General features: G+C 70.8%; 208 protein-coding genes and 4 tRNA genes (1 of these 212 only partly in view). 92 read left to right on the forward strand and 120 right to left on the reverse strand.

Features of this window, described 5'->3' with window-relative positions:
- Positions 1–117: 117 nt before the first annotated feature.
- Genes OOZ19_RS10915 through OOZ19_RS10930 form a run of 4 tightly spaced genes read right to left on the reverse strand, consistent with a single transcriptional unit; the run spans position 118 to position 2,559 of the window.
- Complete coding sequence (locus OOZ19_RS10915) at positions 118–870, reverse strand: YebC/PmpR family DNA-binding transcriptional regulator (RefSeq protein WP_184478103.1); 753 nt, start codon at positions 868–870, stop codon at positions 118–120.
- A gap of 44 nt (positions 871–914) precedes the next feature.
- On the reverse strand, positions 915–1,574 hold the full coding sequence (gene pdxT / locus OOZ19_RS10920; protein WP_266089959.1) for a pyridoxal 5'-phosphate synthase glutaminase subunit PdxT: 660 nt from the start codon (positions 1,572–1,574) through the stop codon (positions 915–917).
- The gene (locus OOZ19_RS10925; protein WP_266089960.1) at positions 1,571–1,879 is read right to left on the reverse strand and encodes an AzlD domain-containing protein; all 309 of its coding nucleotides are present in this window, start codon (positions 1,877–1,879) and stop codon (positions 1,571–1,573) included. The genes pdxT and OOZ19_RS10925 overlap by 4 nt, the downstream gene beginning before the upstream one ends.
- Positions 1,876–2,559, reverse strand: a complete 684-nt coding sequence (locus OOZ19_RS10930) for an AzlC family ABC transporter permease (protein ID WP_266089961.1) — start codon at positions 2,557–2,559, stop codon at positions 1,876–1,878. The genes OOZ19_RS10925 and OOZ19_RS10930 overlap by 4 nt, the downstream gene beginning before the upstream one ends.
- A 94-nt stretch (positions 2,560–2,653) precedes the next feature.
- Here OOZ19_RS10930 and OOZ19_RS10935 point away from each other — a divergent pair, with 94 nt between their 5' ends.
- The gene (locus OOZ19_RS10935; RefSeq protein WP_266089962.1) at positions 2,654–3,202 is read left to right on the forward strand and encodes a helix-turn-helix domain-containing protein; all 549 of its coding nucleotides are present in this window, start codon (positions 2,654–2,656) and stop codon (positions 3,200–3,202) included.
- 33 nt (positions 3,203–3,235) lie between these two features.
- On the opposite strand, the gene pdxS is transcribed toward OOZ19_RS10935, so the two are convergent.
- Positions 3,236–4,141: a pyridoxal 5'-phosphate synthase lyase subunit PdxS gene (gene pdxS / locus OOZ19_RS10940; RefSeq protein WP_266089963.1), complete on the reverse strand. Its 906-nt coding sequence runs from the start codon at positions 4,139–4,141 to the stop codon at positions 3,236–3,238.
- Between the two features lie 213 nt (positions 4,142–4,354).
- Between pdxS and OOZ19_RS10945 the strand changes: the two genes are divergently transcribed.
- The 3 genes from OOZ19_RS10945 to OOZ19_RS10955 all read left to right on the forward strand — a co-directional run bounded on the left by OOZ19_RS10945 (position 4,355) and on the right by OOZ19_RS10955 (position 7,316).
- Positions 4,355–6,424, forward strand: a complete 2,070-nt coding sequence (locus tag OOZ19_RS10945) for an elongation factor G-like protein EF-G2 (RefSeq protein ID WP_266089964.1) — start codon at positions 4,355–4,357, stop codon at positions 6,422–6,424.
- A gap of 88 nt (positions 6,425–6,512) precedes the next feature.
- Positions 6,513–6,671, forward strand: coding sequence for a hypothetical protein (locus OOZ19_RS10950; RefSeq protein ID WP_266089965.1), 159 nt, complete (start codon positions 6,513–6,515; stop codon positions 6,669–6,671).
- A 234-nt stretch (positions 6,672–6,905) separates the two neighbouring features.
- On the forward strand, positions 6,906–7,316 hold the full coding sequence (locus OOZ19_RS10955) for an Imm1 family immunity protein (RefSeq protein WP_266089966.1): 411 nt from the start codon (positions 6,906–6,908) through the stop codon (positions 7,314–7,316).
- Positions 7,317–7,332: 16 nt separating this feature from the next.
- On the opposite strand, the gene OOZ19_RS10960 is transcribed toward OOZ19_RS10955, so the two are convergent.
- From OOZ19_RS10960 to OOZ19_RS10970, 3 genes are all read right to left on the reverse strand, one after another.
- On the reverse strand, positions 7,333–7,731 hold the full coding sequence (locus tag OOZ19_RS10960) for a hypothetical protein (RefSeq protein ID WP_266089967.1): 399 nt from the start codon (positions 7,729–7,731) through the stop codon (positions 7,333–7,335).
- 78 nt (positions 7,732–7,809) lie between these two features.
- A complete protein-coding gene (locus OOZ19_RS30015) occupies positions 7,810–8,088 on the reverse strand; it encodes a DUF397 domain-containing protein (RefSeq protein ID WP_323055116.1) in 279 nt (92 codons plus the stop codon).
- The gene (locus OOZ19_RS10970) at positions 8,013–8,888 is read right to left on the reverse strand and encodes a helix-turn-helix domain-containing protein (protein WP_266089968.1); all 876 of its coding nucleotides are present in this window, start codon (positions 8,886–8,888) and stop codon (positions 8,013–8,015) included. The genes OOZ19_RS30015 and OOZ19_RS10970 overlap by 76 nt, the downstream gene beginning before the upstream one ends.
- A gap of 177 nt (positions 8,889–9,065) precedes the next feature.
- Between OOZ19_RS10970 and OOZ19_RS10975 the strand changes: the two genes are divergently transcribed.
- Positions 9,066–9,377 carry a hypothetical protein gene (locus tag OOZ19_RS10975; protein ID WP_266089969.1) on the forward strand — a complete coding sequence of 104 codons (312 nt, stop codon included), beginning with the start codon at positions 9,066–9,068 and terminating at the stop codon, positions 9,375–9,377.
- Here OOZ19_RS10975 and pgsA read toward each other — a convergent pair.
- Complete coding sequence (gene pgsA, locus OOZ19_RS10980; RefSeq protein ID WP_266089970.1) at positions 9,353–9,973, reverse strand: phosphatidylinositol phosphate synthase; 621 nt, start codon at positions 9,971–9,973, stop codon at positions 9,353–9,355. The genes OOZ19_RS10975 and pgsA overlap by 25 nt on opposite strands.
- A 198-nt stretch (positions 9,974–10,171) precedes the next feature.
- Here pgsA and OOZ19_RS10985 point away from each other — a divergent pair, with 198 nt between their 5' ends.
- Positions 10,172–10,714, forward strand: a complete 543-nt coding sequence (locus OOZ19_RS10985; protein WP_266089971.1) for a YceI family protein — start codon at positions 10,172–10,174, stop codon at positions 10,712–10,714.
- A 75-nt stretch (positions 10,715–10,789) separates the two neighbouring features.
- Here OOZ19_RS10985 and OOZ19_RS10990 read toward each other — a convergent pair whose 3' ends face one another.
- The 3 genes from OOZ19_RS10990 to OOZ19_RS11000 form a co-directional block, all read right to left on the reverse strand.
- Positions 10,790–11,263, reverse strand: a complete 474-nt coding sequence (locus OOZ19_RS10990) for an HIT family protein (protein ID WP_184484972.1) — start codon at positions 11,261–11,263, stop codon at positions 10,790–10,792.
- Between the two features lie 101 nt (positions 11,264–11,364).
- Positions 11,365–13,407: a threonine--tRNA ligase gene (gene thrS, locus OOZ19_RS10995; RefSeq protein WP_266090203.1), complete on the reverse strand. Its 2,043-nt coding sequence runs from the start codon at positions 13,405–13,407 to the stop codon at positions 11,365–11,367.
- Between the two features lie 203 nt (positions 13,408–13,610).
- Positions 13,611–15,728 (reverse strand): putative bifunctional diguanylate cyclase/phosphodiesterase, encoded by a 2,118-nt coding sequence (locus OOZ19_RS11000; RefSeq protein ID WP_266089972.1) that lies wholly within the window; start codon positions 15,726–15,728, stop codon positions 13,611–13,613.
- 599 nt (positions 15,729–16,327) lie between these two features.
- On the opposite strand from OOZ19_RS11000, the gene OOZ19_RS11005 reads away from it, so the two are divergent.
- Entirely contained in the window at positions 16,328–17,680 is a 1,353-nt protein-coding gene (locus OOZ19_RS11005; protein ID WP_266089973.1) for an FAD-dependent oxidoreductase, read from the forward strand.
- 64 nt (positions 17,681–17,744) lie between these two features.
- On the opposite strand, the gene OOZ19_RS11010 is transcribed toward OOZ19_RS11005, so the two are convergent.
- Entirely contained in the window at positions 17,745–18,575 is an 831-nt protein-coding gene (locus OOZ19_RS11010) for a putative RNA methyltransferase (RefSeq protein WP_266089974.1), read from the reverse strand.
- Positions 18,576–18,696: 121 nt separating this feature from the next.
- Between OOZ19_RS11010 and OOZ19_RS11015 the strand changes: the two genes are divergently transcribed.
- Positions 18,697–20,112, forward strand: a complete 1,416-nt coding sequence (locus OOZ19_RS11015) for a lipase maturation factor family protein (RefSeq protein WP_266089975.1) — start codon at positions 18,697–18,699, stop codon at positions 20,110–20,112.
- Positions 20,113–20,115: 3 nt separating this feature from the next.
- Here OOZ19_RS11015 and OOZ19_RS11020 read toward each other — a convergent pair whose 3' ends face one another.
- The 8 genes from OOZ19_RS11020 to OOZ19_RS11055 form a co-directional block, all read right to left on the reverse strand.
- A complete protein-coding gene (locus tag OOZ19_RS11020; protein WP_266089976.1) occupies positions 20,116–21,957 on the reverse strand; it encodes a caspase, EACC1-associated type in 1,842 nt (613 codons plus the stop codon).
- 180 nt (positions 21,958–22,137) lie between these two features.
- Positions 22,138–23,370: an SAM-dependent methyltransferase gene (locus tag OOZ19_RS11025; protein ID WP_266089977.1), complete on the reverse strand. Its 1,233-nt coding sequence runs from the start codon at positions 23,368–23,370 to the stop codon at positions 22,138–22,140.
- A 25-nt stretch (positions 23,371–23,395) separates the two neighbouring features.
- A complete protein-coding gene (locus OOZ19_RS11030; RefSeq protein ID WP_266089978.1) occupies positions 23,396–24,781 on the reverse strand; it encodes an FAD-binding oxidoreductase in 1,386 nt (461 codons plus the stop codon).
- A 371-nt stretch (positions 24,782–25,152) separates the two neighbouring features.
- Entirely contained in the window at positions 25,153–25,437 is a 285-nt protein-coding gene (locus tag OOZ19_RS11035; protein ID WP_266089979.1) for a hypothetical protein, read from the reverse strand.
- Complete coding sequence (locus tag OOZ19_RS11040) at positions 25,407–25,886, reverse strand: peroxidase family protein (protein WP_266089980.1); 480 nt, start codon at positions 25,884–25,886, stop codon at positions 25,407–25,409. The genes OOZ19_RS11035 and OOZ19_RS11040 overlap by 31 nt, the downstream gene beginning before the upstream one ends.
- Complete coding sequence (locus tag OOZ19_RS11045) at positions 25,876–26,418, reverse strand: peroxidase family protein (protein WP_266089981.1); 543 nt, start codon at positions 26,416–26,418, stop codon at positions 25,876–25,878. The genes OOZ19_RS11040 and OOZ19_RS11045 overlap by 11 nt, the downstream gene beginning before the upstream one ends.
- 506 nt (positions 26,419–26,924) lie before the next feature.
- A complete protein-coding gene (locus OOZ19_RS11050) occupies positions 26,925–27,923 on the reverse strand; it encodes an adenylate/guanylate cyclase domain-containing protein (RefSeq protein ID WP_266089982.1) in 999 nt (332 codons plus the stop codon).
- On the reverse strand, positions 27,904–28,356 hold the full coding sequence (locus OOZ19_RS11055; RefSeq protein WP_266089983.1) for a universal stress protein: 453 nt from the start codon (positions 28,354–28,356) through the stop codon (positions 27,904–27,906). Before OOZ19_RS11055 ends, OOZ19_RS11050 begins: the two co-directional genes overlap by 20 nt.
- A gap of 252 nt (positions 28,357–28,608) precedes the next feature.
- Between OOZ19_RS11055 and OOZ19_RS11060 the strand changes: the two genes are divergently transcribed.
- Positions 28,609–30,060 (forward strand): amino acid permease, encoded by a 1,452-nt coding sequence (locus tag OOZ19_RS11060; RefSeq protein WP_266089984.1) that lies wholly within the window; start codon positions 28,609–28,611, stop codon positions 30,058–30,060.
- Between the two features lie 163 nt (positions 30,061–30,223).
- Positions 30,224–31,150, forward strand: a complete 927-nt coding sequence (gene coaA, locus OOZ19_RS11065; protein ID WP_266089985.1) for a type I pantothenate kinase — start codon at positions 30,224–30,226, stop codon at positions 31,148–31,150.
- A 201-nt stretch (positions 31,151–31,351) separates the two neighbouring features.
- Here the strand turns inward: coaA and OOZ19_RS11070 are convergent, their stop codons facing one another.
- Positions 31,352–31,942: a TetR/AcrR family transcriptional regulator gene (locus tag OOZ19_RS11070; RefSeq protein WP_266089986.1), complete on the reverse strand. Its 591-nt coding sequence runs from the start codon at positions 31,940–31,942 to the stop codon at positions 31,352–31,354.
- Between the two features lie 124 nt (positions 31,943–32,066).
- Here OOZ19_RS11070 and OOZ19_RS11075 point away from each other — a divergent pair, with 124 nt between their 5' ends.
- A complete protein-coding gene (locus OOZ19_RS11075) occupies positions 32,067–32,846 on the forward strand; it encodes an SDR family NAD(P)-dependent oxidoreductase (RefSeq protein ID WP_266089987.1) in 780 nt (259 codons plus the stop codon).
- Here OOZ19_RS11075 and OOZ19_RS11080 read toward each other — a convergent pair.
- A complete protein-coding gene (locus OOZ19_RS11080; protein ID WP_266089988.1) occupies positions 32,836–34,431 on the reverse strand; it encodes a helix-turn-helix domain-containing protein in 1,596 nt (531 codons plus the stop codon). The genes OOZ19_RS11075 and OOZ19_RS11080 overlap by 11 nt on opposite strands.
- Positions 34,432–34,589: 158 nt before the next feature.
- Here OOZ19_RS11080 and pruA point away from each other — a divergent pair, with 158 nt between their 5' ends.
- From pruA to OOZ19_RS11100, 4 genes are all read left to right on the forward strand, one after another.
- Positions 34,590–36,218: an L-glutamate gamma-semialdehyde dehydrogenase gene (gene pruA / locus OOZ19_RS11085; protein WP_266089989.1), complete on the forward strand. Its 1,629-nt coding sequence runs from the start codon at positions 34,590–34,592 to the stop codon at positions 36,216–36,218.
- A gap of 30 nt (positions 36,219–36,248) precedes the next feature.
- Positions 36,249–37,178: a proline dehydrogenase family protein gene (locus OOZ19_RS11090; protein WP_266089990.1), complete on the forward strand. Its 930-nt coding sequence runs from the start codon at positions 36,249–36,251 to the stop codon at positions 37,176–37,178.
- Positions 37,179–38,011: 833 nt separating this feature from the next.
- Complete coding sequence (locus OOZ19_RS11095; protein ID WP_266089991.1) at positions 38,012–39,085, forward strand: tryptophan dimethylallyltransferase family protein; 1,074 nt, start codon at positions 38,012–38,014, stop codon at positions 39,083–39,085.
- Between the two features lie 69 nt (positions 39,086–39,154).
- Positions 39,155–40,531 (forward strand): tryptophanase, encoded by a 1,377-nt coding sequence (locus OOZ19_RS11100; protein ID WP_266089992.1) that lies wholly within the window; start codon positions 39,155–39,157, stop codon positions 40,529–40,531.
- Between the two features lie 312 nt (positions 40,532–40,843).
- Here OOZ19_RS11100 and OOZ19_RS11105 read toward each other — a convergent pair whose 3' ends face one another.
- The 5 genes from OOZ19_RS11105 to OOZ19_RS11125 all read right to left on the reverse strand — a co-directional run bounded on the left by OOZ19_RS11105 (position 40,844) and on the right by OOZ19_RS11125 (position 46,734).
- On the reverse strand, positions 40,844–41,407 hold the full coding sequence (locus tag OOZ19_RS11105) for a GTP-binding protein (RefSeq protein WP_266089993.1): 564 nt from the start codon (positions 41,405–41,407) through the stop codon (positions 40,844–40,846).
- A 16-nt stretch (positions 41,408–41,423) separates the two neighbouring features.
- The gene (locus OOZ19_RS11110) at positions 41,424–41,792 is read right to left on the reverse strand and encodes a DUF742 domain-containing protein (protein ID WP_266089994.1); all 369 of its coding nucleotides are present in this window, start codon (positions 41,790–41,792) and stop codon (positions 41,424–41,426) included.
- Positions 41,789–42,217, reverse strand: coding sequence for a roadblock/LC7 domain-containing protein (locus OOZ19_RS11115; RefSeq protein ID WP_266089995.1), 429 nt, complete (start codon positions 42,215–42,217; stop codon positions 41,789–41,791). Before OOZ19_RS11115 ends, OOZ19_RS11110 begins: the two co-directional genes overlap by 4 nt.
- A gap of 7 nt (positions 42,218–42,224) precedes the next feature.
- A complete protein-coding gene (locus OOZ19_RS11120; RefSeq protein WP_266089996.1) occupies positions 42,225–44,564 on the reverse strand; it encodes a nitrate- and nitrite sensing domain-containing protein in 2,340 nt (779 codons plus the stop codon).
- Positions 44,565–45,126: 562 nt separating this feature from the next.
- Positions 45,127–46,734 (reverse strand): FAD-dependent monooxygenase, encoded by a 1,608-nt coding sequence (locus tag OOZ19_RS11125; RefSeq protein ID WP_266089997.1) that lies wholly within the window; start codon positions 46,732–46,734, stop codon positions 45,127–45,129.
- 95 nt (positions 46,735–46,829) lie between these two features.
- On the opposite strand from OOZ19_RS11125, the gene OOZ19_RS11130 reads away from it, so the two are divergent.
- Positions 46,830–47,393 carry a TetR/AcrR family transcriptional regulator gene (locus OOZ19_RS11130; protein WP_266089998.1) on the forward strand — a complete coding sequence of 188 codons (564 nt, stop codon included), beginning with the start codon at positions 46,830–46,832 and terminating at the stop codon, positions 47,391–47,393.
- Between the two features lie 15 nt (positions 47,394–47,408).
- Here the strand turns inward: OOZ19_RS11130 and OOZ19_RS11135 are convergent, their stop codons facing one another.
- From OOZ19_RS11135 to OOZ19_RS11145, 3 genes are all read right to left on the reverse strand, one after another.
- The gene (locus OOZ19_RS11135) at positions 47,409–48,422 is read right to left on the reverse strand and encodes a DUF418 domain-containing protein (RefSeq protein WP_266089999.1); all 1,014 of its coding nucleotides are present in this window, start codon (positions 48,420–48,422) and stop codon (positions 47,409–47,411) included.
- Between the two features lie 127 nt (positions 48,423–48,549).
- Complete coding sequence (locus OOZ19_RS11140) at positions 48,550–48,753, reverse strand: type II toxin-antitoxin system antitoxin (RefSeq protein ID WP_266090000.1); 204 nt, start codon at positions 48,751–48,753, stop codon at positions 48,550–48,552.
- Positions 48,754–49,057: 304 nt separating this feature from the next.
- Entirely contained in the window at positions 49,058–49,975 is a 918-nt protein-coding gene (locus OOZ19_RS11145; RefSeq protein ID WP_323055117.1) for an SPFH domain-containing protein, read from the reverse strand.
- Positions 49,976–50,148: 173 nt separating this feature from the next.
- Between OOZ19_RS11145 and OOZ19_RS11150 the strand changes: the two genes are divergently transcribed.
- Positions 50,149–50,814: a TetR/AcrR family transcriptional regulator gene (locus OOZ19_RS11150; protein WP_266090001.1), complete on the forward strand. Its 666-nt coding sequence runs from the start codon at positions 50,149–50,151 to the stop codon at positions 50,812–50,814.
- Positions 50,815–51,011: 197 nt separating this feature from the next.
- Here the strand turns inward: OOZ19_RS11150 and OOZ19_RS11155 are convergent, their stop codons facing one another.
- Positions 51,012–51,632, reverse strand: coding sequence for a TetR/AcrR family transcriptional regulator (locus OOZ19_RS11155; protein ID WP_266090002.1), 621 nt, complete (start codon positions 51,630–51,632; stop codon positions 51,012–51,014).
- Positions 51,633–51,725: 93 nt separating this feature from the next.
- Between OOZ19_RS11155 and OOZ19_RS11160 the strand changes: the two genes are divergently transcribed.
- Complete coding sequence (locus OOZ19_RS11160) at positions 51,726–52,571, forward strand: SDR family oxidoreductase (protein WP_266090003.1); 846 nt, start codon at positions 51,726–51,728, stop codon at positions 52,569–52,571.
- Positions 52,568–53,668 carry an MBL fold metallo-hydrolase gene (locus OOZ19_RS11165; protein WP_266090004.1) on the forward strand — a complete coding sequence of 367 codons (1,101 nt, stop codon included), beginning with the start codon at positions 52,568–52,570 and terminating at the stop codon, positions 53,666–53,668. Before OOZ19_RS11160 ends, OOZ19_RS11165 begins: the two co-directional genes overlap by 4 nt.
- A 160-nt stretch (positions 53,669–53,828) precedes the next feature.
- Here the strand turns inward: OOZ19_RS11165 and mftD are convergent, their stop codons facing one another.
- The 3 genes from mftD to OOZ19_RS11180 all read right to left on the reverse strand — a co-directional run bounded on the left by mftD (position 53,829) and on the right by OOZ19_RS11180 (position 58,110).
- Positions 53,829–55,001, reverse strand: a complete 1,173-nt coding sequence (gene mftD / locus OOZ19_RS11170) for a pre-mycofactocin synthase MftD (RefSeq protein WP_266090005.1) — start codon at positions 54,999–55,001, stop codon at positions 53,829–53,831.
- Between the two features lie 326 nt (positions 55,002–55,327).
- Positions 55,328–55,804, reverse strand: a complete 477-nt coding sequence (locus tag OOZ19_RS11175) for a (2Fe-2S)-binding protein (RefSeq protein WP_266090006.1) — start codon at positions 55,802–55,804, stop codon at positions 55,328–55,330.
- Between the two features lie 17 nt (positions 55,805–55,821).
- Positions 55,822–58,110 (reverse strand): molybdopterin cofactor-binding domain-containing protein, encoded by a 2,289-nt coding sequence (locus OOZ19_RS11180; protein ID WP_266090007.1) that lies wholly within the window; start codon positions 58,108–58,110, stop codon positions 55,822–55,824.
- A gap of 789 nt (positions 58,111–58,899) precedes the next feature.
- Between OOZ19_RS11180 and OOZ19_RS11185 the strand changes: the two genes are divergently transcribed.
- The gene (locus OOZ19_RS11185; RefSeq protein WP_507028805.1) at positions 58,900–60,489 is read left to right on the forward strand and encodes a sigma-54-dependent Fis family transcriptional regulator; all 1,590 of its coding nucleotides are present in this window, start codon (positions 58,900–58,902) and stop codon (positions 60,487–60,489) included.
- Between the two features lie 793 nt (positions 60,490–61,282).
- Here OOZ19_RS11185 and OOZ19_RS11190 read toward each other — a convergent pair.
- Positions 61,283–62,197: an AraC family transcriptional regulator gene (locus OOZ19_RS11190; RefSeq protein ID WP_266090009.1), complete on the reverse strand. Its 915-nt coding sequence runs from the start codon at positions 62,195–62,197 to the stop codon at positions 61,283–61,285.
- A 73-nt stretch (positions 62,198–62,270) separates the two neighbouring features.
- Between OOZ19_RS11190 and OOZ19_RS11195 the strand changes: the two genes are divergently transcribed.
- The gene (locus OOZ19_RS11195; RefSeq protein ID WP_266090010.1) at positions 62,271–63,335 is read left to right on the forward strand and encodes an aldo/keto reductase; all 1,065 of its coding nucleotides are present in this window, start codon (positions 62,271–62,273) and stop codon (positions 63,333–63,335) included.
- Positions 63,336–63,996: 661 nt separating this feature from the next.
- Here OOZ19_RS11195 and OOZ19_RS11200 read toward each other — a convergent pair.
- The 4 genes from OOZ19_RS11200 to OOZ19_RS11215 all read right to left on the reverse strand — a co-directional run bounded on the left by OOZ19_RS11200 (position 63,997) and on the right by OOZ19_RS11215 (position 64,879).
- Positions 63,997–64,071, reverse strand: a tRNA-Val gene (locus OOZ19_RS11200).
- 1 nt (position 64,072) lies between these two features.
- Positions 64,073–64,144 (reverse strand) — tRNA-Cys (locus tag OOZ19_RS11205).
- A gap of 84 nt (positions 64,145–64,228) precedes the next feature.
- Positions 64,229–64,301: transfer RNA gene (locus OOZ19_RS11210), tRNA-Gly, on the reverse strand.
- 152 nt (positions 64,302–64,453) lie between these two features.
- Positions 64,454–64,879 (reverse strand): SsgA family sporulation/cell division regulator, encoded by a 426-nt coding sequence (locus tag OOZ19_RS11215; RefSeq protein ID WP_184478055.1) that lies wholly within the window; start codon positions 64,877–64,879, stop codon positions 64,454–64,456.
- A gap of 739 nt (positions 64,880–65,618) precedes the next feature.
- Here OOZ19_RS11215 and OOZ19_RS11220 point away from each other — a divergent pair.
- The 3 genes from OOZ19_RS11220 (at position 65,619) to OOZ19_RS11230 (ending at position 66,969) form a co-directional block, all read left to right on the forward strand.
- On the forward strand, positions 65,619–66,068 hold the full coding sequence (locus tag OOZ19_RS11220) for a TIGR02611 family protein (protein ID WP_266090011.1): 450 nt from the start codon (positions 65,619–65,621) through the stop codon (positions 66,066–66,068).
- Positions 66,069–66,113: 45 nt separating this feature from the next.
- Positions 66,114–66,185 (forward strand) — tRNA-Val (locus OOZ19_RS11225).
- Positions 66,186–66,534: 349 nt separating this feature from the next.
- On the forward strand, positions 66,535–66,969 hold the full coding sequence (locus OOZ19_RS11230; RefSeq protein ID WP_266090012.1) for an SRPBCC family protein: 435 nt from the start codon (positions 66,535–66,537) through the stop codon (positions 66,967–66,969).
- A gap of 163 nt (positions 66,970–67,132) precedes the next feature.
- Here OOZ19_RS11230 and pepE read toward each other — a convergent pair whose 3' ends face one another.
- Complete coding sequence (pepE, locus tag OOZ19_RS11235) at positions 67,133–67,861, reverse strand: dipeptidase PepE (protein ID WP_323055118.1); 729 nt, start codon at positions 67,859–67,861, stop codon at positions 67,133–67,135.
- 86 nt (positions 67,862–67,947) lie between these two features.
- Between pepE and lhgD the strand changes: the two genes are divergently transcribed.
- Entirely contained in the window at positions 67,948–69,147 is a 1,200-nt protein-coding gene (gene lhgD, locus OOZ19_RS11240) for an L-2-hydroxyglutarate dehydrogenase (RefSeq protein ID WP_323055119.1), read from the forward strand.
- Between the two features lie 37 nt (positions 69,148–69,184).
- Here lhgD and OOZ19_RS11245 read toward each other — a convergent pair whose 3' ends face one another.
- The gene (locus OOZ19_RS11245) at positions 69,185–69,613 is read right to left on the reverse strand and encodes a phage holin family protein (RefSeq protein WP_266090014.1); all 429 of its coding nucleotides are present in this window, start codon (positions 69,611–69,613) and stop codon (positions 69,185–69,187) included.
- Positions 69,614–69,713: 100 nt separating this feature from the next.
- Positions 69,714–70,694 (reverse strand): Ppx/GppA phosphatase family protein, encoded by a 981-nt coding sequence (locus tag OOZ19_RS11250; RefSeq protein WP_266090015.1) that lies wholly within the window; start codon positions 70,692–70,694, stop codon positions 69,714–69,716.
- A gap of 308 nt (positions 70,695–71,002) precedes the next feature.
- On the opposite strand from OOZ19_RS11250, the gene OOZ19_RS11255 reads away from it, so the two are divergent.
- Positions 71,003–72,049: an LLM class F420-dependent oxidoreductase gene (locus OOZ19_RS11255; RefSeq protein WP_266090016.1), complete on the forward strand. Its 1,047-nt coding sequence runs from the start codon at positions 71,003–71,005 to the stop codon at positions 72,047–72,049.
- Positions 72,050–72,095: 46 nt separating this feature from the next.
- On the opposite strand, the gene OOZ19_RS11260 is transcribed toward OOZ19_RS11255, so the two are convergent.
- Complete coding sequence (locus tag OOZ19_RS11260; RefSeq protein ID WP_266090017.1) at positions 72,096–73,058, reverse strand: D-2-hydroxyacid dehydrogenase family protein; 963 nt, start codon at positions 73,056–73,058, stop codon at positions 72,096–72,098.
- Between the two features lie 142 nt (positions 73,059–73,200).
- Here OOZ19_RS11260 and OOZ19_RS11265 point away from each other — a divergent pair, with 142 nt between their 5' ends.
- From OOZ19_RS11265 to OOZ19_RS11275, 3 genes are all read left to right on the forward strand, one after another.
- A complete protein-coding gene (locus tag OOZ19_RS11265; protein WP_266090018.1) occupies positions 73,201–73,974 on the forward strand; it encodes a cupin domain-containing protein in 774 nt (257 codons plus the stop codon).
- A gap of 765 nt (positions 73,975–74,739) precedes the next feature.
- A complete protein-coding gene (locus OOZ19_RS11270) occupies positions 74,740–75,048 on the forward strand; it encodes a hypothetical protein (RefSeq protein ID WP_266090019.1) in 309 nt (102 codons plus the stop codon).
- A 100-nt stretch (positions 75,049–75,148) separates the two neighbouring features.
- Positions 75,149–77,404 (forward strand): glycoside hydrolase family 2 protein, encoded by a 2,256-nt coding sequence (locus tag OOZ19_RS11275; RefSeq protein ID WP_266090020.1) that lies wholly within the window; start codon positions 75,149–75,151, stop codon positions 77,402–77,404.
- Here the strand turns inward: OOZ19_RS11275 and OOZ19_RS11280 are convergent.
- The 7 genes from OOZ19_RS11280 to OOZ19_RS11310 form a co-directional block, all read right to left on the reverse strand.
- Complete coding sequence (locus OOZ19_RS11280; protein WP_266090021.1) at positions 77,385–78,473, reverse strand: acetate/propionate family kinase; 1,089 nt, start codon at positions 78,471–78,473, stop codon at positions 77,385–77,387. The genes OOZ19_RS11275 and OOZ19_RS11280 overlap by 20 nt on opposite strands.
- Before the next feature lie 3 nt (positions 78,474–78,476).
- Positions 78,477–80,861: a phosphoketolase family protein gene (locus OOZ19_RS11285; protein WP_266090022.1), complete on the reverse strand. Its 2,385-nt coding sequence runs from the start codon at positions 80,859–80,861 to the stop codon at positions 78,477–78,479.
- Positions 80,862–81,287: 426 nt separating this feature from the next.
- Positions 81,288–82,337, reverse strand: a complete 1,050-nt coding sequence (locus OOZ19_RS11290) for a Gfo/Idh/MocA family oxidoreductase (RefSeq protein ID WP_266090023.1) — start codon at positions 82,335–82,337, stop codon at positions 81,288–81,290.
- A gap of 23 nt (positions 82,338–82,360) precedes the next feature.
- Complete coding sequence (locus OOZ19_RS11295) at positions 82,361–83,053, reverse strand: response regulator (RefSeq protein WP_266090024.1); 693 nt, start codon at positions 83,051–83,053, stop codon at positions 82,361–82,363.
- A 57-nt stretch (positions 83,054–83,110) separates the two neighbouring features.
- Positions 83,111–84,340, reverse strand: a complete 1,230-nt coding sequence (locus OOZ19_RS11300; protein ID WP_266090025.1) for a sensor histidine kinase — start codon at positions 84,338–84,340, stop codon at positions 83,111–83,113.
- Positions 84,341–84,373: 33 nt separating this feature from the next.
- Complete coding sequence (locus OOZ19_RS11305; RefSeq protein ID WP_266090026.1) at positions 84,374–85,003, reverse strand: MBL fold metallo-hydrolase; 630 nt, start codon at positions 85,001–85,003, stop codon at positions 84,374–84,376.
- Positions 85,003–86,085 carry an S-(hydroxymethyl)mycothiol dehydrogenase gene (locus tag OOZ19_RS11310; protein WP_266090027.1) on the reverse strand — a complete coding sequence of 361 codons (1,083 nt, stop codon included), beginning with the start codon at positions 86,083–86,085 and terminating at the stop codon, positions 85,003–85,005. Before OOZ19_RS11310 ends, OOZ19_RS11305 begins: the two co-directional genes overlap by 1 nt.
- A 259-nt stretch (positions 86,086–86,344) precedes the next feature.
- Between OOZ19_RS11310 and OOZ19_RS11315 the strand changes: the two genes are divergently transcribed.
- The gene (locus tag OOZ19_RS11315; protein WP_266090028.1) at positions 86,345–87,157 is read left to right on the forward strand and encodes an SAM-dependent methyltransferase; all 813 of its coding nucleotides are present in this window, start codon (positions 86,345–86,347) and stop codon (positions 87,155–87,157) included.
- On the opposite strand, the gene OOZ19_RS11320 is transcribed toward OOZ19_RS11315, so the two are convergent.
- Positions 87,154–88,350: an MFS transporter gene (locus tag OOZ19_RS11320; protein WP_266090029.1), complete on the reverse strand. Its 1,197-nt coding sequence runs from the start codon at positions 88,348–88,350 to the stop codon at positions 87,154–87,156. The genes OOZ19_RS11315 and OOZ19_RS11320 overlap by 4 nt on opposite strands.
- Before the next feature lie 199 nt (positions 88,351–88,549).
- Here OOZ19_RS11320 and OOZ19_RS11325 point away from each other — a divergent pair, with 199 nt between their 5' ends.
- On the forward strand, positions 88,550–90,001 hold the full coding sequence (locus OOZ19_RS11325) for an amidase (RefSeq protein WP_266090030.1): 1,452 nt from the start codon (positions 88,550–88,552) through the stop codon (positions 89,999–90,001).
- 206 nt (positions 90,002–90,207) lie between these two features.
- Positions 90,208–90,966 (forward strand): SDR family NAD(P)-dependent oxidoreductase, encoded by a 759-nt coding sequence (locus OOZ19_RS11330; RefSeq protein ID WP_266090031.1) that lies wholly within the window; start codon positions 90,208–90,210, stop codon positions 90,964–90,966.
- 67 nt (positions 90,967–91,033) lie between these two features.
- Here OOZ19_RS11330 and OOZ19_RS11335 read toward each other — a convergent pair whose 3' ends face one another.
- Complete coding sequence (locus OOZ19_RS11335; protein ID WP_266090032.1) at positions 91,034–91,462, reverse strand: Rid family hydrolase; 429 nt, start codon at positions 91,460–91,462, stop codon at positions 91,034–91,036.
- A 165-nt stretch (positions 91,463–91,627) separates the two neighbouring features.
- Between OOZ19_RS11335 and OOZ19_RS11340 the strand changes: the two genes are divergently transcribed.
- Positions 91,628–92,578: a GlxA family transcriptional regulator gene (locus OOZ19_RS11340; RefSeq protein WP_266090033.1), complete on the forward strand. Its 951-nt coding sequence runs from the start codon at positions 91,628–91,630 to the stop codon at positions 92,576–92,578.
- A gap of 12 nt (positions 92,579–92,590) precedes the next feature.
- Here the strand turns inward: OOZ19_RS11340 and OOZ19_RS11345 are convergent, their stop codons facing one another.
- Both OOZ19_RS11345 and OOZ19_RS11350 read right to left on the reverse strand, forming a co-directional pair.
- A complete protein-coding gene (locus OOZ19_RS11345) occupies positions 92,591–93,772 on the reverse strand; it encodes an acyl-CoA dehydrogenase family protein (protein ID WP_266090034.1) in 1,182 nt (393 codons plus the stop codon).
- Positions 93,769–94,962, reverse strand: coding sequence for a CaiB/BaiF CoA transferase family protein (locus OOZ19_RS11350; RefSeq protein WP_266090035.1), 1,194 nt, complete (start codon positions 94,960–94,962; stop codon positions 93,769–93,771). The genes OOZ19_RS11345 and OOZ19_RS11350 overlap by 4 nt, the downstream gene beginning before the upstream one ends.
- Positions 94,963–95,161: 199 nt before the next feature.
- Here OOZ19_RS11350 and OOZ19_RS11355 point away from each other — a divergent pair, with 199 nt between their 5' ends.
- Complete coding sequence (locus OOZ19_RS11355) at positions 95,162–95,884, forward strand: GntR family transcriptional regulator (RefSeq protein ID WP_266090036.1); 723 nt, start codon at positions 95,162–95,164, stop codon at positions 95,882–95,884.
- Positions 95,885–96,171: 287 nt separating this feature from the next.
- On the opposite strand, the gene OOZ19_RS11360 is transcribed toward OOZ19_RS11355, so the two are convergent.
- Positions 96,172–97,032, reverse strand: coding sequence for a 3-hydroxybutyryl-CoA dehydrogenase (locus OOZ19_RS11360; RefSeq protein WP_323055120.1), 861 nt, complete (start codon positions 97,030–97,032; stop codon positions 96,172–96,174).
- 378 nt (positions 97,033–97,410) lie between these two features.
- Here OOZ19_RS11360 and OOZ19_RS11365 point away from each other — a divergent pair, with 378 nt between their 5' ends.
- Genes OOZ19_RS11365 through OOZ19_RS11380 form a run of 4 tightly spaced genes read left to right on the forward strand, consistent with a single transcriptional unit; the run spans position 97,411 to position 100,841 of the window.
- Positions 97,411–97,926: a hypothetical protein gene (locus OOZ19_RS11365; RefSeq protein WP_266090038.1), complete on the forward strand. Its 516-nt coding sequence runs from the start codon at positions 97,411–97,413 to the stop codon at positions 97,924–97,926.
- Positions 97,923–98,477 (forward strand): hypothetical protein, encoded by a 555-nt coding sequence (locus tag OOZ19_RS11370; RefSeq protein WP_266090039.1) that lies wholly within the window; start codon positions 97,923–97,925, stop codon positions 98,475–98,477. Before OOZ19_RS11365 ends, OOZ19_RS11370 begins: the two co-directional genes overlap by 4 nt.
- Before the next feature lie 4 nt (positions 98,478–98,481).
- Positions 98,482–99,717, forward strand: coding sequence for an MAB_1171c family putative transporter (locus OOZ19_RS11375; protein ID WP_266090040.1), 1,236 nt, complete (start codon positions 98,482–98,484; stop codon positions 99,715–99,717).
- Positions 99,714–100,841: a cytochrome P450 gene (locus OOZ19_RS11380; RefSeq protein WP_266090041.1), complete on the forward strand. Its 1,128-nt coding sequence runs from the start codon at positions 99,714–99,716 to the stop codon at positions 100,839–100,841. Before OOZ19_RS11375 ends, OOZ19_RS11380 begins: the two co-directional genes overlap by 4 nt.
- 265 nt (positions 100,842–101,106) lie before the next feature.
- Here OOZ19_RS11380 and OOZ19_RS11385 read toward each other — a convergent pair whose 3' ends face one another.
- From OOZ19_RS11385 to OOZ19_RS11415, 7 genes are all read right to left on the reverse strand, one after another.
- On the reverse strand, positions 101,107–101,889 hold the full coding sequence (locus tag OOZ19_RS11385) for an Fpg/Nei family DNA glycosylase (protein ID WP_266090042.1): 783 nt from the start codon (positions 101,887–101,889) through the stop codon (positions 101,107–101,109).
- 42 nt (positions 101,890–101,931) lie between these two features.
- On the reverse strand, positions 101,932–102,243 hold the full coding sequence (locus OOZ19_RS11390) for a winged helix-turn-helix domain-containing protein (protein ID WP_266090043.1): 312 nt from the start codon (positions 102,241–102,243) through the stop codon (positions 101,932–101,934).
- Positions 102,240–102,704, reverse strand: coding sequence for a hypothetical protein (locus tag OOZ19_RS11395; RefSeq protein WP_266090044.1), 465 nt, complete (start codon positions 102,702–102,704; stop codon positions 102,240–102,242). The genes OOZ19_RS11390 and OOZ19_RS11395 overlap by 4 nt, the downstream gene beginning before the upstream one ends.
- Positions 102,705–102,789: 85 nt before the next feature.
- Positions 102,790–103,437, reverse strand: coding sequence for a dienelactone hydrolase family protein (locus OOZ19_RS11400; RefSeq protein WP_266090045.1), 648 nt, complete (start codon positions 103,435–103,437; stop codon positions 102,790–102,792).
- The gene (locus OOZ19_RS11405; protein ID WP_266090046.1) at positions 103,424–103,948 is read right to left on the reverse strand and encodes a hypothetical protein; all 525 of its coding nucleotides are present in this window, start codon (positions 103,946–103,948) and stop codon (positions 103,424–103,426) included. Before OOZ19_RS11405 ends, OOZ19_RS11400 begins: the two co-directional genes overlap by 14 nt.
- A gap of 105 nt (positions 103,949–104,053) precedes the next feature.
- On the reverse strand, positions 104,054–104,236 hold the full coding sequence (locus OOZ19_RS11410) for a DUF397 domain-containing protein (protein ID WP_266090047.1): 183 nt from the start codon (positions 104,234–104,236) through the stop codon (positions 104,054–104,056).
- Between the two features lie 4 nt (positions 104,237–104,240).
- Positions 104,241–105,104: a helix-turn-helix domain-containing protein gene (locus tag OOZ19_RS11415; RefSeq protein WP_266090048.1), complete on the reverse strand. Its 864-nt coding sequence runs from the start codon at positions 105,102–105,104 to the stop codon at positions 104,241–104,243.
- Positions 105,105–105,273: 169 nt separating this feature from the next.
- On the opposite strand from OOZ19_RS11415, the gene OOZ19_RS11420 reads away from it, so the two are divergent.
- Positions 105,274–105,540: an HC3 family zinc finger protein gene (locus OOZ19_RS11420; protein WP_266090049.1), complete on the forward strand. Its 267-nt coding sequence runs from the start codon at positions 105,274–105,276 to the stop codon at positions 105,538–105,540.
- On the opposite strand, the gene OOZ19_RS11425 is transcribed toward OOZ19_RS11420, so the two are convergent.
- The 8 genes from OOZ19_RS11425 to OOZ19_RS11460 form a co-directional block, all read right to left on the reverse strand.
- Complete coding sequence (locus OOZ19_RS11425; RefSeq protein WP_266090050.1) at positions 105,501–106,343, reverse strand: carbohydrate ABC transporter permease; 843 nt, start codon at positions 106,341–106,343, stop codon at positions 105,501–105,503. The two genes, OOZ19_RS11420 and OOZ19_RS11425, sit on opposite strands and share 40 nt — an antisense overlap.
- Entirely contained in the window at positions 106,333–107,250 is a 918-nt protein-coding gene (locus OOZ19_RS11430) for a carbohydrate ABC transporter permease (RefSeq protein WP_266090051.1), read from the reverse strand. Before OOZ19_RS11430 ends, OOZ19_RS11425 begins: the two co-directional genes overlap by 11 nt.
- A complete protein-coding gene (locus tag OOZ19_RS11435) occupies positions 107,247–108,599 on the reverse strand; it encodes an extracellular solute-binding protein (protein WP_266090052.1) in 1,353 nt (450 codons plus the stop codon). The genes OOZ19_RS11430 and OOZ19_RS11435 overlap by 4 nt, the downstream gene beginning before the upstream one ends.
- A gap of 30 nt (positions 108,600–108,629) precedes the next feature.
- Complete coding sequence (locus OOZ19_RS11440; protein WP_266090053.1) at positions 108,630–109,646, reverse strand: LacI family DNA-binding transcriptional regulator; 1,017 nt, start codon at positions 109,644–109,646, stop codon at positions 108,630–108,632.
- A gap of 68 nt (positions 109,647–109,714) precedes the next feature.
- Positions 109,715–110,647, reverse strand: coding sequence for a serine hydrolase (locus tag OOZ19_RS11445; RefSeq protein ID WP_266090054.1), 933 nt, complete (start codon positions 110,645–110,647; stop codon positions 109,715–109,717).
- Between the two features lie 93 nt (positions 110,648–110,740).
- Positions 110,741–111,070, reverse strand: coding sequence for a DUF2795 domain-containing protein (locus tag OOZ19_RS11450; RefSeq protein ID WP_266090055.1), 330 nt, complete (start codon positions 111,068–111,070; stop codon positions 110,741–110,743).
- A 16-nt stretch (positions 111,071–111,086) separates the two neighbouring features.
- Positions 111,087–112,208, reverse strand: a complete 1,122-nt coding sequence (locus OOZ19_RS11455) for a baeRF2 domain-containing protein (protein WP_266090056.1) — start codon at positions 112,206–112,208, stop codon at positions 111,087–111,089.
- Positions 112,209–112,237: 29 nt separating this feature from the next.
- The gene (locus OOZ19_RS11460) at positions 112,238–112,810 is read right to left on the reverse strand and encodes a type 1 glutamine amidotransferase domain-containing protein (protein WP_266090057.1); all 573 of its coding nucleotides are present in this window, start codon (positions 112,808–112,810) and stop codon (positions 112,238–112,240) included.
- Between the two features lie 219 nt (positions 112,811–113,029).
- On the opposite strand from OOZ19_RS11460, the gene OOZ19_RS11465 reads away from it, so the two are divergent.
- Positions 113,030–113,488, forward strand: a complete 459-nt coding sequence (locus OOZ19_RS11465) for a peroxiredoxin (protein ID WP_266090058.1) — start codon at positions 113,030–113,032, stop codon at positions 113,486–113,488.
- 139 nt (positions 113,489–113,627) lie between these two features.
- Here OOZ19_RS11465 and OOZ19_RS11470 read toward each other — a convergent pair whose 3' ends face one another.
- The 3 genes from OOZ19_RS11470 to OOZ19_RS11480 are packed head-to-tail and all read right to left on the reverse strand — an operon-like array spanning position 113,628 to position 117,243.
- Positions 113,628–114,629: a substrate-binding domain-containing protein gene (locus OOZ19_RS11470; RefSeq protein ID WP_266090059.1), complete on the reverse strand. Its 1,002-nt coding sequence runs from the start codon at positions 114,627–114,629 to the stop codon at positions 113,628–113,630.
- Between the two features lie 26 nt (positions 114,630–114,655).
- Positions 114,656–115,711, reverse strand: a complete 1,056-nt coding sequence (locus OOZ19_RS11475) for an ABC transporter permease (protein ID WP_266090060.1) — start codon at positions 115,709–115,711, stop codon at positions 114,656–114,658.
- The gene (locus OOZ19_RS11480) at positions 115,708–117,243 is read right to left on the reverse strand and encodes a sugar ABC transporter ATP-binding protein (RefSeq protein WP_266090061.1); all 1,536 of its coding nucleotides are present in this window, start codon (positions 117,241–117,243) and stop codon (positions 115,708–115,710) included. Before OOZ19_RS11480 ends, OOZ19_RS11475 begins: the two co-directional genes overlap by 4 nt.
- A gap of 209 nt (positions 117,244–117,452) precedes the next feature.
- On the opposite strand from OOZ19_RS11480, the gene OOZ19_RS11485 reads away from it, so the two are divergent.
- Positions 117,453–119,066, forward strand: coding sequence for a serine/threonine-protein kinase (locus OOZ19_RS11485; protein WP_266090062.1), 1,614 nt, complete (start codon positions 117,453–117,455; stop codon positions 119,064–119,066).
- Positions 119,067–119,395: 329 nt separating this feature from the next.
- Here OOZ19_RS11485 and OOZ19_RS11490 read toward each other — a convergent pair whose 3' ends face one another.
- Positions 119,396–120,436, reverse strand: coding sequence for a lactonase family protein (locus tag OOZ19_RS11490; RefSeq protein ID WP_266090063.1), 1,041 nt, complete (start codon positions 120,434–120,436; stop codon positions 119,396–119,398).
- Positions 120,437–120,743: 307 nt separating this feature from the next.
- Between OOZ19_RS11490 and rocD the strand changes: the two genes are divergently transcribed.
- The gene (gene rocD, locus OOZ19_RS11495) at positions 120,744–121,988 is read left to right on the forward strand and encodes an ornithine--oxo-acid transaminase (RefSeq protein ID WP_266090064.1); all 1,245 of its coding nucleotides are present in this window, start codon (positions 120,744–120,746) and stop codon (positions 121,986–121,988) included.
- Between the two features lie 7 nt (positions 121,989–121,995).
- Here the strand turns inward: rocD and zapE are convergent, their stop codons facing one another.
- Positions 121,996–123,024, reverse strand: a complete 1,029-nt coding sequence (zapE, locus tag OOZ19_RS11500; RefSeq protein ID WP_266090065.1) for a cell division protein ZapE — start codon at positions 123,022–123,024, stop codon at positions 121,996–121,998.
- Between the two features lie 157 nt (positions 123,025–123,181).
- Between zapE and OOZ19_RS11505 the strand changes: the two genes are divergently transcribed.
- From OOZ19_RS11505 to OOZ19_RS11560, 12 genes are all read left to right on the forward strand, one after another.
- Positions 123,182–123,955 (forward strand): pyrimidine reductase family protein, encoded by a 774-nt coding sequence (locus OOZ19_RS11505; protein ID WP_416309418.1) that lies wholly within the window; start codon positions 123,182–123,184, stop codon positions 123,953–123,955.
- The gene (locus tag OOZ19_RS11510) at positions 123,952–124,521 is read left to right on the forward strand and encodes an RNA polymerase sigma factor (protein ID WP_266090066.1); all 570 of its coding nucleotides are present in this window, start codon (positions 123,952–123,954) and stop codon (positions 124,519–124,521) included. Before OOZ19_RS11505 ends, OOZ19_RS11510 begins: the two co-directional genes overlap by 4 nt.
- Positions 124,514–125,083: a hypothetical protein gene (locus tag OOZ19_RS11515; protein WP_266090067.1), complete on the forward strand. Its 570-nt coding sequence runs from the start codon at positions 124,514–124,516 to the stop codon at positions 125,081–125,083. Before OOZ19_RS11510 ends, OOZ19_RS11515 begins: the two co-directional genes overlap by 8 nt.
- 151 nt (positions 125,084–125,234) lie before the next feature.
- Positions 125,235–125,780: an Asp23/Gls24 family envelope stress response protein gene (locus OOZ19_RS11520; protein ID WP_266090068.1), complete on the forward strand. Its 546-nt coding sequence runs from the start codon at positions 125,235–125,237 to the stop codon at positions 125,778–125,780.
- A gap of 75 nt (positions 125,781–125,855) precedes the next feature.
- The gene (locus OOZ19_RS11525; RefSeq protein WP_266090069.1) at positions 125,856–126,224 is read left to right on the forward strand and encodes a hypothetical protein; all 369 of its coding nucleotides are present in this window, start codon (positions 125,856–125,858) and stop codon (positions 126,222–126,224) included.
- Entirely contained in the window at positions 126,221–126,523 is a 303-nt protein-coding gene (locus tag OOZ19_RS11530; RefSeq protein WP_266090070.1) for a hypothetical protein, read from the forward strand. Before OOZ19_RS11525 ends, OOZ19_RS11530 begins: the two co-directional genes overlap by 4 nt.
- 67 nt (positions 126,524–126,590) lie before the next feature.
- Positions 126,591–126,770: a hypothetical protein gene (locus OOZ19_RS11535; RefSeq protein WP_266090071.1), complete on the forward strand. Its 180-nt coding sequence runs from the start codon at positions 126,591–126,593 to the stop codon at positions 126,768–126,770.
- Entirely contained in the window at positions 126,767–127,180 is a 414-nt protein-coding gene (locus OOZ19_RS11540) for an Asp23/Gls24 family envelope stress response protein (RefSeq protein WP_266090072.1), read from the forward strand. Before OOZ19_RS11535 ends, OOZ19_RS11540 begins: the two co-directional genes overlap by 4 nt.
- 4 nt (positions 127,181–127,184) lie before the next feature.
- Positions 127,185–127,718 (forward strand): DUF6286 domain-containing protein, encoded by a 534-nt coding sequence (locus tag OOZ19_RS11545; RefSeq protein WP_266090073.1) that lies wholly within the window; start codon positions 127,185–127,187, stop codon positions 127,716–127,718.
- Positions 127,718–128,368, forward strand: a complete 651-nt coding sequence (gene amaP, locus OOZ19_RS11550; RefSeq protein ID WP_266090074.1) for an alkaline shock response membrane anchor protein AmaP — start codon at positions 127,718–127,720, stop codon at positions 128,366–128,368. The genes OOZ19_RS11545 and amaP overlap by 1 nt, the downstream gene beginning before the upstream one ends.
- 86 nt (positions 128,369–128,454) lie before the next feature.
- Positions 128,455–129,555, forward strand: coding sequence for an ATP-dependent DNA ligase (locus tag OOZ19_RS11555; RefSeq protein ID WP_266090075.1), 1,101 nt, complete (start codon positions 128,455–128,457; stop codon positions 129,553–129,555).
- Between the two features lie 69 nt (positions 129,556–129,624).
- Positions 129,625–130,512, forward strand: a complete 888-nt coding sequence (locus OOZ19_RS11560; protein ID WP_266090076.1) for a 2-dehydropantoate 2-reductase — start codon at positions 129,625–129,627, stop codon at positions 130,510–130,512.
- 7 nt (positions 130,513–130,519) lie between these two features.
- On the opposite strand, the gene OOZ19_RS11565 is transcribed toward OOZ19_RS11560, so the two are convergent.
- Positions 130,520–131,422: an EamA family transporter gene (locus tag OOZ19_RS11565; RefSeq protein ID WP_266090077.1), complete on the reverse strand. Its 903-nt coding sequence runs from the start codon at positions 131,420–131,422 to the stop codon at positions 130,520–130,522.
- Between the two features lie 229 nt (positions 131,423–131,651).
- Here OOZ19_RS11565 and OOZ19_RS11570 point away from each other — a divergent pair, with 229 nt between their 5' ends.
- Positions 131,652–133,208: an alpha/beta fold hydrolase gene (locus OOZ19_RS11570; protein WP_266090078.1), complete on the forward strand. Its 1,557-nt coding sequence runs from the start codon at positions 131,652–131,654 to the stop codon at positions 133,206–133,208.
- Between the two features lie 429 nt (positions 133,209–133,637).
- Here the strand turns inward: OOZ19_RS11570 and OOZ19_RS11575 are convergent, their stop codons facing one another.
- The 3 genes from OOZ19_RS11575 to OOZ19_RS11585 form a co-directional block, all read right to left on the reverse strand.
- Positions 133,638–134,624: a ketoacyl-ACP synthase III family protein gene (locus OOZ19_RS11575; protein WP_266090079.1), complete on the reverse strand. Its 987-nt coding sequence runs from the start codon at positions 134,622–134,624 to the stop codon at positions 133,638–133,640.
- Positions 134,625–134,697: 73 nt separating this feature from the next.
- Positions 134,698–139,773 carry a type I polyketide synthase gene (locus tag OOZ19_RS11580; protein ID WP_266090080.1) on the reverse strand — a complete coding sequence of 1,692 codons (5,076 nt, stop codon included), beginning with the start codon at positions 139,771–139,773 and terminating at the stop codon, positions 134,698–134,700.
- A gap of 100 nt (positions 139,774–139,873) precedes the next feature.
- On the reverse strand, positions 139,874–140,947 hold the full coding sequence (locus OOZ19_RS11585; protein WP_266090081.1) for a nucleotide disphospho-sugar-binding domain-containing protein: 1,074 nt from the start codon (positions 140,945–140,947) through the stop codon (positions 139,874–139,876).
- Positions 140,948–141,234: 287 nt separating this feature from the next.
- On the opposite strand from OOZ19_RS11585, the gene OOZ19_RS11590 reads away from it, so the two are divergent.
- Entirely contained in the window at positions 141,235–142,383 is a 1,149-nt protein-coding gene (locus OOZ19_RS11590; RefSeq protein WP_266090082.1) for a class I SAM-dependent methyltransferase, read from the forward strand.
- Between the two features lie 458 nt (positions 142,384–142,841).
- Here the strand turns inward: OOZ19_RS11590 and OOZ19_RS11595 are convergent, their stop codons facing one another.
- The gene (locus OOZ19_RS11595; protein WP_266090083.1) at positions 142,842–144,506 is read right to left on the reverse strand and encodes a carbamoyltransferase family protein; all 1,665 of its coding nucleotides are present in this window, start codon (positions 144,504–144,506) and stop codon (positions 142,842–142,844) included.
- Between the two features lie 1,148 nt (positions 144,507–145,654).
- On the opposite strand from OOZ19_RS11595, the gene OOZ19_RS11600 reads away from it, so the two are divergent.
- The 6 genes from OOZ19_RS11600 to OOZ19_RS11625 all read left to right on the forward strand — a co-directional run bounded on the left by OOZ19_RS11600 (position 145,655) and on the right by OOZ19_RS11625 (position 149,895).
- Positions 145,655–145,849, forward strand: a complete 195-nt coding sequence (locus OOZ19_RS11600) for a hypothetical protein (RefSeq protein ID WP_266090084.1) — start codon at positions 145,655–145,657, stop codon at positions 145,847–145,849.
- 3 nt (positions 145,850–145,852) lie between these two features.
- Positions 145,853–146,302 (forward strand): TetR/AcrR family transcriptional regulator, encoded by a 450-nt coding sequence (locus OOZ19_RS11605; RefSeq protein WP_266090085.1) that lies wholly within the window; start codon positions 145,853–145,855, stop codon positions 146,300–146,302.
- Positions 146,303–146,757: 455 nt separating this feature from the next.
- Entirely contained in the window at positions 146,758–147,120 is a 363-nt protein-coding gene (locus tag OOZ19_RS11610; RefSeq protein ID WP_266090086.1) for a BlaI/MecI/CopY family transcriptional regulator, read from the forward strand.
- Positions 147,117–148,055 carry a M56 family metallopeptidase gene (locus tag OOZ19_RS11615; RefSeq protein WP_266090087.1) on the forward strand — a complete coding sequence of 313 codons (939 nt, stop codon included), beginning with the start codon at positions 147,117–147,119 and terminating at the stop codon, positions 148,053–148,055. Before OOZ19_RS11610 ends, OOZ19_RS11615 begins: the two co-directional genes overlap by 4 nt.
- A gap of 248 nt (positions 148,056–148,303) precedes the next feature.
- Positions 148,304–149,011: a DsbA family protein gene (locus OOZ19_RS11620; RefSeq protein ID WP_266090088.1), complete on the forward strand. Its 708-nt coding sequence runs from the start codon at positions 148,304–148,306 to the stop codon at positions 149,009–149,011.
- Complete coding sequence (locus OOZ19_RS11625) at positions 149,008–149,895, forward strand: cytochrome c biogenesis CcdA family protein (protein WP_266090089.1); 888 nt, start codon at positions 149,008–149,010, stop codon at positions 149,893–149,895. Before OOZ19_RS11620 ends, OOZ19_RS11625 begins: the two co-directional genes overlap by 4 nt.
- A 621-nt stretch (positions 149,896–150,516) precedes the next feature.
- On the opposite strand, the gene ligD is transcribed toward OOZ19_RS11625, so the two are convergent.
- Entirely contained in the window at positions 150,517–151,545 is a 1,029-nt protein-coding gene (ligD, locus tag OOZ19_RS11630) for a non-homologous end-joining DNA ligase (RefSeq protein ID WP_266090090.1), read from the reverse strand.
- 92 nt (positions 151,546–151,637) lie between these two features.
- Between ligD and OOZ19_RS11635 the strand changes: the two genes are divergently transcribed.
- A complete protein-coding gene (locus OOZ19_RS11635) occupies positions 151,638–151,982 on the forward strand; it encodes a hypothetical protein (protein ID WP_266090091.1) in 345 nt (114 codons plus the stop codon).
- Positions 151,983–152,030: 48 nt separating this feature from the next.
- A complete protein-coding gene (gene msrB, locus OOZ19_RS11640) occupies positions 152,031–152,453 on the forward strand; it encodes a peptide-methionine (R)-S-oxide reductase MsrB (protein ID WP_266090092.1) in 423 nt (140 codons plus the stop codon).
- Positions 152,454–152,457: 4 nt separating this feature from the next.
- Here msrB and OOZ19_RS11645 read toward each other — a convergent pair whose 3' ends face one another.
- Positions 152,458–153,507, reverse strand: coding sequence for an LLM class flavin-dependent oxidoreductase (locus OOZ19_RS11645; protein ID WP_266090093.1), 1,050 nt, complete (start codon positions 153,505–153,507; stop codon positions 152,458–152,460).
- Positions 153,508–153,663: 156 nt separating this feature from the next.
- On the opposite strand from OOZ19_RS11645, the gene OOZ19_RS11650 reads away from it, so the two are divergent.
- Together OOZ19_RS11650 and OOZ19_RS11655 are read left to right on the forward strand one after the other, a co-directional pair.
- Entirely contained in the window at positions 153,664–154,410 is a 747-nt protein-coding gene (locus OOZ19_RS11650; protein WP_266090094.1) for an FCD domain-containing protein, read from the forward strand.
- On the forward strand, positions 154,407–155,111 hold the full coding sequence (locus tag OOZ19_RS11655; protein ID WP_266090095.1) for a PDC sensor domain-containing protein: 705 nt from the start codon (positions 154,407–154,409) through the stop codon (positions 155,109–155,111). The genes OOZ19_RS11650 and OOZ19_RS11655 overlap by 4 nt, the downstream gene beginning before the upstream one ends.
- Positions 155,112–155,117: 6 nt before the next feature.
- On the opposite strand, the gene hemQ is transcribed toward OOZ19_RS11655, so the two are convergent.
- The 3 genes from hemQ to hemE are packed head-to-tail and all read right to left on the reverse strand — an operon-like array spanning position 155,118 to position 158,340.
- Positions 155,118–155,813: a hydrogen peroxide-dependent heme synthase gene (gene hemQ, locus OOZ19_RS11660; protein ID WP_266090096.1), complete on the reverse strand. Its 696-nt coding sequence runs from the start codon at positions 155,811–155,813 to the stop codon at positions 155,118–155,120.
- Positions 155,814–155,839: 26 nt separating this feature from the next.
- A complete protein-coding gene (gene hemG, locus OOZ19_RS11665) occupies positions 155,840–157,258 on the reverse strand; it encodes a protoporphyrinogen oxidase (protein WP_266090097.1) in 1,419 nt (472 codons plus the stop codon).
- Positions 157,255–158,340, reverse strand: a complete 1,086-nt coding sequence (hemE, locus tag OOZ19_RS11670) for a uroporphyrinogen decarboxylase (protein WP_266090098.1) — start codon at positions 158,338–158,340, stop codon at positions 157,255–157,257. The genes hemG and hemE overlap by 4 nt, the downstream gene beginning before the upstream one ends.
- Before the next feature lie 218 nt (positions 158,341–158,558).
- Here hemE and OOZ19_RS11675 point away from each other — a divergent pair, with 218 nt between their 5' ends.
- From OOZ19_RS11675 to OOZ19_RS11685, 3 genes are all read left to right on the forward strand, one after another.
- Positions 158,559–159,134 carry a DUF3000 domain-containing protein gene (locus OOZ19_RS11675; protein WP_416309419.1) on the forward strand — a complete coding sequence of 192 codons (576 nt, stop codon included), beginning with the start codon at positions 158,559–158,561 and terminating at the stop codon, positions 159,132–159,134.
- A gap of 337 nt (positions 159,135–159,471) precedes the next feature.
- Positions 159,472–160,188 (forward strand): response regulator, encoded by a 717-nt coding sequence (locus tag OOZ19_RS11680; RefSeq protein WP_037304891.1) that lies wholly within the window; start codon positions 159,472–159,474, stop codon positions 160,186–160,188.
- A gap of 119 nt (positions 160,189–160,307) precedes the next feature.
- Positions 160,308–161,567 (forward strand): HRDC domain-containing protein, encoded by a 1,260-nt coding sequence (locus tag OOZ19_RS11685; protein ID WP_416309420.1) that lies wholly within the window; start codon positions 160,308–160,310, stop codon positions 161,565–161,567.
- A 15-nt stretch (positions 161,568–161,582) separates the two neighbouring features.
- Here OOZ19_RS11685 and OOZ19_RS11690 read toward each other — a convergent pair whose 3' ends face one another.
- Positions 161,583–162,425 carry a helix-turn-helix domain-containing GNAT family N-acetyltransferase gene (locus OOZ19_RS11690; protein ID WP_266090099.1) on the reverse strand — a complete coding sequence of 281 codons (843 nt, stop codon included), beginning with the start codon at positions 162,423–162,425 and terminating at the stop codon, positions 161,583–161,585.
- A gap of 346 nt (positions 162,426–162,771) precedes the next feature.
- On the opposite strand from OOZ19_RS11690, the gene OOZ19_RS11695 reads away from it, so the two are divergent.
- From OOZ19_RS11695 to OOZ19_RS11705, 3 genes are all read left to right on the forward strand, one after another.
- Complete coding sequence (locus OOZ19_RS11695) at positions 162,772–164,019, forward strand: thiolase family protein (RefSeq protein WP_266090100.1); 1,248 nt, start codon at positions 162,772–162,774, stop codon at positions 164,017–164,019.
- Positions 164,016–166,121 carry a 3-hydroxyacyl-CoA dehydrogenase NAD-binding domain-containing protein gene (locus OOZ19_RS11700; protein ID WP_266090101.1) on the forward strand — a complete coding sequence of 702 codons (2,106 nt, stop codon included), beginning with the start codon at positions 164,016–164,018 and terminating at the stop codon, positions 166,119–166,121. Before OOZ19_RS11695 ends, OOZ19_RS11700 begins: the two co-directional genes overlap by 4 nt.
- Positions 166,122–166,338: 217 nt before the next feature.
- The gene (locus OOZ19_RS11705) at positions 166,339–166,926 is read left to right on the forward strand and encodes a Uma2 family endonuclease (RefSeq protein WP_266090209.1); all 588 of its coding nucleotides are present in this window, start codon (positions 166,339–166,341) and stop codon (positions 166,924–166,926) included.
- A gap of 21 nt (positions 166,927–166,947) precedes the next feature.
- Here OOZ19_RS11705 and OOZ19_RS11710 read toward each other — a convergent pair whose 3' ends face one another.
- From OOZ19_RS11710 to OOZ19_RS11730, 5 genes are all read right to left on the reverse strand, one after another.
- Positions 166,948–168,105 carry a sensor histidine kinase gene (locus OOZ19_RS11710; RefSeq protein ID WP_266090102.1) on the reverse strand — a complete coding sequence of 386 codons (1,158 nt, stop codon included), beginning with the start codon at positions 168,103–168,105 and terminating at the stop codon, positions 166,948–166,950.
- A complete protein-coding gene (locus OOZ19_RS11715; RefSeq protein WP_266090103.1) occupies positions 168,102–168,788 on the reverse strand; it encodes a response regulator transcription factor in 687 nt (228 codons plus the stop codon). Before OOZ19_RS11715 ends, OOZ19_RS11710 begins: the two co-directional genes overlap by 4 nt.
- 78 nt (positions 168,789–168,866) lie before the next feature.
- Positions 168,867–170,798, reverse strand: coding sequence for a 1-deoxy-D-xylulose-5-phosphate synthase (gene dxs, locus OOZ19_RS11720; protein WP_266090104.1), 1,932 nt, complete (start codon positions 170,796–170,798; stop codon positions 168,867–168,869).
- Between the two features lie 379 nt (positions 170,799–171,177).
- A complete protein-coding gene (locus OOZ19_RS11725) occupies positions 171,178–172,422 on the reverse strand; it encodes a class I SAM-dependent RNA methyltransferase (RefSeq protein WP_266090105.1) in 1,245 nt (414 codons plus the stop codon).
- Positions 172,419–174,431 (reverse strand): APC family permease, encoded by a 2,013-nt coding sequence (locus OOZ19_RS11730; protein WP_266090106.1) that lies wholly within the window; start codon positions 174,429–174,431, stop codon positions 172,419–172,421. The genes OOZ19_RS11725 and OOZ19_RS11730 overlap by 4 nt, the downstream gene beginning before the upstream one ends.
- Before the next feature lie 233 nt (positions 174,432–174,664).
- Between OOZ19_RS11730 and OOZ19_RS11735 the strand changes: the two genes are divergently transcribed.
- Both OOZ19_RS11735 and OOZ19_RS11740 read left to right on the forward strand, forming a co-directional pair.
- Positions 174,665–175,330 carry a potassium channel family protein gene (locus OOZ19_RS11735; protein ID WP_266090107.1) on the forward strand — a complete coding sequence of 222 codons (666 nt, stop codon included), beginning with the start codon at positions 174,665–174,667 and terminating at the stop codon, positions 175,328–175,330.
- On the forward strand, positions 175,330–175,989 hold the full coding sequence (locus OOZ19_RS11740) for a potassium channel family protein (RefSeq protein ID WP_266090108.1): 660 nt from the start codon (positions 175,330–175,332) through the stop codon (positions 175,987–175,989). The genes OOZ19_RS11735 and OOZ19_RS11740 overlap by 1 nt, the downstream gene beginning before the upstream one ends.
- 37 nt (positions 175,990–176,026) lie before the next feature.
- On the opposite strand, the gene OOZ19_RS11745 is transcribed toward OOZ19_RS11740, so the two are convergent.
- The 4 genes from OOZ19_RS11745 to dut all read right to left on the reverse strand — a co-directional run bounded on the left by OOZ19_RS11745 (position 176,027) and on the right by dut (position 178,644).
- A complete protein-coding gene (locus OOZ19_RS11745; RefSeq protein WP_266090109.1) occupies positions 176,027–176,860 on the reverse strand; it encodes a DUF3159 domain-containing protein in 834 nt (277 codons plus the stop codon).
- Positions 176,857–177,234: an OB-fold nucleic acid binding domain-containing protein gene (locus tag OOZ19_RS11750; RefSeq protein ID WP_266090110.1), complete on the reverse strand. Its 378-nt coding sequence runs from the start codon at positions 177,232–177,234 to the stop codon at positions 176,857–176,859. Before OOZ19_RS11750 ends, OOZ19_RS11745 begins: the two co-directional genes overlap by 4 nt.
- Before the next feature lie 263 nt (positions 177,235–177,497).
- Positions 177,498–178,145: a DUF3710 domain-containing protein gene (locus tag OOZ19_RS11755; protein WP_266090111.1), complete on the reverse strand. Its 648-nt coding sequence runs from the start codon at positions 178,143–178,145 to the stop codon at positions 177,498–177,500.
- 4 nt (positions 178,146–178,149) lie between these two features.
- A complete protein-coding gene (gene dut / locus OOZ19_RS11760) occupies positions 178,150–178,644 on the reverse strand; it encodes a dUTP diphosphatase (protein ID WP_266090112.1) in 495 nt (164 codons plus the stop codon).
- 24 nt (positions 178,645–178,668) lie between these two features.
- Between dut and OOZ19_RS11765 the strand changes: the two genes are divergently transcribed.
- The gene (locus OOZ19_RS11765; protein WP_266090113.1) at positions 178,669–179,172 is read left to right on the forward strand and encodes a DUF3093 domain-containing protein; all 504 of its coding nucleotides are present in this window, start codon (positions 178,669–178,671) and stop codon (positions 179,170–179,172) included.
- Between the two features lie 411 nt (positions 179,173–179,583).
- Here the strand turns inward: OOZ19_RS11765 and OOZ19_RS11770 are convergent, their stop codons facing one another.
- Complete coding sequence (locus tag OOZ19_RS11770) at positions 179,584–179,886, reverse strand: DUF4193 domain-containing protein (protein ID WP_266090114.1); 303 nt, start codon at positions 179,884–179,886, stop codon at positions 179,584–179,586.
- A gap of 383 nt (positions 179,887–180,269) precedes the next feature.
- Between OOZ19_RS11770 and cei the strand changes: the two genes are divergently transcribed.
- The gene (gene cei, locus OOZ19_RS11775; RefSeq protein WP_266090115.1) at positions 180,270–180,974 is read left to right on the forward strand and encodes an envelope integrity protein Cei; all 705 of its coding nucleotides are present in this window, start codon (positions 180,270–180,272) and stop codon (positions 180,972–180,974) included.
- A 96-nt stretch (positions 180,975–181,070) separates the two neighbouring features.
- Here cei and OOZ19_RS11780 read toward each other — a convergent pair whose 3' ends face one another.
- Positions 181,071–181,877, reverse strand: a complete 807-nt coding sequence (locus OOZ19_RS11780; protein ID WP_323055122.1) for an inositol monophosphatase family protein — start codon at positions 181,875–181,877, stop codon at positions 181,071–181,073.
- A gap of 87 nt (positions 181,878–181,964) precedes the next feature.
- Between OOZ19_RS11780 and ppgK the strand changes: the two genes are divergently transcribed.
- On the forward strand, positions 181,965–182,726 hold the full coding sequence (gene ppgK, locus OOZ19_RS11785; RefSeq protein WP_266090116.1) for a polyphosphate--glucose phosphotransferase: 762 nt from the start codon (positions 181,965–181,967) through the stop codon (positions 182,724–182,726).
- Between the two features lie 305 nt (positions 182,727–183,031).
- On the forward strand, positions 183,032–184,441 hold the full coding sequence (locus OOZ19_RS11790) for an RNA polymerase sigma factor (protein WP_266090117.1): 1,410 nt from the start codon (positions 183,032–183,034) through the stop codon (positions 184,439–184,441).
- Between the two features lie 68 nt (positions 184,442–184,509).
- On the opposite strand, the gene OOZ19_RS11795 is transcribed toward OOZ19_RS11790, so the two are convergent.
- The gene (locus OOZ19_RS11795) at positions 184,510–185,133 is read right to left on the reverse strand and encodes a hypothetical protein (protein ID WP_266090118.1); all 624 of its coding nucleotides are present in this window, start codon (positions 185,131–185,133) and stop codon (positions 184,510–184,512) included.
- A gap of 1,030 nt (positions 185,134–186,163) precedes the next feature.
- Between OOZ19_RS11795 and OOZ19_RS11800 the strand changes: the two genes are divergently transcribed.
- On the forward strand, positions 186,164–186,349 hold the full coding sequence (locus tag OOZ19_RS11800; RefSeq protein ID WP_184477964.1) for a DUF7455 domain-containing protein: 186 nt from the start codon (positions 186,164–186,166) through the stop codon (positions 186,347–186,349).
- 67 nt (positions 186,350–186,416) lie between these two features.
- On the opposite strand, the gene OOZ19_RS11805 is transcribed toward OOZ19_RS11800, so the two are convergent.
- Both OOZ19_RS11805 and OOZ19_RS11810 read right to left on the reverse strand, forming a co-directional pair.
- A complete protein-coding gene (locus OOZ19_RS11805; RefSeq protein ID WP_266090119.1) occupies positions 186,417–187,625 on the reverse strand; it encodes a cysteine desulfurase-like protein in 1,209 nt (402 codons plus the stop codon).
- A 65-nt stretch (positions 187,626–187,690) separates the two neighbouring features.
- Positions 187,691–189,469 (reverse strand): DEAD/DEAH box helicase, encoded by a 1,779-nt coding sequence (locus OOZ19_RS11810; RefSeq protein ID WP_416309421.1) that lies wholly within the window; start codon positions 189,467–189,469, stop codon positions 187,691–187,693.
- A 455-nt stretch (positions 189,470–189,924) separates the two neighbouring features.
- Between OOZ19_RS11810 and OOZ19_RS11815 the strand changes: the two genes are divergently transcribed.
- A complete protein-coding gene (locus OOZ19_RS11815) occupies positions 189,925–190,998 on the forward strand; it encodes a YihY/virulence factor BrkB family protein (RefSeq protein WP_266090120.1) in 1,074 nt (357 codons plus the stop codon).
- Positions 190,999–191,056: 58 nt separating this feature from the next.
- Here OOZ19_RS11815 and OOZ19_RS11820 read toward each other — a convergent pair whose 3' ends face one another.
- Positions 191,057–191,311 (reverse strand): DUF3039 domain-containing protein, encoded by a 255-nt coding sequence (locus OOZ19_RS11820; protein WP_224955395.1) that lies wholly within the window; start codon positions 191,309–191,311, stop codon positions 191,057–191,059.
- Positions 191,312–191,395: 84 nt separating this feature from the next.
- Positions 191,396–191,716 (reverse strand): DUF3099 domain-containing protein, encoded by a 321-nt coding sequence (locus OOZ19_RS11825; protein ID WP_266090121.1) that lies wholly within the window; start codon positions 191,714–191,716, stop codon positions 191,396–191,398.
- A gap of 185 nt (positions 191,717–191,901) precedes the next feature.
- Here OOZ19_RS11825 and OOZ19_RS11830 point away from each other — a divergent pair, with 185 nt between their 5' ends.
- Positions 191,902–192,573 (forward strand): lysophospholipid acyltransferase family protein, encoded by a 672-nt coding sequence (locus OOZ19_RS11830; RefSeq protein WP_266090122.1) that lies wholly within the window; start codon positions 191,902–191,904, stop codon positions 192,571–192,573.
- A 34-nt stretch (positions 192,574–192,607) separates the two neighbouring features.
- Here OOZ19_RS11830 and OOZ19_RS11835 read toward each other — a convergent pair whose 3' ends face one another.
- Positions 192,608–193,183 carry an HhH-GPD-type base excision DNA repair protein gene (locus OOZ19_RS11835; RefSeq protein WP_266090123.1) on the reverse strand — a complete coding sequence of 192 codons (576 nt, stop codon included), beginning with the start codon at positions 193,181–193,183 and terminating at the stop codon, positions 192,608–192,610.
- A 98-nt stretch (positions 193,184–193,281) separates the two neighbouring features.
- Here OOZ19_RS11835 and OOZ19_RS11840 point away from each other — a divergent pair, with 98 nt between their 5' ends.
- The 3 genes from OOZ19_RS11840 to OOZ19_RS11850 all read left to right on the forward strand — a co-directional run bounded on the left by OOZ19_RS11840 (position 193,282) and on the right by OOZ19_RS11850 (position 196,595).
- Positions 193,282–194,796, forward strand: coding sequence for a DUF7782 domain-containing protein (locus tag OOZ19_RS11840; RefSeq protein ID WP_266090124.1), 1,515 nt, complete (start codon positions 193,282–193,284; stop codon positions 194,794–194,796).
- The gene (gene dtd, locus OOZ19_RS11845) at positions 194,796–195,221 is read left to right on the forward strand and encodes a D-aminoacyl-tRNA deacylase (RefSeq protein ID WP_266090125.1); all 426 of its coding nucleotides are present in this window, start codon (positions 194,796–194,798) and stop codon (positions 195,219–195,221) included. The genes OOZ19_RS11840 and dtd overlap by 1 nt, the downstream gene beginning before the upstream one ends.
- A gap of 402 nt (positions 195,222–195,623) precedes the next feature.
- Entirely contained in the window at positions 195,624–196,595 is a 972-nt protein-coding gene (locus tag OOZ19_RS11850) for a sigma-70 family RNA polymerase sigma factor (RefSeq protein WP_184477955.1), read from the forward strand.
- Positions 196,596–196,716: 121 nt separating this feature from the next.
- Here OOZ19_RS11850 and OOZ19_RS11855 read toward each other — a convergent pair whose 3' ends face one another.
- The gene (locus OOZ19_RS11855) at positions 196,717–197,439 is read right to left on the reverse strand and encodes a tyrosine-protein phosphatase (RefSeq protein ID WP_266090126.1); all 723 of its coding nucleotides are present in this window, start codon (positions 197,437–197,439) and stop codon (positions 196,717–196,719) included.
- A gap of 131 nt (positions 197,440–197,570) precedes the next feature.
- Between OOZ19_RS11855 and OOZ19_RS11860 the strand changes: the two genes are divergently transcribed.
- Entirely contained in the window at positions 197,571–199,223 is a 1,653-nt protein-coding gene (locus tag OOZ19_RS11860) for a fumarate hydratase (RefSeq protein WP_266090127.1), read from the forward strand.
- Positions 199,224–199,376: 153 nt separating this feature from the next.
- On the opposite strand, the gene OOZ19_RS11865 is transcribed toward OOZ19_RS11860, so the two are convergent.
- The 5 genes from OOZ19_RS11865 to OOZ19_RS11885 form a co-directional block, all read right to left on the reverse strand.
- Positions 199,377–199,805 carry a hypothetical protein gene (locus tag OOZ19_RS11865; RefSeq protein WP_266090128.1) on the reverse strand — a complete coding sequence of 143 codons (429 nt, stop codon included), beginning with the start codon at positions 199,803–199,805 and terminating at the stop codon, positions 199,377–199,379.
- A 186-nt stretch (positions 199,806–199,991) separates the two neighbouring features.
- Positions 199,992–200,891 (reverse strand): alpha/beta hydrolase family protein, encoded by a 900-nt coding sequence (locus OOZ19_RS11870; protein WP_266090129.1) that lies wholly within the window; start codon positions 200,889–200,891, stop codon positions 199,992–199,994.
- Between the two features lie 90 nt (positions 200,892–200,981).
- A complete protein-coding gene (locus tag OOZ19_RS11875; RefSeq protein WP_266090130.1) occupies positions 200,982–203,810 on the reverse strand; it encodes a bifunctional acetate--CoA ligase family protein/GNAT family N-acetyltransferase in 2,829 nt (942 codons plus the stop codon).
- A gap of 84 nt (positions 203,811–203,894) precedes the next feature.
- Positions 203,895–205,070, reverse strand: coding sequence for an acetoin utilization protein AcuC (locus OOZ19_RS11880; RefSeq protein ID WP_266090131.1), 1,176 nt, complete (start codon positions 205,068–205,070; stop codon positions 203,895–203,897).
- Between the two features lie 119 nt (positions 205,071–205,189).
- Positions 205,190–206,041: a sulfurtransferase gene (locus OOZ19_RS11885; RefSeq protein WP_266090132.1), complete on the reverse strand. Its 852-nt coding sequence runs from the start codon at positions 206,039–206,041 to the stop codon at positions 205,190–205,192.
- A 135-nt stretch (positions 206,042–206,176) separates the two neighbouring features.
- On the opposite strand from OOZ19_RS11885, the gene OOZ19_RS11890 reads away from it, so the two are divergent.
- From OOZ19_RS11890 to galE, 3 genes are all read left to right on the forward strand, one after another.
- On the forward strand, positions 206,177–206,875 hold the full coding sequence (locus tag OOZ19_RS11890) for an iron-dependent transcriptional repressor DtxR (protein ID WP_266090133.1): 699 nt from the start codon (positions 206,177–206,179) through the stop codon (positions 206,873–206,875).
- Complete coding sequence (gene galK / locus OOZ19_RS11895; RefSeq protein WP_266090134.1) at positions 206,872–208,050, forward strand: galactokinase; 1,179 nt, start codon at positions 206,872–206,874, stop codon at positions 208,048–208,050. Before OOZ19_RS11890 ends, galK begins: the two co-directional genes overlap by 4 nt.
- Before the next feature lie 87 nt (positions 208,051–208,137).
- Positions 208,138–209,100, forward strand: coding sequence for a UDP-glucose 4-epimerase GalE (galE, locus tag OOZ19_RS11900; protein ID WP_266090135.1), 963 nt, complete (start codon positions 208,138–208,140; stop codon positions 209,098–209,100).
- 71 nt (positions 209,101–209,171) lie between these two features.
- Here the strand turns inward: galE and OOZ19_RS11905 are convergent, their stop codons facing one another.
- Both OOZ19_RS11905 and OOZ19_RS11910 read right to left on the reverse strand, forming a co-directional pair.
- Positions 209,172–210,263 (reverse strand): DUF4192 domain-containing protein, encoded by a 1,092-nt coding sequence (locus tag OOZ19_RS11905; RefSeq protein ID WP_266090136.1) that lies wholly within the window; start codon positions 210,261–210,263, stop codon positions 209,172–209,174.
- A 104-nt stretch (positions 210,264–210,367) separates the two neighbouring features.
- Positions 210,368–213,700 (reverse strand): phosphodiester glycosidase family protein, encoded by a 3,333-nt coding sequence (locus OOZ19_RS11910; protein ID WP_266090137.1) that lies wholly within the window; start codon positions 213,698–213,700, stop codon positions 210,368–210,370.
- Positions 213,701–213,877: 177 nt separating this feature from the next.
- On the opposite strand from OOZ19_RS11910, the gene OOZ19_RS11915 reads away from it, so the two are divergent.
- Entirely contained in the window at positions 213,878–214,192 is a 315-nt protein-coding gene (locus OOZ19_RS11915) for a hypothetical protein (RefSeq protein WP_266090138.1), read from the forward strand.
- 130 nt (positions 214,193–214,322) lie between these two features.
- Positions 214,323–215,603 carry an aspartate aminotransferase type Ic gene (locus tag OOZ19_RS11920; RefSeq protein WP_266090139.1) on the forward strand — a complete coding sequence of 427 codons (1,281 nt, stop codon included), beginning with the start codon at positions 214,323–214,325 and terminating at the stop codon, positions 215,601–215,603.
- 203 nt (positions 215,604–215,806) lie between these two features.
- On the opposite strand, the gene OOZ19_RS11925 is transcribed toward OOZ19_RS11920, so the two are convergent.
- The 3 genes from OOZ19_RS11925 to OOZ19_RS11935 all read right to left on the reverse strand — a co-directional run bounded on the left by OOZ19_RS11925 (position 215,807) and on the right by OOZ19_RS11935 (position 219,828).
- Positions 215,807–218,635, reverse strand: a complete 2,829-nt coding sequence (locus OOZ19_RS11925) for a vitamin B12-dependent ribonucleotide reductase (RefSeq protein WP_266090140.1) — start codon at positions 218,633–218,635, stop codon at positions 215,807–215,809.
- 121 nt (positions 218,636–218,756) lie between these two features.
- Positions 218,757–219,242, reverse strand: a complete 486-nt coding sequence (gene nrdR / locus OOZ19_RS11930; RefSeq protein WP_266090212.1) for a transcriptional regulator NrdR — start codon at positions 219,240–219,242, stop codon at positions 218,757–218,759.
- Positions 219,243–219,516: 274 nt separating this feature from the next.
- Entirely contained in the window at positions 219,517–219,828 is a 312-nt protein-coding gene (locus OOZ19_RS11935; protein ID WP_266090141.1) for a LysM peptidoglycan-binding domain-containing protein, read from the reverse strand.
- A gap of 465 nt (positions 219,829–220,293) precedes the next feature.
- Between OOZ19_RS11935 and lexA the strand changes: the two genes are divergently transcribed.
- Positions 220,294–220,989, forward strand: a complete 696-nt coding sequence (lexA, locus tag OOZ19_RS11940; protein WP_266090213.1) for a transcriptional repressor LexA — start codon at positions 220,294–220,296, stop codon at positions 220,987–220,989.
- Positions 220,990–221,216: 227 nt separating this feature from the next.
- On the opposite strand, the gene OOZ19_RS11945 is transcribed toward lexA, so the two are convergent.
- The 5 genes from OOZ19_RS11945 to OOZ19_RS11965 all read right to left on the reverse strand — a co-directional run bounded on the left by OOZ19_RS11945 (position 221,217) and on the right by OOZ19_RS11965 (position 226,530).
- Positions 221,217–222,218 (reverse strand): SdiA-regulated/phytase-like domain-containing protein, encoded by a 1,002-nt coding sequence (locus OOZ19_RS11945; RefSeq protein ID WP_266090142.1) that lies wholly within the window; start codon positions 222,216–222,218, stop codon positions 221,217–221,219.
- Between the two features lie 112 nt (positions 222,219–222,330).
- On the reverse strand, positions 222,331–223,701 hold the full coding sequence (hflX, locus tag OOZ19_RS11950; protein ID WP_266090214.1) for a GTPase HflX: 1,371 nt from the start codon (positions 223,699–223,701) through the stop codon (positions 222,331–222,333).
- A 237-nt stretch (positions 223,702–223,938) separates the two neighbouring features.
- The gene (gene dapF, locus OOZ19_RS11955) at positions 223,939–224,790 is read right to left on the reverse strand and encodes a diaminopimelate epimerase (protein WP_266090143.1); all 852 of its coding nucleotides are present in this window, start codon (positions 224,788–224,790) and stop codon (positions 223,939–223,941) included.
- Positions 224,791–224,799: 9 nt separating this feature from the next.
- A complete protein-coding gene (gene miaA, locus OOZ19_RS11960) occupies positions 224,800–225,711 on the reverse strand; it encodes a tRNA (adenosine(37)-N6)-dimethylallyltransferase MiaA (protein WP_266090144.1) in 912 nt (303 codons plus the stop codon).
- Between the two features lie 102 nt (positions 225,712–225,813).
- Complete coding sequence (locus OOZ19_RS11965) at positions 225,814–226,530, reverse strand: class III extradiol ring-cleavage dioxygenase family protein (protein ID WP_266090145.1); 717 nt, start codon at positions 226,528–226,530, stop codon at positions 225,814–225,816.
- A gap of 281 nt (positions 226,531–226,811) precedes the next feature.
- On the opposite strand from OOZ19_RS11965, the gene OOZ19_RS11970 reads away from it, so the two are divergent.
- Positions 226,812–227,673: the 5' portion of a DUF349 domain-containing protein gene (locus OOZ19_RS11970; protein WP_266090146.1), read on the forward strand. It continues 467 nt past the right edge of the window; 862 of the gene's 1,329 nt are visible here — the first part of the coding sequence; the start codon lies at positions 226,812–226,814; the stop codon falls past the right edge of the window.

Below are 227,673 nucleotides of genomic sequence, written 5' to 3' on the forward strand. Positions count from 1 at the left end.
GCGAGGACGGCTTTTTCCCTCGTGGCGGAGCCACTCGGGAAAAAGATCCCGCAGCGAGAGACCGGCTGAGGTTCCGCCACCCGACCACCCCAGCAGAACGACCGCCGGAGCAAAGACTCAAGCGTCGAGTTCCGCCATGACCTCGTCCGAGGCGTCGAAGTTCGCGTAGACGTTCTGCACGTCGTCGCAGTCCTCCAGCGCGTCGATCAGCTTGAAGACCTTGCGCGCGCCCTCGACGTCGAGCGGGACGTTGACCGAGGCCAGGAAGCTGAGCTCCGAGGAGTCGTACTCGATCTCGGCCGCCTGCACCGCTTTGCGCACCTCGACCAGGTCGGTCGGCTCGCACAGCACCTCGAAGCTCTCGCCGAGGTCGTTGACCTCTTCGGCACCGGCTTCCAGCACCGCGCCGAGCACGTCGTCCTCGGTCAGGCCGTTCTTCGGCACGATCAGCACGCCGCGCCGGGAGAACATGTAGGACACCGAACCGGCGTCGGCCATCGATCCGCCGTTGCGGGTCATCGCGGTGCGGACTTCGCCTGCCGCGCGGTTCTTGTTGTCGGTCAGGCACTCGACCAGCACGGCGACGCCGTTCGGTCCGTAACCCTCGTACATCAGGGTCTGCCAGTCGGCGCCGCCCGCCTCTTCACCGCCGCCGCGCTTGCGGGCCCGCTCGATGTTGTCGACCGGCACCGAGTTCTTGCGCGCCTTCTGCATGGCGTCGTAGAGCGTCGGGTTGCCGTCCGGGTCTCCCCCGCCGGTGCGCGCCGCGACCTCCACGTTCTTGATCAGCTTCGCGAAGAGCTTGCCGCGCTTGGCGTCGACGGCGGCCTTCTTGTGCTTGGTGGTCGCCCACTTGGAGTGGCCGCTCATCTTTCCTCCGTCTTTCCACGCCGCGCCAGACGAGACCGAGGCCTTCAGCCTGCGCGAACGGTGTGCACGAAATGCCGGTGCACGCGCTCGTCGCCGCGGACCAGCTCCGGGTGGAAGCTGGTGGCGAGCACGCGCCCCTGCTGAACCGCGACGATCCTACCGGCGGCGGGCTCGTCGCCTGATCCGCGCGGGGTGACCTCGGCGAGGACCTGGACTCCCGGGCCGATCCGCTCCACCCAGGGGGCGCGGATGAACACCGCGTGCACGGGCCCTGCCACGCCGGTGAAGTCGAGGTCGGCCTCGAACGAGTCGACCTGCCTGCCGAAGGCGTTGCGCCGCACGGTCATGTCCAACGCGCCGAGCGGGGTCACGCCCGCTTCCGCACCGCCGGGCACGTCGTCGGCGAGCAGCACCATGCCCGCGCACGAGCCGTAGGCGGGCAGGCCGGCCGCGAGGCGTTCCCGCAGCGGCTCGAACAGCTCGAAGGAGTGCAGCAACCGGCTCATGGTCGTCGACTCCCCGCCCGGCAGCACCACGCCGTGCAGGCCCGCGAGCTCCTCGGGCCTGCGCACCGGTTTGGCGACCGCGCCGCTGCGGTCGAGCGCGGCGAGGTGCTCGGCGACGCCCCCTTGCAACGCGAGGACGCCGATCACGGGTGCTGCGGTGGACACCCCTCGATTGTCGTGCACTGCTGCTCCGTTCATCCCACTCCGGCCAGCCGAAGCGCCGCCGTGACGGCGGCGGCGACCAGCACCACCAGTACGAACGGCGCCCCGCGGAACGCGAGCACGCCTGCGATCACGACGCCGCCGACCCTGGCGACGCCGGCGAATCCGCCCGCTTCCACCGCGGCGCCGGTGGCGACGAACGCGGCCAGCAGCACGGTCGCGGCGATGCCCAGCAGCCGCTCCCAGCGCTGCGAGATCGTGATCCGCCTGCGCAGCAGCGGGCCGGCCAGCCGCAGTGCGTAGGTCCCGGCCGCCAGCACCAGCACGACGGCCGGGTTCACGACGCGACCTCCTGCTCCGGCGAGCGCCGCACGGGCAGCGCGAGGGCCACGCCGAGCAGCGCGACCATCACCGGCATCCCGTCGGGCAGCACGGGCGTGGTCACGAGCGCGAGCACCGCCCCGGCCAGCACCGCGCGCAGCGTCGGCGCGTCCCGCAGCGCGGGCACGAGCAGCGCGAGGATCGCGGCGGGCAGCGCCGCGTCCAGGCCGAGCGCGTTCGGGTCGCCGACCACCTTCCCCAGCAGGCCCCCGAGCAGCACCGACGGCACCCAGGTGACGTACAGCGCGGCTCCGGTGATCCAGTAGGCGCGGCGCCGCCGGTCGGGAGCGGTCTCGGCGAGGGCGAACGCGACGGCTTCGTCGACCATCAGGTGGCTGCCCAGCAGCCGTCGCCATCCGGAGCCGAGCAGGTCGCCCACGGCCAGCCCGTACGGGAAGTGCCGGGAGTTGAGCAGCAGGCCGCCCACCACCGCGGTCGCCGGTGCCGCGCCGCCGGTGAGCAGGCCGACGAGCATGAACTCGGACCCGCCCGCGAACACCACGGCGGCGGTGAACGTGATCAGCCAGACCGGCACTCCCTTGGTCACCGCGATGGCGCCCAGCGAGATGGCGACCACGGCGAGCGCCGGGATCAGCGCCGCCAGGTCCCTGATCAGCTTGTCCTTCCACAACGAACGCATCGTTCGCCATAACGACCTCATGGTCCGATATACTGAACACCAGCCCGAGCGTTCGTCAAATCGAACGCTGCGACCGATATGACGAACGGCAGTCATGACCTCACCGCTGGAGATCATCTCCGCCGCGCTGCGCCGCGAGCGCACCCGCGTCGGACTGACGCTGTCCGAACTGGCCAAACGCGCCGGCGTGGCGAAATCCACGCTCTCCCAACTCGAATCGGGCTCCGGCAACCCCAGCGTGGAGACGCTGTGGGCGCTCGGAGTGGCACTGGGCGTGCCGTTCAGCAGGCTCGTCGAGGAGCGCGCTCCGCAGATCCGCGTCGTGCGCGCCGGCGAGACGATGCTGATCCGCTCCGAGCACTCCCCCTTCGCCGCCGCGATGATCTCGGCGTGCCCCAGCGGAGCCCGCCGCGACCTGCACCTGATCGAGGCGCAGCCCGGCAACGCCCGCCGCGCCGAAGGGCACCTGCCGGGCACCGTGGAGCACCTGCTGATCACCGCGGGCCGACTCCGAGCCGGCCCGGAGGAGGCGCAGGTCGAGCTAGCGCCCGGCGACTACGCCTCCTTCGCGGGCGACGTCCCGCACACCTACGAGGCCCTCGAACCCGGTACGACGGCGGTCCTGCTCATGGAGCACGTGTGACCGCTCGCCGAGCGAACCCGTGATCGGACCACCTCACCAGCCGCGCTGGGCGTAGCGCTGGTCCGCCGGGAGCGATTCGACGTTGAGGCCGACCATGGCCTCGCCCAGACCGCGGGAGACCTTCGCGATGACGTCCGGGTCGTCGTAGAAGGTGGTGGCCTTCACGATCGCCTCGGCGCGCTTGGCGGGGTCGCCGGACTTGAAGATGCCGGAGCCGACGAACACGCCCTCGGCGCCGAGCTGGCGCATCATCGCCGCGTCCGCCGGGGTGGCCAGGCCTCCCGCGGTGAACAGCACGACCGGCAGCTTCCCCGCCGCCGCGACCTCCTGGACCAGCGAGACCGGGGCGCGGAGCTCCTTGGCCGCCGCGTACAGCTCCTCGCCGTCGAGCCCGCTGAGCCGCCGGATCTCGGCGCGGATGGCGCGCATGTGCCGGGTCGCCTCGACGACGTTGCCGGTGCCCGCCTCCCCCTTGGAGCGGATCATCGCGGCGCCTTCGGCGATGCGGCGCAGCGCCTCGCCGAGGTTGGTGGCGCCGCAGACGAACGGCGCGGTGAACGCCCACTTGTCGATGTGCAGCGCCTCGTCGGCGGGGGTGAGCACCTCGGATTCGTCGATGTAGTCGACGCCGAGCGATTGCAGCACCTGGGCTTCGACGAAGTGCCCGATGCGCGCCTTGGCCATCACGGGGATGGAGACCGCGTCGACGATGCCGTCGATCATGTCCGGGTCGGACATGCGGGCGACGCCGCCCTGGACGCGGATGTCGGCGGGCACCCGTTCGAGGGCCATCACGGCGACCGCCCCGGCGGCTTCGGCGATCTTCGCCTGCTCCGGGGTCACGACGTCCATGATCACCCCGCCTTTGAGCATCTCGGCCATGCCCCGTTTCACTCCGTCGGTGCCGGTGGCCTGCGCGGTGGCTGCGGTGTCGGTCAACGTCTGCCTTCCCTCGGGTCCGGTGCGGCGGCGGTAGCGCCGCGCGCACCGTCGACGGTAGGCGCGAACTGGACCACTTCCACGGTCCACTCATCCGGTTTCCCAGTAGTCCACTTCGCGTTCCGCCGAACATCGTCGGTGGTGAACGGCATTGCACACGCCGTCACTCGGGTGTGTGATCGGTGACACACGACACCGTCCGAGGGGGCAGCGATGGGCAGCAAGCAGAGCGTTCCGGGAGTGCAGGCCGCGCCCGCTCCCACCGATCCGGCGACGATCCGCAACGTCGTCCTGGTCGGCCCGTCGGCCGCGGGCAAGACCACGTTGGTGGAGGCGCTGCTGACCGCGACCGGCACCATCCCGCGCAACGGTTCGGTCGTGGAGGGCACCACGGTGTGCGACCACGACAGCGCCGCCATCGAGCAGCAGCGTTCGGTCGCGCTCTCGGTGGCCCCGATGCGGCACGACGACCACAAGATCAACCTCATCGACACGCCCGGCTACGCCGATTTCGTCGGTGAGCTGCGCGCCGGTCTGCGCGCGGCCGACGCGGCGCTGTTCGTGGTGGCCGCCGCCGAAGGCGTGGACGCGGCCACCCGCGCCCTCTGGCACGAGTGCGCCCAGGTCGAGATGCCGCGCGCCGTGGTGCTGTCCCGGCTGGACCAGCACCGGGCTGATCCGGACGCCGCGCTGGAGTCCTGCCGGGAAGCGTTCGGGGCCGGTGTGCTGCCGCTGCACCTGCCGCTGCGCGGGGCGGACGGCACCGCCACCGGCCTGGTCGGAGTGCTCACGGGCACCACTTCGGGCACGGGCTCACCCCGCCAGTGCGAGCGGGAGCGCGCCGAGCTCATCGAGGCGATCATCGCCGAGAGCGAGGACGAGTCCTTGATGGACCGCTACGTCGAAGGCGAGCACATCGAGGAGGCGGTGCTGATCCGCGACCTGGAGACCGCGGTCTCCCGCGGCGGCCTGCACCCGGTGCTGCCGGTGTGCGCCGCCACCGAACTGGGCTTGCCGGAACTCCTCGACGGCTTGATCCGCGGTTTCCCGTCGCCGCTGGAACATCCGGTTCCGGAGTTCACCGACCCGCGCGGCCGGGATCCGCGCAGGCTGGGCCCGGACCCGGCGGGCCCGCTGGCCGCCGAGGTCGTGCACACCTCCGTCGACTCCTACGTGGGCCGGGTTTCGCTGGCCAGGGTCTTCTCCGGCACGTTGCTACCGGAGCGGGCGGTGCACGTGTCCGGGCACGGCATGGCCGAGCGCGGGCATCCGGACCACGACGAGGACGAGCGGGTCGCGCACCTGTACTCCCCGTTGGGCTCGGGCCTGCGGGAGGTGTCGCGGTGCGTGGCGGGCGATCTGTGCGCGCTGACGAAGCTCGGCTCGGCCGAAACGGGCGACACGTTGTCCGATCCGGCGGCTCCGCTGCTGCTGTCACCGTGGCCGATGCCGGAGCCGCTGCTGCCGATCGCCGTCATCGCGCACAACCGCAGCGACGAGGAGGGGTTGGCGCGCAACCTGAACCGGCTCATCGCCGCCGATCCGAGCCTGCGCATGGAGAAGGATTCCGAAACGCACCAGCTGGTGCTGTGGTGCATGGGCGAGGCGCACGCCGACGTCGTGCTGCAACGCCTGCGCGAGGGCGGCGCGGAGGTCGACACCGAGCCGGTGCGGGTGGCGCTGCGCCAGACGTTCGGGCAGGCCGCGAAGGGCCACGGCAAGCACGTGAAGCAGTCCGGCGGCCACGGCCAGTACGCGGTGTGCGACATCGAGGTGGAGCCCGCGCCGCGCGGCACCGGCGTCGAGTTCGCGGACCGCGTGGTGGGCGGCGCCATCCCGAAGCAGTTCATCACGAGCGTCGAGAAGGGAGTCCGGGCGCAGGTGGAACGCGGCCTGGAGGACGGCATCCCGCTGGTGGACCTGAAGGTCACGCTGGTCGACGGGAAGGCGCACAGCGTGGACTCGTCGGACGCCGCGTTCCAGACCGCCGGGGCGCTCGCGCTGCGCGCCGCCGCCGAGCAGGCCGGGCTGGTGACGTTGGAGCCGATGGACGCGGTGGCGGTGTTCATCCCGGACGAGCACCTGGGCGTGGTCCTGGGCGATCTGTCCAGCCGACGCGGCAAGGTCGTCGGCACCGAACCGGACGAGGCGGGCTGGACCGTGGTCCGCGCGCACGTCCCCTCCAGCGAACTGGTCCGCTACTCGATCAACATCCGCTCGCTCAGCTCCGGCAGCGCCACCTTCACCCGCCACTTCGAACGCTACGACCCGATGTCCACCTGACCGGGTGATGCGAACCGAATCGGACGCGGCCGGGCCGGTATCTCGATCACCCTGACCGGACCCGTCGTTCCAGTCCGCCGAGGTGCCGATGTCCGCGCTCGAAGAGGTGCTGCACGGCATCGACCGCTGCCTGCACCGGATCGGCGACGCCAAGTCCGCGCTGGCCCGCGCGTTGGTGGCGCTGGAGGAGGCAGGAGCTCCGGGTGGACTCGGCGTGCTGCTCGGCTCCCGGGACCCCGAGGCCTAGCACGCGCTCGCCTCCGCCACCCGCGCGGCCGAGGACGTCGTGCTGCTCCACCAGGTGCTCGTCCGGCTCGAAACCCGCATCCTCGCGGGCCGGGCGGCGATGGCGGGCGGGACGCCCGCTCCGACAGGAGGACCACGAGCATCGGAGGCGGCCTCAGCACCTCGCCGGTCACCGGTACGTGCACGGGACGACTCAGGCAGGACGACCTTTCACACACACTTACCGAGGACGGGCATGAGCCTCTCGATGAACGAGTCGATGATCCACCAGCGGGAACTGCTCGATCTTGAGCTGGACGACGCGACTGAGCTGATCGCGCAGATCCGGGATGCCGATCGCAGGCGCGAGAACCCCGACGCCGGTCTTGCTTGGTTCGTCCAGTTCGGCCCGGACGCGCACGAAGGCCTGGTCGTCGGCATTCGCGGAACCGCCGGTGCGGTGCAGTGGTACAGCGCAACCGAACTGCTGCAGCCCGCGCACGGGACCAATTCCGCACCGGTGGACTACTTCACTGGTCCGACCGGCGATCACTACCCGATCTCGCCGGGCGGGGAGATTCCGATCGAGAACGCGTTCGAAGTCCTGCGCGAATTCGCCGCGACTCACCGGCTACCGGGCTGCGTCGAATGGCGGGCGGACCTCTGAGCTCGGGCCACGCGGCTCAGTCTTCGGCGGTGTCCTGCTCGGGTTCGGTCTCGGGTTCGGCAGCGACGGGCAGGGGCGGGGCTGCCGGCTGGACGTTGAGCTGGGTCTGCGGGTTGCGGGTGTAGGCGCGGGCCTGGTCCGGGGTGAGGTGGTCGGCGATCAGGCCCCACGGGACCTTGCCCCCGGAGGACGGGTAGCGCATCCACACCGCGTACTCGTCGGCTTCGGTGACCGGGAAGGTGACCGGCGGGACCGCGTCGGCGGCGGCCTCGGATTCGGTGCTGTCGACGTCCCACAGCGCGGTCTTGCGGAAGATCTCCACGGTTTCGGCGGGGACCGCCGAAGCGAGCGGGAACCAGTCGAACTGCCCGCCGGCCCACGCCCGGATGCGAACGTCGTAGCCCGTCGAACCCACTGGATCACCCTCCTCGCGACCGCACACCTACCGCGACCAGCCTATCCAGCGCGATCCGCGCCTTTCCGCCCGCTCCGGTCAGAGCGAGCGAACGAACGCCGACCAGACGGCACTGTCGAAGAGCAGCGCCGGGCCTGCGGGGTTCTTGGAGTCACGAACGCCGACAACGCCCAGCCCTGGGGCGACCTCGACGCACTGTCCACCGTTGGGACCGCTATGGCTGCTCTTGCGCCAAGTCACGCCGACCAGGGCTGTAGCGCTGCGAACGTGGTGCCCACACCTCATGCGGCATCTCCTGCCAGTTCGACCAGCAATGCCTTCGAATCGTCCGGTGCTAGCGCCTTCTCGCGCAAGCATTCGAAATCGTTCTGGAAGCTTTCGATCTCGTCGGGGTCCTCCAGGAACAACCCGCCCCGCTGGTTCTCGACGTAGACGACTCCGACATCGTCGACGCGAGGAAAACCCAACCAGCTGAACGAACCGAGTTGGCCTCGGTGTGGTCCTGCGCTCAACGGCATCACCTGCAACACCGCCTGCCGATGTTCGGCGCTCGCGACCAAGTGGCGGAGTTGGTCACGCATCACGTCGCCGTCCCCCACCGCACGGTGAAGAACGGATTCATCGACGATCGCGTGCAGCGATAGCGCGCCCGACCCCCGACCGAGCGCCCCTTGTCGTTGCAGCCGCGCATCAACTTGATCCGTCAGCCCGACGGCACCTGCGCGATCGCCCGATCGAAGCAAGCCTTCAGCGTAAGCACGGGTTTGCAGGATGCCCGGGATGAAGCCGAGGTCCCACTCGCGGATCTCGCTTGCTCCCCATTCGAGTCCGATGTAGAGCGAGAACCACTCCGGGATGGCCTGGTTCCCGTCCCACCAGCCCTTCTCCTTTGCCACGTCGGCGAGTTGCAGGTACCAGCCGACCCGCTCCGCGGGCACGCCGAGGAACGGGAGGACGACTTCCAAGTCGGGGCCGCTGATGGCGTTGCGCATCGTTTCCATGTGACCGACCTTCGCCGGATTGCACCGCAGGCGGCGGGCCACGTCGGCCTGCTTGAGCCCGGCCGCTTCGCGGAGTCGGCGGAGCTCCTGCGCGAGCCAGCGCCGGCCGACGGTCGGGCTGATCGTCGGCGGCTCGGTGGAGTCGAAGTCGGCCATGGCGGCCCCTCTCAGCTCGGCCGGGTGGCCACTCGGACAAGTGACTTCCGACGGACAGACCCGAAGGTGGGATTGATCGCAGGCGCTACCAAGTAGATCCTACAAATACCTTCCGTATTCAGTTAATCGCTCACAGTACTGATCCGCCCCGGCAACCCGATCACCAGGAGGTACCCCATGCGCTGCGGCATTGCGCTCTACGAGATTCGCCAGCCCGACTCGGTCGGCGCGTACGAGGAGCTGGTCTGCCTCGCCGAACTCCCCGGAGACGAGGAGCTCCAGGTCTGGGAGGAGTGCCTGACGGCGTGGGGATTGGCCAAGCTGCGGGCGCACGAATGCCGGTTCGGGATGTACTTCGCCGCACTGGTGCCGCTCGACGAGCGGGGCGAGCCCGACGGGAAGGCGGCGGACGACCTGCTGGAGCAGGACATGTTGCCGGTGGAGCGGCACTTCACGTGGTCCGGTTACGTGGAGTTGGTGCCTGCCTGATCCGAGGACACCGAGGCGGCGTGCAGGCGTTGGACGACGGTGAACGCGGACAGCGCCGCCAGCACCCACACCGCGACGTCCAGCACGTACGGCACGCCGAGGCCGTGCAGGCCGGTGCCGACGAGGATCAGCACGAAGCGCTCGGCGCGCTCGGCCAGGCCGCCGTCCGCGTGGAGCCCGTTGGCTTCGGCGCGCGCCTTCACGTACGAGGTGACCTGCGCGCCCACGAGGCAGATCAGCAGCCCGAGGCCGAGCGGCCGGTCGTCGGCGACGACCAGCGCCCACCACAGCAGGGAGCCGAACAGGGCGCCGTCGGCGATGCGGTCGCAGCTCGCGTCGAGCACGCCGCCGAACTCCGAGGCGTTGCCGCCGGCCCGCGCCATCGCGCCGTCGAGGACGTCGAACAGCAGGAACACGGTGACCACGACGGTGCCGACGAACAACTCGCCACGGGGGAAGAACCACAGCGCGGAGGCGACGCTGGCGACCGTGCCGATGATCGTCACCATGTTCGGGGTGAGGCCGACGCGGACCAGCGCGGCGCCGAGCGGGTGCGTCCAGCGGGAGATCGAAGCCCGCGCGAAGATGTTGAGCATCGCCTGTTCTGCCAGCCGCCTTGCGCACCGAGTTCGTCGTGCCTGTTCCGTCGCAGAGTATCCGGAACCGCCGGGGTGGCCGGACGGCAGGCGACCCGCGGCAACGACGGTGAATCAGATCACACCCTGGAATGGTTGAAGGTTCAACACCGTTACCCGAAGCGGAAACCCCTCCGCATCTGCTTCAGGAGAACGTCTATGAGCACCGCTACCACGATCCCCGGTTACGTCGTCGGCACCTGGGACATCGACAGCGTGCACTCCGACATCGAGTTCACCCTGCGCCACCTCGGCGTCGGGCGTTCCCGTGGCCGCTTCGACGGCTTCAGCGGTGAGATCGTCACCGCCGAGAACCCGCTGGACTCCTCGGTGACCGCGAACATCGACCCCGCGACGATCAACACCGGCAACGGCGACCGCGACGCGCACGTGCGCAACAGCGACTTCCTCGACGTCGAGAACTTCCCGAAGGCGGGCTTCCGCTCCACCGGCATCCGCCCGGACGGCAGCGACTACATCATCGATGGCGAGTTCACCCTGCACGGCGTGACCAAGCCGGTGTCCCTGGCGGCCGAGATCGGCGGCTTCGGCGACAACGGCCAGGGCGGCACGCTGGTCGGCATCTCCGCGTCCACCACGCTCAACCGCACCGACTTCGGCGTCGGTCCCGAGGGCGGCGCCATGCTGGGCGAGAAGGTGAAGATCACCCTGGAGATCGAGGCGAACCTCCGGGCCGAGTGAGGCTCACCCGAACACGAGTAAGGCCGAGGACGCGGGGTGCGTCCTCGGCCTTGCCCGTGCGGGCCACCCGCGGGCTCAGTCCCGCCAGGCCTCCGCTAGCAGGCGGCGGGTGTCGCCGAGCAGCTGTGGCAGGACCTTCGTGTGGCCGATGACCGGCATGAAGTTCGCGTCGCCGCCCCAGCGCGGCACCACGTGCTGATGCAGGTGCGCGGCGATGCCCGCGCCCGCCACCGGGCCCTGGTTGAGGCCGATGTTGAACCCGTGCGGCGCCGAGACCTCGCGGATCACCCGCATCGCGCGCTTCGTGAACACCGCGACCGCCGTGGTCTCCGCCTCGGTGAGCTCGGTGTAGTCGGCGACATGCCGGTACGGCAGCACCATCAGGTGGCCGGGGTTGTACGGGTACAGGTTGAGGATCGCGAAGACCAGCTCGTCGCGGGCCACGATCAACGTGTCCTCGTCCGGCAGTCCCGACTCCAGCAGGCGGCAGAACGGGCAGCCCTCGCTGGCCTCGCCCTCCGGCTTGTTCTCGCCCTGGATGTAGGCCATCCGGTGCGGGGTCCACAACCGTTGCAGCGCGTCCGGCACGCCGATGCCGCGCTGCTCCGAGAACTGGACCCCGCTGTCGTCGAAGGGGTTGTCGCCGGCCGTCACGCCGTCTCCGCCTCGCCCGCCAGTTCCGCCTGGAAGATCTCCGCGGTCGGCGAGGCGTTCTCCCGGCGCTCGACCCAGCGGCCCAGTGCGGCCACCGCGTCCGCCACCGGCACCCCGTTGATCTGGGTGCCGTCGCGGAAGCGGAAGGACACCGCGCCTGCCTCCACGTCCTTGCCTCCCGCCAGCAGCAGGAACGGCACCTTCTGCGTGGTGTGGGTGCGGATCTTCTTCTGCATCCGGTCGTCGCCGTGGTCCACCTCGGCACGGATCCCCTTGGCGCGCAACGCCTTCACCACGCCCTGCAGGTGCTCGGCGTGCTCGTCGGCGATCGGGATGCCCACCGCCTGCACCGGCGAGAGCCAAGCCGGGAACGCGCCCGCGTAGTGCTCGGTGAGCACGCCGAAGAACCGCTCGATGGACCCGAACAGCGCGCGGTGGATCTTGATGGGGCGCTGCTTGGAGCCGTCCGGTCCGGTGTACTCCAGGTCGAACCGATCCGGCAGGTGGTAGTCGACCTGGATGGTCGACATCTGCCAGCTGCGGCCCAGCGCGTCCTTGGCCTGCACCGAGATCTTCGGGCCGTAGAACGCCGCGCCGCCCGGGTCCGGGACCAGTTCCAAGCCGGAGGACTCGGCGGCTTCCCGCAGCGCCTCGGTGGCCACCCGCCAGCTCTCGTCGTCGCCGACGTACTTCTCCTCGTTGCGGGTGGACAGCTCCAGGTAGAAGTCCTCCAGCCCGTAGTCGCGCAGCAGGTCCAGCACGAACGACAGCAGCGACTTCAGCTCGTCCTGCAGCTGCTCCGGCATGCAGTAGATGTGCGCGTCGTCCTGCGTCATGCCGCGCACGCGGGTCAGGCCGTGCACCACACCGGACTTCTCGTAGCGGTACACCGAGCCGAACTCGAACATCCGCAGCGGCAGCTCCCGGTAGGACCGGCCCCGCGAGCGGAAGATCAGGTTGTGGAACGGGCAGTTCATCGGCTTCAGGTAGTAGTCCTGGCCGGCCTTGCGCACCGCCCCGTTCTCGTCGAGCTCCTCGTCGAGGTGCATCGCCGGGAACATGCCGTCCTTGTACCAGTCCAGGTGCCCGGAGGTCTCGAACAGCGTGCTCTTGGTGATGTGCGGGGTGTTCACGAACTCGTAGTCGGCGGCCTCGTGGCGGCGCCGCGAGTAGTCCTCCAGCTCGCGCCGGATGATGCCGCCCTTGGGGTGGAACACCGGCAGCCCGGAACCGACCTCCTCGGGGAACGAGAACAGGTCGAGCTCGGAGCCGAGCCTGCGGTGGTCGCGGCGCTCGGCCTCCGCCAGCCACTCCAGGTGCTCGGCCATCGCCTCCTTGGACTCCCACGCGGTGCCGTAGACGCGCTGGAGCTGCTGGTTGCTCTGGTCCCCGCGCCAGTAGGCGGCGGCGACGCGGGTGAGCTTGAAGGCGGGGATGAACTTGGTGTGCGGCACGTGCGGACCGCGGCACAGGTCGCCCCACACGACCTCGCCGTGGCGGTCGATGTTGTCGTAGACGGTGAGCTCGCCCGCGCCGACCTCCATGACCTCGCTGGTGTCGACGTCCTCGCTGCCGGACTTGAGGTCGACCAGCTCCAGCTTGTACGGCTCGGCGGCCAGCTCCTCGCGAGCGGCCTCGATGGAGTCCAAGCGCCGGCGGGCGAACTTCTGCCCGGACTTGATGAGCTGCTTCATGCGCTTCTCCAGCGCCTGCAGGTCCTCCGGGGTGAACGGGCGGTCCACGTCGAAGTCGTAGTAGAAGCCGTCCTTGACGGGCGGGCCGATGCCGAGCTTCGCGTCGGGGAACTGCTGCTGCACGGCCTGCGCCAGCACGTGCGCCGCGGAGTGCCGGATGACGCTGCGACCGGCCTCGGTGTCGGCGGCGACCGGCTCGACCTCCACATCGGATTCGGGCGCCCACGCCAGGTCGCGCAGCTCGCCCTCCTCGTCGCGGACCACGACGATCGCCTGCGCGCCCTGCGCGGGCAGGCCCGCCTCGGCGACGGCGGCGGCAGCGGTTGTGCCCGCCGGAACCTTCACCCTGGTGACCTGCTGGGCTTCGGACGGCTGAACGGACACGATTTCTCCTCGCGAAGGACGATCGCCGAGGGGCGACCGGCGAATGTAGGCGGCTTGCACTTGCCCCCTCGATGCTATCGGCCGACCGCCACCCCATTTCCGCCCCTTCCCGGCACGGACGGGTCCACGCGCCACCCGCCCGGCCGAGCGTCCGAGGGGGCGCCTCAGCCGAGGTCGCCGTCGGCGATCATCGCTTCGATCTCCATCGCGGAGGCGAGACCGCCCACGCACGGGCCGATCACGCCCTCCACGCCGAGGTGCCGCAGCCGCTTGGCCTGCTCGATGGTGCGCACCCCGTTGCCCACGACCAACAGCCCCAGCAGCTCCGCGGAACCGACCAGGCTGGACACGAGGTGCTCGTCGAGCGGGTCCGGTCCCTCCGGGTCGGCGAAGCTGTCCAGGTAGTCGCCGGTCAGCCGCACCGCGCGCAGCGGCAGGCCGCGCAACCGGGCCACCTCCCGGTGGGCGTGGCCGAAGTCGTGCACCGCCAGCGTCAATCCCATCTCGGCGAAGATCTCCAGCGCGTCGATCGGATCGCCGCGCTGGTCGAACAGCGCGTTCTCCGGCACTCCGACGATCAGCTTGCCGGCGGGGAGCCCGGTGGAGCTCAGGATGCGGCGCATGTCGGCGACCAGTTCCGGGTCGCGCAGCTGCCGCGCGGAGAGCCCGACCGCGGCCACCGGGGCGCGATCGCCGAACCGCTCCTGCCAGTGCACCGCGTGCGCGCAGACCTGCTCCAGCATCCAGGTCCCGAGCCGGGTGATCAGGCCCGTCTCCTCCGCCAGCCCGAGGAAGTCCTCCGCGTCCAGCTCACCGAACTCCGGGTGGTCCCAGCGCAGGTGGGCCTGCACTCCGACGAGGGCGGCGTTGTCCAGCCACAGCACCGGCTCGTACTCCACGTACAGCTCGTGGTCGCGCAGCGCGCTCGGCATCGCCGAGGACAGCCGGAACCGCTCCTTCGCCTCCGCGTTGTGCGTCGGGTCGTACAGCGCCCACTGCGCCCGGCCCTCGCTCTTCGCCCGGTACAGCGTGATGTCGGCGTCCTGCAGCAACTCGTCGGGCCCGGTGTCGGCCACCGCGGTCTCCACGACGCCGACGCTGGCCGACGCCGTGAGCTGATGGCCTCGGACCGACACGGGGCGGGTGACCTCGGTGAGCATGTGCTCGACGATCTCGACGAGCCTGGCCGCGCCCTGCGAGTCGGGGACGAGCACCACGAACTCGTCGCCGCCCATCCGCGCCGCCAGCCCGGATTCCATCGTGGCCAGCGCGTTGAGCCGCTGCGCCATCGCCCGCAGCAGCTCGTCGCCGACGGGGTGGCCGAGGCTGTCGTTGATGGCCTTGAACCCGTCGAGGTCGAAGTAGCACAACCCGACGCGGCGGCCCGGGTACGCGGGTTCCAGCGCCTCGTCCATGGTGGTCTTGAGCAGCGTCCGGTTCGCCAGGCCCGTCAGCGGATCGTGGGTGGCCTGCCTGCGGAACTGCTCCTGGAGCATGTGCCGGTCGGTGATGTCCTCGTAGAGCAGCACCTGGTAGTCGGGCCGCTCCTGCGAGTCGCGCACCAGGGACGCCGACACCTGCGTCCAGATGTGCGCGCCGTCCTCACCGCTGAGCCGCGTCTCGGACTGGAACCGGTCGACCTCGCCGACCGACAGCGCCTCGACGTTCTCCACCAGGTCGTCGACCCAGTCCACGTCGGCGAGGTCGAAGACGCTGCGCCCCACGAGGTCCTGACACACCGGCTCGAAGATGCCCTCCATCGGGGCGTTGACCTCTTCGATGGTGCCGTCGAGCGTGACGATGGCGATGCCCAGCGCGGACGAGGTGAACACCGCGCGGAACGACGCCTCGCTCGCGCGCAGCGCTTCCTCGGCGGCGTCCCTGGCCTGCAGCACGGCGCGCTTGATGACCTCTTGCTCGTCGAGGGTCTGCTCGCGCAGCTGCCCGGCGTAGCCGGCGGCGACCGAGCCGAGCACCACGACCGAAGCCTCGTGCTCGGTCTCGGCGGCCCGCAGCTCGGGCAGTTCCGCCCCGAGCATCCACAACGTCCGGTCGAGGGCGGCGGGACTGGTGAAGTGGATGCGCACCAGGCGCTCGCCGAGTTCGGCGGCGGCGTCGGCGAGCCGGTCGGCATCGTCGAACGCGTCGAGGATCGCATCGAGGTGGCCGCGCAGGAAGGACTCGATGTCGGCGCGGGCCATCGGGACGTAGCTGGTGCGGATGATCTCGCGGGTCCAGCGGCGGACGAAGTCCGCGCGCTCGGGTCGGTCGCCGTCGGTCATGACCCGGCACCGCCGGAACCGACCGTCCACGTCATCGCGCGGTTCGCGAGGATTCCGGAAGCACCGTCCCGCATTCGGCATATTCCCGCCGGGCCCGTCGAATGCCGCGCGCCGCGAACCGGGACTCCCGGGACGCGGCGCGATACCCCCTCGACCTCCGGCTCCACCCGCGCCGCACGACGCCCGGCGGCGGCGGGTTCTTCGAGGTCCACACCATCAGGCAGCCGTTCCGGCCGCTGGTGCATCGTTGCCTCCTGAGTGCCGGCGTCCACGGTGGCCTGACCGACTAAAGTCGGTACTCTACAAGATCTTTTTCGGGTAGGGCATCAACGCTGCCCGTGATCGTACTGTGACGGTCCGCGTCCGGTCATCAATCGAAAAACCGATCCCCTACCCGCCCGAGCGAACCGCGCTATGAGGCTTCTCACCGTCCGCATTTCGGGATTTGCGGTAAGGGCAACCTAAGCTAGGGGGATCGGATCGCACCGCGCGCGCCGGGGACCCGCTCAGGACTCCCCGGGAACCCGCCGCGGCGCGCCCCACCGGGCCCGGGGGCCGATTCCCCGGTGCCACCCGTGAAGTCGAGCAGGAGGACACGCATGACCCGCCCACTGCGAGTGGCGATCGTCGGGGCCGGCCCCGCCGGCGTGTACGCCGCGGACATCCTGACGAAATCCGAGACCCCAGTGGACATCGACCTGCTCGACCGGATGCCCGCTCCGTACGGGCTCATCCGCTACGGGGTCGCACCCGACCACCCCCGGATCAAAGGCATCGTCAACGCGTTGCGGCGGATCATGGAGAAGCCGGAGATCCGGTTCCTCGGTGGCGTCAACTACGGCGAGGACATCAAGCTCGACCAGCTGCAGCACCACTACGACGCGGTGATCTTCTCCACCGGCGCCGACAAGGACCGGGCGCTGGACATCCCCGGCATCGACCTCGCGCAGAGCCACGGCGCCGCGGACTTCGTGTACTGGTACGACGGCTACCCCGAGGCGGCCCGCGACTGGACGCTGGACGCCAAGGAAGTCGCCGTGATCGGCGCGGGCAACGTGGCACTGGACGTGGCGCGGGTGCTCGCGAAGCAGGCCGACGACCTGCTGAGCACCGAGATCCCGGACAACGTCTACCAGGGCCTGAAGAACTCGCAGGTCACCGACGTGCACCTGTTCGCCCGCCGCGGTCCCGCGCAGGCCAAGTTCACGCCGCTGGAGCTGCGCGAGCTCGACCACCAGCCGGGCGTGGAGCTCATCGTGCACCCGGAGGGCTTCGAGCTCGACGAGGCCAGCGAAGAGGCCATCCGCGGCAGCAACCAGGTCAAGACCATCGTCAAGACCTTCCAGGATTGGGCGCTGCGGGACCCGAAGAACGACACCCCGCGCCGGCTGCACTTCCACTTCCTGCGCGGCCCCGTCGAGGTCCTCGGCACCGACCGCGTCGAGGGACTGCGCACCGAGGTCATGGAACTCACCGGCGACGGCAACGTGCGCGGCACCGGCGAGTTCGAGACCACCCCCGCGCAGGCCGTGTACCGCGCGGTCGGCTACCTGAGCTCCCCCGTGCCGGACATCCCGTTCGACCACGGCACGGGCACCGTCCCGAACGAGGGCGGCCGGGTGCTCGACCTCGACGGCGACCACATCAGCGGCGTCTACACGACGGGCTGGATCAAGCGCGGCCCCGTCGGCCTCATCGGCCACACCAAGGGCGACGCGCTGGAGACCATCAACAACCTGCTGTCCGACCTGGACTCGATGCCCTCCGCCGAGGAGCCCGACCGCGACAGCGTGCTGCGGCTGCTGGAGGACAACGGCGTCCGCTACACCACCTGGGACGGCTGGAACCTGCTCGACGCGCACGAGCAGGCCCTCGGCGAGGCCCAGGGACGCGAACGCATCAAGGTCGTCGAACGCGACGAGATGATCGAGATCTCCCGCAAGGACGGCTGAGCCCCGCGCTCCCGAACGGCCCGCCGGTGCCCCGGCGGGCCGTTCTTCGCGTTTCAGGGGCGCGTCAACGGCGGCGGTGGACCGAAACGGTGACCGACGCCGTGATCGGGAAGGCGTCGGGCAGCGCCGCGATGCGTTCCGGGAGGGCGTCGGCCGAGTGCCAGGCGTTCGGGCCCATGCCGACGATCGTGGCGATCTCCGCGCGGTCCAAGCGCAGCGGGAACTCGCGGACCGATGACGCCACCGGCTCGAAGTGGCCCGCGAGCTGGTCGGCGAGGCGCTGGGGTTTGCGCTCGTCGACGCTGAGCAGGTCCAGCGCGGACACCAGTTCGGCCAGGTGCCCGGCGTTCGGGGTGATCACCACCAGGTGCCCGCCCGGTCGCAGCGCGCGATGCGTCTCGGCGGGGTTTCGCGGGGCGAACACGTTCAGCACCGAGCCGATCGCCGCGTCGCGCACCGGCAGCGCCTGCCAGGCGTCGGCGAGCACCGCCGACGCGCGCGGGTGCGCCTTGGCCGCGCGGCGGGAGGCGTACTTGGAGACGTCCAGCGCGAGGCCCACCTCGCCCGGCAACCGCTCCAGCACGTGCGCCAGGTACTGCCCGGTGCCCGCGCCGAGGTCCAGCAGCGGCCCGCCGGGGTGCACGTCGGCGGTGTGCTCGGCGAGCGCGTCGGCGATCGGGGCGTAGTGCCCGGCGGTCAGGAAGTCCGCGCGGGCGGCGACCATCGCGGCGGTGTCGCCCGGACCGGGTGCGCCGCGCCCGCCCAGCAGGCTCGCGTAGCCCTGCTTCGCCAGGTCGAACGCGTGGTTCGCGGGGCAGCGCAAGGTGCGATCGGCCGGTTCCAGCCCACCACCGCAGTGCGGGCACGCCAGCAGCCGCGCGACTTCGTCCAACACTCGTTCCCGCCTCCCGCGCCGAAGTCTAGGCGGCACCGCCGGTGCGCTGAGCAGCGCCGTGGCGGGCGCGTGCCGCCGCCGCCCGGTGGGCACACTGCGAGTGCGGGGAAGGAGGCGAGCGATGGGCTCCTGGTTCTGGGCGCCGGAGTACCGGCAGGCACGGGCGGTCTGCGCGCACCTGGTCGCCGCCATCTACCTGCTCGGCTTCGTCAACGCCGTGCGCCAGTTCCGCCCGCTGGCCGGGGAGCACGGGCTCACCCCGGCGCCCCGGTTCCTGCGGGCGGTGGGTTTCCGCCGCAGCCCCAGCCTGTTCCACCTGCGCTACTCGGACCGCTCGCTCGGCGCGGTGGCGTGGACGGGCGTGCTGCTGAGCTCCGCCGCGCTGCTCGGCGTGGTGAGCGCGCTACCGCTGTGGGCGTGGACGCTGGTGTGGCTGGTGATGTGGGTGCTGTACCTGTCGATCGTCAACATCGGCCAGATCTGGTACGGCTTCGGCTGGGAGTCGCTGCTGCTGGAGGCCGGGTTCCTGGTGGTGTTCCTGGGCCCCGCGCACACCACTCCCCCGGCGCCGGTGCTGTGGCTGCTCTGCTGGCTGCTGTTCCGCGTGGAGTTCGGCGCCGGGCTGATCAAGCTGCGCGGCGACTCCTGCTGGCGAGATCTGACGGCGCTGCACCACCACCACGAGACGCAGCCGATGCCCGGCCCGCTCAGCCGCTTCTTCCACCGGTTGCCGGGTCCGCTGCACAAGGCCGAAGTGCTGGCGAACCACGGGACGCAGCTGGTGGTGCCGTTCGCGCTGTTCGCGCCGCAGCCGGTGGCGAACGTGGCGGCCGTGCTCATCGCGATCACCCAGTGCTGGCTGCTGCTCAGCGGCAACTTCGCGTGGCTGAACCTGATCACGATCGCGCTGGCCTTCTCAGCGATGGACGACCGGCTGCTGCGGTTCACCGTCCCCGAGACGCGGGATTCGCCGCTGTGGCACCAGGCCCTGGTGCTGGCGGTGACGGCGGGGATGGTGCTGATCGCCCACCACCCGGTGCGCAACATGCTCGGCAAGCACCAGGTGATGAACCGCAGCTTCAACGCGCTGCACCTCGGCGGCACCTACGGCGCGTTCGGCACCGTCACCCGCACCCGCTACGAAGTCGTCATCGAGGGAACTTCCGACCGCAGCGGGGAATCCGGCTGGCGAGAGTACGAATTCCCCGGCAAACCAGGAGATCCGAAGCGCAGACCGCCGCAGGTCGCGCCGTACCACCACCGGCTGGGCTGGCTGCTGTGGTTCGTCGCCATCGCCCCGAACTACGGCCGCTCATGGCTGCCCGCACTCCTGCGCGCACTGCTGCGCGGTGATCACCGGATCGGACGACTGCTGCGCCACGACCCCTTCCCCGACGAACCGCCCGCCCGAGTCCGCGTCCGGCTCTACCGCTACCGCTTCGCGGATCGGGACCAGCACCGGTCCGGGGCTTGGTGGATCCGCGAACCGGCCGGGGAACTGATCCCCGCGACGTCGGTGGCCGACCTGCCCGGCTGAGGGTCAGTCCTGAACGTCGACGCCGTTGATGACGACGGCGTCCGGGACGCCGGTGGTCAATTCGGCGATCTCGCGGCGCTTGCTCTCGAAGGTCTTCATCCCGTTCAGGGAGAGCGTGCCCAACACCGTGCTGGCAGAGGTCGGCTGACCGTTGGCGAAACGCAACGTCACGCTCGGGTACGAGGACTCCGGCATCGTCAGGTAGCCGCGGAGGTGGCGCGGCAGGGAGAAGGTCTCATCGGTCCAGCCGTCGCCCGATGCGTCGCCTCGCGGGCGGCACGACAAGACCACGGCGTGCAGGTTGTTCCCGCAGCTGCTGCCGTTGTAGAAGCCTTGTTCTGCCAGGTGGACGAACTCGTTGACCGCGCACGGCGCCAGCGACCGGTCCAGGAGCACCTGGATGGCGCCCGTGTTGGTGCTGATGGTGGCCCGCACGAGGCCTTTCGCGGGAACCTGACCGCTGTCCGGGGCCGTCACCGTCCCGGTCGGCGTATCCCGATTCCCCCGGTACTCGCACGTGACCTTGTCGGGCAGCGGCTCCGGTCGCTTCGGAAGGGGCGCGAACGCCTCAAGAGCCGGCGCTTCCCCGGTCGTCGGCTCCGGTGGAGCGACATCGCCGCCGCCGGGCAAGTGCGAGATCACGAAGTAGGCGGCGAACGCAATCACACCGAGGCCGACCACCCGCCGCGCTCTGCGCCCCCGCTTTCGCGGTGGATTTCCGGCAACTCGGGCAGGTCCTCCCGGGTGGGAGCCGGAAGCGGCCGGGTGCGCGGGCCCTCCGATGGGCGGCCGGGCCTCGTGCCTCCGGGAAGTCCGTTCCGGTGCGGGGTCTTCGACGGCGATGTCGCTGCGCACGACGGTCTTCACGGTCGGCGACGCGCCGCTACCGACGCGTTCCAGCGCTGCTCGCGCAGCGGTCGCGACGAAGCCGACGTCGTCCGCGGCGAGCCCCCGCAGCGCCGTGCGGGCGGCTCCCGACGAGCCGGTGCCGTCCGCTCTCAGCAGCTCGGACAGCTCGCCCACGACCGCCAGCCGCACCGCCGGGAGCGTGCTGCGCAGGGCTTGGGCGAACTCCGGCGGGAGGTCGGTCGCCGCCGCGCTCGCGGCCACGATCAAGCGCCCCTGGAACTGGCTGTCCAGGCCCGGAGTCTGGGGTTTGCCCGCGGCTTCGACGTGTTCGTAGATGAAGTCGTAGAGCTCGTCCACGTCGATCAGGCCGTCGCCGTTGCGGTCCGCGCCACCGGTGCGCAGACCTTCGACCAGAGCTCCGGTGAACACCGACGGCCTGGCGGTCCCCAGGACCGTCGGGTCGGTCACGCCCGACTCGAACGAGTACTCCAGCGCCGACGAGGACGTCATGACCGCGCTGCCGCGCCCGCCCAGCTGCGAGAGGACGCCGACGCTCTCCCCCGCGCGATGAGTGGATCCGGGCGGGAACGCGCCCGCGAAGCAGCAGTCCAGGACGACCACCACCCGTCGGGACCTGGTGTTGTCCATCTGGTTGCGGACGAACTGGGCGCTGACCGCGGTCGCGTTGAGCCGGTCGTGGCGCGAGTTGGTCATCGCCAAGTGCAGCTGACCGAAGTCGTCCCTGATCCCGTGCCCGGAGACGTACAGCAGCACCAGGTCGTCCAGCCAGGCCGCCGCGAACAAGTCCTCGATCGCCAGGTTCGCCTCGTGCGCGGGCGGATCGTGCAGCGCCTCGACCTCGTAGCCGCCGACGGCCGGGTCGGCGAGCACCTCGGCAAGCGCCTCGGCGTCGGCACGCGGCGCCCGCAACTGCCGGAAGGTGGCGTCGGAATAGCCGTCGGTGGCGATGAGCAGCGCCCGGCCCTTCCCGGTCATGTCACCACCCCGCATTCAGTTCGCGTCAACGAGAGCCGCGATAGAGAGTAGCGAACTCGTCACGATGAGTGTCGATCTCGGGGTTCCGCACGGGCCGCGGCAAGAGCCGCTCCCGGCCGGGGCCGAAGTGCCGCGAGGTCGTCGGGCGCGCAGCACGACGACCTCGCGGCACGTGCGGTCTCACCAGGACGGGCGCAGCGGCATCCCCGAGCGGCCCTCGTCCAGGCGCACCCCGAGCATCTGGTGCAGCTGGATGTTGTTGAGCTCGAAGCCCAGCCGCGACCCCGCCATGTAGAGCCGCCAGATCCGCGCCCGCGCCGGGCCGACCTCGTCCACCGCCTCGTCCCAGTGCGCCTCCAGGTTCGCGCACCAGTCCCGGAGGGTCAGGGCGTAGTGCTCGCGCAGGTCCTCGGTGTGGCGGACCTCGAAACCGTTGTCGTGCATCGCCGACATCAGCGTCCCCGGCCCCTCCAGCTCGCCGTCGGGGAACACGTAGCGGCCGATGAACTTGCCGGGTTTGGAACCGCGAGTGCCGTCGGGCCGGGTGATGGAGTGGTTCAGCAACCGGCCGCCGGGGCGCAGCTTCTCGCGCAGCGACGAGAAGTACGCGGGCAGCTGTCCGAGTCCGATGTGCTCGGTCATGCCGATGGAGCTGATCGCGTCGAAGTCCGACTCCGGCACGTCCCGGTAGTCCAGGTGCCGCACCTCGGCCAGGTCGGCGAGGCCGCGGTCCACGATGGCCTTCTGCGCCCACTGCGCCTGCTGCAGCGACAGGGTCACGCCCAGCGCGCGCACTCCGTAGTGCTCCGCGGCGTGCATCACCATGCCGCCCCAGCCGCAGCCGACGTCGAGCAGCCGCATGCCTTCGCCGAGACCGAGCTTGCGCGCCACCAGGTCGTGCTTGGTGTACTGCGCCTCCTCCAGGCTGGAGCCCGCCTCCGGGTACACGGCGCAGGTGTAGGCCATCGACGGGCCCAGCACCCACTCGTAGAACCGGTTCGACACGTCGTAGTGGTACGAGACGGACTTGCTGTCGCGCAGCTTCGAATGCCGCAAGCCGCCGCGCGGCCGGTACTCCTCCGGCGGCGGGCCCACCGGCCACCACAGCCGTTGCGCGGCGAGCCGGGCGAGCAGGTCGATCTTCGTGCGGGTCGGCACCTCGCCGATCGCGATGTCCGGGAAGCGGGACAGCGCCTCGTGCATGTCGCCGTGCACTTCCAGCGCCCCGGTGACGTAGGCCCGGACCAGGCCGAGCTCGTCCGGGGAGGCCGCCAGGTGCGACAGCGCCAGCGGAGACCGCAGCTCCAGCACGATGTCCGCTCCGGCCCGTCCCGCGCGGCTGCCGTCGTAGGCGCGGAACTCGACGTCGAGCCCGTCCCCCAGGATGCGCGGGAACACCTCTGCCCAACCCATGTTCGGTTCTCCTCCCTACCGACCCCTACCGCTTGCCGACGCACTTCTCGTACAGACCGGGAAGCCGGTCGCCGGGGTCGTATCGCTGCTTCAGCTTGTCGTAGGCGGGGCGGTTGTAGAGCCGCCAGAACTCCTCCGGCTCGTAGAACGAGTCGGAGTACAGCGACTTGTGCCCGTCCAGTTCGCCGACGACGTCTTCGATGGCGCGGTTGTACTCGCCCGGCGCGTCCCCGGGCCTGGTGTCGACCGCGGACCAGAAGCCCACGTTGACGTAGAGCGTGTCCGGGTCCATCGGGTAGAGCGACCAGCCCTGCGGGTCGCGCAGCCGCACCGGGCACAGCCAGATCGGTTCGATGCCGATCTCGCGGTGGAAGAACTCCAGGAACTCCGGCAGCCGCCGCACCGGGATCTCGACGTCCTGGATCACCGGTTCGCTGCCCGCCGCTCCCCTGCGGCGGGCGAGGCGGTCCGAGAGCCCGACCTTGCGGTCCCAGGCCACGATGCGGCGGTAGACGTCGGAACGCCGGTACTTGCGCGGCCACACCGCGCGGACCGCGGGGTTCTGGACGCCGAACGCGCGGGAGCACCAGAACCAGTCGGTGTCCCAGCGCCACAGGTAGTCGTGGGTGCGCAGGTGATCGGTCTGGCGCTCGCGCAGCGAGCGGTAGTAGATCCGCTGTCCGGTGTAGTCGCTGGTCTCGGGCGCCTCGGCGACGTAGGTGCCGACGGTGAGGTACTGCTCGTCCGCGGCGAACACCGTGCCGTCGATGAAGTCCACGCGGTGGCCTTCGAAGGCGCGGTCCCGGCAGATCTCCTCGATGGCCGCGGCGCACTCCTCGGCGGTGGAGAACCGGACGTGGCGCAGCCGCACGTAGGGCTCGGTGCGTTCGACCTCGACTTCGAGGCGCAGCGCGTAGCCGAGGGTGCCGTAGGAGTTCGGGAAGCCGCGGAACAGGTCGGCGTGCTCGTTGTCCGGCCGGGCCAGCACGACCTCGCCGGAGCCGGTGAGGATCTCCATCTCGCGCACCGATTCGTGCGGCAGACCGCTGCGGAACGAGCCGGCCTCGATGCCGAGCCCGGCGACGGCGCCGCCGAGGGTGATCGTCTTGAGCTGCGGGATGACCAGCGGCATGTGCCCGGTGGGCAGGTGCGCGTCGACGACGGTCTCGTAGGTGGCCATGCCCTGCACCTGCGCGGTGCGGGTGCCCGGGTCCACTGAGAGCACCCGGTTGAGCCTGCCGACGTCGAGACCGGTGGTGGCGGAGTCGCGGAACCGGAACAGGTTGGAGGTGGGCTTGGCCAGCCGCACCTGCTGTCCGGGCGGGATTTTCGCGTATTCGTCGACCAGGGCGGCGACCTCGTCGGAGTGGTCGGCTGGCACTGCTCCCGAGATTCCCGGATCGACTCCCATGCGTCCGACCATATGGCGCCGACGGGGTCGCGGCATCCCACTTCCGGGAGCTCGCGGCGCTGCAACCGCCCGAACGGCCGGTCAAACCACCCAAAACACGAGCGGCTCACCCACGCCCCGCACAACGGCAACAAGTTGCGTCACGCAACTGATTTCGCAGGTCATCCGCCCCGGCGATCACCGGCCGGAACGGCCTCGCCAAGGCCTTGCGCGAGCCGCGGACCAGCCCGGTTGCTCCGTTCGAGCGATATTGATCACAACGGCCGCCGGGGCCGCCCGATCGGCCCAGCCCGTAAGCACCCGGCCACGCAGCGTCGATGCCGGCGGAGCCGTGGGCGGGCCCCGAACGCCCGCCCACGAACCGCCGGTCGTCACCGCTTCGGGACGACACCCGAGCAGGTCAGGAAGTCGGTGATGCCGAACTCCTGGCCGACGCCACCGACGGTCGGCTCCCACCTCGGGAACACCGACAGGTAGGACGCCGGGTCGGACTGCAGCATCCCGATCAGCGTCTCGGCGACGATCCGCCCGCCGACCGGGCCCAGCCGCCTGCCCGCGTGCAGGACCTCGGCCTCCTTGAGCACGCAGAGGTAGATCGGCCCCTCGCTGTCCAACTCCTCGTCGGTCAGCGGGATCTCGCCGATCTTGCGCGCCACGTCCTGCCCCGACGGCAGCTGCTGGGTCTCGCTGCGCAGCAGGTTGCGCACCACCAGCGAGCCGAGCTGCGAGGCAGCGCACCCTCCACCGCGCCCGGCACCGCCCGCCCCGGCAGGTCCAGCGACCTGCGGTTGAGCTTCGCCTCCAGGCGCTTCGCCCGCGCCGCCTTGATCTCCGGGTCCAGCTGGAAGAAGTACCGCCAGTCCACGGCGTGCTCCGGCCGCACCGGACCGCCCCGCAGGTCCGTGCGCGGCTCCTCCGCGGCCTCCGGGTCGAGCGGGAACAGGTCCGCGACGAAGTGCTCGTTGACCCGGTACCGCGAGCGGATCGTGGAGTGGCCGAACCGGTAGGCCGCGACCGCGAACTCCACGGGGATGAACGGCCGTTGCACGTCGTAGAAGCGCAGGCCGTTCTCGTCGATGTCCTCGATCAGCTGCTCACCGACCACCAGCGGCAGGAACTCGTGGTGCAGGATCCACTGGTAGTGCCAGCGGGTGATCTGCTGGCAGATCGCCGTAGTAGTCGCCCAGGTCGAGCAGGTCCTCCAGCCGCGCGCCCGCCACGTCGTCCGGCGGCGGCGCCGGCTGGGCCGGGAAGCCGGTGCCGAACACGTCGGTGATCTGGCCGGAGCGCAGATCATCCACGACGCGGTCGTGGAACTTGATGAACGCCAAGTGCATTTGCGCCAGGAGCAGGCTCTCGTCGCTGCGCGGATCACCGATCAGCGCGATGTCCTCCTTGGTCCGGGCGAAATCATGGCCACCGGGATCCGAGGCGAGTTTCGTACCGCTGGATTCGGGATCGTAGAGATATTCGTTGACCACCGGACCACCGCCGTAGCGGGTGTCCAGGTCAAGCCGCGGCGGCCGGAAACCGCGCAGCGCGTTCGGGTCGACCTCCTGCCCGAGCATGCTCGTCGGGTCGAAGGTGACGTTGTGGTCCACGAACTGGCCGAAATAGGCGAACTCCGAGTCGAGCACGGTGCTCTGCTGCTCGTCGAGGGTCTCCCCGCCGTCGACCTTCCCACCGGGCCAGGCCGAATTCCTCGGCCATCGGCAATCCGGTGGGTTCTCGCGGCGGAACCGTCGGGAACAGCGGGCCGAAACGCCCGCCCGCCGATTCGTTCCCGGGTGCCACGTACTGACCGCGTCCCCGCTGACCGTGTGATGCCGTGAGCCGAACCCCCGTTGCGTGAATGCGCCCCCGGCTCCGGGCACGGCTCGCCCAGGACATTCGCGCACGATTCGACGGAACCGATCACGAGAAACCGGCCGGAATCGGTCGGTGCGATCAGCAGAAGCGCCGTCGAGCGGGGTGGACGATTCCTCCCCAGATGTCCGCCGGTGCCGGTGACCCCGTTTCCCCCACGGGTTCGGCGAGATCGTCGACCTCGCCGAACCCGAAGCTAGAGGTGCCGCGAGAACGTCGGCAACCGAACCCGCTCGGGACCGCTCGAACAGAGCAGCCACTCCGGCACTGACTCCGCTCAGCGAGCGCGACGCAAGGCGTAGGCGCGCAATCCGCGGAAGCTCTGCACCTTCGTAGGTCCGATCGAGGTCAAGGAATAAGCGGGGTGTGAGCGCAGCGAGGTGGCGAGCTCCCGATCCACCAAGGCCGACGCCGGCCGCGCCACCGAGGTGAGCCTGCTGGCGATGTTCACCGTCGAGCCGTACACGTCGCCGAACCTCGCCAGCACCGACCCCTGCGCCAGGCCGATCCGCAGCGGCGGCAGCTTGCCCGCGCCGGTGATCCGCTCGTTGAGCGTCAACGCGATCTCCGCCGCGTCGGCCGCCGCATCCGTCACGAACAGGACCTCGTCGCCGACCGTCTTCACGATGCGCCCGCGGTTCTCCGCGACGACGCTGGTCGCCGACTCCTCGAACTCGTCGATCAGACCGGCCAGCTCGACCTCGCTGAAGTCGCGGATCAAGCGCGTGTACCCCACCAGGTCGGCGAAGCCGATCACCTGCACGTGCTCGTCGGCGGCACCGCCGCGCTCGGCGAGCTCCCGGGACGCCGTCGCCGCGAGGTGCCGGCGCCACACGTAGCCCTGCAACTCCTCCATCACCGGGGTGATCGCCTCGGCGAACTGCGCGGTGACGTCCAAGTCCTGGGCGAACCGGTCGCCGAGCACCGCCCGGAAGATCCCGACCTGCCACTCGGCGAGCCGCGACATCGTCTGCGCGAGAGTCCGCGCGACCGCGGTCTCCACCTCGCTGGTGATCACCTCGGCGGAGACCAGCTGCACGAGCGTCCGCACCGCCCGCACGTCCGCGTCGGTGAACAGCACCTCGTCGTCATCGACGTGGGCGAAGCCCATCGCCTGCCAGAGCCGTTCCGCGCGTGCGAGATCGATCTCCGCCTTCGCCGCCACCTCCGCCTTCGTGTAGCGGAACTCGCCGCCTAGCAGCGCCTTCTCCACCTCGGGGCCGAGCGGGTGCACCGCAGGGCCGCGAGGCGCGTCCTCATCGTGAGGTCCGGACAACGAGCACATCGCAATCCGCCCGGCGGGAGACCTCGGAAGGCACCGACCCGAGCAATCGGCCTTTGAGCGTGTTCAGGCCCCTGCTACCCACGACCAGCAGATCCGCGTCGGCCTTCTCGGCCGCCTCGACCAGCGACGTCACCGGAGCGCCCACCAGCGCCACGGTCTCCACTTCGGGAGCACCGGCCTGCCTGGCGTGGTCCGCCGCCTCCAGCAGCGTCTGCTCCGCGGGCGCTGAGCCGATCACCTGGAATGCCTCGCCACCCAGCTCGTCCTGGGCGTGCTCGACCTCCCGGTCGCTGCTCGGGTAGTAGGCGCACACGATGACCAGTTTGGCCGACGTGTCCGCCGCGACCGCCGCCGCCTTCGACACGGCCCGCAGCGAAGGGGGCGACCCGTCGGTTCCGACAACGACACTGCGGTAGCTCGACATCTGCAGATCACCCTCCGTTGCGTGACGCACGCATCCGCGCGGACGTGAACACTAACGACCGTCCGGCCTACTCGTCACGCAATTCGGACGAGGACTGCGGAAGGTTCAAGTCGCATCCCGAATCGTGATCTCGATCGATCATCGTGCGGGTCGACAATGGACGACCGGAAACATCGTCGTGCCCCACAAACCTGCGGGGTTGATCAAGAGCGTACGTTTCGCCGCAACCTACGGCCCCGCTAGGAGGACGCGATGGCAGTACCTGGGCTCAGCCCTGGAAGAGGAATGCTGCGGCGCAAGCCCATCGACTCGATCACCACGGACGACGGCGAATCGGGCACCGGGCTGCAACGCACGCTGGGCCTGTGGCAGCTCACGGCCATCGGCGTCGGCGGCATCATCGGGGCGGGGGTCTTCTCGCTGGCGGGGGCCGTCGCACACGGCAAAGCCGGTCCCGCGGTGCTGATCTCATTCCTGATCGCCGGCATCGCCAGTGCCGCGGCGGCGTTCTCCTACGCGGAATTCGCCGGAATGATCCCGAAAGCCGGATCCGCCTACACCTACGGCTACGCGGTGCTCGGCGAGATCGTCGGCTGGTTGATCGGCTGGGACCTGCTGTTGGAGTACACCGCCATCGCGTCCGTCGTCGCGATCGGCATCTCCGGCTACTTCAACGAACTGCTCGGATTCCTGCACATCGACCTGCCGCTGTGGATGGTCGGCGCCCCCGGCACCGAAGGCGGCGACGCTCCACCCGGCAGCTACAAGGTCAACCTGTTCGCGATGCTGCTGTGCCTGCTGATCGCGTTCGTGCTCAACCAGGGGATGAAGAGCGCGGCCAAGTTCGAGACCGCGCTGGTCTACCTCAAGGTCGGCGTCGTGCTGCTCGTGGTGATCGTCGGCGCGTTCCACATCAACGCGGGCAACTACACGCCGTTCTTCCCGTTCGGCATCGGAGGCGCCGTCACGGGCGCGGCCACCGTGTTCTTCGCGGTCTTCGGCTACGACGCGATGAGCACCGCCGCCGAGGAGTCCAAGGACTCCCAGAAGCACATGCCCAAGGCGATCCTGTACTCGCTGATCATCTCGATGGTGCTGTACGTGCTGGCCTGCCTGGTGCTCACCGGCATGATCCCGTACCAACAGATCAGCGAGGAGAGCGCGTTCGCCACCGCCTTCGCCGACGTCGGCCTGCCCGTGGTGGGTGCGATCATCGCCGTGGGCGCGATCCTGGGCATCCTGACCGTGCTGTTCACCTTCATGCTCGGCGCCACCCGCGTCGGCTTCGCCATGTCCCGCGACGGGCTGCTGCCGAAGTGGTTCTCCCGGACCCACCCGGTGCGCAAGGTGCCGTCCCGGTTCACCTGGCTGATCGGCATCGTCTCCGCCGTGTTCGCCGGGCTGCTGCCCATCGAGGAGGCCGCCGAGCTGACCAACATCGGCATCCTGCTGGCGTTCGTCGTGGTCTGCGCCGCGGTGATCGTGCTGCGCTACAAGCGGCCCGACCTTCCGCGCGGCTTCCGCACGCCGGGCATGCCGGTCGTGCCGCTGGTCGGCATCGTGTTCTCGCTGTGGCTGGTGACCTTCCTGGCGCCGGAGACCTGGCTGCGGTTCGGCCTCTGGTTCGTGATCGGCCTGATCGTGTACGCGGCGTACGGCTACCGCCACTCCCGGATGAACCAGCGGTCCGACGACGCGTCATGAGTCGACGATCACCTGATCAGTGCCGGTGACGGTGCACTGCGTCACAGCGTGCGCGGGTACCCGAGATCTAGGGTTGCCGGTGCCGCCGGGTCGGGCGGCACCGGTGCGGACCGGCCGAGAGCGCTCTGGCCGGGCCGGTCCTCAACGTCGAGGGGTGTGCGCTGTGACGCGTGTCCGCGAACTGAGCCCGTACGTCGAATTGCACCGCAAGCAGTGGCGAGAGCTCAGCGACTCGCTCCCGCTTCCCCTGTCGCATTCCGAGCTCGCGGCGCTGCGCGGTCTCGGCGAACCCGTCGACCTCGACGAGGTCGCCGACGTGTACCTGCCGCTGTCGCGGCTGATCAACCTCCAGGTGGCGGCGCGGCAGCGGCTGCACGACAGCACCACCACGTTCCTCGGGGAGACGGCGCCGAAGGTGCCGTTCGTGATCGGCCTCGCCGGCAGCGTCGCCGTCGGCAAGTCGACCACCGCGCGCATCCTGCGCACGCTGCTGGCCCGCTGGCCGGACCACCCGCAGGTCGACCTGGTCACCACCGACGGGTTCCTGCACTCCAAGGCCGAACTGGTGCGGCGCGGCATCATGCACCGCAAGGGCTTCCCGGAGAGCTACGACCGGCGGGCGCTGCTGCGGTTCGTCACCGCGGTCAAGTCCGGCGCCGAAGCCGTGAGCGCTCCCGTGTACTCGCACCTGGCCTACGACATCCTGCCCGGCGAGGAGCAGGTGGTGCGGCAGCCGGACATCCTCATCGTCGAGGGCCTCAACGTGCTCCAGCCCGGCCCGAGCCTCGCCGTGTCGGACCTGTTCGACTTCTCGATCTACGTGGACGCCCACACCGACCACATCGAACGCTGGTACACCGATCGGTTCCTGGCGCTGCGCGGCACCGCCTTCGCCGACCCCGATTCGCACTTCCACCACTTCGCCGACCTCTCCGACGAGGACGCCCGCACCGAGGCCAGCCACCTGTGGCACACCATCAACCGGCCGAACCTGGTGGACAACATCCTGCCGACCCGCCCCCGTGCCACGCTGGTCCTGCGCAAGGACTCCGACCACACCATCAACCGCGTCCGGCTCCGCAAGCTCTGAGTGGTTCCGCGCGACGAGCGCCAGCAGCGGAACCTCAGCGCCCGTCTGCGATCTTGTCCTGTTCTGCGTCTTGTCAGCGGCGCCAGCCGCTGAGCGACCGGCAACGCAGACCGAGTTCACGGACAGGCTCTCGGCGGCTCCGTGCGGATCGGTCCGCGGCCTTCCCGCGAGGGCGGTCGTGCCGTGGGGCGATACCGGGTCTCAGCGCGGCGCACCGAGACGGCGCGCGGCCTCGACGACTCCCGCACGCCGCCGGGCGAGCTCGTCCGGGTCGTCCGGATCGGCGCCGGTGAGCATGCGCGCCAGCTGCGGCACCGAGTACCACCACGCGGCGAGCGCGATGAGCAGGAACACCAGGTGCGCCGGGTCGAGTCCGCCGTCGAGCGCGCCGTCGCGCTGCGCGACGGCGAACGCCCGCACCTTGCGCCGGTAGTGCTCGGCGCGGTTCTGCTCGTCCGCCGCGGGGCCGCCGGCCAAGCCCTCCCACTGCAGCAGCCGGGCCAGTTCCGGGTGCGCGGCGTAGTAGTCGAAGGTCCGGCCGGCGAACTCACCGATGTCGGACAGGTCGTCGTCACCGCGGGCGACCTCCGCGGCGAGCTCGTCGAGCTCGTCGGCGAGCACCGTCTCGAACAGCGCCTGCTTGTCGCCGAAGTACTTGTAGAGGCGTTCCTTGTTGATGCCCGCGCGGGCCGCGATGCGCGCCATCGTGGTGCCGTCCGGGCCGCGTTCGGCGAACTCGGCGGTCGCCGCCTCCTTGAGCCGACGCCGGGTGCCCTCGGTGTCCCAGGCCATGATCCGCAGCTTAATCGCTGGTCCGGCGGCGGCCCGCTGACACCCGGGCGACTCCGGCCGCAGCGTTGCGGCTCTCCCGGCCCGAGCGCTACGCTCAATTCCAACTGCAACGTTGGAGTTGTGGATGGCTTCCGAGGAGATCGAGATGAACGTCGACATAGCGGACAAGGCGATCGCGGTGACCGGGGCCGCCGGAGGGATCGGCCGCGCCCTCGCGCTCGGCCTCGCCGCCGACGGCGCGCGGGTGGCCGTGCTCGCCCGGGACCGGCAACGGGCCCAGCACGTCGTCGACGAGATCGCGCGGCTGCCGCACGCGCCCGCGGCGCTCGCCGTCGAGGCCGACGTCAGCGACGAGACCGCGGTCCGGGAGGCCGCCGCCACGCTCGACCGGGCGTGGGGCCGACTCGACGCACTGATCAACAACGCCGGGTGGATGCACCCCGCGAGCACGATCCTCGACCTCGACGTCGCGACGCTGCGGCGAGCGCTGGACTCGAACCTCGTCAGCGCGTACCTGACCACCAAGCACTTCGCGCCCCTGATGATCCGCGGTGGCGGAGGCCGCATCCTCTACCTCTCCAGCGCGGCCGGGGTGCAGTGCGGTCCGGGGATGAGCCCGTACGGCAGCGCCAAAGCCGGCGTGAACGTCCTGGCCAACGTCGCGCACCAGGAACTCGCCGACGACGGCATCCGCACCACCGCGCTCGCCCCGGGACTGACCTACAGCCCCGGCATGCGCGAGATCGTCGGCGACGAGCACCTGGGACGCGTCGCCGCGCAGTACCCCGGCGGCCGGATCGGCGAACCGGAGGACCTGGTGGGGCTGGCCGCCTTCCTGTGCAGCGATGCCGCCCGGCACCTCTCGGGCAGCACGATGTTCGTGCGACCGCCCGTCAACGGCTGAGGCGGCGGTGCAGGAGCAGGTGGAGTTGGACCGCCAGGCGCTCGGCGGGATCGGAGAGGTCCAGTCCGGTGATCTCGGCGGCCCGGCGCACCCGGTGCCGCAGCGTGTTCGGGTGCACGTGCAGCGCGGAGCTCGCGGCCCGCACGTCGCCGAAGTGCTCCAGGTACGCCAGCACCGACCGGGCCAGCGCGCCGGAGTGCTCGGCGTCGTGCTCGAACAACGCGTCCAGCCGCGGATCGCGGAACCGCTCGTTGCCGCCGAGCACGGTGAGCAGCTCGCTGAGCACCACGCGGGAGCGCACGTCGGCGATGGTGGCGACCTGGGTGTCCAGGTCGTGGCCCATCGCGTCCAGCACGCGGTCGGCCTCCGCGCGCGAGTGCGCCACCTCGTCCAGCGCCGCTACCACCGAGCCCACCCCGGCCTGCACCGCCGCCCGCAGGTGCTTCCCGGCGGCGGCCACGATCTCCCTGGTCATGCCCAGCACTCCGGGCATCGCGTGCGACGGGAGGTCCGGCAGCAGCACGTACACCCGCGAACTCAGCGTGGTCACCAGGGCGCTGCGCCGGTAGGCCGCGGCGTGCACCGAGATCAACCCGGTCATCTCGGTGCGCTCCAGCTCCAGCTCCGGCCGGTCCGACACACCGGCCCGACCGCGCAACGTGAACACCACGACCACCGCGGGCCGGGCCGCGTCGGCGCCGATGTCGCCCGCCACGCTCGCCGCGTCGACCTTGCCGTCGAGCAGCCCGATCAGCAGGTTCTCCCGCAGGCGGGGCGCGGCGCTGGCCTCCGCGCGCTGCCGGATCAGCTGCACCGCGGCCACCCGCGCCGCGCCGAGCAACGCCCGCCTGGAGCGCTCTTCGAGCGGAGCAGCGCCTTCCTGCACCCAGATCGTGCCCAGCGGTTGCGCGCCAGCGTGGATGCCGACCGCCATCCGGCGCCGGATGCCCAGGTCGGGGCGTTCGTCGACGCGCACGACCTCCTCGCCGGAGCGCAGCCGCTCGTACACGCCCCACTCGCGCAGCATCGCCAGGTACGGCTCGGGGCCGCGGCGGCCGAGGATGGACAGCCTGCGCAGCTCGTCCACGTCGTCGTCCGAGCGGGAGTAGGCGAGCACCCTGCTGGCGGTGTCCTCGATGCTCACGATGCCGTCGGTCATCGCCGCGACGGTCTGGGCCAGCGAGAACAGGTCGCCGAGGGACTCCCCGGCGTCGGCTTCGACGGTCAGCCGCGCGTTGTCGACGACCGAGCGCACCAGGGACTCCAACTGCTCCCAGCGCACCTCCGGCCACACCCCGAACAGCGCGATCCCGGCGTCGCGCGCGGCGTCGCGCAGGGCTCGCGCGTCCTGCTCGGTCTGCGTCTTGACGGCCACCGCCGTCGCGCCGTCCCGGCCCGCGGCCCGCACTTGGCGCAGCGCGGAACGGCCGCGGACGCCGATCACCAGCACCAGGTCACCGGGGTGCGTGGTGGAGTCCTCCTCCGGTTCCACGATCACCACGTCGCGCACGTCGGCGTCGAGTCCCGCCGGGGCGGCGAGCAGGTCGATCAGCGGCTCCCCGACGGCGACGAGCAGCTGCCGCAACGGTGCTCCCGGGCTCGCCGCCGGACCGCGCGGATCCTTGTTCAACCGAACAACACGCTCCCCTCAAAGATGGCTGATCGTACAGCCGCACATCGCCGTCGCGCTCCTAGTGTTCTGGGTAACCAGGAGCCATCGACGCGCAAGGAGGCGACAAGGCCATGGATGCCATCACCACCGTTCCGGCCCCCAGCAACGAACCGGTCAAGTCGTACGCCCCCGGATCGGCCGAGCGGGAGACGCTGCACAAGCGCATCGCCGAACTCGAATCCGAGCGCTTCGAGCTCACCTCCACCATCGCCGGCGTGCAGCGCATGGCGGGCGGTGACCGCTTCGACGTGGTGCAACCGCACCGGCACGCGCACGTGCTGGGCACCTCGGCCCAGGCCACCCGCGAGGACGTGGCCGACGCGGTGCGGGCCGCGAAGGAGGCCGCGCCGGGCTGGGCCGCGACCTCCTTCGACGAGCGCGCCGCGGTGCTGCTGCGCGCCGCGGACCTGCTGGCCGGGCCGTGGCGGGACACCATCAACGGCGCCACCGTGCTCGGGCAGTCGAAGTCGGTGCAGCAGGCCGAGATCGACGCGGCCTGCGAGTTCATCGACTTCCTGCGGTTCAACGTGCACTACGCGCGGCGCATCCTGGCCGAGCAGCCGAGCTCCGTGGCGGGCGAGTGGAACCGGATGGAGTACCGGCCGCTGGACGGCTTCGTCACCGCCATCACCCCGTTCAACTTCACCGCCATCGCGGGGAACCTGCCGACCGCTCCGGCGCTGATGGGCAACACGGTGGTGTGGAAGCCGACGCCGTCGCAGCAGCTCTCGGCGCACTTCACGATGCGCATGCTGGAGGCCGCGGGGCTGCCTCCGGGCGTGATCAACCTGGTCACCGGGGACGGGCAGGCCGTCAGCGAGGTCGCGCTGGGCGACGCGGACTTCGCCGGGCTGCACTTCACCGGGTCCACGGCCACGTTCAAGAAGCTGTGGCGCACCGTGTCCGACAACCTCGACTCCTACCGCAGCTACCCGCGCATCGTCGGGGAGACCGGCGGCAAGGACTTCATCGTCGTGCACCCCTCGGCCGATCCGGCACCGCTGGCGACGGCGTTCGCGCGCGGCGCGTTCGAGTACCAGGGGCAGAAGTGCTCGGCGGCCTCGCGCGCCTACGTGCCGCGGTCGATCTGGGAGTCGGGGCTGCGCGACGAACTCGCCGACCTCACCCGATCGATCAGCTTCGGCGACGTCACCGAATTCGGGAACTTCGGCGGCGCGGTGATCGACGCGCGCGCGTTCGCCAAGCACGAGGCCGCGCTGCAGCGGGCGCGCGGCACCGCCTCGGTGGAGGTCCTCGCGGGCGGCGGGTGCGACGACTCCGTCGGCTACTTCGTGGAGCCGACGGTGCTGGTCTGCTCGGACCCGGCCGACGAGGTGTTCACCACCGAGTACTTCGGGCCGATCATCGCGGTGCACGTCTACGACGACGCGCGGTACTCGGAGATCTTGGACGTCGTCGACTCCTCCAGCCAGTACGCGCTGACCGGGGCGGTGTTCTCCACCGACCGCGCCGCCATCGAACTGGCGCACCGGAAGTTGCGGCACGCGGCGGGGAACTTCTACGTCAACGACAAGCCCACCGGGTCGATCGTGTCGCGCCAGCCGTTCGGCGGGAGCCGGGCTTCCGGCACCAACGACAAGGCGGGCTCGATGTTCAACATCCAGCGGTGGACCAGCCCGCGGGCGATCAAGGAGACCTTCGTCGCGCCGACGCGGCTCGGCTACCCGCACATGGACTGATCCGCTCCCCCACGCATTCGAGGAGATCCGATGCTGCGCTCGGCATTGCTGGCTGCGGCGGGTTCGGCGAACGTGCGCCGGCTCGTGGAGGCCAATCCGCTGACGGGTCCGGTCGTGGACCGCTACGTCGCCGGGACGACCGCTCAGGACGCGGTCGAGGTGACCCGCACGCTCGCGGCGCGCGGACTGCACGTGAGCCTGGACCACTTGGGCGAGGACACCCGCGATTCCGGGCAGGCGGCCGACACCGTGAACGCGTACCGGGCGGTCCTCGGCTCGCTCAGCGACGAGGGGATTGCGGAACGGGCCGAGGTGTCGGTGAAGTTGTCCGCAGTGGGGCAGTTCCTGCCCAAGGACGGCGAGAAGATCGCGCTGGAGAACGCGCAGCTGATCTGCGAGGCCGCCGCGGCGGCGGGCACCACGGTCACCCTCGACATGGAGGACCACACCACCACGGATTCCACTTTGGACATCCTGCGGAACCTGCGGGTGGACTTCCCGTCGACGGGTGCGGTGTTGCAGGCGTACTTGCGGCGCACCGAGCAGGACTGCCGGGAGCTGGCCACCGCGGGCTCCCGGGTGCGGCTGTGCAAGGGCGCCTACGCCGAACCCACGTCGGTGGCGTTCCAGGAACGAGCCGAAGTGGACCGGTCCTACGTGCGGTGCCTGCGCATCCTGATGCGGGGCGCGGGTTATCCGATGGTGGCGACGCACGATCCGCGGATGGTGGCGATCGCGACCGACCTGGCCGCCCGCGCCCGGCGGGAGCCGGAGAGCTTCGAGTTCCAGATGCTCTACGGCATCCGCCCCGCCGAGCAGGTGCGGCTGGCCGACGACGGTCACCGGCTGCGGGTGTACGTGGCCTACGGCGACGAGTGGTACGGGTACTTCATGCGGCGGCTGGCCGAGCGTCCGGCGAACCTGGCGTTCTTCGCCCGCTCGCTGCTCGGCCGGGGCTGACCGGCAGCACCACCGAAGCGGGGCCGACCGGGCGATTCGCCCGGTCGGCCCCGCTTCGTCTCCGCCTCCGCTCAGCCTTTCGGACTACTCCGATGGCGCAATAGCCGAGACCAGCTGCCGCAAAACCAGCTCCGGCGGCCACCGCCACTCCCACTTCGACGTCCGGGCGACCAAGAAATCACCAATCAATTCATCAAGCCCCGAATCAATCATTTTGGCGTTTCGAAACCACTCGCCATCGATTCCATAATCGCAATACGCATCGCAACACGGCCACAATTGTCCGAATTACACAGAACATCAGATGGAGTAGCGCGAAGTTTCAGCGCTAGGCCGATTGTGCCGGCTTACCACACCGCCTCCGACTCGCCGGAGCACGGACGGCGGCCGTCGCTGAGGCGAACGGCAGACACCCGTCCCGGCGTTGAGCCGATGCCACCGTCGCACCTCCCGGAGCCCCTCCGAGTGATCAACCTCTCGGCAACCGCGGGGGCCTCCGACGGCCGAGGATCGGCGTGCTGACCACCACGTGGGCACCACGCTCGACTTTGGGGTGAGGAGGGGTCGTTACGACCTGGTATCGCGGTCTGCCAAACGGGTGATCATATTCGGGCCGCGGAACACGCCGAACAGCCCTCCGCCTTGCCGCCGGTTGCCGCACGCCCCGGAAAACCGGCTGCACAAGGGACCGCCGGTACGGTGAGTAACTATTTCCTGATCAACTACTCACGCCTGTCTTACCACCTCGGCAAGGTTTTTGGAATCTCCAAAAGGTGGACTTCGCCGGGTAACCTGACTCCCAAGTAATTCTTAGCCCCACGATCGGAGGCGCTGTGGGCGCGGCCGGTGCAACACTCGGCGAGTACACCAAAAAACAATTATCGAATCTATGCGATTCGGTCGGGATCGCAGATTCAACCCCTCTCGCCATGCTGGCAAAACTACTCGGAAAATCAGATTCGAGACCACTGTCCATGGTCCCAGCGTGGCCGTCGGACGTCGCCGACGACCACACTCCTGCCGAATTCTCACTGGCCGTCGACAACAGCGGACGATGCCGCATCCGCATGCTCGGCGAGACACCTCCGGACGGCGGGTCGAGCCTCGACCCCGGTGCCGCGGTCGCCCTGCTCGAAGAGCTCGCGGAGACCTACGGGCTTCCGCTGGACCGGTTCAACGCCGTCCGGGACCTGTTCCTCCCGGAGAACCCGTCCGGCCTGTTCACCCTGTGGTTCTCCTTCATCTTCGCCCCCGACGGCCCACCGGCGATCAAGGTGTACTTGAACCCGCTGGTGAGCGGCCGGGAGCGCGCGGGCGAACTCGTCGCCGAAGGCCTCGACAGGCTGGGCCTGACCGGCGCCTACGACACGATCCGGGAGAACGCGCTGCTGCGCGGCGAACTCGACCAGTTCACGTTCTTCGCCGTGGACATCTCCGACAGCCCGCAAGCCCGCGTGAAGGTGTACTTGAGCCACCACGCGGCGACCGCGGAGGCGGCGGCGCGGGCCGCCAAGGCCGTGCCGGACGTCGACCCGCAGCAGGTGATCGACTTCTGCCGGGACACCGGTGGCAACGCGGACTACTTCGAGGGCCGGCCGCTGATCTCCAGCTACGCGTTCTCCGGCGACGACACCGCGATCCCCAGCAACTACAGCATCTACGTCCCCATCCGCAGCTACGTGCCGGACGACGAAGTCGCGCGGGACCGGGTGTGGCGGGCGCTGCGGCGCCAAGGGGTGGACACCGGCATCTTCGAACAGGCGCTGTCGGCGGTCGCCCCTCGACCGCTGGCCGACGGGGCGGGGCTGCTGGCCCACACCTCGTTGCGGATCGGCGGCTCCCACTCGGGGGTCACGCTGTACCTCTCCTCGGAGGCCTACCAGAGCCCGTCGTACCCGCCGCGGTAACACCCCTCCCCCGCACCGCTCTCCCGAGCCCTGCACCCCAGTGCCGCGCCCCTGCCTTGAGGAGTCACCATGCTGGACTTCCCGACCACTTTGTCCGCCGTCGTCAAACCCGCCCCCGCGCTGTCCCGCGAGGAGCGGGAACGCGAGATCGAACGAGCGGGGTACAACCCGTTCAAGATCGACGCCCGCACCGTGAGCGTCGACTTCCTCTCCGACTCCGGCACCGGCGCCCTGTCCACCGCGCAGCGCGCCGCCGCCGAGCAGGCCGATGAGAGCTACGCCTGCTCGTCGAGCTGGTACAGATTCGAGGAATCGGTACGCGATCTGGTTCCGTACCAGCACGTCTTCCCCGTGCACCAAGGCCGCGCCGCCGAACGCGTCCTGTTCTCCTCGCTGCTCTCGCCGGGCCAGATCAGCATCAGCAACACCCACTTCGACACCACGCGCGCCAACGTGGAGATCGCCGGTGGCCGCGCGCTGGACCTCCCGTGCCCCGCCTCGTCGGACCTGGACTCGGACTTCCCGTTCAAGGGCGACATCGACCTGAGCGCGCTGGAGCGGACGCTGTCCGGGCCGGAGGGCTCGAAGGTCGGCATCGTGCTGATGACGATCACGAACAACGGGCTGGGCGGGCAGCCGGTCTCGCTGGCGAACATGACGGCGGCGGCCGAGATCGCCCGCCGCCACGGCGTGCCGTTCTGGCTGGACGCGGCGCGCTTCGCGGAGAACGCGTGGCTGATCACCCGCCGGGAACCGGGTTACTCGCACTGGGATCCGCGCGACGTGGCGCGCCGCGAGTTCGCCCTCGCCGACGGCTGCATGATCAGCTTGAAGAAGGACGGCCTCGGTCACGCCGGTGGCCTGCTGGCCATGCGCGACGACGCCTTGGCCGAGCGGTGCAAGGCGCTGGTGATCGCGGGCGAAGGGTTCGTCACCTACGGCGGGATCTCCGGGCGGGACCTGGAGGTCGTGGCGCAGGGCCTGCGGGAAGTGACCGACCCGCAGCACCTGGCGGGCCGGGAGAGCGCCGCGGCGCTGCTGGCGGAGCTGTCGCACCAGGCCGGGGTGAGCACGGTGCGCCCGTCCGGGATGCACGCGATCTACCTGAACGCGGGGCGACTGCTCACCCACCTGACGCCCGCCGAGTTCCCCGGCCACGCCTTGGCCTGCGAGCTCTACCGGCGGGGCGGAATCCGGGCGGCGGAGCTCGGTTCGCTCTACCTCGGCGAGCTCGACGACGACCTCCGGCTGCGCGAACCGGCTCCGTTCGAACTGGTGCGCTTGGCCATCCCGCGGCGCTCCTACGACGAGACGCACCTGCGCTTCGTCGGCTCCGTGCTGGACTCCATCGCGAAGGACCCGGAACAGGTGCCGGGCTACCGCCTCACCGAGGCCCCGCCTCTGCTCCGCCACTTCGACTGCAGGCTGAAACCCCTGCGCAACTGAAACCCCAGGTCGGCCGCCCGCTCCTCGACGCACCCGTAGGGCGGGCGCAGCCGGGCTCGCCCCGCGGCGAAGCCGCGCCTGCGTGCGCGTCTGCGCACGGCCCACGTCGAGAACTCGACCACCCACGGGTTCCCGACGGGGTCCTCTCGAGGACAGCGCTTGCGCGCGTGGCGGAGCCACTCGACGAAGTGATCGCGCAGCGAGGACGCCGCTGAGGCTCCGCCACCCGAACACCCGCGCCGGACCGAGCCGTGGAACAACAAGAAGGGGTGGGACGCGAACCGCGTCCCACCCCTTTCTCACGTCAGCACGTCACCCGCCCGCGACGGCGAGGTCCCGCTGCTGCAGCGCGTGCTTCACGAGGGTGACGAGCACCTTCTTGCTCGATTCCCGGTCCCGCGCGTCGCAGAACATGATGGGGGTGTCGGGGCCCATCGCCGATGCGGCGCGGACCTCTTCTTCGGTGTAGCTGAACTGCGTGTCGTCGAAGCAGTTGACGGCGACGACGAACGGAATCCCGCGCCGTTCGAAGAAGTCGATGGACGGGAAGCCCATCGCCAGTCGACGGGTGTCCAGCAGCACCACCGCGCCGATGGCGCCGGTGGACAGCTCCGTCCACAGCGAACCGAAACGGGCCTGGCCAGGGGTGCCGAACAGGTACAGCACGATCTCCTGCGAGATCGTGATGCGCCCGAAGTCCAGCGCCACCGTGGTGGTCCGCTTCATCTCCATACCGGTGAGGTCGTCGACGCCGACGCTCGCCTCGGTCATTTCCTCTTCGGTGCTCAGCGGCGTGATCTCGCTGACCGATCCGATGAAGGTCGTCTTGCCCACGGCGAACCCGCCCGCGACGACCAGCTTCACCGAATCGGGCATCACGGGTGGTGCGCCGTCAGAGCCTGTTGAGTCCGGCAAGCACTGCCTCCAAAATGTCTCGATCGCGCGGTTGCACCATGCGGGAACGCGCAAGTGATCCGTGTTCGAGCAGGTCGGAACAGAGCACTCGGATGACTCCCAGGGGGAGCTTCAACGAGGCGGACAGTTCCGCGATGGATTGCGGCGCCCCGCACCGTTGCAGGATCGCCTCGTGCTCGGGCGTCTCCGCTGCTCCGTGACCGGAGTCGGCGAGCGTCGCGACGACCTGGGTCGCCCGGTCAAGGTTGAGGGCCGCGTCCGGGGTACGGCCGCCGGTCAGCGCGTACGAGCGCACCATCCGGCCGGCGTCGTCGTCGTACCACGCGTCGGAGTCGGGCGCGGTCAATGCTTCTCCGCACCGACCGGGTTGCGCGCGCCCTTGCCGAGCCGCTCACCCACGTTCTTGATCAGCCGCCGCATCTCGTACTGCAGCTGCTCGGCGTCGACGCTGCGGCCCGCGACGACCAGCACGGAGTTGCGCGGGTCCACGGCCAGCACGTACATGGACTGGCTCTCGGTGGCGAGCAGGTTCATGTCGATGTCCCCGCCCTCCAGCTCGTGGCTGAGCGCCTTGCTCGTGGCGCGCAGCGTGCCGCAGGCGGCCGAGATCTTGTCGGCCCGGTCCTGGTCGAGGTTCTTCGAGAACGCGGCGGGCAGACCATCGTGGGTCAGAACCAGGGCGTGCAACGTGTCGGGCACGTTGTCCAGCATCTGGTCGAGAAGCCAGGCCAGGTCGAGCTCCGGCTTCCGGGAGTTCATCACGTCGTTCACGCTTTCCTCACTGCATGTCGTCGTCGGAATTGGGCTTGTCGCCGCTGTCGTCGCGCGACTTCCTGTCGGCGTTGAAGAAAGTCATCAATCCCGGCGCGAACTCCGGCGCACTCTGCCGATCGGTCGGCTCGTCCTCGCCGAACCCGGCCGGAAGATCGGCGTAGGGAACCCGCTGCGGAAGCGGAGGTCGGTCCATGTCCTTCCCTTCCGCGCCCGCGCGCGGCGCTGCGTCGGCCTTCGGCTCCTCGCGCACGACCGGTTCCGCCACCGCGGTGCTGCTGGAGGCCGAGGGCACCCTGGTCGGCAGCGGCTGCGCGGGTGCGGCGGCCTTCGACACCGGGACGTCGCCGCTCCACGAGTCGCGGCGCTCCTCGTCCTCCTCGGTGACCAGGTGCGACTGCGGGATGAAGATCTCGGCCCGCACGCCCTGGTAGATCGAGGTGCCGAACTCGACGACCCACTCGTTGCGCTCCGCCAGCTGGGCGACGGTGAACAGGCCGAGCTGCTCGCCCCGGTCACCGAGCCGCACCAGCGCGGCGAACCCGGGCGGGCTCTTCATCGTCTCGTTGGCGCCGTTGCGCGCTTCCGGGGTCATGCCGACGCCGCGGTCGGAGATCTGCACGACCAGCCCGCTGCCCACGGACACGGCCTCCACGTGCACGTCCGTGCCGGGCGGCGAGAACGAGGCGGCGTTGGCGAACAGCTCCGCGAACATGCGCAGCATGTCGCCGATCACCGACGGCGTCACGCCCACGCTGGGCACGTGGCCCAGCCGCAGCCGGTCGTGGTGCTTGGTCTCGGCGGCGGAGGCGCGCAGGATCTCGGTGAGGTCGCGCGGCCTGCTCCAGCGGCGGCCGGGGGCGGCGCCGCAGAGCACGAGCTGGTTCTCCACGACGTGCCGCGCCTGGGTCACCGACTCGTCGAGCGCGAACAGGGCGCCGAGGCGGTCCGGGTCCTCTTCGTTCTGCAGCAGCGCGTCGAGTCGCTGCGGCAGCGGACCGAGCGCGGACTGCACGCGGCGGGTCTGTCCGATGTAGAAGGTGAGGGCGCCCTGCTGGGTGTCGGCCTCGTTGATCGCCGCCTGCAGCGCTTCCTGCTGGAACGCGCGGAACGCGTCGGCGACCTGGCCGATCTCGTCACCGCCGTAGCCCTGCAGCGCGGTGGAGTCGACCTCGACCCGGTCACCGGCCCGCACCCTGGTCATCATCGACGGCAGGGTCTTCTCGGCGAGTTCGCGGGCCTCCGCGCTGAGTCGCTGCAGACGGGGCAGCAGCGAGCCGTCGATGACCGAGCGGTACCGGCGGCGCGTCCAGAAGAAGAAGCCCAGCGCGAACAGACCGGCCGCGATCGCACCGGCGACGGCGGTGGTGATGGCGTTGTCGCCGTTGGCCACGGCCTCGGTGGAGACCTGGTCGGCCTGGTCCCGGGTGAGCGCGGTGAGTTCGCCGCCGACTGCGTCGGTGAGGCGCCGCCACTCCGCCAGCGGCACTCCGGCTTCCGCCGGGTCCGTCCACTCGCCCTGCTGCAGCAGCTTGTTCTCCGCGACGACCAGCTGCGCCCACTCGGGGGAGGTCACCATCCGCTCGTAGCGCGCGCGCACCGCGGGCTTCAGGTAGGAGACGTTCTTCACCAGCTCGGTGTGGTACGACCCGTTGAGCTGGATCAGCTGGAGGTGCTGGTCCGCGGAGAGCTGACCGGTGGTGAGCGCCGTGGAGATCAGCGCCGATTCCCGCGACATCAAGTCGGTGGAGCGGAACAGCGCGGTCGCGGCGATACCGCCCTGCGAGGCGTCGGTGTCCGGCACGATGCGGGACTGGACGTCGAACAGCTCGGTCGCGATCGTGAAGACGTTGTTGTAGTAGTCGGTGAGCTCGGGGGACGAGATCTGCCCGGCGGCCAGCCGGGAGCGGATCTGCGGCAGCTTGCCGAGTTCGGTGGTCAGCTGTTCGACCGGCAGGGCGATCTCGGCGGGCGCGGAGCTCAGCGCCGACTCGATCGTCTGGTTCAGGTCGTCGACCGCGGCGTCGGTCCGGCCCTGCTGCTGTTGCAGCGCGGTCGAGTCACCATCGGTGCCGTTGGCGAGCAGCTCCTGGCTGAGCTGGCGCTCGGTCTGGACCGCGTCGAGCGCCGTGACGGCGGGCAGCGAGACCTGCCGCACTCCGGATGCGATCAGCCGCGTGTAGACACCGTCGGTGATGAACGACGCACACCAGACGAGCCACAGCACCAGCACGACGATCCAGGGGATCGTGACCGCCAGGGTCAGGCTGGATCGGATGGATCTTTCCGACGTGCTCTGAAGTTCACCAGGTGGCTTGGTGATGTTGTCGGGATCTGTTGTGCTCACAGCGCTCCACGTTGTCGGTCATCTGACGTGGTGTGTTGAGGAGGCGTGCGTGTCCCTGCGGGCGCGGCCTGCGGCGCCGAACTCTTCCAGCCGACTGGAATCAGGCAGGAGGTCTCGCCGATGGATGGCCTGTACAGGCGTCTTCCCGGGGACACGGCTCCTTCCGCACACCGTCGTCTTCCGCTCGTGCCGAGCATGAGCGGAAGTGCATTCCCCCCTGCGCGAGGCACTTTATCGGAAGATGATCAGGGTGTCGGCGTTCGGCCCCGGAGTCGTTCCCCACTTCCGCAACAGCGCATGTCACAGTGCTTTTTCACTTGCGGGGGAAGCGAAAACGGCGTGATCGCCACAAGCCGAGTCACGGGCCGCGAGCGAGTGGACCCGAGACCACCAGGACCAGCGGGACCACGTTGTCGCGATCCGTGACCGATGAACACGGACAGCGGTGGTCCGAAAGGCCCAGCAAATCCACCGAAAAGCGCTACGCAGATCCTCGACCACCTGCGCGGTTCTTTTCCACCTCCCGCCGAGGGGAATGCGACGCGGTTTTCGGACCACTCGATCAGCCGACCGCGGGGCGCTCCCGAACGGGGGTCAGCCAGCCCCGCAACCACCCTGCGAGACGCTCCGGACCGGTACCGCGCGCCGCCGCCGCGAGGTAGCCGTCGGGGCGCACCAGCAGCAGCCCCGGCCGCGCCGCGAGATCGCGGACGATCGCTGAATCGGTTCCGCGCAACGCGGGCTGGTCGGCGGGAACCGCGACCTGCCGCACGATGAGCACCTCGCTCCACGGCCGGAACCGCTCGGCCAGCGCGGCAGGGTCGGCGGCCGGGTCGCAGACCACGAGCGTGAACCGGCCGAGGTCGAGCAGTTCGTGCAGCCGCTCCGATTCCCGCCCGGCCACCCCACCGGAGACCGGCAGCACGTCGGCGTCGGGCACCCGGTCTCCGGCGCGCAGCCGTCCGATGCCGCCGCCACCGGCCGCGATCGGGCTGTCGCGGTAGCTCGCGGCGACCTCGCCCAGCACCGCGGCGGCCTTGTCCTGCACCGCGGTGGTGCCGAGCGCGATCGGCGCGATGCGCGAGAACGCCTGGTGCAGCACTGGATTCGTGGAGTTGAGGATCCTGGTGGCGGTCTCGGTGGATCGGACGAGCGCGCGGATCACCGGCAGCCGGTCGGTCTGGTAGGTGTCGAGCAGCTCTGGAGCGGCCTGCCCGCGGCGCACCATCGCCAGCTTCCACGCGAGGTTGATCATGTCCTGGATGCCGGTGTTCATGCCCTGCCCACCGGCCGGGCTGTGCACGTGCGCGGCATCCCCGCCGAAGAAGATCGCGCCGCTGCGCAAGGTGGCCAGGTGCCTGCTGTTGATCCGGAACCGGGAGCTCCAGCGCGCGTCGCGCAGCCGCACGGGCGTCGGCAGCACGTGGTCGCAGATGCCTTGCAGCTCGGCCAAGCCGGGCGTGGCGCGATCGGCGGCGTGCGGCCGGGGGTCGGTCGCCATGAGGCGGAAGCGGCCACCGGACAGGGGGAAGACAGCCACGAACCCGTCCGCGGCGAGGAACACCGAGAGCTGGTCCGACGGGAGGTCCCCGTCGACGTGCAGGTCGGAGAGCAGGTAGCGCTGCGGCAACGACGCACCGTCGAACGGCAGGCCCAGCGCGTGCCGCACGCCACTGTGCGCGCCGTCGGCCGCGATGAGCTGCCCCGCCCGCACGGTTTCGGCGGCACCGCCGGGTTTGCGCAGCACCGCTCGCACTCCGCCGTCGCTCTGCTCGCAGGACAGCAGCTCCACTCCGCGCTCGACGCGCACGCCCTGGCGGTGCAGCAGTTCGCGCAGCAGGCGTTCCGTTTCGGACTGCGGGAGCAGCAGGACGTGGTTGAAGCGGCTGGGCATCCGGTGCAGCTCGACGGTGGCGAGCTTCCGGCCGCGCGCGTGCAGCGCGGTGGAGCGGGCCTTGTTCCCGAGCCGCAGCATCTCGGCGCCGGCGCCGCGCGGGTGCAGCAGTTCGAGGGTGCGGGCCTGCACCGCCAGCGCCCGCGAGGTGGTCGCGGGTTGGGCGGCCCGGTCGATGATCCGGACCGGCACCCCGAGCCGGGAGAGCTCGACGGCCGCGGTCAGCCCGGTCGGTCCTGCTCCGACGATCAGCACGGGGCTGGCGCCATCGGTCATGGTCGGCTCCTCACACCATAAGTCAACACTTGTTGACTTCAACGGTAGTCGGACCCTCGACGACAAGTCAACGCACGGTGACTTAGCCTGGGAACATGACCGCACCGCGTTCGCGCAACGCCGGGGAGACCCGTGCCGAGCTGCTCGCCGCCGCCCGCTCCCGCTTCGCCGCGGACGGCTACGAGCGCACGACGCTGCGCGCCGTCGCCGCCGACGTGGGCATCGATCCCGCCCTGGTGATCCGGTACTTCGGCAACAAGCAGGAGCTGTTCGCCGCAGCCGCCGACTTCACGCTCGACCTGCCCGACCTCACCGGCGTCGACCCCGCCGAGCTGGCCGGCGCGCTGCTCCCCCGGTTCTTCGCGGTGTGGGAGCGCGATGGCACCTTCCTCGCCCTGCTGCGCGCCGCCATGACCAGTCCGGCCGCCGCCGAGAAGATGCGCGAGGTCTTCGCCGCGCAGGTCACCCCGGCGCTGACCGCGATCACCCCGGACCACCCGCGGGAGCGCGCGGGCCTGCTCGGCGCCTTCATCATCGGCCTGGCCACCACCCGCTACGTGCTCGCCAATCCCGCGGTCGCCGAGCTCGGCCACGCCGAACTCACCGCGTGGGCCGCCCCGGTCGTCCGCGACATCCTGGCCGGACCGCACCCGGCGTGAGCCGAGCGGAGCGGCTCACCCGCGGCGCAGCGGAAGGATCCGCCACCAGGTGGCGCAGCGCCACGCCCACTCCAACGGTCCCTGCCGGAAGTGCGCGAGCCACAGCCTGCTCCACAGCACCTGCACCGCCAGGATCCCGACTGCCAACACCAGCATCGCGCCGTACTCGCTGGAGTCGCGCAGCCCGAGCAGCCATCCCAGCGGGAACACCAGCAAGGTGGCGATGACGTAGTTCGTCAGCGCCATCCGGCCGAGCGGTTCCAGCACGCCGCCCAGCACCGGGCGCAGCGGAGTGCGCAGCAGCAAGAGCAGCCCGGTGACGTACGCGGCGGCCAAGCACAGCCCGGCGACCCCGGAACTGGTGCTGAACCCGGCCATCAGCGGCTGCTGGTCCTGCACGATCAGCGCGGGGACCGCGCAGGCCAGCGCCAGCGCGAACACCGCCGCGATCGCCCGCCCGAGCCGGGGCAGCAGCACCGGCACGCCGAATTGGGCGAGCGCGAATCCGAACACGAGCAACCCCGGGATGATCGGCAGGCCGCCGCCGAAGTACGCCGTGGTGCCGCCGAGCAGGCCCGCACCGATCACCAGGTTCACCCAGCGGTTCGCCCAGCTCAGCGGCAGCAGGAACACCAGCCCGAGCACCGCGTACGGGGTCAGCGCCTCACCGGGGTGCAGGAAGGCGTGCGGCAGCCCGATCACGAGCAGCGCCAGCAACCGGCGGGCCAGCAGCAGCCGCGGGCGGGCGGAGCGCTTCCCGGCGCTCGCGAGGAAGAGCCCGAACCCCACGCCGAACAGCAGCGAGAAGATGGGGAAGAACCGCTGCTGGACGAACAGGTCCAGCAAGTGCGGGACCGGGAGCTTCCGGTGGTCGACGGTCCCGGTCATCATCAGCAGCGGCGGGATGTTGACGAAGAGGATCCCGCACAGCGCCATGCCGCGCACCGCGTCGAGTTCGCCGATCCGCGGCGCGGGACGTGCGTCGTCCGGTGGCGTGCGGTGGAGTCGGACGGTCTCGGCTTCGGGCATGGGTTCGCCTTCGCGGGGAGGGGCTGATCGCCGGGCGCGTCCCCGGCTCGGCATCCATCGTCGGGGGCCGAGGCCCGCCGGGGATCGGCCATCAGGCCGGGCCCACCGGCCGTTGGGCCGAAGTCGCTCAGTCCTGTTCGGACTTCGGCGGACGCCCGCGCTTGGCCGGCCCGCCCGCGTCCGAGGGCAGCCGGCCGGCGTCGGCCAGCGCTCGCCGCAGCACGAACTCGATCTGCGCGTTGGTGCTGCGCAACTCGTCCTGCGCCCACCGGGCCAGCGCATCGTGGATCGCCGGGTCCAACCGGAGGAGAAAACCCTTCCGTGCGGCCATGTCCCGCCTCAGTGATCGTTCCAGCAGAGCACTACAACCTCGATCTTCCCCCGCACAACGGCTCCTTGCGGCGAAGCCGTGCTTTGCGGCGAAGCCACGCCTGCCTTGCGGCGAAGCCGTGCCTGGATGCGCGCCAGCGCATAGCCCACGTCGAAAAGCCGACCACCCGCGGGTTCTCAGCCGGTCTCGCGAGGACGGCTTTTTCCCTCGTGGCGGAGCCACGAGGGAAAAGGATCCCGCAGCGAGAGACCGGCTGAGGTTCCGCCACCCGACCACCAAGGCACAACGAGCCGCGAAACCACCATCAGTGGTACAGCGACCCGGTGTTCACCACCGGCTGGGTATCGCCGCAGAGGACGACGAGCAGGTTGCTGACCATCGCCGCCTTGCGCTCCTCGTCGAGTTCGACGACCTCCCGTTCGGAGAGCCGCTGCAGGGCCAGGTCGACCATGCCGACGGCCCCTTCGACGATCCGCTGCCGCGCCGCGACCACGGCTCCGGCCTGCTGGCGTTGCAGCATGGCCTGGGCGATCTCCGGGGCGTAGGCGAGGTGGGTCAGCCTGGATTCGACCACGTCGACACCGGCGGCCTCCACGCGTGCCGCGATCTCGGCGGAGAGCTTGCCGGTGATCTCCTCGGCGTTCTCCCGCAGCGAGAACGGGTGCTCGCCCTCGCCGTCGTAGGGGTAGCTGGTGGCGATGTGCCGCACCGCCGTCTCGGTCTGGGTTTCCACGAACTCCACGAAGCTGTCCACCGCGAAGGAGGCCTGCGCGGTGTCGGCGACCTGCCAGACGACGACGGCCGCGATCTCGATCGGGTTGCCGTCGGAGTCGTTGACCTTCATGACGGCGGTCTCGTGGTTGCGGATCCTGGTGGAGACCTTCGTCTTGTTGCTGAACGGGTTCACCCAGTGCAGCCCGGCCGGGCGCACGGTTCCGGTGTAGTTGCCGAGGAACTGCAGCACGCGCGCCTCACCGGGCGCGACGGCGGTGAGCCCGCCGAGCAGCACCAGTCCGATGAGCCCGAGCACGCCTCCGGCGACCAGCGGCGCGGCGGACTCCGTGACGAGCCCGGGGAACATCACCCCTCCCCCGGCGAGGACGAGGAGCACCGAGAACCCGGCCATGGCCATGCCCGGCAGCCGGAATCCCTGCCGTTCCACCACCGGCGATTCCGGCATCTGGATCTTTCCGCGTTCCCGCGTTTCCACCTGAGCGGTCATGGGGCCCCCTGCACGTAGTGATCTTCAACTCGCACGACGGTATCATAGTGATATCACTTTTCGTCCAGGTCGTTCGAGGACTCCAGGTCAGCCGCGCGACGGCACGGAATATGATCGGGCCGACGAGAGCCGCCACCAGGGCGGCGCGGGAGTACCGGCGCGAGGTGGTGACGGTGAGCGAGAGAACGGCACGGACCGAACGGGCCGAGGCGACCAAGGAGCAGATCCTCAGCACCGCCGAGCGCCTGTTCGCCGAGCACGGCCTGTTCGCCGTCTCCAACCGGCAGGTGAGCGAAGCGGCCGGCCAGGGCAACAACGCCGCCGTGGGCTACCACTTCGGCACCAAGACCGACCTGGTTCGGGCGATCGTGCGCAAGCACACCGAGGACGTCGAGCGGCTGCGGGTGCGGCTGGTCGAGCAGACCGGCGATTCCACGGACGTGCGGGACTGGATCGCGTGCTTCGTCCACCCGTTCACCCGGCACCTCGACGAACTCGGCGCCCCGACCTGGTTCGCCAGGTTCGCCGCCCAGGTCATGACCGACCCCGGCTTCCGCCCGATCATGGCAGAGGAGGCGCTGACCTCCCCCGCGCTGCACGAGGTGCTGGCCGGGATGGACCGCTGCCTGCCCGAGCTGCCCGCCGAGGTGCGCGCCGAGCGCTACGACATGGTCCGCCAGCTGATCATGCACATGTGCGCCGAACGCGAACGCGCCCTCGCCGAAGCGACCCCGACTCCCCGCTCGGGCTGGCACGAAGCGGCCTGCGGCCTGATCGACGCGATCACCGGCATGTGGCTCGCCCCGGCCACCCCGCCCGCCGACGACGCCAGGGCCTGAGCCGCCCCGCACCGGCCGCGCGGAACCGTGCTTCGGCGGCTGCGCAGCCGCCGCGCGGCGACCACCTCAGCGGGCCGACCACCCGCGGGTTCTCCTTCTGGCGAGGACAGCGATCCTCGGGAGATTGATCCCGCGGCGAGGAGGCAGCCGAGGTTCCGCCACCTGCCCCGCTGCGCAGACCGCCCTGGAGAAGGCCCCTAGGACAGCTGTTCCTTCGCCCCCACGAACAACACCTTGCAAGCCGCGAGGAGCTCGGCGGGACGCTGCGGGGTGCCGGTGTGGAGCCAGTCGACGAGCAGGTAGTTCACGCCGCCGACGAGGCCCATCGCCGTCGTCCGGTGCAGCGCGGTGGCCTCCCCCGAGGCGAGCCACATCTCGGCGACCAGGGCGGCGAACTCGGTCAGCACCGCGTGGCGGCGGACCTCCAGTTCCGGTGAGACGCCGACGACCTCGATGAGCACGATCTTGGCGCGCCGCTCGTCGGCGGTGAGGAAGTCGATGAAGGCGGCCAGCCCGCGGTCGGCGAACTCGGACCGCGGCACTCCGGCGATCGAGTTCAGCGTGGCCGAGCGCAGGCCGTCGACGAGGTGGTCGTACACGGCGACGAGCGCGGCTTCCCGGCCGCGGAAGGATTCGTAGAAGTACCGCTCGGTCAGACCGGCCCGGGTGCACACCTGCTTGACCGAGGTCGCGCGGTACCCCTGGGTGCCGAAGAGGTCTTCGGCGGCGTCGAGCAGGGCCGTTCGACGCTGCCGCGCCCGTTGCGCCGGGGCCAGCCCCGCGTACCGGCGCCCGCCGCCGACGTTCTCCCGCGCCATCTCGCCCCTTCCGCCACCGATCGGGCTCGGCTAGCCTACCCACCATCTGACACGACGTCGTGTCAGAATGAGCTCCGACGACCGGGAGGAACCGTGCAACCGACACCGACCGGGCTGGTCATCGCCGTGACCGGCGCCGCCAGGGGGATCGGGCGCGAGATCGCCCGCGAACTGGCCGCGGCGGGCGCCCGCGTCGCACTCGGCGACCGCGACCTCGACGCCGCCCGCGACACCGCGCGCGCACTGCCCGGTGACGTCGCCGCGTTCCCCGTCGACGTCACCGACACCCCCTCGTTCACCGCGTTCCTGGACGCGGTCGAGCAGCGCTGGGGCCCCGTGGACGTGCTGGTCAACAACGCGGGCGTGATGTGGGTCGGCCCGTTCGACGAGGAGCCCGAGGACGCCGCCCGGCGCCAAGTGGACGTCAACCTGCTCGGAGTGATCCGCGGGGTCCGGCTCGCCGCGCCCGCCATGCGGGCGCGCGGTCGCGGCCAGATCGTCACCATCGCCTCCGGGGCCGCGAAGCTCGCCCCCGCTGGCGAAGCCACCTACGCGGCCACCAAGCACGCGGTCTACGGCTACCTCAACGCCGTGCGCACCGAGCTGCACGGCAGCGGCGTCCGGCTCTCCGTGGTGCTGCCCGGAGTCGTGGAGACCGAACTCGCCGCCGGGACCGCCACCGGACCGGTGCGCAGGCTGACCCCCGCCGAGGTCGCGCGCGCCGTGCTCGCCGTCATCCGGCGACCGCGCTTCGAAGTGTCCCTGCCGCGGCGCATGGGACTCGCCGCGCGGCTCGCGGCGGTGCTGCCGGACCCGGCCCGCTTCCGCCTGCTGCGCACCGCGGTGCCGAACCAGGTCCTGGCCGTCACCGACAAGACGGCCCGGCACACCTACGAGAACCGTGCCGTCACCGATCCCGATGGGAGCTCCGAACGATGACCGCCAACGTCACCCCGCAGACGGCCCGCCCGATCCCCGAATTCGACGGCGTGCACGACATCTGGCCGCGCGGCAAGCGCCTGGAAGCGGTGCGCTCGGCGGCCGAGTCCTACCGCGAGCGGTTCATCCGGCAGGGCATCGTCCAGGGCATCCGCAGCGTCGACATCGCCGCCGCGCCCTACCCCTCCCGGTACGCCTTCCAGGGCTACAACCTCTCGATCAACCCGATGATCTCGATCATCAACCGGATGTTCGTGATCCAGTTCGAGGGCTTCGACGGCGAGCTCAAGACGCTCGTGTGGGAGCCGACGGTCGCCGCGGGCTCCGCCGAAGCCCCGTTCTACGGCAAGCTCCAGCGGATGGCGGGCGACTTCCTCTCCGACAAGGTCTTCGCCAAGTACTACAACGACCCGGACACCGTGCTGCCCCGCCTGGGCCTGCACAACGACGACGTCGACTACGTGAGCTTCGACCACCTGCACGTCCAGGACGTCCGGATGATCATGGGCAGCGATCAGGTCATCCCCGGCGAGCGAGAGCCGCGCGAACCGCTGTTCCCGAACGGCAAGCTCCTGGTGCACCGCAAGGAACTCGGCACCTTCGAGGCGCCGCACCCGATGCAGTGGGCCTGGTACGTCGACGGCGGCATGGACGGCGTGCCCGCCGAACGGCTCGAAGTCATCGACGGCGACGTCGAGCTGGGCGTCGGCGTCAGCCTGCTGTGGACACCCGGCCACACCGACGGCAACCACTCCCTGGTGGTGAACACCCCCGACGGCGTGTGGGTCTCCTCGGAGAACGGCATGGCGGCCGACAGCTGGCAGCCCGAGCTGTCCAAGATCCCCGGCGTGAAGCAGCAGGCGCGGTTCTTCAACCGGGAAGTGGTGCTCAACGCCAACACCCTGGAGGACTCGCTCGACCAGTACGACTCGATGGTCAAGGAGAAGGCCATGGCGTCGCGCTCGCCGAAGGACTCCCGCTGGCTGCAGATCATCCCGTCCTCGGAGTGCGCCGCCTGGAAGCGCCAGTGGCCGGTCGTCCCGACCTTCACCCACGGCGGCCTCAACTACGGCAGCATCACCAAGCCGGGCCGCTGACGAGCTCGCCGCTCCTCGACCTCACGGGTCGGCTCAGAGCCTGCCTTCGAACTCGGTCCTCGCAGGTGTCCGGGTAGCGGAACCTCAGCGGCTCCGCCGCTGACAAGACACAGAACAACAACGCTGCTCACCTGGGGACGACGACTTCACCGGCGGGCTCTCAGGCTCCGAGCGCCTTCTCGAAACCGGAGGGGACGACGACGTCGGAGCGGTCCAGCTCGTGGATCGAGGAGCGGCCCAGGCCGAGCAGGGCGGAGTCGATGCCGCCGCGCAGGACGTCGAGGACGTTCTCCACCCCTGCCTGACCGTTCGCGGCCAGACCCCACAGGTAGGCGCGGCCGATCATGACCGCCTTCGCGCCGAGCGCGAGCGCCTTGACGACGTCGCTGCCCCGCCGCACCCCACCGTCGAGCAGCACCTCCACCTGACCGCCCACCGCGTCGGCGATGGCGGGCAGCACCCGGATGCTCGCCGGGGTGCCGTCCAGGTTGTTGCCGCCGTGGTTGGACACCGAGATCGCCGTGACCCCGGCGTCGACGGCGCGCTTGGCGTCGTCGACCCGGCACACGCCCTTGAGCAGGAACGGCCCGTCCCACTGCTCGCGCATCCAGGCGATGTCGTCCCAGCTCGGCGGCGGCGTCTGCATCCACTGCCCGTAGGCGCCGAAGAACGTCGGGCCCTGCTCACCGCGCCCGCCCACGTTGGGCACCCGCAGGTCCGGGATCGTGCGGTGCTTGACGAACTCGGCCAACCAGCGCGGATGCCGCAGCGCCTCGGGCGCGTAGCGCAGCATGGTGGCCAGGTTCATGCTCTCCGGGATCGAGGGGCTGCCCCAGTCCCTGCCGTGCGAGAACGACCAGTCCGTCGTCGCGATCATCCCGACCGCACCGGCCTCCTTCGCCCGCTGCGCCCGCCGGGCGACCTCGTCGCGACCGCCCACCCAGTAGGTCTGGAAGAACGTCTGCGGATTCGCCGCCACCACGTCCTCGATGGGCTTGCTCGCGAAACCGCTGAGCCCCATCGCCGTCCCGCGCGCCGCAGCCGCGCGGGCCACCGCCACCTCACCGTCCGGGTGCACCGCCTGCACGCCCGTCGGGGAGATGACCACCGGCATCGAGATCGGCTGCCCCAGCACGGTCGTGGCCAGGTCCCGCTCCGCAGCCAGGCCGGCGACGTGCGGGGCGAATCCCAGCTCGCCGAACGCCGCCTGGTTGTCGGCCAGCGTCGTGCCCTTCTCCGACCCCGCGATCAACGCCCCGTAGACCGACCACGGCAGGCGCTTGCGCGCCCGTCGCTGGGCTTCGGCGACGCTCTCGAACCAACCGTTGCTCATCGCGGATCGCCCCTCGGGTCGCGGGTGTGACGGCAGCCACGACAATAATGACATCCGGTGCCAAAATAAACCCCCGCTACATCATCGCCCGCACACCAACCGATCAGAGCAGCCGACGACCGCGCCTCGTCCCGCGCGGACCGCCACCAGCCGGGAGTCGCGTTCGGACCCACCGCTTCGCGACCGGATTCACCCGTCGTGACAACACAACCCCGCCGGTGAATCACCGACGGGGTTCGTGATGCCGGAAGCACAAGAACATGGCGGCGGTGAACCGCGCGGCGCCCCGCCGTCCACCGCCGCCGTGGCGTGAACCCGTGCCCGGGTCACATCTTCTCGGCGCCCGATTTGATCGCCTGGCGGATGCGGAAGTAGGTGCCGCACCGGCAGACGTTGCGGATCTCGTCGAGCAGCGCGTCGTCGATCTCACGGCCTTCGTCGCGCGCCTGGTTCACCTTGGCGACGGCGGCCATGATTTGGCCGGGCTGGCAGTAGCCGCACTGCGCGACATCATGTTCCAGCCATGCCTCCTGCATCGGGTGCAGGTCCTTGCCCACGGTGTCCGGCAGTCCTTCGATCGTGGTCACCTCGTCGGTCGGTTCGAGGTCGCCGACGGGTACCGCACAAGGGTTGAACGCCTTGCCGTTGATGTGCGAGGTACACGCCTTGCAGACGTTGATCCCGCAGCCGTACTTCGGTCCGCGGATACCGAGCACGTCGCGCAGCACCCAGAGCATGCGCTCCTTGTCGTCGACGTCGACGGTCACCGACTCGCCATTGACGGTGAAGGTGTGTATGGGCATCAGTGGGCTCCCTCGAATCAGAAGGTGCGGGCGAGGCCGTCGGTCGGGGACTCCGGGACCGGCGGGATGAAGGACTTCGGTTCGAAGTGGAGCGGTTCCTTGTGATTGATCGGGAAGTAGGTCGGCATCTCGCCGACCGCGCGGCCGTAGGCGCACGCCGTCGCGGCGAAGGTCGCCGCGACACCGGCTTCGCCCGCGCCGCCCGGCGGGTGCTCGGACGGCATGACGAACACCTGGATGTCGCGCGGGGTGTTCCACTGCCTCGTGTAAGCCGAGTTGTCCCAACTGGCTTCCAGGAAGTGGCCGTCGGCGAGATGGCTGGAGTTGGTCAGGGCCAACGCGATCCCGTCCGAGACGCCGCCCTGCATCTGCGCTTCGACACCCGTGGGGTTGATGGCCAGGCCCGGGTCGACGGCGAACGTCACCTTGGTGACCAATGGGCCCGTCCGCGCGTCGCGAATCTGTCGGTTCACGGTCTCCGGCCGGCAGTCGATCTCCACCAAGCAGGCCGTCGCACCCTTGTACTCCTCGTGGATCGCGATGCCCTGGGCGCAGTGCTCCGGCATCCGCTTGCCCCATTCGCCTTCCGCGGCGACCTTCTCCAGCACTCGCCGCACCCGTTCCTTGCGCAGGAAGCCCATCCGGAACTCGTAGGGGTCCTTGCCCATGCGCTCGGCGAGCCGGTCGACCACCAGCTCGTTGGCGGCACGCACATCCGGGGAGTAGACGTTGCGCACGGCGCTGGTCGGGAACCGGTCGTAGGCACCGGTCTCCAAGAGCAGCTGATCAACGACGCCGAAGTTGTACGGCAGGTACTGGGTCGTCGCGAAGATCGTCTCGGCGAAGGTGAGGTTGCCTGCGACCGGCAGCGTCGCGGCTCCGGCGGTGATCGCCTCACCGAGGCCGTGCGTCAGGTCGACGGCCACGCCGGTGTGCCGATGTTCGTAGGTCAGCACCTGATCGGTGAGCCGGGTGACCCGGATGCGCGAGGTGGTGATCGGGTGCGAGCGGCCCTGACGGGGTTCGTCGGCGCGGTGCCACATCAGCCGCACGGGCGCCTGGCACGCCTTCGACACGTGCGCGGCTTCCAGCGCGCCGTCGAAGAACAGCTTCCGGCCGAAGGAACCGCCACCCTCGACCACGTTGAACACGAGCTTGTCGACGGGCAATCCCACGGCGGCGGCGATTTCCTCCCGCGCCGCGATCGGTGACTTCGCGGAGGCCCAGACGGTTCCACCGTCCGCTCGGATATCGGCGACCGCGCAGTTGGGTTCGAGTGGCGAGCCACTACGCGTGTAGAACTCGAAGTTGTAGTCCAGCGTCTCGGTCAGCACCGGAACCTGCGGCACCACCATCGGCAGTTCCGCCCCGTGGACTTCGGCCAGGATCGACTCGTCGGACTCGCCCTCGGCCGTGCCGGGGTTCCAATCGACCTGCAGCGCCCGGACGGCGTCGATGCACTGGCCGAAGGTCTGCGCCCGGACGGCGACACCGGTCGGAACCATTTCGACGTGCGTGACACCGTTCATGGCCTTGACCTCAGGGGCGTTGCGCACCGCCTCGGGGGTGCCGTGGATCGTCGGCGGACGGCAGATCATCGCAGGCAGCGCGCCGTCGATCGTGAGGTCCATCGCGAACTGCTTCTGCCCGGTGATCGCCGCGCGGGCGTCCTTGCGCGGCTGCGGAGTGCCGACCACGTTGTACTCGGCGACCGGCTTGAGCACGGCCTCCCGCGGCGTCGTCTCCGGCACCGCGGCCTTCGACACCAGTTCACCGTAGGTGACGCTCTTGCCGCCGACGCCGATGATCTCGCCCGCCTTCGCCTGCAGCGCCTCGACGGTGTCGCCGAGCAGGTTCGATGCGGCTTCCAGCAATGCTCCCTTGGCGATGGCCGCCGCGACCCGGACGGGGGTGTACATCGCGAAGATGGTGTTCGACCCACCGGTGAGCTGGTTGAACAGCAACTCCGGGCGGGCCGGGGCCAACGATACGTCGATCTTGTCCAGCGGCAGTTCGAGTTCTTCGGCGACGATCATCGCGATCGAGGTGGTGATGCCCTGGCCGACCTCGGCCCGCGGTAACTCGAACGACGCGGTGCCGTCCTCGTGCACTTCGACGGTGATCAGTTGTGAGGTGGGCAGCGCGGCTGCGCTGAGTACATCGTTGAGGTCCGCGAGATCCGCGGGAACGGGTGGAGTGGGTACCGCTGCCGCTGCCTCCTGCGGCGAACTCAGCAGACCTACGTTGGCCGCGGCGACAAGACCGGAGCCTCCGATCAGGTATCCGAGGAACTTCCGCCTGGCCATGCCTGTTTCCAGCGCGCGGTGCCGTTCTGTTGCCCGCTCTGACATTCCGCCTCCCGTCGTGCGCCACGTCACACCGTTGGCGTGGCACCCGGGAGTATTGGGGGTGGATCACCCGTGCGGGTGTTCAAGTTTTGTACAGCGGACAGCGCGTTTCGCGGCCCATCGAACGACTTCCGCAGATGCGGAGCACAGTGGATCAGCACACCGCAAATGCGGATAACTGGAAATCGGTCCAGCGCCGCGCTTCCTAATCGACCCCCGCCCGCCATGGGGCGTCCCCGTCAGCGAGAGCGGTCAACCGGCGACCGCGGCAGGTCGGGCACGGGGAGTCGTTCACTGCCCCGCGGCCCTCCGGACGCGAGGCCACAGTGGCCGGTGGACGAGGATCCTCAGCCGCCGGCGATCGCGGGGACGTTCGGTGCTGCACACTCCGCCATCCGCACGGCAACGCTAGACGCGGTCGTCCGCCACGAGCCGATTGAGCATTCGGGGCACGTCCAGGACCGCGCCGGCGGAAGCCCGGGCCGCCCCGGACGCCGGGCCAGCTTCCCGGGCTCGCGGACGACTGCGGCGATGGCCCTCACAACACCCCTCCGATTGTGATCGGAACCACATATCCCCAGGGGTGCAAGGGGAACTCCGTTCAAAGTCTGGACAGGCCGAGTTCATGGCGGTTATTACCTTATGTGACTACGAGCACACCGATGCCGCTGTGTGGAGGGACCCGACCAGATGGACCCACGTTGGTGCGTTGGACCTGCGGGAACGCGAGTTCGCCAGGACATAGCGATGTCCTGGCGGCGAGTGACGATGGCCGGGCTCGACCCGTCGGCGGAATTCAAGACGGTCGCCCACGAGATCGACCCACGCAGTTCACTGCTGGTCGGCGCGGCCCCGGTCCTGGAAGAGCTGGAGCAGAGCCTGCGGGGGAGCAACTACTCGACCCTGTTGGTGGATCGAGATTGCCGCGTCGTCCGCCGGTGGTTCGATGATCCACGTGTCGAGAGCGGCCTGGACTCGCTCGCCCTCATTCCGGGAGCCAGTCTCCTCGAGGAGACGATCGGCACCAACGCACTGGGTACCGCGATGGTCATCCGGCAGGCCATCAGCATCAACGGACGCGAGCACTTCGCGAAGTCCCTGCAAGGTTTCAGCTGCTACGGCCATCCGATCAGGCATCCGCTGACCAAGCGCATCGAAGGAGTCCTGGACATCACGGCGATCACCGAGCAGGCCAGTCCCTTGCTGCCGCCGTTGATCTCCCGCGCGGCCCACGACATCGAGCAGCGCTTGCTGGACGGAAGCCGGACATCGGAGAAGGACCTGCTGCAGGCGTTCCAGGGCGCGGCGGGCTTACGGCGGCGGGCGATCGTCGCCATCGGCGAGGACATCGTGCTGTCGAACCAGGCGGCCAATGATCTGCTCAGCCCTAGCGATGTCGCGCTGCTGCGCGCCCTCATGGAAGAGGTACAGCGCGAAGAGCAGACCTTCGAGCTCACGCTCGAAGCAGGCGCCCCCGTCAGCATCGAGATCTCCCGAGTGGGCAACGCCCGCCGCGGCGCACTGGTGCGGGTGGACCGGGTCAGCGGTGATCGGGCACGGGCCGTGCAGCGTCGGACCCGGACGCTGCTGAAAGAGATCGACGCTCCCCGCCTCATCACCGGGGTCCCGGGAACGGGCCGTTCGACCCGAGCGCGTGAGTTGGCCGCCGAGCAGCCCCCGTTGAAGGTCATGCGGCCAGGTGCGGCCTTGCTGGAAGGTGACGCCGAATGGGCCGCCGAGTTCGAGAGGGCGATGCGCCGTCCGAATGGAACGGTGTGCGTGGACGGCATCGACCTGCTTCCCGACGAATTGCTCGACCTCGTCGTCAATTGGGTCGATCATGACGGCCGACCGGATCTGATATTCACGGCGGGACCGGTTTCGGGACTCACCGGCCGAGCGGCGGCGTTGGCGGGTACGGCAATGATCCGCGAGGAACTCGTGCCGCTTTCCGCCCGGCGCAAGGACATTCCCAACCTGGCCGCGACGATGATGAGTGAGATCGCCCCCAACCGGGCATTGCACATGACCCCGAGCCTCATCGGAACACTCGCCGCCCAGTCGTGGCCGGGGAATCTCCGCGAGCTCCGGGCCGTGATCCATCACCTGACGCAGCAACGGTCCGTTGGCGCGCTCACGGTGGCCGATCTTCCCGAGCAATACCGAGCGACCTCGCCGGAACACCCGTTGACGGCGTTGGATCAGGCGAAGCGGGACGTGATCGTCACGGCTCTCAAGACCACGGACGGCAACAAGGTTCGGGCGGCCGAGCAACTGGGCATGTCGCGCACGACTCTCTACGCGCGAATGAAATCGCTGCGCATCACAACGTACTGATCGAGTACTCGGGAGGTCGTGGACTGCCCGGTGGCCGAACGACGCCGTGCTGCGACTCGCCCGGCACTTCACCGGCCCGCTGGCCGGCAAGCGGGCCGTCAACATCGCTCGCGCCACGTGGCCACGAACGCTATGCCGAGCCCGCTTCCTCAGCCGGACTCGGTGCCCGTGACTGCGCCGTTCGCCCCGGAACGACGCGGGCCGCTACGAACCGCGGATCCGCCAGCCGATCACAATCAGGTCGGCCCCGGACACGACAGAACCCCTCCGGAGTCACCGGAGGGGTCCTGAAAATCTACTGGTGCGCGATACTGGGATCGAACCAGTGACCTCTACCGTGTCAAGGTAGCCGCCGCCATCCTTCTGACCTGCAAAAATGGAGATTCCGCAGGTGGGCGGGCTGTCGTTCAGCGTGGCCGGTCGCCGTTCGATGCGGTTCAGCGCAGGTCGATCCTCCCAAAATTCTCCCAATTTACGCCTCCCACCGGCGCCCACGGGTTCCGTGTGCGTTCGAATCTCTGGGGCGGTTCGAACAGCATCCGCACGAAACCATCGTCGCGGCGAGCTGCAGGTTCTGGCGACTGTGAGGGTCGTCCGGCGCTGTCGGTAGGTTCGTATCTTGTTGGGCACCCCCAACGAGCCAGCATACGAACCTAAACCTGCTGGTCAGCGGCATACCAGTGTCCGTGAAACCCACTCACGCGAAGATCCGGCGCAAGGGAGGCGGGCTCGATGCCGGCAGCGGAGGGCAGCGTCCACTGCCGGGGGATTGCTGAGGTGGCGGTCAGGGTGGTCAGTCATCCGGTGGGTGGCGTCGGTGTTGCAGGGGTGTCCTGCCAAAGGCGCGTTTGAAGGCTGCGATGAAGGCGCTTTCGGAGGTGTAGCCGAGTTGTGAAGACAACTCGCCTACAGCTGTGTCGTAGTGGGTGAGCTCGTATGCGGCGATCCGCATGCGCCACTCGGTCAGGTAGGCGAGTGGCGGGACCCCGGCGACGGCGCGGAATCGCGAGGCGAAACCGGTGCGGGACATGGCGGCGAGGCGAGCGAGTTCGTCGAGCTGCCACGGGCGTGCCGGGTTCTCGTGCAGTGCCTGCGCGGCCGGGGCCAGGCGTGGGTCGGCGAGGACGCGCAACCGGCCTGCGGGCAGGGCGTTCGGCTGCGCCAGGTACGCACGCAGTACCTGGACGAGCAGCAGCTGCGCCAGCTGGTCACGCGCGAAACCGTGACCGGGCCGGTCGCGGCCCATTTCCGTTTCCAGTTCCGGCAGCAGCCAGCCGAAGGCCGACGCCTGCGGGTTCGCCGCCGAAATGTGCAGCAGCGGCGGCAAAGTCCGCACCAGCAGGGCCTCGCCACCCGGTTCGACCGTCACTTCGCCGCCTACACCCGAGAATTCGTCCGCCGCCCCGATGCGATGGTCGGGCACGGTCATCGTCGCGGCATCGACCGGCAGCACGTCGGGATCGGTGTGCAGGACAAAGGGATGGGCCCCGTTCACCACGATCGCCTCGCCAGACCGCACTTCGCCGGACCGCCCACCGGAGACGAAGGTGCATCTCCCGCGCCGCACGGCGATGATCTTGAGCCGACCGCGGGCCGGGAAGCGCAGCGCCCACTGACCGCCCGCCGCCAGCTTCCCGGTGAGGTGGCAGCGAGCCCCGGCGAGGGCGAGCACCTGGGACAGCGGGTCGGGATGGCGGTCAGCGAGCAAGTCTGTACTTTCGCGGGAAAAATCTGGATGCGGTGCTATTCACCGTACACTTTCTCGGGCGCACGCTGGAGGTATGAACCTCGCTTCATACCGCACCCTCGGCCGGACCGGCCTCCGGATCAGCCCGCTGGTCCTCGGCACACTGACCTTCGACGACCCCAGCTGGGGTTCCGACCAGGACACCGCGCTGCACCTGCTGCACCGCTACGTCGGCGCCGGGGGAAACACGCTCGATACGGCCAACGGCTACGCGGACGGCCGCGCCGAACAGACCATCGCGAAGTTCCTCCGGCAAAACCCGTCGCTGCGGGACGGGCTGGTGCTCGCCACGAAGTTCGCCGGCAACCTGCACCCCGGCGACCCCAACGGCGGCGGCACCGGCCGCAAGGCGATCCTGCGGCAGCTCGACGCGTCACTCACCCGGCTGGGCACCGATCACGTGGACCTGTACTGGCAGCACTACTTCGACCAGCACACCCCGATCGAGGAGACGATCGGCACCCTGCAGGACCTGATCACCGCGGGCAAAATCCGCTACTACGGCCTGTCCGACACCCCCGCGTGGGCCGTCACGCGCGCGGCGAGCCTCGCCGAATCCCGCGGCTGGGCACCAGTCGCGGCGATCCAGGTGGAGTACTCACTGCTGCAGCGGACCGTCGAGGGCGAACTGTTCGCCGCGGCACGGGCCCTGGGAATCGGAGTGACGCCCTGGGGTCCGCTCGCCGGCGGAGTGCTGTCCGGGAAGTACACCCGCACGAACGCCGCCAAATCAGGTCGCGCGGACTGGGCCAGCACACGCGCACGGCTCACTGAGCACACCTTCGCCCTGCTCGACGCACTGCACGAGATCGCTACCGCACAACGGGTTCCGGTTCCCGCCGTCGCTCTCGCCTGGGTCAACCACCGCCCGGAAGTAACCGCGACGATCATCGGCTGCCGGACGCTCGACCAACTGGAGAACAACCTGGCATCCCTCACAGTGACACTGTCCGCCGAGCAGCTTGCCACGCTGGACACCTTGACCGCCCCGTCATTGCCCTTCCCCTTCGCCTTTCTCAAACGCAGCGCGACCGACCTCGCCCAGGGCGGTACGACGATCAACGGAGTCCCGTCCCGGGCCTGGCAACCGTCCCGTTGACGCCACAACCAGGCCAACCGCTGATCACGTGACCGACGAGCACGGCCCCTGAGCTTCCCCCGGTTGGCAAAGCGAACAGTCGCAGGATGACGGCTCCCGTGGCAATCGAGGATGAGCAAGTTCGCGAGGTCGTTGAGCGGCTCTGGCCGGGGCGCGTCTTGAGGAGTCTGGTTTCGTGGCCGACACGTGGCGAGGCCAAGCGGTCGACGCAAAAGCCGTGACTCCGTGCGTGTCGCGTCTGGGACTGGAGGACGCCACGGCGATTGGCCGACGGGCCTTGGGTATCGCGCATCTCGGCACCCGCCGCGAGCGGACGATTCTTGACTGTCCCAAGCCGAGTAGCCGAGCGCAACGCCGATCCGTTCGAGCGAGTCTCCGGCGTGTAGCGGTTGCGCATCGCTGCGACGACTACGTTGGTAGGGGACGGGTGGCAGGGCTGGACGCCGCACTACGAAGAAGTCTCACCAGGCGTGGCCGCCGCGTGCCAGATTTCAGCACTGACCGTGGTGACCATGGCCAGTAGAGAACGAACTGGCCATCTGACACAGCACGATGGAAGGCTTCTTCGGGCAAGATCAACTGCTCCCGGTCGCGCTCCCAAACACGATAAAACGCCCACCGGCGATGATCGCCTGGTGGGCGTTTGACTTGCGAGAACTGATGGTGCGCGATACTGGGATTGAACCAGTGACCTCTACCGTGTCAAGGTAGCGCTCTCCCACTGAGCTAATCGCGCGAGGCGGAGGCGGGAATCGAACCCGCGTACAGGGCTTTGCAGGCCCTTGCCTAAGCCACTCGGCCACTCCGCCGCGTTGGGCGCGATTCGGGCCGAACGTCCCAGCGACCGGGTGCCGATACCCGGAAACCCGAGATCGACCCGATCGGTTTCCCAGAGCGGATGACGGGACTCGAACCCGCGACCCTCACCTTGGCAAGGTGATGCGCTACCAGCTGCGCTACATCCGCCTGCACTGCGGTGAAGGCTCCGGCTCGGCTCCGGAGTCACCGCTGCGTTGCACAGAGAACTTTAAACCACGCCGCATCCGACGATCAAAGGGGGGTCGATCGCCGGCCCTGCGACCCATGCCGAGCCCGGCCGCCGCGGCGAGGACGGCACGTCAGGACAGGTCGTGCGGCAGCAACCGGGTCAGCGCGTCGTCGACGTTGACCCACAGGTTCTCGTTGCCCGGCACCACGACGTCGTAGGTGCGGTCCAAGAAGTCCGCCAGCTCCTGCGCCGAGGCCTCGAACACCGCGTGCCCGGACGGCGAGCTGAGCTCGATCGCGACGACCTCGGGGTCGTCGACCGCGGGCCGGATGCTCACGTCCCCTTCGCCGGCGTGCGCGATCAGGCCGTCCGCGAGCAGGTCGCGGGCGAACACCCACTCGACCCAACCGGCCCGGCCGGTGCGGAACGCGGCCACCACGGCGTAGGGGTCGCGGGTGTCGTAGCGCAGTTCGACCTGGACGGGCACCGCAGGTGTCTGCGGGGCCAGCAGATCGAACACCGCCGTCGAACGGAGTGTCACGTGATCGTTTCGCATCGTCCTCGCCTTCCTAACTCCCTCCCGGTCCGCTTATCGACCGAGCAACACAGTTGTGACGCCTATGCGGGGTCATACGCTCGCCACCAGGCCCTACATCACCCGGTCGGGGCATACTGAACTTCGTAACGCGATCGGAGAACTGCGCAGCGTGGTCGCATCGCACCCCCCGACCAACATCGGCCCGACTCCCCCGGCACTGGCGTTCGGCTCCGACCGGAGCGAGCGAGCCATCCCCACAACGCGCCCGGCAGCGTCGTTGAGCTTTTCCTTGCCACTGCCGGACACCCATCGAGGATAAGCGATAGACCTGCGTCCATACGGGTTTCAACGGGCAGGGCTGAGACACTCGCCACGAGCATTCGCCGAGACGGACTAACCTCGACATCCGGACGCGCAACCGCACACGCCTGGCCGCCACCCGGTCGAGGAGAGCGGTGCCACAGTGTGACCAGGGTCGAAAGCCCGCACTCGATCCGAGCGCCACAACTGGGAAAAACCAACTCATGACGCACGTCACATTTCGTCCGGCGTCGCAACCCCTTCTGGGAGTGCTCCACCCGGCCCGCACCGAGTCGGCCCGTATTCTCTACTCCGTGGCACGGCGCTGCGACGGACCAGCGGGCACGACCCGGCGAACACGCTGATCACAGCGCCGCAGAGCCCGGCAGCACCCAGAACGACACGTGGCAGGTGGACCCTGAGCAGGACAGCCGAACCGGGACCGGAGAAGATCGACATGGCCCCGGACGACGACACCCCGCAGCCCCGCCGCAGGTGGCACAAGCTCCGCCGGGGCCTGCGCGCGCGACGCGAACGCATCCGCGCCAACCCACCGCTGAACACGACCTACCGCGTCGCACTCGGGGGCTTCGGCACGGTCATCCTCATCCTCGGCATCGTCGCGATCCCGTACCCCGGCCCCGGCTGGCTCATCGTGTTCGCCGGGCTCGGCATCCTCGCTACCGAGTTCCACTGGGCGCACCGCGTCAACATGTTCACCAAGCGCCACTACCACCGCTGGGTCAACTGGCTCGGCAGGCAGCACTGGGCGGTCAAACTCGGCATCGCCGCCCTGACCGGCATCATCGTGGTCGCGACGCTCTGGTTGCTCGGCATGTACGCCACGATCGGACACTGGTTCGGAGTGCGCTGGCCGTGGTTGACCTCCCCCCTGTTCGGACGCTGAAAACAGTGTTGTAGAGTTCTCCATGTCGCCGGGAACGGCGACACCGGGCGATTAGCTCAGGGGGAGAGCGCTTCGTTCACACCGAAGAGGTCACTGGTTCGATCCCAGTATCGCCCACAGTGAAAAGGCCTGGCCAGGACTCCGCAAGGAGAACTGACCAGGCCTTTTTTCGCGTTTCGGCGAAGTTGTGGCAGCACGCGGTCACCGATCCCCTATCGCCCGTCGGCATCGTCCTCGAGAAGGCAGAACCGGCATGGCCTGAGCCGACGTCGCCCCGCTCCGCATCGCCGCGTCACCCGGCTCCGCAACGACCGCATCGCTGAGCAAGATGTGCCACTTCGCGCGGGCGGACCTCACATCGAGGCGGTGGCGGTCGTTTCCAGGGTGCAGGTCCGACCAGGACGGGGCCGTCGCGTCGACTTCGCCGAACCGGAGTTCCGATGGCCAGCGGCAGAAGGAGATCAGAATGTCGGCAGCGGAACCGGCTCACGAATTCCAGCAGGGAGTCGACGCGATCTGGCGGACCATCAGCAGCTTCGAACGGTACGAGTGGGGAGCAGGCGTCGAGCCCGGCTTCGTCGAAGAGGCACGCTGCGGCAACGAAGTCGGTTCGATCCGCGCTTTTCAGTACTACGGTGCGCCCGGGCGGCAGCGCCTGACGACGCACTCGGACGCCGACCGCACGTACAGCTGGGAATCGCTCGAACCCTACGAGGATCTCCGCTACTACCTGCAGACGATCGCGGTCCGCCCGTTCGACGGCGACCGATCGCTGATGACCTGGAGCGTGGAATTCGACGCGCCGGAGACCAGCGTCGAGCAGTGGCGTTCGTTCTTCCGGGAAGAATTCGCGAAGTCCTTCGAGAAGCTCGAGGGCATCCTGGCGATCAGCACGCGATGACGCCCTCCGCCGCACGGCTCCGAACCGCGTGACGCTGCACTGTCACCCTCGGCGACCGCGTCGATGACGATCGGATCTGGCGCCGCGTCCTCTGAACCGGCGTGCATCCTCGCGACGGTGGCGCGAGATCGCGCGAACGGTCGCCGCCCGTCCTCCGGGTACGTCAGCAGAGGTCGTAGCGGGGTGCGGTGCCGAGCAGGTGGGAGAGGTCGGTGCCAGGGGCGAGGTCGTGCGCCGGGACGCGGCGGGTGAACATGCGGGCCGGTTGGGTGCCGCCGAGTGCTGCGCGCTGGTCGCGGACGCGCAGCCACGCGCCCTCACGGAGACCGAGCACGGGGACGTCGTTGTGCTCCAGGAACTCGGCGAGGCGTTCGTCGCGCGTCTCGCCGCGGTGCGTGCTCGCCGGGTCCGGCGGCAGGTAGTGCGGGTTGATCTGGAACGGCACCAACCCGAGCGCGGCGAACGAGGCGGGCTGCACGATCGGCATGTCGTTGCTGGTCCGCAGGCTCGGGCAGGCCGCGTTGGTGCCCGCGCTGGAACCCAGGTACGGGACGCCGGCGAGCACCGCGCGGCGCAGCGCCCGGACGAGGCCTTGGCGTTGCAGCGTCGCGAGCAGGCGGAACGTGTTGCCGCCGCCGAGGAACACCGCTTCGGCCGACGCGATGGCGCGCACCGGGTCGGCGGCGCGGTGCAGGCCGTCGACCTTGATGCCGATGGAGCTCAGCACCGAGTGCACGGTGCGGGCGTAGTCGTCGAAGTCGCGGCGGGCGTAGGGCACGAACAACATGCGTTCCCGGCCCGCCATCAGCTCCGTGATCGCGGGCAGCGCGTGCCCGAGGAAACCGGGTGACCCGTGCACTCGCGAACTCGACAGCAGGAGCAGCTGCACCACGGCTCTCCCTCCCCGCGCCCGTGGACCGCAGCGAACCCTACCGCCGGTGCTGGAACGGGTGGGGCGGGACGGGCAGGATGACCGGCATGGCCGAAGACGACGTGACGATCATCGGCGGCGGCATCGTGGGCTTGGCGACGGCGCACGCGCTGCTGCGGGCGGGAACCGGCAGGCGGATCACGGTGCTGGAGAAGGAATCCGCGGTGGGCGCGCACCAGACCGGCCACAACTCCGGGGTGCTCCACAGTGGACTCTACTATCCGCCGGGCAGCGCGAAGGCGCGGTTCGCCCGCGCGGGCGCCGAGGAGATGTACCGGTTCTGCGCGGAGCACGGCGTGCCGGTCCGGCGCATCGGGAAGCTGGTCGTGGCGACCAGCGCCGAGCAACTTCCCCGGCTGGCCGAGCTCGCCCGGCGCGGCGCGGCCAACGGCGTTCGCCTGTCCGAATTGGACCGTTCGGGGATCGCCGAGCGGGAACCCCGGGTCCGGGGGCTGCGAGCGCTGCTGGTGCCGGACGCGGGCATCACGGACTTCGGCGCGGTGTGCCGGGTGCTAGCCGACCGGCTGGCGGAGCACGACGTGGAGGTGCGGCGCGGCACCGAGCTGATCGCCGCGCGGCGCGACGGGGACGGGCTGGTGCTCACCACCACGACCGGCGAGATCCGCACCCGGCTGGCGGTGAACTGCGCGGGCCTGCACAGCGACACCGTGGCCGAGCTCGCCGGAACTCGGCCCGCCGCGCGGATCCTGCCGTTCCGCGGCGAGTACTACGAGACCACGGCGGCGCGCCACGACCTGGTGCGCGCGCTGGTGTACCCGGTGCCGGACCCGGCGTTCCCGTTCCTCGGCGTGCACTTCACGCGCATGATCGACGGTGGGCTGCACGTGGGCCCGAACGCCGTTCCGGCGCTGGCCCGCGAGGGCTACGACTGGCGGACCTGGTCAGCCCCCCACCTGCGGCGGCTGCTCGGCGATCCCGGCCTGCGCTCGCTGGCGAAGCGGTACTGGCGCACCGGCGCGGCGGAGATCGCGCGCTCGGCCGCCAAGCCGCTGTTCGTCCGGGCCGCGCGCGAACTGCTGCCCGAACTGCGCGGTGCCGACCTGGTGCCCGCGGCGGCGGGCGTGCGGGCGCAGGCGGTGCGCCCGGACGGCACCCTCGTCGACGACTTCCTGGTCCACGAGGACGAGCGGTGGATCCACGTCCTCAACGCCCCGTCCCCGGCCGCGACGGCGTCGCTGCGCATCGGCGCCGACATCGCCGAGAGGGTCACCGCCCACCTCGGCTGATGCCGGACGCCGATGTCCCGCAGGGCCGCGCGGCAGGTCAGTAGTAACCGCGCTCGCGGTAGTCGCGTTCGCGGTTCTGCGCGGCGTTGATCGCGATGCGGCGCACGACTCCGTGCAGGGCGCTGCTGACGATGGTGACGATCAGCGCGCCCCAGAACGCCGCCCAGAACCCGTCCACGTGGAACGGCAGGTTCAGCTCGCCCGCGACGTAACCGGACAGCCAGAACAGCAGCGCGTTCACCACGAGCCCGAACAGCCCGAGCGTGAGCACGTACAGCAGGCAGCCGAAGGTCTTCGCGATCGGCTTCAGGACCGCGTTGACGACGCCGACCACGACCGCGACCACCAGCAGGGTCACGATCTTCGTCCCGGTGTCGGTGCCCGCGTCGCCCAGCTGGATGCCGGGCAGCAGCGTGGTCGCCCACACCGCGACCGCGGTGATCAGGATGTGCAGCAGTACCGCCACGAGGTGCCCCTCCCAGGTTCGCCGTCGATCTAGTCGGCGAACGGTACCGTTCCGGCGCGGGCCGGATTCGACCCGGCGCACGACCACGAGGAACGCCTGATCAGGCGAACATCTCGTCGGTCAGCTCGCGGATCGCGTCGGCGCGGGCGCGCCGCCCGGCCTGCTCGTAGACCTCCACGAAGCGGAAGACCAGGCCTTCGCGCAGCCCCCACGGGCACAGGTCCAGCTCGTCCACGCCGATGGCGCGCAGCAGCGCGTCGGCGGCGACCGCACCCGCCAGGATGCGCCGGGCACGGCTGCGGGACACGCCGGGCAGCTTGGCCCGTTCGGCCTGGCCGAGCGCGGCGAGCCGCGGAATCCACCGCTTCAGGTTCTCCCGCGCCAGGTGGTCGGGGTGGCGCACCAGGCGCTCGTCCGAGCTCGCGGCGAGCACGGCCAGCTGCCGCAGCACCTTCGACTGCGCGACGGGCTGGCCGAGGTCCACCGTCGTGAACGGGGTCAACGCCGGCCGCGCGATCCGCTCGACGGCCGCGTGCAACGCCTCGACCTGCTCCGCCGGGGGCGGGTCGGTGGGCAGGTATTCGCGGGTGAGCCGGGCCGCGCCCATCGGCAGCGACACCACCTGCTCGGGGATCTGCCCGGATCCGGTGGCGACCTCGGCGGTACCGCCGCCGATGTCCACGGTGGTCAGCGGGGTGCCGTACTTGCCGTGCCAGCGGCGGGCGGCGTGGTAGCAGAGCGCGGCCTCGGCGTGCGGCGTCATCGACCCGATGCGGGTGCCCGCGGCGGTGGAGAGGCGGTCACGCAGCTCGGCGCCGTTGGTGGCGTCGCGCACGGCGGCCGTGCCGAACGCCACCAGCGGACCGGACAGCTCGGTTCCGACGGCGCGCATGCAGTCCTCGACGGCGCGCACGGCGCGCGCCATGCCCTCTTCGGTCACGGAGCCGTCGGCGCGGGTGTGCTCGGCGAGGCGGGTGCGCGCCTTGTGGCTCCAGGACGCGCGGGGCAGGCGGCCTCGGTCGAGGTCGACCAGTTCTAGGCGTGCCGCGGTGGAGCCGATATCAAGAAGTCCGAGCCTCATACCACCCTCACGTGTAGTCCCGACGGGCCGTCAAGCCGCACGGCGAACACCCATGAGCAGTGATGCGAAACCATCGACATGGCCGAATCATGCCGTACGCACAGGATTTGTTCATCGCCCGTTCGGTTTTTCTTGATCCGTAATTAATATCACTCATCATCTTTGCACTACCGGTGTCACACGGGCAGTGTTAAAAACAGGGGGTCCCGGAGCAGCACTACCCGGCGGTAACATCCGGGATGGACCCGGCGACGCGGCTGGTACGCGATGGTGCGGCCGCTCGCTCGCCAGCGACGGAGAGGACCACCATGCGCATCGGGATGCCGCTGAATTACAGCGGGGGCTTCAAAGAGACCGTGGACGAGCTGGCCACCTACGAGAAGGCCGGACTGGACATCGTCTACGTCGCCGAAGCCTACTCGTTCGACGCGGTCAGCCAGATGGGCTTCATCGCCGCCCGCACCGAGCGGCTCCAAATCGCGTCCGGGATCTTGCAGATCTACACCCGAACGCCCACGCTCACGGCGATGACCGCCGCCGGCATGGACTTCGTCTCCGACGGCCGGTTCACCCTCGGCATCGGCGCCTCCGGGCCGCAAGTCATCGAAGGCTTCCACGGCGTGCCCTACAACGCGCCGCTGGGCCGGACCCGCGAACTGGTCGACATCTGCCGCCAGGTGTGGCGCCGCGAACGCGTCCAGCACGAGGGCAAGCACTACCAGATCCCGCTGCCAGAGGGGCAGGGCACGGGCCTGGGCAAGCCGCTGAAGCTGATCAACCACCCGGTGCGCCCGAACATCCCGATCATGATCGCGGCCATCGGCCCGAAGAACGTCGCCATGGTCGCCGAGATCGGCGACGCGTGGGAGCCGATCTTCTACGTGCCGGAGAAGGCCCACGAGGTCTGGGGCGAGTCGCTGGCCGCGGGCAAGGCCAAGCGCAACCCCGAGCTGGGCGAGCTGGACGTCGTCGGCCAGGCGCCGCTGGCCATCGGCGACGACGTCGGGGCGCTCGTCGACTCGATGCGCCCGATGCTGGCCCTCTACATCGGCGGCATGGGCGCGAAGGGCAAGAACTTCTACAACGACCTCGCCCGCCGCTACGGCTACGAGGCCGAGGCCGCGGAGATCCAGGACCTCTACCTGGCGGGCAAGAAGGACGAGGCCGCGGCGAAGGTCCCCGACGACCTCGTCGCCAAGAGCACCCTCATCGGCTCCGAAGGCCACGTGCGCGAGCGGCTCGCGGCGTTCAAGGAGTCCGGCGTGACCACGATGAACGTCACACCGCTCGCGGGCAGCTTCGAGGAGCGCACCAAGCTGATCGAGCAGGTCCGCGGCATCGCCGACGACCTCTGATCCCGCATCGCGGCCGGGCGCGCCACCGCGCCCGGCCGCGTCGAGGTCAGCCGACGATCACCCGGATCGGCGCGCCGTCCAGGTAGGCGCGGATGTCCTCGACGGTCTCCGCGTAGAACGCTTCGTAGGTGCCCTTTGTGACGTACCCGATGTGCGGGGTGAGCACGGTCCGCGGCGTGCTGCGCCACGGATCGTCGACCGGCAGCGGCTCCTGCCCGTAGACGTCGATGCCCGCACCGGCGATCCGGCCGGCGTGCAGCACCGCGCGCAGCGCGGCCTCGTCCACGATCGGCCCGCGCGAGGTGTTCACGAGGTACGCGGTGGGCCGCAGCAGCGCCAGCTCCGCCTCGCCGACCAGGCCGCGGGTGCGCTTGCTGAGCACCGTGTGGATGGTGAGCACGTCGGCTTCGCGGAACAGGTCTTCCTTGGACACCCGCCGCGCACCGGCGGCGGCAGCGGCCTCGTCGGTGAGGTTCTCGCTCCACGCGATGACCTCCATGCCGAACGCCTTGCCGACCTTCGCGACCTGGCCGCCGAGCCTGCCGAGTCCGAGCACGCCCAGCGTGCGCCCGGCCAGTTCCAGGCCGACGCCGCGCTGCCAGCCGCCCTCGCGGATCGCCTGGTCCTGCAGCGGGATGTCCCTGGTGACGGCGAAGATCAACCCCCAGGTGAGCTCGGCGGTCGGTCCCCACGCCAGGTGCGGGGCGGAGCCGTTGCCGGTCCCGCAGACCGCGATGCCGAGTTCGGCGGCGGCGTCCAGATCGATCGACGCGTTGCGCATACCGGTCGTGACCAGCAATTTCAGCTTCGGCAGCGCGGCGAGCAGGTCCCGCGGGAACGGGGTTCGCTCCCGCATCGCGGCGATCACGTCGAACGATTCGAGCCGCCGCACCAGCTCGTCGTGGTCGGTGAGGGTGTCGTGGAACACCTCGACGTCGGCCGCCAGCGAGTCCCAGTCCGCGTGATCCCGCGCGACACCCTGGTAATCATCGAGCACCGCGATGCGCATGCACTCCTCCTTCGACGCTGTTGCCCGCACGATCGTAATGCGATCACCCCGCGCGACCAGGTGGCGGAACTGCGCAAAAGCCCCGCCCTGCCCCGCCCCGGCGACCTGACAACCCGTGCTCCGCCCAGGCAGACTGCGCGACGTGACTCGATCCCGACTCCTGCACCTGCTGCCGCTGAGCTCGTTCCACGCCGACTCGGACCTCATCGGGGCTCCCTCCGGTGGATTCGTACACTGCTCACCGGACGTGGACACCACGCTCGCGGTGGCCAACTCGCTGTACGGGGGCGCGACCGAGCAGCTGGTCGCCCTGGAGTTCGATCCGCGGCGGCTGTCGGCCCCGGTGCGCTGGGAGGCCGCCGACCCGGCTCCCCCTGCGGGCGTCGCCGCCGACGTGCTGTTCCCGCACGTCTACGGCTCGCTGGAGCGGTCCGCGGTGATCGGCCTGCACTACGCCCGCCGCGACGCGCACGGTCGGTTCACCGCGCTGGAGACCCGCAGCCGCACGGCGGAGGAGCTGAACCTGCTGCCGCACCCGGAGGGCGGCTGGTACCGGCGGACCTGGACCAGCGACGTCGAGGTGTCCCCGGACGACCGGGGCGTGCGGCCCACCGCGACGGCGATCTACTACCTGCTGGCCGCCGGGCACACCTCGGCGTGGCACGCGGTCGGCTCGGCGGAGCTGTGGCTGTGGCACCGCGGCGGGCCGCTGACGCTGTCGCTCGGCGGCGACGGGGACGTGCCCGCGAAGCAGCCGCGCAACCACGTGCTCGGCGCGGGCGCCGGTCAGGCCCCTCAGGTGCTGGTGCCGGCCGGGACGTGGCAGCGGGCGGTCGCCTCGGCAACGGTGGAGTCGCTGGTGACCTGCGTGGTCTCGCCCGGGTTCGACTTCGCGGACTTCAGCACGCCCGGCTGATCCGCGTCGGCCGACAGCACGGGGACGCGGGTTTCGGCGCTCGGCGTGGGCACGGCGACCCGTTGCGGGAGGGGCTCCCCGGCCCGCGGCTCGGCGACCTGCGGTTCGGTGGCCTGCGGCTCGATGACCTGCGGCTCAGCGACCTGCGCTTCGGCGGGCTGCGGCTCGGCGGCTCGCGGCTCGGTGCTCTGCGGCTCCGCCGGTTCGGGTTGGGCGCAGTGGTGCCGGGCCGGGTTCGGGAGGGGTTCCTCGCCGAGCATGCGCCGCTCGAACCAGCACATCGCGATCAGCGATCCGATGATCGTTCCGATGCCCAGCGAAGCCATCAGCACGAAGACCGCCAACGTGTTCAGCACCGACCTCACCCCCGAGAGAAACCGTGCGCGGCGCAGGTTCCCGCCGGCACGGCCGTGGCCGGCCGGGACGGCGAGCACCTCGCCGGGATTCACCGTAGGGCGGGACCCACACCGGTGCCGGACACCGACCGGGGGCGCACTCCGATCGGAGGAATTCAGCGCGAGCGCGGTTTGAGCGCGGCCCTCGGCCGGGTGATCTCGACGACGTGGCGAACATCCTTGATCAGGCATTTCGACCTTAAGCGGCGCTACTATCGGGTGATGGTGCCCGCACCGCGGCTCCGTGGCGCCCCGTAGTCGTCACAGCCCCCGTTGTTGTGACGACCCGCGTTCCGGGGCAACGGACGTCCGGTGCGGTGCGTGCACCCAGTGATCGCAAGGACGAGCACGTCGAGCCGGGAGGTACACGGTGAAGGGCTACGCGGTGCATCTGCTCTTCCACGCGCTCACCTTGCTCTGCGGCACCGCCTCGGGGGTCGCGGCAACGCTGTGGTGGTCCACCGGCACGGTCCCCGCCGGGTGGGCGGCGCTCGCCGCGCTGCTGCTCGGCATCGCCGTGCTGGTGCTGCAGTGGCGGCACATCAGCGCGAGCGCGCCGCGGCGCGACGCCCGCCGCACCGCCCCGGCGCAGCGCTCGGACACCCGGCCGGAGCTGGGCGCCACCGCCGTGCACCGCGACGACCCGACGACCGTGTCGCCGCCGACCCGGTGGGGCTGACCACCAGGCGGGAACCCCCTGACGGGCGCTAGCCGGGATGTTCACGACCGTGCTCGCATGGTGAGCGGCGATCCGCGCTGCCCACGGAGGTCGGACCCCGATGACGGCTCGACGAGCGAACGCCTTGGACGGTGCCTGGTCGTTCGGGCCGCTGGAGCCGGGCGCCGACCCGGACGCGGTGCCCGACGAGCTGCTCGGCACCGCGATCGTGCCGCACGTCGTCGCGGAGTTGCCGTGGCGAAACTGGGATCCGGCGAGCTGGGAGCGCGACTGGCTGTACCGGAAGCGCTTCGCCGGGGCGGGCGAGGCCGGTCGGAGGTACTTCCTGCGGTTCTCGGGAGCGCTCACCACGACGCGGCCGATCCTCAACGGACGTCTGCTGGAGCCGCACCCCGGGGGCTACCTGCCGTTCGAGCGCGAGGTCACCGGGCTGCTGGCGGCCCACAACGTGCTGGACGTGGTGGTGGACGGCCGGTTCGACGCGGACGTGCCGCCGAACTCGGACCGCCCGAGCGACGTCGTGGACTTCTGGCAGCCCGCGGGCCTGTACCGCGAGGTGTCGCTGGTCTCGCGGCCCGCCGATCACGTGCGGGACGTGTTCGCGAAACCGGTGCGGGTGCTCGACGACGCCCGCCGGGGGCTGGTGGTGCGCTGCGAGCTCGACCTCGTCGACGGCGGTGCCGCGGCGCTGCGGGCGGAACTGCGCTACGCGGATCGGCCGGTCGCCGCGGCCGAGCGCGAGGTGGACCTCGGGCCGGGCAGCGGCGCCGTGGAGCTGGTGGTGGGCGCGCTCGGCGACGTGCGGCTGTGGGAACCGGACTCGCCGCACCTCTACGACGTGGTGGTGACGTTGCGGCGGGCCGGGCACGTCGTGGACGAGCACCGGGTGCGCACCGGGTTCCGCGAGGTCCGGTTCGACCGCGACGGGTTCCGGCTCAACGGCGAACGGCTGCGGTTGTTCGGGGTGAACCGGCACCAGCTGTTCCCGTTCGCCGGGGCGGCGATGCCCGCTCGGGTGCAGCGCCGGGACGCGGAGATCCTGCGCCGCGAGCTGAACTGCACGATGGTGCGCTGCTCGCACTACCCGCCGCACGAGGCGTTCCTGGACGCCTGCGATGAGCTGGGGCTGCTGGTGTGGGACGAGCCGCCGGGCTGGCAGCACCTCGGCGCGGGGCGGTGGCTGGAGCGGGCGTACCGCGACGTGCACGACATGATCGTGCGGGACCGCAACCACCCCTCGGTGGTGCTGTGGGCGGCGCGGCTCAACGAGACTCCCGGCGACGCGGAGTTCTACACCCGCACCGAGCGGTTGGCGAAGTCCCTGGACGACTCGCGGCCCACGACCGGCGCGGTCCTCGGCGCCGACCACGCCACCGCTGATTTCCAGCACGACGTGTTCGGCTACAACGACTACTCGGTGAGCACCGGTCCGGACGGTCTGCCGCGACCGGAGCCGGAGCCACCGCGCCGGGACTTCCCGTACCTGATCAGCGAGGCGGTGGGCACGCTGTCCGGCCCGGCGAGGTTCTACCGGCGCACCGATCCGCAGGCCGTGCAGCAGGGGCAGGCGCTGGCGCACGCGCGGGTGCACGACCTGGCGGGCGGCGACCCGGCTTACGCGGGAGTGCTGGCGTGGGCGGGTTTCGACTACCCGTCGGGGCACGGCAACATCGACCGGGGCGTGAAGTGGCCCGGTGTGGTCGACCTGTTCCGGGTGCCGAAACCGGGTGCGGCGTTCTACCGGGCGCAGGTGGATCCGCGCCGCCGTCCGGTGATCGAGCCGTCGTTCCACTGGGACCTGACCGGGCCGAGCCCGGTGCAGGAACTCGGCGAGGCGGCGATCTGGTCCAATGTGGACAGACTGGAGCTGTTCGTCGGCGGGGAGCCGTTCGGCACGCTCACCGCGGCCCGCGACCGGTACCCGAACCTGCCCTACCCGCCGTTCCTCACCGATTTCCGCGCGGTGCGCGGCATCCCGGAGCTGCGCGTCGACGGGTACCTCGGCGACCGGCTGGTGCTGACCCGGCTGTTCTCGGCGGACAGATCGGCGGACCGGCTGGTGCTGCGGCCCGACGATCGGGTGCTCGTGGCAGGAGGCGCCGACGCGACCCGCGTCGAGATCCGGGTGGTGGACCGCCACGGCGCGGACCGCCCGTACACCGCCGGGGACGTCGAGCTGGACCTCGACGGACCGGCCGAACTCGTCGGCCCGGCGCGGTTCCCGCTGGCGGAGACCGGCGGGGCAGGCGCGGTGTGGCTGCGCAGCGCCCGCACCGGCACCGGACGGGTCCGGCTGCGGGCACTGCACCCCACAGCGGGCGCCGCGCGGACCGACCTCACCGTGACGGCCTCGTGAGCACCTCGCGGGTCTGCCGGGCGATCTCCACGTCCTCCCTGGACTCGACGACGACGGTGCGCACCGCGGCGGAGTTCGTGCTGATGTCGGCGTCGGCCCCGGTCGCGGTGTTGCGATCGGAATCCACTTCCACGCCCAGGAATCCGAGGTTCTCGGCGAGTTCGGCGCGCAGCGGCGGCTGGTGCTCGCCGACGCCGCCGGTGAACACCAGCAGGTCCAGCCCGCCCATCGCCGCCACCATCGCCCCGGCGTGGCGCAGCAGGCTGTGCGCGTACACGTCGTAGGCCAGTTCCGCGTCCAGGTCGCAATCGGCGCGGGCGGCGAGCACGTCGCGCAGATCGCCCGAACCGCCCGACAACCCGGCCAGGCCGGAGCGCTTCTGCAACGTGGTGCACAGCTCGTCCACGCCGACCTTGCCGCTGGTCAGCAACCAGCCCAGCAGCCCCGGATCGATCGACCCGCTGCGGGTCGCCATCACCAGGCCCTCGTCCGGGGTGAATCCCATCGTGGTGTCCACGCACCGGCCGCCGCGCACCGCCGCCAGCGACGCGCCCGCGCCGAGGTGGCAGCTCAGCACCCGCCCGGCGGCGATCCCGGCGATCTCCGCGCCGCGCCGCGACGCGTAGGCGTGGGACAGGCCGTGGAAGCCGTAGCGGCGCAACGCCCAGTGCTCGTTCCACTCCTTCGGCAGCGCGTAGGTGCGGGCCGCCTCCGGCAACGTCGTGTGGAACGCGGTGTCCACGCACACGACCGCCGGGGTGGCGGGCGCGCACTCCCCCGCCGCCCGGATCCCGTCCAGCGCGCGGGCCTGGTGCAGCGGCGCCAGATCGGTCAATCCCGCCAAGTGGTCCACGAGCCGGTCGTCGAGCACGGCCGGGCCCAGCACCTTCGGCCCGCCGTGCACCACGCGGTGCCCGATGGCCTGCGCGCCGTGCTCGTGGAAGAAGTCCCGGATCGGCTCCGCCTCCCCGCGCCAGCGCTGCACGTCGTGCCCGGCGACCTGCTCGTCGTCGTGCAGCAGCCGGAGCTTGAGGCTGCTCGATCCCGCGTTCACCGTCAGCACTCGCATGGTTCAGGACCACTTCCAATCGCGGATCTCCGGCATGTCCTCGCCGTGCGTCGAGATGTAGTGCCGGTGTTCGATGAGCTTGCGGGTGAGCTCCTCCCGCGCGTACACGGCGTCCTCCCCCAACCGGGGCACCCGGTCGATCGCTTCGATGGCGAGGTGGAAGCGGTCGATCTCGTTGAGCACGCACATGTCGAACGGGGTCGTGGTGGTGCCCTCCTCCTTGTAGCCGCGCACGTGGATGTTGTCGTGGCCGTGGCGCCGGTAGGTCAGCCGGTGGATCAGCCACGGGTAGCCGTGGTAGCAGAAGATCACCGGCTTGTCCGAGGTGAACAGCGCGTCGAACTCCACATCGGTCAGCCCGTGCGGGTGTTCGCGAGGATCCTGCAACCGCATCAGGTCCACCACGTTGACCACCCGGACGCGCAGCCGCGGGAACCGCCGCCGCAGCAGGTCCACCGCGGCCAGCGTCTCCATCGTCGGCACGTCCCCGGCGCAGCCCAGCACCACGTCCGGCTCGCCGTCCTGGTCGTTGCTCGCCCAGTCCCAGATCCCGATGCCCTTGGTGCAGTGCACTACCGCGTCGTCCACGTCCAGGTATTGGGCGGCGGGCTGCTTGCCCGCGACGATCACGTTGATGTAGTCCCTGCTGCGCAGGCAGTGGTCGGCCACCGACAGCAGCGTGTTCGCGTCCGGCGGCAGGTAGACCCGCACGATCTCGGCCTTCTTGTTCATCACGTGGTCGATGAACCCCGGGTCCTGGTGGGAGAAGCCGTTGTGGTCCTGGCGCCACACGTGCGAGGTGAGCAGGTAGTTCAGCGAGGCGATCGGCTGCCGCCACGCCAGCCCCGTGCTCACCTTCAGCCACTTCGCGTGCTGGTTCAGCATCGAGTCCACCAGGTGCGCGAACGCCTCGTAGCAGGAGAAGAAGCCGTGCCTGCCCGTGAGCAGGTAGCCCTCCAGCCAGCCCTGGCAGGTGTGCTCGGAGAGCACCTCCATGACCCGCCCGTCGGGTGCCAGCGACACGTCGCCCGGTTCGGACTCCGCCATCCACGCCCGCGACGTCGCCTCCAGCACCGCGCCGAGCCGGTTCGAATTGTTCTCGTCCGGCGCGAACACCCGGAAGTTCGCGGCGGAGCCGTTGAGCTCCATCGCGTCGCGCAGGAACGCGCCGAGCACCTGGGTCGCCTCACCCGTCGTCGTCCCCGGTTCGGTCACCGGGAGCCCGTACTCGCGGAAGTCCGGCAACCGCAGCCCGCGCAGCAGCAGGCCGCCGTTGGCGTGCGGGTTGGCGCTCATCCGCCGGGCACCGCGCGGGTTGTGCTCCCGGATCTCGCGCGCCGGCGCGCCGTCGGCGTCGAACAGGTCTTCCGGCGCGTAGCTGCGCAGCCAGTCCTCCAGCTGCCGCAGGTGGTCCGGGTCGTTGCGCGGATCGCCGAGCGGGATCTGGTGCGCGCGCCAGGTGCCTTCGATCTGCTGCCCGTCCACCACGGACGGTCCGGTCCAGCCCTTCGGCGTGCGCAGCACGATCATCGGCCAGCGGGGTCGTTCGACGCCGCCGTCCTGGCGGGCGCGGCGCCGGAACCGTTCGATCTCGTCGAGGCAGGTGTCGAGGGTCGTCGCGAACAGGTGGTGCATCGTCGCCGGGTCCGAGCCCGAGACCAGGTGCGGCTCGTAGCCGTAGCCGCGCAGCAGGCTCACCAGCTCGTCCTCGGGGATGCGCGCCAGCACCGCCGGACTGGCGATCTTGTAGCCGTTGAGGTGCAGGATCGGCAGCACCGCGCCGTCCCGCGCCGGGTCGAGGAACTTGTTCGAATGCCAGCTCGCCGCCAGCGGCCCCGTTTCGGCCTCGCCGTCGCCGATCACGCACGCCACGGTCAGGTCCGGGTTGTCGAACGCCGCACCGAACGCGTGCGCGAGCGAATAGCCCAGCTCACCGCCCTCGTTGATGGATCCCGGTGTTTCCGGCGCGGCGTGGCTCGGGATGCCGCCGGGGAACGAGAACTGCGTGACCAGGCGCCGCAGCCCCTCCTCGTCCTGCGCGACGTCCGGGTAGATCTCGCTGTAGGTGCCCTCCAGCCAGGCGGCGGCGACCACGCCCGGACCACCGTGGCCCGGCCCCGTCACGTAGATCATGTCCAGGTCACGGGCGCGGATCGCCCGGTTGAGGTGCGCGTACAGGAACGTGAGACCGGGCGTGGTGCCCCAGTGCCCGAGCAGCCGGGGTTTGACGTGCTCGGGCCGCAGCGGCTCCCGCAGCAGCGGGTTGCCCATCAGGTAGATCTGCCCCGCGGAGAGGTAGTTCGCAGCCCGCCACCAGGTGTCGACCCGCTGGAGCTCGCGGGCGTCGAGGTGGTCGGGAGCGTCGGCTGACAGGGTCGGAATGCCCATCCGGGAACCTCCGGGGAACGCCGTGCGGTGTCCTTCACTCCGCAGCGTTCCCTGGTTTGCGTTGTGGCAACCGGAGGGGGTCGTTTGGCTTGGGTGGTGGGGTGGCGGAACCTCAGCGGCTTCCTCGCTGCGGGATCTTTTTCCCAAGTGGCTCCGCCACGAGGGAAAAAGCTGTCCTCGCGAGGAAGCCGCTGAGAACCCGCGGGTGGGCGGCTTTTCGACGTGGGCTATGCGCTGGCGCGCATACAGGCACGGCCTTCGGCCGCAAAGCAAGCGGGCTTCGCCGCCCACTGCACGGCCTTCGGCCGCCAGGCACGGCTTTGCCGCGAGGATTCGGCTTTGCCGGACGGCATGGACTTCAGGCGCGAGGTGGGCTTCGCTTCGCGTGCGCTTGCGGCTTCGCCGTTGAGTGGGTTTCGGTGGCCGTCAGCTCAGGTGGACGATTTCGCCCTTGGTGGCGGAGTGGCGGGCTGCTTCGATGATCTCCAGGCCTGCGATGGCGTCGGACGGGTCCACCGGTAGCGGTGCGCCGTCGCGCAAGGCGGTGACCAGGAGGTCGTAGAACTCGGGGTAGGCACCCGGCTCGGTGGGCACCGGCGCGGAGCCCTCGACGGTGCCGAGCACGCCGTGCAGCTCCTCGGGTTCGACGCCCCAGTCCGCGCCGGGAAGTTCACCGGCGCGCAACGCCGCTTCCTGCGGGTCCAAGCCGAACTTCGTGTAACCGGCGCGGTCGCCCAGCACCCGCAGCCGGGGGCCGTGCTGCGCGGTGAACTTGCCGACCCACAGGTGCGACCGCACTCCGCTGACGTGGGTGAGCGCGACGAACGAGTCGTCGTCGACTTCGCTGCCCGGCCTGCGGGCGTCCACTTCGGCGTAGACGGACGCGACCGGGCCGAACAGCGCCAGCGCCTGGTCGATCAGGTGGCTGCCCAGGTCGTAGAGCACGCCGCCCGCCTCCTCCGGGCCGCCGGATTCGCGCCAGCCCGCCTTCGGCCGCGGCACCCAGCGCTCGAACCGGGACTCGAAGCGGTGCACCCGGCCCAGCTCCCCGGCGTCGATGAGCCCGGCGAGGGTGCGGAAGTCGTTGTCCCAGCGGCGGTTCTGGAACACGGTCAGCGGCAGTTCCCGGCGCCGCGCCTCGGCGACGAGTTCGCGCGCCGCGGCGGCGGTGGGGGCGAACGGCTTGTCCACCACGACCGGCAGCCCGGCGCCCAGCGCCTCGGTGGTGTGCTCGACGTGCAGCCCGTTCGGGCTGGCCACCACGACCAGGTCCAGGTCGCCGCGCGCCAGCATCGCGGGAACGTCGTCGACCACCGCGGTGCCCGGGTGGCGGGTCTCGATCTCCTTGCGCCGCTCCGGATTCCTGGTGACCACTGTGGACAGTTCCAGGCCGGGGTTCGACGCGATCAGCGGCGCGTGGAACACCGCCCCGGCGATGCCGTACCCGACCAACCCGACCCGCAGCGCAGCACTCATGCCGCCATTACATCAAGCGCAGGTCAGACCGACGCTTCGGGACCGTTGACCTGGCCGGGCGAGACCAGCCCGGTCTCGTAGGCGGTGATCACCAGCTGGGTGCGCGAGCTCAGGTGCAGCTTCTGCATCACGTGGTACAGGTGCGATTTCACCGTCAGCTCGGCCAAGCCCAGGTTCCGCGCGATGTCGGCGTTGGAGCCGCCGCGCGCGACCTCCAGCAGCACGTCCAGCTCGCGGTTGGTGAGCCCGCTGAGCTCCGTCGACGCGTCCCGCACCCCCAACGACGCGAACCGGTTGAGCAGCCGCCGCGTCACGCGCGGAGCGAGCAGCGCCTCCCCGGCCGCGACCGTGTGCACGGCGCGGACCAGTTCCTCCGGTGGGGCGTCCTTGAGCAGGAATCCGCTCGCGCCCGCCCGAAGCGCCGCGTACACGTACTCGTCGAGGTCGTGCACGGTGAGCATGATGACCGACGTCGCGCCCTCGGTGGCGGTGAGGATCTCGCGGGCCGCGGTGATGCCGTCCATCCCGGGCATCCGCACGTCCATCAGCACCACGTCCGGGCGGCGCCTGCGCACCGCCGACACCGCCGCGGCACCGTCCTCGGCTTCGGCGAGGACTCGCAGATCGGGTTCGGCGGACAGCAGCGCCACCAGGCCCGCGCGGATCATCGCTTGATCGTCGGCGACGAGCACGGTCGTTTCCGCGGGGGACTCCACCACGGACCTCCTCCGTTCGGGCCGCCGCTCGCCGGTCGGAACCGGCGTATTTACGGGTCAGGCAAGGTCCGAATGTTCCGGGCACGGTAGCACGGCCGCCAAGTGGAATCCGTTGGAAACCGGGTGCGCAGTGAACGTGCCGCCCAGCAGCGCGACCCGTTCCCGCAGCCCGATCAGGCCTCGCCCGGAACCGCCGCCGCGAGCCGGTGACAACGCGGGCACCTTCACCGCCAGCGAACGAGCGAAGTTGTCCGGACCGGTGGCGTGGTTGGTGACCTCCAGCCGCAGGCCGCCGTTGCCGTAGTCCAGCAGGACCCGCGCGTACCCGGTGCCCGCGTGCTTGAGCACGTTGGTCACCGCCTCCTGCACGATGCGGTAGGCGGCCATCTCCACACCGGGCCCCAGCTCGCGCACCTCGCCGCGGCGATCCAGCCGCCACACCACGCCGGTGCCGCGCACCGATTCCACCAAGTGGTCCACCCGGTGCAGACCGGGCGCGGGCTGCCGTCCGGGACCGTCGTCGGCACCGACGGCCGAACCCGGCTCCGGGTCCTCCCGCAACCGGCCCAGCAGGCCGCGGAGTTCGCCGAGCGCGGCCCGCGACGTGTGCTCAAGCTCCCGCAACGTCTGCTCGGCGTGCCCCGGATCGCGGTCGACGAGTGCGCGGGCGACACCCGCGCGCAACGCCACCACGGACAGGTTGTGCGAAACGATGTCGTGGAACTCGCGGGCTATCCGCGCCCGCTCCCCCGCGACCGCCTCCGCGGCGAGCTGGTCCCGCGCCTGGTCGAGGAGTTCCACCGTGTGCTCCAGCTGAGCCGCCCGCCGCCGGCTGAGCCGCACCGCGTAGGCCAGGCCGACGACCATGAACAGGTCGATGGAAGCCATCACGGTGCTCACGATCGCGGACAGCGGCGGATCGCCCCACGAATACAGCACCGGCCAGAGCATCGCGAGAACCGTGGCCACCACGGCGCCCACGATCCCACCTCGCTGGCACACCGAGTACACGCCCACCAGGATCGCGAAGTTCAGCGGGTTCTCCGGCACCCCGACCAGGGTGAGCGTCGTGGCCGCGGCGAGGCTGCCCAGCAGCGCCACCCACGGCAACTTGCGCCGCAGCACCAGCAGCGTGAACGCGGGCACGCTGATCAGCATCATCGACCACCAGGGACGACCCGGCGGCCCTGGTGATTCGAGATGCAGGATCAGCGCGTGCATCACGGTGAACAGCACGACCATCGCGAGGTCGAGCAGGAACGCTCGCTTCACCAAGGCATTCGGCACGCCCAGCAGTATGCGCACACCGAGCCTCGATAATCAGTAGCCTCGGGCCACCCAATCGTCGAACTGGGGCAATACCTCGCCGATCGTGGTGCTCTCCCCGTGACCGGGGTGCACGGTCGTGACCTCGGGCAGCGTCAGCAACCGGTCCCGGATGGATTCGACGAGCACGCCGAAGTCCGAGTAGGAACGCCCGGTCGCACCCGGCCCACCGGCGAACAAGGTGTCACCCGTGAACACGGTCCCCAGGTCAGCCGAGTACAGGCACACCGAACCCGGCGCGTGCCCCGGCGTGTGCAGCACCTGCAGGCCGGTGCCGGCGACGCCGATCACCTGCCGGTCCGCGAGCCCGCGCTCCGGTTCCCGGTCCGGGTGGGTCAGCCGCCACAGCTCCAAGTCCTCCGGGTGCAGGAAGATCGGCGCCCCGACCTCCGCCGCCAGCTCCGGTGCCTTGCGCACGTGGTCGTCGTGGGCGTGCGTGGCGAGGATCGCCAGCACGCTGCGCCCGGCGATCAGCCCCTTGATCGCCTCGACGTCGTGCGGGACGTCGATGACGACGCACTCGGTGTCGTCGCCGACGACCCACGCGTTGTTGTCCACGTCGAAGGTCTGGCCGTCCAGCGAGAACGTGCCGGACGTCGTGGTGTGGTCGATCCGCGCGGCCATCAGAAGACCACCACCGAACGCAGCACTTCGCCGTCGTGCATCTTCGCGAACGCCGATTCGACCTGGTCCAGCGAGATCTCCTCGGTCACGAACTTCTCCAGCGGCAGCTTGCCCTGCTGGTAGAGCTCGGTGAGCATCGGGAAGTCCCTGCTGGGCAGGCAATCCCCGTACCAGGAGGACTTCAGTGAACCCCCGCGGGAGAACACGTCCTGCAGCGGCAGCTCCAGCTTCATGTCCGGAGTGGGCACCCCGACGAGCACCACGGTGCCCGCGAGGTCGCGCGCGTAGAACGCCTGCTCGTAGGTCGCGGGCACGCCGACGGCGTCGATCACGATGTCCGCGCCGAACCCGTCGGTGAGTTCGCGGATCGCCTCCACGGTGTTCGCCTCGGAGGCGTTGACGGTGTGGGTCGCGCCGAACTGCTTCGCCCACTCCAGCTTCGCCGGGTCGGTGTCCACCGCGATGACGCGCCGCGCACCGGCCAGGTTCGCCCCGGCCACCGCGCCGTCGCCGACGCCGCCGCATCCGATGACGGCGACCGTGTCACCCGGACCCGCGCCGCCGGTATTGACGGCCGCTCCGATACCGGCCATCACCCCGCAGCCCAGCAGGCCGACCACGGCCGCCCGCGCCGCCGGGTCGACCTTGGTGCACTGACCCGCGTGCACCAGCGTCTTCTCCGCGAACGCGCCGATGCCCAGCGCCGGGGACAGCGGGGTCCCGTCGGTGAGCGTCATCGGCTGCGACGCGTTGTGCGTGTCGAAGCAGTACTGCGGGCGCCCGCGCTTGCAGGCGCGGCACACCCCGCACACCGCGCGCCAGTTGAGGACCACGAAGTCACCCGGTTCGACGTCGTGGACACCGTCGCCGACGGCCTCCACGACACCGGCCGCTTCGTGCCCGAGCAGGAACGGGTAGTCGTCGTTGATGCCGCCTTCCCGGTAGTGCAGGTCGGTGTGGCAGACGCCGCACGCCTGCACCCGCACCACCGCCTCACCCGGTCCCGGATCGGGGACCCGGATGTCGACGACCTCGACCGGCGCTCCCTTGCCGGTCGCCACGACCGCGCGAACCTCGGTCACGAACACCTCCAGAACTGTGTTTTCACTGCTCGTCCGGCCGGAACGGGCCGGTTGCGGGCGCTGTCGCGAACATGGTCGGAAATGCGCATATCGACATCTCCGGACGATCACCGACCATACCCCCCGATCGGCCGTAGCCCCCGAGCGCTCGACTGCGGTTCCGTCTGTGGGAACGCGCCGCGCGACAGGGCCGCTTCGACACGTTGTGTGAACCTGCGACTACTGTACGGTGTCGCCGACGGAGAACGAGGAGCACACCATGGTCGACGCGCAGCGCCTGTTGTCCAGGGAAATGGACATCGACCGGCCTTGCGCGGCGCGGATCTACGACGCGTTCCTCGGCGGTGGCCACAACTTCGGCGTGGAGCGCGAGTTCGCCGAGCGGTTGCAGACGGCCATGCCCGGCGTGGCCGGGGTGTTCCGGGAGAACCGGGCGTTCCTGCGCCGCTCCGTGGAGCACCTGCTGGCGCGCGGTGTGCGGCAGTTCGTCGAACTCGGCTCGGGGATACCCACGATCGGTCACGTGCACGAGGTCGCGCTCCGCCGCACCCGGCGGTTCAGCGTGCTGTACGTGGACAACGAGCCGCTGACCGTGGCGCACAGCAGACCGCTGCTCGACGACGAACCGCGGGCGGCGATCATCCACGCCGACATCCGGGATCCGGAGGCGATCCTGGGCTCACCGGAGGCGGCGGACCTGATCGACTTCGAGCAGCCCGTGGCGCTGGTGATGTCGGCGGTGCTGCACTTCCTCGACGACGCCGACGATCCGCTCCGGCTGGTGCGCACCTACCAGGACGCGGTCGCGCCCGGCAGCGCGTTGATGATCTCGCACCTGACCGGCAGCGAGGAACCGGAACCGATGAACCTGCTCACGGCGTTCTACACCGAAACGGCCGATCCGATGGTGGCGCGCCCGGCGGAGTGGATCGCGGAGTGCTTCGCCGGGTTCGAGCCGCAGGCACCCGGCACCTGCTACATCGGCGACTGGCGCCCGGAACCGGACCAGCCGACCCACCGGCATCCGCGCTACCGGATCATGCACGGCGGCGTCGCGCGCAAACCCCGCTAGGGAGTTCCCGCCGACCCGGTCGGCCGCACGAACAGCAGCAGGATCCCGGCGACGATCGCGGCGACGCCCGCGGCCAGCCAGGCCGAGGTGAGGCCCGCGTGCTCGCCGAGGAAGCCGAACAGCAGCGGGCCCGCGCTACCGCCGAAGTAGATTCCCGTCTGGGTGAACGAGGTCGCGCTCGCCACCCGGTCCGGCGCGATCTTGGCGACGGAGAAGTTCAGCAGCCCCGGCCACGCCCATCCGGCGCCGAAGCCGACGGACACGCCGATCAGGAACAGCGCCGGGGAGTCCAGCGCCATCAGCCCGTACCCGAGCGAGCCGACGACCAGCATGATCGTGATGAGCCGCAGCAGGTTCACGTCCCACCGGTCGGCGACCACTCCGGCGAGCAGCCGGATGGTGAGCCCGGCCGCCGAACCCAGCGAGAGCACCAGCCCGGCCGCCGACGGGCTGAACCCCACGTCGACGGCGGTGGTCGTGACGAAGGCCCCCAGCGCGTTGGCCGCCGCCGAGCCGAGGCCGCCCGCGATGGCGATCAGCAGCAGCGCCCCGAACCGGGACTCACCGCTCGTCCCGGTCGAGGAGGTCCGGGTGGACCGCTCCGCCGCGGGCAGCGACGGCACCGCGAGCGCGGCGAGCAGGCCGAGCACTCCGGCGAACACGAACACCCAGCGCCAGCCGATGGTGAGCGCGATGGCCGGCACCGCGACCCCCGCCAGCAGCGTCGCGGCCGGGATGGACGACTGCTTGACGCCGAATCCCATGCCGCGCCGGTTCGCGGGCACGCCCTGGGTGATCAGCAGGTTCGCGGCGGGCTGCGCCAAGGAGTTCGGCAGTCCGGACAGGCACAGCAGCGCCAGCAGCCAGCCCGAGTCCTGCACCGAGGCGATGCCCAGCAGGCACAGGGCGCTGCCCGCGGCGCCGATGCGCATGGCCAGGCGGGAACCGATGCGTTCCACGACCCAGCCCATGAAGCGGGAGGCGATCGCCGCGACGGCGAAGAACCCGGCGGCGGCTCCGCCGAGCAGCGCCGCGCCGAAACCGAGTTCGCGTTGCAGCTGCACGCCGAGCCCTCCGACGAGGAACACGGGGAACACGCCGACGGTGACGACCGCCGCGACCGAGGACAGCACCCGAACGGGCCCGACCGGGAGTGCGCGCGGGTGACTGCCGTTGACCACCGCTGCGGGCATCGGTCCTCCTCTGTTCGGAGCCGGGCAGGCTCGTCGCCAGCGTGTGAACCGGCGAAGCGTTTAGCAACGCTAACGTGACGCATGCCTCCGGGTGAGCACTCGAATGCGCTCGCAACCGGCCTTGACGGGGTACCCGTGCACGCGACACGGTCAACGGGTGACCGGATCCGGTCACGATCGGATTCGGGCGGGAGGCCGGGTGGGAACCGAGTTGAGCGGGATCCCGTCGGCGAGCGTGCCCGAGCCGGTGCGGCTGGACGCGGTGGAGCTGTCCTGGTCGATCAGGCAGCGGGAGTTGTCCTGCGTGCAGGTCGCCGAGGCGTTCCTGACCCAGATCGACCGGTTCAACCCACTGGTCAACGCCCTCGTCTCGCGCGCCGACGAGCAGGACGTGCTCGCGCAGGCCCGCGCCCGCGACGACGAGCTGGGCCGCGGCGAGTACGCCGGGTGGATGCACGGCTTCCCGATCGCGGTCAAGGACCTCAGCGACGCGGCCGGATTTCCCACCACGCAAGGGTTCCAGCGCTCCGGCGACGCCACCGAGGACGCGTTGTTCGTGCGCCGCATGAAGGAGGCGGGCGCGATCGTCGTGGGCAAGACGAACGTGCCGGAGTTCGGGCTGGGTTCGCACACCTTCAACTCGCTGTTCGGCACCACGACGAACCCGTACGACCAGACCCGCACCGCGGGCGGCAGCAGCGGTGGGGCCGCGGCGGCGCTGGCGATGCGGATGCTGCCGGTGGCCGACGGCAGCGACTTCATGGGTTCGCTGCGCAATCCCGCCGCGTTCTGCAACGTGCTGTCGCTGCGGCCCGGATTCGGGCGGATCCCCGCGCCCGGTTTCCTCAGCGACCCGTCGGTGCCGGGCCCGATGGCGCGCACCGTCCGGGACCTGGCGATGCTGCTGTCCACGATGGCCGGTCCGGACGAGCGGGCGCCGCTGAGCATGCCGCAGGACCCGGCGCTGTTCACCGGGGCGCCGCAGCGCGACGTGTCCGGGCTGCGGATCGGCTGGATCGGCGACTTCGACGGGTACCTGGCGACCGAGCCGGGCGTGCTCGACCTGTGCCGGGACGCGGCGGGGCTGTTCGAGTCGCTGGGGTGCGTCGTCGAGCCGGTGCCGCGGCTGCCGGTGGAGCAGGCCTGGGAAACGTTCCTGCTGTGGCGGCGCTGGATGGTCGGCGAGAAGCTGCACGAGGTGTACCGCTCACCCACCGCGCGGGCCAGGATGAAGCCGGAGGCGCGGTTCGAGGTCGAGGGCTACCTGGAGCTGACCGTGCACGACATCGCGGCGGCCCGTTCGGGGCGCGACGAGTGGCGCGGCCTCGTCTCGGACCTGTTCGACCGCTACGACTTCCTGCTCGCGCCGAGCGCCCAGGTGTTCCCGTTCGACGCGGAACTGCGCTGGCCCGCGGAGATCGACGGCAGGCCGATGGACACCTACCACCGCTGGATGGAGACGACGGCGCCGTGGACGCTGTCGGGGCATCCGGTGCTGAACCTGCCCGCCGGTTTCCACGATTCGGGGTTGCCCACGGGCGTCCAGCTCATCGGGCCGGGGCACGGCGAATGGTCGTTGCTGCAACTCGGCCACGCCTACGAGCAAGCCAGCGATTGGGTGCACACGGTCCTTCCGCCGCCGCTGACCTGAACGGGTGCCGTCGGCGTAACCATCCGGGTGGCCGCATCCCTCGCGATCAGCGCGAAGGCCCGGACGGGGACGTGCACCGGTCGCGATTTCTCACGAAGCCACCGCATTTCTGAGAACAAATCGCGTGGAGGCGACGGGTTTTTCGAACTGCGGCGAACATGTGCAAGGCTGCACCCCGATAGGTCGGCATTTCGGGAAGGTGACAATTGGGTACCGAGGTTTTTTCCCTGCAGGACAAGGTGGCGCTGGTGACCGGCGCCGGGCAGGGCATCGGTCTGGAGATCGCGAAGTCGCTGCGGTCGGCCGGCGCCCACGTGGTGATCGGGGAGATCAACCCTGAGACCGGCAAGGCCGCCGCCGAGCAGGTCGAGGGTGAGTTCCTCCCGCTCGACGTGACGAACTCCGCCGAGGTCGCCGCCGGGATCGCGCGGATCGTGGCCGATCACGGTCGCCTCGACATCTCCGTGCACAACGCGGGCATGGTCCGCAACGAGCCAGCGGAGGAGATGAGCGACGAGTCGTGGCGCAAGGTCATCGGGCTGAACCTGGACGCGGTGTTCTACTGCTCCCGCGAGGCGGGCAAGCAGATGCTCGCGCAGGGTTCCGGTTCGATCATCAACATCGCGTCGATGTCGGGGATGATCTCGAACCACCCGCAGCCGCAGGTCTCGTACAACTCCTCCAAGGCCGCCGTCATCATGCTGACCAAGTCGCTGGCCGGTGAGTGGGGCCGCCGCGGCGTGCGGGTCAACTCGATTTCGCCGGGCTACACCGCCACCGACCTGCTGCAAGGCGTGCGGGACAAGGACCCGGCGCTGTTCGACGGCTGGATGGAGCAGACCCCGATGGGCCGGGCGGGCAAGCCCCAGGAGCTGGGCCCGGTCGCGGTGTTCCTCGCATCCGAGGCCAGCAGCTTCGTCACCGGCAGCAACGTCGTCGCGGATGGCGGCTTCACCATCTGGTGAACCACCGACCCGACACCCCGGCCGGCCCTGATCGCAGATCACGACCGGCCGGGGCTCGTTCCCGCGATCACACGCGGGCGGTGAACTTCACCTCGACCAACTGCTCCGGGAACGCCAAGCGCGGCGTGGCGAGCATCGTGCTCGCGACCTGCGGGTCGGGTCGCCCGTAGGCCTCCTTGCGCACCTGCCCGGCCACGGCGAACAGCGCGTCGCAGTCGAGCGCGTAGATGACCCCTTCCACGACGTCGTCCAGCGAGGCGCCGAAGCGACTCAGCAGTTCCGCGGCGTTGGCGTAGCTGCGGCGGAGCTGCTCTCCCATGTTGCCGAAGTCGGTGACCGCACCGTCTTCGACCGGCGCCGGGGCGACGAGCCGCTCCCCGTCGTGCGAGAGCTGGCCGGAGATGTAGATGGTGTCGCCGTGCTGGATTGCCTGCACGTAGCCGTAGGAGTCCTCCCACGAAACCCCGTGGCGCTCGGTCCGATTCGCCATGCTCATCGCGCTCCGATCATCAGGGTGCCCGGTGGCACCCTGCCGACGGTATCGAGGCTGGTCAGCGACCTGCCAGCCGTTCCCGTGCCAGTTCGGGAAAGCATCGTGCCAAGCAGCCGGCCCCGCACGTCCCCGTAATCTCGGTGCGGGGACGCGGAGAGAGGAGCGGCGTTGGGGTCAGAGGACGGCAGGACGATCGCGGCGATCCTCGCGGTGCCGCGGCTGATCGCGCTGGACTTCAGCATTCCCGCGCACGTGCTGGGAACTCATCCCGGATACGAAGTGCTCGTGTGCGGTGGCGCGGCCCCGGACGAGACCGGGGGAATCCGGCCGACGCATCCCCTCACCGAGGTGCGGCGCGCCGATCTGGTGGTGGTTCCGAGCTACGAAGATCCGGAGCTGCCCGTTCCGGACGACCACGTGGCGGCGATCAGGGAGGCCGCCGAGCGGGGCGCGCGGATCGTCTCGGCCTGCACGGGCACGTTCGCCGTCGCGGCGAGCGGGATCCTGGACGGGAGGACGGCCACTACGCACTGGCAGCACACCGACCTGCTGCGCAGGATGCACCCGCGGATCGACGTGCTCGAGAACCAAGTGTTCGTCGAGGACGGAACGGTGCTGACCTCGGCGGGTGCCGGTGCGTTGATCGACGCCTGCCTGCACGTGGTGCGGTCCGATTTCGGGGCCACGTCGGCCGATGTGGTGGCGAAGGACCTCGTCTTCTCCCCCGCCCGCGGTTCGACCGAACCGCAGTACGTTGATCCGCTCACCCCGGACCGGGCCGGGCTGCGCGCGGTCCGGGGGTGGGTGCTGGAGAACATCGGGACGCCGATCACGGTGCAGCGGATGGCGGAACGCAGCGGGCTGACTCGGCGGACCTTCATCCGGCGCTTCGAACGCGAGGTGGGGATGCCGCCGATGCGCTGGGTAGCGCGGCAGCGGATCCTCAGCGCCCGCCGGCTCCTGGAGAACTCGGACTGGTCCGTGGAGCGCATCGCCGAGCAGACGGGCTTCGGCACCGCGCCGAACCTCCGCACCTTGTTCCGCCGGGAGGTCGGCACCACTCCCACCGCCTACCGCAAGCTGCACGCCCGCCACGGCGAGCCGCTCCCGAACAGGTAGCACCCGGCCGGGTCACCGGAATGCGTTGCTGCCCGTCAGCGCTTGGCCGATGGTCAGGGCGTGCATTTCGCTGGTGCCTTCGTAGGTGAGCACCGATTCCAGGTTCGCCATGTGGCGGATCACCGGGTATTCCAAGGAGATCCCGTTGGCGCCGAGGATGGTGCGGGCGGTGCGGGCCACGTCCAGCGCGCCGCGGACGTTGTCCAGCTTGCCGAAGCTGACCTGCTGCGGCAGGAGGGTTCCGGCGTCCTTGCGCTTGCCGAGGTGCAGTGCGAGCAGCCGTGCGTTGTGCACCCGCACCGCCATGTCGGCGAGCTTCTGCTGGGTGAGCTGGAATCCGGCGAGGGGTTTGCCGAACTGCTCGCGAGTGCTCGCGTAGTCCAGCACCGTCTCCAGGCAGTCGCGGGCGGCACCGGTGGCTCCCCACACGATGCCGAAGCGCGCCTCGTTCAGGCAGCTCAAGGGTCCGCGCAATCCCACGGCCTCGGGCAGCGCCGCCGACTCCGGCAACCGGACGCCGTCCAGCACCAGTTCGCTGGTCACCGAGGCGCGCAGCGACAGCTTCTTCTTGATCTCCGGTGCGGAGAATCCCGGTGTGTCGGTCGGGACGACGAAGCCGCGCACCCCGTCCTCGCTCTGCGCCCACACGACGGCGACGTCGGCGATGCTGCCGTTGGTGATCCACATCTTGCGGCCGTCGAGCACCCAGTCCGAGCCGTCCCGGCGGGCGCGGGTGGTCATCGACGCCGGGTCCGACCCGTGGTCGGGTTCGGTGAGGCCGAAGCAGCCGATGGCCTCGCCAGCGGCCATCTTCGGCAGCCACTGCTGCTTGTGCTCCTCGGAACCCCAGCGCCAGATCCCGTACATGGCAAGGGATCCCTGCACCGAGACCAGCGACCGCAGCCCGGAGTCGGCGGCCTCCAGCTCCTCGCACGCGACGCCGTAGTCGACGGCGGAGGCGCCCGCGCAGCCGTAGCCCTCCAGGTGCATGCCGAGCACGCCGAGCTTGCCCAGTTCGCGGGCGAGTTCCCTGGCCTGCGGCAGCTCGCCGCGCTCGAACCAGTCGGCCACGTTCGGCCGCACCAGGTCCCGGCACAGGGCGCGCACGCTGTCGCGCAGCGCGAGTTGTTCGGTGGTGAGCTCGGCGTCGATGCCCAGCGGGTCGCGGGGATCGAAGTCGGGTCGGGCGCTCATCGGTGACCTCCTCGGGACGGATCGTCGGACAACGGCGCCAGCGGAGACGGCTCACCGGCCAGCCAGGCGCGTACCTCGTCGGTGTGCTCGCCCAACCGCGGTGGCGCGAGCGGATCGGCCACGTCGATGCCGGAGAACTCGATCGGCATCCGGGCCTGCGCCACGCCTCCGCCACCGGGGTCGACCACCGGGTTCAGGCCCAGCGATTCGGCGTAGTGCACGGCGTGGGCCAGGTCGTTGACCTGGCCGCAGGCGATGCCGGCGCGGTGCAGCCGCGCCTGCCAGTCGGCGGCCCGGCGGGCGCCCAGCACGTTCTCCAGCGCCTCCACCAGAGCGGCCCGGTTGGCGACCCGTTCGGAGTTCGCGGCGAACCGGGGGTCGTCGGCCATGCCGAGCAGACCGAGCGCCTCGGTGAACCGGCGGAACTGGTCGTCGTTGCCGACCGCGACCGCCAGCAACCCGTCCTCGCAGCGCAGCGTTTCGTACGGGGCGATGCTCGGGTGCCGGTTGCCCATCCGCTCGGGGGCGATGCCGGTCGTGAGCAAGCCGCTCATCTGGTTCACCAGGGACGCCAGCAGGCTGGAGAGCAGGTTCACCTCGACGTGCTGGCCCTGCCCGGTGCCGTCCCGCTGCCGCAGCGCGGCGAGGATGCCGAGGCTCAGGTCCTTGCCGGTGAGCACGTCGACGACGGCCACCCCGACCTTCGTCGGCGGCCCGTCCGGTGCGCCGGTGATGCTCATCAGCCCGCCGACTGCCTGCACGACGAAGTCGTAGCCGGGCAGGTCCGCGCCGGGGCCGCTGCCGAAACCGGAGACGGAGGCGTAGATCAGCCGGGGGTTGAGCTCCAGCGCGGCCTCGGGGTCCAGCCCGCAGCGCGCGAGCACGCCGGGGCGGAAGTTCTCGACCAGCACGTCGGCGCGGCGGACGAGTTCCCGCGCGGCGGCCTGGTCCTGCTCGTCGTCGAAGTCGAGCACCACGCTGCGCTTGTTGCGGTTGACCGATTCGAAGTACGCGGAGCTGCGTTCGGTCCACGGCGGGCCCCAGCCGCGGGTGTCGTCCCCGTCGCCGGGCCGCTCGACCTTGATCACGGTGGCGCCGAGGTCGGCGAGCGCCATCGTCGCGTACGGACCGGCCAGCACCCTGCTGAAGTCCGCCACGACGACACCGTCCATCGGCAGCGCGCGCCCCATCGCTCACCTTCCCGGTTCTCGGTTCCCTGGTGCCCGTTCCTGGTGCTCGCGTGCACCGGTGTTGCGCGATGTCAGAATTGGATCCAATATACAGTGATCGGGCGTCAGGTCAACAAGGTTCGCGCCTCTCGAACGAGTGATCGCGAAGGCCGGTGACCGCGACTCCGGACCAGCAGCGACGACCGACCGGCGGGAGCCGATGCCAGCAGACCCGAACCCGCGACCCGACGACCGCGCGACGCCGCCACGCGCCGATCTGCGCTGGCACGCGCCGGAAAGACCGCCGACCACGCAGGCCTTCGTGCTGGACGCGCTGCGGCGGGCGATCACCACCGGTTCGCTGGCACCGGGCAGGCCGATCCGCCAGGACGCCATCGCCGGGGAACTGGGCGTCAGCCGGGTCCCGCTGCGGGAGGCGCTCAAGACGCTGGAGGCCGAGGGGCAGGTGGTCTACCGGCCGCACCGCGGTTACGCGGTGGCCGAGCTGTCGCTGGACGACTTGCTGGAGGTGTACCGGTTGCGCGGGCTGCTGGAGTCGGACGCCGCGGCGGTCGCGGCGAGCAGGTTCACCGCGGCGGACCTGGCCGGGATCGGCGAGGCCGCGCGGGACGTCGAGCGCGCGGCCGAGGCGGCCGACCTGGTGGAGATGATCACGGCGAACCGCCGCTTCCACTTCGCGCTGCTGGAGCCGTGCGGGATGCCGCGCCTGCTGCGGATCGTGCGGACCCTGTGGGACGCCACCGACGCCTACCGCGCGGTGTACTACAACTCCGAGACCAACCGGGAACAGGTCCGCGCCGAGCACGACGCCATCGTCCGAGCCGCCACCGAAGCGGACGCCGACCGCCTGGTGACCCTCCTCGACGACCACCGCAACCACGCCATCGCCTCACTCCGCGAAACGATCGGCACCCCCACCTGACCCCACCGGCGACGTCCGGCCCGCGAGGGGAGCCTGCCTCGCGGCCGAAGGCCGTGCCTCGCGGCGAAGCCGTGCAGTGGGCGGCGAAGCCCGCCTGCCCTGCGGCCGAAGGCCGTGCCGTATGCGCGGCAGCGCACAGCCCACGTCGAAAAGCCGACCACCCGCGGGTTCTCAGCCGGTCTCTCGCGAGGACGGCTTTTTCCCTCGTGGCGGAGCCACGAGGGAAAAGATCCCGCAGCGAGAAGACAGCTGAGGTTCCGCCAGACGACCACCAAAGCAGAACGACCTCAGGAGTAAGCGTAAAACCCCTGGCCGGACTTCTTGCCGTAGTGACCCGCGTCGACCATGCGCTGCAGCAGCGGCGGCGCGGCGTAGAGCTGCTCCTTGTACTCGCCGTACATCGAGTCGCCGATGGCTTTGAGCGTGTCGAGCCCGACCATGTCGGACAGCGCCAACGGCCCCATCGGGTGGGCGCAGCCCAGCACCATGCCGTTGTCGATGTCCTCGGCGGTGGCGACTCCGCTCTCGAACATCCGGATCGCGGAGAACAGGTACGGCACCAGCAGCGCGTTCACCACGAAACCGGAGCGGTCCTTGGCGCGGATGCTCTGCTTGCCGAGGCCGTCGGTGGCGAAGGCGGCGACGCGCTCGACGGTTTCCTCGGAGGTCACCAGCGACGGCACGAGTTCGACGAGCTTGAGCACCGGCACCGGGTTGAAGAAGTGCACCCCGATGACCTGCGCGGGGCGCTGGGTGGCACCGGCGAGCTTCGCGATCGGGATGGAGGACGTGTTGGACGCGAGGATCGCGGCGGGGTCGGTGACCACCCGGTCCAGTTCGGCGAACACGCCGGTCTTGAGCTGTTCGTTCTCCGCGATGGCCTCGATGACCAGCTGCCGGTCCGCGAGGTCGGCCAGCGAGGTGGTGAACCGCAGGCGCCCCAGCGTCGCGTCCCGCTCGGCTTCCGCGAGCTTGCCCCGGCTCACCGCGCGGTCCAGCGACTTGGTGATGCGCGCCCGGCCGGCTTCGGCGGCGTCTTCGCTGACCTCCGAGACGATCACGTCCAGCCCGCTGCGGGCGCTGACCTCCGCGATGCCCGCACCCATGAGTCCGGAGCCCACCACGCCTACGCGTTCGATTCCCGTCACCACACCGATCCTTCCGTCCGCGACTTCGTCGTCGGGTCGCTGTCGACCAACGCCGCGATGATGTCAGGACGAACGGTTACCAACCGGTACAAGGTGCTGTAGGACACCCGGAACCAGGGGCGGACGAGCCAGGAGCGGGCTGCTGCGGGAGCGCGCGGCTTCGAGAGCGGCGCGAGGCCGGTTCAAGAAGTCGGGCCGCACGTTCCCGGCCCGACTTCCCGATTCCCCAAGCCCCCCGACTCACACCCTGACCCCCTGGGCGCCGTCATCATATATCAACGCCGATGGACAGATCCACTGCTTCCGATCATCTGTGTGGATGAACCCGTTCACGACATCGGCGGTGTCACGGAGATCGTGACCCCTTACAGTCGAGACGTGCGGCACCCCTCCGACTCCTCCGACGCCGGTTCCGACGGCGGCCCGGCCTCGGGCAGTTCCATCAGCGTGCACGTGTTCTCCGAGCGCCTGACCGAACTGCTGCAGGGGCAGCCCGATCCGGAGACCGGCAAGCCCTACAGCAGCGAGCGGATGGCCGCGCAGCTGACCGGCCGCGGGGTGCGCATGTCCGGCACGCACATGTGGCACCTGCGCACCGGCCGCGCCGTGCCGCGGCTCACCGAGGTCGTGGCGTTCGCCGAGTTCTTCGGGGTGGGCCTGGACTTCTTCGACCCGGCGATCGCACCCGAGCTGCTGGCGCAGTGGCGCCTGGCCGGGCAGCTGCGCAGCCACGGCGTGGAGGAGGTCGCGCTGCGCCAGCTCACCGACCAGTTCCCCGAGCAGGACCGGCCGCACGTCACCGACGCCATCCTCGGCGTGCTGCAGGGGTTCAAGGCGTTGCGCGCCGCGGATGGACGAGGTGAACGGGATTCGTCTCCCCCGGAGCAATCGTGAGGCTGCTGGTGTGGCACGAAGGGCGTTCGACGTGGAGCGGTTCGCGCCGGTTGCTGCGGTGGCGCAGCGGCAAGCGGCTCGACGCGCTCGGATTGCCGCGCCGGTTCACCGCCCAGCAGCTGCTGGAGCGGGCGCGCGAGCACCTGGGGCGGGACATCTACTTCGCGGCGGTGGAGCTGCCGCCGCGCGCCCCGAGCGGCCTGGCGCTGCTGCCGGAGGGCTGCGTGATCATCGTGGCGGACGCGCGCACCACCCGCTGGCACCGCTGGCACATCTGGTTGCATGAGCTGATGCACCTGCTGTGGGGCCACGTCGGGCGTCCGCTGTCCGATCCCGCTCCGGCGCTGCGTTCGCTGTTCGGCGAGCTGCCGCCGGAGGTGCTCAACCGCGTGCTGACCCGCACCGGCTGTTCGGCGCAGGAGGAGGCCGCGGCGGAGATGATGGCCTCGGTGGCGATGCGGCGGATCAGTTCGTGGGAGTCACCGCAGGCGCAGCAGGTGCCCGATGAGGCGCGGGAGATCCTGCGCCGCTTCCAGTCGACCCTCGGGTGATCCGGTGTTCGCCGTTCTGTATCCGCTGGCCCTGCTGCTGCAATTGAGCGCGTTCCTCTGGAAGTTGCGCGATTTCCTACGCGATCCACGGGATCCTCGGCTGGGCGCGATCACGTTGGCGCTGCTGTTCGTGGCGTCGGGGTTCAACTTCGCCATTCCCGCCGTGTACCTGGCGGTCGGCGCCTCGTCCGGGGTGCCGAACCTGTCGACGCTGGCGGTGTACTCGTCGATCGTGCTGTGCACCGCGTCGCTGCAGGTGTGCTCGGTGAACCTGGCGCGGAACAGGGAGTCGGCGGTGCCCGCGGGCCGGACGCTGGTGCTGGGCACGACCGCCGTGCTGGTCGTGATGGCCGCGCTGTTCGCGGTGGCCCCGGTGCACGACGCGGCGCACGTGCTGGACTTCGACGCGCACTACTCGGGCGTCCCGGAGATCGCCGGTTTCCTCGCGGTGTACCTGGGCGCGTACTCGCTGGGCCTGGTGCGCAGCGCGCTGATCTGCCTGCGGATCCGCCCGCACGCGCGGGACCGCTGGCTGCGGTTGGGGGTGACGCTGGTCCCGATCGGCGTCGCGTTCGGCTTGGGCTACTCGGTGCTGAAGGTCGTCGCGGTCGCCGCGACGTGGCTCGGCGGGGACCTGGCCGTGGTGAGCACGGTGGTGGCGCCGGTCAGCGCGACCGTCGGGGCGAGCGTGATGGCCGTCGGCTACGTGCTGCCGTCGATGCCGCGGCTGCTGCGGCGCTGGCGGGCCCGCCGGTTCCTGCGGCCGATGCTGAAGGCGTTGCGCCCGTTGGATCCGGAGCTCGTGCGCAACACCCGGCTGGAGTCGGCGGAGTACCGCTGGCTGATCGCCACCGACGACCTGCTGCGCGAGTTGCGCCCCTACTTGGATCCGCGGGTCGTCGCGGTGGCCGAGCGGCACGCCGACCGCGCCGGCCTCACCGGCGATGAGCGCGCCGCGACGATCGAGGCCGCGCGCATCGCCGCCGGGCTGCGCGCCCACGAATCCGGTGAGCGCCCCGGGTCGGGCAGCGCCATGATCCGCGAGGACGTCGGCATGCACGGCGCCGAAGCCGCGGTGTGGCGCTTCCCGGAGCAGGATCCGCGGCGTGATCTCGCCGAGGAGCTGCACTGGCTGTGCTTGATCGGCGAGGCCTTCAGCGGCCCGCACCCGGTGGTCCGGGACGTGCTGGCCGAGCTCGGATCGGCTCGTCCCACGGCAGGAACGGAATCCCCTTCGTGACCGACCCCTTCACCGCGTCCGATCCGTTCGCCGCGCTCGCCGAACTGCGCGCCGCGGGCCCGGTGCACCGGGTCCGCACCCCGGACGGCCCGGAGGCGTGGCTGCTCACCCGCTACGCCGACGTGCGCAGCTCGCTCGGCGATCAGCGGCTCGCGCTGAACCGCGCGCACTCGAACGGCGCGGACTACGCGGGTTTCGACCTGCCGCCGCAGCTGGACGCGCACCTGCTCAACAGCGATCCGCCCCGGCACACCCGGCTGCGACGGGAGATCGCGCCGAGCTTCACCGCGCAACGGGTGCGCGCGATGGCGCCGGAAGTGCGGGCGGTGGCGGGAGAGCTCGCCCGCTCGCTGCCGGCGGACGTCGACCTGGTCGCCGATTTCGCCGTGGTGCTGCCGGTGCGGATCATCGCCGAGCTGCTGCCACTGCCCGCCGAGGCGCGGCGGGACTTCGCGGCGTGGGCGAACGCGCTGCTGCGCCACTCCCCCGGTTCGGAACCGCGCGCGCGGGACACCATGCACGACATGCGGCGGATCATCGGCGGCGCGCTGGGGTCCGCGCCGCCGGGGGGAACGCTGCTGTCCGGTCTGCTCGCCGCCCGCGCCGGGGACCGCCTCGACTCCGACGAGCTCACCAGCATGGTGTTCTACCTGCTGTTCGTCTGGTACGAGATCATGGTGCACGCGGTGTCGTCCGCGGTGCTGCGCCTGCTGGGCACGCCCGCCTCGCTCGATCAGGGCGTGGAGGAGGTCTTGCGCTTCCACCCGCCGCAGCTGCTCGCCGCGCCCCGCTACGCGCTGGCGGAGCTGACCGTCGACGGCGTCACCATCCCCGCCGGGGACACGCTGCTGCTGTCGCTGGCCTCGGCGAACCGCGATGAGCACGTCTTCGACGACGCGGAGGCGTTCGCCCCGGACCGCTCCCCGAACCCGCACCTGAGCCTCGGCCACGGCATCCACTCCTGCCCCGCATCGGCCCTGACCCGGGTGATCGCGGTGGCGGCCGTGGAGGCGCTGCACGAGGCCCGGCCCGGGCTCTCCCTCGCGGTCACCTCGGACACTGCCACCTGGCGCGGCAACTTCCGCCACCACGGCCCGGCGACCCTGCCCGGCTCCCCGGGGTGAACCGCGCACCGCGCTGACTCGCGATGGGCGACCGGCGGCTAGCGGGGGGACCCGCTCGACGGCCGGACCCGGCGGGGGCGGTAGCGGTCGGTTCGCGGCGAACGTGTTCTGCCTGCTGCTCGACCGCGCTCCGCTCGCCGTCCGGCATCGGCCGCACGATGCGGATGGGCCCGAGGAGCGCCTCTCCTACCTCGCTCGGGGCCCGGGACGCTCCACTCGAACCGGCGTCATCGACGTCCGGCCCTCCTACGGCTGGTTCCTCGGCCTACAGGGGTTGGCAGTGGGGGCAGTGGTAGGTGGTCCGGCCCGCTGTCGTGCTGCGGGTGAGGGCGGTGGTGCAGCGCGGGCAGTGCGGGTCGGGCTCGTCGCGGTGGCCGGTGAGCCACGACGGCCGGGCCGGGACGTGCGCGACCTTCGCGGATCGGCGCAGCACGGCGTGCGCGCGGCGGCTGAGCCGGGAGAGGTCGTCCGAGGTGAGGTCGCGGGTGCCGCGGGCGGGGTGGATGTACGACTGCCACAGCACCTCGTCGACGGTGAGGTTGCCCAGCCCCGCGAGCACCGCCTGGTCCATCAACGCGGATTTGACGCCGCGCCTGGTGCGGGTGATCCGGTGGCGGTAGTCGGCGGCGGAGGCGGCGAGCGCGTCCGGGCCGAGGTCGCCGAGCAGCGCCTCGACGTCGGCCCGCTCGCGCGCCAGGTGCAGGCCGGTGAGCTTGCGCATGTCCCGGTACCGCAGGTCCCCGCCTCGGCAGCGCAGCAGCACGCGGTCGTGGTCGTGGAGCTCGTCGCCGGGATCGCACCACAGCAAGCGGCCGGTCATGCCGAAGTGCAGCAGCAACTGCGGGAACTCCTCGCCGGTGGGCAGCGCGAGCCACTTGCCGTGCCGCCACGGGGTGCCGAGTCGGGTTCCGCGCATCGCCGCGCGGAACTCGGATTCCGAGACTCCGCGCAGCACCTGCGCGTCGCGCACCTCCACCTCGCGCACGGTCCGCCCGGACGCGAGCTCGGCGACTCGGCGGAATCCCTCGACGTCCGGCAGTTCAGGCACGGTTCCGGTCTACCCGCCCGCTCACCGCAGCAACCCCGGGGCTCAGTTCGAGTCGAGCGCGTGGCGCAGCCGGCCGAGCCAGTCGAGGTGGCCGCGGATGGCGTCCTGGCCGGACGGCGTGAGCCGGAACCAGGTGCGGGGTTTGCGGCCCACCGAGCCCTTGCGCACTTCGAGGTAACCGGCTTCTTCGAGGGTGCGGCTGTGCTTGGAGATCGCGGAGTCGCTGACGCCCAGCATGTCGCGGGCGGTGGCGAAGTCGACCCACTCGGCGCCTTGCAGCAGAGCGCACAGCGCGAGGCGGGGGCCGGTTTCGAAGATCGGCTCGCGACCTTCCGCCTGGTCGTGACCGGTCACGGCCGGACCCGGCCCTCTTCGATGTCCCGGACCATCGCCGAGCGGATCTTGATCTGGATGCCGAACACCGCGATCGCCACGACGGGGAGCACCAGGAACGCGATCCCCAGCTGCTCGTTGTTGACCAGCACGTTGATCCCGGCGAATCCGATGATCATGATGACGATGCTGGCCAGCCAGAACGGCAAGGCGCCGGGGTACGAGCCGATCCGTTTGGGGAGGTAGACGCCGGAGCGGCGCCGTCGGCTCCAGGAGTAGATGGCCGAGGCGAAGACGATCGCGACCAGGGCCCACTCGATGTACGACCTGCCGCCCGGCAGCAAGGAGAACCAGATCGGGAGCCCGGAAGCGATCACCAGGGCGACTCCGGAGAGCACCCAGTAGACGACGGGGAACCGCGCGTGCGCGGCGATCCGGCGGCGCGCGTCGGCGACTTGGTCGAGCTCGGGCGTGTCGGACATCAGGTGGTCTCCCATCCGGACTACTTTCGATATGGAAAGCGTACACGGATTGGAAATTAGATTCCAGAGAGGTCGACTCGCGGGCTCACCTCGCCGGAGACGGGGAGGTCAAGTGGGTGGTGAACCAGGCCGCGGCCTCGCCGGCGACCTGGTTCAGCGCGCCGGGTTCCTCGAAGAGGTGGGTCGCGCCCTCGACGACGTGGAGCTCGTGCGGCGCGGTGAGCCCGGCAGCGGCCTGGCGGTTGAGCTCCAGCACTTCGGGATCGGCACCGCCCACGATGAGCAGCGTCGGGGCCCGCAGCTCGGCGATCGGCCCGGTGGCGAGGTCCGGCCTGCCACCTCGGGACACCACCGCTCGCACCCCGTCGGGCCTGCGAGCGGCGGCGCCGAGCGCGGCGGCGGCACCGGTGCTCGCGCCGAACAAGCCCGACGGTCGCCCCCACCAGTCGAGGACGCCGAGCACCCGCACCGTGAGCAGCGGGATGTTGAAGCGCATCTCGCCGTGCGCGTCGCGGTCGCACTCCTCGTCGGTGAGCAGGTCCATCAGCAGCGTGCCGAAACCCGCCTCCTGCAACCGCGCGGCGACCCACCGGTTGCGATCGCTGTGCCGGGAGGAGCCGCTGCCGTGCGCGAAGATCACCAGCGGTGCCTCGTCGTGCGGCAGCGTCAGGTCACCGGTGAGCGCGCTGGCGCCGTGCACCGCCGGGAGCGAGACCTGCTCAGGTTCCGCCATCCCGCACCCGTTCCGCGTTCTCCTCCGGTGCGGACGGCGAGGTCTCCGCCACCTCGCCTTCGCCGCTGACGGCGGACAGGCCGGTGTTCTCGACCTCGGCGCCTTCGAGGACGACGCCCGGTTCCTCGTCGGTCCCCGCGGACGCGGCGACCTGCTCCCCGGAGGCGCCGTCGGCGACCTCGCGGGCGGCCCGCTCGTCCACGGTCTCGTCGAGCTCGCTCAGCGGCTTCTCGACGAGGGGTTCACCGAGGTCCGCACCTGGCTCCGGGCGCTCCTCGGCGAGCCGTTCGTCGAGCGTCTCGCCTTCGCGCTCCTCGCGCGGAGTGGGCCTGGCCGCGGTGGTCTGCGACCAGCGCTCCGGCGGTTCGACGCCTTCTTCCAGCGGGTCAACACCGAGTTCGTCCTCGTCGAGGTCCCCGGCGGATTGCAGTTCGGCCGGGTCCTGCGGGTCTTCGGGGTCCGGGCCGACCTCGTCAGCCGAGGGCGTCGAAGCATCCAGCGGGTCCGACATCGCGCGCGTCTCCGTTCTCGTGCGGACAGGACATCCGCACCCCGGCTACCCGCGCACGCGCGGGCTAATCCCGGCCGCCACCGGTGAGACGGCCCACCGGGCAGATCAGCGGGCGACGGCCCGCAGGAAGGACTTCCACCGCTCCCGATCGACGATCAAGGTGCCGCCGTCGCGGTCCTTGGTGTCCCGGATGCCCACGACGGCAGGAGTCAGCGCGACCTCCACGCAGCCTTGCGAACTACTCGAATAGCTGGATTTGAACCACAAAGCCTGCGCCAGTTCTTGCATGACCTCATGTTATCGACCGCAACGCGTCCCGGATGATCTCTTCGGACGCCTCGACGTCGGCTGCCCGGTCCAGCGCCTCGTCGAACGACAAGCTGTACTGGTGGACTCGAGCCTCGGTGTCGATCAGGTTCAACGAAGTCACCGCCTCGTGCCAAGCCAGCCTTCGCAATCTCGGGCTCGGGAACGTGAGCAGGTGGAACGTGGATGAGCCCATCGCGCCGTAGCTTCCTGCACTGAACGGGATGATCCGGATCGCCAACGTGTCAGAGTGCGCGTGGATCATGTTCAGGACGTGCTCGAGCTGACCGGAAAGCACCTCACGGCCGCCGACCTGCTGGCGCAGCACGCCTTCCGTCAAGACGATGACCGCACGCAGCGGATCGGAGCCGCTGATCCTGTGCTGCCGCATCTGCCGCGCTTCGACCCTGCGATCGATCTCGGAGCCCCGCAGGTTCGCGCGATCCCCGCTGTGCACGGCGTGCGCGTAGTCGCGGGTTTGCAAAAGCCCTGACATGACACCGCTTTCATAACTGCGGATCTCTTCCGCCCCGTGCTCGAAACCGAAGTAGCGCAGCAGTTCCGGGGCGAACAGGCCGCTGTAGCGGGACCACCATCCCCGGCCGTCCGACGCCTTGCGCAGCTCCACGAGCTCGGCGGCTTCGTCGTCGTCGAGCAGGTACGTCCCGGCGAGGGCGGTGAGCTTGTCCTCGGCGATCTTCCGGCGACCGTGCTCGATGTTGCTGAGGTAGTTCTGCGTGACGCCGATCGAGTGCGCCGCATCGGTTCCCGTCATGTCGACCTGCTCGCGGGCCGCCTTCAGCCGGATGCCCAACTCCCAGGCCGCGACCAGTGGTGATGCCGGTGCCATCTCGCTCCTCAGCTCGCTCGACCGTGCCCGCACAGGCTAAACGCAGAGATCAGAACCCGTTCGAGTGATACCGACAGAAATATTTCTAGATTAGATTCCTCCTCGGCGGCCCCGGTCCTCCCCCGACCCCGACGGGGCCGCCGCCTCCCCCACAGGAGAGGAGAGCGCGGTGGACTTGCGACGGGTGTACAGCGGCGACGGGCCGGTGGCCTACTGGCGTCCGGTGGACGGAGCGCGGCACGCGATGCTCCCGACCGAACGACCGCATCCCGGTCAGCAGCGGAAGTCCTTGTGCGGCGAGGACATCACCATCACCAAGGCCTCCCCGGAGGACTGGCTGGCGCCGACCTGCGCGGCCTGCTGGGACGCCGCGCGGACCCGCGGGGACGAAGCAGCTCAGCGCAACGCGCCCGCCGTCAGGCCGCGGACCAAGTAGCGCTGCAGCAGCAGGAAGCCGACGACCACGGGGAAGCTGACCGCCAGCGAGGCGGCCATCACCTCGTTCCAGTACACCGACGACTCCGTGGAGTACTCCCGTAGCCCCACCGCGAGCGTCCGCGAACCGGCGTCGGTCAGCACCGAGGCGAACAGCGCCTCGCCCCACGCCGTCATGAACGCGTAGATCAGCACCGCCGCGATGCCGGGCTTCGCCGCGGGCAGCACCACCCGCAGCAAGGTGCCGAGCACCCCCGCTCCGTCGATCAGCGCCGCCTCGTCGAGGTCCGCGGGCACCGTGTCGAAGTAGCCGACCAGCATCCAGATCGAGAACGGCAACGAGAACGTCAAGTACGTGATGATCAACCCGAACAGGTTGCCCTGCAGCAGGATTCCCGTCGCCTGGCCGATCGAGGCGTAGATCAGGTACAGCGGCAGCAGGAACAGGATCCCGGGCAGCATCTGCGTGGACAGCACCGCCGCCCGGAACAGGTCGCGACCGGGGAAGCGGTAGCGGCTCACCGCGTAGGCGGCCGGCACCGCGACGAGCACCGACAGCACCGCCGAGCTCGCGGCCACCACGGCGCTGTTCGCGAAGTACCCCGCCAAGTCCACGGTGGACCACATGGTGACGAACGCGTCGCCGGTCACCCGCGACGGCCACCAGGTGAAGCCGTCCCGGACGTCGTCCAGCGGTGTGAACGCGGTGATCGCCATGACGCAGAGCGGCAGCGCGGTGAACAGGCCCAGCCCGCCGAGCCCGGCGACCCGCAGCACCCGCAGCCAGCGCGGTTCACGTCGCACGCCTGCTCCTCGAAGTCAGGGCGAGCGACAGCGCGACCACCGCCAGCAGGAACAGCAGCAGCACCGTCGACATCGCCGCGCCCAAGCCGAAGTTCCAGGTCAGGAACGAACTCTGGTACACGTGCACCGAGATCAGGTTCGCCGCCTGCGGCACCGACTGGTCGAACAGCACGTACGGGGCGGTGAAGTCGTTGAACGTCCACAGGAACAGCACCAGCACCAGCACCCGCGCCACCGGCCGCAGCATCGGCAGCGTGATCAGCCGGAACCGCTGCGCCGGACCGGCGCCGTCCACCTCGGCGGCGTCGTAGAGCTCCACCGGTATCGACTGCAAGCCCGCCATCAGCGCCAGGAACGCGAACGGCCACAGCCGCCACACCGCCGTCACCACCAGGCTCCAGAACGCGTTCTGTCCCAGCAGCCAGAACTCCTCGCCGCCGAGGCCGAACGCGCGCAGCGCCGCGTTCACCGCGCCGTCACCGCGATCGAGCATGAACTTCCACACCAGCGCCGCCGTGTAGACCGGCAGCGCGTAGGGCACCAGGAACAAGCCTCGCACCAGGAACCGGCCGCGGAACGGGCGCTGCAGCAACGTCGCCGCCGCCAGGCCCAGGCCGAACGACAACGCCACCGCCAGCACCGAGAACGCCGCCGTGACGCCGAACGAGCGCAGCAGCTCCGCGCCCACCGCTCCGTCGACGTCCACGGCGACGCGGTAGTTGTCCAGCCCCACGTTCGGCGCCGACGTCCAGTCCCGCACGAAGAACTGGTTCAGCTCGTGCAGGCTCATCCACAGCCCGCCGAGCATCGGCAGCAGGTGGACCAGGACCTCGAACACCAACGCGGGCGCCAGCAGCAGGTACGGCACCGACGGCCCGCACGGGACGCGATGCGACCGCGTGGTCATCCGCTCCCCCCGGCGGCGCGCATCTGCTGCTGCGCCTGCGCCAGCTCGGCGCGCACCTGCTCGCGCCCCACCGGGCGGTCCGTCGCGGCGCGGGCGAACAGGTCGCGGACGGCGGCGCCCACCGTCGTCTCGAAGCGGCTCTCGTCGGGGATCATCGGCACCGGCACCGATTCGTGGGCCAGCAACCGGCCGAACACCGCGGCGTGACCGGTGGAGAACTCCGGTTCGGCGTAGGCGTCCTCGACCACCGGCAGGCTGCCGTAGCTGCGGTTGAGCTCGACCTGGGTCCGCCTGCTGGTCAGGAACTCCACCAGCCGCAGCGACTCCTCGCGGCGCGGGCTGTCGCGCAGCACCGCGACGTTGCTGCCGCCGACGTGGCTGCGCACGGGCGATCCACCGGGCGGCAGCGGATCGGGCAGCGGCAACGGGAACACCCCGACATCCTCGCCCGGCATGCGGCTGTCCACAATGGCCGGAAGGGCGCTGTTCTGCGCGATCAGCATCGCCGCGCGCCCGGCGGTGAACTCCGCGACGGACTCCGGGGCCGAACCCACTTCGGCGTCGTCCGCGCGCACCACCCGCCTGCTGCTCATCAGCTCCACGTAGCGCAGCACCGACTCCACCGCCCGCGGCGTCGTGAACGTGGCCGCGCCGTCCTCGTCGATGAACCGGGCGCCCTGCTGCATGCCGAACAGGAACGCGAAGTGCGCGTTCTGCGTGTAGCTCGCGCCGGGCACGGTCAGCCCCGCGCGGTCGCCGTCGGTGAGCCGCTCGGCGACGTCGAGGAATTCCGCCCAGCTCTCGGGAATCCGCGTGATCCCCGCCTCGCGGAAGCGCTGCTTGTCGTAGAACACCGCGTACGACAACCCGTACAGCGGCACCGAGGCGGGCGGGCGGCCGGGCATGCCCGCCGAACTCATGCTGCTCGCCAAGAACCGGTCGCGACCGCCCAACCGGTCCAGCAACCGCTCGTCGAACTCGACGAACGCTCCGGTGGCCTGCAACGACGCCGACCAGGTGTTGCCCAGGTCCACCACGTCCGGACCAGTCCCGGAGGTCGCCGCGCCCAGGATGCGGTTGAGCAGGTCGTTCCAGGGGATCACGTCGACCTCGACGGGAACGCCGGTGTCGCGGGTGAACCTGGCCAGCTGGGCGCGCAGCACCTCGCGGTCCTGCGCGGTGCTCGCGCCCTGGTTGCTCGCCCAGTACACGAGGCGCCGCGGTTCCGTCCCGCAGCTCGCGAGCGCGCCCGCCAGCACCAGCAGCACCAGCGCCAGCACTGGGCAGCGCGCGGGCGCCGCGGGGCGTTCTCGCTGGTCGCGCGGGGCCTCGCTCGAACGTGGGAACACCGTTGTCTCCTCGTTCTGGCCGTGCTCAACTCATCCGGAGCCGCCCGCCGTGCTCGCCCGCGGGATCAGCACGCGCGGCGGCACGTCCAAGTCGTCGGCGGCACCGGTCTCGATCAACTCCAGCAGCAGGTGCACCGCCGCCGCGGCATCGTCGGCGACGTCCTGCGACAACGCCGTCACCGGCGGGGTCACCACCCGGCACAGCATCGAGTCCTGCCAGGACAGCACCGCCAGATCGGCGGGCACCCGGACGTCCAGTTCCGCGGCGCGGGCGACCGCGGCCACTGCCATCAGGTCATTGTCGTAGACGATCGCCGTCGGCGGCGGATCCGCGGCGAGAAGTCGCCAAGTGGCTTGTGCCGCACCGGTTTCCGTGGGATCGGCCTCGGCCTTCACCAGGTCCGTCCCGAGCCGCTCCCGCACCCGCGCGCGCAGCAGCGCGTTGCGCCACCGGGTGTGCTCCAGGTCGAAACCGCCCTGCACGTGGCCGATGCGGGCGTGGCCGAGCTCAGCCAGGTGCTCCACGACGGCGCGGACCTCGTCGGCGACGGCGAAGCGCAGCACCGCAACGTTCGGCACCCGCTCGTGCTCACCGATGACCACCGCGGGCAGCTCCAGCTCGCGCAGCAGCGGCACCCGCGGATCCTCGGTGCGCAGGTCGGTCACGATCACGCCGTCGACGCGGCGCTCGGCCGCCCACTGCCGGTAGGTGCCGAGCTCGGCGTCCGCGTCGGAGGTCAACGCCACGTTGAGGACCAGGCCGTACTCGGCCAGCGCGGACTCCACGCCCGCCAGCCAGTTCACCACGGACGGTTCGGCGCGGATCTCCTGCGGCGGGCGCGCCAGCACCAGGCCGATGGTGCCGGTGCGGTCGGCGGCGGGCGTGCGGGCCGGGCCCGCCGCGTCCCAGCCGAGTTGGGAGGCGACGTCGAGGATGCGTTCCCTGGTGGCCGCCGACACCCCGGCTCGGCCGTTGAGGGCGTAGGACACCGCGGCCTTCGACACGCCCACGCGGCGCGCGATGTCGATGATGGTGGGCCGTTTCACCGTGGAATCCCCTCGTAGCCGTGCAGCGAGACGCCAGCGTAGCGAAACGACCGCGCGGGCGGCCCTCCTCAGCCGAGGTTGTCGAGCAGGGGTTCCGCGGCGTCGGTGACGACTTCGGACGCCTCCGAGTAGCTCTTCGAGGACGGCTGGGTGGACAGCAACGCCACCGCGTAGCGGCGGTCCGGGCCGATCAGGCCGCTGCTGTGCACCGCGCGCAGGCCGTCCTCGCAGCACATCCAGCCCGCCTTCACCGCCACCGGCCGCTGCGACTCCTTCAAGCCGTAGCCCTGGTCGAACCCCTCGGCCGCCGTGCGCGGTGCCGCGTCCAGCGGCCCGAGGATCAACGAGCGCTCCGCCTCCGGCAACGTCGGGACCTGCCCCAGGAGGGTGGCGACGTCCCGCGCGGAGGTCTGCGTATCGCCCCAGTTGCCCGGTACCGCAGGAGGCCGGGTCCGGGTGAGCCCGTAGCGGACCGCCAGCCTCGAAATCGCGCCGGCGCCGTCGAACCGATCCCACAACGCGTTCATCGCGGCGTCATCGCTGACCGCGAGCGAGCGGCGGATCAGGTCGACGTCCGCACCCGAGACCGGCATGCCCTCGGAGCGGCGCCGCGCCACGTCGACGGCCACGAACAGCTTCGACAGCGACGCCGTGTCGATGCGGTCGTCGGCGTGCTCGCCACCGATGACCTCACCTGATCCGCGATCCAGCACCGCCACCGCGACGGTGCTGCCGGAGAGCTCGTCGGCGTCCGAATCGACCTCGCGGACCACGTCGCGCACCACCGGGTTGGTGCTCGGCCGCGGCGGATGCGCCTGCGGCTTCGGGTATCCCACGCGGGACACCCACCACGGGCCCGAATCGGCCTCCGTCGACCTGCTGCCGACGGTCGGCCCGCAGGCCGCGCCGAACAGCACCACTACCAGGAACAGGCAGCCGAGCACCGCGGGCTGCCGACGAGTTCGTGCGGGGGTGCGCTGCCAACGATCGGAATCATCCATGAGGAGCCCATAACGTCGAAACCCGGCGGGAAGCTCCGGGCTATCGAACGCGCCCTCAGGACGGTAACGCCGTCACGAGCTCGATCGCAGAACTCAGCCGCCCTTGCGGTTCTCGCCCAGCTCCTGCTCGATCGGGTTCGCCGGGGCCTCGCGCTGGTGCTCGGCGACCCCCGGCCGGACGTTCTGCCGGTCCTGCCTCGCCTTGTCCGAATCGGACTGGCCCTCTTCGTCGGCCTTGTCCAGCGGCACCGAGCGCACCACCTCGGTGAGGTTCTCGTACTCGGCCGGGGGCATCGCCCGCAACGCGTCCACCGTGCCCTCGTCCACGCCGTTGCTGCGGGCGTAGTCGAGGAGCTGTTCCTTGTCCGCCGGGAAATCCACCGCCGACAGGGACTTCTTCAACGTCTCGCGCGTCGTGGTCATGTTCGGCTCCCTCTCGTCAGCTCGTGGCGTAGCGCAGGACCGCGCCGATCCCGTCGGTGAGCTCCACCTTCTCCGGATCGACCAGCACCAGGTCCGCGTCGGTGCCGGCCGCCGCCCACACCACGGCGGCGCTGGCCGGGGCGTGACCGGGACTGGAGACACCCATGTCGGTGAGCTCCCGCTCGTCGAGCGCGACCTGGTTCGGCACCGGGCCCACGTGCAGCCACGACACCGACTCCGGGCGCCCCCACAGCACCGTGCGCACCTGCCCCCGCTGCAACGCCTCGACGACCGGGCGCCAGCCTTCGACGGCGCGCTCGTGCCTGCCGCGCTGCTGCTCGAACTCGCGCACCGCGTCGTCCACGTGCGCGGTCACCGCCGAGTCCACGGTGTCGGCGACCTCCCGGCGCAGGCCTTCGCCGGAGGCGTTGCGGTCCGGGTACCCGGACTCCGTCTGCACCGTGCGGTCCCGGACGCCGCCCGGCAGGTTCTCGTGCACCAGCTTGCGCTGCTTCGGGTCACCGGCGAGCACCACGACCTCGGCGCCGACGCGCATGGCCTGCTTGCCGATCTCCTCGGCCGCTTCCTTGGCGTTGTGCAGCCACTGCTCCTCGACGGCGTTCTGGAAGCGCTGCTCGTTCTCGTCGTTCGCGCCCGTGCGCGCCTTGTGCACCGGGTGATCGCCGCCCTGCACCTTGCGCGTGCGCGGCTCGGCGCCCGCCGCGACGATCGTGAGCTCCGCTTCGACGTGGTCGACCAGCGCCACCACGTGCGGGATGCGCGACGCCCGCAACCGCAGGTACGGCAGCAGGTGCGGCAACGTCCCGAAGTGCACCTTCTCGTCGTCGGCGGCGTCGGTGGGCGGCTGCGGCAGCTCCTCGCCGAACACCACCTCGCCGCCGGTGGCGACGAGGACCTGACCGCGCTGGCCGATGCGGTACTCGTGGCGGTCCACGGTCTCGTCGAGCGCGCGCAGCGTCTGCTCGTCCGCGCCCGCGGTCGCGAGCTGCTCCCTGGCCGAGCGCCAGCGCAACTGCACCGCCTTCGCCGCGTCCTCGGCGTCCGCCGAAGTGTCCAGGTACACGGTCGCGAACGGTCCTTGATATCCGTAGACGTCTTGCAGGAACGCGAGTTTCATCGGCCACTCCTCTGCTCTGCCACGCCGGTTCACGCGCTGCGCGCTTGTGCGCGGTGCTTGCCCTCCGCGATCTCTTCGACGACCTTCGCGCAGAACGCGGGGAGGTCGCCCGGGTTCCGGCTGGTCACGAGGCCGGAGTCCACGACCACTTCCTCGTCGACCCACTCGGCACCCGCGTTGCGCAGATCGGTGCGCAGGCTCGGGTAGGACGTGACCCGGCGACCGCGCACCACGTCGGCCTCCACCAGCAGCCACGGCGCGTGGCAGATCGCGGCGACCGGTTTCTGCAGCGCGAAGAACCCACCCGCGAACCGGACCGCGTCCGGAACCCGGCGCAACGCGTCCGGGTTCGCCACCCCGCCGGGCAGCACCAGCGCGTCGTACTCGTCCGGCTCCGCCTCGGTGACGACCTTGTCCACGGGGAACGTGTCGGCCTTCTCCAAGTGGTCGCGCCCCTGCACCGAACCGGGTTGCAGCGACACCAGTTCCGGGCGGCCACCCGCCTGCTCCACGGCTCGCCACGGCTCGGTCAGCTCCACCTGCTCAATGCCGTCCTGCGCCACCAGGAAAGCGACCTTGGCGCCGTTCAGGTCCGCGCTCATCACTCGCACCTCCCACGGGGGTCGCGGCGGGCCGTTCGCGCCTCGCCGCTCAGCCGTGCCCTACCCGGCGCACCCCGGCGGCAAACCGCGGGGGGCGGCGAGCGCGCCCCCGCGACGCGGCATTCGAGGCCGGTGGAGATCTGGCGGCTCGCATCGTGACCACACCCCCGGACCGGCGGTTAAGGTGACCGGGCCAGCCACGATCAAGGAGCCGGACCCATGCGCCCAGGCGACACCGTCGACGACTTCGCCCTGCCCGACCAGCACGGCACCGAACGCAAGCTCTCCGAGCTGCTCGGCAACGGCACCGTGGTGCTGTTCTTCTACCCCGCGGCGATGACCTCCGGCTGCACCGCGGAGAGCTGCCACTTCCGCGACCTGTCCGCGGAGTTCGCCGAGCTCGGCGCGCACCCCGTCGGCATCAGCACCGACACCGTCGCCAAGCAGGCGACGTTCGCGCAGACCCACTCGTTCGACTACCCGCTGCTGTCCGACCGCGAAGGCGTCGTCGCCCGGCAGTTCGGCGTGAAGCGCCGCTTCGGCCCGCTACCGGTCAAGCGCCACACCTTCGTCATCGGCTCGGACCGGGTCGTGCTGGAAGTGGTGCGCAGCGAGTTCAACATGGCCTCCCACGCCGACACCGCGCTGACCTTCCTCCGGGACGAGCGCGGCGCCTGAGCGGGCGCGACCGGTCAGCCCTCCGCCCGGTGGAATCGAGCCGGACGAGGCGAGCCCGGGCGCTCCCCCCGGCGAGGGGCCGTGCGTCCACCTCCGGAGCCGAGGACGGCGAATTCCGCTTCGCCGCCCCGGCCACGGCTCACTTCGGCGGATCGGCGCAGGAGGGGTTCAGCAGCTTCTGGATCTCCGGGGTGTTCAGGTTCTCCCGGGTGACCACCGTGGATCCGGTGTTGGTCTCCGGGGCGCCCTGCTGCTCGCCGCGGATCTCCTCGATCGCCGAGTTCACCGAGGCGAAGCCCATCTTGAACGGGTTCTGCGCGATCAGGCCGGTGATCACGCCTTCCTCCAGCGAGTCGATCTGGCCTTCCGAGGTGTCCCAGCCGATGATCTTGATCTGGCCCTTCTTGCCCGCCTGGCGCACCGCTTCCGCCGCGCCCAGCACGCTCGGCTCGTTGCCCGCGTAGATCCCGTTGAGGTTCGGGTTCGCCGTCAAGATGTCCTGGGTGACCTGCAACGCCGTGTTGTAGTCGCTGTTCGAGGACTGGCGCGCCACCAGCTTCAGCCCCGGGTTCTGCTGCAAACCGCGCTGGAATCCCTCCGCGCGCGTCTCGTTCGTGCTGGTGCCCGGCAGGAACTCGATGAACGCCACCTCGCCCCGGCCGCCCAGCTGATCCGCCAGCAACTGGGTGCCCTCCTCGGCGGCGGCCACGTTGTCGGTGGCGAACACCGGCACCTCCGGCGGCTGCGGAGTCGTGCCCGAGTCCATGTTCACCACCGCCGTGCCCTGCTGCCGCGCCGACTTCGTGACCTCCGCCAGCGCCTTCGCGTCCGTCGCCGCGAACACCAGGCCCTGCACGCCCTGCGCCAACGAGTCCTGCAGCAGGCTCTGCTGCCCGCTGACGTCGTCCTCCGAGGTCACCCCGTCCCAGTGGACGTTGACGTTCGGGTGCTTGGTGGCCGCGCACTCGGCGCCGACCCGCACCTGCTCCCAGAAGTCGAAACCGATCGCCTTCGGGATCACGGCGAGCCGGATCGTGCCACCCTCCTGCGCGTTCACCCCGGTCGGCCTGCGCACCTCCAAGCTGCACGCCGACGACGTCAGCAGCACCGCCAGGCACAGCAGCGGAAGAACCTTCTTCATCGCAGCGAACTCCCTCGTTCCCGAGCTCAACCGGCGTCGCCGGCGAGCTTGCGGCGCTGGTAGAAGTCCCACCACACGGCCAGCCAGATGATCACGCCGATGAGCACGTTCTGGTAGAAGGTGCCGATGTTGAGCTGCACCGCGCCGTTGCGGATCACCGCGACCAAGAACGCGCCGATCAGCGAACCCCACACCGTGCCGCGACCGCCGAACAGGCTCGCGCCGCCGATCACGACCGCGGCGATCACGTCCAGCTCCAAGCCCTCGCCGAAGTTCGGCTGGCCCGAGTTGATCCGCGAGGCGGCGATCATGCCGCCCAGCCCGGCCAACATGCCCGACACCACGTACACCCAGGTCGTGTGCTTGCGGACCGGCACACCGGACAGCCGCGCCGCCTCCGAGTTCGACCCCATCACGTACGCGTAGCGGCCCAGCCTCGTCCGCGTCAGCAGGACGTGGCCCGCGACCGCCACGATCAGGATCAGCAGCACCGGCACCGGAACGGGTCCCAGCACGCCCTGCCCGAGCAGCCGGAACGACTCCGGAGCGCCGAACACCGCCACCGCGCCCGTCGCGATCAGCACCAGGCCGCGCGCCACGCTGAGCATGCCGAGCGTCGCGATGAACGGCGGCAACCCCACCGTCGACACCAGCAGGCCGTTGACCAGGCCCGCCGCCGCGCCGACGACGATCCCGCCGAGGATGCCCAGCAGCGGGTTGAAGCCGAAGTCCGCCATGAGCATCACGCCCAGGACCCCGGACAGCGCCGCCACCGACCCCACCGACAGGTCGATGCCACCCGTGATGATCACCAGCGTGACGCCGACCGCCATCACCGCGTTCACCGAGGTCTGCGACCCCAGGTTGAACAGGTTGTCCGCCGTCAGGAACGACGGCGCCACGATGGACAGGACGACGAACACCACGATCAGCGCACCGGCCGCCGCGACCTGCGAGATCGCGCCCGACAGCCGATCCGTCAGCCCGCCCAGCGCGCCCGGACCGCCCGTCTTCGTCGCGGTCGCGGTACCACCACCGCCGTCCGGCGTGGCGCCTTCGTCCTTCCCCGACTGGTCGCTCACTGGCCCTCCTTCGCTCCGGTGGCGAGCGCCACGACGCGTTCCTCGGAGAACTCCGCGCGCTCGACCTCACCCGTGATCCGGCCCTCGCGCAGCACGAGGATCCGATCGCACATGTTCAGCAACTCCGGCAGATAACTGGAGATCAGCACTACCGCCTTGCCCTGCGCGGCCAGCGCGTCCAGCTGGCTGAACATCTCCGACTTCGCGCCCACGTCCATGCCGCGGCCGGGCTCGTCGAAGAACAGCACCTCGGCCTCGGTCTGCAACCAGCGCGCCAGCACCACCTTCTGCTGGTTGCCGCCGGAGAGCGCCTGCACCGGCCTGCCCACCCAGGGCACCCGGATGTTCAGCCGATCCCGCTCCTGCTCGGCGATGCGGCGCTCCGCGCCCAAGTCGATCATTCCCGAGACCATCGGCAGCTTCGCCAGCGTGATGTTCTTGTCCAAGCCCAGCTGCAGCGCCAGCCCGTCGGCCTTGCGGCTCTCGGTGAGGTAGCCGATGCCCGCGGCGATCGCGTCCGCCGGGCCGCGGATCTTGAGCTGCGCCCCGTCCAGCGACACCACGCCCGCGTCGGGCGGTTCCGCGCCGAACACCGACCTGGCGAGCTCCGTGCGCCCCGCCCCGACCAGGCCCGCCATACCGACGATCTCCCCGGCGCGCACGTCGAAGGACACGTCGCGCACCGCGTCGCCCCGGCTCAGCCCGCGCACGCTCAGCCGCACCGCACCCGGCTCCGCGTAGGTGCGCGGGTACAGGTTCTGCACGTCGCGGCCCACCATGAGCGTCACCAGCCGCGACTCGTCGAGCTCCGCGACCGGGCGGGTCGCTACCACCGCGCCGTCGCGCAGCACCGTGACCCGATCACCGATCTCGAAGATCTCGTCCAAGCGGTGCGAGATGTAGAGCACTCCGATGCCCTGCGCGGTGAGCTCGCGGACGATGCCGAACAGCTCCTCGGTCTCGCGCTCGGTCAGCGTCGCCGTCGGCTCATCCAGGATGAGCACCTTCGCCTCCACTGCCAGCGCCTTCGCCAGCTCCACCCGCTGCTGCTCGGCGGTGGACAGCCGGCCCACCCTCCTGCCCGGATCGACCCGCAGCCCCACCTTCGCCAGCAGCTCGCGGGCCGCGCGGCGCTCCTCGGCGCGCGAGATCCAGCCGCCGCTGCCGGGCTCGTGGCCGATGAACAGGTTCTCCGCCACCGACAGGTCCGGGGCCAGCGCGAACTCCTGGTGCACCATCGAGATGCCGAGGCGCCGCGCCGAGGCCGGGCCCTGGTAGGTCACCTGGGCGCCGTCGACCTCGATCCGCCCGGACGTCGGCGGCTCCACCTGCGCGACCAGCTTCATCAACGTCGACTTGCCCGCGCCGTTCTCCCCGGCCAGCACGTGCACCTCGCCGGCCCGCACGTCGAGGTCCACATCGGACACCGCGACGACTCCGGGGAATCGTTTGCTCACACCGGAAAGCCGGACCACGGCGCGCGCGGGCGCCGAATCCGGGTCGGCCGAACCGGGTTGCAAGGATTGCGACACGCCGCCTCCCTCGATCTTCATGATCGCCCGCCGCAGCGGTGCGCCGGAGCATACTCACAACATCACACGCTCGAAAGGCTTGCAGCGAAGCCAAGAAACCGATTACCGATCGTTGCACGCGAACGGCTGCAGCGACATCCGCGAACGCCGCAACCACGACCTCCGTAAGCTCGACGGGGCCACCGAAGTAATCCAGAGGGGGACGAAACGTGCAGCCGCTGCTGGCCAGCGAACCGGACAGAGTCGGTGATTACCGGCTGCTCGCGCGGATCGGCGGGGGCGCGATGGGAGCCGTGTACCTCGCCCGATCCCGTGGCGGTCGGGGCGTGGCGATCAAAGTCGTGCGCCCGGAGCTCGCCGACGACGGCGAGTTCCGCGAACGGTTCCGCCGCGAAGTCGACATGGCCCGCTCCGTCGGCGGGTTCTGGACGGCCACCGTCATCGACGCCGACACCGAAGCCGCCCAGCCGTGGCTGGCCACCGAATACGTGCCCGGCCCCACCCTGCACCGGGCCGTCGCCGACCACGGGCCGCTGCCGGAGCAGACGGTGCGCACCCTCGCCGCCGGTCTCGCCGAAGCGCTCGGCGCCATCCACCGGGCCGGTCTCGTGCACCGCGACCTCAAACCCGGCAACGTGCTGCTCGGCCCCGACGGGCCGCGCGTCATCGACTTCGGCATCTCGCGGGCCATGAGCAGCAGCAACCTCACCGCCACCGGGATCTTCCTCGGCACGCCCGGCTTCTTCTCCCCCGAGCAGACCGTGGGCAGCGACGTCGGACCGCCCAGCGACGTGTTCTCGCTCGGCGCGGTGCTCATGTTCGCCGCCACCGGCGCCGGACCGTTCGGCAACGAGAACACCGCCGCCATGCTGTACCGCGTCGTGCACAACGAGCCCGACCTGAGCTCGCTGCCCACCGGCTTGCGGTCGCTCATCGGCTCCTGCCTGGCGAAGGAACCCGCGGACCGGCCGACCCCGGCCGCGCTGCTGGACCAGGCCGGCGAGTCCTCACCGCAGAACGACAGCTGGCTGCCCGCCGAGATCACCGCCGTGATCACCGAGCACACCGCGCAGCTCAAGCAGGCCTCCGAAGCCGCTCCACCCGCTCCGCCCGCCGCCGGGACTCCTCCGCCGCCGCGCACGCAGCGCGGCGGCTCGGACTGGTCGGCGGCCCCGGCCGCACCGGCGAAGCCGATCATCCCGTCGCGGCCGAAACCGACCGCGCAGCAGCCGAACCCCGGCACCGCCGCACCCGCGCGCATCGCCCCCTCCCGGCCCGAACCACCCGTCGAGCGAGTGCGCGGCGACGGGCCCGGCCCGGTGTTCGCGCTCGGCGGCCGGGTCGGGGCGCTGCTGTCCGCGGCGATCATGTTCGGGCTGATCTACCTGGTCGTCCAGGTCAGCCGGAGCAGCAGCCCGGATGCGGAGATCTGGGCGCTGGCCCAGTTCGGCATGGTGCTGCTGACCATCAGCGGCGCGCTGTCCCTCGGCAAGGCGCTGCTGCCGAGCCTGCGGCTCAAGGTCAGCGGTGAGGGGCTGCGGATCTCCCGCGCCGGGCTCGCCAGGGAAGTCCCGTGGAGCCAGATCAGCCGCGTCGCCGTCGTCGGCAGCGGCAAGCGCCAGTCGGTGACCGTGTGGACCCGGCCCGGCGCCCCCGCCCAGGGCTGGCGGATCTGGAACCCGACCCGGCCCTACCACGGCGGCGTGCGCCTGTACCCGATCGGCGCCGCGGGCGGCCCGATCACCCGGCGCCAGGAAGGACGCCGGGTGCGCCAAGCGCTCCAGCAGTACGGCCGCGGCACCTACGACGACCGCATGATCTGACGTGTGGATGGGTTCGGGGCTCGTTTTGCTCTGGTGGTCGGGTGGCGGAACCTCAGCCGGTCTCTCGCTGCGGGATCTTTTTCCCAAGTGGCTCCGCCACGAGGAAAAAGCCGTCCTCGCGAGAGACCGGCTGAGAACCCGCGGGTGGTCACCTTTTCGACGTGGGCTACGCGCTTCGCACATACAGGCGACGGCCTACGGCCGCAAGGCAGACTTCGCTTCGCTCGTCCAAGGCACGGCTACGCCGCGAGGCACGGCTTCGCCGCTGGATGGAGGCGCAGCCTGCGGGAGCGCAGGGTGGTGGTCGGGTGGTGGGGCTACGCCCCGGCTCAGACCGGGAGGAGGCACACCGGGCTCGGCGAGGACGCCGGGTCCGCGACCGGAGTGAGGCCGCCCGTGGCGGACACGGCGAAGGCCTGGATGGTGTCGCTGAGCTCCCCCGCGGCGTAGAGCACGTCGCCCTGCGGGGACAGGGCGATGTGGCGAGGACCGCGCACGCCCGCCGGGAAGATGCCGACGAGCTCGAAACCGGCGGCGGAGAACACCGCGATGCTGTCGTGCCCCCGGTTCGAGGCGAACACGAAGCGGCCGTCCGGAGAGACCACGACCTCCGCGGCCAGGCTCGTGCCCGCGAAGTCCGCCGGGAGCAGCGGCAGCGCCCGGCCGGGCCGCACCGTCCCGCCGTCGGCGTCGAACTCGAACTCGGTGATCGTCGACGTCAGCTCCCCCACCAGGTAGCCGCGGTCGCCGTCCGGGTGGAACGCGAGGTGCCGGGGCCCGGTGCCCGCCCCCCACGCGACCTCGTGCTTGAGCACCATGTGCCCGGTGTCCGCGTCGAACGCGTACACGTACACCGCGTCCGTGCCCAAGTCCGCGGCGAGCACGAAACGACCGTCCGGGGACGGCACGATCTGGTGCGCGTGCGGTCCCTCCTGGCGGTCCTTGTCCGGGCCTTGCCCGCTGTGCTGCACCGCGTGGCACGCCTCCCGCAGCACCCCGCCCTCCCCGATCGGGTGCACCACGACGTTGCCCGACAAGTAGTTCGCGGTGAGCAGGAAGCGGCCGGAGGGGTGCACGCTCAGGTGGCACGGCGCCGAACCGTGCGTCGGCTGCGAGTTGATCTCGGCGAGCGTGCCGTCCGGGCGCACGTCGAACGCCACCACCCGGCCGTGCGCGACCTCGTTCACCGCGAACAACGTCGCGCCGTCCGGCGCCAGCGCCAAGAACGACGGCTCGTAGGTGTCGGCGACCGTGTCGGTGCACCGCAACAGCCCTGCGGCATCGGCGAACGCGAGGCGGATCCCGTTCGCCGCCGACTCCGGACCGGTGTAGGCCCCCACGTACACCCGATACTGCGCGTCCTCCGGCATGAGCGACCTCCACCGATGTTCCGGGACCTTCTGCTGCGCGCACGCGAACCGCGTGCCACTCGGGCGCGCACCGGGACCGACCATCCCGGGAACGCGATCCGCACACGCTGAGTCATCGACAGTACACGCGTTGTTCATCGAGCCGAGCCCGACAGTAGCGCGCGGCGCGGCGTCCCCGACAGCCCCGAACGGGCCGACCGCTGATCGCGAAACGTTTCGCGATCAGCCCGGACCACGCAACGATCCGCCGAAGGAAGCAACACCTGACGGCTGAAACGAAGGCCTGAGCCGGAATAGCCTGAACACCATGACCTCCGCCTCGCCCGAGACCCTGCCCGCCGCGGCCGGGACCTCCCGCACTCCCGAGTTCCTGCGCCTCGACGACGACTACAGCGCGCACAACTACCACCCGCTGCCGGTCGTGATCGCCGAAGCCGACGGCGCGTGGATGACCGATGTGGACGGTCGCCGCTACCTGGACTTCCTGGCGGGGTACTCGGCGCTGAACTTCGGGCACCGCCACCCCGACCTCGTCGCCGCCGCCACCGAGCAGCTCGGGCGGGTCACGCTGACCAGCCGCGCGTTCCACCACGACCAGTTCGGCCCGTTCTGCCGCGAGCTGGCCGAGCTCACCGGCACCGAGCAGGTGCTGCTGATGAACTCCGGCGCCGAAGCCGTCGAATCGGCCATCAAGATCGCCCGGAAGTGGGCGTACCAAGTCAAAGGCGTGCCCGCGGACCAGGCCGAGATCATCGTCGCCGGGTCCAACTTCCACGGCCGCACCACCACGATCGTGTCCTTCTCCACCGACTCCACGGCCCGCGCCGGCTTCGGGCCGTTCACGCCCGGCTTCACCGTCACCCCCTACGGCGACGCCGACGCCGTCGAAGGCGCGATCACCGACCGCACCGCCGCCGTCCTCGTCGAACCGCTGCAAGGCGAAGCGGGCGTCGTGGTGCCACCCACCGGCTACCTGCGCAGGCTGCGCGAACTCTGCGACGACCGGAACGTGCTGCTCATCGCCGACGAGATCCAATCCGGCCTGGCCCGCACCGGGGAACTGCTCGCCTGCGACCACGACGGCGTGCGAGCGGACCTCTACACCCTGGGCAAGGCCCTCGGCGGCGGCCTGCTTCCCGTCTCCGCCGTCGTCGGCAGCCGCGCCGTGCTCGGCGTGCTGCGCCCCGGCGAGCACGGCTCCACCTTCGGCGGGAACCCGCTGGCCTGCGCCGTCGGGCGAGCCGTGGTGCGGCTGCTGGCGACCGGCGAGCACCAGCGGCGCTCCCGCGAACTCGGCGCGCACCTGCACGCCCGGCTCGGCGAACTCGTCGGTCACGGCGTCGCCGAAGTGCGCGGACGCGGGCTGTGGGCCGGTGTGGAGATCTCCCCCGGCGGGCCGAGCGGACGTCAGATCAGCGAACGGCTCGCCGAGAACGGCGTGCTGTGCAAGGAAACCCAGGACACCACCCTGCGCATCGCACCACCGCTGACGATCACGCGCGACGAGCTCGACCAGGGCATCGACGCGATCGCGCAGGCGCTGCGCCGCTGACCCGGCGTCAGGACTTGACGGTGTCCCGGGACAGGGCGGTGAGGCGGCTCAGGGCTCGCAGGTACTTCTTGCGGTAGCCGCCGCGCAGCATCTCGTCGGTGAACAGCGCGGACAGCGGCTCGCCCGACACCCGCACCGGGACGGCCCGGTCGTAGAGGCGGTCGGCGAAGGCGACCAGGCGCAGGCCCACGGTCTGGTTCGGGGCCGCGTGCAGGCCGCGCAGGTGCACTGCCGCGACGTCGTCGACCAGGCGGCCGTACTTCGACGGGTGCACCCCGGCCAAGTGGTCGCACAGCGCGTCGAAGTCGTCGAGCGTCGCGCCGGGCAGCGTGTCCGCCTCCGCGGTGAGCTCCGCGTCGTCCAGCGGCTCCGGCGGGTCGGGCAGGCCGCGATGGCGGTAGTCCGGCCCGTCGACGCGCAGCACCTCGAACCGCTCGGACATCGCGTGGATCTCCCGCAGGAAGTCCACGGCCGCGAACCGGCCTTCACCGAGCTTGCCGGGCAAGGTGTTGGACGTGGCCGCGATGTGCACGCCCGCCTCGGTGAGCTTCGCGATCAGCTGCGTGACCAGCATCGTGTCACCGGGATCGTCGAGTTCGAACTCGTCGATCGCCAGCAGCCGGTGCGCCGACAGCCGGTTCACCGTCTCGGTGAAACCGAGCGCGCCGACGAGGTTCGTGACCTCGACGAACGTGCCGTAGGACTTCGGCCCGGGAACGGCGTGCCACAGCGAGGCCAGCAGGTGCGTCTTGCCGACGCCGAACCCGCCGTCCAAGTACAGGCCCTGCTTGCCCTCGGGAGCCCGGCCACCGCCGAACAGGGAACGCCACCACGCGCCGTTCTTGGCGCGGGCGGCCCCGGAGCGGTCCGCGAACGCGCGGCACGACTCGACCGCGGCGGCCTGGCTCGGCTCCTCCGGGTTCGGCACGTAGGTCTCGAACCGCGCTTCGTCGAACCGCGGCGGCGGCGTCATCGCGTCGACCATGTCGGCCGGGCTCAGCTCGGGGCGGCGGTCGATGAGGCGTGCGGCGGTCATGCGCCGACCCTATAACCGCTGCTGCGGCCGAAACCGGTGGCAGTGGTCACCCCGGGCACCACCGCGGTCTTTCTCCCAGGTCGCGGGGCGCCACCGGACCGGTGCCGTGAGCAGCCCCTCCCCGTGCGCCCCGCGCGAGCCGTGTTGGGATGGACGGGTGGACAGGCTGTGGCCCCCGGGCGGCGAACCCCTCAGCACGACGACTCCGGCCGAAGTGACGCCCGAGATCGAAGCGTTCTACGACTACCCCGCGGATCTCACCCGGCCGTGGCTGCGCACGAACTTCGTGTCCAGCCTGGACGGCGCGGTCACCGTGCGCGGCAGCTCGCGCGGCCTGTCCGCACCTGCCGACCAGCGCGTGCTCGGACTGATCAGGGACCTCTCCGACGTCGTGCTCGTCGGTGCGGGAACCGCGCTGACCGAGGGATATCACGGGGTGCAGCGCAGCGAGGTCGACGCGGAGCGCCGGGCGCGGTTCGGCCTGGCCGAGGTGCCGCCGATCGCGGTGGTGTCGGGCCGCTGCTCGCTGGAACCGGACTCGCCGCTGCTGACCGACACCGTGGTCCCGCCGATCGTGATCACCTGCGCCGGCGCCCCCGAAGCACGCCGAGCCGTGCTGGCCGACGCGGGCGCGGACGTCGTGGTCGCCGGAACCGGCACCGTGGACCTGGCCGCGGCGCTGGCCGCGCTCGGCGAACGCGGGCTGCTGCGCGTCGGCTGCGAAGGCGGGCCGCGGCTGTTCGGCGACCTCGTCGCCGCGGACCTCGTCGACGAGCTGTGCCTCACCGTCTCGCCGCTGCTCGCCGGCGGCGACGCAGGCCGCATCGCGCACGGCCCGGACCTGGCCGCGCCGCGCCCGATGCGGCTGCTGTCCGCGCTGCACGCGGACGAATCGCTGCTGATGCTGCGGTACGGGAGACTCCGGGCGTGACCGAGCGGGCCGACAGCGACGCGAACCTCATGGCCGCCGCCCAGCGCGGCGATGGGGTGGCCTTCGACGAACTGGTCCGCAGGCACACCCGCTCCATGTACCGGGTGGCCTACCGGATCCTCAACGACCAGGCCGAAGCCGAGGACGCGGTGCAGGACGCCTGGGTCTCCGCGTGGCGGTCGCTGTCCCGGTTCCGCGGGGACTCGGCGCCGACGACGTGGCTGTACCGGGTGGTCACCAACGCCGCGCTCGGCCAGGTCCGGCGGCGCAAGAACACGGTCGCGATGGACATCAGCGACGAGTCGCTGAGCCACCTCGTCTCCGACCACGACTCCGGCAACCCCGAAGGTCACGCGGTGCGCGCCGAGGAAGCCGATCTGGTGCACCGCGCCATCGCCACGCTGGAACCGTCCCAGCGGGTGCCGCTGGTGCTGCGCGAGTTCGAGGGCATGTCTTACGAACAGATCGCCGAGGTGCTAGAGGTGAACGTGACGGCGTTGCGATCGCGGCTGCACCGCGCTCGGCTCGCCCTGCTGTCCAGGTTGAAGGAGATGCACCATGGGTGAGCCTTCCTTCGATCCGGATCACGTGCTGCCCTGCGGCCACACCGTCGGCGAACTCGTCGACCACCTGGCGGGCGACGCCCCCGACGACTTCGCGGCGCACGCGCGGACCTGCCCGCACTGCCGGGCGGAACTCGCCGAACTGGCCCCCGGCGGCTGGGAACCCGTGCGGCGAGCCGCCGAACTCGCCGTCGAACCACCCGAAGGGCTGATATCGCGCACGCTGCTCACGGTGCGCCGGGCGCGCGGCGGCGCCGCCGGTTCTCCGGCGGAAGTGGCCCAGGAGTTCGGGATGCTGCGGGTGACGCCGCAGGCGACTCTGGTGCTGGCTCGCCGGTTGAGCCTGGAACTGCTCGCCGATCGACGCGGCGCTCGGTTGCTGGCCTGCACCGGAGACGTGCACGAGATCCGGCTGGACGTGGTGATCGACTACGGACTGCCTGCTCCTGCGCTGGCCGCGCAACTGCAGGATGATCTGGACCGGGCTCTGCGGGAGCACCTCGGCGCGGCCGCACCGGCGGTGTGGGTGCGGATCGCCGATGTCGCACCTCCGCAAAGCTCGTGATCAGCCCAATAAAGTGACTTGCGTCATAGTTCCGCGATGTTCGGGGATCACGGACATCTGATCTTTCGTCCCGGACTTCGCAGGCCGACCCGGTCACTGCGATGACGCACACGGCGACAACAAGGATCTTCGCAGGGGAAGGAGCCCTTTCATGGCCCAGACGAGCGGTACGTCCACGCCGAGCACCGAGGCCCAGAGCGGGGCCGCTCCGTCCGGCGGCGGCAAGGGCCTCGCCACCGGCGGCAGCGGCAGCACCCCCGCCCGGCTCGCCGACGACACCACGCAGGGCAAGACGACGATCGCCGCCTCCGTGGTGCAGAAGATCGCCGGCATCGCCGCGCGGGAGATCTCCGGCGTGCACGCCATGGGCGGTGGCGTCTCGCGCGCCTTCGGCGCCATCCGCGAACGCATCCCCGGTGGCGGCGGCAGCAGCTCCAGCACCACCTCCGGTGTGCAGGTCGAGGTCGGCGAGAAGCAGGCCGCGATCGACCTGGACATCGTCGTCGAGTACGGCGCCTCCATCGTCGAGCTGGCCCGCGCCGTGCGCCGCAACGTCATCACCGGCGTCGAGCGGATGACGGGCCTCGAGGTCATCGAGGTCAACATCGCGGTCAACGACATCCACCTCCCGTCGGAGGACGACGAGGACAACGGCAACGGCGGCCAGAGCACCGGCGCCTCGTCCCGAGTGGAGTGAGAACGCGCGTGGTCCCGGCTACCCCGACCGGGACCACGCGTCCCCCGTCCCGGCCAGCTCTCGAAGGACACCGACATGACCGAATCCGCTCCCGGTGACCGCGGCCGGAAAACCCCCGAAGGCGACGAACAGCTCGCCGACCGGATCGCCGAAGCGGTCCGCACCCACCCGGCGGTCGCTCGGCTGGACGGTGGCGTGCACGGCACCATCGCCGCCTACCTTCCCGGCCGCCAGGTCACCGGGGTGCGCGCGAGCGGCGCCGGTGAGCCCGTGGAGGTCGGCGTGGTGCTGCGCATGACCGGTCCGCTGCCGGAGATCGTGGCCGCGCTGCGGCAGCGGGTGCTCGCCGTGACCGGTCCGGTCCCGGTCGACATCACCGTCGTTGACGTGATCACCGCCGAAGAAGCCGACGCCCCCGGCGGAAGCGAGGCACACGGCCGATGACGGGTACGCCGGACGACGACGCGCAGGCCCGCCTGCGCGCGTTCGTCCGCGCCCACCACCCCGATGTGGGCGGCGACCCCGAGACCTTCGCCGCGGGCCTCGCGGAACTGCGCGCCCGCCGCGACGCGGCCACCCGAGCTCCCGGCTCCACCGCTCCGAACCGCGGCCAGCCCCGGAACCGACCGCCGGACCGCTACGACGCGCCGGTGGTCATCGTGCCCGGTGAGCACGGGCTGCACGGCGTGCTGCGCCGGATCCGGATCTGGCGGCTGCGGAAACGCCGCAGCCGCGTGCGGTGATCGTTCCACCTGCCGATGATGTGCCAGCCGACGAACGGCCCACCCAGTCAGGAAGGTTTCTCCCACGATGAACGCAACACAGTCCGGCCTGTTCGCCGGCCTCCTCCTCGGTGTGGCCGCCGCACTCGGGGGTTTCACCGGTTTCCTCATCGCCCTGGTGCTCGGGGCGATCGGCTTGCTCGTCGGCCGCGTCCTGGACGGTGAGCTGGAGATCGGCGACTTCCTCGGCCGGGGCAAGGACCGATGAGCGCCCCCGCCACCGAGCGGGCCAGGGCCGCCGAGCCCGCCACCGAGAAGACCTCCGGAACCGATGAGGCCGCCGACCGCGGCGAGCTCACCATCGACCGGACGGTGCTGCGCAAGATCGCCGAGCACGCTGCGGACGGCGCCTCCGGGACCACCCGGGCGCCTCGGCGGATCGCCGGAGTCGGCGTCGGCACCCAGGGCTCCAGCGCCCGGCTGACCGGCCCCGACCGGGAACTCCAGGTCCGGCTGGACCTGGCGGTGCGCTACCCCGCCCCGGTGCGCGAGACGGTGCGCGCGGTGCGCGAACGCGTCCGCCACGAGCTGGACCGGCTCGCCGGCTGCCGGGTCGCCTCCGTCGAGGTCGTCGTGTCCGCCCTGGTGCCCGCCCCGAAACGAGACCGAGTGGAGTGAGCCCGTGCGTGCCGTTGTTCGTTTGATCACCGCCGTGGCCGGGCTGATCGCCCTCGCCGCGGGTGTGCTGCTGATCGTGGAAGCCATCGGGGCCTGGGTTCGACCCGGCGCCGGCGGAGTGCTGGTGCCCTGGTCGCCGGCCGGATCCGCGCTGCGCGGGCTGAGCTGGCAGGACGTCGCGACGCGTGTTGCCGCCGCCGTGGCGGCGCTGCTCGGCCTGATCCTGCTGCTGGCGGCGGCCCGCTCCGGGCGCAGCGAAGTGCGGCTGCTGGACCCGGCCCCCGAGGTCACCGTGACCACCGACCCGCGGTCGCTGGCGCGGCTGGTCGGTCACCGGGTGCGCGCGGAGGACGGGGTGTCCGGCGCCTCGGTCACCGCGGACCGCCGCCGGGTGAAGGTGAAGGCCCACAGCCGATTCCGGACCGTCGGCGACCTCCGGGACCGGGTGTCGAAGATCGCCGCGTCCGCCGTCGGCGACCTGCCGTTGCAGCGCCGGCCCCGAGTGTCGGTGTCGGTCTCCCCCGCGAAGGAGCGGTGATGTCCCGAGAAGCCACTGCCACCGCCGAGAAGCCCGCCTCGTCCTCGGCGTCCTCGGCCCGGCCCAGCCGCACGGCGATCGGCCGATCGCTCGGTTTCGAACGTGCGCTGCTCACGGTGCTCGGGCTGGTGCTGCTGCTCGCCGGGCTGCTGGCGCTCGTCGTCGGCGCGGGCTGGCTCGGCCGGTTCCGCGCGCAACGCTCGGTGCTGGACCCGATGGTCACCCAGTGGATCACCGGACACCGACCGCTCACCTGCGCGGTGGCGATCGTGGTGGGGATCGTGCTGGCGCTGCTGGGGATCTGGTGGCTGCTGCGGGCGCTGCGCCCCGAAGGGCGTCCCGACCTGCAACTGCACGGCGACTCCGAGGGGTCGGCGACGATCACCTCCAGCGCGCTGACCGAGGCCGTGCGCGCCGACGCGGAGAGCGTCACCGGCGTGACCCGCGCCAAGGTGCGGATGGCGGGCACGGCCCAGCGACCGAACGTGCGGCTCACGCTCGCGCTGCAGGAGGGCACCAACGTGCGGCACGTGTGGGAGGAACTGGACGACAAGGTCCTCTCCCGCGCCCGCCGCGCCCTCGAAGTGGAAGCGATGCCGACGGCGGTCCGCCTCCAGCTGGACCGGGCGGCGCGCCAGCGCGTGCGCTGAGGTCCCGCGCTGACCGACCCACCGCGCGGGTCGAGCCGAACTCGCGGAACGTACTGGGCATCGACCGCACCCTCCGGGAGGTTCTGGTGGCGTTGAACGTGCATCCGCCGGTGAAACCGATGCTCGCCGGCCCGGTCGACGGCATCCCCGACCGGGCCGGGATGTGCTTCGAGCCGAAGTGGGACGGGTTCCGCTGCCTGGTGTTCGCCGATCCGGGCGAGGCCGAACCCGTCGTGCTGCAGTCCCGGACGGGCAAGTCGCTCAACCGGTACTTCCCGGAGGTGCTCAGCGCCGTCGAGGACCGGTTGCGGCGTCCTGCGGTGCTCGACGGCGAGCTCGTCGTGGTCCGCTCCGACGAGCACGGCGAGCGGCTCGACTGGGACGCCCTGGGCGAGCGGATCCATCCCGCGGCCAGCCGGGTCCGGACGCTCGCGGAGCGGACTCCGGCCCGGTTCATCGCCTTCGACCTGCTCGCCCTCGACGACGCGGACCTGCGCGAGCAGCCGTTCTCCGAGCGCAGGCACCGCTTGGACTCGCTGGAGCTGACCGGCCCCGAGCTGCTCACGACCCCCATGACCACGGACCGCGCCACGGCGGCCGAGTGGTTCCGGGTCTTCGAAGGCGCGGGGCTCGACGGCATCATCGGCAAGGACGCCGAAGCCCCCTACCTGCCCGGCAAGCGCACCATGCTCAAGATCAAGCACGCGCGCACCGCGGACTGCGTCGTCGCCGGGCTGCGCTGGCACACCGGCACCGAGCCCGGCACCGCCGTCGGTTCCCTGCTGCTCGGGTTGCACGACGACCAGGGCGTGCTGCACCACGTGGGCGTGGTGGGCGCCTTCCCCGCCGCGCAGCGCCGCGAGCTCGCCGCCGAGCTGACCCCGCTGCGCACCGACGGCGAACACCCGTGGGCCGGCGACCACGCCGCCGACGGCCGCAGGCTGCCCGGTTCGATCAACCGCTGGCGCAGCTCCGAACAACCGTGGCAGCCGTTGCGCCCGGAGCGGGTCGTCGAAGTCGCCTACGACCACACCGAAGGCGCGGTGCCGTCCCGGTTCCGCCACACCACGCAGTTCGTGCGGTGGCGCCCCGACCGCGACCCGGGCTCCTGCCGCTACGACCAGCTGGACGAGCCCACCCGCTACGACCTGGACGCGGTGCTGCGCGGCGAGGCCGGCCGGAGCTGAAGCCCGGGTCCCCGGTGTCTTCCGGACAACCGCCCCGGCCGCGATCCCGCCCCGGTACCGTCACGTTCCGTGCGAGCTCAACGAATCGCCGTGATCGGGGGCGGCGCCGTCGGCGGCGCGCTGGCCGCCGCGGCGCAGGACACCGGTCACGAGGTCGTGCTGTGCGTGCGCACCCCGTTCGAGGTGCTGGTCCTCGACACCCCCGACGGGCGCCGCGAAGTACCGATGCCGATCATCACCGATCCCGCCCAGGCCGGTCCGGTCGATTGGGTGCTGGTGACGACCAAGGTCCAGGACGTCGGCGGCACCGGAGCCTGGCTGCGGGCGTTCGACGCCGAGAACACCCCGGTGGTGGCCGTGCAGAACGGCGTGGAGCACCACGATTCGCTCGCACCGCTGCTCGCGCGCTCACCCGTGCTTCCCGCGCTGCTCTACGGCGGCACCGAACGCGTCCGGGCCGGACACGTGCGCAGACACTCCGCGAAGCTGCGCATGGTGGTGCCCGCCGGGACGCTCGGCGAGCGGCTCACGGCGGTGCTCAGCGACCCGGAGGTCACCGCCACCGACGACTTCCGCACCGATGCCTGGCGCAAGATGCTCACCAACTTGGCCGCCAACCCGATCTCGGCGCTGACCATGCGGCGGCTCGACGTGTTCGCCGACGGGGAGGTGATGGCGCTGGCGAAGGCCGTGGTGGCCGAGGGCGTCGAGGTGGGCAGGGCCGAAGGAGCAGTGCTCGGGACCACCGACGCCGAACAGGCCATCAAGGCGTTCGAAGTGCTCGCCCCCGGGACCGGGACCTCGATGCTCTACGACCGGGAAGCCGGGCTGCGCACCGAGCACGAGCACATCACGGGCGCACTGGTGCGGGCCGCACGGCGCCACGGCATCCCCGTTCCCCGCAACGAAACCCTGCTGACCTTGCTGCGCGCCCTCCCGGAGAACGCTCGCCGCTGACCGGCCGCTACTGGGCGCGAGTCGCGCCGATGGAGGCCAGCACCACGCAGCTGATGGCCAGCCACTGCACCACGCTGAGCGCCTCGTGCAGCACCAGCAGGCCGGCGACCGCCGCGACCGCCGGCTCCAGGCTCATCAGCACGCCGAACACCCGCGGCGGCATCCGCCGCAGCGCCTCCAGCTCCAGCGAGTACGGCACCACCGAGGACATCAGGGCCACCACCAGGCCCGCGACGAGCACGGCCGGGGACAGCAGCTCCGCGCCGCCGCCCGAGATCCCGAACGGCAGCGCCACCAGCGCGGCGAACGCCATGCCGAGCGCGAGGCCGTTCCCGCCGCTGGTGTGCTGCCCCAGCTTCGCGCCCAGCAGGATGTAGGACGCCCACAGCACGGCGGCGGCCAGCGCGAACCCGACCCCCACCGGGTCCAGGCCGCCCTCAACGCGGGACAGCAGCAGCACCCCGAGCCCGGCGAGCACCGCCCACACCAGGTCCAGCTTCCGCCGCGAACCGAACACGGCCACGCTCAGCGGACCCAGGAACTCGATGGTCACCGCCACACCGAGCGGAATGCGGTCGATCGCCTGGTAGAGGCAGATGTTCATCGCGGCCAGCACCGCGCCGTACCCGGCGACCACGAGCAGCGTCGTGCGGTCCAAGCGCAGCGAGGGGCGCCAGATCACCAGCAGCACCAGCGCCGCGAACAGCAGCCGCAGCGTGACCACGCCGGACGCGCCCGCCAGCGCGAACAGCTGCTTGGCGAACGCGGCGCCGACCTGCAGGCTGATCACGCCCAGCAGCACCAGCACCGGGGGCGGGACGGCGCCGAACCCGCGCGCCAGGACCGGTTGCACACCGGTCCACATCGGCCGTCCGCTCGACGACGCACCGTCCATGTTCACCGCGACCACGCCTGCTCCTCCTGTTCCCGGCCGGGCACGCGCCCGGTCCGTCCACTCCCCTGTACCCGGCACCGCCGTCGTGCTCGCCGGTACGAGAACCCGGCGAACCGTAGCCGTCGGCTCCACCCCGCCCAACCGGATTGCGACGAGTCCCGCACCGCGCGCGGCCCCCTCACCTCGGACACACGCCGATCATGCGATGCTCAGCGCAGGATCCGCCCACGCAGAGGGAGCAGTCGTGCCGCGCACCAGCCATCGCATCGGTGCCCTGCTGCTGCTCGCCCTGTTCGCCGCCGGGTGTTCGGCGGGGCCGTCCCAGCGCCCCGCGGTCGCCTACAACGACGCCGAGCAACCCGTCGCGCCCGCGCCGAAACCACCGGGGCCCGCACCGCTACCGGCGCTCGGGCCGCCCGCTGGCAGCGCCCTGAACTGGGAGGACTGCACCGGCAAAACGCGGGAGGAGCTGTCGCTGCCCGCGCGGGGACCGTCGTTCTCCTGCTCGCAGCTGCTGACCACGCTGGACTCCCCGGAGGCACCGGCCGAGGGCACCACCCGCGCCGCGCTGCTGAGCACCGGGACCGGCGGGATTCCGCTGGTGGTGCTCGGGGACGTCAACGGCGAACCGGGCACGTCGGTGGCGGCCCGGATGGCGCTGACGATGCCCTCCGAGATGCTCAGCACGTTCCGGATCATCGGCATGGATCGGCGCGGCACCGGCCAGTCCGACCCGGCGGACTGCATGCCGCCGCCGCTGCGCGAATCCATCGTCGGCTTCGACCCGCGCGCCACGGACCGGGCGTCGCTGGACCGGCTGCTCACCTCGGTGCGGGTGTCTAGCCAGGAGTGCCTGCTGGACCTGGACGACCGGCTGCAGGCCTACGACTCGTGGCGCACCGCCGCCGACCTGGAGGAACTGCGGCTCGAACTGGACGTGCCGAAGCTGCACGCCATCGGGCGCGGTGAAGCGGCGCGGGTGCTCACCAGCTACGCGCAGCGGTACCCCGACGCGGTGGGCCGGATGGTGTTGGACGGGGGCCCGGATCCGCAGCTGGACGCGATGGGCGAGGCCGGGGCGCAGGCGCAGGGCGCGGAGCAGACGTTCGACGCGTTCGCCGCGGACTGCCTCGGCCGGGATTCCTGCCCGCTGGGGCCGGATCCGCGCCGCACCGTGGAAGGCCTGGTGGAACGCACCCGGACCACGTCGCTGCCCGCCCCGGACGGGCCGGTGAGCGGTGGCAAGATCGTGCGGGTGCTGCTCGCCGAACTGGGAGAGCCGAAGCGGTGGCCGCAGCTGAGCGCGGCGCTGGCCGCGGCGAACTCCGGCGACGGCGCCCGCATCAGCGCGCTCGCGGCGCCGATGGTGCGGGAGACGGGACCCGATCCCGCTCAGCTCGACGGTGCGCTGATCACCAGCTGCAACGACACCCGGCTGCGACTGCCGTCGGAGCGGCTCGTGCACGTGGCGGCCGAATGGGTCGGCACGCACCCGCTTTTCGGCGGGGTGTTCGCGCAACGCCTCGCGTGGTGCGCGCAGTGGCCGGAACCGCAGGAGGAACCGCCGCCGCCGTCCGTGCCCGGACTGCCGCCGATCCCGGTGGTGACCACCGCGAACGATCCGCTGATCCCAGCGCGCAGCAGCAAGCACCTGGCCGAGCAGCTGCCGACCGGTGTCGCGGTGAACTGGCAGGGTTCCGGGCACGGTGCCATCGGCCGCTCGGACTGCGTGACCGGCACGGTGAGCCGCTTCCTCGTGCAGGGCGCGATCCCCGCCGACGGCATGGCCTGCCCTGCTTGATCAGGGCACCAGGCTCGTCCGCGGGTCCGGGAGGCGCGGCGACCGCGCTTCCCCGGACCCGCGGCGTCCGGTCAGCAACCCGAGCAACACCCGCAGGAGGGACCGCTGCAGCTCGCGCAGCAGCTGCATCCGCCGGCCTGCGGAGTGGTCTCGTTCTCGGTGGGAACCATGGCTCTCTCCTCACATCATGAGCACCAGCGGTAGCGATCGTGCGCGCTCGAGCAGCATCGCTGACACCGCCGGGCGAGGGACCGGCCGTCCGCCAACCTGCTGAACAGGCAGCATGCACTCATTGCAATCCGTCACTGGCACGGTGAGTGATCGGTGAGCCTGGCGGGCTCACCCCGCCGGACGACATGAGATGTGCGCCTAGGCGCGTGCGGCCGTCCGAGTTCCCCCGCGCGGACTACCTGCTGGTCGCCGAGTTCGTCACGTCCACCTCGGAAGTTCCAACACCTTCACCACGGCTGCGGAGAGCACCACTCCGGGTGCTTGGCCGAGCAGCAGCACGTGCTCTCCAGCAAGCTCGCCCGCGGCGATCAGGTGTTCGAAGGCCAAGAACTGGTCGCTGGCTCCGCAATGCCCGATGCGCCTTCCGAAATCCCACGTCGATTTCGCCATGTCCATTCCCAGGGGCACCATGACGCGTTGTTCGACCACTTCACGGGAATGGGTTTCGTAGGCGACCCTGGCCAGGTCGTCGATGCCGATACCTGCCTCGGCCACCGCCTTCTCGACCACTTCGAGCATGAGGTCCGGTATCCGCGTGAGCGCGCCTGCGTCAGCCGGTGGGTTCGCGCGGTGATGCGCGAACCGCGCCGTGAAGTCCTGCTCACGGCCTGCGGTCACGGTCGGCGGGAACATCGGTTCTCCGCTGCGGTGCAATTCCTCTGCTTCGGGTGCGCTGATCGAACAGACCGAGAGGAGTTGCGCGAAGCTTGGTTCCTTCGTCAGCACGACGGCTGCGGCGGCGTCGCCTCCGATCATGCCCGGCGCGATCCGCCACCGGTCGATGAGCGGAGTGCCGTAGTTGTCCGCTGCCACGAGCAGCGCGCTGTGGCGTTCCGGCTCGGCACGCAAGTAGCAGGCCGCTAGTTCGAGCGCGTCGAACATGCCGTTGCAGCCTTGATGGACGGCCATCGCGGGCACCCGGCCGCCGACGAGGTTGCGTTGCAGGTAGGAGTGCGGCGGCCAGCCGTCCGGTCCTTGGTGCCACGTGTTGGTGTAGAGCAGCAGGTCAAGATCGGCCGGTACCTGGTCGGCCCGCTTCAACGCCGTCCGGGCTGCTTCCAGCGCCATGTCCGGTGCGGGGCGGTCACCGGCGACCGCCACACCGAGGAATTCGTGCACTTCGGCTTCCAGGGCCGGATAACGGCCGTCCGCGACGGCGCTCTCCACCGACACGGTGGGAGGCACGACCGAACCGACTGCCCTCAGGTAAATGTCCGCGACTCGCACGGCGCTTCTCCGTTCTCAGTCGAGCCGGTGGTCACCGGCTCGCCGTGGTCGTGGGCGAGCTCAGCAGCTCGGTCAAGTGCTCCGCGATGGCGGTGACGGTCGGTGCCTGCCACAGCAGCGTGGCCGGAAGCTTGCACTCGAATCGCTTCTCCAGACGCCGCCGCACCATGACGGTCAGGATGGAGTCCATCCCCTGTTCCGCCAGCGACTGGGTGGGAGTGAGCTCGGCGGGAGCGAGCTTCATCTCCTTCGCGATCTGCGCCCGGACCTCGTCGGCGAGAGCAGCCAGCAGCTCCTTCGGATCGAGCACGGCCAGCTCACCGGCCTCGACCGGTTCATCCGGCCCGGCGTTGAGCTCACCCAGTACCGGCAGGGCGCGTTCGAGCAGCTCCGGCCGGTTGTGCTGGAACACCGTGTAGACACCAGGCCCGCGTCGGTCCGCGACATCCCAAGCGGCGACCGCGTCAGCCGGACTGATCCGGTCGCCGGACAGGACTCCCAGGCTCAACGAATGATCTCCCGCCGCGGCACGCCTGGTGACGATGGCGTCAACGCAGGCGCAGGCCGCGCCGTCCCACGCCCGCCCCGGCAGGGTGAGCATCTGCTCACCGGCGGAGAAGACCGTGAAGAAGTCCAAGGTGCCCGGCGGGAAGAGCTCGTGCAGCAGTCGCGTGCCATCCGCACGTGCCCGCAGAGCCGCGCGCAGCTCCGGCGGCCCCGGCTCACCGGCCGACTCGGTGACGCTGACCAAGCCGCGGATGGGTGTGAGCCCACAACGGTCCGGGTCTTCGAGCAACGCGACCTGCGAGGGGTCCGTGAGGTCCAAGGCCACCACCCGCACGGTGATGCCTTGAGCTTCCAGCGCTCGCACCCCGTCGATCTGACGGCGAATCCGATCATCGGTGGAGGTGGTCCATCGGGCGCGCGGAGGGAACTGCTCCGCCATGGCGAACAGGATCCGCTTCGCGCCCAACCCGACCAGCCGGTCCGCCGCTGCCAAACCGAGCGGAGTCGGCGCGCCGGTGATCAGGTAGGTGCCTTCGGGGCGGCAAGGCGTAGGCGGGCGGCTGGGCTGGGCCGCCACCCCCGTCAGCCTGGCCGCCAGCGATCGTCCCTGCCGCACCGCGACCACTGCCTCGCTCGCAGCGGAACCGAGCAGGTCGAGCACGGTCTTCGAGGTGGCTGCCGGATTCGCGACAGCGGTGTCGTCCAGGTCGATGACGCCGCCCCACAGGTCAGGGTGGGCTCCCGCGGCGGTGCGGCCATACCCCACGACGGCAGCGGCGGCAGGAGACAGCTCGGGCTCGATGTCCGCTCCGGTCCGCACCGCGGCCGTGATGAGGCACCACAGGCGAACGGAACCGGTGCCGGCCAGCCGCCGAACGGCGTTGCCGAGCGTCCTGACGCGCGCCTCGGCATCCTCCGGCGCAGTCGGCAGCAGCAGGACATCCGCCGCGGCGAGATCGTCCACCTGATCGAGATCGGCGAGGAGCCGACAGCTCCGTCCCGCCTCGTGAGCCCGCGCGGTCAGCTGCTCGGCCAGCGCGTCCTGGTCACCGACGAGGACCAGGTCCCCGTTCGAGCCCGAGCCGCAGGCATCCGCCAAGGGGCGCCAGGCGAGTTCGTGCACGAGCGTCCGGGGATCGGCCGCGATGGCGTGTTCAGTACCGATGACGGCGTACCGAAGGCCGCTGATCTTGGCCAGCACCGTGCCGTCCGGCGTGGCCACGAGCGCGGCCACTGCGTCCGGCGCGTCCGCGCACACCGCGATGTCGATCACTGCGGACTTCGGCGGCTCGCCACGCACCGTGATCTCGTCGGCCTCGACGACCATGCGCAGCACCGGATCGCCGGAGTAGGCGACCGGCGCGAGGGTCATCACCGCGTCGAGCAGAGGCGCCCACGTGGGCACGTCCCCGAGTTCGAAGGCGACGGTGCCGCGCAGCACGCCGTCGCCACGCCGGAGTTCCTGGATCTCCCAATCGAAACCGGTGGACGGGACCCCGACCGCGCTGAGCCGCTCGTGCACGAGCGTGGGCGCTACCCGCTCCAGCGGGGCGAACAGTGCGGGCTGATCGGAAAGCGCGCCCGGTTCGGCGGCGACCGTCGCGTCGGTGTGGGTGACCCAGCCCTGCCTCGGATCCGCGCCTTCGGCCCGAGAAGCCAGCCGCACGATCTCCCCGTCGCGCACGACTTGGACGTCCCTGCGCTCAGCGGTCATCAGCGGGCTTCGCATCGCGACCCTGCGCAACGTCGGTGGCGAGGAGTCCGGCGCGGCGGCGGCGAAGAAGGACGTGACGAACACCGCGGCAGGCACGATCTCAACGCCGTTGATGCTGTGACTTCCCGGATAAGGGCGGTTGCTGTCGTCGAGGCTGCTCTGCCACACCTGGACCGGACTGCCCGCGACCGAAGTCGGCGCACCGAGCAAGGTCTGGCCCTCCGGGTCGTGCAGCCGCGCCGTTGCGCCACCATCGAGCTGCGGCCGGCGCCACAGCGGCCGGTGGCGCCACGGGTTCGCCGGGGCGGCGACGAGCGTGCCTGCCGAATTCAGCCGGGACCAGTCGATGGCGAAGCCGTGGCAGTGCACCGCACCGAGCGCCGACAGCAGGCTCTGCTGCTCGGATCGGCCCCGGCGCAGGGTGCCACCGACGAAAGCAGCCTCGATCCCGTGCTGCGTGAGCGTTTCGCTGATCGAGTGGGTCACCACCGGGTGCGGTGAGATCTCCAGGAAGGCGCGGTGGCCATCCTCGGCCGCCGCGGCCACCGCTTCGGTCAGGCGCACCGGATCGCGCAAGTTGGCGGCCCAGTAGACGCCGTCGAAGACCGGGACGCCGTGCGGGTCGGGCAACGCCGTCGAGTAGACCGGCACGTCCGGTGGCACCGGGCACAACTCCGACATCGCCGCGGCCAGCTGCTCCGCGAGCGGGTCCATCCGCGGGCTGTGGAACGCCACGTCCGAAGCGACCCGGCGGACGACCACGCCCTCCGCCTGCCACTCCCGCACCACGGCCTCAACGGCACCGGGATCCCCCGAGACCACGGTGGAGGTCGGTGACGAATGAATACCGGCCACCACCCCAGAATGCTCGACCAGCCGTTTCTCCACATCGGCCAGGGGAAGGCCGACCATGGCCATCGCGCCCTCGCCCGCCTCCTGGCACAACAGCTTGGAACGGCGGCAGCTGAGCTTGGCACCATCCACCAGCTCGAGTGCTCCCGCGCAGACCGCAGCGGCGATCTCGCCTACGGAATGCCCGATCACCGCGCTCGGGGTGACCCCGTAGCCACGCAGCACCTCGGCCACGCCGACCTGCATCGCGAAGATCATCGACTGGATCCGGCTCACCTCGTCGAGGTCACCGTCCACGAGCACCTGCCGCGGCGTGAAACCGATCTCAGCGGCGAACACCGGTGCCAGTTCGTCGAGCACGGCACCGAAGGCGGGTTCGGTGGCCAGCAGCTCGCGGCCCATGCCCGCCCACTGCGAGCCGTGGCCCGAAAACACCCACACCAGAGCGTTGTCCTGATCCGGAAGCGGGCTTCCGGTCACCACGCCATCCGCCGGGTCGTCGTTGCCCAGGGCTCGCAGCTTCCCGACCAAGCCGGCCTCGTCCGAGGCGACGACCGTCGCACGATGCCCGAGGTGCGACCGCCGAGTCGCCAAGGTGTGCGCGAGCGAGTCGAGCGGAATCGCGTTCTCGCGGCCCGCCTGTTCCGACAACCAGCCCGCGAGGCCGGTCGCGTGCTGGTGCAACGCTTCCTCGGAAGCAGCGGACAGCGCGAACAGCCGTTGCCGTGCGGAGTTCTCCGCCTCGGGGACCGAGGGCACGTCCGGTGCCTGTTCGAGGACGAGGTGCGCGACGGTGCCGCCATAACCGAACCCGGAAACGCCGGCCCGGCGCGGCAGGCCGCTCTCGGGCCACGGCAGCCGCTCCGTCGCGATCCGCAAGCCGTTGTCCTGCCAGGGAATAGCCGGGTTCGGCTCGGACACCATGGGCGTAGCGGGAATCTCGGCGTGGCTCAGCGCGAGCACCGCCTTGATCACGCTCGCCACACCTGCGGCACCTTCCAGGTGGCCGATGTTGGCCTTGACCGAACCGACGACGCAGGCGTCCCCGGCGCGGTCTTCGCCGTAGACCGCGCCGATCGCAGCCGCTTCCAACGGATCGCCCAGCAAGGTTCCGGTTCCGTGCGCCTCGACGAACCCGACCGTGTGCGGGTCGACGCCGGCGTGCTGACAAGCACGTGTCATCACGTGCTCCTGCGCGGCGGGGTTGGGCGCCATGATCCCGTTGGTGTAGCCGTCCTGGCTCACCGCACTACCGCGGATGACCGCCAGCACCCGATCGCCATCGCGCTGGGCATCGGTCAGCAGCTTGAGCACCACTACACCGCAACCCTCGCCGCGCCCGTAGCCGTCGGCGGTGGCGTCGAACGCCTTCGATCGTCCGTCGGCGGCGAGCGCGCCCGCGAGGTTCAGCGTGATCGTCTCTCCGGGAGAAAGCAGCAGGTTCACCCCCGCTACGAGCGCGAGGCCGCTTTCCGCCAGCCGGAGACTCTGACATGCCTGGTGCATGGCCACCAGGGACGCTGAGCACGCGGTGTCGACGGCGAGGCTCGGGCCACGCAGGTCCAACACGTGCGACACCCGGTTCGCCACCGCGCACCGCGCCGCACCGATGCCACTCCACGCGTCCATGTTGACCACGTCTTCGAGCAGGTGTCGCCGGTAGTCGTCGGTGCAGGCCCCGACGAAAACCCCGGTCTCGCTGCCCGCGAGCGAATCCGGCGGGATACCCGCGTGTTCCAGCGCTTCCCAAGCCACCTCGAGCAGAACCCGTTGCTGCGGGTCCATCAACTCCGCCTCACGCGGGGAGATGCCGAAGAAGTCCGCGTCGAACCCGTCGATTCCGCGCAGAAAACTGCCGCGGTTCACGGTGTTGCGCAACACCGAGGCGTGCTGGGCGCTGAGCTCCGCATAAGATTTCCAGCGGTCCTCGGGGATGTCCGAGGTTGTATTCGCACAGGCCAGCAGCAGATCCCAGAAAGCGTCCGGAGTATTGGCGTCTCCCGGAAACCGGCAGCCGATGCCGACCACGGCCACCGGCTCAACACCGGACGGAACGGCACTTGACACATCAACCACTACTACGTCATTCCCCTCGGGCGGAAGTGTCCGATGCCGAATGCATCATTGGTTTTTCTCAACCCAGCAGCCGCGGCAGATCGGCCGCGACCTGCGCCGGGGTGGGGCGAGTTCTGTTGTGCTCGGCGAGTTCCGCGGCAGCCGTCCGCCAGCGCGGTTCGGTGAGCAGCTCGTGCACCTGCGCGGCGACCGCGTCGAGTTCGCCGACGGCGCCCGCTCCCGTCGACTCGAGCTGGGTGGCGTTGAAACGCTGGTCAACGATCGCGGGGAAGATCACTTGCGGGACACCCGCGGCGAGCGCGGTCATGGTCGTTCCCGCGCCGCCTTGGTGCACCACGGCCTGACAGCCGGGCAGCACGACGTGCAGGGCGAGTGGGCCGTCCGCGAATCGCACGTTGTCCGGGAGGGCACCGAATCGCGGCCGGGTCTTGGGGGCGGTGGCGACTACGATCTCGACATCCGACTCGGCCAGCGCGTCGACCACGCGCGGGGCCAGGAACAGATCCGAACCGTCCAGTTCGGACATCAGAGTTCCCCAGGTCACGCAGATCCGTGGACGGGTCGGCGGCTGCCACAGCCACGGCGGGAGTTCGGCGGTGCCGTTGTACGGCACGAACCGCATCGGCCACCGCGGCGAGCTGCCCGATGGCACCTGCATCGCAGGCGGGCAGGGGTCCAGCACCAGATCCGCGCTCGCGGACAACCGATCGATCCCGAAGCGCCGCACCAGATCCCCGGTCGCGACGTCCTCCGCGATAGGGACCAATTCGGTGAAGTCGGCTCCCCACAAGTGTTTGACGGCAGGAATGCCGAGCACCTGTGCCGTCACCGCACCGGCCAAGTTGAACGGCTCGTGCACCAGCAGGTCCGGGCTCCAGCAACGGCCGAATGCCACGAGATCATCGACCATCGCTTCGGCGTAGCGCACGGACGCGCCGTCGGCCGTGACGACCTCTCCGCCGTCCGCGTCATCGCCATTGATCCCGGCTGCGAACACCTCGGCGAAGTCGAGGTCCGCACCGACCGCGACGCCCGGAAGCCCAGAACCGGTGATGATGGGCAACATCGCCGGCTGGCTGGCAACGCGCACCTCGTGCCCGGCGGCCAATAGCGCCCATGCCAGCGGAACCATCGGATAGTAGTGGGAACGCCATCCCCACGTACTGATCAGCACACGCATGCCATTAACCCTTGAGGGCAACAAAACCGAGTGTCAATCGCTCCTGCCCGAAAGTGCCGACGGTGCGACCGATAGTCCATCTGGTCACCGTGGATCGAAAACCGAGCTTGACTGAGAGGCAGGACCGAATAGGGCACTGCCCTGATGCCTGGAAGGTGTGCCCCTTCGACAGCTGTGGACGGACGGTTGCGGCGAATACGTTCATCGCGGCGGCGCTCAGGCGAACAGGAGAGCGGGAAATGGATCTTGCCGGTGGCAGCACGACCGTTGAGGATCTGATCGTTCTTGCGGAAGGAGCGGCCTCGGCCGTCCAGGAAGGGGTGCGCACGCATGGCGCCGGCCGCACCGCGGAGGCACTGCTCACCGAGGTGGCCGATCGGGCGCGCTTGTTTCCCAGCCCGCAAGGAGAAGTGCCGGTGCAGTTCGACCTCGGTTTCGCCGGGCAGCGGCTCGGTTTCTCGCTGACCGCCGGCCCTGGCTCGGTCAAGCTGGCCGGGGGCTGGCTGCCCGACCCGTCGGTGATCATTCGCCAGGACCTGCTGGAGTTGCTTCGCGAAGTCTATGGACCTGCGGGGCGCCGTCATGCGACCCGGGAAGTCCACGTCGCTGCCCGGCCTCCGATGCCCGGACTCGCCGCGGACGACCCGATCGCCCAGCACTTCAACAACGCCCAGCTCGCGACCCGCCAGGTGATCGCGGCACTGACCCAGCCCCCCGACGACCTGACCGAGCTGGCAGTGCGGTTCGGCTCCGACAAGTGGGGCCACCACTGGTACACGCCGAACTACCAGCGCTACCTCGCGCCCTACCGGGAGGATCGGGTCAAGATCCTCGAGTTGGGCGTCGGCGGTTACGACCGGCCCGACGTGGGCGGTGCGTCGCTGCGCATGTGGAAGCACTACTTTCGCCGCGGCCTGGTTTACGGGCTCGACATCTTCGATAAATCCGGCATTGCGGAGCCCAGGTTGCGCACCATCCGGGGCGACCAGAGCGACGCGGCGTCCCTTGCCGAACTTGGTGGCGATCTCGGTCCGTTCGACATCGTCGTCGACGACGGAAGCCACCTCAACCCGCACGTCATCACGTCCTTCCACGCGCTGTTCCAGCACGTCCGGCCGGGCGGGCTGTACGTGATCGAGGACGTTCAGACCTCCTACTGGCCCGGCTGGGGCGGCAACAGCACGGACCTCAACGACCCGGCCACGACGATGGGGCTGGTCAAGCAGCTCATCGATGGCCTCAACCACCAAGACCTGGTGCGCAACGGCGAGTACGAGCCGACCTACACCGACCGGACCGTTACCGGGGTGTTCGCGCACCACAACATGGTCGTCATCGAAAAGGGCCTGAACACCGAACAACCCGCTCCGGCATCGATCCCGCGTTGACGAGCCCTTCAGCGGGATCTGCGTAGTCGGCCGGGTGGTGGAACCTCAGAGCCCGTCTTCGAACCCGTCATTCCGGGTGAGCGGCGTTCTTGGTCGTCGTCTTGTCGGCGGCACCAGCCCGAACAGGTCGACCACCGGCGGGGTCAACGGCCTGCTCGCTGCCCGTTGCCGATGTGGCTGCGAATTCTCGAGTAGCTCCGCTACGAGGACGGTCGCTGTCCTCGCGAGGAAGCCGCCGAGAACCCCGCGAGTGGTCCGGTTGCCTTGGTGGTCGCTGTGCGGCGGCTCCGCCGCCGACAGACGACGATCACGACATCGCACTGCCCTGACTCGGTTTCATCCGGCTTGCGCAATATCGATCGTGCCGCCCACCGTCGGCGCGAGCTTCGCGGGCGACAGTGGGCGGCGGTGCGTGAGGTGCGGCGGGCGCGCACCGCGCGGGTGCGGCCACCATGTGCTCAGGCGGATCGTTTGGTGACGATCGAGTTCCCCAGCACCAACGCGTCCAGCCCGGAGGCGAAGAAGGAGCGGATCGCGTCGTGCGGGCTGCACACGAGCGGTTCGCCCGCCTGGTTGAACGAGGTGTTCAGCACCACAGGTGTGCCGGATGCGGTCGCGACGGCGTCGAGCAACTGGGCGTAGCGGGGATTGGTCTCCGCGCGGACCAGCTGCGGTCGGCACGACCCGTCGACGTGGACCACCGCGGGAACCTCCGCACGTGCTTGATCGTTGACCTGGCAGGCGCTCAGCATGAAAGGAGCCCGCCCGGCCGTCGGCACGTACCTAGCGGCGTCGGCCGCACGGATCGACGGTGCGAGCGGTCGCCACTGCTCCCGTCGCTTGATGTCGTTGACCTGGGTGTGCATCCGCCGCTCACCAGGCAGCGCGAGGATCGAGCGGTTCCCCAGGGCTCGTGGCCCGATCTCCATCCGCCCCTGCACCCAGCCGATGACCTTGCCTCGGTTCAGCAGTGCCGCCGCATCCGCCGCGACGTCGGCCGACTCGTGGGAGGGCAGGTCGAGCTCGCGCAGCAGCGCGGCGATGTCCGCATCGGCGAAGTCGGGGCCGAAAGCCGCGGTCTCGACCGCAGCCGACGGCCGCTCACCGCTTCCCGCTGCGACCGCGAGCGCCGCGCCCAGACTGGTGCCCGCATCACCGCTGGCCGGGAACATGTAGAGGCGGTCGACCAAGCCGGAGCGTTCGATGACGCCGTTGGCCGAACAGTTGAGCCCGACCCCACCGCCGATGACGAGGTCGCGCGAACCGGTCTCGGCCACCGCCAGCTCTACCAGGTGCAGCAGCACTCGTTCGAGCTCTGCCTGCCCGAACGCCGCGGCTTCGTAGTGGTGCGGGGCGAGAGTCAGGTCCGCACCGGCGCGGGCGCGCAGCGGATCGAATCGGTAAGTCGGCTTGGCCGCAGGCCCGAACCGGTCGATGAACCACTGTTGCCAGGTGGCGACGAGGGCGCGGAAAGTGTCGTGCTCCGATTCCCCAGGCGCCACGTCGAGCCGGTTCCGGTAGCCGTCCCCGGTGAGCTCGAACGGGTTCGGGGCCGCGGTGGGGGTGGTGTACGACGCGAGGCCCATCACCTTGCCCTCTTCGCCGAGGTCGAACCCCAGGTAGTAAGTGAGGCCCAGGTAGAAGAACCCGAGCGAGTCGAGGATGCCGAACGAGGCGGAGGTGGTGAGCTCGGTACCCGTCCCCCGACCGAGCGTGGTGGACACGGCGTCGCCCTGGCCGTCGACGGTGAGCACCGCGGCGTCGGTGAAGCCCGAGCAGAAGAAGGAGGCCGCGGCGTGTGCCGTGGCGTGTCCGACGACCTCGATCTTCGGCCGGGGGGCACCGGCGAAGAACGGGTGCTGCAGCAGCTTTTCGTGCAGTGTGGTCGGCCAATCCGGATGCTGGCGCGCGGGATCCCAACTCACCGCGAGGCAGTCGACGTCGGCCAGGGTGACACCGGCGTGGTTCAGGCAGTACATCGCGGCATTCGCCGGCGGCAGTCCGTAGGCATGCTTCCGCCGGACGAACCGTTCCTCCTCAGCGCAGGCGACGACTTCTCCGTCGATCACGAGCCCGGCCGCCGCGTCGTGCCCCAAACCACCACTGATACCTAAAACGATCAAAATCTCTCCCGATGCCGATTCGTTTCGAGCCCAGGACTTACCGGACAACAATTCGGACCTGAACCTCTTGAGACTGCTGTCGACCATGTTTCGACGGGCTGACCGGGCGGCGGCCGAGCGGTCACCGGCGGCGAAGTTCGCGACGTCGGATCCGCACCTGAACATGCGCGCGCAATGACTGGAGCTGACATCGGAGACACATCAACCGGAGCACGGCGAAAGCGAAAACAGGAAATTCCAACACCCGACTCGCCATCCGGCCGCCCGAGAGCCACCGGGGCGGATCACCCTGAGAAACCCCACCAAAGTGCACGTCAAGACAGGTAGCAGCCGATGATCTCGGCGCCGCACGGTGATCGAGGTCCGGCGACAGCGACAGCGACAGCAATCTCCTTGATCGCGAAGCTCCCTCATTTTCCACGATGTGATCAATAAGCATAATGTTGGCGTCGCCGATAGCACTTCAAGTCGACCTCTCACATCTTGATGTGAATTACCGCATCGAATCAACCAATTCTCCGGAAGATTGCCCCTACGGTGCTTCGACGTGCATGAAAGTACCTGGGCAAATGCCGCCGCCGTAGCGGCGCGCAGATTCACCCTTCCTGCCACCTCCTAGGCGCCGAACTTCACGAGGCGTTCGGCGGAGATGCGGATGCGGGAGTGATGAACAGCTGCGCGAATTCCAGCTGCACGCCCGGCTCGCGTCGTACCGGCTCGATGAACCGGGATCGCTCGCACGTCGCCCCCCAGGCGCTTTACCAGGCCCACCGGCGGTTCGACGGCTTCCTCGGTTCCGGCCGCTCGACGTTCAGCACGCGAGCACCGAGCGAAGGACCGTGACCCGCTCATCGACACCGGACATCCGGCGAGTGCACTACTCCCGCGAATCCCGATCAGCTGCGTCGTCCCTGTTCACAGCCTCCAGCGAGTCCTCACTCCGAGACATAGAAGACCTGAAAGACTAAAAGACCGAAATGACTGTTCTAGCTCTACGAGTCGTCGGCGAACCGGTGGGCGAGGCATGGGCGCGTTGGTGACGTGGTCGCCGCAGACCGGTCAGCTCCGGCGCGGCTTGCTGCGCGTATTCGCTGTGAGCCGGACCAACCCCCAGGACACGGCTTCGGTGATGTTCAGATCATGGGGTCATGAACTCGCGTGATGCCGATCAACCCGATACCGCCGTCGAGACCGGGCGTGCGCGGAGTCCCCGCGGGCAGGGTGAGCGGTTGCGCGGCGAAATTTTGAGCGCGGTCGCTCGCCTGCTGGACGAACAGGTGCGCCACCCCGATCTGCACGTGTCGCTGCGCGAGGTCGCCCGGGAAACGGGCATCGCGACCTAGAGCATGTATCTGCACTTCCACAGCAAGGAAGCGCTGGCTTGGTCGGTGGCGGCCGATGGGTACGACCGGCTGATCGAAGCCATGCGGGAGGCCGACCATGCGGATGCGGGGACGGCGGCTGACCGGCTGCGCGCTCAGGCGCACGCCTTCTGGCTCTTCGCGCAGAGCAATCGCGGGGTGTTCCGGTTAATGTTCGGTCACGACATCGGTCACCTCGACCCGAACACCAGCGAACATCCCGGTTCGCGGCTGTGGCGGCAATGGCTGGCAGCGGTACGGGCTTGTGAAGCCGAAGGGCACGCGTGGCCGGTCAGTACCGAACGCACCGCTGAAGAGCTGTGGTCGGCCGTGCTCGGCCGATTCGCCTTGTGGTCGACCACGTTCGGCCAAACCGAATCCCACTCGCCGCGCGAGTTCACCGACTACCTTCCCGATCGTCTCCTGGCGCAGTGAAGAACGCGGCGGTCCGGTGCGGGCAGTGGCCGCCGTGCCCCGGAGTATCCGGAGCGCAGCAGCGTACCGGCGCGTCGCTGCTCTCCATCATTCCGCCGCCTGGCGTTGGAAGAATTCTCGATACGCCGCACTGGGAATGTCGTAACCGCGCACGATGAGACCATCGGCCACCTGCACCGCCGAGAGGCCACATATCTCCTCTTCCCACGAGAACCAGCTACTAGGTGGCATAGTAGATATTCTCCCGGGTCCCGCCGGACCTGCCCCGCAATCCCTCCGCCTCCGACTTGGAGATCGTGGATGAGCATCGTCGGTGTCGTGGGCGCTCTCGACGCCCCCCGAGGGGCGTACGCGCCGCCGCAGCGCCCTCGGGTCCGCCCGGCAAGGGTGTCGGCGGACGGTTGTGCGCAACGACCCGAGCGGGACGTCTTAAACTGACCGCCGCGGGAGGTGCGATGCTGGGACTCGGTGAGCTGGAGCTCAAGGTGATGAACGTCCTGTGGGCGGCCGATGAACAGCTCCGCGTGCGCGACGTGCTCGCACGGCTTTCGGCCGAGCGGGCATTCGCCTACACCACGATCATGACGGTCCTCGACCACCTGCACGACAAGGGTTGGGTGCGGCGCACCCGGGTCGGGCGGGCCTTCAGCTATTGGCCCGTGCGCTCGCGGGAGGAAGCGGGCGCCCACGTGCTCCGCGAGGTGCTCGACTCCTCCGGTGATGCCGAATCCGTCCTGCTGCACTTCGCCGCCTCCGTCTCCGAGCGCGAGTCGGAACTGTTGCGGCGAGCTCTGGAGAACGGACGCGGGACACCATGACGATGGCCATCGGGCTGCTCGCCGGCGCGGTCCTGATCGGCGTCTTCGGCCCCGCTTACCTGCGTGGCCTGATCCGCCCTCAGGTGCGCCCCGGTATTGCGCTGGCGGGGTGGGTTGCGTCCCCGCTGGTGGCGATCGGCGCGGCGATCACCGGCGCGACGCTGCTGCTGATCCCGAACAACGGGCCCGTCGACGGCGTCCTCGGCATGGCTCGCAGCTGCGTCAACGTGGTGCACGGCCACGCGTGGGCCTGGGAGTACGTGGCCCGGCTCGGCGGTGCCGCGCTCGTGGCCGCTGGAGTGCTGCGCGTGCTGGCCGTGACCGTAGGACTCGTCCGCCAGGACGCCGCGCTGCGGCGCCGTCACCTGACCGCAGTGCGATTGCTCGCTTGCGAGGACCCCGACTCCGCTGTGCTGTGGTTGGACCAAGCCACGCCGGTGGCCTACAGCGTCGGCGGGCGACGCGGCGCGATCGTGGCGACCACCGGGGTTCGACGCCTCGACGCCGAGACCCGGAACGCGGTCCTTGCACACGAGCGGGCACACCTGTCCGGACGGCACCACGGCCTGGTTCTGGTCGCGACGGCGCTCGCCAAAGCGTTGCCGTTCGTACCGCTGTTTCACGCAGCACCCCCGGCGGTGCGCGTACTCGTCGAACTCGCCGCGGACGCGGGAGCCGCCCGGCGCTGCGGCGCGGGATCGGTGCGCGCCGCGCTGCGCGCGGTGACGGGCGACACGGCGCCGACGACGTCGCTGGCGATGTCGCGGGAGTCGGTGCAGTTGCGGTTGCACTGGTTGCAGGCCGCGGCCCCGGGCAGCCGGCACTGGGCGTACTGCACGGCTGCCGTGGCCGTCTCGGCCTCCCCCGCCGTCGTCTCCGTAGGCGCTGTGGCGTGCTTGGTGCTTCTGCACTGCTCCGGCGCCCGGGGGTCCTGACCGCGCCCTCGGGACGAACGTGCCCAGCCGAGTGATCGCGACCTCGGAGCGCTGAGCGACCGCTTGCGCCCACGGGGGAAGGCGCTTCGTCGGCACTGCCACTTCGCCGCCCCGCCCGCGGCAGCAGCGGAATCCGCTCACCCGCGCCACACGCTGCGGTGGAGATCACGATCCTCACCACCCAGCCCAATTACTACGACAAGTAGTAGATACGCTCGTGGCAGCCGAGCGAAGGAGAGTGGCGACCAGTGGGCGACACAGGTGCGAAGAAGAAATGGCTGAACGTGACCGCCGTGGCGCTCGCCGTGGTGGTCGTGTTCCTGCTGGGGTACATGCTGGCCTCGCAGGTCGGGTCGAACCAGGCCGCCCCGCAGCAGGCCGAGGAGCAGCAGGAGAGCCCGCTGGCGAAACTGGCACGCCGCACACCCGATGATCCAGTGGCGCTCGGCAAGCCTGATGCACCGGTCGTCATGCTCAATTACGGGGACTACCGGTGCCCGTTCTGCGCGAAGTTCTCCCGCGACATCGAGCCCCGACTGGTCAAGCGCTACGTCGATGCCGGCGTGCTGCGCATCGAATGGCGAGACTTCCCGATCTTCGGCGAAGAGTCGATCGAAGCCGCCAAAGCCGGCCGCGCGGCAGCCACCCAAGGCAAGTTCTGGGAATACCTGGGCGCGATCTACCAGGCAGCTCCGGAACGAGGGCACGCGTCCCTGCCGCACGACAAGCTCATCGACTTCGCCAAGCAGGTCGGGATCACCGACCTCCCGAAATTCGAGGCGGCCATGAACGATCCCGCCACGATCTCGGCCATCCAGGCGGACGCGACGGAAGGATCCCAGATCGGCGTGTCGAGCACCCCGACGTTCCTGGTCAACGGCGATCCGATCCTCGGCGCCCAGCCGCTCGACCAGTTCCTCAACGCCGTCGAGCAGGCCAAGGCGGCGTCGGAATGAACGAGATCGGACTGCTCGGCGCGTTCCTCGGCGGGCTGCTGACCTTGATCAGCCCGTGCTCGGCGATGCTGCTGCCGTCCTTCTTCGCCTACGCCTTCGACGGACTCGGCAAGCTAGTCGCCCGGACCGCGGTCTTCTACCTCGGGCTCACCACCACCCTGGTCCCGCTCGGGGCCGCCGCAGGGTTCTTCGGCGCGCTGCTGACCCAGCACCGCACGACCCTGACCGTGGCCAGCGGCGTGGTGCTGATCGCCCTGGGACTGCTGCAGATCTCCGGCAAGGGCTTCGGATTCGCCGCGGCGCAGCGCATGACCGGCCGAATCCGCATTTCCTCCGGGGTGTCGGTGTACGCGCTCGGCGCGGTCTACGGACTGGCCGGGTTCTGCGCCGGGCCCTTGCTGGGCAGCGTGCTCACCGTCTCGGCCGCCGGAGGTGAGGCGCTCTACGGCGCGATCCTGCTCGCACTGTTCGCACTCGGCATGGCCTTCCCGCTGTTCCTGCTGGCGCTGCTCTGGGAGCGGCTCCAGCTCGGCGAGCGAGCGTGGTTGCGCGGGCGCGAAGTCACCATCGGCCGCATGCGCCTGCACACCACCAACATCATCTCCGGGCTCGTGTTCGCGACCATCGGCCTGATGTTCGTCTTCACCGAAGGCACCGCGAACCTCGGCGGACTGACCGATGTGGACACCCAGTTCGCGGTGCAGGCGTGGTTGCAGCAGACCAGTGCTGGAATCTCGAACACCGCCGTGCTGCTGGTGCTCGCTGTCATCGCCCTCGCCGCGGTGCTGTGGAAGATCGCGCGCATCCGCCGTGGGGAGCACAACGGATCATCCGACGACGCGTCCGGCGACGCCACCGTCGCCGCGGGCGAGCGGGAGATCTGACCGGAACCGGGAAGCACTTCAGGTGCCCTCCACGCGCGGCGGGACCCCGCAGTGCCGGTACCTGCCATCATCTGTAGTTGCCGGCCACGGCAGTGCCGCTTGGGACACCAGCGAAGTGATCACTCGATGAGCCTTGGACATGGCGATGCCGAAGAAGGACCAGGTGCGTGCTATCGCCGTCGTCCGGGCAGTTGGCCGTCAACGATGTCGCGGGAGCTGTTCCACAATGCCGCGACGCGGGGCGGACGTCTGGACTACCGGACATCGGTCGCAGCGGCACGCCGGTTGGAAAACTCGTCGGCTGAGGCAGGGCCAAGCTCGCTGCCAGCTAATCAGCGGCTGCGGCAGCATGCACACCCGCCGGGGCGACTTCGGCGGCGAGGGTGGAGAACCAGTCGACGAGGGTGGCTCGGGTCAGTTCGTCCGTCGTCGAAGGCTTGCCATGACGCTCAAGCCAAGCGGCGAAGAACCGCGGCGCCTGGCAGTGGAGTTTGACGGTCCGGCCGCTCGGCCTTCGGCGCGCAGGTACCGGGCGAAGGACCGTTCAAGAGCATTGAGTGATCCGCTCATCGGCACAGGATCTCCGGCGAGTGGGCGCTGTGCTAGCTGCCGCGGGGTTGATCAAGCCTCGTTTTCGCTGTTCAAGGCCTCCAGCGAGGCCTTGCGGGAGCGGGTCGGTTCGCCGGGCATCTTCGGGTAGTCCGGTGGGTACGGGAGTTCGCCGAGGTCTCGGTCGCGGCGGTCGCGTTCGAACCAGTCGAGGGCGACGTCGAGGTCGTGGGCGACCGCGTCCAGGTCGCGGTGCGGATCGCCGTGGTCGGCCAGCAGCGCGGGGACCGTGGCGAGGTCGAAGTCGTCCGGAGCGACCTCCGGCAGCTGCTCCCAGGTCAGCGGCATGGACACCGTCGCCGCCGGGGTGCCGCGGATCGACCAAGCCGAGGCGACCGTGCGGTCCCGGGCGGCCTGGTTGAAGTCCAAGAAGACCCGCTGGCCGCGGTCCTCCTTCCACCAGGCGACGGTGGCCTGCCGCGGAATCCGGCGCTGCACCTCCCGCGCCAGCGCGATCACCGCGTGGCGCACCTGGATGAAGTCCCACCGCGGCGCGATCCGCACCAGCACGTGCACGCCCCGGCCGCCGGAGGTTTTCGGGAAGCCCACCAGACCGGCCTCCGCCAGCACCTCGCGCAGGACCCCCGCGACCTCGACCGCCTCCGCGTACCCGGTACCGGGCTGCGGGTCCAGGTCGATGCGCAGCTCATCGGGGTGTTCGACGTCGGCCGAGCGCACCGGCCACGGGTGGAAGTCCAGCGTGCCCAGGCCCGCCGCCCACGCCAGCACGGCGGGCTCGGTGGGGAGCACGCTGTCCGCGGTGCGGCCGGACGGGAAGGTCACCCGCACCGAGCGGACCCACTGCGGAGCGCCCTTCGGCACCCGCTTCGCGTAGAACGGGTCGCCGGTGACGCCGCCGGGGAAGCGCTTCAACGTCGTCGGCCGATCCCCGATCGCGCGCAGCAGCGGCTCGGCGACCGCGAGGTAGTACCGGACGACCTGGAGCTTGGTGAAGCCCCGCTCCGGGAAGTACACCTTGTCCGGGTGGGACAGGCGCACCGTCCTGCCCTCGACGTCGAGTTCCAGCGGTGAATCGGCCATCCGCGCAGCTTAGGAGCATCCGCCCCCGATTCGCGCGCAAACGCCCGACTCGCCCCTGCCTGCGCGCACCCCCTCGGCGCTACCGTGAAGCCATGGCGCCAGCAGGCCACCCCAGCGGTGATGAGCCCGACACCCCGCGGCACGCGTGGGACGCGCGGGACCGGTTCGCCGACGACCTGATCGGGCTCGACCCGCACGACCCGGAGGCGCAGGCGTTCGCCGAGCACCTGGAGCGGATGGAACGCCCCAACTCGAAGGCCACCGTCGAAGGCATGCTCAGCGGCGTGGAGGACTTCGCCCGCTGCGCCAACCGCGCCCAAGGACACCGGCGGGTGATGGTGGTGCTCGTGGTGGTGCTGATCCTGCTCGGCGTGCTGGTCACGGTGTGGAACGCGGTGGGCTTCATGCTCGGCACGTTCCTGGCGCTCGCCGGTTGAGCGGGAGCTCACGGGCGCTCGATCACCGGGAAGGGTTAGCGTGGACGCATGGAACCGGTTGCGGGCGCCACCCCGAAGGTCGTGAAGTCCGAGCAGGAGTGGCAGGAACAGCTCAACCCCTACGAGTACGCGGTGCTGCGCGAAGCGGCCACCGAACCGGCTTGGAGCGGCGAGTACGTCGAGACCAAGACCGCGGGCGTCTACGAATGCCGGGCGTGCGGAACGGAACTGTTCCGCAGCGAGACGAAGTTCGAATCGCACTGCGGCTGGCCGTCGTTCTACGACGCGCGCGACACCGACTCGGTGATCCTGCGCGAGGACCGCTCGCATGGCATGGTCCGCGTCGAAGTGCTCTGCGCGAACTGCCTGAGCCACCTGGGGCACCTGTTCGAGGGCGAGGGCTACGCCACGCCCACCGATCAGCGCTACTGCATCAACTCCGTCGCGTTGCGCCACATCCCGGAGAGCTGACCGGTCAGCCGAAGGCCGGCATCAGGTGGTCGGCGATCAGCTCGAGCTGGTCGGCGGCGCTGAGCACGCCGGGCAAGGTGAGGCCGGTGAACGCCCGCACCAGGGCGGTGTCGGTGACGGCCAGGATCAGGTGGTTCACGCCGGTCGGGGCGATGTCCCGCTCGATGCGCGCCGCGCACTCCTCGGGCGTGCCCGCGATGGACAACTTCTCCGCGAGCTCCGGCGACGTGAGCTCGTAGGCCCGCGCGAGATCCCCCGCGCCGACGGCGGCGACGATCTCGGTGAGCGCCTCAGGTTCCACGCCGTTGCGGCGCAACTGCTCGGCGGGCATCGCGGACGCGTAGAGGCCGATCATGGCCCGCGCGGCCTGCTTCGCGGCGGCACCGTCCGGACCGGTCGCGAACACCACCCACGCCCCGATGTCGAGCTCCCGCCAGTCCCGCCCGGCCCGCTCGGCGCCGACGCGCACGTGGGCCACCAGGTAGTCGTAGGCCTCCCGGGTGCAGCTCAGCGCGTGGTGCACGCCGTCGGAGATCTCGCCCGCGGTCTGGAACGACTTCGGGCCGCGCATCGCGCCGAGCTTCACCGGCAGCCGCGGCTGCACCGGCTCCGCGAAGGTGAACAGCCCCTCGTAGCGGTAGAACTCGCCCGCGAAGGTGATCGACCGCTCGTCCAGGAACGTCCGGATCACGTGGTGCGCCTCGCGCACGCGCGACAGCGGGCGCGTCGTCGTCCAGTCGATGCCGTACTGCGCCAGCAATCCGAAGTTGCCGCTGGAGATCACGACCTCGGCGCGCCCACCGGTGAGCTCGTCGAGGGTCGCGGCGGCCTGCGCGATCAGCGTCGGTTCGCGCAACGTCACCGGCGAGAGGTTCGGGCCGAACCTGATCCGCTCGGTGCGCTCGGCGGCGGCGGCGAACAGCAGCCACAGGTCCTTGTGCCAAGTCTCGTCGGCCGCGTAGGCGGCGTAGAAGCCCAGCTCATCGGCCCGCTTGATCGTCTCCAGGGATTCGCGCACCGGGTAGTCGGGCAGCATGACGTAGCTGAAGCGCATCGGGGCCCTTTCGACGCCGGCCAAGCCTCAGCACAGTGTCCGACCTGCGGCGGTGGACGCGAACCCGCCGGACGGGTAGATCCGTCTGCTACACAGGGTCCCTTCGTGGATCATGTGAAACGGTTCAGCCGAGCTCACCTCGTGGAAGGATCTGCCGTGCCCGTCGACGACACGCTGCGCTCGCTGCGGCACTGGCCCCGACTGCCCGCGCGGGCCGACGCGGCGACGGTGGCGGGCAGGCTCGCCGAAGCCATCGCGCTGGGAGTGCTGCCCGACGGCGAACCGCTCCCCCGCGGCGCGGACCTCGCGACGCTGCTCGGATGCCCGGAGGAGGCGGCGCGCGGAGCTCTCGGCGAGCTCGCCCGCGACGGGCTCGTGATCGCCTCCGCCGCCGGGCCGCTGACCCGCCGACCCGCGGATCCACTGCTGGTAGCCGGGGTCGCCAGGCTGCGCGAACTCGGCACGCACGAGTTGCGGGAGATCTCCGACCAGCACTCCGCGATGGCCGGTGCCGCCGCGCTGCTCGCAGCGGAACGCGCCACCACCGACGAGATCGACGCGCTGCGGGGACTCGCCGCCGACTTCGCGGCGGCCACCACCACGGCCGCGCGGCGCAGGCTGGACGGCCGGCTGCACATCGAGATCGCCGCCGCCGCGCAATCGTCCCGGCTGACCCGCCAGGAGATCACGCTGCAAGCGGAGACCGGTGCGTTGCGCTGGCTGCCGTGGGCCGAAGCGATCCCGCACTCCGGCGAAGCCGAACAGCACGCGGCGATCCTCGGCGCCATCGGTGCCGGCGACGGGCTCCGGGCCCGCGCGCTCGCCGAGGAGCACGTGCGAGCGGGCATCCGGCGGCTCGTCGAATTCCGCCTGTGGTCCGCGGCGCGGCGGTGCGCCCGATGAGCTCCGCCCACGACGCCGCCGAGCACATCGGCTCGCTGCTCGAAGGCACGTTCCAGTGGTGCGCCGAGCTCGGCGAACGACTGCGCGCAGCGCACGAGGCGACCACGGCGCTGAGCACCGAAGACCTCTCCGCGCTGTGGGAACCGATCTTCGACCGGCTCGACGCCCGCCCCGGCGGACTGGCGGGCACCGGCGTGATCCTCGCCGACGGCGTGCTCGCCGACCGCGCGCACTGGCTGGAGTGGTGGCAGCACCGCCCCGGCGACACGCCCCGATTCCTCCAGGTCGATCACGACCCGGACAGCGTCGGGTTCTACGACTACGCCAACGCGCCCTGGTTCACCGCGCCCCGCGACTCCGGGCGGGGCGTCGCGGTGGGGCCGTACGTGGACTTCGCGGGCACCGACGAGTACCTGGTGACGCTGGCGGTGCCCGTGCACGCCGGGGACCGCTTCCTCGGGGTGGCCGCCGCCGACCTGCGCACCGGCGAGTTCGAACGCGCGCTGCTGCGCCACCTCGACCCCGGCCTGCCGCCCGCCGTGCTCGTCAACCAGGCGGACCGGGTGATCGCCTCGAACACGCCGCGGCGGCTACCCGGAGCTCTGCTGACCGCAGGCCCGCTCGCCGCCGACCCGGGCCGGCCGGTGCGCACGGCGGAGCACGTCACCGGCCTGCCCTGGCGGATCGCCCAGGAACCGTGAGGACGATCAGGGGAGGCGGGGCAGCAGCTCCGCGGGCGCGACGCGCTTGCCGGTGAAGAACGGGGTCTCCTCGCGGACGTGCTTGCGCGCCTCGGTGTAGCGCATCTTCCACATCAGGTCGACGATGCGGTGCAGCTCCGGCGCCTCGAACGCGAGGATCCACTCGTAGTCGCCGAGCCCGAACGCGGGCACCGTGTTCGCCCGCACGTCCGGGTAGTCCCGCGCCGCCATGCCGTGGTCCTTGAGCATGGTGCGGCGTTCCTCGTCGGGAAGCAGGTACCAGTCGTAGGAGCGCACGAACGGATACACGCAGATGAAGGCGCCCGGCTCCTCACCCATGATGAACGCGGGCAGGTGGCTCTTGTTGAACTCGGCGGGCCGGTGCGCCGCCACGTTGCTCCACACCGGGTCGGAGGCCTCGCCCAGCGTCGTGCCGCGGCGGAAACCGGCGTAGGCCTCCTGCAAGGCCTCGATCTTCTCCGCGTGCCACCAGATCATGAAGTCGGCGTCGGACCGCATGCCCGACAGGTCGTACACACCACGGACCTCGACCCCGGATTCCGCCAGGCCGTCGAGGTACTCCTGGGTGGCCTGCGCGGCCTTCTCCCGGTCCTCGGGCAACGCGCCCGGCTCGACCTGGAAGACCGACCACATGGTGTAGCGGATCGTCTCGTTGAGTTCGGAATAGTTCACGCGCGCCATGGCTTCATCGTCCCACCACCGCCGGGTCAGCCGGTCGCGAGGTGCCGTGTGATGCCGCTCGCCGCGGCCTCACCGGTCGCCACGCAGGCGGGCACGCCGACGCCGTGCAGCGCCGCACCCGCCAGCGCGAGGCCGCCGCCGTCGGCCACGGCTCGCTCCACCTCGGCCACCAGGTCGAGGTGGCCGACGCCGTACTGCGGCAACCCACCGCCCCAGCGCACCACCGCCGAATCCACCGGTTCCGCCGCCACCCCGGTCACCTCGCGCAGATCGGCCAGGACCCCGCGCAGCAATTCCGCGTCGGTGCGGCGCAGCAGCTCGGCCTGGCCGGAGCGGCCCACCGAGCCCCGCACCAGCGGCGCACCGCCGGAACCCGTCAGGTGCGGCCACTTGCGGCTGGTGAAGGTGAAGGCCTTCGCCGTGAACGGAGTGCCGTCGGCGTGCGTCTCGCCGCGGGCGATCAGCGTGCCGGAGGCCGCGGGCAGCTCGGTGCCCGGTGGCAGCGCGAGACCGAACACGGCCATCGAAGCCAGCTCGATGCGGCCGAGCAGTTCGGACGCGGACGGCACGACGTCGGCGAGCAGCTTCCGCGCCGCGGGCGGCGGCACCGCGAGCACCACCGCATCCGCCGCCAGCGTCTCCGGGGCGGGCGCCGAACCGATCTCCAGGCGCCAACCGGCGCCGTCGCGGCGCAGCGCGCGCACCGGGAGCCCCAGCCGCACCCGCGCCGCCGCGGACTTCACCAACGCGTCGACGAACTCGCCGTAGCCGTGGCGGAACGCGCCGAACACCGGTCGCTTGGCGCCGTCCGGCGCCGGAGCGGGCAGTGCCGCCGCCGCGGCGGCGGTGATCGACTCGGCGCCGCCGTCGAGCGCGGCGGCCAGTGCCGGGATCGTCGCGCGCAGCCCGAGGCCGTCCGCACTGCCCGCGTACACGCCGCCGAGCAGCGGCTCGACCAGCCGGTCCACCACCTCGTCTCCCACCCGGGAGCGCAGCAGCCCGCCGACCGAGACGTCCGCGCCGTCCAGGTGCAGCGGTGGCAGCTCGGCCTCCGCCCGCACCGCCGCCAGCCCGGCGGGGGACAGCACGTGCGCCACCGAATCGGCGTGCGCGGGCACGCCCATCACGGTGCCCGCGGGCAACGGGTGCACCGCACCGCCCGCGCGCACTCGCGCGGCGGCCGGGCCGGGGTGCACCACCTGGTCGGCGAGGCCGAGCTCATCGGCGAGCCGCAGCACTTCGGGGCGTCGCGCCAGGAAGGCCTCCGCGCCCAGGTCGAGCTCGGTGCCGGCCAGCGGAACCGCGTGCAGCTTGCCGCCGAGCCGATCGGCCTGCTCGAACAGGACGATCTCCGCGTCCGGGCCCAGCGCGCGCCGCAGCCGGTGCGCGGCGACGAGCCCGCTGACACCGCCGCCGACGACGGCGACCGTGGGCCCGCCGGTCAAGACCGGGCGCTCTCGGCGTGCACCTGCCGCACGACGGCGGTGAGCACATCGGGATCGGTCGTGGGCAGCACGCCGTGACCGAGGTTGAACAGGTGTCCGGCGGCGTCCTCGCCCTCGGCGAGGACGCGGCTCACCTCGCGCCGCACGGCGTCCTCACCCGCGAACAGCACGGCCGGGTCCAGGTTGCCCTGCACGACCGGGTCCGAGCCCGGGTTCGCCGCGCGCAACCGCCGCGCCGCCTCGTCCAGCGGAACCCGCCAGTCCACGCCGACCACGTCGGCACCCGCGGACTGCATGTCGCCGAGCAGCTCCCCGGTGCCCACGCCGAAGTGGATCTTCGGCACGTCCGGTGCGGCCTCCACGACGCCCTCGAAGATGCGCTTGCTGTGCGGCAGCACGAACTCCCGGTAGTCCCGGACCGACAGCGCACCGGCCCAGGAGTCGAACAGCTGCACCGCGTCGACCCCGGCGGCGAGCTGGGTGCGCAGGAACGTCAGCGTCGTGTCCGCCAGCTTCTCCAGCAGCGCGTGCCAGGTGGCCGGATCGGAGTGCATCAGGGCCTTGGTGCGCTCGTGGTTGCGGCTCGGCCCGCCCTCCACCAGGTAGGAGGCCAGCGTGAACGGCGCCCCGGCGAACCCGATCAGCGGCGTCTCGCCCAGCTCGGCCAGCAGCAGCCGCACGGCCTCGGCCACGGGCGCCACCTGCTCGACGTGCAGCTCCGGCAGCGCGTCCACGGCGGCGGCGTCGCGCACCGGCTCGGCCACCACGGGGCCGGTGCCCGCGACGATATCCAGCCCGATGCCCGCCGCGTACAGCGGCAGCACGATGTCGCTGAACAGGATCGCCGCGTCCACTCCGTGGCGGCGCACCGGCTGCGCGGTGATCTCGCAGACCAGGTCCGGGGTCAGGCACGCCTGCAGCATCGGGGTGCCCTCGCGCACCTTCCGGTACTCCGGCAGCGAGCGACCGGCCTGGCGCATGAACCAGACGGGCGTGTGCCGCGGGGTGCCGCCGCGGGCGGCCACCAGCAGCGGGGCGTCGGTGAGGTCCCGGCGAGCCGAGACCGGGGCGGGTGAGGTCATCGGAGGCGCATCCGTACTCGGTCGAAGTGATGGGGGCTCGACGCGGGTGCGGGCGTCGGCCGAGCCGGCCACGGCTCAGGCCGACGGCCCTGTTCGAGCCGTTCAGGACATCTTCTCAGACGCCCGGACCGCCGGACGCGCGGGCAAGATCACGATCGCGGGCGGCGTCCGGCGTGGCGCCTACACCGCACCGATCCGGCCGCCTACAGTCCCCAGCCGTGACGGAGATGGCGGCGATGCCCGAGAGGTTCCAGCAGGCAGTGACCGCGTTGGCCGCGCCGACTCCGCGCGCCGAGATCGAAGTGACCGAGGTCCGCCCGCCGAAGCGGCTCGCGCCGTGGGCGTACGCGGTCGCGGCCGAGGCGAACGGCCCGGCGGGCGAGCTGGCGACGGCCCGGTTGGTGCTGCTGCACGATCCCGACGGACCGGCGGCGTGGGGGGGAACGCTGCGGCTGGTGGTCTACCTCCGAGCGGAGCTCGATCCCGAGCTGGCCGCGGACCCCCTGCTCCCCGCCGTCGGCTGGTCCTGGCTGGCCGAGGCGCTGGAGGAGTCCGGGGCGGGGGTCGACCTGCTGGGCGGGACGGTGACCCTGACCTCGTCGGCCCGGTTCGGGGACATCGCGGGCCCGCCGCGCAGCCACGACCTGGAGTTGCGCGGCTCGTGGACTCCGCACGAGGAGGGGCTCGACGCGCACGCGGTGGCCTTCTACGAGCTCATGGCCAGCGCGACCGGCCTCCCACCGGAGGGGGTCGCCGTGTTCGACCGCCGTTCGGCGCTGCGCGGCGAGGCTTGAGAAGTGATCTTTAACGATCGGGATTCCCCTCACGAGGACCCCGAAATCGCCCATAACCGGTTGCGTGCGCAAACTTCTCACGATGCGCAATCAAGGTGTGTCGCGCCAACACGCCATGGCGTTACGCCTAACCCCAAGACCCACCCAATTGAGTGACAAAAACGAACCTCTGTGACAACTCGATCGGGATAGATACCCGATTGATCGTCCCGCTGACCCGCTTGGGCGGTTACGCTGCCCCCGACGACACCACTTTCGGTCGATCAGTGGCGCGGCTGATTGGTCGAGAGTCCCGGTGCCGGTCGGGGGGCACGACCGACTCCAGGGAGGTAGTGACGTGGCTGCCGTCGGCTTAGGTCAGGCCGCTCGAACCACGCCCGCCGGCGCTTTGCCGGCCAACATGGTCCCGCACCCGCGGGAAGAGCTGTTCACGGTGCTCGTGGTGGACGATCATCCGCTGCTCCGGGAGGCCATCGCCGCCCGGTTGCTGCAGATGGGCGCCGGCACGGTGCACGAGGCCGCATCCATGGCCGAGGCCAGGGCTCGCGCTCTGGCCACCGGTCCGTGCGACCTCGCAATCCTCGATCTCGGGTTACCCGACGGGACCGGCATCGACCTGGTTACGGAACTCCGTACCCAGGGCTGGCCGCGAATCGTGGTGCTCGCTTCGTCCGACGACCCCTATGCGGTCCGGGCCGCCTTCCAGGCAGGCGCTCAGGCGTACCTGCTGAAGTCGGCCTCGCCGATGGTCGTCACCGACGGAGTGCGCCGCGTACTCGACGGCGGCGTGTACGCCGATCCCAGTGTGGCCCCGGTGCTCGCTGCGGGCACCCGGGTCCCGGGGACCGACAACACGCCCCGGGAACTGTCCGGGCGTGAAGTCGAGGTGCTGCAACTGGTGGCCGATGGCCGATCCAACAAGGAGATCGGTGAGGCGCTGAACCTCTCCGCTCTCACGGTGAAGTCTCACCTGTCGCGGATCGGCCGCAAGTTGGGCACCGGAGACCGGGCGCAGATGGTCGCCCTGGCCATGCGGGCCGGGGTGATCAGATGACCGGATGATCCTGATCGGGTGAATCGAGGTCCCACCGCGATCGTCGGGTCCGGTCGGGCACGGCGACCTCGGGCTGGTCGCACCCGCGGGCGGACCGCAACACGTAAGGTCTGATATCCGTGGAAGCTGCTTGCCCCGAGTCCGTCGAGCCCGACCGTCCCGAGCCGGTGCTGCTCACCGAGCCCGCTGACGGCGTACCGCCGGTAGTGGAGACTCCCGAAGCACTGGAGACCGCCGCGGCCGCACTGGCCGCGGGGAGCGGTCCGGTCGCGGTGGACACCGAACGCGCGTCCGGATACCGGTACTCGCAACGTGCCTACCTGGTGCAATTGCGCCGGGAAGGTGCGGGAACGGTACTGGTCGATCCGGTCGCGCTGAGCGGTGCCCTAGGCCCGCTGAAAACGGCGTTGGCGGACACCGAATGGGTGCTGCACGCCGCCTCGCAGGACCTGCCCTGCCTGTCCGAGCTCGACTTGCGTCCGCAGCGGCTGTTCGACACCGAACTGGCCGGGCGGCTCGCCGGGTTCGACCGGGTCTCGCTGGGCACCCTCGTCGAACGCATGCTGGGTTACCGGTTGGAGAAGGGCCACAGCGCCGCCGACTGGTCGCGCCGGCCGCTGCCCGCCGACTGGCTGGTGTATGCCGCGCTCGACGTGGAACTGCTGATCGACCTGCGCACCGAGATGCACGCCGAGCTGAGCCGGCAGGGCAAGCTCGACTGGGCGTGGGAGGAGTTCGAAGCGGTCCGCAACGCCGAACCGCCTCGCCCGCGCGCCGAGCCGTGGCGGCGCACCTCCGGCATCCACCGGGTGCGCAACGCTCGCCAGCTCGCCGCCATCCGCTCGCTGTGGGAGGTGCGCGATCGCATCGCCTCGGAGCGGGACATCGCACCGGGCCGGATCCTGCCGGACTCCGCCGTGGTGCAGGCCGCGCAGAGCGACCCCAAGACCGAATCGGAACTGACCGCGCTGCCGGTGTTCGGCGGCAGGCAGCAGCGCCGCCGCGCGTCGACGTGGCTGGGCGCGCTGCGCGCGGCCCGAGCGCTCCCCCAGGACGAGCTGCCGGTGGTCTCGCCGCCGCAGGACGGTCCACCATCGCCAAACCGGTGGGCGGATCGCGATCCCGCCGCCGCGGCCCGGCTCTCGGCCGCCAGGACCGCGATGTCGGCCATCGCCGAGGAGCACGGCCTGCCCGTGGAGAACCTGCTGCTGCCCGATCTGCTCCGGCGGCTGTGCTGGACGCCGCCGGAGGACACCGGCGTGGCGTCGGTCGAGGCGCGGCTGCGGGAGCGGGGCGCGCGGGAGTGGCAGATCGGGCTGACCGCGTCGGTGCTGAGCGCCGCGCTGCAGGCCGCACCGGAACGCTCGCGCTCCGACTGAGGGGACCCGGACGCTCTACGTGCTCGCCGGAGGCCGGCCGTCCGGCCTCCGGCGTTCCATGACGATCGTGTCGCGCCAGCGTCCGTGCAGGCGGCCGATGCGCTCGCGGACGCCGACGATGCGGAAGCCCGCGTTGCGGTGCAGCGCAAGGCTGCCGAGGTTCTCCGGGAACAGCGAGCACTGCAGGGTCCACAGCCCGGCCTCATCGGCGGCCTCGGTCTGGTGCCGCAGCAGCGCCGTGCCCACTCCGCGGCCCCGCGCACCGGTTCCGACGTAGATCGAGGTCTCCGCGACGCCCGCGTAGCAGTCGCGCGTGGAGGCCGGGGTCAGCGCCGCCCACCCCGCCACGGCACCGTCCAGCTCGGCCACCCAGCGGTGCTCCGGTGGCCACTTCACCGCCAGCTCCTCGCGCGGCGGGACCTCGTGCTCGAAGGTGGCGTCGCCGGTGGCGATCCCTTCGCCGTAGATCCGCCGCACCGCCGCCCAGTCACCGGGTTCCAGCGCCCGCACCGCAACGCCCTCGACGGGGTCTTCGGCGGCAGCGGGACGTGCCGGGAGCAGGCCGAGCACGAGGTCCACGGCTCGCCCGTCGGCGCGGCCGGCGGTGTCCACCGCTACTCGGGTGGCGGTGCCCTCCTTGCTCAGCACCACGTACCCGCCTTCGGCGAGCCTGCGCAGGTGGTGCGAGCAGGTGGACTGGGCGATGCCGAGCCTCCCCGCCAGCTCACCCACCGTGCTCGGCCCTCCGGAGGCGACGGTGTGCAGCAGCAGGACCCGAGTCGGGTCGCCGAGGCACGCGAACCGGGCGGCGCAGGCCGCGGCCTCGGCGGTCGGGAGCACCGGCACCTGGTCGATCATCGCCCGATAATGCGAGCCGCGGCCGACCAGGTCAATCGGATCCCGTCGATGCGATCCGGTCCGCGCACCCGGCCCGCCGCGCGACCCGGCGACCGGCGGCGGAACGAGTACGTTGGCGTGCGCCCCCGCAGTGATCGCGAGGCCGCCACCACCGCCGGAGCGCCTGTGATCGACCTGACACGAGCACTTCGCCCCACACCCAGTGGTTACCCACGGGTAATAAGCGCTAGAGTGGCTGTTACCGGCCAGTAGCGGCGGGGCCCGCACCCGCCCGGAGCAGGGTCGATCGCCGCCGAGCCGGTCCGGAACTCGCACAACGCAGGACCCACACAGTGAGGAGCACGCCGTGGTCGCACCCGCGTCGGCACCAGCCGACCCGCGCAGCGCACGTGCCGTACGGGACGTGGTCTTCGTCGACGGCGTTCGCACGCCGTTCGGCAAGGCAGGCAAGAAGGGCATCTACGCCGAGACCCGCGCCGACGACCTGGTCGTCAAGGTCATCCGCGAGCTGCTGCGCCGCCACCCCGAACTGCCACCGGAACGCATCGACGAGGTCGCCATCGCCGCGACCACCCAGACCGGTGACCAGGGCCTGACCATCGGCCGCAGCGCCTCGCTGCTGGCGGGCCTGCCCCAGTCGGTGCCCGGTTTCGCCATCGACCGCATGTGCGCGGGCGCCATGACCGCCGTGACCAGCATCGCGGGCGGCATCGGCTTCGGCGCCTACGACATCGCCATCGCGGGCGGCGTCGAGCACATGGGCAACCACCCCATGGGCGAGGGCGTGGACCCCAACCCGCGCTACGTCGCCGACAGCGTCGTCGACCCGTCGGCGCTGGTCATGGGCTCCACCGCGGAGAACGTGCACGACCGCTACCCCAGCCTCACCAAGGAGCGCACCGACGCCTACGCGGCGTTGAGCCAGCAGCGCTACGAGCAGGCGCAGCTCGCGGGCAAGATCGCCGCCGACCTGGTGCCCGTCTCCACCCGCTCCGGTGAGCAGGGCTGGGGCCTGGCCACGGCCGACGAGCCGCCGCGCCCCGGCACCACCGTCGAAGCCCTCTCCGGGCTCAAGACGCCGTTCCGCCCGCACGGCCGGGTCACGCCGGGCAACGCCGCGGGCCTCAACGACGGCGCCACCGGTTGCCTGCTCGCCGACGCCGAGACCGCTCGTGAGCTGGGCCTGCCGATCGGCATGAAGCTCGTCGGTTACGCCTTCGCGGGCGTGGAGCCGGAGGTCATGGGCGTCGGACCGATCCCCGCGACGGAGAAGGCGCTCAAGCGCGCCGGGCTCAGCATCGAGGACATCGGGCTGTTCGAGCTCAACGAGGCGTTCGCCGTGCAGGTGCTGGCCTTCCTGGAGCACTTCGGCATCGCCGACGACGACGCGCGGGTCAACCCGTGGGGCGGCGCCATCGCCTGCGGTCACCCGCTGGCCTCCTCCGGCGTGCGGCTGATGACGCAGCTGTCCCGCCACTTCGCCGAGCACCCCGAGGTGCGCTACGGCCTGACCTCCATGTGCATCGGTTTCGGCATGGGCGGCACGGTCATCTGGGAGAACCCGAACTTCGACACCGCAGGGGGCGCGAAGTGAGCACGCAGACCGACTTCGCAGCGCTGTTCCCGGACGAGGTCGTCACCCAGGCCCACACCAGGCTGCTCGACGTCCCCGGGCTCAGCGGCAAGCTCGCGCTGATCACCGTCGACAACGGTCACGACCACACCCGCCCGTCCACGTTCGGGCCGGGCGGGCTGACCGCGCTGAACACCGCGCTGGACGAGGCGTTCGCCGCCGAGCCCGCCGCGATCGCGGTCACCGGCAAGCCGTTCGTGTTCGCCGTCGGCGCCGACCTCTCCGGCGTCACCCAGATCGGCCAGCGGGAGCACGCCCGCCAGGTCGCGCAGACCGGGCACGACGTGTTCCGGCGGCTCACCGAGTCGACCATCCCCACCTTCGCGTTCGTCAACGGCGCGGCGCTGGGCGGCGGCCTGGAGCTGGCACTGTCCTGCCACTACCGCACCGTTTCGGACGGCGTGGGCGCGATCGCGTTCCCCGAGTGCTTCCTCGGCCTGTTCCCGGGCTGGGGCGGCACCCAGCTGCTGCCGAACCTGATCGGCGCGGACGCCGCGGTCAGCGTGATCATCGAGAACGCGCTGAACCAGAACAAGATGCTCAACGCCAAGAAGGCCACCGGCCTGGGCATCTTCGACGCGCAGCTGGAGAGCGCGGACTTCCTGGAGGAGTCGGTGCGCTGGGCCGTGCGCGTCGTCAACGGCGAGCAGACCGTGCAGCGCGCCGAGATCGACCGCGGCCAGGCCTGGGACGACGCGGTGAACCGCGCCAAGGGCATCGTCGAGAGCCGCACCCAGGGCGCCTCCCCCGCCGTCACCAAGGCCGTCGAGCTCATCGAGCTGGCCCGCGGCAACGACCTCGACGCCGGATACGCGGCGGAGACCGAGGCGCTGACGGACGCGTTGATGTCCGACGAGCTGCGCGCCGGGCTGTACTCGTTCGACCTGACCCAGAAGCGCGCGAAGCGTCCGGCCGGTGCCCCGGACAAGAAGCTGGCCCGCGAGGTCAAGAAGGTCGGCGTCGTCGGCGCCGGCCTGATGGCCGGACAGCTCGCGCTGCTGTTCGTGCGCCGCCTGAAGGTGCCGGTGGTCATCACCGACATCGACCAGGAGCGCATCGACAAGGGCGTCGGCTACATCCACGGCGAGATCGACAAGCTCGCCGCCAAGGGCCGGCTGTCCCCGGACGCCACGAACCGGCTCAAGGCGCTGGTGACCGGTTCGCTGGACAAGTCCGCGTTCGGCGACGCCGACTTCGTCATCGAAGCGGTCTTCGAGGAGATGTCGGTCAAGCAGAAGGTGTTCGGCGAGCTGGAGGGCTACGTCTCGCCCGAGGCGATCCTGGCCACCAACACCTCGTCGCTGTCGATCAGCGAGATGGCCTCGCAGCTGAAGAACCCCGAGCGGGTCGTGGGCTTCCACTTCTTCAACCCGGTCGCGGTGCTGCCGCTATTGGAGATCGTGCGCGGCGACAAGACCGACGACGCCTCGCTGGCCACCGCGTTCTCGGTGAGCAAGCAGCTCAAGAAGTCCAGCGTGCTGGTCAAGGACGCCCCGGCGTTCGTGGTGAACCGGCTGCTGACCCGCTTCATGGGCGAGATCATCGCCGCCGTCGACGAGGGCACCCCCTTCGACGTCGCCGACCGCGCGCTGACCCCGCTGGGCCTGCCGATGAGCCCGCTGGTGCTGCTGCAGCTCGTCGGCCCGGCCGTCGCGCAGCACGTCAACGAGACGATGCACGCGGCCTACCCGGACCGGTTCGGGATCAGCGAGAACCTGCAGCGGTTCGTCAAGGCGGGCAAGTCCGCCGTGTGGCAGCAGGACGAGCAGGGCAACCAGGTCGTCGACCCCGAGGTCGTCGCGCTCTGGGAGCAGGGCTCGAACCCGTCCACGTCCGAGCAGGTGCGGGACCGGGCGCTGCAGGCGCTGGCCCAGGAAGCGCAGCTGATGCTCGACGAGGGCGTCGTCGCCGAAGCGCAGGACCTGGACCTGTGCATGCTGCTCGGCGCGGGCTGGCCGTTCTGGCTGGGCGGCATCACCGCCTACCTGGACCGCGCGGGCATCTCCGAGCAGGTCAACGGCAAGCGCTTCCTGCCGAAGGGCGCGGCCTCGCTGCCCGCCTGATCAGGTAGTCGCGCGAGGGCCGGGGTGGGCACGTCCACCCCGGCCCTTCGTCGTCCGACCCGGTGGATCTCCACACCTGTCCGGTGATCGTTTCACCTGCGAAGAACCAGTGTCATCACTGGCGGTGATGTAGTCCCCAGCCCCGATCGTGCCTAAGCTGGTGCTGTCACGATGGAGCCGTCCCCAGGAAACGAGGTGATGACCGGTGGTTGCGCCGATGCAGCACGAGCTCGGGCCCTTCACGGTCGCGGATTGGCACGCGCTCCCCCCTCGTGAAGACGGCTCGCGCCTTGAACTGATCGAGGGCTACTGGCTCGTGACACCCGCACCATCCGGACAGCACCAGTTCGCGGAGAAGCGCGTCGTGAACTTGCTGGACTCCGCCATCGAATCCGCACCGCGCGCCGAGCGGCAAGAACTCACTGCGCTGAACGGCATCGGCGTAGAGGTCAACACGAGGAATCGCACCGCGATCATCCCCGACTTCGCCGTGCTGAACGTCCCGCCGATCGGCAACACGTTCAAGCCTGCGGACGTGCTGCTCGTCGGCGAGATCTGGTCGCCCGGCAACAGCTTCATCGAGCAGCGCGGCAAGTTCGACGGCTGCGAGCGCGAGCGGATCCCCTTCTTCTGGAGCATCGCCCAGGACGAAGTCGGGCCCGTCGAACTCGTGGCTTACCGGCTCGTCGGACGGCGCTACGAGCAGGAGGACCACGTCAAGCTCGGAGACGGTCGGCTGACGATCACGGCTAGCCCGGTTCCGGTCGAGGTCGACATCGCGCACCTCCGCTACTCGCGCAGGTAGCACGCTCCCCATCCGGGAACCTCAAGCGGTGGGCAATACGACGGCGATGGCCAGCCCGCCGCTGTCGAGCGGCTCGGCCGTCACCCTCCCGCCGTGGGCGGTGACGGCTGCTCGGACGATGGACAGGCCCAGGCCCGCGCCGGTGCGGGCGGTGCGCTGCACGCCGGCGCGGCGGAACGGGTCGAACAGGGCGTCCACCTGATCCGGGTCGATCAGCGGCCCTGAGGACGACACCCGCAGCATTGCCGCACGCCCGGCGGTCGTCGTGCTCACCTCGACCCAGCCGCCGTCGACGTTGTGCCGCACCGCGTTCTCCAGCAGGTTGCCCGCGACCCGTTCGAGCAGCGCGGGGTCTCCCAGCACGAAGACCGGCTCACCGCGGCAGGTGATCCGCACCGACCGCGCCTGCGCCTCGGCCTCGACGCCGCGCCGGGCTCGGGCCGCGACCTCGTTGAGGTCCACCCGCTCCCGCCCCGCCAGCTCCGCGCCGTCCGTGCGGGCCAGCAGCAGCAACGACTCCACCAGGCGTTCGGCGCGCGCCGCGGCCTCGCGCAGCACGGCGGCCATCCGGCGCAGCTCGTCGGCGTCCGCGTCGGGATCGGTGAGCGTCACGTCCAGCTCGGTGCGGATCACCGCCAGCGGGGTGCGCAGCTCGTGGCTGGCGTTGGCGACGAACCGGCGCTGCGAGTCGAAGGCCGTCTGCAACCGGTCCAGCATCGCGTCGAAGGTGTCGGCGAGCTCCGCGACCTCGTCGCGCGGGCCGCTCAGCGTGATCCGCTCGTCCAGCGACTCCGCCGACAACCGGCGCGCCGAGGCCGTGACCTCGTGCAGCGGGCGCAGCACCCGGCCGGTGACCGTCCACGCCAGCACCGCCGCCGCCAACACCACGGCGACGAACGCGACACCGCCGACGACGAGCACCTGCTCCCGCGCGGCGGTGCGCAACGCGACGCCCAGCTGCTCGGCGGGTACCTCGACGTCGCCGAGCCGCACCCGGCCACCGGCGGGCAGCCGCGGCACCCCGGCGACGACGTTGCCCACCAGCATCCAGCCCAGCCACAGCAGCAGGGCGCTCACCGCGGCTACCAGGCCGGTCGCCAGCAGGGTCAGCCGAGCCCGCAATCCGGGGCCGCGGCGGGGCGACGGCCGCAGGGGCGGTGCCGATCGGGCCACGCTCATGCCCCGGCGTGCTCGGCGCGGCCCGCCGTGGGCACCCGGTAGCCGGAACCGACGACGGTGTCGATGACGCCCGGATCCCCCAGCTTCTTGCGCAAGGTCATCATCGTGACCCGCACGGTCGTGGTGAACGGGTCCGCGTGCTCGTCCCACACCCGTTCGAGCAACTCCTCCGAGCTGACCACGGCCCCACCGGCGGCGAGCAGCACTTCCAGGACGCCGAACTCCTTGCGGGTCAGGTCCACCTCGTCGCCGCCGCGCAGCACCACCCGGCGCGCGGGGTCCAGCGACAACCCGAGCGCGGTCAGCAGCGGAGGCACCGCCGGGGTCGCGCGCCTGCCCAGCGCCCGCACCCGCGCGGTCAGCTCCGGGAAGGCGAACGGTTTCGCCAGGTAGTCGTCCGCGCCCAGCGACAGCCCGTCCACCCGGTCCTGCACGGTGCCGCTGGCGGTCAGCATGAGCACCCGCGTGAGCTCACCGGAGGCCACCACCTCGCGGCACAGCTCATCACCCGACATCACCGGCAGGTCGCGGTCCAGCACGATCACGTCGTAGCGGGTGATCGATGCCTTCTCCTGGCCGACCTCGCCGTCGTAGGCGACGTCCACGGCCATGCCCTCCCGCCGCAGCCCGCGGGCGATCGCGTCCGCCAGCGGCTGCTCGTCCTCGACCACAAGGATTCGCACCCGTTCACCGTGCCACAACCGGCACGAGCGGGGATCACCAGCGGTGGGCGACCGGTCCGGCCGCCCACCGCGGCGGGCTCACGCCTCGCGGCGCACGGGGCTGTCGAACTCGTTGTCCTGCTGCGCCGTGCGGATCCGGTCGGCGAACCACTCCGTGATGCGCCGCGCCACGTCCTGCTCGGTCAGCCCCAGCTCCGCGAGCACCTGCTCGCGCGAGGCGTGCAGCAGGAACTCGTTGGGCACCGCGAGATCGCGCAGCGGCACGTCCACCCCTGCGTCGCGCAGCGCGGCGGCCAGCGACCAGCCGAAACCACCGTTGCGCCCGGAGTCCTCCAACGTCACGACCAGCTCGTGCTCGGCGGCCATCGTGACGACCTGCTCCGGCACCGGCTTCATCCAGCGCGGGTCGACGACGGTGACCCCGATGCCCTGCGCGGCCAGTCGCCGCGCCGCGGCCACCGCGGTCTCGCCGAACGCGCCGACCACCGCGAGCAGCACATCGCTGTTCTCGCCACCGGCGGGCCGGTGCAGCACGTCCACGCCGCCGACGCGCTCCAGCGCCGGCACCTCCTCGATCACGGAGCCCTTCGAGAACCGCACCACCGTCGGCCCGTCGTCGACGGCGACGGCCTCGCGCAGCTCCTCGCGCAGCGTCACCGCGTCGCGCGGCGCCGCGACCCGGATGCCGGGGATCACGTTGAGGATCGACAGGTCCCACATGCCGTTGTGGCTGGCCCCGTCGTCACCGGTGACCCCGGAGCGGTCCAAGGTGACCGTCACCGGCTGGCGGTGCAGCGCCACGTCCATCAGCAGCTGGTCGAACGCGCGGTTCAGGAACGTCGAGTACACCGCGAAAACCGGGTGCAACCCGCCCATCGCCATGCCCGCCGCCGACGTCATGGCGTGCTGCTCGGCGATGCCCACGTCGAAGCACCGGTCCGGGTAGGCCTTGGCGAACTTGTCCAGCCCCGTCGGCCCGAGCATGGCGGCCGTCATCGCGACCACGTCGGAACGCTCGCCGCCGATGCGCACGAGCTCCTCGGAGAACACGTTCGTCCAGCTCTTCGGCGTCGGCGAGGTCGGCACCCCGGTCTCGGGGTCGATCACCTTCACCTGGTGCATCTGGTCGGCCTCGTGGTTCTCCGCCGGGGCGAAGCCGTTGCCCTTGCGGGTCACCGCGTGCACGATCACCGGGCCGCCGAAGGAACGTGCCATGGTCAGCGCCTGCTCCATGGCCTTCATGTCGTGGCCGTCGACCGGCCCGAGGTACTTGATGCCGAGGTCGGAGAACATGACCTGCGGGCTGAACGCGTCCTTGAGCCCCGACTTCGCGGCGTGCAGACCGGTGTAGAGCGGGCGCCCCACGACCGGCAGGTTGCGCAGCGTGCTGCGACCGCGCTCCAGCGCCTTCTCGTAGCCCGGGTTGAGCCGCAGCGCCGACAGGTGCTCCGCGAAACCACCGATGGTCGGCGCGTAGGAACGGCCGTTGTCGTTGACGACGATGACCAGCGGGCGTTCCTGGTCCGCCGCGATGTTGTTCAGCGCCTCCCAGCACATGCCGCCGGTGAGCGCGCCGTCGCCGACGACCGCCACCGCGTGCCGCCCACCGCCGGTGAGCTGGAACGAGCGGGCCAGCCCGTCGGCGTAGGACAGCGAGGTGGAGGCGTGCGAGTTCTCCACCAGGTCGTGCTCGCTCTCGGCGCGCGACGGGTAGCCGGACAGGCCGTCCCGCTTGCGGAGCCGGTCGAAGCCTCCCTGCCTGCCGGTCACGATCTTGTGCACGTACGCCTGGTGCCCGGTGTCGAAGACCACCGCGTCCCGCGGCGAGTCGAAGACCCGGTGCAGGGCCAGCGTGAGCTCCACCGCGCCCAGGTTCGGGCCGAGGTGCCCACCTGTGCGGGACACCTTCTGGATCAAGAAGGACCGGATCTCAGCGGCCAGCTCCACCAGCTCACCGTGCTCCAGGCGTTTCAGGTCGTCCGGACCTTGCACGGATTCCAGCAGCGTCACCGCTCCACCTCGTTCGTCATCCCGCGTCACTTGCCTTCACCACCCGTGCGGGGGGCCTCACGACGGCCGGGCGCACCCCTGGGGGACCGGCGACCAGTCTACGGAGCATGACCACCCGCTCGGGACAAGGTACGCAGCAATCGCGATGAGTGAGATCACCGGGCCGGAGGACCACGGCAGGCGCAGGACCGGCGGCTACCGGTGCGATGCGGCGTTCGGAAGCCGCTTGAACACAGGGATTTCCTCCGGTCGAGGTGAGCAAGCATCACCCGTTCCGAGTAACGCGAACACGGTACGTCTCCGAATCCGGTCGCCGGTTCGCGCAGTGCCCGCTGGAGCGGACGCGGCTCCCCGCGCAGGGCGGGGAGCCGCGCGCTCGTCAGGCCTCTCGTTCCAGCAGGGCGATGCACTCCATGTGGTGCGTCATCGGGAACGCGTCGAACGCCTCCAGGTCGGCGAGCCGGTACCCCTGCTCGGCGAACAGGCTCACGTCACGCGCCAGCGCGGCCGGATCACACGCCACGTGCACCACGCGCGCGGGCCCGGCCGCGCACACGGCTTCGACGATCCGTCGTCCCGCGCCCTTGCGCGGCGGGTCCAGCACGACCACGTCGGGCGTGGGCAGCGTGTCGTCGTCGAGGACGTCCTCGACGGTGCCCGCCCGGAACGAGATCTGGGGCAGGTCGCGCAGGTTCGCCACCGCGTCCTCGGTCGCCCGGCGCGAGGACTCCACCATGAACACCTCGCCACCTGGGCCCGCCTGCTCGGCCAGCACCGCCGCGAACAGCCCCACACCGCCGTAGAGATCCCACGCCACGCCGCCCTGGGGCACCGCGGCCATCCGGCCGACGACCTGGGCGAACGTGTGCGCCGCAGCCGGGTGCACCTGCCAGAAGCCGTCGGCGGAGAACTCCCACGAGCGCCCCGCCGCCCGTTCCCGCGCGATCCCGGAACCCTGCACGTGCGTGTTGACCACCGGGGTGCGCTTGCCGCGGCGGCGCTGCGGCGCGCGTTCCCGCTGCGTGACGTGGACCTCGGCGTTCGCGTCCGCGGCGACCTCCAGCTCCGCGCCCTGCGGCCACTCGCGGTCGGTCAGCCCGTCCAGCGCCCCCTGCACGGTGATCGGGCAGTCGTCCACCGGCAGCACCCGGTGGCTGCGGTGCGGGTGGAAACCCGGTCGGCCCACCCGGTCCACCGCCAGCCGCACCCGCGTGCGCCACCGCAGCAGGCCGCCCGGCAGCTCGCGCACCTCGACCTCGCGGTCCAGCCCGGCGAGGCGCTGCAACTGCTCGCGGATGACCGCCGCCTTCAGCTCCCGCTGCGTCGTTCCATCGGCGTGCTGCCAATCGCACCCGCCGCAGCGGTCGTGGCCCAGCGCCATGTCCGCCAACGGGCACGGCGGCGCCACGCGCCCCTCCGCCGCGGTGAAGACCTCCACCGCGTCGGCGCGGCAGAAGCTCTTGCCGGGATCGTCGGTGACCTCGGCGAGGACCACCTCCCCCGGCAAGGCGTGACGCACGAAGACGACCCGTCCCTCATGCCTGGCCACGCAGTGGCCGCCGTGCGCCACCGGCCCCACGTCCAGCTTCAGACGCTTGCCGGTCCAATCCAACTTGCCGGTCACCGACGTTCATTTCCCTTCGATTCGCCCAAACCGCGACGCAACGCGCCCGGCATCACCCGCTGCTTGGCACGCTGCTTCGCACGGGTCGACGACGCGAGCTGCCACGGCACGCTCGTCACCATCACACCCGGTTCGAACAGCAGCCTGCCTTTGAGCCGCAACGCGCTCTGGTTGTGCAGCACCTGCTCCCACCAGCGCCCCACCACGTACTCCGGGATGAACACGGTCACCACGTCGCGCGGGCTGTTGCGGCGGACCCGCTTCACGTATTCGATCAGCGGCCGAGTCACCTCACGGTACGGGGACTCGATGACCTTCAGCGGCACCGGCATGTCCTTGGACTCCCAAGCCGCCCGCAACGTCCGGGTACCCGACTCGTCGACGTTCACCGTGACCGCCTCCAACGTGTCCGGACGGGTCGCCCGCGCGTACGCCAGCGCGCGCAACGTGGGCAGGTGCAGCTGCGACACCAGCACGATGGCGTAGTTCCGGGACGGCAGCACTGCGGGCTCCTCGTCGTACTGCGCGAGCTCCTCCTGCACCGAGTCGTAGTGCTTGCGGATGGCGGTCATCAGCAGGTAGATCGCACCCATCGCCGCCAGCGCGATCCACGCGCCCTTCGCGAACTTCGTCATCAGCACGATCAGCAGCACGGAGCCGGTCATCAGCAGGCCGAACCCGTTGATCGCCTGCGAGCGCCGCATCCGGCGCCGCGCCAGCGGGTCCTTCTCCTTGCGCAGCAGCCGGTTCCAGTGCCGCACCATGCCGGTCTGGCTCACCGTGAACGAGACGAACACGCCCACGACGTAGAGCTGCACCAGCCTGGTGACCTCCGCGTCGAAGGCCATCACCAGCACCACCGCGAACGCGGCGAGGAACAGGATCCCGTTCGAGAACGCCAGCCGGTCCCCCCGGGTGTGGAACTGGCGCGGCAGGTAGCGGTCCTGGGCGAGGATCGATCCGAGCACCGGGAACCCGTTGAACGCCGTGTTCGCCGCCAGCACCAGGATGGTCGCCGTCACCGCGGTCACGTAGTACGCGCCGGGCGGGAAGACGCTGAAGACCGCGTCCGCGACCTGCGCCACCATCGTCTTCTGCTCGTAGCCGGGCGGGGCCGAGATGATCTGCGCGGCCGGGTTCTCCGCGAGCCGCACCCCGGTGATCTGGGCCAGGTAGATCAAGCCCATCAGCATGGTCACCGAGATCACGCCCATCATGAGCAGGGTCGTCGCGGCGTTGCGGGACTTCGGCTTCTGGAACGCGGGGACTCCGTTGCTGATCGCTTCCACACCGGTCAGCGCCGCCGCGCCCTGCGAGAACGCCCGCATCACCAAGAAGACGAACGCGAGCCCCGCCAGCTGGTTCTCGTCCGGCATGATCTCCACGGTGGCGCTCTCCGCCCGCATCGGCTGGTCCAGCACCACCGCGCGGAACACCCCGAACGCGATCATGCCGAGCACGCCGAACAGGAACGCGTACACCGGCACCGCCAGGAACCCGCCCGACTCGCGCAGCCCGCGCAGGTTGATGGCGGTGAGCGCGACGATCGCCGCCACCGCGAACCACACCTTGTGGGTGGCCACGAACGGGATCAGCGCTCCGATGTTCGCCGCCGCCGACGAGATCGACACCGCCACGGTCAGCACGTAGTCCACGAGCAGCGCGCTGGCAACCGTGAGCCCGGCCTGCTTGCCCAGGTTCACCGTCGCGACCTCGTAGTCGCCGCCGCCGGACGGGTAAGCCCGCACGTTCTGCCGGTAGCTGGCCACGACGGTGAGCATCACCAGCGCGACCAGCGCCCCCACCCACGGCGTGAAGGCGTAAGCGGACAGGCCGGCGACCGAGAGCACCAGGAAGATCTCTTCCGGGGCGTAGGCCACCGAGGACATCGCGTCGGAGGCGAACACGGGCAACGCCAGCCGCTTGGGCAGCAACGTGTTCGCCAACCGGTCACTGCGGAACGGACGCCCCACCAGCAGGCGTTTTGTCGCGGTCGCGAGCTTGGACACGGCCACGAGCGTAAGTGCTCGGCTCGCTCGCGCTCCCGCACCCGCCCGTCGTGGCGCGGGTGGTGTCGACCCCGGCGGCCGGTGCCGTGCGCCGGGCCTCGGATACGGTGCAGCGCTGTAAGCGGCGGTCCCTGTCGCGGTACGCGTGCGGGCCCCGCGCAGGTGCCCTGCCGGGTACCGTCACGCTGATGCGGCGGGGCCCCGCCGACACGCCCGTGACAAGGAGACAGGCCGTGCACGTCGTGATCCTGGGCTGCGGCCGGGTCGGGGCCTCCCTGGCCACGGCCGTGCAACGGCTCGACCACACCGTCGCCGTCGTGGACAAGGACGACACCGCGTTCCACCGGCTGGGCAAGGACTTCACCGGCCACCAGATCACCGGCAACGGCTTTGACCGGGACGTGCTCGTCGAAGCGGGCATCGAATCCGCGGCGGCGTTCGCGGCGGTCTCCAACGGCGACAACTCCAACATCATCGCCGCCCGCGTGGCACGCGAGACCTTCGGCGTGGAGCACGTCGTGGCCCGCATCTACGACCCCAAGCGGGCCGAGGTCTACCAGCGGCTCGGCATCCCCACCGTGGCGACCGTGCCGTGGACCACGGACCGCTTCCTGCGGATGCTGCTGCCCGAAGGCGTCGCCACCGCCTGGCGGGAACCCTCCGGCGCGGTCGCCGTGCTGCAGCTACCGCTGCACGAGGACTGGGTCGGTCGCCGCATCGTCGACCTGCAGGACACCATCGGTGCCCGCGTCGCGTTCGTCATGCGGTTCGGAAACGGCGTGCTGCCGGAGCCGAAGACCGTCATCCAGGCCGACGACACGCTCTACGTCGCCGCGTTGTCCGGCACCGTCACCGACGTCACCGCAGCAGCTCTGCGCGCACCAGAGGAGACCGAGTGATGCGCATCGCGATCGCCGGCGCCGGGGCCGTCGGCCACTCCATCGCCAGCGAGCTGCTCGATGGCGGCCACGAGGTCATGCTCATCGAGCGCAGCACCGAGAACTACCGGCCGAAGAGCATTCCCGGCATCGAGTGGGTCCTCGCCGACGCCTGCGAACTCGCCTCGCTGGAAGAGGCCGGGTTGCAGTCCTGCGACGTGGTCATCGCGGCCACCGGCGACGACAAGGTCAACCTCGTGGTGGCGCTGCTGGCCAAGACCGAGTTCGCGGTGCGGCGCGTGGTGGCCAGGGTCAACGACCCGCGCAACGAGTGGCTGTTCACCGACGCCTGGGGCGTCGACGTGGCGGTGTCCACGCCGCGGATGCTGGCCGCGATGGTCGAGGAGGCCGTCAACGTCGGCGACCTGGTGCGGCTGATGACGCTGCGCCAGGGCCAGGCGAACCTGGTCGAGATCACGCTCCCACCGGACACCCCGCTGGCCGGTCGCCGAGTCCGGGACCTCGAGCTGCCGCCGGACGCGGCGCTGGTGACGATCCTGCGCGGCGGCCGGGTCATCGTGCCGCAGCCCGACGACCCGGTGGAAGCGGGCGACGAGATGTTGTTCGTCGCCGCCGCTGAGATGGAGCAGCGGATCCGCGAAGTCGTCCACGGCCGCTGACCGGCCGGAGCCCGCTCCCGCGGGCTCCGGCGGAAGCTCAGCCGGTGGCGGGGCCGGGACGTTCCGGTTCGCCGGACGCGGCCTGCTCCGGGCGACCGGAGTGCCGGGCGTAGGCCGCCCGGTCCGCGGCCTCCTGCTCGGCGAGCTCCCGGTCCGCCGCCTCCTGCGCGATCTTCGAAGCGCGGCGGACGGCCCAGACCGTCACGACCAACGCCAACGCCGTCAGCGGATAGCCCATGGCGATGCGGGCGAACGCCAGCCAGCCGGTCTCGTCCGCGTTGTACAGCCACTGCTGCACGACGTACTTCGCGGCGAACACCACGACCCACGCCAGCGTCGCCAGGTCGTACGCGCGCAGGGCCGCGCGGTGCTTGCGCCACCCCATGCCCAGCGAGTTCAGCGCGGACCAGGCCACACCGACCAGCGGCCAGCGCACCAGCACCGACACCAGGAACACGCCGCCGTACACCAGGCTCGTCCAGATGCCCAGCAGGAAGAAGCCCTTCGCGTCACCGGAGCGGTAGGCGATGAACGAGCACACCGCCACCCCGAGCACCCCGGAGATCGCGGGCTGCAGCGGCTCCTTGCGCACCAGCCGCCACACCGCGATGGCCACGGCCAGCCCGACGGCGGCCCAGATCGCGGGCATCAGCCCGGTCAACGCGTTGACCACGACGAAGACCACGATCGGCACGGCCGAATAGGCGAGCCCGGAGACACCGCCCATCTGCTCCAGCAAGGTCTGCTCGGCCGCTCCCGCCGGAGCGGCCTCGGCGTCGGTCGGTGTCCGTCCCGGCGAGCCCGAGGGCCCGGAGCTCGGCGAAGCCGAATCGGGGCGCTGGTCGGAGGCCGGTGTTTCGCGTTCGCTCATGCGGTGTTCTGCAACTCGTAGTAGGGGTTGTACAGCACTTTGCAGCCGTCCCGGACCGCGATCCTGCCGCGGGCCTTGATGGTGCGGCCCGGTTCGATGCCGGTGATCCGGCGCCGGCCGAGCCACACGAGGGTGACGCCCTCGGTGCCGTCGAACAGTTCGGCTTCCAACGTCGGAGCGGAGCTCGTCGGCGACATGTCGACGCTGCGCAGCCTGCCGAGCACCACGGCCTCCTGGCCGCACCGGCAGTCGCAGGCCCGCTGCGCCCCGCTCGCCTGCGAGCGTTCCGAGAGGTCGTCGGCGTCGAGCTCGGCGACATCGCTGGTCAGACGACGCATGAGGCGGCGCCAGTAGCCGCCCCCGGTGTTGCTCATCGCTAGCGCTCCACGTACGCCTGGGATCGAACACGGTCGGCGGGAACCGCCTCGAGGCGGCGACCGCCGGATTCTCCGGTGACTTCTCGGGGCACTGCTGCGCGCTCCGGACACCAGCGTAGCCCGTGCTCAGCGGCACGTCGCCATCCTGGCGGCAAATCGAACTTGATCACACGATCAGGTCATTCCGGCACGTCCGGGGGTGTCCTGCGGCGCCCGCACGGCGCGGCAGGACCGCCCCGGCAAGGCGACGGCTGCGGCCTCTAGGCCTGCTGCTCGCCGTTCTGCGACTGCTGGATGTGCCGCGCGATGGACTCCGGCAACTCGATCGGCAGCGGCGTGCGCACCGGCAGCGGATCGTCACCGCGCACCACGACGGTGTTGTCCAACACCGTGTACAGCAGCTTGGAGCACGCCTCGGCGCTCTCCCCCGGACCGGCCGCCACCCCGCGGACCATCCAGCGCGGACCGTCGATGCCGACGAACCGCAGCGCCGCCCGCGGCGAGTCGGCGACCAGTTCCGGGCCCCACTCGCCGTCCTGCTGGCCGACCTTGGCGCCGTCCCGGCGCAACTGCTCCGCCAGCTCGTCGCGCACCTCGGGCCACAGCTCGGCGCTGCGCGGAGCGGCGAACGCGCTGATGGTCAACCGGCCCACCTGGGTCACCAGGTGCACGGCTCGCACCGGACCCGCCGGGTCCACCTCGACCTGCAGCTGGCTGCCCTCCGGGATCGGCAGGCGCACCGAACCCAGGTCGAGCCGCTCCATGTCGTCGCCCTCGGGAAGCTCGCTGAGGTCGTACGGCCCCAGCCCGGACTCGTCCCCCGTGGCGGCATCGGCCATGTCCGCGTTCTCGGACGCCCCGGCCTCGTCCTGCCGCGAGCCTCGCCCGCGACGGCCCAATCCGAACATCCCCTCAGACCTCCGTCCTGTGATCGGCCCCGGCGGACGCCGGCCCCGTCAGCACCTCGTGCCCGCCGGTGGATCCATGACCACCGGTCCCCCGCTGCGACTCGGGCAACCGCTCGACCTCCTCGAACACCGCGCACTCCACGCGTTGCACGACCAGCTGCGCGATGCGGTCACCGCGTCGCAACGACAAGGTCTCAGCACGATCATGATTGATCAAGCAGACCTTGATCTCACCCCGGTACCCCGAATCGACGGTGCCGGGAGCGTTCACCACCCCCAGCCCCGCTCGCGCGGCCAGCCCGGAACGCGGGTGCACGAAACCGGCATAGCCCTCCGGTAACGCCAGCGAGACGCCGGTACCGACGAGCGCGCGCTCGCCGGGGCGCAGCACCAGGTCGCTGGTCGTCACCAGATCGGCGCCGGCATCACCCGGTCGGGCGTAGGACGGGATCGGTACGTCGGGGTCGAGACGGGTCAACAGGACCTTCACGTTCGGCACGGGCGGCGAGACTACCCTGGAGGCGTGTCGGAGAGCGCAGAAGCAACCAGCCCCGCCGCGGACACCCCCGGTCAGGGGAACGCGAGCGAGCCCGCGGTCTACCGGGAGCGCTTGTTCGCGTCCTGGTGGACCTGGCCGCTACCGCTGGTCATGGCGATCCTGCTGGCCGCCGAGGTGCACATGGGCTACCCGGGCATCCGGGCCTGGCTGCCCTACGTGCTGCTGCTGCCGATCGCGGTGGCGGTTCCGCTGTGGCTCGGCCGCACGAAGATCGAGGTCACCGGCGGCGAGCTGTGGGTGGGCGACGCCCACCTGCCGCTGCGGTTCATCGAGGACGCCGAGGTCGTGCCCGCCGCGGAGAAGCGACGAGCGCTGGGTCCCGACCTCGACCCGGCCGCATTCGTGGTGCACCGGCCGTGGGCACCGACCTCGGTGCGCATCTGGCTCGACGACGAGGACGATCCGACGCCCTATTGGGTGGTGAGCACCCGCCGTCCGGAGCAATTGGCGGCGGCATTGCGGCGGTGAGCCGCACTCGTCCCGCCGAGTGGCGCCATTCGGCCCGGTGCCGGATCGCCCGAGGCGATCCGAGTGGATCGCGGCTCGCGCCGCATCGGGATTCGCGGGCCACCGCGGGACGATCGGGCAGCGGCGTTTCCCGATCGGGAAAACAACAAACCTGGGCGCACGACCACCGCGTGTGCCCAGGTCCGTGTTCGATTGATGCGCCCGCCGGTCGCCGCTCGATTCGCCGCGGCCCATCCCGCGACGCCAAGCCGGTCGCCCCACCGGCCGGGGCGCCCCCGAGCCACCTCGGGCTCGGGCGCCCGGACCGGCCGGTCCGGTCATCAGGACCGCCCCTCCAGGTCGATCCCGCCACCGGCCCCCGGCCGGACGTCACCGCAGGCCACCCCGCCCGCGGACTCCGCCCGGAACTGCTCAGACAGCGCAATCGCGGCAGATCAGACCGCCGTTGCGCTCCTCCGCGAGCCTGCTGCGGTGGTGCACCAGGAAGCAGCTGGAGCAGGTGAACTCGTCGGCCTGCTTCGGCAGGACCTTGACGGTCATCTCCTCCCCGGACAGATCGGCTCCCGGCAACTCGAAGTTCTCCGCGATCTCCGATTCATCGGTGTCGACGACACCGGATTGCGCTTCATTGCGCCGCGCCTTGAGCTCCTCCAACGAGTCTTCCGTCATTTCCTCGGACTCGCTGCGGCGCGGAGCGTCGTAGTCGGTCGCCATCGTGATTCACCCCTGCGATAGTGGAGACTGCAATGGTGTGCCGCTGGTAAACGTTCCAGGGCTCTCATTTGTGCCCGAGGGCTTGCGTGACGGTGATCTCGCCTTGCTGCGCCCCAAGTTCCCCCGAAACGAGCGTCTCTCGCTCCCCGTCACTGCCCGAGGCGCCGAGAGGGTAGCCCATCCAGGAACGGCGGACGCATGAGGTCACCCATATGTGTGGTGTGCACTGCACCAGAGCATCCAACAAGATCACCCGGACGTCTGCTTCAGCAGACGCAACGAGTGCGACACGACGGCCCGTCCGGCGACGCGGAACCAACCACGAGCGCCTAGGCTGATCGCGCAACGTCCGATCCGATGACGGCAAGGGAGAGTGGCAGGACGTGTCAGCCGCGACTTCACGCTGGGGCCGCCAAGGCCCTCGATACCGGCGACGTCGACCGCTACCCGCTCTGCTGGTGCTGGGGCTGCTGGTCGTCCTGTCCGGGTTCATGTGGACACGGGTCTTCGAGACCACCGAGGACATCGAGGCGGCGACCCGGTGCACCCTCCCGGGAGCACCGACCGCGGCGCCGGAACCCGCGGCCGAGCCGAAGCCCGAGCAGCCGGCCGCCCTGGGGCAGATGCTGAGCCGGAACGCGCTGGACCGCACCACTCCGGTCCCCGCGCGGGACGTGCGGGTGCGCGTGCTCAACGGCAACGGCGAGGCCAACCAGGCGGGCCTGATCAGCCAGGAGCTCACGAACATCGGTTTCGCTCCCGGCGGTGAACCGGACAACGACCCGATCTACCCGAACTACGACCTCAACTGCCACGGCCAGATCCGCTTCGGCGGCGCCGGGGCGAGCCAGGCCCGCACGCTGAGCCTGATGGTGCCGTGCGCCCAGCTGGTGCGCGACGACCGCACCGGCTCCTCGCTGGACCTGGCGCTGGGCTCGGACTTCAAGGACATCAAGAGCAAGCCGGAGGCTCGCCAGATCCTCCAGGAGCTCAAGAACTGGGTCCCGCAGGGCGGTGCCGAGCAAGAGGTCCGGCCGCCGCAGGTCGACGAGGAACTGCTCACGGCCGCCCGCGACGTAGCCTGCTGAGTTTCGCCCGATCCGGCGAATTCGAGGCCCGCGGGTCGTTGAACGCGGCGATGCCCGCCCCGCCGTCCGAAACGGCGGGGCGGGCATCGTCGTGCGTCACACCTCGCCTGCTCCGGCGTCGCGCAGCGCCTCCCCCAGGGAGTCGGCGATTCCCGGCGTCGCGCACACCATGGCCTCGTCGCCGAGGCCGTCGTCCGTCCCGGCCGCCGGGAACCGCAGGTGCGCACCGGCCTCCTGCGCGACGAGCGCTCCCGCCGCCCAATCCCACCGCTTGAGCCCGACCTCGTAGTAGGCGTCCAGCCATCCGGCCGCGACCGCGCACAGGTCCAGCGAGGCGGCACCGGAGCGGCGGATGTCACGCACCTGCCCCAGCAGCCGGCCGGTCGCCGCCGCCTGCGCTCGCCGCCGCTCCACGTCGTAGGCGAACCCGGTGCCGACCAGCGCCAGGTCGAGGCGCTCGGCGCCCGACACGCGCAGCGGCTCGCCGTCGCAGAACGCGCCGCCGCCCGCGGCGGCGCTCCACACCCGGCCGGAGACGGGCTCGACGACCGCTCCGGCGATCGACCTCCCGTCGACCTGCGCGGCCAGCGAGACCGCGTACCAGGGGTAGCCGTAGAGGTAGTTGACCGTGCCGTCGATCGGGTCGACGACCCAGCGGAGTCCTTCCAGCGCTCCCGCGCCGCCTTCTTCCTCGCCCAGCACCGACTCGCCGGGCCGCAGTTCGGCGAGCCGGTCCCGCACGAGCCGCTCGGCCGCGCGGTCGGCGGCGGTGACGACGTCGGTCTCGCTGCTCTTCGTTCCCACGGCACCGCCGGTCACCGATTCGTCACGAATCGTGCGCGCCAGTTCGGCCGCCTCGCTCGCGACCTGCACCGCGATGGTTCGGAGGGTTTCGTTGTCCATGTCAGGTGTCAGTCCCACGTTCACATCGCAGCACAGCGCGGTTAAGGTCTGCACACCTCGTTCTGAATCGAATAGGAAGGATCGGGCATGGGCACTGCCCGCGGTTTCGGCGTGGATATCGGCGGGTCCGGCATCAAGGGGTGTCCGGTGGACATCGACGGTGGTGTGCTGGCCGAAGAACGCATGCGAATCCCCACCCCACACCCCTCGACACCGGATGCGGTGGGCGACGCGGTCGCGGAGATAGCCGAGAAGTTCGGCTGGTCCGGCCCGGTCGGAGTCACCTTGCCCAGCGTGATCAAGGAGGGCACCGCGCACTCCGCGGCGAACATCGACAAGAGCTGGATCGGCACCGACGCGCAGGGCCTGTTCGCGGAACGGCTCGGCAAGGACCGGGAGGACATCGTCGTGCTCAACGACGCCGACGCCGCCGGCCTCGCCGAGATGCGCTCGGGCGCGGGAGCGGGGCGTTCCGGCCTGGTGGTGGTGCTGACATTCGGCACCGGCATCGGCAGCGCCATGTTCCTCGACGGCAAGCTCATCCCGAACACCGAGTTCGGGCACATCGAGGTCGAGGGGCACGACGCGGAGAAGCAGGCCGCGGCCTCGGTGAAGGACGACCTGGACCTGAGCTACCCGGAATGGGCACCGCGGGTCAGCCGCTACATCCAGGGCCTGGAGAAGTTCCTCTGGCCCGATCTGTTCATCGCGGGCGGCGGTGTCAGCAAGAAGGCCCACAAGTGGCTTCCGCTGCTGGACATCCGCACTCCGATCGTGGCAGCGACGTTAAAGAACGATGCGGGGATCGTGGGCGCGGCGACGGCTGCGGCCGCAGGCCTCGGACACTGATCTTCACGGATGCCGGGGCGATGTCGCCGACGTTTCCCCGGTACGCCATCCGAGTGACCCGAACAGGACCGCGTTGCGCTGCGATGGGACCGATCTCGGCCTTGCAGCGGAACCGCACTCCACCGACGCGGTTACAATGGAACACGACCGACCTCATCCGGGACCTCCGGCCCGGCGCCGAGCAGGCGTTCAGCCGGCTCCAAGTCCGCTTCGGAAGTTCTGGAAGGTGGGTCGTCCCCGACCTCTGGCGGCCGAGGTTTCGCGCCCTCCGGCCTGCCCTGATCGACCGTCGCGAAAGGGCGTACGTGGCAGCCGCAGAAACCGCAACCCGACGCTCCAGCTCCGCTGCAACCGCCGGCGGTGGCCAGTCTTCGTCGGCCCAGTCCGCATCCCAGTCCCAGACCGAGGCGTCCGCGCAGGAGGAGACCGGCCAGACCGGTACCGGCGCGGCGAAGGCCAAGTCCGCGACAGGCGCCAAGCCGGCGGGCCGCAAGACCGCCGCCAAGCCGGCGGCGGCCAAGAAGGGCACCAAGGCCGCTCCGGCCAAGTCGGCAGCGGGCAAGGCCGGTTCCGCGAAGAACGCGGCCAAGTCCGGCGAGGGCATGGAGATCGACGAACCGATCGAGACCGACCTGACGTCGCCCGACGTCGGCGACCTCGCCGAAGTCGAAGTGGAGATCCCGGAGGAGCCGACCGTCCCCGAGGACGAGGACGGCAAGACCGACTCCGACTTCGTCTGGGACGAGGAGGAGTCCGAGGCGCTGCGGCAGGCCCGCAAGGACGCCGAGCTCACCGCTTCCGCCGACTCGGTGCGCGCCTACCTCAAGCAGATCGGCAAGGTGGCGCTGCTCAACGCCGAGGAGGAGGTCGAGCTCGCCAAGCGCATCGAGGCCGGCCTCTACGGTGCGGAGCGGCTGCGCCAGGCCGAAGAGGCCGACGAGAAGCTGACCTTCCAGATGAAGCGCGACCTGCGCTGGATCGTCCGGGACGGTGAGCGGGCCAAGAACCACCTGCTGGAAGCGAACCTGCGGCTGGTGGTGAGCCTCGCCAAGCGCTACACGGGCCGCGGCATGGCGTTCCTGGACCTGATCCAGGAGGGCAACCTCGGTCTGATCCGCGCGGTGGAGAAGTTCGACTACACCAAGGGTTACAAGTTCTCCACCTACGCGACGTGGTGGATCCGGCAGGCGATCACCCGCGCGATGGCCGACCAGGCCCGCACCATCCGCATCCCGGTGCACATGGTCGAGGTCATCAACAAGCTGGGTCGCATCCAGCGCGAACTGCTTCAGGACCTGGGCCGCGAGCCCACTCCCGAAGAGCTCGCGAAGGAAATGGACATCACCCCGGAGAAGGTGCTGGAGATCCAGCAGTACGCCCGGGAGCCCATCTCGCTGGACCAGACGATCGGCGACGAGGGCGACAGCCAGCTCGGCGACTTCATCGAGGACTCCGAGGCGGTCGTCGCGGTCGACGCCGTGTCGTTCACGCTGCTGCAGGACCAGCTGCAGTCGGTGCTGGCGACGCTGTCCGAGCGGGAGGCAGGCGTGGTCCGGCTGCGCTTCGGCCTCACCGACGGCCAGCCGCGCACGCTGGACGAGATCGGCCAGGTCTACGGCGTGACGCGCGAGCGCATCCGGCAGATCGAGTCGAAGACGATGTCGAAGCTGCGCCACCCGTCCCGCTCCCAGGTGCTGCGCGACTACCTGGACTGAGCTTCTGGACACGAGAGAAGGCCGGTGCCCCCGTCGGGGCGCCGGCCTTCTTCGCGTTCGGGGCGAGGTCAGGAAGTGCGGAGGCGGTCGCCGAGGTGTTCGGCGAAGGCGTTGCCCAGCAGCCGGGTGCGCCCGGCGAAACCCCAGGTGCGGTAGCGCAGCGTCCGCCCGTCGGTGGTGTGCAGCACCACGACCGTGCGGCGGAAGCGGTGCAGCACCCGGCCGCTTCGGACGGTGTCGTAGCGGTGCGCGGCGACGGCCTCGGGCCGAGCTGCCTGCCCGGCGGGTCGCGCGCGCTCCCGGCGGCGCAGGCGCTGCAACCAGCGGGGCGGGTTCCGGTGGAAGTGGCCGAAGGTGATGATCGCGAACACCACGGCGAGGACTTCGGCGAGCACGCGCAGCACCGCGTGCAGCACGAGCCCGAGCAGGATCAGCGCCATCGGGGCGGCGATGATCGCGACGGTCAGCCGCGCGGTGGGGTTCTGCTCGATGGTCTCCTTGAACGGCGCCATCGCCACCGCCAGCACCCAGGTGATCACGACGACCCAGATCATCGAGCGCTTGTAGTCCGACCACTCGCGCCGCTGCCTGCGCAGCGCCCAGCCCTGCTGGTCGAAGTTCACGACGACCCGGCCGCCGGGGCGAGCGGACACGTGGGAGACGGCGGACACGCCGACCTGTTCAGTGATCACGGAGCGAAGATTATCGAGACGATCACGTTCCTCGCGGGGCTTTGACCGACCTCGCGGGCGAACCGAGCGTCATGCTCGGCACCGAGCCCGATGCGTTCGACCTCGAGATCAAGGGCCACGATGCGACGGGGGCTCGCACCACCGAGCTGCACGGCAAAGGCTCGGCAGCGGCAAGGCGCGGTGCGGTCGGCGGGTCTGTTCGCGCCGGGAACGACTCGCCCCCGGACATCTCTTACACCAGCAGCAGACCATCGTGGACCCGATCTGCGCCTACCTCCGGACGCCGTTCGCGACCGCCGCGGACGGCGCCCGAGAGCGCCGTGGCTCCGACGCAGGACGGGACACGCCCAGGTGGTGCTGGCCGGGCACCTGCGGGCGGATGAGGGCGTCGCCGACGCGCTTGGGCGGACCGGCCGATTTCCGCCGGGTGGCCTTCGACGGGACGGCGCGAACTCCCGGACGGGCTCCGAACCGAACACGTTCGGCCCGCCCACCGCGATGCACCTTCCCGCCCACCCGCGGACGCCACGCTCCGTCGGACCTCACGTACCTCGAGTCCCGAAGTCCGCGCGGCGCCGTCGCGGAGACCGGCTCGGCGCGGGTCTCGATCTCGAATCCTCCCCGCATTCAGAAGTGATTCATCGCACAGCAATCTCGGGGAATTTCGCGCATCCGGGCCTCCGCGGCCGTTCGCTTGCAGCAGAACGCGAGACGACCCAGGCGTGGAACATGCACCCCGGGTACGCATGAAACTCCGGTCGGCGCAATTCGAGACCGTCTATTTTGCCTGGTCAGGCGATCGCAAAACAGTTGTGTGCACGGATTACCACGCTCCGCTACCGGCGCTGCGGCAAGCGGGTACTTCGACGTGACGACGGTCGCCACTCGGCGCGGGAACACTGACGTACGGCTGTGCGTCTGCAAGAGTGGGGTAAGCGAGCACCGGCCCCGCCGCCAGTGGGCCACCGGTGGTCGCAGCAGGATCGAGGGCGTCGGGGACAACCCGGCGCCGGGACGGAGGGAGATCACGATGCCTGGAACGCTCACCCGCCCCGAGCTGACCGCCGCCGACCGCTGCGACCGCTGCGGGGCCGCTGCGAAGCTTCGCGCCGTACTGCCATCCGGCGGGGAGCTGCTGTTCTGCGGGCACCACGGCCGGGAGTTCGAGCCCCGCTTGCGGGAGATGGAAGCCGAACTCCAGCAGGACGAGCAGTAACGACACCCGACCCGAAGGCCCCCGGAGAACGCGGTTCTCCGGGGGCCTTCGGCGTGTCGGGCCGGAATCAGGCCAGCTCGGCGAGCGCTCCCAGCAGCCGCCGCACGTCGCCGGCATCGGTGTAGTGGCACAACGTGGCGCGCACCGCGCCCTCCTTGCCGAGCCCGAGCGCGTCCACCGCCTCCCACGCGTACGCGTGGCCGAACGACACGTTCACCCCTCGCTCCCCCAGGAATCCGGCCACCGCCTCCGGTGACCGGCCGGGCACCGAGAACAACGCGATCGGAGTGCACTTCCCGCTCGGCGCTCCGATGCGGTGCACGTGCGAAAGCTCGGCCAAGCCGTCGAACAGCATTGTCGCCAGCTCCTCCTCGTGCGCGACCACCGCGCGACGGCTCGCGCCGAGGCGCTCCCGCCGGTCACCGGTGGCCGCCGGGTCGAGGCCGGCGAGGTGCTCCACGGCCGCCGTCACCCCCGCGAGCGCTTCGAACGAGGCCGTGCCCAGCTCGAAGCGAGCGGGGATCTCGTCCGGCGCGGGAAGCAGCTTGTCCGGGTTCAGCATCTCCAGCGACCACGGATCGGCCGCGACGACCGCCGCGAGATGCGGCCCGGCCCACTTGTAGGCGCTGGTCGCGTAGTAGTCCGCGCCCAGCTCCGCGACCCGGACCTCCGCGTGCGGGCAGTGCTGCACGCCGTCCACGTAGCTGATCGCCCCGGCTTCGCGGGCCCGCCGGGTGATCGCAGCGACGTCCGGGATGCTGCCGAGCAGGTTCGACGCCGCGGTCACCGCCACCAGCCTGGTGCGCTCACCGATGAGCTCGGTGACCCGCTCGGCGGGCAGCTCCCCGGTACCCGGGTCGAACTCGGCGAACCGCACGGTCGCGCCCGCGCGCTGGGCGTGCTGCACCCAGGGCCGCACGTTGGAATCGTGGTCGAGCTTGGTCACCACCACCTCGTCGCCCGGCTGCCACCCGGCGGCGAGCACCCCGGCGAACCGGTAGGTCAACGCCGTCATGCTGGGGCCGAAGACGACGCACTCCGGAGCGGGAGCCCCGGTGAGGTCGGCGACCGCCGAACGCGCCTCGGCCACGACGGCGCCCGCGCGCTTGCTGGACTCGAAGGTGCCGCCCACGTTCGACACCCCGCGGCGCAGCACCTCCGACACGGCGTCGATGACCGCCTGCGGGACCTGAGTGCCGCCTGCGGCGTCCAGCCAGGACCGCCCGTCGGACAGCGCCGGGTACTGCGCCCGAACCTTCTCCACGTCAAATGCCATGGGGAGCAGGGTAAGGACGGGCGGTCACGCCGAGGTCGCGTCCGGTCACCCGCCGCAGCGGGTGATCACCAGGAGCGCAGCGTGGCGATGCGCTCCTCGAGCTGCTCGGCCGTGGCCATCGCCGTGGGCGGGCCGCCGCAGATCCTCCGCAGCTCGTTGTGGATCGCGCCGTGCGGTTTGCGGGTGCGGTGGTGCTGCAGCGAGACGAGCGTGTTGAGCTCCTTGCGCAGCCCCTTCAGCCGCTCCTGCACGCTCTGCGGGCGGCGGGCCTGCTCGGCCTGCTCAGCGCGTTCGGCGGCCTTCGCGGCCTTGTCCGCGGCCTCCCGCTTCCCGACGCCCTCCAGCTGCTGCTCCTGGCGCTGCCGCAGCAGCGCGCGCACCTGGTCGGGTTCGAGCAGCCCGGGCAGGCCGAGGTAGTCCTGCTCGTCCTCGCTGGTGCCGAAGGCGGCCGTGCCGAACGACGAGCCGTCGTAGATCACCTGGTCGAGTTCGGCGTCGGCGCCCAGGGAGGTGAACGCCTTCTCCTCCTCACCCGGCTCGTCCTTCGTGCGGTTGGCGTCGGCGAGCAGCTCGTCGTCCCAACCGTCCTTCTCCCGGTGCGGCTTGCCGAGCACGTGGTCGCGCTCCGCTTCGAGCTGGCTGGCCAGCTCCAGCAGCACCGGAACGCTCGGCAGGAAGATGCTCGCCGTCTCCCCCGCACGCCTGGCCCGCACGAAGCGGCCGACGGCCTGGGCGAAGAACAACGGGGTGGACGCGCTGGTGGCGTAGACGCCGACGGCCAGCCGCGGCACGTCGACGCCCTCGCTGACCATCCGGACCGCGATCATCCACTGGTCGTCGGAGTCCGCGAACTCGGCGATCCGCCCGGACGCCTTCGGGTCGTCGGAGAGCACGACCACCGGCGCCGTACCGGTCATCCGCTCCAGCGTCTTCGCGTACGCCTTCGCGGTGACGTGGTCGGAGGCGATCACCAGCCCGCCTGCGTCCGGAACTCCTCCGTTGCGCAACTGCTGGAGCCGGGTGTGCGCGGCTTGCAAGACCGACGGGATCCACTCGCCCGCCGGGTCGAGCGCGGTGCGCCAGGCGCGCGCGGTCTGCTCCGCGGTCAGCGGCTCGCCGAGGCGGGCGGAGAACTCGTCGCCCGCGTTGGTGCGCCACCGCGTCTCCCCGGAGTAGGCCAGGAAGATCACCGGCCGCACCACGCCGTCGCGCAGCGCGTCGGAGTAGCCGTAGGAGCTGTCGGCCTTGCTGCGCATCGAGCCGTCGCCATCCGGCTCGTAGTTCACGAACGGGATGGGCGTGTCGTCGCTGCGGAACGGGGTACCGGTCAGCGCCAGGCGCCGGATCGCAGGGGTGAACGCCTCCCGCACCGCGTCGCCCCAGGACTTCGCGTCACCGGCGTGGTGCACCTCGTCCATGATCACAAGCGTCTTGCGCCGCTCGGTGCGCACCCGGTGCAACGTCGGGTGCGCCGCGATCTGCGCGTAGGTGACCACCACGCCGCGGTAGTCGCTGGAGGTCATCCCGTCGGCGTTGCGGAACTCGGGGTCCAGCGGGATCCCGGCGCCGTTGGCCGCCGCGGCCCACTGGTACTTGAGGTGTTCGGTGGGAGCCACGACCGTCACCTGCTCGACGGTCCGATCGGCGAGCAGCTCGGCCGCGATCCGCAGGCCGAACGTGGTCTTGCCCGCGCCGGGCGTCGCGACCGCGGTGAAGTCCTGCGGATTGCTGGAGAGGTACTTGGCCAGCGCTCTGCGCTGCCAAGCGCGCAGCGGTCGCTGGGCGGCCTGCGCCGGGTCGCTGAGCACAGATCGGACGGGATGGTCGAGTTGTGTCTCGGACACGCTTGCTCGCCGCTCCTTCCTAAGCCTTCCCCCTCGCGATTCGCGCGGCACGGACCAACGGATCACGGCCTGGCGCGAGCGGCCCCGCGGCCCGGGTGGAACCGGTCCACCCCTCCCGTCACGCTGCATCGCGCCGAGCGGGAGATCCGCCGAGGGCGACCCGCAGCCTACCGTCCCGCCCTCCGTGACCGGGCGCACCGACCCGCCAGCCGGATTGAGATCGCACTGACACTCCCGGTTCGCCGGGTCCACGCCCATTCGTGGTTCGCATGAAGCATCCTTGTAGCGCGATGGGTTCCTCAGGTCCGACCGATGACAGCCAGCGGCCCGGCCGGCACGGCCGACGGTCGGCACTCTCCGATGCCCGGGAACCGGAGGAGATCGAATCGTCCGAGGACGTCGCCGCGGCTGATCGACCCGAGCAGCCCCGCAGGCGCGACGAACCGGATGCCACGGTGATCGAACGCACGGCACCCGCGAAGCGCGGGCCGCTGCGGCTCGTGTGGCGGACGATCTACAAGGCCTGGTGGGGCAACATCTTCTCGGAGTCGGCGGCAGCCGCCTTCTGGCAGACGCTGTCGATGCCGCCGCTGCTACTGGGACTGCTGGGCAGCCTGGGGTTCCTGGGCGACTGGTTCGGCCCGGTGATCGTCGAGGCGGTGCACGGCAAGATCCTGTCCGGGGCCCGCGCCGTGTTCAGCGCCAACGTCGTGGACCAGATCATCGAGCCGACGGTGCAGGACATCCTCACCCGCGGACGCACCGAGATCGTTTCGGTGGGTTTCCTGCTGTCGCTGTGGGCGGGCTCTTCGGCGCTGGCCTCGCTGGTGGACTCGATCACGATGGCCTACGACCAGTACACGGTCCGGCACAGCGTCTGGCAGCGGATCTTCGCGCTGCTGCTGTACTTGGTCGGGCTGCTGCTGGCGGTGGTCGGGCTGCCGGTGATCGCGCTCGGCCCGGAATGGTTGCCGACGGTGTTCCCGCCGTCGATGCAGGACGACGTGGCGTGGCTGATCCAGGTGTTCTACTTCCCGGCCACGGGACTGCTGCTGGTGCTCGCGCTGGCGACGCTCTACAAGGTGGCGCTGCCGCGGAAGCTGCCGTGGCACCGCGGCGTCCCCGGCGCGCTGCTGGCGATGATCGTGTTCCTGTGCTCCAGCGTGGGCCTGCGCTTGTACATCACCTGGGTGACCGGCACCGGCTACACCTACGGCGCGCTCGCCACGCCGATCGCGTTCCTGCTGTTCGCGTTCTTCATCGGGCTGGCGATCATCATCGGAGCCCAGTTCAACAACGCACTGCAGGAGCTGTGGCCCGCGAAGATGACCCGCAAGGAACGCAGGAAGTGGCGCAGGCTCGAGATGCGGCGGGCCGAGCAGCGGCTGCGCACCGAGGAGGGCTACCGCGCGTGGCGCAGCGAGGACGAGCGCCCGAGCGTCGGCGTCAAGCTGCCGCGGCCCACGGTGACGACCGCGCTGGCGCAGGAGGAACCGGCCCCTAGGCGCGCTGAGGGCGTCGAGGGGTGATCACGCCGACGCGCACCGCGCTGGCCGCGGTGGCGCCGTCGCGAGCCGCGGTGCCGGTTCAGTCGTCGTCGCCACCACCGGGCGGCAGACCCTCGAAGACCTTCTTGCAGTCCGGGCACACCGGGGAGCCGGGCTTCGCCGACTTCGTCACCGGGAACACCTCGCCGCACAAGGCCACCACGTACGTGCCCATGACCGCGCTTTCAGCGATCTTGTCCTTCTGCACGTAGTGGAAGACCTCGGGGCGGTCGTCCTGGGTCTGATCCGTGGTCTCCGGCCGGACATCGGTTTCCGGAAGCGTCATCGTGCTCATCGCTCCATGATGCCCCACCGCACGCCGCTCACGCCGCTCACCTCGACCGCTGACCGGATCCACCCGCGCGTCGCCCGGGTCAGGTCAGGAGTCCTCGATCACCCGGTGCTCGCTCGATTCCAGCGCGCGATCGGAGTGCTGGAACCGGTTGACCTGTTCGGTCTTGCGCGGCGGGCGATCGTTGGCGATGAGCACCGCCATCCACGGCAGCGGGATCGAGATCGCCACGATGATCAGCGCGAGCCACCAGATCTGGTAGCAGGCTGCACCGGCGATCAGGCACGGGATGCGCAGCGACATCATGATCGCGTACTTGCGGCGCCGCTCCGCCTGCTGATCGTCGTAGGACGGCTGCGCCTCGGTGATCAGCACCGGGGTGTCGTCGCCGTGCTGTGTACTGCTCACGACACCACCTCCACGTCTCCATCGTCCCACTCCGGCATTCCCCTGGACACCCTGGGAGCCCGGTGACCGTCGCCGCACCTGAGGCGGTATTCAACGCGGTCTTCACACGGCGGCGACGGTGCCGTCGTCCGCCACCGGTAGGTTCGCGGAGCGGGTGAAGCCATGGCTAGGCGGGGAGGCACGACATGTTCTACATGCTGACCAAGCGGATCGTCGGCTCGGCGGCGCGCGCCGTGTACCGGCCGAAGGTCGTCGGCGCCGAGCAGGTGCCTGCCGACGGGCCCGTCATCTTCGCCGTGAACCACCTGTCGGTGGCCGACAGCTTCATCGTGCCGCTCGTGGTCCCGCGGCCGGTCGCGTTCCTCGCCAAGGCCGAGTACTTCCAGGGCCGCGGGTTCAAGGGCAGGCTCACCCGGACCGTGTTCACCTCGCTCGGCGCGATCCCGGTGCAGCGCGGCCGAGGCCGGGCCGCCAAGGAGGCGCTCGGCGCCGCCGAACAGGTCCTCGCCGACGGCGGCGCGTTCGGCATCCACCCCGAAGGAACCCGCTCGCCCGACGGACGGCTCTACCGCGGTCGCACCGGCGTGGCCCGGTTGGCGCTCAGCGGGAAGGCGAAGGTGGTACCGGTCGCGCTCAGCGGCACGGACCGGCTGCTGCCCATCGGGGCGAAGGTCCCGCGGCTCACGCGGGTCACGGTCCGGTTCGGAGCGGCGCTGGACTTCGACCGCTACCACGGCATGGAGGGTTCGCTGCCGGTGCTGCGCTCGATCACCGACGAGATCATGTACGCCATCTCGGAGCTGTCCGAGCAGGAGTACGTGGACCGCTACCAGTCCCCTTCGTCCGCAGCGGCCTGACGAAGCCGGGCCGCGGCGGACGGGGCCCCGGGCCTCACTTCTGCTTCGCGGCGGCCTTCTGCTGCTTCTTCCACGCGCGGACCTCTTCCAGGGTGCCCTGGTCGAGCACGTCGGCGATGGAGCGGCGGGCGTCCGGATCGCCGTAGGCGCCCGCGGCCTCCCGCCAGCCCTCCGGGGTCACCTGCCACTGCTTGCCCAGCAGCGCCAGGAAGATCCGCGCCTTCTGATCGCCGTACCCGGGCAGCGCCTTGAGCCGGGCGAGCACGCGGGCGCCGTCGGGCTCGCCCTCGGTCCAGATCCGTTCCGGGTCGCCCTCGTAGGTCTCCACCAGGTACTCGCACAGCGCCTGGACCCGCTTGGCCATCGAACCGGGGAACCGGTGGATCGCCGGCGGGGTGACGCACACCGCGGCGAACTCCTCGGGGTCCATCGCCGCGATCCGGTGCGCGTCGAGCGCGCCGATCCGCTCGACCAGGACTTTCGGCCCGGAGAACGCCTTCTCCATCGGGATCTGCTGGTCGAGGAGCATTCCCAGCAGCAGCGCCAGCGGGTCCTCCGAGAGCAGCGCGTCGGCTTCGGCGTTCTGGGTCAGGTGCAGCGTCCGGCTCATGCCCGCAGGATCTCACGCGGTGGTGCGCACGTCCCTGCGCAGGCCGTTCGGGCCCTCGGCCGCAGCGGCCGTCAGGGGGGCGTGTGAGGATCGACCTCGTGATTCCGGATCTTTCAGCTGATCGTCTTGACCGTCTTCGCGCAGCGTTCCTGGAGGTCGGCTACGACGCCGACGGCGTGGTGGAGCTGCTCGGGCCGCAGGCCCACGCCGCGCTCGGGCGCGGCGAGCCCGAACCGGCGCTGCGGGCGACCGCGGACGGCGGCCCGCTGGGCACGCTCGTGCGGCTGTTCCTGCTCGGCGAGGCCGAACCCGCCGCGGACGTGGCGGCGGCGCTGCGCCCGCTGCCGGTCGACGAGGCGGTGGCGGGCGGTGTGCTGGCCGCCGACGGCGACGCGCTGCGCGCGGCCCTGGACATCCGGCCGCACGGCGCCGGGACGGACTCGTGGTGGGTCGTCTCCGACCTCGACGCCGACCTGCGCCCGGACGGCTGGGCCACCGGCGTCGACCACGTGCTCGGCGTCGGGCACGCCTCGATGAGCCTGGTGCGGGCGACCTCCCGCAGGCAGGTCGGCTCGGTGCTCGACGTGGGCACCGGCTGCGGGGTGCAGGCGTTGCACGCGAGCACGCACGCGCAGCGCATCACCGCGACCGACGTGTCCGCGCGGGCGCTGGCGCTGGCCGCCGCGACGTTCCGGCTCAACCGCATCGACGTCGAGCTCGCCGAGGGCGAGTGGTTCGAGCCGGTGCGGGGCCGCCGGTTCGACCAGGTGGTGTGCAACCCGCCGTTCGTCGTCGGCCCGCCGCGGACCGACTACGTGTACCGCGACTCCGGCCTGGCCGGGGACGACGCGAGCGCTCTGGTGGTGCGGCAGCTGCCGTCGTTCCTCAACGAGGGCGGCACCGGGCAGCTGCTGGCCTCCTGGCTGCACCGCAAGGGCGAGGACTGGGAGGACCGGGTCTCGCGGTGGCTGCCGCCGGGCGGGGTGGACGCGTGGTTCGTGCAGCGCGACGTGGCCGATCCGGCGCTGTACGTGGGGACCTGGCTGCGCGACGCCGGTTTCGACCCGCGCTCCCCCGCCGGGCGCCGCAAGGCGGCGGAGTGGCTGGACTGGTTCGCGGCCAACGACGTCGACGGCGTCGGGTTCGGGTTCGTCACGCTGCGCCGCACCGACGCCGAGCGCGGCGAGGTCGTGTGCGAGGACCTGCGGCAGGCGTTCGACGACCCGCTGGGCCCGGAGAGCGACGCCTGGCTGCGCCGCGTGGACTGGTTGCGCGAGCACGGCTCGGCCGAGGGCCTGCTGGGCGCGCGGCTCGTGACGGCGCCCTCGACGGTGCTGGAAGAGGTCGCGGCGCACGGCGAGGAGGGCTGGGAGCGGTTCGTGCACCGGCTGCACCGCACCGACGGACCCGGCTGGCAGCACGAGATCGACGAACTCGGGACGCGGCTGCTCGCCGGGTGCCAGGGGGCGATGCCGACCCGGGATCTGGTGGAACTGCTCGCGCTCGGTTCCGGGGAGGACGCCGAGGAGCTTTCCCGCGCGGCGGTGCCGATGCTTCGGGAACTCGTGCGGCACGGAATGGTGATCCCGGCCGAATGGGCGGATGAGGAGTAATGCGAGCAGTGGTCAGCCGGGTCACCGAGGCCTCGGTGCGGGTCGGCGGTGAGACGGTCGGCAAGATCGAAGAACCCGGCCTGCTGGTGCTATTGGGCGTGACGCATTCCGATGGCTCCGAACAGGCCGAGAGAATGGCGCGCAAACTGCACGAGATACGGGCGCTGCGCGATGAGGAGTCGTGCGCCTCCACCGGCGCCCCGCTGCTGGTGGTGAGCCAGTTCACGCTCTACGGCGCCACCCGCAAGGGCCGGCGCCCGTCGTGGACCGAGGCGGCCCGGCCTGATCAGGCCGAACCTCTGGTGGCGGAGGTCGTGCAATGGCTGCGGCAGCGGGGCGCTCAGGTGGCCACGGGGAGCTTCGGAGCGATGATGGAAGTGGCGAGCGTCAACGACGGCCCATTCACGTTGTTGATCGACGTGTGAATGTAACGGCGGTTCTCAGCTGATCCTCAGACTTCGCGGAGCAACGGATGTGACCGCCGCGACGTCTCCTGGTCGAGCAGTTCGGGAACGAATTCGAGGTCGTGTTCGTTTTCCAGGTATCAAAGCTTCGACAGCCAGGTCTACGAGCCGCCGCCACATCCGATGTGGCCCGGCTCAGCGGTGAGTCGAGCGGGTGTCCGAACAGAACGTGGTTCTGCTTCGACACCGCTCGCCCGCCGGGAACACGACTCCGAACCCGACAGCGCACGACACCAGACAGCACAACCGTCACATCCGGACGGCGTGGCATTCGGCCCGCAACACCGAGCGTACGCGTCCTCCACAGCGCCAGGCCGCGCCGTGAGTACGCCCCGCAAGCCAGCCCGTCAGGGAGGGAGCTCAATGACCGTCCCGCAGACCAACACCATGACCGCCGCCACCGACGCCGACCTCGACAACCAGGGCCCCTCGGCCGACCTCGTCCGGGTCTACCTCAACGGCATCGGGCGCACCGCGCTGCTGACCGCGCAGGAAGAGGTCGACCTGGCCAAGCGCATCGAGGCCGGTGTCTTCGCGAAGCACATGCTGGAGACGGACGGCAAGATCTCGCCCGAGCGGCGCAGTGACCTGCGGTCGGTGGTGCGCGACGGCCGGGTGGCCAAGAACCACCTGATGGAGGCCAACCTGCGGCTGGTGGTGAGCCTCGCCAAGCGCTACACGGGCCGCGGCATGCCGCTGCTGGACCTGATCCAGGAGGGCAACCTCGGTCTGATCCGCGCGGTGGAGAAGTTCGACTACACCAAGGGCTTCAAGTTCTCCACGTACGCGACCTGGTGGATCCGCCAGGCCATCACCCGCGGCATGGCCGACCAGTCCCGCACCATCCGGCTGCCCGTCCACCTGGTCGAACAGGTGAACAAGCTGGCCCGGATCAAGCGCGACCTGCACCAGAAGCTGGGCCGCGAGGCGACCGACGAGGAACTGGCCGAGGAGAGCGGACTCACCGCGACGAAGGTCTCCGACCTGCTCGACCACTCCCGCGACCCGGTGAGCCTGGACATGCCGGTGGGCGCTGAGGAGGACGCCCCGCTGGGCGACTTCATCGAGGACGCCGAATCGGCCGACGCGGAGAACGCCGTGATCTCCGGCTTCCTGCAGGACGACCTGCGCCGGGTGCTGGGCACCTTGGAGGAGCGGGAGCAGTCGGTGATCCGGATGCGCTACGGGCTCGACGACGGCCAGCCGCGCACGCTCGACCAGATCGGCAAGGCCTTCGGGTTGTCCCGGGAGCGGGTCCGCCAGATCGAGCGGGAGGTCATGTCGAAGCTGCGCCAGGGCGACCGGGCCGACCGGCTGCGCGCCTACGCCAGCTGACGCCTTCGTGCGGTGACAGGGACGTTCGCGTCCGGCCGGTGACTCGGCCGGACGCTCCCGAGGGGAGGTCGGACTCGCCCGATGAGGCAGGTCCGGCCTCTCGCCCGTTCGGGGCCGGTGTTCAGTCGGCGCGGAACTTGCGCCGCCAGCGGTCGATCTCACCGTCCGCCACGCCGTGGGCTCGCAACCAGCCCGCGGCGTGCTCGTCGTGCGCGGCGAAGGTCTCGAGCACGCCCTCGATGGCCTCCACCGGCGTGGAGATCAGCTCGCGCACGTCCTCCTCGCTGACGCCCGGCGGCAACGCCGGTGCCATTTCCAGCCGCTGCAGCACCCGGAACATGTTGCGGTCGGTCCGCACGTAGTCCGCGATGATCGCGTCGGAGCGCACGCCCGCCGCGCTGAGCAGCATCGCCGAAACGACCCCGGTGCGGTCCTTGCCGGCCGCGCAGTGCACCAGCACCGGCCCGTCCGCCTCCAGCGCGAGCCGGAACGCCCGCACCAGCTTCGCCGCCGCGTCCCGCAGCGCGAGCTGGTAGAGCACCGGCAGCGGGTGGGTCACCTCCGTCGAGTGGATGCCCGCGAGCAGTTCGATCTGCTGCACCTCGGCCACCGTCGCCAGCGGGTGCGGCGTGCCGTTGAGCTCCGACGCGTCGCGCAGGTCCAGCACCAGCCGCGGCGGCCAAGTGATCCCGTCCGGCTCCCGGTCTCCCGGCTGCGGGGCGTCGCTGCGCAGCACGATCCCCGCACGGGTCGCCCCCGACCCCTCACCGGCGGGCATGCCGCCGAGATCGCGCAGGTTGACCAGCCCGGCCAGGGCATCGGACGTCGGATCCGTCGTGGACAAGGGCGTCTCCCATCGGGTCGGCTTCGACCGACAGCGTCGCAGGTGCGCACGGTCACCAACAGACCTGATCCCCGACGCCGTCCGGTGCGTTAACGTCACGGCATTCCCCGAACGCGCAAAGGAGCGGCGTCGTGACCACCACGTTCGACTACACCGAGGTGCTTCCGCTCGGTCCGGACGACACCGACTACCGGTTGCTCACCACCGAGGGCATCCGCACCGTGGAGGCGGCCGGGCGGCGTTTCCTCGAAGTGGAACCGAGTGCCCTGACCGCGCTGGCCAGTGCCGCCATCAAGGACATCCAGCACCTGCTGCGGTCCTCGCACCTGGCGCAGCTGCGCGCCATCATCGACGACCCTGAGGCCAGTTCCAACGACCGGTTCGTGGCAACCGACCTGCTGCGCAACGCGTGCGTGTCGGCCGGCGGGGTGCTGCCGATGTGCCAGGACACCGGTACGGCCATCGTCATCGGGAAGCGGACCGAGACGGTGCTCACCGGCGGTGAGGACGAGCAGCGGCTGGCCAGGGGCGTGTTCGACGCCTACCAGGACCTCAACCTGCGCTACTCGCAGATGGCTCCGCTCAACTTCTGGGAGGAGCGCAACACCGGCAGCAACCTGCCCGCGCAGATCGAGCTGTTCTCGAAGGCGGGCACCAACCCGTTCTACGAGTTCCTGTTCATGGCCAAGGGCGGCGGCAGCGCGAACAAGACGTTCCTGTACCAGGAGACGAAGGCGCTGCTGAACCCGACGCGGCTCGCCAAGTTCCTCGAGGAGAAGCTGCGGTCGCTGGGCACGGCGGCGTGCCCGCCGTACCACCTGGCGATCGTCGTCGGCGGCACCTCCGCCGAGCACAACCTCAAGGTCGCCAAGCTCGCCTCCGCCCGCTACCTCGACGAACTCCCACGGGAGGGCTCGGCGTCCGGGCACGCGCTGCGGGACGTGGAGCTGGAGGCGCAAGTCCTGGAGATGACCCGGCAGTTCGGCATCGGCGCGCAGTTCGGCGGCAAGTACTTCTGCCACGACGTGCGGGTGATCCGGCTTCCCCGGCACGGTGCGTCGCTGCCGGTGGGCGTGGCGGTCTCCTGCTCCGCCGACCGCCAGGCCAAGGCGAAGATCACCCCGGAAGGCGTGTTCCTGGAGCAGCTCGAGCGCGACCCCGCGAAGTACCTGCCGGAGGTCGGCGACGACCAGCTCTCCGAAGACGTGGTGCGCATCGACCTGAACCGGCCCATGTCCGAGATCCGCGAGGAGCTCGCGAAGCTGCCGGTGAAGACGCGGGTGTCGCTGACCGGCCCGCTGGTGGTGGCCCGGGACATCGCGCACGCCAAGATCGCGGAACGGCTGGACGCGGGCGAGCCGATGCCGCAGTACCTGCGGGACCACCCGGTGTACTACGCGGGCCCGGCCAAGACGCCGGAGGGCTACGCGTCCGGTTCGTTCGGCCCGACCACGGCCGGGCGGATGGACTCCTACGTGGAGCAGTTCCAGGCGGCGGGCGGTTCGCTGGTGATGCTGGCGAAGGGCAACCGGTCGACCAAGGTCGCCGCGTCCTGCAAGGACAACGGCGGGTTCTACCTCGGTTCCATCGGCGGTCCCGCGGCTCGCCTCGCGCAGGACTGCATCCGCAAGGTCGAGGTCCTGGAATACCCGGAGCTGGGCATGGAAGCGGTGTGGCGCATCGAGGTCGAGGACTTCCCGGCGTTCGTCGTCGTCGACGACAAGGGCAACGACTTCTTCGCCGACTCGACGAAGCCCACGTTGCAGATCTCCTTCGCCCGCTGAGCGAATGCTGCGTGCGGCCCCCCGCACGCACGACGGCCGGCGGCGCCCATCGGGCACCGCCGGCCGTTGCACACCACGAACGCGGGAACGCACTTCTCCCGTAGGAGCCCCACCTCCTACGGGAGAAGTGCCTGCGACGCGCAGATCACCACGTCAGCGACGCGGGACCTTCGCCTCGCGCTCTTCGAGCACGACGGTCCGCTGATCCAGCGGTTCGTCCAGCTGGACCGCCAGCGGCGGATAGCGCAGATCCATCGTGCAGATCCCCGGCGGGTCCGGGGTCTCGTTGACCAGCACGACCTTCACCTGCTGGTCGTTCTGCTCAGCGACTTCGGCGCGCACCTTGCTGCAGCCGCCTTCTTGGCCGTTGGTGACGACCACGGAGCCGCCGTCCTGGGTCCACACCCGAGGCGCGGCACTCCCGGACTGGTCCGTGGCCTTGATCAGATCGTCCGGCACGGGTGTGCGTTCCTGCTCGGGCTTCGGCTCCACCGGGGTGGCCGGGGCTGGGGCCGGCGGCTGCCCGCCGAATCCGACGTCTTCTTGCTGTCCGGCGCAGGCGGTGAAGGCGAGGAGCAGCATGCCCGCGCCCACTGTGGTGTGTAGGCGTTTCATGCCCAGAAGACGGAGTGCGTTCGCCGCGGGGTTGCTCGGAAGTTCGGATCTTTTGGGCGGACACTGTGGATTCCGCCGCAACCGGCATTGAAACCGCTGGTCAGCGGCATTCACTGGGAACGTTTCGATCCGAATCCGGCAGGCCGAGCCGGATCAGCGGTCCGCGTCCGCCGTCGCGCCGGTGCCGTCGGTGCGGCGGGCGGTGGTGGCCCAGTCCTTGATCCAGCCGACGAGCACGCCGCTGTTGTAGACCCAGGCGTAGTGGCCGAGCTTCGCCGCGCCCGCGATCTCGCAGGAGTAGTGCCGCCGGGTGCGCGGTGCCGCGACCGCCTTCGCCGCCAGGTGATCCACTGAGGACTCGGGGGCGAGCTCATCGCCTTCCACGCTGACCGTCAGCAACGCGGCGTCCAGCTCCCGCAACGCCTCCTCGTAGTCGATCTTCGAGCCACCGAGGCGGTAGCGGGCGGTACGGCCCTGGCGCGCCCAGTCCTGCATGATCCCGGCGGGCTGGCGGCCACCGAAGCCGAACCGCTCCCCCGGCCAGTAGCCGAGCACGGCGGACAGGACCGCGACGGTCTGGGTGGCGATCAGGTTCTTCCATCCCCGCAGGCCGGGGAAGCTGCGGAACCACACCGAGCCGGACGCTAGCAGCGTCACGCCCCGCACCCTTCCCGGGTGCGCGGCGGCGAACAGCATCGAGATCTGCCCGCCGAGGCTGTGGCCGACCAGGAAGCGCGGTGCGTGCGGGAACTCGCGTTCGACGAGGTCCACGACGGCGGCGGCATCGTCGATGAGGTCCTGGTACCCGAACCGGATGCCCCGGCCGGCGGCCGGTGTGGCGGCACCTTGCCCGCGTGCGTCGACGCTCACCGCGGAACAGCCCTGCTCGTGCAGCTCCTGCAGGAAGGGCCGGTAGTAGGTGGCCGGGACGCCCATCGCGGGCAGCACGATGACGACCGGTGCCGCCGGGTCGTCCGCGGCGAGCGCGCCGACGCTCAACTGGTGATCACCCGCGGACACCACGCCCAGCTCGGTCAACGTCAGGTCGGCCATCCCGGGACTCCCGTCCTTGAACTCGGCTCCTCAGCTCGGGACAGAATAACGATACGACCAAGTTCCGATGAGGGTCAGGGGTGATCCGGCTCAGCGCAGCCTGCGCGGACCCGTATCCGGGGTGGCGGCCGACGGACGCACGCTGATCCGAGCACCGGTGACCCGCACCCCGGACGCGGAGGCCAGCACCGGCTGCAACGTCAGCTCCCGGACCTCCGGCAGGTCCTCGACCAGGGTCGCCACCCGCAGCACCAGGTCCTCCAGCGCCGCCAGGTCCGCCGGTTCGTCACCCCGGTACCCGGCCAGCAGCGGCGCCGCCCGCGGCGACCGCACCAGCGAGGCCACGTCCACATCGGTCATCGGGACCGCCCGGTAGGCCTTGTCCCCCAGCAGCTCACTGGCCACACCGGACAGTCCGAAGGAGACCAGCGTCCCGAAGGACGGGTCGTCCATCAGGTCGATCACGCAGGAATGGCCGCGCCCGGCCATGTTCTGCACGTAGACCTCGTGCGCACCGCACACCTGGAGCAGGTCCGCGTAGGCGGCGCGGACCGTGTCGGCGTTCACCAGGTCCAGCCGCACCCCGACCAGATCGGTGCGGTGCCGCAGCTGATCGTCGGCCGACTTCAACACCACCGGGAAACCCAGCTCGGTCGCCGCGCGCACGGCGTCCTGCTCGCTGCGCACCCGCCGGAACGCCACCAGCTCGATCCCGTAGTGGCCGAGCAGCTCCACCGCCTGCTCGTCGCTGAGCCGCGTCTCGCCCTCGGTCAGCGAGGCCTCGACCAGCTCCCTGGCCCGCTCCGGCGCGATGCCCTCCGGGCGGGTGAAGTGGCCCTGCGGCGCGGACCGCCAGCGGGCGTAGCGGGTCGCCCTCGCCAGCGACAGCACCGCCCGCTCCGGGCTCGGGTAGGACGGCACCGATCCCCAGCCCGCCGAACCGTCCGGGCCCGGCACCGCGAGCTCGTCCGGCACGCCCTCCGCCGCCAGGAAGGTCGTCACCACCGGCTTCGTCGCCGCGATCCCCGCCTCCTGCAACGCCTCCCGCAACGCGCGGGCGTAGGCCGTGCCGGGCATTGCGACGGGCGGCACGAAGACGGTGACCAGGGCGTCCACGTCTTCGCTGAGCGCCGCTTCGCGCACCGCGGCGGCGAACACCTCCGGCTCCGCCGAGGCGCCCACATCGACCGGTTCGGCCGCCAGCCGCAGCCCTTCCGCCTGCGCGACGTCCGCGGCCAGCATGCCCAGCGCCGAGGAGTTGCCGACCACCGCGACCCGCTCCCCGGTGGGCAGCGGCTGGTGGGCGAGCAGCAACGCCGTGTCGAACATCTGCGCCACCGAATCGACGCGGATCACCCCTGCCTGCTCGAACAGGGCCTGCACACTCGTCTCGTCGACCTGCACCGACGTCGCCGCCAAGCCCGCGCGCACCGCGTTGCGGCCGGACTTGACGACCACGATCGGCTTGGTGCGCGCCAGCCGCCGGGCCAGCCGGGCGAACTTGCGCGGGTTGCCGAACGACTCCAGGTACAGCAGCACCACGTCGGTGGCGGGGTCGGTCTGCCAGTACTGCAGCATGTCGTTGCCGGACACGTCGGCGCGGTTGCCCGCCGAGACGAAGGTGGACAGCCCCAGCCCGCGTTCGGTCGCGGTCGCCAGGATCGCCACGCCCAGCGCGCCGGACTGGCAGAAGAACCCGGTGCGACCGCTGCCCGGCAGGCGCGGCGCGAGCGTCGCGTTGAGCCGGTGGCCGGCATCGGTGTTGACCACGCCCAGGGCGTTCGGACCGACGACCCGCATGCCGTGCACCCGCGCGGCGCGCACCATGCGGCGTTCGATCTCGCGACCGTCCGGACCGGACTCGCTGAACCCGGAGCTCACGATCACCAGGGCCTTCACGCCCTTGGCCAGGCAGGCGTCCAGGACTTCGTCGATCCCGGCGGCCGGGATGGCCACCACCGCGAGGTCCACGTCGTCGGGAATGTCGAGCACCGACGGGTACGCGCGCACACCGCGCACCGAGCGGTGCTCCGGGTTGACCGGGTACACCGGCCCGGCGAAGTCCGCGGTGAGCAGGTTGACGAGCACCGCGTGCCCGATCTTGCGGTGATCGGTGGACGCGCCGATCACGGCCACCGAACGCGGGTGCAGCAGGTTGTGCACGCTGCGCGCCTCGGCGGCCTGTTCGCGGGCCCGCGCGACCGCCAGCGACTCCTCGGTCGGGTCGATGTCGAACTCCAGGTGCACGACGCCTTCCTCCATCGCGCGCCGCACCTGGTAACCGGCGTCGCGGAACACCCGCACCATCCCCGAGTTCTCCGCCAGCACTTCCGCGACGAACCGGTCCAGGCCGCACTCCTGGGCGGCGGCGGCCAAGTGCTCCAGCAGGATGGACCCGAGGCCGCGGCCCTGGTGCTGGTCCTGGACTACGAACGCCACCTCGGCCGAATCCTGCTCGTCGAGGCGGTCGAAGCGGCCCACCGCGACGATGTCGTCGCCGAGCAATGCCACCAGCGCTACCCGGTTCTGGTGGTCGACGGTGCTGAACCGCTCCACGTCCCGTTTCGGCATCCGCGGGTAGGGACCGAAGTAGCGGAAGTAGCGGGTGCGGTCGCTGAGCCTGCCGTGGAACGAGACCAGCTGGTCGGCGTCGGCGGGCGTGATGGGACGCAAGTGCACGGTGCCGCCGTCGGAGAGCACGACGTCGGCCTCCCAGCGGCGGGGGTAGGCCTCGTCGAGCACCGCGCTCGACGTGTCGTCCGGCTGTTCGGCGGGCGGGTTCTCGGCGGCCGGCTGATCGGCGGGTGGGGACGTGGCCGGCGCGGGCGCCGCGCCGCTCGCGGCTGCGCCGTCGCCGCTGCCCTGGTCGTCCGGCCGACCGTCACCGTTCGAACCGCGCCGCTTCGCCCCGCCACCCATCAGCCAGCACCCTCTCAACCGCACCGGCGTCGAGCAGGCCGGGCGCACTGCGCCGCCGGTGCGGGCACGCGTGCGCCGCCGATGTCAATCGCGGACATCGGCCGGGTCCAGTCCGTGCAGCGGGAACAGCGCGTGCCGCGCGTCCCGGATCGCCGTGTCCACCGTGGACTCGGTGATCCCGGTCCACGGTGCGAACGACGGATCCTCCCCATCCGTCAACGACGTGGGCAGCGGAACGTTCCCCGCCACCCTCAACGCGTGCGCCAGCCAGTCCTGCGGCAGCGACGTAGCCGGGTCCAGGTCCCGGTCCAGCGCGGTCGCCAGCAGGTGCGTCCAGCTGCGCGGCACGACCCGGTACAGCGAGTAGCCACCGCCGCCGAGCGCGACCCACTTGCCGCCCGCGTAGCGCTGCGCCAGGTCCCGCAGGCTGCGGTAGGAGGCCCGCTGACCGTCCACGGACATCGCCAGGTCCGCCAGCGGATCTTCCCGGTGCGCGTCCGCCCCGGACTGCGTGACCAGCACCTGCGGCTGGAAGTCGGCCAGCAGCGACGGCACCACGGCCTGGAATGCCCGCTGCCAGTCCGCGTCACCCGTCCCCGGCGGCAGCGGAACGTTCACCGCCGACCCCTCCGCACCCGGCCCACCGGTCTCGGTGGCGAAGCCGGTGCCCGGCCACAAGGTGATCGGGTGCTGGTGCAGCGAGATGGTCAGCACTCGCGGGTCGTCGTAGAACGCCGCCTGCACCCCGTCGCCGTGGTGCACGTCGACGTCGATGTAAGCGATGCGCTCCACGCCCTGCTCGAGCATCCAGGCGATGGCCACGGCGCAGTCGTTGTAGACGCAGAAGCCCGCCGCACGCTCCGGCATCGCGTGGTGCAGGCCGCCCGCGATGTTGACGGCGCGGTCCGTCCGGCCCGACACGACCTGCTCGGCAGCGGTGATCGACGCTCCGGCGATGAGCGCGGACGCCTCGTGCATCCGATCGAAGATCGGGTTGTCCTCGGTGCCCAGCCCGTACCCGACGTCCCAGGCCGAGGTCGGCGCCGAGCGCACCGCCGCCAGGTAGTCGGGACGGTGGACGCGGAGCAGGTCCTCGTCCGATGCCGGTCGCGGCGGCACCGGCGTCACGTCGTCGAGCACGCCAAGCGACCGCGCCAAGCGCATCGTCAGGTCGAGCCGCACCGGGTGCAACGGATGCTCGCCGCCGAGGTCGTAGTCGAGGACCGACTCGTCCCACACCACCGCGCATGTCTCGCCCATGGCCGGGACGCTACCCGCCCTGTGGCCGCCCCCACAGTGGTCCAGGGCACAGCGGAATCCTCGCCTCCGGTGTGGCGAAACTTGGCCACCAGCACCCGTGCGCGCATCCGCGCGCCTCGTCAGCTCGGCCGGTCGCCCGTGGCCGCCGGGCGATCCGGATCCGCCGACCAGTGCGACCACGATCCGGCGTAGAGCGCAGCCGGATTCCCCGGGCCGCTCAGTCCCGCGTGTTCCAGCGCGAGCAGCGTCGAGCACGCGGTCACGCCCGAGCCGCAGTACGCCCCGACCTGCGACGTGCCGTCCACCCCGAGGTCGCGGAACAGCGCCACCACGTCCTGCGGCGTCCGCCACGTCCCGTCCTCCGTGACGTTGGCCGCGAACGGCGCGTTGCGCGCGCCCGGGATGTGGCCCGCCCTGGGGTCGACGGGTTCCACCTCGCCCCGGTACCGCTCCGGTGCCCGGGCGTCGAGCAGCCGTCCGGCTTCGGCCAGCCGCGCCGCCTCGTCCGCGTCGATCACCGGCAACGAATCGGGGACGCCCTGGAAATCGGTGGGCACGACCTCCGGTACCTCGGCCGTCACCGGGTTGCCTCGCGCGACCCAGGCCCGGTAGCCGCCGTCGAGCACCCGAACCCGGGGGTGCCCCGCCCACCGCAGCAACCACCAGGCCCGCGCGGCAGCCGAACCGTTGTCCGCGTCGTAAGCCACGACCTCCCGGTCGGCGGTGACCCCCGCCCGCCGGAGGACGGCCTGCAGGTCGGCGGCAGTGGGCAGCGGGTGGCGCCCGCCTGCGCCGGGCGGCGCGGCGAGTTCGGTGTCGAGATCCACGAACACCGCACCCGGCAGGTGATCGCGGTCGTAGTCCTGCCTGCCGGGTGGCCCCAGCAGGCTCCACCGGACGTCGAGCAGCACCGGCGGGCGGGCTCCCGCGACTTCCTGGGAAAGATCATCCACGCTGATCAGCGGGTCCATGTCGACCTCCTGGAGGGAATGGGAACTGAGCCGGAAGAACGGCCTCGAACACTGGAAACGGCTGCTCGGAAGCCACCGACCGGCGGTAGTGCCGCGGGACTAGAATCGCGGGTGGGACTGCAACGGGGAGCCAGCGTGAACGATCTCATCGATACCACCGAGATGTACCTTCGCACCATTTACGACTTGGAGGAGGAGGGCGTCGTCCCGCTGCGCGCCCGAATCGCGGAACGCCTGGAGCAGAGCGGGCCCACCGTGAGCCAGACCGTGGCCCGGATGGAGCGCGACGGCCTGCTCACCGTGGCTGAGGACCGGCACCTGGAGCTCACCGAGGCCGGTCGCACCCGAGCGGTCCGCGTGATGCGCAAGCACCGGCTCGCCGAGCGGCTGCTGGTCGACGTGATCGGCCTGGAATGGGAACACGTGCACGATGAGGCGTGCCGCTGGGAGCACGTGATGAGCGAGGCGGTGGAGCGCAAGCTCGTCGCCCTGCTCGGCAATCCCGCGACTTCCCCGTACGGCAACCCGATTCCCGGTCTCGAAGAGCTCGGCGCGGGGCCGCAGCCCGCACCCGCCAACGAAGCCGACCTGCAGCGCGTCGATGAGATCGCCCGCCGAGGTGGCGGCCGTGCCACGGTGTGCCGGATCGCCGAGCACGTGCAGCTCGACCCCGACCTGATGAGTGAGCTCAAGGAAGTCGGGCTGATGCCCGCCCAGGAGATCGAGATCGTTCCGGTCACCGGCGTGAACAAGCCGATCGAGGTCACCGGTCCCAAGGGCAGCACCCAGCTCGCCCCCGGCATCGCCCACGCCGTCCTGGTCATCGCCCGGTGAGCCCCGCCGAGTCCGCCGCCGAAGCGTTCGGCGGCGAGCACGGGCGTGCCCCGAGCGCGGTCTGGTCGGCGCCTGGCCGGGTCAACCTGATCGGCGAGCACACCGACTACAACGACGGCTTCGTGCTGCCCATCGCCTTGCCGCACCGGATCGCGGTGGCCGCCGCGCCGCGGACCGACGGGCGGCTGTCCGTGGCCACCCTCGGGGACGACGGCGTGCTGCACCGGGCCGGGCCGACGCCGCTGGACGCGCTGTCGCCCGGTGTGCAGACCGGCTGGGCCGCTTACCCGGCCGGAGTCGCGTGGGCGCTGCGCGGGCAGGGCATCGACGTTCCCGGCGCCGACCTGCTCATCGCCGGGGACGTGCCTGCCGGCGCCGGGCTGTCCTCCTCCCACGCGCTGGAGTGCGCCGTCGCACTGGCGCTGCTCGACCTGGCCGGTCGGCCGGCGGACGGGCCGGAAGCGGCGCCGCTGTCCGAGATCGCCCGCTGGGTGCAGATCTCGGAGAACGACTTCGTCGGAGCCCCCACCGGGCTCCTGGACCAGACCGCCTCGCTGAGCTGCACCGAGTCGCACGCGCTGTTCTTCGACGTGCGTTCCGGTGAGCTCGAGCAGATCCCGTTCGACACCGGCGCGGTCGACCTGGAACTCCTGGTGATCGACACCCGTGCGAAGCATTCGCACAGCGAGTCCGGGTACGGCGAGCGGCGCCGCGGCTGCGAGCACGCCGCCGAACTGCTCGGCATCAAGGCGTTGCGCGACGTGTCCGTCGCCGAGCTGGACGAAGCGCTCGCCGTGCTCCCGGAGGAATTGCGCCCGCTGGTGCGCCACGTGGTCACCGAGAACGATCGGGTGATCTCCACCGTCGCCGAGCTCGACGCCGGTGAGCTCGCCTCGATCGGGCCGCTGCTGACCGCATCCCACATGAGCATGCGCGACGACTACCGGATCTCCTGCCTGGAGCTGGACGTCGCGGTGGACGCGGCGCTGGAAGCGGGTGCGCTGGGCGCCCGGATGACCGGCGGCGGTTTCGGCGGGTCCGCCATCGCGCTGGTCCGCGCGCAGGAGCGGGAGCAGGTCGGGCAAGCGGTGCTCAACTCCTACGACGAGCACGGGCTGACCCCGCCGCGGTTGTTCACCGCGACCCCGGCGGCCGGAGCCGGCCGAGACCGATAGCCTCGCCGGCTCAGCCCCGCGGTGCCGCGGGGCCGCCGAGTCAGACGTCTCTGGCGAGTTCGATGTCTCAGGAAAGGCAGAACCTCCGTGAAGCTCCTCGTCACCGGTGGTGCGGGATATGTGGGCAGCGTGTGCGCGGCACGCCTGCTGGAGAACGGTCACGACGTGACCGTGGTCGACGACCTCTCGACCGGGCACGCCGATGCGGTGCCGCCGGGCAGCACCTTCGTGCAGGCCGACATCGCGGAGGCCGCCGGTGATCTGCTCGCCGACGGGTACGACGGAGTGCTGCACTTCGCGGCCAAATCGCTGGTCGGCGAGTCGATGCAGGATCCGCACAAGTACTGGCAGGGCAACGTGCTCACCTCGCTGCGGCTGTTGGAGGCCGTCCGCGAGCACGGCACGCCGCGCCTGGTGTTCTCCTCCACCGCCGCCACCTACGGCGAGCCCGACACCGTGCCGATCCCGGAGACCGCCCCGGCCCGGCCCACCAACACCTACGGCGCGACGAAGCTCGCGATCGACCACGCGATCAGCTCCTACGCCACCGCCCACGGCCTGGGCGCGGTGAGCCTGCGCTACTTCAACGTGGCGGGTGCGCACGGCGCGTTCGGCGAGCGGCACACCGTCGAGACGCATCTGATCCCGATCGTGCTGCAGGTCGCGCTGGGCCAGCGCGAGCAGGTGCAGATGTACGGCGACGACTGGCCCACCGAGGACGGCACGTGCGTCCGCGACTACATCCACGTCACCGACCTCGCCGACGCGCACCTGCTGGCGCTGGACAACGCTCGGCCCGGTGAGCACCGGATCTACAACCTGGGCAACGGGACCGGGTTCTCGGTGCAGCAGGTGATCGAGACCTGCCGCGCGGTGACCGGCCACCCGATCCCGGCCGCGGTGGCACCGCGGCGGGCCGGCGACCCGGCGACGCTGGTGGCCGCGAGCGACCGCGCTCGCGAAGAGCTTTCCTGGAAGCCGAAGCTGGCCGACCTGTCCGTGATCGTGCACGACGCCTGGGAATTCACCCGCGCTCGTCAGCAGGGCTGACCTCTCCCGGTGCCCGGCCGCCGAGCCGCCGGGCACCGGAGCGGCCTCGTGGTGGTGCATCGCGGCGCCCATCAGGACTCCTCCTGTTCGATCATCAGCTGGGCATCGGTCATCGCGTCCTTGGCCAACTCGGCCATCTCCTTCGGCGAGACGCCGGTGTCCAGCGCCCGGCGCAGCAGTCCGCCGAGCGCGTGTTCCGGCCGACCGGCCTCCACTCTTTCCAACGCCACGCTGGCCAGCGCGCCTTCGCCGCGCAGGTACGCGGAGAACGCCAGCAGGGCTGCCACCTCGGCGACCTCCGGTTCCGGCGCCTTGCGCACCAGGCTCAGCCAGAGCTGCTCGGCGGCGAGCGCGGACTCGCCCAGCGCCACCCCGAGGCAGAGATCGCGGACCCGGTGGTCGGACAACGCGAGCAGGATGCGGAGCTGGTCGTCCTCGGTCAGCGCCTCCCCCGCCGCGGTCCGGCGGATCCCGGCCAGCGCGATGGACACGTCGCGGTGCACGCCGACACCTGCAGGCTCCCGCTCCCTGTCCTCGGCCATCCCCGACAGCCGCGCCGACCAGCGGGCCAGCACCTGTTCGGATTCCGGCGCGACCAGCCTTTGCAACTCCTGACGGCTGTCGAAGGTGACCGAACCGGAGGCGGCCATCGCGGCACCGAGCGCGGTGCGCTTCGGATCCGGAATGCGCCCGCCGCACACGGGATCGTCGTAGCACCGCCACGATCCGCCGGCCTCCAGACGATCGGTCCAGAGCTCGTGCAGCACCTCGATCCCGGCCTCGCCGAGCCCGTCCCGAAGCAGTGCGATCAAGTCGCGCTGCGGGGCGTCGGCGTCTTCGTCGGGTTCGGACCGATCGAGCGGCGGATCGCCCGGCGGCCCGTGCTCGGCGGTGCCGGATCCGGTGACCACGACGATGACGCCGGTGACACCCCGCCGGATCAGCGGGCCGGTGGAGACGTATTCGACGAGCGCGCGGCGATGTTCCGGCGGCGGCAGGTCCAGCCTCAGCGTGAGACCGAACGTCGCGGTGTCCCCGGTGGTGTGCAGGCCGAGCAGCACCAGTGAATCGGCCGGGGTGAAGCCGAGCAGGTGCGGAACGGCGGCCAGCACCTCGCCGGCGTCACCGATGCGGATGCGTGCGTTGAGCGGAGTAGCGGTCATACCCAGAACATCGGTGGTGCCGGGCTAGCCGCCGCAGGGTCGGTTTTCGGATCTGTGGACGAATCGATCGCCTGTGGACAACTTCGCCGCCCACCCCGGAAAACTCACTTCCGAGTGACCGTGAACCCAGTGGTCCGCTTCACCCCATTGATCATCACGCTCAGTTCTCCCCGGCCGGGCCGCAGTCCGGTCAGCGCCCCGGTGGCCGGATCGAAGGCGGCGACCGAGCCCGGAGCCGCCTCGTCGGGTCGCCCGACGTGCACCGACCGGCCGCCTTCCCAGTCCGCGCTCACCGGATACCGCACCGGCACGACCCGATCGCCCTGCACCACGTCGGCCGTCACCGGCACCTCGGCCCCCGCCGCCACCGGTGGCACGGCCAGTTCGAGCCGATCGACGTGCGGACGGGTCTCCCACTGCACCGGACGCCGCCGATCGGACGGATCGATCCGCAGCAGGCTCCACCCGGTGAAACCGCCGTCTCCGGGGGCGGCTGCGGGCCGCTTTCCCGAGTTGCCGTTCACCTCGGACTGCACTCCGTCCGCAGTGGATGAGTGGAAGACGCCCGCGTGACCTGACACCAGCACGGCGGACTTCCCCGTCTCCCGCTCGAACCCAGCAAGCCACCGGGTGAGCAACTCGGCCTCCTTCGGATCCGAGAGCTGGGACGCCTCACCTGGCCCCGGATCGTCCGGCGGGTGGTGCAGGAACACCGAGACCGAGTGGATCCGCGGATCCTCCGACGCCTCGTCCAGCGCGGACCGCAGCATCCGGACCTGGTCGAACCCACCGCCGAGCAGCGACCCCGCCGAGGAGTCCAGCAGCACCGCCCGACTGCCCGCGACGTCGGCGACCTGGTGGGTCGCGCCGAACTCGGCGGCGAACTCGCTGAGATCACCCGGCCCGGACGCCTCGTGGTTGCCCGGCACGTAGTACCAGGGCACCCGGTCGCCCACCGCCGAATCGATCACCTGGCGAGCCAGGTCGAAATCGGCCGCGGTGCCCCGATCCACCAGATCACCGTTGATCACCAACGCGTCCGGGCGGCCGGCCACCGCTTCGCGCAGCGACCGCCGCGCCAACGCCACCAGCGGGCCGTCCGGATCGTCGGCGGTGAACTGGGCGTCGCTGACCACCGCGATCCGAGCCGCTCCCGGAGCCGGCGGCAACGTCGCGTCCTGCACCACCGAGGGGTCCCGCGGTCTCGGATTCGGCGGGACCGCCACGTCGGGTGCGACCCGCGCGGTCAGCTCGTCGAACACCAACCGCCCTGAATACTGCCGCGCCCCGTCGGGTTCGACCGCGTACAACCGTTGCCACCGCAGCGCACCGGAGGTCCCGGCGGGCAGCGGGGCCTCCACGTAGCGCCACCCCGTCCAATCCACGTTCCTCGTCAGGTCCACCGTGGTGGCGACACCGGCCGCGTCCTCGACGGTGCCGCGCAACCACGCGCCGTTGCCGTCCCCGTTCACCCACACGCCCACGCGCTGCGTTCCCGGCGGCAGCGGCAGCGCCTCATCCGCGTTGACGTAGGCGGCGCGCGTCGTGGTGCTGCCAGTGAGCGCGTAGTCCAAGGCCAGGCCGGGCGTTCCCGCGTGCCCCGGCGCCTCGCCCAACGACGTGCGCACCGATTCCGGGAAAGCGGTGGCGTTCCAGCCCGCGGGCCCGTCCAGCGGTGCCAGCGGTTCCGGCCGGGATCCGGTGGTGACGCCCAGGTGCGTGACCTGATCACCCGCTCGCGCCGTCACCGCGGAGCTCGCCGACGGCGACAGCGCCGTCACCGCGAAACCATCCCCGTCCGGCTCGATCCGCACCGCCCGCCGGTCGTACTCCAGCCGGACGTCCGCCGGTTCCACCCAGGTCGCGAAACCCTCCGCGTCATGCCCGAGCACCTGGAACCGGCCCCGCGCGCCCTCCGCGGGCAGCTCCACCCGTTCGGTGTCCGTGCTGAGCCGGACCGGTCGTCCGAGCACCGTCAGCTCCGCCGACCCCGCTGCCCCCGGCGCGCTCGCGGTGACCGTGCTCGTCCCCGGCCGCCCCGCGTGCAGGACTCCCCCGTCCACGCGGCCCCCGCCCGGCGAGACCGACCACGCCGGTTCCGCCGCCACCGGCGCCCCGCTCTCGTCGTGGCCGTGCGCGGCCAAGCGCCGGGTGAGCCCGGACAGCACCCGCGTGCCGTCGGACGGTTCGACGCGGAATCCGCGCAGCCGCCCGCTGCCCGGCGCGGTGGAGAACCCGATCCCGTTGGGCACCGGGCGCAGCTCGCCGTCCGAAGGTGAGTTGTGCACGCCCGCGGCGGCGGCACCGCGCTCCCGCGCCAGCAAAGTCGACGATCCACCCCCGTCCAGGTTGATCGCGTCGACCGCGCCCAGCGCGCGCAGCCGCTCGGCGAGCTCCCGCTCCGTCGCGCCACGGCTGTCGACCTGCCTGCCGTCGATCGTGACCAGCCACATCCGGGAACCGTCCGCGGAGAACCCCACGGCGGTGCGCGGGTGCAGCGCCACGTCGTCGACCTGCTGCACCTCTCCCCCGCGCAGCAGCACCTTGTTGCCCCCGACCGCCACGTCCGCGCCCTCCGTGCGGGGCCGGTAGCCGACGCCGACCCGATCCCCCGGTCGCAGCGAACCGAGTGCCTCGGCTCCGCCGCCGACCCCGAGCAAGCGCACCGCGCCGCCAGGAACGGGACCTTCCGCCGGGGAGGGACGCACTTGGGTCACCACGTCACCGGCCACCTCCACTTCCACCACCGGTGCACGTCCGTCCACCACCGATCCTCGAGAAGCCTCGCCCCAGTACGGCGTGTAGAGACCGATGCCGTCCGGCGCGATCGTCGGCGCGTTCAAGTCTGTGATCGGAGTGACCGTGCCGTCGGCGCGGGTCAACTCGGCCGCCAGGAACACCTGCATCAGGCGCCCGGCGGCTCGGACACCACCGACCGCGGCCACTTCGTTGTGCCCGGCTGCCGGTGCGCTGAGCAGCTCACCACCCGACATCGCCGCGCCGAGCGGCGCACCGGACTCGTCGATGTCGAAGAAGTCCCCGTTGACCCCGGCGACGGCACCGGACAGCTGCTCGGCCAGCGGAGCACGCGCCGAGGCGGCTCCCGGACTCAGGTATTCGGGCCGCAACCCGGTACCGGCCAAGTCCGCGGTGAGCACGTCGCCGCGCAGCCAGCCTTCCGGTTCGTAGCGGTCGAACTCGGTCAACGTGAGGCCCGGGGCGAGCATCGAGGTCTCCCGCGAGATCTCGAATCCGTCCGCGACCGACGCCCGGTTCTCCTCGGGACGGACGCTGACCGGTCCCTGTTCGGCGGCCGAAGCCGCGGGGACGTCCTCCACCGGCGGCGGCCCGAGCGGTGCGGTCATCCCCGCGGGTGCGGTCACCACACCCGCCAGCACCGCCCCGGACACCACCACGACAAGACCGCGCGACCGCATGAACCCTCCCCGAGTACGCCGGAGCACCAGCAGATCGCACCTGTGCTGCCGGACGCGAGCGCCGAACTGAACAACACTCGAACAGCCCATGCCGATCGATCGGCTCCGGCGGCGAGCCGAGATCGCCGGGGGCGTCGGTACAGTCGAAGCACCACTTCCCCGCGAAGGAGTCAGGTCATGCGCAGCGTTCCGCCCGCTCTGCTCTCGCCCGCGGGACTGGTCGCCGGTTTCGCCGTCACCAGGCTGCAACGACACCGCTCCTGGAGCGGACTGGTCGCGGGGGCGGGCGGCCTCGCCGCGATGGAGAGCTGCCGACGGCGCAGCGGCGGTGGCCGGGCCCTCGTGCTCGGAGCCGCGTACGCCGGCGCGCTCGCCGGATCACACCCGCTGGCGCGGCGAATCGGCGCGTGGCCCGCGGTGTTCACCGCGGCCGGCGGCGTCGCAGTGGCCGCGCGAGTGCTCGCTCAGGGCGGTACCGCTCCCACCGGCTGAACGGGAACGTCCACCGCGATGATCTGCGGCTCCAGCGCAGGAGGGGCGACCGACCGGCGCGTACGCCCTGCGTGGCGCCTCATTAGGCTGTCTCGGTGGCTTTCCACGATTTCACGGTGAAGGGACTCCGGTGACCGCTCAAGCCTCGACCATCGAAGAGCTGACCGCCCAGCGCGATCGCGCCCGCCAGGACCACGCGGCGCTGGCCGCGCGCGAGCTGAAACTGGACCTCACCAGGGGCAAGCCGTCGCCGCAGCAGCTCGACCTGTCCGGTGGCCTGCTGGAATCACCGGAAGCCGCGGTGTCCGCTGATGGCACCGACCTGCGCAACTACGGCGGCCTGCAGGGCCTGCCCGAGCTGCGGGCGATCTTCAGCGACACGTTGCAGGTGCCGGTGGAGCAGTTGCTGGCGGCGGGGAACTCCAGCCTGGAACTGATGCACGACGCCCTCGTCTTCGCGCTGCTCGGCACGCTCCCCGGCGGACAGCGCCGCTGGGTGGACGAGCCGCAGATCGCGTTCCTGTGCCCCGTTCCCGGCTACGACCGGCACTTCGCGCTGTGCGAGCGGCTGGGCATCGAGATGATCCCGGTGCCGATGACCTCGGACGGCCCGGACATGGACGTCGTGGAACGGCTCGCCGCCGAAGATCCTCGGGTGAAGGGCATCTGGTGCGTGCCCAAGTACAGCAACCCGGACGGCGCCGTCTACTCCGAGGACACGGTGCGCCGATTGGCCGCCATGCCCACGGCCGCACCCGACTTCCGGATCTTCTGGGACAACGCGTACGCGGTGCACCACCTCGGCGATGAGCCGGCCGCGATCGCGGACCTGCTCGGGCTCTGCTCCGAGCACGGCAACTCGGACCGGGCGTTCGTGTTCGGTTCCACCTCGAAGATCACGTTCGCGGGCAGCGGGGTCGCCTTCTTCGGCTCCTCCCCGGCGAACGTCCAGTGGTGGCTGGGCTGCACCGCCAAGCGCAGCATCGGTCCCGACAAGATCAACCAGCTGCGGCACGTGCGGTTCCTCCGCGATGCGGACGGCCTGCGCGAGCACATGCGGCAGCACGCGGCGGTGATCCGGCCCAAGTTCGAAGCGGTCGACAAGATCCTCAACGCCGAGCTGGGCGGGACCGGGCTCGCCGAGTGGACCCGCCCGGAGGGCGGCTACTTCATCACGGTGCGGGTGCCCGCGGGCTGCGCCCGCGCGGTGGTCGCCAAGGCGAAGGAGGCCGGCATCGCCCTCACCCCGGCGGGCGCGACCCACCCCGGGGGTGACGACCCGCTCGACCAGGTGATCCGCATCGCGCCGACCTACCCTGAGCAGTCGGAGCTCGAGGTGGCCATCGCCGGGTTCGCGACCTGCGTGCGGCTCGTCGGAACCGAGAAGCTGCTGGCCGAGCACCCGGGCTGAACCGGAGAAGGACGACACGGGCGCGGGGGCCGATCATCTGATCGGCCCCCGCTTTCAGCATCGGCGCGGCACGCGGACAAGACGCGCGCAGCCGGTCACAACAGCGGCGGGTGGCCCGGCATCAAGCCGGACCACCCGCCGCAGTGCTACTTCAGTTCAACTCGCGGAACGATCGGTGTTGCGCCGAACGCTCGTGCGCTCGATCAGCTGCAACCCGAGGTGGAACCGCAGCCCTCGCAGAGGTAGCAGGAACCGGACGGGCGCATCTTCGTGCCGCAGGTCATGCACAGCGGCGCGTCGGCGGCCTTGCCCAACCTCAGCTCCAACAGCTCCGTGGAGCTGCCCGCGCCGCGGTCGTCCTCATCACGGCGCGAATCCGACACCGAGGACTCCACGGTGGATCGCATGGTGTCCAGGTCGACCTCGCCGCCGCTCCCCGAGCCCGAGCCGTAGTCCGCGGTCTGGGCGGTGCGCTCGTCGGAGGTGAAAATGCCCAGCTGCGCGCGCTTCTCGTAGGGCAGGTAATCCAGGGCCAGCCTGCGGAACAGGTAGTCCAGGACGCTTCCCGCCATCCGCACGTCCGGGTCGTCGGTCATGCCGGCAGGCTCGAAGCGCAGGTTCTGGAACTTCGAGACGTAGAACTCCAGCGGGATGCCGTACTGCAGGCCCACCGAGATCGACATCGAGAAGGCGTCCATCACGCCCGCCAGCGTCGAGCCCTGCTTGCCCAGCTTCACGAAGATCTCGCCCAAGCCGTCGTCCGGGTACGAACCGGCGTGCAGGTACCCCTCGGCACCGCCCACGGTGAACGAGACCGTCTGACTCGGCCGCTTCTTCGGCAGCCGCTTGCGGACCGGGCGGTACTCGATCTGCTTCTCGACCTCCTTCTCGGAGGAGGCCTTGTCGCCCTTGCCCGCCGACAGCGGCTGGCCGACCTTGCAGTTGTCCCGGTAGATGGCCAGCGCCTTGAGGCCCAGCCGCCAACCCTCGAAGTAGATCTCCTCGACGTCGGCGACCGATGCCGCCTCCGGCATGTTCACCGTCTTCGAGATGGCACCGGACAGGAACGGCTGCACCGCGGCCATCATCCGCACGTGGCCCATCGGAGCGATCGAGCGCTCGCCCATCGCGCAGTCGAACACCTCGTAGTGCTCGGGGCGCAGCCCGGGGGCGTCCACGACGTGGCCGTGCTCGGCGATGTACTCGACGATCGCCTCGATCTGCTCTTCCTGGTAGCCCAGCGCCTTGAGCGCCCGCGGCACCGTCTGGTTGACGATCTGCATCGAGCCGCCGCCGACCAGCTTCTTGAACTTCACCAGCGCGAGGTCGGGCTCGACCCCGGTGGTGTCGCAGTCCATCATCAGGCCGATCGTGCCGGTCGGGGCCAGCAGCGACGCCTGCGCGTTGCGCCACCCGTTGCGGGCACCGATCTCCAGACCGTCCTGCCAGACCTTGGTCGCCAGCTTGTGCACCGCCACGTCGTTGCGGTGGTACGTGCGGACCAGGTCGTTGGCCGCGGCGTGCTTGCGCATCACCCGCTGGTGGGCGTCCGCGTTGCGGGCGTAGCCCTCGTACGGGCCGACCGCGCCGGCGAGCTCCGCCGACCGCTTGTAGGCCGTGCCCGTCATCAGCGAGGTGATCGCCGCCGACAGTGCCCGGCCGCCGTCGGAGTCGTAGGCGTGCCCGGTGGCCATCAGCAGCGCGCCCAGGTTCGCGTACCCGATGCCGAGCTGGCGGTACTTGCGGGTCGTCTCGCCGATGGCCTCGGTCGGGAAGTCCGCGAAGCTGATCGAGATGTCCATCGCGGTGATGACGAGCTCGACGGCCTTCTCGAACAGTTCCGCGTCGAACGTCAGGTCCGAGCGCAGGAACTTCATCAGGTTCAACGAAGCCAGGTTGCAGCTGGAGTTGTCCAGGTGCATGTACTCCGAGCACGGGTTCGAGGCCGAGATCCGGCCGCTCTCCGGCGCGGTGTGCCAGTCGTTGATCGTGCCGTCGTACTGGATGCCGGGGTCGGCGCTGTCCCAGGCCGCCTTGGCCATCTTCCGGAACACGTCGCGGGCCTGGACCGTCTCGACCACGGAGCCGTCGGTGCGAGCGCGCAGGCCGAACCGGCCGCCGCTCTCCACGGCCCGCATGAACTCGTCGTTCACGCGGATCGAGTTGTTCGCGTTCTGGTACTGCACGGAGGCCATGTCCGCGCCGCCCAGGTCCACGTCGAACCCGGCGTCGCGCAGCGCGCGGATCTTGCGCTCTTCCTTGGACTTGGTCTCGATGAACTCCTCGACGTCCGGGTGGTCCACGTCGAGGATGACCATCTTCGCGGCCCGGCGGGTCGCGCCGCCGGACTTGATGGTGCCCGCGGAGGCGTCGGCGCCGCGCATGAACGAGACGGGTCCCGAAGCGGTGCCGCCGGAGGACAGCAGCTCCTTGGAGGAACGGATCCGGGACAGGTTCAGGCCCGCGCCGGAACCGCCCTTGAAGATCAGGCCCTCTTCCTTGTACCAGTCGAGGATCGACTCCATCGTGTCGTCGACGGAGAGGATGAAGCATGCGGAGACCTGCTGCCGCGAGCTGGTGCCGACGTTGAACCACACCGGCGAGTTGAAGCTGAACACCTGGTGCAGCAGCATCCAGGTCAGCTCGTGCTCGAAGATCTCGGCGTCCGCGTCGGAGGCGAAGTAGTCGTGCTCGACGCCCGCGCCCACGTAGGTCTTCACGACCCGGTCGATCAGCTGCCGCAGGCTGCTCTCACGCTGCGCAGTGCCCTGGGCTCCGCGGAAGTACTTGCTGGTCACGATGTTGACCGCGTTCAGCGACCAGGAGTCGGGGAACTCGACTCCGCGCTGCTCGAAGTTGACCGAACCGTCTCGCCAGTTGGTCATCACAACGTCCCTGCGCTCCCACGACACCTCGTCGTAGGGGTGCACCCCCTCGGTGGTGTAGACGCGCTGCACCCGGATGCCCTTGGTACGAGCACCTGAATCCGGCTCCCCCGCGGCGCCGGCCGGGCTGCCCACGGTCTCTGTCATGACCTGTCCCTCTTCCCTGTTGCTCGCTCGTGCATTCCCGCCACCGTCCGGGCTCCCCGTCCGGTTCGGTCGCATCCCACCCACGTTCGCCGACCCGCGCCTCGCGTGCCGCCGCTTCGACCTAGCCACCGGCGTTCTCCTCGGCCGCACGGGCGACGCCGCCCGCCGCGTCCCGGAGGTCCGCGATCTCCTTCTCGAAGTCCTCGACGGAGGAGAAGGCCCGATACACGCTGGCGAACCGCAGGTAAGCGACCTCGTCCAGTTCGCGCAGCGGCCCCAGGATCGCGAGTCCGACCTCGTGGCTGGACAACTCCGACACGCCTCGGGAACGGACCGCGTCCTCGACGCGGTGCGCGAGCTGCTGCAGCGCGTCCTCCTCCACGGGACGACCCTGGCAGGCGCGCCGCACTCCCCGGACCACCTTCTCCCGGCTGAACGCCTCGGTGACGCCGGAACGCTTGACGACCGACAGCACGAGCTCTTCCACCGTCGTGAACCGGCGACCGCAGGCCGAACATGATCGCCTGCGCCGGATCGCCTGGCCTTCCTCGACCTCGCGCGAGTCGACCACTCGCGAATCGTCGCCTCGGCAGAACGGGCACCGCATCGCACTCACCCCCTTCCCGGCGTCGTCGTCACCCACACCATCGCGGCAGCCGGTCGCGCTCACGGTCCGTGGACGCGTGAATACTCCGTGATCCCAACCTGTGGAGTAACTACACCGGCGTAACTACTAGATGTTGTGGTCGACTTTAATCCGCCGCAGATCGGGAAGCAAACCGGCCCACCCCTCCCCGCCCGGTCGAGTGACATCGAACCGAGCGACCTGCGGAAGCCGCAGCCGACACCCCGACAGGCGGGCGAGCCGACGCCCCCGGGCGTCAGCCGCGCTGCGCGGGAACGATCAACGTGCGACCTAACCCGACCCCGTCGACACCGAGGCGGTTGAGCTCCACGATCCGGCCGACCACCGCGCGCTGGTCACTGTCCGGAGCGAAACGAGCCGCCACCGACCACAGCGTGTCGCCGTCCGCGACGCGCGCGACCGCCGTAGCATCCGGCACTGGCCGCGCTCCCGAATCCAGCGCGAGCATGCCGAACAGAAGGACACCCACGAATGCGCAGGCGCCCACCGCGACGAGCCAGGCGCATTCGCGGGCGGCGGCGAACCACCCCGCCCGCGTCGACGCCACCCCCGGAGCGGGCCGTGCGACCCTCCGCGGCCACGGTTCGGCCGCGGCGACTCCACGCGGCGCGGAGAGCCCACCCGCCGGAACCGCCGGTGATCCCATTCTCGCAGCGCCGGATCGCGACCGGGTCGCCGCACCGGACATCGCCACCATGAGCACCTCCAGCATCAGGGCCTAGGGTCGGCCCGCAGATCGATGTATCAAGATCGAAAAGATGTTCGATCGAACCTGCGTGCGATTGTGTACCAGCAGTGCCCGAATGCGCCAGAGTCTGGCCGAAATTAACTCGAACAGGTGTTTGATCTTCCACTTCGCCCCGTCTACTGTGGAAATCGGAGTCACGAGCAGTCCCGTTCACGAGGACAGGAGGCAGTGGTGGTCAGCAATACGACCGAATCGATCAACGACGAACTCGGCGGCACGTCCGACGGCGCCGGATCGACGAACGGTTCTCGCGGCGCGGAGGCGATCGTGACCGACGTCCGAGGTGGCACAGCAGCGGAGCCGACCGCGCCCACCTCGTCGGTCCCCGAACAGCCGGGCACCGGCGAACTCAGCGACCGGCAGCTCAAGGTGCTCGAGTCGATCCGCAGCTGGATGCGGGAGCACGGCTACCCGCCGAGCGTGCGCGAGATCGGCGACGCGGTGGGCCTCACGTCCACCTCGTCTGTCGCCTACCAGCTGCGCGTGCTGGAGCGGAAGGGCTTCCTGCGGCGTGATCCGCACCGTCCGCGCACGGTGGGCGTGCTGGTCGCCGATTCCGAGCAGTCCGAGCTCGCCGGCCGCCCGAAGCCCGCGTACGTCCCAGTGGTGGGCCGGATCGCCGCCGGTGGACCGATCCTGGCCGAGGAATCGGTGGAGGACGTCTTCCCGCTGCCGAAGGAGATCGTCGGCGAGGGGTCGCTGTTCCTGCTCCAGGTCGTCGGCGACTCGATGACCGACCTGGCCATCACCGACGGCGACTGGGTCGCGGTGCGCCAGCAGCCGGACGCGGACAACGGCGACGTCGTGGCGGCGATGATCGACGGCGAGGCGACCGTCAAGACGTTCAAGCGCACCGAGGACCACGTGTGGCTCGTTCCGCACAACGAGGCGTACCAGCCCATCCTCGGCGACGACGCGACGATTCTGGGCAAGGTAGTAGCAGTCCTGCGCCGCCTCTGAGGGACTTCCCGAAAGGGATGATGTGCGTAGTGGTCGGGTGGCGGCACCTCAGTGTTCTTCTCGCTGCGGGATCAATTTCGCGAGTGGCTCCGCCACACACGAAATCGCTGTCCCTCGCGAGAAGAATGCTGAGAACCCGCTGCAGTGCCGGTTGCGAGAGTGGCCGCCGTCCAGCGGCTTCGCCGCTGCCGGGATATCGATCATTGGTGCGCAGGTTGCTCGCGCTGTCAGCGGCGGCGCATTCGTGCAAGGAAGTACAGCAGGAGGGCCGCGAGGCCGCCGGCGACGACGAGCGCGGGTGCGGTGGAGAACGCGTCGCTGCTCGATCCCGGCTCGGCGGTGCCGTCCTCGTCGGGGCGTTCCGAGTACGTGCGGTCGGCGCCCGGGGCCGGTGGGGCATCGGGCTCTGCGGGGGCGAGCAGTGCTGCCGCGGCGGGCAGGGCGAACACCGGTTGCAGCCCCTCGGAAGTTGTCAGCAACGTGCCGTCCGGCTCCCAGGCGATCGCCTCTCCTTGCGGCTCGGGTGGCAACCTGATCGGCGCCGGAGGGCGTTGCAGGGCCGCCGCGACGTCCCCGTCGGGAGCGTGGAACAGGTACGCCTCGGTGTAGGTCCGCAACGCGATCATGGTTCCGTCCGGGCTCACCGACCCACCGGTAACCAGCCGGGTGCCGATTCCCTTGATCGGGCCGTCCGGCGAATCCGTGGAGGGCAGCGCGACCGAGCCGACCCGTTCCCACGGCACCGTCGCGTCCGCCGCTAGCGGAGCGGCCGGACGGTAGACGAACGCCACGCCGAACGGTTCCTTGGTGACCACGTGCGGGGTGCCCTCCCGGTCGAGCAGGATCGCCTCCGCGTCGTGCGGACCGTCCGGATAGCTGAGCCGGTACAGCGTCGAGTCGCCGTTCTCGGTCAACCTGTGCAGCGCCACGGTGCTCCGTTCGCGCCGGTTGTCGCCGGTATCGGCCAGCCACACCGCGCCGTCCGGCGCCAAGGCGAGGTCCTCGACGTCGTACGGGTCGGCCTCGGAGGTCCACACGTCCCGCACCGAACAATCACCACGATCGAGCAAGGTGACCCGGATCGAGCTGCCGCCGTCGTCGACCGCGTACCAGTACCGGCCGTCGGAAGCCAAGCCCGACAACTCCGTCAGGTCCGGGTCGCTGATCCGGCACCGCTGCTCGGGCACCGCAACGCCCTGAGCGGCGGCCACACCCGTCGTGACGCTCACCAACGCGAGAACGGAGACGAACGCGCACGACCGCCGCCACCGCCGACGACCAGTGCTCACCGGCGCGGTCACCGCACGAGGACGACGACGGCCCGAACCTTCCCGGCCCTGCTCATCCGACTCCTACGAACGGGCGCAGCGCCCCAGCCAGATCGGAACGCACCTTCGCCCGCAACCGGGTCCCCTCGGCGGTGTGTTCCTCGGCCACGAGCTCACCTTCGGCGTGCACGCGGGCCACCAGTTCGCCGCGGGTGTAGGGCACCAGCGCGTCGATCAGCACATCCGGCCTGGGCAGCCGCTCGGCGATGAGCTCGCGGAGGTGGGCGATGCCCTCACCGCTGTGCGACGAGACGAAGACCGCGCCCGGCAGCAACTGGCGCAGCTCCACGATGCGGGTGGGGTCGACCTGGTCGACCTTGTTCACCACGAGCAGCTCCTCCGGCACCGGGGCGCCGTGCTCCGCGGCGATGTCGGCGACGACCGTGCGCACCGCGGAGACCTGCTCGTGCGGTTGCGGCTCGGAACCGTCCACCACGTGCACCAGCAGATCGGCGGCGGTGACCTCTTCCAGCGTCGAGCGGAACGCCTCCACCAGCTGGTGCGGCAGGTGCCGGACGAAGCCGACCGTGTCGGTCAGCGTGTGCGGCCTGCCGTCCGGCGTCTCGGCTCGACGCGTCGTCGGATCCAGAGTCGCGAACAGCGCGTCCTCGACCAGCACACCGGCCCCGGTCAAAGCGTTGAGCAGGCTGGACTTGCCTGCGTTCGTGTAACCCGCGATGGCCACACCGGGCACGTGCTGCGCTTCGCGCCGACCGCGCTTGGTGCTGCGGACGGTGCTCATGGCCTTGAGCTCCTTGCGGAGCTTGCTGATCCGCTTGTGGATCAACCGGCGGTCGGTCTCCAGCTTCGTCTCACCGGGACCACGGGTACCGACACCACCGGTGGCGCCGCCGGCTCGCCCGCCTGCCTGCCGGGACATCGCCTCGCCCCAACCGCGCAGCCGCGGCAGGAAGTACTGCAGCTGAGCCAGCTCGACCTGGGCCTTGCCCTCCTTGGAGCTGGCGTGCTGGGCGAAGATGTCCAAGATCAGCGCGGTCCGGTCGATGACCTTGACCTTGAGCTTGTCCTCCAGCTGGCGCAGCTGACCGGCGGACAGTTCGCCGTCGCAGATGACGGTGTCCGCACCGGTGGAGATCACGACGTCGCGCAGTTCCTTGACCTTGCCGGAGCCCACGTAGGTGGCGGGATCCGGCCGCGGCCTGCGCTGCACCAACCCGTCGAGCACCTCGGAACCCGCGGTCTCGGCGAGCCGGGCGAGCTCGGCCAGCGACGTCTCGGCGTGCGCAGCGTCGCCCTCGGTCCAGACGCCCACCAGCACCACGCGCTCCAGGCGCAGGCGTCGGTATTCGACCTCGGTGATGTCCGCGAGCTCGGTGGACAGCCCGGCGACGCGGCGCAGCGAGGCGCGCTCTTCGAGTGCCATCTCCCCCGCGGACGGGTCCGGGAGATCGGAATCGGGCAGGAAGTCGAGGTCGCCGTCGCCGAACGGGGCTTCCCCGTCCAGGTGGATGCCTTCGTCGGCTTCGGCTGCCGTGGGGGCACCGGCCGGGGTGCCTGCCTCATGTGACCACAGTGCGGAATTCTTCATATCGACACCATTGTCCCACGGCACGCGAGCGGTTTTCATCCTTCGACCGGTGTGACCGCCGCCCGCGGCGGGTCAGCCGCCCTCGACCTGCCGCCACCACCCGGCGTCGAGCCTGCCGCCGCCGACCAGCACCGCCGGCCCGGTGAGCAGCGTCGTCGTCTCGGTCACGTCGACCTGCACGGTGCCGCCGGGGATGTCGACGACCCGGCGACCGGTGCTTTCACCGTCAGCGCGCAGCGCCGCGACGGCGGCGGCGACGGTGCCGGTGCCGCAGGAGCGGGTTTCGCCGACACCGCGTTCGTGCACGCGCATCCGCACCCGCTGCGGCCCCGCAGGGCGCACGAACTCCACGTTGACGCCGTTCGGGAACAGCCCGCCGTCGTGTTCGGGGGCCTCGGCGAGGTCGAGCGCGTCGAGGTCCGCGTCGGTGACGCACGCCAGGTGCGGATTGCCCAGGTCCACCGCGACCCCGGCGAACTCCCGGCCGCCGTGCGTCGCCGCGGAGTCGCCGAAGATCCGCGCCGCGCCCATGTCGACGGTGCTGCCGCCGTCCGGGTGGGTGCGGACCGAGCGGATCCCGGCCCGGGTGCCGACGGGGAACTCGGGCTGCGCGACCAGGCCCGATTCGACGAGGTAGCGGGCGAACACCCGGACGCCGTTCCCGCACATCTCGGCGAGCGACCCGTCCGCGTTGCGGTAGTCCATGAACCACACGTCCGGGGCGACGTCGCCGGGAGCGTCGGGCACCGCGCCCGCGGGAACGACGCGCAGCACGCCATCGGCGCCGAGGCCGCGCTGGCGGTCGCACAGCGCGCGCACGTGGGAATCGGTGAGCTTCAGCTCGCCGTCCGGGTCGGGCAGCACGATGAAGTCGTTCTGCGTGCCGTGGCCCTTGGTGAACTCAGGTCCTTCGGAAAACCGCACGTGACGAGTCTACGTGCGCACCAGCTGGTGGATTCCGGGCCTCGCCGCCGCGGGCTCGAACCAGTGGATGCGGTCGTCGCGGCGGAACCAGGAGCGTTGCTTGCGCACGAAGCGCCTGGTCAGGCGAGCCGTCTCGGTGGCGGCGACGGCCATGTCGCCGGATCCGTCGAGTTCGGCCAGGACCTGCTGGTAGCCCAGCGCCCGGGATGCCGTCCGGCCGTGCCGCAGGCCGTGGTCGGCCAGCTCGCGCACCTCGGCGGCCAATCCGGTGTCGAACATCCAGGTGACCCGCCGATCGACCCGGTCGTCGAGCTCCGCGACCGGGCGGTCCAAGCCGATCAGCACCGTGTCGTAGCGGGGCGGGCCCGGCACGGGCAGGTTCGCCGAGAACGGCTGTCCGGTGATCTCGATGACCTCCAGCGCCCGCACCAGGCGCCGCCCGTTCGACGGAAGGATCGCCGCCGCCGCGGACGGGTCCAGTTCGGCGAGGCGGTGGTGCAGCGCCTCCGCGCCGCAGGTCCGCAGTTCTTCCTCCCAGCGGGCCCGCACGTCCGGGTCGGTGCCGGGGAACCGCAGGTCGTCGAGCACCGCCTGCACGTACAGGCCGCTGCCACCGACGAGCACCGGGGTGCGTCCGCGCGCCAGCACGTCCTCGACGACGGCACGCGCTTCCCGCTGGTAGGCGGCGACGGAGGCCGCCTCGGTCACGTCGAGCACGTCCAGCAGGTGGTGCGGGACACCGCGGCGCTCCGCCTCGGTGAGCTTGGCGGTGCCGAGGTCCATGCCGCGGTAGAGCTGCATGGCGTCGGCGTTGACCACCTCCCCGCCGAGCTCGATCGCGACCTCGACGGCGAGATCCGACTTGCCGGTGGCGGTGGGCCCGACGATCGCCACCGGTCGAGCTGTGGATGCGGCGGACACGGTGGCGACTGTAAGGCCTGTCCCCCGATCGATTCACCCAGGGCCGACGCCAGGTCGGGCGGCGGAGCAGCGATCCCCGGCGCAGGCCGGTCGAAGCGGCCCCTAAGCGGCTCTGGACCACACGCCGACGTGGTACGTGATGCCCAGCGGGGTGTCCGAGTACAGCGGCTCCGCCTGCCACGTGCCGGTCGCGGCGACGCCCGCGGCGACCTGCCACGCGGCCCGGCTGTGCACGCCGAGCTCGTCGCACACCTGCGGGTCCAGTCCGAGCAGCGCGGGGCCGTCCGCGTCGCGCAGCGCGTCGCGCAGGACGTCGTCGAGCCCCGCCGCCCGCGGATCGGGGAGGTGCGGTGATCGTTCGTCCCGGCGGCTGCCGCCTTCGGCGAGCACCAGCAGCCCGGTCTCCGGGCCGTCGGCGTCGAGCCGCGCACCGAGCTCGGCGGCCTGACGAGCCGGGGTGTCCGGTGCCAGCAGCCGCACCGTCACCGACCGCGCACCGGCCTGCGTGCGCAGGAAACCGGCGATCAGGGCGGGCAGCGGCAGGTCCGGGTCGGGCGGTGTGGACTGCTCCGCTCGATCCCGCAGCGCCACCGGGACGTCGACGCCGTAGCCGGCGAACGTGCCCGTGGTGTCCGGTCGCAGGACGGCCGGTCCGGAACGATCTACACCGACGGCCACCCATTCGGTTGCGGCTTCCGTCAAACTGGTGGTGGCGCGCAGGCATGCGCTCCGCACGGGCTCGATCAGCGAAGTCGACCGCACGGTCAGTTCGGGGACGAGCAACGGCGGGTAAGGCACCACGGCGATGCGGGTGATCACACCCGTGCACGGTAAAGGTCATGGTCAGCGGTGAGCGGAGCAGGGACCCGAACAGGGCGCGCGACGGGTGGTCGCAGGACCTGCCCGCACCTGCGCTCGCGACCGCGCGGACCGCGCAGTGGTACCGCCGGAATTCCGGAGCCGGGGGCGACCTGTTTGAATGCGCCAGCGGAGATCGGACTCACCATGCGAGTCCGGATCGCCGCGCACCGGCCCCGCACGCGCGGGGCGCCCGTGCCCGGCACGGGCACCGAAGCGGGTACCCGAGGAGGATTCCGGTCATGACGCACCAGGACACGACCCCCGAGAGCACTGCGGGCGCCACGCCCGACGCGGCTGCGGCCGTCACCGGGACCGGGTCCACCTCGACAGCGCCCACGGTCCCGGCGGCTTCGGCGAATCCGGACCGGTGGGGTCGGGTGGACGAAACAGGCACCGTGTGGGTGCGCACGGTCGACGGCGAACGCGCCGTGGGTTCCTGGCAGGCCGGTGAGCCGTCGGATGGCTTGGCGCACTTCGCCCGCAAGTTCGACGACGTGCGCACCGAGGCCGAGCTGCTCGAGAAGCGGCTCAGCAGCCGTTCCGGTGACGCGAAGCAGTCGCTGACCAGCGCCCAGCACCTGCGCGACGGACTTCCGGAAGCCGCCGTCGTCGGTGACCTGGAGGCGTTGGGCGCCTTGGTGGAGCACCTCGTGCAGCACGCCGAGAAGGCGGTCGAGGAGGCGAAGGCGCACAAGGAGCAGGCCCGCACGGACGCGGTGGCCCGCAAGGAGGCGCTCGCCGCCGAGGCCGAGCAGATCGCGGCGGAGGCGACGCACTGGAAGTCCGCCGGGGACCGGCTGCGCGGGATCCTCGACGAGTGGAAGTCGGTGCGCGGCGTGGACCGCAAGACCGACGAGCAGCTGTGGCGGCGGTTCTCCAAGGCTCGCGACGCGTTCAACCGCAGGCGCGGATCGCACTTCGCCGACCTCGACCGCCAGCGCGCGGCGTCGAAGGTCCGCAAGCAGGAACTGGTCGACGAGGCCGAATCGCTCACCGAGTCGACCGACTGGGGCGCGACGGCCACGCGCTACAAGGACCTGATGGCGGAGTGGAAGGCCAGTGGCCGCGCTCCGAAGGACAGCGACGACGCGCTGTGGCAGC

The sequence above is a fragment of the Saccharopolyspora sp. NFXS83 genome (assembly GCF_026241095.1).
GTDB lineage: Bacteria > Actinomycetota > Actinomycetes > Mycobacteriales > Pseudonocardiaceae > Saccharopolyspora_C.

Bases quoted from the DNA above. Each gene is read 5' to 3' on its own strand.
- OOZ19_RS10915 (WP_184478103.1), bottom strand. From the start codon at position 870: ATGAGCGGCCACTCCAAGTGGGCGACCACCAAGCACAAGAAGGCCGCC.
- pdxT (WP_266089959.1), bottom strand. From the start codon at position 1,574: ATGAACGGAGCAGCAGTGCACGACAATCGAGGGGTGTCCACCGCAGCA.
- OOZ19_RS10930 (WP_266089961.1), bottom strand. From the start codon at position 2,559: ATGCGTTCGTTGTGGAAGGACAAGCTGATCAGGGACCTGGCGGCGCTG.
- OOZ19_RS10935 (WP_266089962.1), top strand. From the start codon at position 2,654: ATGACCTCACCGCTGGAGATCATCTCCGCCGCGCTGCGCCGCGAGCGC.
- OOZ19_RS10945 (WP_266089964.1), top strand. From the start codon at position 4,355: ATGGGCAGCAAGCAGAGCGTTCCGGGAGTGCAGGCCGCGCCCGCTCCC.
- OOZ19_RS10950 (WP_266089965.1), top strand. From the start codon at position 6,513: ATGTCCGCGCTCGAAGAGGTGCTGCACGGCATCGACCGCTGCCTGCAC.
- OOZ19_RS10955 (WP_266089966.1), top strand. From the start codon at position 6,906: ATGAGCCTCTCGATGAACGAGTCGATGATCCACCAGCGGGAACTGCTC.
- OOZ19_RS30015 (WP_323055116.1), bottom strand. From the start codon at position 8,088: ATGCTTGCGCGAGAAGGCGCTAGCACCGGACGATTCGAAGGCATTGCT.
- OOZ19_RS10970 (WP_266089968.1), bottom strand. From the start codon at position 8,888: ATGGCCGACTTCGACTCCACCGAGCCGCCGACGATCAGCCCGACCGTC.
- OOZ19_RS10975 (WP_266089969.1), top strand. From the start codon at position 9,066: ATGCGCTGCGGCATTGCGCTCTACGAGATTCGCCAGCCCGACTCGGTC.
- pgsA (WP_266089970.1), bottom strand. From the start codon at position 9,973: ATGCTCAACATCTTCGCGCGGGCTTCGATCTCCCGCTGGACGCACCCG.
- OOZ19_RS10985 (WP_266089971.1), top strand. From the start codon at position 10,172: ATGAGCACCGCTACCACGATCCCCGGTTACGTCGTCGGCACCTGGGAC.
- OOZ19_RS10990 (WP_184484972.1), bottom strand. From the start codon at position 11,263: ATGGCCTACATCCAGGGCGAGAACAAGCCGGAGGGCGAGGCCAGCGAG.
- OOZ19_RS11000 (WP_266089972.1), bottom strand. From the start codon at position 15,728: ATGACCGACGGCGACCGACCCGAGCGCGCGGACTTCGTCCGCCGCTGG.
- OOZ19_RS11005 (WP_266089973.1), top strand. From the start codon at position 16,328: ATGACCCGCCCACTGCGAGTGGCGATCGTCGGGGCCGGCCCCGCCGGC.
- OOZ19_RS11015 (WP_266089975.1), top strand. From the start codon at position 18,697: ATGGGCTCCTGGTTCTGGGCGCCGGAGTACCGGCAGGCACGGGCGGTC.
- OOZ19_RS11020 (WP_266089976.1), bottom strand. From the start codon at position 21,957: ATGACCGGGAAGGGCCGGGCGCTGCTCATCGCCACCGACGGCTATTCC.
- OOZ19_RS11025 (WP_266089977.1), bottom strand. From the start codon at position 23,370: ATGGGTTGGGCAGAGGTGTTCCCGCGCATCCTGGGGGACGGGCTCGAC.
- OOZ19_RS11030 (WP_266089978.1), bottom strand. From the start codon at position 24,781: ATGGGAGTCGATCCGGGAATCTCGGGAGCAGTGCCAGCCGACCACTCC.
- OOZ19_RS11055 (WP_266089983.1), bottom strand. From the start codon at position 28,356: ATGTCGAGCTACCGCAGTGTCGTTGTCGGAACCGACGGGTCGCCCCCT.
- OOZ19_RS11060 (WP_266089984.1), top strand. From the start codon at position 28,609: ATGGCAGTACCTGGGCTCAGCCCTGGAAGAGGAATGCTGCGGCGCAAG.
- OOZ19_RS11070 (WP_266089986.1), bottom strand. From the start codon at position 31,942: ATGGCCTGGGACACCGAGGGCACCCGGCGTCGGCTCAAGGAGGCGGCG.
- OOZ19_RS11075 (WP_266089987.1), top strand. From the start codon at position 32,067: ATGGCTTCCGAGGAGATCGAGATGAACGTCGACATAGCGGACAAGGCG.
- pruA (WP_266089989.1), top strand. From the start codon at position 34,590: ATGGATGCCATCACCACCGTTCCGGCCCCCAGCAACGAACCGGTCAAG.
- OOZ19_RS11090 (WP_266089990.1), top strand. From the start codon at position 36,249: ATGCTGCGCTCGGCATTGCTGGCTGCGGCGGGTTCGGCGAACGTGCGC.
- OOZ19_RS11100 (WP_266089992.1), top strand. From the start codon at position 39,155: ATGCTGGACTTCCCGACCACTTTGTCCGCCGTCGTCAAACCCGCCCCC.
- OOZ19_RS11105 (WP_266089993.1), bottom strand. From the start codon at position 41,407: ATGCCCGATTCGGTGAAGCTGGTCGTCGCGGGCGGGTTCGCCGTGGGC.
- OOZ19_RS11125 (WP_266089997.1), bottom strand. From the start codon at position 46,734: ATGACCGATGGCGCCAGCCCCGTGCTGATCGTCGGAGCAGGACCGACC.
- OOZ19_RS11130 (WP_266089998.1), top strand. From the start codon at position 46,830: ATGACCGCACCGCGTTCGCGCAACGCCGGGGAGACCCGTGCCGAGCTG.
- OOZ19_RS11135 (WP_266089999.1), bottom strand. From the start codon at position 48,422: ATGCCCGAAGCCGAGACCGTCCGACTCCACCGCACGCCACCGGACGAC.
- OOZ19_RS11140 (WP_266090000.1), bottom strand. From the start codon at position 48,753: ATGGCCGCACGGAAGGGTTTTCTCCTCCGGTTGGACCCGGCGATCCAC.
- OOZ19_RS11145 (WP_323055117.1), bottom strand. From the start codon at position 49,975: ATGACCGCTCAGGTGGAAACGCGGGAACGCGGAAAGATCCAGATGCCG.
- OOZ19_RS11155 (WP_266090002.1), bottom strand. From the start codon at position 51,632: ATGGCGCGGGAGAACGTCGGCGGCGGGCGCCGGTACGCGGGGCTGGCC.
- OOZ19_RS11165 (WP_266090004.1), top strand. From the start codon at position 52,568: ATGACCGCCAACGTCACCCCGCAGACGGCCCGCCCGATCCCCGAATTC.
- mftD (WP_266090005.1), bottom strand. From the start codon at position 55,001: ATGAGCAACGGTTGGTTCGAGAGCGTCGCCGAAGCCCAGCGACGGGCG.
- OOZ19_RS11175 (WP_266090006.1), bottom strand. From the start codon at position 55,804: ATGCCCATACACACCTTCACCGTCAATGGCGAGTCGGTGACCGTCGAC.
- OOZ19_RS11180 (WP_266090007.1), bottom strand. From the start codon at position 58,110: ATGGCCAGGCGGAAGTTCCTCGGATACCTGATCGGAGGCTCCGGTCTT.
- OOZ19_RS11185 (WP_507028805.1), top strand. From the start codon at position 58,900: ATGTCCTGGCGGCGAGTGACGATGGCCGGGCTCGACCCGTCGGCGGAA.
- OOZ19_RS11195 (WP_266090010.1), top strand. From the start codon at position 62,271: ATGAACCTCGCTTCATACCGCACCCTCGGCCGGACCGGCCTCCGGATC.
- OOZ19_RS11215 (WP_184478055.1), bottom strand. From the start codon at position 64,879: ATGCGAAACGATCACGTGACACTCCGTTCGACGGCGGTGTTCGATCTG.
- OOZ19_RS11220 (WP_266090011.1), top strand. From the start codon at position 65,619: ATGGCCCCGGACGACGACACCCCGCAGCCCCGCCGCAGGTGGCACAAG.
- OOZ19_RS11230 (WP_266090012.1), top strand. From the start codon at position 66,535: ATGTCGGCAGCGGAACCGGCTCACGAATTCCAGCAGGGAGTCGACGCG.
- lhgD (WP_323055119.1), top strand. From the start codon at position 67,948: ATGGCCGAAGACGACGTGACGATCATCGGCGGCGGCATCGTGGGCTTG.
- OOZ19_RS11250 (WP_266090015.1), bottom strand. From the start codon at position 70,694: ATGAGGCTCGGACTTCTTGATATCGGCTCCACCGCGGCACGCCTAGAA.
- OOZ19_RS11255 (WP_266090016.1), top strand. From the start codon at position 71,003: ATGCGCATCGGGATGCCGCTGAATTACAGCGGGGGCTTCAAAGAGACC.
- OOZ19_RS11260 (WP_266090017.1), bottom strand. From the start codon at position 73,058: ATGCGCATCGCGGTGCTCGATGATTACCAGGGTGTCGCGCGGGATCAC.
- OOZ19_RS11275 (WP_266090020.1), top strand. From the start codon at position 75,149: ATGACGGCTCGACGAGCGAACGCCTTGGACGGTGCCTGGTCGTTCGGG.
- OOZ19_RS11280 (WP_266090021.1), bottom strand. From the start codon at position 78,473: ATGCGAGTGCTGACGGTGAACGCGGGATCGAGCAGCCTCAAGCTCCGG.
- OOZ19_RS11285 (WP_266090022.1), bottom strand. From the start codon at position 80,861: ATGGGCATTCCGACCCTGTCAGCCGACGCTCCCGACCACCTCGACGCC.
- OOZ19_RS11290 (WP_266090023.1), bottom strand. From the start codon at position 82,337: ATGAGTGCTGCGCTGCGGGTCGGGTTGGTCGGGTACGGCATCGCCGGG.
- OOZ19_RS11305 (WP_266090026.1), bottom strand. From the start codon at position 85,003: ATGGCCGCGCGGATCGACCACACCACGACGTCCGGCACGTTCTCGCTG.
- OOZ19_RS11315 (WP_266090028.1), top strand. From the start codon at position 86,345: ATGGTCGACGCGCAGCGCCTGTTGTCCAGGGAAATGGACATCGACCGG.
- OOZ19_RS11320 (WP_266090029.1), bottom strand. From the start codon at position 88,350: ATGCCCGCAGCGGTGGTCAACGGCAGTCACCCGCGCGCACTCCCGGTC.
- OOZ19_RS11335 (WP_266090032.1), bottom strand. From the start codon at position 91,462: ATGAGCATGGCGAATCGGACCGAGCGCCACGGGGTTTCGTGGGAGGAC.
- OOZ19_RS11345 (WP_266090034.1), bottom strand. From the start codon at position 93,772: ATGAGCGCCCGACCCGACTTCGATCCCCGCGACCCGCTGGGCATCGAC.
- OOZ19_RS11350 (WP_266090035.1), bottom strand. From the start codon at position 94,962: ATGGGGCGCGCGCTGCCGATGGACGGTGTCGTCGTGGCGGACTTCAGC.
- OOZ19_RS11355 (WP_266090036.1), top strand. From the start codon at position 95,162: ATGCCAGCAGACCCGAACCCGCGACCCGACGACCGCGCGACGCCGCCA.
- OOZ19_RS11395 (WP_266090044.1), bottom strand. From the start codon at position 102,704: ATGTCCGACACGCCCGAGCTCGACCAAGTCGCCGACGCGCGCCGCCGG.
- OOZ19_RS11400 (WP_266090045.1), bottom strand. From the start codon at position 103,437: ATGGCGGAACCTGAGCAGGTCTCGCTCCCGGCGGTGCACGGCGCCAGC.
- OOZ19_RS11405 (WP_266090046.1), bottom strand. From the start codon at position 103,948: ATGTCGGACCCGCTGGATGCTTCGACGCCCTCGGCTGACGAGGTCGGC.
- OOZ19_RS11410 (WP_266090047.1), bottom strand. From the start codon at position 104,236: ATGCAAGAACTGGCGCAGGCTTTGTGGTTCAAATCCAGCTATTCGAGT.
- OOZ19_RS11415 (WP_266090048.1), bottom strand. From the start codon at position 105,104: ATGGCACCGGCATCACCACTGGTCGCGGCCTGGGAGTTGGGCATCCGG.
- OOZ19_RS11430 (WP_266090051.1), bottom strand. From the start codon at position 107,250: ATGACCACGCGGTCGCATCGCGTCCCGTGCGGGCCGTCGGTGCCGTAC.
- OOZ19_RS11445 (WP_266090054.1), bottom strand. From the start codon at position 110,647: ATGGATGATTCCGATCGTTGGCAGCGCACCCCCGCACGAACTCGTCGG.
- OOZ19_RS11450 (WP_266090055.1), bottom strand. From the start codon at position 111,070: ATGACCACGACGCGCGAGACGTTGAAGAAGTCCCTGTCGGCGGTGGAT.
- OOZ19_RS11455 (WP_266090056.1), bottom strand. From the start codon at position 112,208: ATGAAACTCGCGTTCCTGCAAGACGTCTACGGATATCAAGGACCGTTC.
- OOZ19_RS11460 (WP_266090057.1), bottom strand. From the start codon at position 112,810: ATGAGCGCGGACCTGAACGGCGCCAAGGTCGCTTTCCTGGTGGCGCAG.
- OOZ19_RS11465 (WP_266090058.1), top strand. From the start codon at position 113,030: ATGCGCCCAGGCGACACCGTCGACGACTTCGCCCTGCCCGACCAGCAC.
- OOZ19_RS11470 (WP_266090059.1), bottom strand. From the start codon at position 114,629: ATGAAGAAGGTTCTTCCGCTGCTGTGCCTGGCGGTGCTGCTGACGTCG.
- OOZ19_RS11490 (WP_266090063.1), bottom strand. From the start codon at position 120,436: ATGCCGGAGGACGCGCAGTATCGGGTGTACGTGGGGGCCTACACCGGT.
- rocD (WP_266090064.1), top strand. From the start codon at position 120,744: ATGACCTCCGCCTCGCCCGAGACCCTGCCCGCCGCGGCCGGGACCTCC.
- zapE (WP_266090065.1), bottom strand. From the start codon at position 123,024: ATGACCGCCGCACGCCTCATCGACCGCCGCCCCGAGCTGAGCCCGGCC.
- OOZ19_RS11515 (WP_266090067.1), top strand. From the start codon at position 124,514: ATGGGTGAGCCTTCCTTCGATCCGGATCACGTGCTGCCCTGCGGCCAC.
- OOZ19_RS11520 (WP_266090068.1), top strand. From the start codon at position 125,235: ATGGCCCAGACGAGCGGTACGTCCACGCCGAGCACCGAGGCCCAGAGC.
- OOZ19_RS11525 (WP_266090069.1), top strand. From the start codon at position 125,856: ATGACCGAATCCGCTCCCGGTGACCGCGGCCGGAAAACCCCCGAAGGC.
- OOZ19_RS11530 (WP_266090070.1), top strand. From the start codon at position 126,221: ATGACGGGTACGCCGGACGACGACGCGCAGGCCCGCCTGCGCGCGTTC.
- OOZ19_RS11535 (WP_266090071.1), top strand. From the start codon at position 126,591: ATGAACGCAACACAGTCCGGCCTGTTCGCCGGCCTCCTCCTCGGTGTG.
- OOZ19_RS11540 (WP_266090072.1), top strand. From the start codon at position 126,767: ATGAGCGCCCCCGCCACCGAGCGGGCCAGGGCCGCCGAGCCCGCCACC.
- amaP (WP_266090074.1), top strand. From the start codon at position 127,718: ATGTCCCGAGAAGCCACTGCCACCGCCGAGAAGCCCGCCTCGTCCTCG.
- OOZ19_RS11585 (WP_266090081.1), bottom strand. From the start codon at position 140,947: ATGGTTCCGCTGGCATGGGCGCTATTGGCCGCCGGGCACGAGGTGCGC.
- OOZ19_RS11590 (WP_266090082.1), top strand. From the start codon at position 141,235: ATGGATCTTGCCGGTGGCAGCACGACCGTTGAGGATCTGATCGTTCTT.
- OOZ19_RS11600 (WP_266090084.1), top strand. From the start codon at position 145,655: ATGAACTCGCGTGATGCCGATCAACCCGATACCGCCGTCGAGACCGGG.
- OOZ19_RS11605 (WP_266090085.1), top strand. From the start codon at position 145,853: ATGTATCTGCACTTCCACAGCAAGGAAGCGCTGGCTTGGTCGGTGGCG.
- OOZ19_RS11610 (WP_266090086.1), top strand. From the start codon at position 146,758: ATGCTGGGACTCGGTGAGCTGGAGCTCAAGGTGATGAACGTCCTGTGG.
- OOZ19_RS11615 (WP_266090087.1), top strand. From the start codon at position 147,117: ATGACGATGGCCATCGGGCTGCTCGCCGGCGCGGTCCTGATCGGCGTC.
- OOZ19_RS11625 (WP_266090089.1), top strand. From the start codon at position 149,008: ATGAACGAGATCGGACTGCTCGGCGCGTTCCTCGGCGGGCTGCTGACC.
- ligD (WP_266090090.1), bottom strand. From the start codon at position 151,545: ATGGCCGATTCACCGCTGGAACTCGACGTCGAGGGCAGGACGGTGCGC.
- OOZ19_RS11635 (WP_266090091.1), top strand. From the start codon at position 151,638: ATGGCGCCAGCAGGCCACCCCAGCGGTGATGAGCCCGACACCCCGCGG.
- msrB (WP_266090092.1), top strand. From the start codon at position 152,031: ATGGAACCGGTTGCGGGCGCCACCCCGAAGGTCGTGAAGTCCGAGCAG.
- OOZ19_RS11645 (WP_266090093.1), bottom strand. From the start codon at position 153,507: ATGCGCTTCAGCTACGTCATGCTGCCCGACTACCCGGTGCGCGAATCC.
- OOZ19_RS11655 (WP_266090095.1), top strand. From the start codon at position 154,407: ATGAGCTCCGCCCACGACGCCGCCGAGCACATCGGCTCGCTGCTCGAA.
- hemQ (WP_266090096.1), bottom strand. From the start codon at position 155,813: ATGGCGCGCGTGAACTATTCCGAACTCAACGAGACGATCCGCTACACC.
- hemE (WP_266090098.1), bottom strand. From the start codon at position 158,340: ATGACCTCACCCGCCCCGGTCTCGGCTCGCCGGGACCTCACCGACGCC.
- OOZ19_RS11690 (WP_266090099.1), bottom strand. From the start codon at position 162,425: ATGATCGACCAGGTGCCGGTGCTCCCGACCGCCGAGGCCGCGGCCTGC.
- OOZ19_RS11705 (WP_266090209.1), top strand. From the start codon at position 166,339: ATGCAGCACGAGCTCGGGCCCTTCACGGTCGCGGATTGGCACGCGCTC.
- OOZ19_RS11710 (WP_266090102.1), bottom strand. From the start codon at position 168,105: ATGAGCGTGGCCCGATCGGCACCGCCCCTGCGGCCGTCGCCCCGCCGC.
- OOZ19_RS11740 (WP_266090108.1), top strand. From the start codon at position 175,330: ATGCGCATCGCGATCGCCGGCGCCGGGGCCGTCGGCCACTCCATCGCC.
- OOZ19_RS11745 (WP_266090109.1), bottom strand. From the start codon at position 176,860: ATGAGCGAACGCGAAACACCGGCCTCCGACCAGCGCCCCGATTCGGCT.
- OOZ19_RS11750 (WP_266090110.1), bottom strand. From the start codon at position 177,234: ATGAGCAACACCGGGGGCGGCTACTGGCGCCGCCTCATGCGTCGTCTG.
- OOZ19_RS11755 (WP_266090111.1), bottom strand. From the start codon at position 178,145: ATGTTCGGATTGGGCCGTCGCGGGCGAGGCTCGCGGCAGGACGAGGCC.
- OOZ19_RS11770 (WP_266090114.1), bottom strand. From the start codon at position 179,886: ATGGCGACCGACTACGACGCTCCGCGCCGCAGCGAGTCCGAGGAAATG.
- OOZ19_RS11780 (WP_323055122.1), bottom strand. From the start codon at position 181,877: ATGGACAACGAAACCCTCCGAACCATCGCGGTGCAGGTCGCGAGCGAG.
- ppgK (WP_266090116.1), top strand. From the start codon at position 181,965: ATGGGCACTGCCCGCGGTTTCGGCGTGGATATCGGCGGGTCCGGCATC.
- OOZ19_RS11800 (WP_184477964.1), top strand. From the start codon at position 186,164: ATGCCTGGAACGCTCACCCGCCCCGAGCTGACCGCCGCCGACCGCTGC.
- OOZ19_RS11805 (WP_266090119.1), bottom strand. From the start codon at position 187,625: ATGGCATTTGACGTGGAGAAGGTTCGGGCGCAGTACCCGGCGCTGTCC.
- OOZ19_RS11820 (WP_224955395.1), bottom strand. From the start codon at position 191,311: ATGAGCACGATGACGCTTCCGGAAACCGATGTCCGGCCGGAGACCACG.
- OOZ19_RS11830 (WP_266090122.1), top strand. From the start codon at position 191,902: ATGTTCTACATGCTGACCAAGCGGATCGTCGGCTCGGCGGCGCGCGCC.
- OOZ19_RS11835 (WP_266090123.1), bottom strand. From the start codon at position 193,183: ATGAGCCGGACGCTGCACCTGACCCAGAACGCCGAAGCCGACGCGCTG.
- dtd (WP_266090125.1), top strand. From the start codon at position 194,796: ATGCGAGCAGTGGTCAGCCGGGTCACCGAGGCCTCGGTGCGGGTCGGC.
- OOZ19_RS11850 (WP_184477955.1), top strand. From the start codon at position 195,624: ATGACCGTCCCGCAGACCAACACCATGACCGCCGCCACCGACGCCGAC.
- OOZ19_RS11865 (WP_266090128.1), bottom strand. From the start codon at position 199,805: ATGCTGCTCCTCGCCTTCACCGCCTGCGCCGGACAGCAAGAAGACGTC.
- OOZ19_RS11870 (WP_266090129.1), bottom strand. From the start codon at position 200,891: ATGGCCGACCTGACGTTGACCGAGCTGGGCGTGGTGTCCGCGGGTGAT.
- OOZ19_RS11875 (WP_266090130.1), bottom strand. From the start codon at position 203,810: ATGGGTGGCGGGGCGAAGCGGCGCGGTTCGAACGGTGACGGTCGGCCG.
- OOZ19_RS11880 (WP_266090131.1), bottom strand. From the start codon at position 205,070: ATGGGCGAGACATGCGCGGTGGTGTGGGACGAGTCGGTCCTCGACTAC.
- OOZ19_RS11885 (WP_266090132.1), bottom strand. From the start codon at position 206,041: ATGGACCCGCTGATCAGCGTGGATGATCTTTCCCAGGAAGTCGCGGGA.
- OOZ19_RS11905 (WP_266090136.1), bottom strand. From the start codon at position 210,263: ATGACCGCTACTCCGCTCAACGCACGCATCCGCATCGGTGACGCCGGC.
- OOZ19_RS11910 (WP_266090137.1), bottom strand. From the start codon at position 213,700: ATGCGGTCGCGCGGTCTTGTCGTGGTGGTGTCCGGGGCGGTGCTGGCG.
- OOZ19_RS11915 (WP_266090138.1), top strand. From the start codon at position 213,878: ATGCGCAGCGTTCCGCCCGCTCTGCTCTCGCCCGCGGGACTGGTCGCC.
- OOZ19_RS11925 (WP_266090140.1), bottom strand. From the start codon at position 218,635: ATGACAGAGACCGTGGGCAGCCCGGCCGGCGCCGCGGGGGAGCCGGAT.
- nrdR (WP_266090212.1), bottom strand. From the start codon at position 219,242: ATGCGGTGCCCGTTCTGCCGAGGCGACGATTCGCGAGTGGTCGACTCG.
- hflX (WP_266090214.1), bottom strand. From the start codon at position 223,701: ATGGCACTCGAAGAGCGCGCCTCGCTGCGCCGCGTCGCCGGGCTGTCC.